At 61.2% G+C, this 205371-nt stretch carries 156 protein-coding genes, 1 tRNA gene and 2 pseudogenes (1 of these 159 cut by a window edge); 95 read left to right on the forward strand and 64 right to left on the reverse strand.

The window, feature by feature from the left end; translation table 11 throughout:
• Together sppA and LJY25_RS16660 are read right to left on the reverse strand one after the other, a co-directional pair.
• Nucleotides 1-909, reverse strand: partial view of a signal peptide peptidase SppA gene (gene sppA, locus LJY25_RS16655; protein WP_227609562.1) — the 5' portion only. Its footprint begins 852 nt before the window's first position; only the first 909 of its 1761 coding nucleotides appear in the window; its start codon is at nt 907-909; its stop codon lies off the left edge, out of view.
• A gap of 473 nt (nt 910-1382) precedes the next feature.
• Complete coding sequence (locus tag LJY25_RS16660; RefSeq protein ID WP_227609564.1) at nt 1383-2708, reverse strand: replication-associated recombination protein A; 1326 nt, start codon at nt 2706-2708, stop codon at nt 1383-1385.
• A 169-nt stretch (nt 2709-2877) separates the two neighbouring features.
• On the opposite strand from LJY25_RS16660, the gene LJY25_RS16665 reads away from it, so the two are divergent.
• Nucleotides 2878-3813: a DMT family transporter gene (locus tag LJY25_RS16665; protein ID WP_227609566.1), complete on the forward strand. Its 936-nt coding sequence runs from the start codon at nt 2878-2880 to the stop codon at nt 3811-3813.
• Nucleotides 3814-4289: 476 nt separating this feature from the next.
• On the opposite strand, the gene LJY25_RS16670 is transcribed toward LJY25_RS16665, so the two are convergent.
• Nucleotides 4290-4727: a CHRD domain-containing protein gene (locus LJY25_RS16670; RefSeq protein WP_227609568.1), complete on the reverse strand. Its 438-nt coding sequence runs from the start codon at nt 4725-4727 to the stop codon at nt 4290-4292.
• Between the two features lie 271 nt (nt 4728-4998).
• Between LJY25_RS16670 and LJY25_RS16675 the strand changes: the two genes are divergently transcribed.
• Nucleotides 4999-7839, forward strand: coding sequence for a TonB-dependent receptor (locus tag LJY25_RS16675; protein ID WP_227609569.1), 2841 nt, complete (start codon nt 4999-5001; stop codon nt 7837-7839).
• Nucleotides 7840-8152: 313 nt separating this feature from the next.
• Nucleotides 8153-8926, forward strand: a complete 774-nt coding sequence (locus tag LJY25_RS16680) for a hypothetical protein (protein WP_227609571.1) — start codon at nt 8153-8155, stop codon at nt 8924-8926.
• A gap of 66 nt (nt 8927-8992) precedes the next feature.
• Here the strand turns inward: LJY25_RS16680 and lpdA are convergent, their stop codons facing one another.
• Entirely contained in the window at nt 8993-10387 is a 1395-nt protein-coding gene (gene lpdA / locus LJY25_RS16685) for a dihydrolipoyl dehydrogenase (protein ID WP_227609573.1), read from the reverse strand.
• Nucleotides 10388-10649: 262 nt separating this feature from the next.
• On the opposite strand from lpdA, the gene LJY25_RS16690 reads away from it, so the two are divergent.
• From LJY25_RS16690 to LJY25_RS16725, 8 genes are all read left to right on the forward strand, one after another.
• Nucleotides 10650-11294, forward strand: coding sequence for a tetratricopeptide repeat protein (locus tag LJY25_RS16690; protein WP_227609574.1), 645 nt, complete (start codon nt 10650-10652; stop codon nt 11292-11294).
• A gap of 178 nt (nt 11295-11472) precedes the next feature.
• Entirely contained in the window at nt 11473-12243 is a 771-nt protein-coding gene (locus LJY25_RS16695) for a tetratricopeptide repeat protein (protein WP_227609576.1), read from the forward strand.
• Between the two features lie 142 nt (nt 12244-12385).
• Nucleotides 12386-13135: a 3-oxoacyl-[acyl-carrier-protein] reductase gene (fabG, locus tag LJY25_RS16700; protein ID WP_227609578.1), complete on the forward strand. Its 750-nt coding sequence runs from the start codon at nt 12386-12388 to the stop codon at nt 13133-13135.
• Between the two features lie 202 nt (nt 13136-13337).
• A complete protein-coding gene (locus LJY25_RS16705; protein WP_227609580.1) occupies nt 13338-13985 on the forward strand; it encodes a YiiX family permuted papain-like enzyme in 648 nt (215 codons plus the stop codon).
• A gap of 250 nt (nt 13986-14235) precedes the next feature.
• The gene (locus LJY25_RS16710; RefSeq protein WP_227609581.1) at nt 14236-16308 is read left to right on the forward strand and encodes a VWA domain-containing protein; all 2073 of its coding nucleotides are present in this window, start codon (nt 14236-14238) and stop codon (nt 16306-16308) included.
• A 146-nt stretch (nt 16309-16454) separates the two neighbouring features.
• A complete protein-coding gene (locus tag LJY25_RS16715; protein WP_227609583.1) occupies nt 16455-16898 on the forward strand; it encodes a hypothetical protein in 444 nt (147 codons plus the stop codon).
• Between the two features lie 55 nt (nt 16899-16953).
• Nucleotides 16954-17823 (forward strand): pseudouridine synthase, encoded by an 870-nt coding sequence (locus LJY25_RS16720; protein WP_227609585.1) that lies wholly within the window; start codon nt 16954-16956, stop codon nt 17821-17823.
• Entirely contained in the window at nt 17820-18758 is a 939-nt protein-coding gene (locus LJY25_RS16725) for an alpha/beta hydrolase (protein ID WP_227609587.1), read from the forward strand. The genes LJY25_RS16720 and LJY25_RS16725 overlap by 4 nt, the downstream gene beginning before the upstream one ends.
• Here the strand turns inward: LJY25_RS16725 and LJY25_RS16730 are convergent.
• Nucleotides 18755-19543: an ATP-grasp domain-containing protein gene (locus tag LJY25_RS16730; protein WP_227609589.1), complete on the reverse strand. Its 789-nt coding sequence runs from the start codon at nt 19541-19543 to the stop codon at nt 18755-18757. The two genes, LJY25_RS16725 and LJY25_RS16730, sit on opposite strands and share 4 nt — an antisense overlap.
• Nucleotides 19544-19821: 278 nt before the next feature.
• On the opposite strand from LJY25_RS16730, the gene dnaK reads away from it, so the two are divergent.
• Nucleotides 19822-21759, forward strand: coding sequence for a molecular chaperone DnaK (gene dnaK / locus LJY25_RS16735; protein ID WP_227609591.1), 1938 nt, complete (start codon nt 19822-19824; stop codon nt 21757-21759).
• A 192-nt stretch (nt 21760-21951) separates the two neighbouring features.
• On the opposite strand, the gene LJY25_RS16740 is transcribed toward dnaK, so the two are convergent.
• Both LJY25_RS16740 and purE read right to left on the reverse strand, forming a co-directional pair.
• Entirely contained in the window at nt 21952-23133 is a 1182-nt protein-coding gene (locus LJY25_RS16740; RefSeq protein WP_227609593.1) for an endonuclease/exonuclease/phosphatase family protein, read from the reverse strand.
• 117 nt (nt 23134-23250) lie between these two features.
• Nucleotides 23251-23799, reverse strand: a complete 549-nt coding sequence (purE, locus tag LJY25_RS16745; RefSeq protein WP_227609595.1) for a 5-(carboxyamino)imidazole ribonucleotide mutase — start codon at nt 23797-23799, stop codon at nt 23251-23253.
• Nucleotides 23800-23942: 143 nt separating this feature from the next.
• Here purE and LJY25_RS16750 point away from each other — a divergent pair, with 143 nt between their 5' ends.
• The 4 genes from LJY25_RS16750 to LJY25_RS16765 all read left to right on the forward strand — a co-directional run bounded on the left by LJY25_RS16750 (nt 23943) and on the right by LJY25_RS16765 (nt 26602).
• Entirely contained in the window at nt 23943-24563 is a 621-nt protein-coding gene (locus tag LJY25_RS16750) for a MarC family protein (protein WP_227609597.1), read from the forward strand.
• Nucleotides 24564-24572: 9 nt separating this feature from the next.
• The gene (locus tag LJY25_RS16755) at nt 24573-25085 is read left to right on the forward strand and encodes a hypothetical protein (protein WP_227609599.1); all 513 of its coding nucleotides are present in this window, start codon (nt 24573-24575) and stop codon (nt 25083-25085) included.
• A 69-nt stretch (nt 25086-25154) separates the two neighbouring features.
• A complete protein-coding gene (gene hemE / locus LJY25_RS16760) occupies nt 25155-26201 on the forward strand; it encodes a uroporphyrinogen decarboxylase (RefSeq protein WP_227609601.1) in 1047 nt (348 codons plus the stop codon).
• 68 nt (nt 26202-26269) lie between these two features.
• On the forward strand, nt 26270-26602 hold the full coding sequence (locus tag LJY25_RS16765) for a hypothetical protein (RefSeq protein ID WP_227609603.1): 333 nt from the start codon (nt 26270-26272) through the stop codon (nt 26600-26602).
• A 26-nt stretch (nt 26603-26628) separates the two neighbouring features.
• On the opposite strand, the gene LJY25_RS16770 is transcribed toward LJY25_RS16765, so the two are convergent.
• From LJY25_RS16770 to LJY25_RS21465, 6 genes are all read right to left on the reverse strand, one after another.
• The gene (locus LJY25_RS16770) at nt 26629-27645 is read right to left on the reverse strand and encodes a bifunctional heptose 7-phosphate kinase/heptose 1-phosphate adenyltransferase (protein WP_227609605.1); all 1017 of its coding nucleotides are present in this window, start codon (nt 27643-27645) and stop codon (nt 26629-26631) included.
• A gap of 201 nt (nt 27646-27846) precedes the next feature.
• The gene (locus LJY25_RS16775; RefSeq protein ID WP_227609607.1) at nt 27847-29067 is read right to left on the reverse strand and encodes a pyridoxal phosphate-dependent aminotransferase; all 1221 of its coding nucleotides are present in this window, start codon (nt 29065-29067) and stop codon (nt 27847-27849) included.
• Nucleotides 29068-29159: 92 nt separating this feature from the next.
• Complete coding sequence (locus tag LJY25_RS16780; protein WP_227609608.1) at nt 29160-31166, reverse strand: glycosyltransferase; 2007 nt, start codon at nt 31164-31166, stop codon at nt 29160-29162.
• Nucleotides 31167-31191: 25 nt separating this feature from the next.
• Nucleotides 31192-32412, reverse strand: coding sequence for an acetate/propionate family kinase (locus tag LJY25_RS16785; protein WP_227609610.1), 1221 nt, complete (start codon nt 32410-32412; stop codon nt 31192-31194).
• A gap of 129 nt (nt 32413-32541) precedes the next feature.
• The gene (gene pta / locus LJY25_RS16790) at nt 32542-34677 is read right to left on the reverse strand and encodes a phosphate acetyltransferase (RefSeq protein ID WP_317206610.1); all 2136 of its coding nucleotides are present in this window, start codon (nt 34675-34677) and stop codon (nt 32542-32544) included.
• 132 nt (nt 34678-34809) lie between these two features.
• Nucleotides 34810-34890, reverse strand: coding sequence for a hypothetical protein (locus LJY25_RS21465; protein WP_394799979.1), 81 nt, complete (start codon nt 34888-34890; stop codon nt 34810-34812).
• A gap of 117 nt (nt 34891-35007) precedes the next feature.
• Between LJY25_RS21465 and LJY25_RS16795 the strand changes: the two genes are divergently transcribed.
• Complete coding sequence (locus LJY25_RS16795) at nt 35008-35868, forward strand: hypothetical protein (protein ID WP_227609612.1); 861 nt, start codon at nt 35008-35010, stop codon at nt 35866-35868.
• 101 nt (nt 35869-35969) lie between these two features.
• Here LJY25_RS16795 and recR read toward each other — a convergent pair whose 3' ends face one another.
• Together recR and LJY25_RS16805 are read right to left on the reverse strand one after the other, a co-directional pair.
• The gene (recR, locus tag LJY25_RS16800; RefSeq protein WP_227609614.1) at nt 35970-36578 is read right to left on the reverse strand and encodes a recombination mediator RecR; all 609 of its coding nucleotides are present in this window, start codon (nt 36576-36578) and stop codon (nt 35970-35972) included.
• A gap of 82 nt (nt 36579-36660) precedes the next feature.
• Nucleotides 36661-36942, reverse strand: a complete 282-nt coding sequence (locus LJY25_RS16805) for an ATP-dependent Clp protease adaptor ClpS (protein ID WP_227609616.1) — start codon at nt 36940-36942, stop codon at nt 36661-36663.
• 391 nt (nt 36943-37333) lie between these two features.
• On the opposite strand from LJY25_RS16805, the gene LJY25_RS16810 reads away from it, so the two are divergent.
• Together LJY25_RS16810 and LJY25_RS16815 are read left to right on the forward strand one after the other, a co-directional pair.
• Nucleotides 37334-39499, forward strand: coding sequence for a S9 family peptidase (locus LJY25_RS16810; protein ID WP_227609618.1), 2166 nt, complete (start codon nt 37334-37336; stop codon nt 39497-39499).
• A 55-nt stretch (nt 39500-39554) separates the two neighbouring features.
• Complete coding sequence (locus tag LJY25_RS16815) at nt 39555-40289, forward strand: hypothetical protein (RefSeq protein WP_227609620.1); 735 nt, start codon at nt 39555-39557, stop codon at nt 40287-40289.
• Nucleotides 40290-40391: 102 nt separating this feature from the next.
• Here the strand turns inward: LJY25_RS16815 and LJY25_RS16820 are convergent, their stop codons facing one another.
• Nucleotides 40392-41000, reverse strand: coding sequence for a glutathione peroxidase (locus tag LJY25_RS16820; protein ID WP_227609622.1), 609 nt, complete (start codon nt 40998-41000; stop codon nt 40392-40394).
• Nucleotides 41001-41300: 300 nt separating this feature from the next.
• Between LJY25_RS16820 and LJY25_RS16825 the strand changes: the two genes are divergently transcribed.
• Together LJY25_RS16825 and LJY25_RS16830 are read left to right on the forward strand one after the other, a co-directional pair.
• A complete protein-coding gene (locus LJY25_RS16825) occupies nt 41301-41858 on the forward strand; it encodes a hypothetical protein (protein WP_227609623.1) in 558 nt (185 codons plus the stop codon).
• Between the two features lie 49 nt (nt 41859-41907).
• On the forward strand, nt 41908-42861 hold the full coding sequence (locus LJY25_RS16830; protein ID WP_227609624.1) for an energy transducer TonB: 954 nt from the start codon (nt 41908-41910) through the stop codon (nt 42859-42861).
• A gap of 75 nt (nt 42862-42936) precedes the next feature.
• Here the strand turns inward: LJY25_RS16830 and LJY25_RS16835 are convergent, their stop codons facing one another.
• Nucleotides 42937-43584: a YceI family protein gene (locus tag LJY25_RS16835; RefSeq protein WP_227609625.1), complete on the reverse strand. Its 648-nt coding sequence runs from the start codon at nt 43582-43584 to the stop codon at nt 42937-42939.
• A gap of 51 nt (nt 43585-43635) precedes the next feature.
• Nucleotides 43636-44085 (reverse strand): MarR family winged helix-turn-helix transcriptional regulator, encoded by a 450-nt coding sequence (locus LJY25_RS16840; RefSeq protein ID WP_227609626.1) that lies wholly within the window; start codon nt 44083-44085, stop codon nt 43636-43638.
• 151 nt (nt 44086-44236) lie between these two features.
• Between LJY25_RS16840 and LJY25_RS16845 the strand changes: the two genes are divergently transcribed.
• A complete protein-coding gene (locus LJY25_RS16845; RefSeq protein ID WP_227609627.1) occupies nt 44237-44815 on the forward strand; it encodes a DUF6799 domain-containing protein in 579 nt (192 codons plus the stop codon).
• Between the two features lie 9 nt (nt 44816-44824).
• Here the strand turns inward: LJY25_RS16845 and LJY25_RS16850 are convergent, their stop codons facing one another.
• Nucleotides 44825-45859, reverse strand: a complete 1035-nt coding sequence (locus LJY25_RS16850) for a dipeptide epimerase (RefSeq protein ID WP_227609628.1) — start codon at nt 45857-45859, stop codon at nt 44825-44827.
• Nucleotides 45860-46084: 225 nt separating this feature from the next.
• Between LJY25_RS16850 and LJY25_RS16855 the strand changes: the two genes are divergently transcribed.
• The 7 genes from LJY25_RS16855 (at nt 46085) to LJY25_RS16885 (ending at nt 55998) form a co-directional block, all read left to right on the forward strand.
• Complete coding sequence (locus LJY25_RS16855; RefSeq protein ID WP_227609629.1) at nt 46085-47524, forward strand: dicarboxylate/amino acid:cation symporter; 1440 nt, start codon at nt 46085-46087, stop codon at nt 47522-47524.
• A 249-nt stretch (nt 47525-47773) separates the two neighbouring features.
• Nucleotides 47774-48412: a hypothetical protein gene (locus tag LJY25_RS16860; protein ID WP_227609630.1), complete on the forward strand. Its 639-nt coding sequence runs from the start codon at nt 47774-47776 to the stop codon at nt 48410-48412.
• 126 nt (nt 48413-48538) lie between these two features.
• Nucleotides 48539-49924: a M16 family metallopeptidase gene (locus LJY25_RS16865; RefSeq protein ID WP_227609631.1), complete on the forward strand. Its 1386-nt coding sequence runs from the start codon at nt 48539-48541 to the stop codon at nt 49922-49924.
• Between the two features lie 184 nt (nt 49925-50108).
• On the forward strand, nt 50109-51668 hold the full coding sequence (locus LJY25_RS16870) for a M16 family metallopeptidase (protein WP_227609632.1): 1560 nt from the start codon (nt 50109-50111) through the stop codon (nt 51666-51668).
• A gap of 262 nt (nt 51669-51930) precedes the next feature.
• Complete coding sequence (locus LJY25_RS16875) at nt 51931-52821, forward strand: T9SS type A sorting domain-containing protein (RefSeq protein ID WP_227609633.1); 891 nt, start codon at nt 51931-51933, stop codon at nt 52819-52821.
• Nucleotides 52822-52975: 154 nt separating this feature from the next.
• The gene (locus LJY25_RS16880) at nt 52976-53542 is read left to right on the forward strand and encodes a hypothetical protein (RefSeq protein WP_227609634.1); all 567 of its coding nucleotides are present in this window, start codon (nt 52976-52978) and stop codon (nt 53540-53542) included.
• Nucleotides 53543-53664: 122 nt separating this feature from the next.
• Nucleotides 53665-55998, forward strand: a complete 2334-nt coding sequence (locus LJY25_RS16885; protein WP_227609635.1) for a GAF domain-containing protein — start codon at nt 53665-53667, stop codon at nt 55996-55998.
• Between the two features lie 181 nt (nt 55999-56179).
• On the opposite strand, the gene LJY25_RS16890 is transcribed toward LJY25_RS16885, so the two are convergent.
• The 3 genes from LJY25_RS16890 to LJY25_RS16900 form a co-directional block, all read right to left on the reverse strand.
• Nucleotides 56180-56836 carry a phosphatase PAP2 family protein gene (locus tag LJY25_RS16890; protein WP_227609636.1) on the reverse strand — a complete coding sequence of 219 codons (657 nt, stop codon included), beginning with the start codon at nt 56834-56836 and terminating at the stop codon, nt 56180-56182.
• 112 nt (nt 56837-56948) lie between these two features.
• Nucleotides 56949-57030 (reverse strand) — tRNA-Leu (locus LJY25_RS16895).
• 123 nt (nt 57031-57153) lie between these two features.
• Nucleotides 57154-57870, reverse strand: a complete 717-nt coding sequence (locus LJY25_RS16900) for a phosphatase PAP2 family protein (RefSeq protein WP_227609637.1) — start codon at nt 57868-57870, stop codon at nt 57154-57156.
• Nucleotides 57871-58101: 231 nt separating this feature from the next.
• Here LJY25_RS16900 and LJY25_RS16905 point away from each other — a divergent pair, with 231 nt between their 5' ends.
• The 3 genes and pseudogenes from LJY25_RS16905 to LJY25_RS16915 all read left to right on the forward strand — a co-directional run.
• Nucleotides 58102-58782 (forward strand): class I SAM-dependent methyltransferase, encoded by a 681-nt coding sequence (locus LJY25_RS16905; RefSeq protein WP_227609638.1) that lies wholly within the window; start codon nt 58102-58104, stop codon nt 58780-58782.
• A gap of 178 nt (nt 58783-58960) precedes the next feature.
• Nucleotides 58961-60799, forward strand: a complete 1839-nt coding sequence (locus LJY25_RS16910; protein WP_227609639.1) for a M61 family metallopeptidase — start codon at nt 58961-58963, stop codon at nt 60797-60799.
• Between the two features lie 124 nt (nt 60800-60923).
• Nucleotides 60924-61877: pseudogene (locus tag LJY25_RS16915) on the forward strand (MFS transporter); the annotation flags it as partial.
• A 183-nt stretch (nt 61878-62060) separates the two neighbouring features.
• On the opposite strand, the gene LJY25_RS16920 reads toward LJY25_RS16915, so the two are convergent.
• Entirely contained in the window at nt 62061-62711 is a 651-nt protein-coding gene (locus LJY25_RS16920) for a hypothetical protein (RefSeq protein WP_227609641.1), read from the reverse strand.
• A gap of 129 nt (nt 62712-62840) precedes the next feature.
• On the opposite strand from LJY25_RS16920, the gene LJY25_RS16925 reads away from it, so the two are divergent.
• From LJY25_RS16925 to LJY25_RS16960, 8 genes are all read left to right on the forward strand, one after another.
• Complete coding sequence (locus LJY25_RS16925; protein ID WP_227609642.1) at nt 62841-63422, forward strand: porin family protein; 582 nt, start codon at nt 62841-62843, stop codon at nt 63420-63422.
• Between the two features lie 93 nt (nt 63423-63515).
• A complete protein-coding gene (locus LJY25_RS16930) occupies nt 63516-64532 on the forward strand; it encodes an MBL fold metallo-hydrolase (RefSeq protein WP_227609643.1) in 1017 nt (338 codons plus the stop codon).
• A gap of 173 nt (nt 64533-64705) precedes the next feature.
• Nucleotides 64706-66184 (forward strand): sodium:solute symporter, encoded by a 1479-nt coding sequence (locus LJY25_RS16935; protein ID WP_227609644.1) that lies wholly within the window; start codon nt 64706-64708, stop codon nt 66182-66184.
• 89 nt (nt 66185-66273) lie between these two features.
• Nucleotides 66274-67014, forward strand: a complete 741-nt coding sequence (locus tag LJY25_RS16940; protein WP_227609645.1) for a class I SAM-dependent methyltransferase — start codon at nt 66274-66276, stop codon at nt 67012-67014.
• A 208-nt stretch (nt 67015-67222) separates the two neighbouring features.
• Nucleotides 67223-67708 (forward strand): energy transducer TonB, encoded by a 486-nt coding sequence (locus LJY25_RS16945; protein ID WP_227609646.1) that lies wholly within the window; start codon nt 67223-67225, stop codon nt 67706-67708.
• A 97-nt stretch (nt 67709-67805) separates the two neighbouring features.
• On the forward strand, nt 67806-69662 hold the full coding sequence (locus tag LJY25_RS16950) for an ABC transporter ATP-binding protein (protein WP_227609647.1): 1857 nt from the start codon (nt 67806-67808) through the stop codon (nt 69660-69662).
• Nucleotides 69663-69901: 239 nt separating this feature from the next.
• A complete protein-coding gene (locus LJY25_RS16955) occupies nt 69902-70435 on the forward strand; it encodes a YcxB family protein (protein WP_227609648.1) in 534 nt (177 codons plus the stop codon).
• Between the two features lie 132 nt (nt 70436-70567).
• On the forward strand, nt 70568-71461 hold the full coding sequence (locus LJY25_RS16960) for a DUF2911 domain-containing protein (protein ID WP_227609649.1): 894 nt from the start codon (nt 70568-70570) through the stop codon (nt 71459-71461).
• A gap of 132 nt (nt 71462-71593) precedes the next feature.
• On the opposite strand, the gene LJY25_RS16965 is transcribed toward LJY25_RS16960, so the two are convergent.
• The 3 genes from LJY25_RS16965 to LJY25_RS16970 all read right to left on the reverse strand — a co-directional run bounded on the left by LJY25_RS16965 (nt 71594) and on the right by LJY25_RS16970 (nt 76501).
• Nucleotides 71594-73309, reverse strand: coding sequence for a sodium:solute symporter (locus tag LJY25_RS16965; protein WP_227609650.1), 1716 nt, complete (start codon nt 73307-73309; stop codon nt 71594-71596).
• On the reverse strand, nt 73306-73434 hold the full coding sequence (locus LJY25_RS21290) for a hypothetical protein (RefSeq protein WP_262908834.1): 129 nt from the start codon (nt 73432-73434) through the stop codon (nt 73306-73308). The genes LJY25_RS16965 and LJY25_RS21290 overlap by 4 nt, the downstream gene beginning before the upstream one ends.
• A gap of 397 nt (nt 73435-73831) precedes the next feature.
• Nucleotides 73832-76501 carry a PIG-L deacetylase family protein gene (locus LJY25_RS16970; protein WP_227609651.1) on the reverse strand — a complete coding sequence of 890 codons (2670 nt, stop codon included), beginning with the start codon at nt 76499-76501 and terminating at the stop codon, nt 73832-73834.
• A gap of 313 nt (nt 76502-76814) precedes the next feature.
• Here LJY25_RS16970 and LJY25_RS16975 point away from each other — a divergent pair, with 313 nt between their 5' ends.
• Nucleotides 76815-78440: a S8 family peptidase gene (locus LJY25_RS16975; RefSeq protein ID WP_227609652.1), complete on the forward strand. Its 1626-nt coding sequence runs from the start codon at nt 76815-76817 to the stop codon at nt 78438-78440.
• Between the two features lie 125 nt (nt 78441-78565).
• On the opposite strand, the gene LJY25_RS16980 is transcribed toward LJY25_RS16975, so the two are convergent.
• A complete protein-coding gene (locus LJY25_RS16980) occupies nt 78566-79345 on the reverse strand; it encodes an XRE family transcriptional regulator (RefSeq protein ID WP_227609653.1) in 780 nt (259 codons plus the stop codon).
• Nucleotides 79346-79533: 188 nt separating this feature from the next.
• On the opposite strand from LJY25_RS16980, the gene LJY25_RS16985 reads away from it, so the two are divergent.
• The 9 genes from LJY25_RS16985 to LJY25_RS17025 all read left to right on the forward strand — a co-directional run bounded on the left by LJY25_RS16985 (nt 79534) and on the right by LJY25_RS17025 (nt 91704).
• The gene (locus LJY25_RS16985; RefSeq protein ID WP_227609654.1) at nt 79534-79953 is read left to right on the forward strand and encodes a CesT family type III secretion system chaperone; all 420 of its coding nucleotides are present in this window, start codon (nt 79534-79536) and stop codon (nt 79951-79953) included.
• Nucleotides 79954-80060: 107 nt separating this feature from the next.
• Nucleotides 80061-80768, forward strand: a complete 708-nt coding sequence (locus LJY25_RS16990; RefSeq protein ID WP_227609655.1) for a PspA/IM30 family protein — start codon at nt 80061-80063, stop codon at nt 80766-80768.
• Between the two features lie 82 nt (nt 80769-80850).
• Nucleotides 80851-81507, forward strand: a complete 657-nt coding sequence (locus tag LJY25_RS16995) for a hypothetical protein (protein ID WP_227609656.1) — start codon at nt 80851-80853, stop codon at nt 81505-81507.
• A 271-nt stretch (nt 81508-81778) separates the two neighbouring features.
• Nucleotides 81779-83947, forward strand: a complete 2169-nt coding sequence (locus LJY25_RS17000; RefSeq protein WP_227609657.1) for a flotillin family protein — start codon at nt 81779-81781, stop codon at nt 83945-83947.
• A gap of 186 nt (nt 83948-84133) precedes the next feature.
• Complete coding sequence (locus LJY25_RS17005; protein WP_227609658.1) at nt 84134-84508, forward strand: DUF3592 domain-containing protein; 375 nt, start codon at nt 84134-84136, stop codon at nt 84506-84508.
• A 45-nt stretch (nt 84509-84553) separates the two neighbouring features.
• A complete protein-coding gene (locus tag LJY25_RS17010) occupies nt 84554-89482 on the forward strand; it encodes a DNA repair ATPase (protein ID WP_227609659.1) in 4929 nt (1642 codons plus the stop codon).
• Between the two features lie 24 nt (nt 89483-89506).
• Nucleotides 89507-90001 (forward strand): hypothetical protein, encoded by a 495-nt coding sequence (locus LJY25_RS17015; protein WP_227609660.1) that lies wholly within the window; start codon nt 89507-89509, stop codon nt 89999-90001.
• Nucleotides 90002-90084: 83 nt separating this feature from the next.
• Nucleotides 90085-90894 carry an MOSC domain-containing protein gene (locus LJY25_RS17020; RefSeq protein ID WP_227609661.1) on the forward strand — a complete coding sequence of 270 codons (810 nt, stop codon included), beginning with the start codon at nt 90085-90087 and terminating at the stop codon, nt 90892-90894.
• Between the two features lie 135 nt (nt 90895-91029).
• Nucleotides 91030-91704, forward strand: a complete 675-nt coding sequence (locus LJY25_RS17025) for a DUF2461 domain-containing protein (RefSeq protein WP_227609662.1) — start codon at nt 91030-91032, stop codon at nt 91702-91704.
• 219 nt (nt 91705-91923) lie between these two features.
• Here LJY25_RS17025 and LJY25_RS17030 read toward each other — a convergent pair whose 3' ends face one another.
• Both LJY25_RS17030 and LJY25_RS17035 read right to left on the reverse strand, forming a co-directional pair.
• Entirely contained in the window at nt 91924-92547 is a 624-nt protein-coding gene (locus LJY25_RS17030) for a deoxynucleoside kinase (protein WP_227609663.1), read from the reverse strand.
• Between the two features lie 230 nt (nt 92548-92777).
• A complete protein-coding gene (locus tag LJY25_RS17035) occupies nt 92778-93485 on the reverse strand; it encodes a hypothetical protein (RefSeq protein WP_227609664.1) in 708 nt (235 codons plus the stop codon).
• Between the two features lie 139 nt (nt 93486-93624).
• Between LJY25_RS17035 and LJY25_RS17040 the strand changes: the two genes are divergently transcribed.
• The gene (locus LJY25_RS17040; RefSeq protein ID WP_227609665.1) at nt 93625-94143 is read left to right on the forward strand and encodes a GNAT family N-acetyltransferase; all 519 of its coding nucleotides are present in this window, start codon (nt 93625-93627) and stop codon (nt 94141-94143) included.
• A gap of 104 nt (nt 94144-94247) precedes the next feature.
• A complete protein-coding gene (locus LJY25_RS17045) occupies nt 94248-94472 on the forward strand; it encodes a CDGSH iron-sulfur domain-containing protein (RefSeq protein WP_227609666.1) in 225 nt (74 codons plus the stop codon).
• Nucleotides 94473-94628: 156 nt separating this feature from the next.
• Here the strand turns inward: LJY25_RS17045 and LJY25_RS17050 are convergent, their stop codons facing one another.
• Nucleotides 94629-94889 (reverse strand): acyl-CoA-binding protein, encoded by a 261-nt coding sequence (locus LJY25_RS17050; RefSeq protein WP_227609668.1) that lies wholly within the window; start codon nt 94887-94889, stop codon nt 94629-94631.
• A 115-nt stretch (nt 94890-95004) separates the two neighbouring features.
• Between LJY25_RS17050 and LJY25_RS17055 the strand changes: the two genes are divergently transcribed.
• From LJY25_RS17055 to LJY25_RS17075, 5 genes are all read left to right on the forward strand, one after another.
• Entirely contained in the window at nt 95005-96300 is a 1296-nt protein-coding gene (locus LJY25_RS17055) for an amidohydrolase family protein (protein WP_227609670.1), read from the forward strand.
• A 166-nt stretch (nt 96301-96466) separates the two neighbouring features.
• Nucleotides 96467-97711: an APC family permease gene (locus LJY25_RS17060; RefSeq protein ID WP_227609672.1), complete on the forward strand. Its 1245-nt coding sequence runs from the start codon at nt 96467-96469 to the stop codon at nt 97709-97711.
• 47 nt (nt 97712-97758) lie between these two features.
• Entirely contained in the window at nt 97759-98250 is a 492-nt protein-coding gene (locus LJY25_RS17065; protein ID WP_227609674.1) for a CinA family protein, read from the forward strand.
• Nucleotides 98251-98373: 123 nt separating this feature from the next.
• Nucleotides 98374-99000 carry a hypothetical protein gene (locus LJY25_RS17070; RefSeq protein ID WP_227609676.1) on the forward strand — a complete coding sequence of 209 codons (627 nt, stop codon included), beginning with the start codon at nt 98374-98376 and terminating at the stop codon, nt 98998-99000.
• A gap of 104 nt (nt 99001-99104) precedes the next feature.
• Complete coding sequence (locus tag LJY25_RS17075) at nt 99105-99806, forward strand: hypothetical protein (protein WP_227609678.1); 702 nt, start codon at nt 99105-99107, stop codon at nt 99804-99806.
• Nucleotides 99807-99861: 55 nt separating this feature from the next.
• Here LJY25_RS17075 and LJY25_RS17080 read toward each other — a convergent pair whose 3' ends face one another.
• On the reverse strand, nt 99862-100893 hold the full coding sequence (locus LJY25_RS17080) for a hypothetical protein (protein WP_227609680.1): 1032 nt from the start codon (nt 100891-100893) through the stop codon (nt 99862-99864).
• A gap of 260 nt (nt 100894-101153) precedes the next feature.
• On the opposite strand from LJY25_RS17080, the gene LJY25_RS17085 reads away from it, so the two are divergent.
• Nucleotides 101154-102371, forward strand: a complete 1218-nt coding sequence (locus LJY25_RS17085; RefSeq protein ID WP_227609682.1) for a zinc dependent phospholipase C family protein — start codon at nt 101154-101156, stop codon at nt 102369-102371.
• 151 nt (nt 102372-102522) lie between these two features.
• Nucleotides 102523-103251: a peptidylprolyl isomerase gene (locus tag LJY25_RS17090; protein WP_227609684.1), complete on the forward strand. Its 729-nt coding sequence runs from the start codon at nt 102523-102525 to the stop codon at nt 103249-103251.
• 3 nt (nt 103252-103254) lie between these two features.
• Here LJY25_RS17090 and LJY25_RS17095 read toward each other — a convergent pair whose 3' ends face one another.
• Complete coding sequence (locus LJY25_RS17095; RefSeq protein ID WP_227609686.1) at nt 103255-103659, reverse strand: hypothetical protein; 405 nt, start codon at nt 103657-103659, stop codon at nt 103255-103257.
• A gap of 147 nt (nt 103660-103806) precedes the next feature.
• Nucleotides 103807-105942 carry a M13 family metallopeptidase gene (locus tag LJY25_RS17100; RefSeq protein ID WP_227609688.1) on the reverse strand — a complete coding sequence of 712 codons (2136 nt, stop codon included), beginning with the start codon at nt 105940-105942 and terminating at the stop codon, nt 103807-103809.
• A 213-nt stretch (nt 105943-106155) separates the two neighbouring features.
• On the opposite strand from LJY25_RS17100, the gene xseA reads away from it, so the two are divergent.
• The 6 genes from xseA to LJY25_RS17130 all read left to right on the forward strand — a co-directional run bounded on the left by xseA (nt 106156) and on the right by LJY25_RS17130 (nt 110603).
• Nucleotides 106156-107691, forward strand: a complete 1536-nt coding sequence (xseA, locus tag LJY25_RS17105; protein WP_227609690.1) for an exodeoxyribonuclease VII large subunit — start codon at nt 106156-106158, stop codon at nt 107689-107691.
• A gap of 13 nt (nt 107692-107704) precedes the next feature.
• On the forward strand, nt 107705-107950 hold the full coding sequence (gene xseB / locus LJY25_RS17110; RefSeq protein ID WP_227609691.1) for an exodeoxyribonuclease VII small subunit: 246 nt from the start codon (nt 107705-107707) through the stop codon (nt 107948-107950).
• A gap of 122 nt (nt 107951-108072) precedes the next feature.
• A complete protein-coding gene (locus tag LJY25_RS17115; protein WP_227609692.1) occupies nt 108073-108432 on the forward strand; it encodes a hypothetical protein in 360 nt (119 codons plus the stop codon).
• A gap of 35 nt (nt 108433-108467) precedes the next feature.
• Nucleotides 108468-109163: a hypothetical protein gene (locus tag LJY25_RS17120; RefSeq protein WP_227609693.1), complete on the forward strand. Its 696-nt coding sequence runs from the start codon at nt 108468-108470 to the stop codon at nt 109161-109163.
• Between the two features lie 202 nt (nt 109164-109365).
• Nucleotides 109366-110184: a sensor histidine kinase gene (locus tag LJY25_RS17125; protein ID WP_227609694.1), complete on the forward strand. Its 819-nt coding sequence runs from the start codon at nt 109366-109368 to the stop codon at nt 110182-110184.
• Nucleotides 110181-110603 carry a response regulator gene (locus LJY25_RS17130; protein ID WP_227609695.1) on the forward strand — a complete coding sequence of 141 codons (423 nt, stop codon included), beginning with the start codon at nt 110181-110183 and terminating at the stop codon, nt 110601-110603. Before LJY25_RS17125 ends, LJY25_RS17130 begins: the two co-directional genes overlap by 4 nt.
• 100 nt (nt 110604-110703) lie before the next feature.
• On the opposite strand, the gene LJY25_RS17135 is transcribed toward LJY25_RS17130, so the two are convergent.
• Nucleotides 110704-113460: a TonB-dependent receptor gene (locus LJY25_RS17135; RefSeq protein WP_227609696.1), complete on the reverse strand. Its 2757-nt coding sequence runs from the start codon at nt 113458-113460 to the stop codon at nt 110704-110706.
• A gap of 175 nt (nt 113461-113635) precedes the next feature.
• Between LJY25_RS17135 and LJY25_RS17140 the strand changes: the two genes are divergently transcribed.
• Nucleotides 113636-115030 (forward strand): hypothetical protein, encoded by a 1395-nt coding sequence (locus LJY25_RS17140; RefSeq protein ID WP_227609697.1) that lies wholly within the window; start codon nt 113636-113638, stop codon nt 115028-115030.
• Nucleotides 115031-115053: 23 nt separating this feature from the next.
• On the opposite strand, the gene LJY25_RS17145 is transcribed toward LJY25_RS17140, so the two are convergent.
• On the reverse strand, nt 115054-115410 hold the full coding sequence (locus tag LJY25_RS17145) for an MGMT family protein (protein WP_227609698.1): 357 nt from the start codon (nt 115408-115410) through the stop codon (nt 115054-115056).
• 205 nt (nt 115411-115615) lie between these two features.
• On the opposite strand from LJY25_RS17145, the gene LJY25_RS17150 reads away from it, so the two are divergent.
• From LJY25_RS17150 to LJY25_RS17195, 10 genes are all read left to right on the forward strand, one after another.
• Nucleotides 115616-116110, forward strand: coding sequence for a YciE/YciF ferroxidase family protein (locus tag LJY25_RS17150; protein ID WP_227609699.1), 495 nt, complete (start codon nt 115616-115618; stop codon nt 116108-116110).
• A gap of 172 nt (nt 116111-116282) precedes the next feature.
• Nucleotides 116283-117449: an efflux RND transporter periplasmic adaptor subunit gene (locus tag LJY25_RS17155; RefSeq protein WP_227609700.1), complete on the forward strand. Its 1167-nt coding sequence runs from the start codon at nt 116283-116285 to the stop codon at nt 117447-117449.
• A 30-nt stretch (nt 117450-117479) separates the two neighbouring features.
• Nucleotides 117480-117845 carry a four helix bundle protein gene (locus LJY25_RS17160; protein WP_227609701.1) on the forward strand — a complete coding sequence of 122 codons (366 nt, stop codon included), beginning with the start codon at nt 117480-117482 and terminating at the stop codon, nt 117843-117845.
• Nucleotides 117846-117877: 32 nt separating this feature from the next.
• Nucleotides 117878-120967: an efflux RND transporter permease subunit gene (locus LJY25_RS17165; protein WP_227609702.1), complete on the forward strand. Its 3090-nt coding sequence runs from the start codon at nt 117878-117880 to the stop codon at nt 120965-120967.
• A 61-nt stretch (nt 120968-121028) separates the two neighbouring features.
• On the forward strand, nt 121029-122408 hold the full coding sequence (locus tag LJY25_RS17170) for a TolC family protein (protein ID WP_227609703.1): 1380 nt from the start codon (nt 121029-121031) through the stop codon (nt 122406-122408).
• Between the two features lie 138 nt (nt 122409-122546).
• Nucleotides 122547-122897 (forward strand): hypothetical protein, encoded by a 351-nt coding sequence (locus tag LJY25_RS17175; RefSeq protein WP_227609704.1) that lies wholly within the window; start codon nt 122547-122549, stop codon nt 122895-122897.
• Between the two features lie 110 nt (nt 122898-123007).
• On the forward strand, nt 123008-125440 hold the full coding sequence (locus tag LJY25_RS17180; protein ID WP_227609705.1) for a TonB-dependent receptor: 2433 nt from the start codon (nt 123008-123010) through the stop codon (nt 125438-125440).
• A 36-nt stretch (nt 125441-125476) separates the two neighbouring features.
• Nucleotides 125477-126064 (forward strand): hypothetical protein, encoded by a 588-nt coding sequence (locus LJY25_RS17185; RefSeq protein ID WP_227609706.1) that lies wholly within the window; start codon nt 125477-125479, stop codon nt 126062-126064.
• A gap of 2 nt (nt 126065-126066) precedes the next feature.
• A complete protein-coding gene (locus LJY25_RS17190) occupies nt 126067-127152 on the forward strand; it encodes a WD40 repeat domain-containing protein (protein ID WP_227609707.1) in 1086 nt (361 codons plus the stop codon).
• A gap of 365 nt (nt 127153-127517) precedes the next feature.
• Nucleotides 127518-128306 carry an MBL fold metallo-hydrolase gene (locus LJY25_RS17195; protein ID WP_227609708.1) on the forward strand — a complete coding sequence of 263 codons (789 nt, stop codon included), beginning with the start codon at nt 127518-127520 and terminating at the stop codon, nt 128304-128306.
• Nucleotides 128307-128390: 84 nt separating this feature from the next.
• Here LJY25_RS17195 and LJY25_RS17200 read toward each other — a convergent pair whose 3' ends face one another.
• Nucleotides 128391-129716: a glycoside hydrolase family 28 protein gene (locus tag LJY25_RS17200; protein WP_227609709.1), complete on the reverse strand. Its 1326-nt coding sequence runs from the start codon at nt 129714-129716 to the stop codon at nt 128391-128393.
• Nucleotides 129717-129841: 125 nt separating this feature from the next.
• On the opposite strand from LJY25_RS17200, the gene LJY25_RS17205 reads away from it, so the two are divergent.
• From LJY25_RS17205 to LJY25_RS17230, 6 genes are all read left to right on the forward strand, one after another.
• On the forward strand, nt 129842-130480 hold the full coding sequence (locus tag LJY25_RS17205; protein ID WP_227609710.1) for a Crp/Fnr family transcriptional regulator: 639 nt from the start codon (nt 129842-129844) through the stop codon (nt 130478-130480).
• A gap of 105 nt (nt 130481-130585) precedes the next feature.
• Entirely contained in the window at nt 130586-130978 is a 393-nt protein-coding gene (locus LJY25_RS17210) for a DUF4260 domain-containing protein (RefSeq protein WP_227609711.1), read from the forward strand.
• Nucleotides 130979-131045: 67 nt separating this feature from the next.
• A complete protein-coding gene (locus tag LJY25_RS17215) occupies nt 131046-131546 on the forward strand; it encodes a hypothetical protein (protein ID WP_227609712.1) in 501 nt (166 codons plus the stop codon).
• A 75-nt stretch (nt 131547-131621) separates the two neighbouring features.
• Complete coding sequence (locus LJY25_RS17220; RefSeq protein ID WP_227609713.1) at nt 131622-132104, forward strand: SMI1/KNR4 family protein; 483 nt, start codon at nt 131622-131624, stop codon at nt 132102-132104.
• A gap of 76 nt (nt 132105-132180) precedes the next feature.
• On the forward strand, nt 132181-132450 hold the full coding sequence (locus LJY25_RS17225; protein ID WP_227609714.1) for a hypothetical protein: 270 nt from the start codon (nt 132181-132183) through the stop codon (nt 132448-132450).
• 213 nt (nt 132451-132663) lie between these two features.
• The gene (locus tag LJY25_RS17230) at nt 132664-134094 is read left to right on the forward strand and encodes an RCC1 domain-containing protein (protein ID WP_227609715.1); all 1431 of its coding nucleotides are present in this window, start codon (nt 132664-132666) and stop codon (nt 134092-134094) included.
• A gap of 410 nt (nt 134095-134504) precedes the next feature.
• On the opposite strand, the gene LJY25_RS17235 is transcribed toward LJY25_RS17230, so the two are convergent.
• The 5 genes from LJY25_RS17235 to LJY25_RS17255 all read right to left on the reverse strand — a co-directional run bounded on the left by LJY25_RS17235 (nt 134505) and on the right by LJY25_RS17255 (nt 146980).
• Nucleotides 134505-134840: a hypothetical protein gene (locus LJY25_RS17235; protein ID WP_227609716.1), complete on the reverse strand. Its 336-nt coding sequence runs from the start codon at nt 134838-134840 to the stop codon at nt 134505-134507.
• A 251-nt stretch (nt 134841-135091) separates the two neighbouring features.
• On the reverse strand, nt 135092-136348 hold the full coding sequence (locus LJY25_RS17240) for a zinc dependent phospholipase C family protein (protein ID WP_227609717.1): 1257 nt from the start codon (nt 136346-136348) through the stop codon (nt 135092-135094).
• 178 nt (nt 136349-136526) lie between these two features.
• Nucleotides 136527-137102 (reverse strand): hypothetical protein, encoded by a 576-nt coding sequence (locus LJY25_RS17245; protein WP_227609718.1) that lies wholly within the window; start codon nt 137100-137102, stop codon nt 136527-136529.
• Nucleotides 137099-143314 (reverse strand): DUF6443 domain-containing protein, encoded by a 6216-nt coding sequence (locus LJY25_RS17250; RefSeq protein WP_227609719.1) that lies wholly within the window; start codon nt 143312-143314, stop codon nt 137099-137101. The genes LJY25_RS17245 and LJY25_RS17250 overlap by 4 nt, the downstream gene beginning before the upstream one ends.
• A gap of 33 nt (nt 143315-143347) precedes the next feature.
• On the reverse strand, nt 143348-146980 hold the full coding sequence (locus LJY25_RS17255; RefSeq protein ID WP_227609720.1) for an RHS repeat protein: 3633 nt from the start codon (nt 146978-146980) through the stop codon (nt 143348-143350).
• Between the two features lie 518 nt (nt 146981-147498).
• Between LJY25_RS17255 and LJY25_RS17260 the strand changes: the two genes are divergently transcribed.
• The 3 genes from LJY25_RS17260 to LJY25_RS17270 all read left to right on the forward strand — a co-directional run bounded on the left by LJY25_RS17260 (nt 147499) and on the right by LJY25_RS17270 (nt 149673).
• A complete protein-coding gene (locus LJY25_RS17260) occupies nt 147499-148014 on the forward strand; it encodes a hypothetical protein (RefSeq protein WP_227609721.1) in 516 nt (171 codons plus the stop codon).
• A 404-nt stretch (nt 148015-148418) separates the two neighbouring features.
• Complete coding sequence (gene gntA / locus LJY25_RS17265; protein WP_227609722.1) at nt 148419-149111, forward strand: guanitoxin biosynthesis heme-dependent pre-guanitoxin N-hydroxylase GntA; 693 nt, start codon at nt 148419-148421, stop codon at nt 149109-149111.
• Entirely contained in the window at nt 149080-149673 is a 594-nt protein-coding gene (locus LJY25_RS17270; protein WP_227609723.1) for a DUF1989 domain-containing protein, read from the forward strand. Before gntA ends, LJY25_RS17270 begins: the two co-directional genes overlap by 32 nt.
• A gap of 54 nt (nt 149674-149727) precedes the next feature.
• On the opposite strand, the gene LJY25_RS17275 is transcribed toward LJY25_RS17270, so the two are convergent.
• The 6 genes from LJY25_RS17275 to LJY25_RS17300 form a co-directional block, all read right to left on the reverse strand.
• Nucleotides 149728-150906 carry a sensor histidine kinase gene (locus tag LJY25_RS17275; RefSeq protein WP_227609724.1) on the reverse strand — a complete coding sequence of 393 codons (1179 nt, stop codon included), beginning with the start codon at nt 150904-150906 and terminating at the stop codon, nt 149728-149730.
• Complete coding sequence (locus tag LJY25_RS17280) at nt 150899-151711, reverse strand: alpha/beta fold hydrolase (RefSeq protein ID WP_227609725.1); 813 nt, start codon at nt 151709-151711, stop codon at nt 150899-150901. The genes LJY25_RS17275 and LJY25_RS17280 overlap by 8 nt, the downstream gene beginning before the upstream one ends.
• A 196-nt stretch (nt 151712-151907) precedes the next feature.
• Nucleotides 151908-152213 carry a hypothetical protein gene (locus tag LJY25_RS17285; RefSeq protein WP_227609726.1) on the reverse strand — a complete coding sequence of 102 codons (306 nt, stop codon included), beginning with the start codon at nt 152211-152213 and terminating at the stop codon, nt 151908-151910.
• Nucleotides 152214-152246: 33 nt separating this feature from the next.
• Nucleotides 152247-152516: a hypothetical protein gene (locus LJY25_RS17290; RefSeq protein ID WP_227609727.1), complete on the reverse strand. Its 270-nt coding sequence runs from the start codon at nt 152514-152516 to the stop codon at nt 152247-152249.
• 319 nt (nt 152517-152835) lie between these two features.
• Nucleotides 152836-154335: an NCS1 family nucleobase:cation symporter-1 gene (locus tag LJY25_RS17295; protein WP_227609728.1), complete on the reverse strand. Its 1500-nt coding sequence runs from the start codon at nt 154333-154335 to the stop codon at nt 152836-152838.
• Between the two features lie 158 nt (nt 154336-154493).
• On the reverse strand, nt 154494-155087 hold the full coding sequence (locus tag LJY25_RS17300) for a class I SAM-dependent methyltransferase (protein ID WP_227609729.1): 594 nt from the start codon (nt 155085-155087) through the stop codon (nt 154494-154496).
• Nucleotides 155088-155377: 290 nt separating this feature from the next.
• On the opposite strand from LJY25_RS17300, the gene LJY25_RS17305 reads away from it, so the two are divergent.
• Nucleotides 155378-155938, forward strand: coding sequence for a hypothetical protein (locus tag LJY25_RS17305; protein WP_227609731.1), 561 nt, complete (start codon nt 155378-155380; stop codon nt 155936-155938).
• Nucleotides 155935-156870: an alpha/beta hydrolase gene (locus tag LJY25_RS17310; protein ID WP_227609733.1), complete on the forward strand. Its 936-nt coding sequence runs from the start codon at nt 155935-155937 to the stop codon at nt 156868-156870. Before LJY25_RS17305 ends, LJY25_RS17310 begins: the two co-directional genes overlap by 4 nt.
• Before the next feature lie 54 nt (nt 156871-156924).
• Here the strand turns inward: LJY25_RS17310 and uvrA are convergent, their stop codons facing one another.
• Nucleotides 156925-159471, reverse strand: a complete 2547-nt coding sequence (uvrA, locus tag LJY25_RS17315; RefSeq protein WP_227609734.1) for an excinuclease ABC subunit UvrA — start codon at nt 159469-159471, stop codon at nt 156925-156927.
• A 269-nt stretch (nt 159472-159740) separates the two neighbouring features.
• Between uvrA and LJY25_RS17320 the strand changes: the two genes are divergently transcribed.
• Nucleotides 159741-161867: a hypothetical protein gene (locus LJY25_RS17320; protein ID WP_227609735.1), complete on the forward strand. Its 2127-nt coding sequence runs from the start codon at nt 159741-159743 to the stop codon at nt 161865-161867.
• Between the two features lie 217 nt (nt 161868-162084).
• Entirely contained in the window at nt 162085-164655 is a 2571-nt protein-coding gene (locus LJY25_RS17325; RefSeq protein WP_227609736.1) for an alpha-amylase family glycosyl hydrolase, read from the forward strand.
• Between the two features lie 82 nt (nt 164656-164737).
• Here LJY25_RS17325 and msrB read toward each other — a convergent pair whose 3' ends face one another.
• From msrB to LJY25_RS17340, 3 genes are all read right to left on the reverse strand, one after another.
• On the reverse strand, nt 164738-165199 hold the full coding sequence (gene msrB / locus LJY25_RS17330) for a peptide-methionine (R)-S-oxide reductase MsrB (RefSeq protein ID WP_227609737.1): 462 nt from the start codon (nt 165197-165199) through the stop codon (nt 164738-164740).
• A 5-nt stretch (nt 165200-165204) separates the two neighbouring features.
• Entirely contained in the window at nt 165205-166053 is an 849-nt protein-coding gene (locus LJY25_RS17335; protein ID WP_227609738.1) for a Rossmann-fold NAD(P)-binding domain-containing protein, read from the reverse strand.
• 83 nt (nt 166054-166136) lie between these two features.
• Complete coding sequence (locus tag LJY25_RS17340) at nt 166137-166469, reverse strand: hypothetical protein (RefSeq protein WP_227609740.1); 333 nt, start codon at nt 166467-166469, stop codon at nt 166137-166139.
• A 112-nt stretch (nt 166470-166581) separates the two neighbouring features.
• Here LJY25_RS17340 and LJY25_RS17345 point away from each other — a divergent pair, with 112 nt between their 5' ends.
• Both LJY25_RS17345 and LJY25_RS17350 read left to right on the forward strand, forming a co-directional pair.
• Nucleotides 166582-168822: a M3 family metallopeptidase gene (locus tag LJY25_RS17345; RefSeq protein ID WP_227609741.1), complete on the forward strand. Its 2241-nt coding sequence runs from the start codon at nt 166582-166584 to the stop codon at nt 168820-168822.
• 164 nt (nt 168823-168986) lie between these two features.
• The gene (locus LJY25_RS17350) at nt 168987-172373 is read left to right on the forward strand and encodes a DEAD/DEAH box helicase (RefSeq protein ID WP_227609742.1); all 3387 of its coding nucleotides are present in this window, start codon (nt 168987-168989) and stop codon (nt 172371-172373) included.
• On the opposite strand, the gene LJY25_RS17355 is transcribed toward LJY25_RS17350, so the two are convergent.
• From LJY25_RS17355 to LJY25_RS17375, 5 genes are all read right to left on the reverse strand, one after another.
• Nucleotides 172366-173703: a leucine-rich repeat-containing protein kinase family protein gene (locus tag LJY25_RS17355; protein ID WP_227609743.1), complete on the reverse strand. Its 1338-nt coding sequence runs from the start codon at nt 173701-173703 to the stop codon at nt 172366-172368. The two genes, LJY25_RS17350 and LJY25_RS17355, sit on opposite strands and share 8 nt — an antisense overlap.
• Nucleotides 173704-173754: 51 nt before the next feature.
• Nucleotides 173755-174138, reverse strand: a complete 384-nt coding sequence (locus LJY25_RS17360; RefSeq protein ID WP_227609744.1) for a DUF3037 domain-containing protein — start codon at nt 174136-174138, stop codon at nt 173755-173757.
• Entirely contained in the window at nt 174116-174913 is a 798-nt protein-coding gene (locus LJY25_RS17365) for a HipA family kinase (RefSeq protein WP_227609746.1), read from the reverse strand. Before LJY25_RS17365 ends, LJY25_RS17360 begins: the two co-directional genes overlap by 23 nt.
• Before the next feature lie 435 nt (nt 174914-175348).
• The gene (locus LJY25_RS17370; protein WP_227609747.1) at nt 175349-175612 is read right to left on the reverse strand and encodes a hypothetical protein; all 264 of its coding nucleotides are present in this window, start codon (nt 175610-175612) and stop codon (nt 175349-175351) included.
• A gap of 352 nt (nt 175613-175964) precedes the next feature.
• Nucleotides 175965-178013 carry a HelD family protein gene (locus LJY25_RS17375; RefSeq protein WP_227609749.1) on the reverse strand — a complete coding sequence of 683 codons (2049 nt, stop codon included), beginning with the start codon at nt 178011-178013 and terminating at the stop codon, nt 175965-175967.
• A gap of 314 nt (nt 178014-178327) precedes the next feature.
• On the opposite strand from LJY25_RS17375, the gene LJY25_RS17380 reads away from it, so the two are divergent.
• Nucleotides 178328-182344, forward strand: a complete 4017-nt coding sequence (locus LJY25_RS17380; protein WP_227609750.1) for a caspase family protein — start codon at nt 178328-178330, stop codon at nt 182342-182344.
• A 78-nt stretch (nt 182345-182422) separates the two neighbouring features.
• Here the strand turns inward: LJY25_RS17380 and LJY25_RS17385 are convergent, their stop codons facing one another.
• The 4 genes from LJY25_RS17385 to LJY25_RS17400 all read right to left on the reverse strand — a co-directional run bounded on the left by LJY25_RS17385 (nt 182423) and on the right by LJY25_RS17400 (nt 189578).
• Nucleotides 182423-183202, reverse strand: coding sequence for a hypothetical protein (locus LJY25_RS17385; protein ID WP_227609751.1), 780 nt, complete (start codon nt 183200-183202; stop codon nt 182423-182425).
• Between the two features lie 12 nt (nt 183203-183214).
• Nucleotides 183215-184429, reverse strand: a complete 1215-nt coding sequence (locus LJY25_RS17390) for a CHASE2 domain-containing protein (RefSeq protein WP_227609752.1) — start codon at nt 184427-184429, stop codon at nt 183215-183217.
• 1 nt (nt 184430) lies between these two features.
• Nucleotides 184431-186461 carry a caspase family protein gene (locus tag LJY25_RS17395; RefSeq protein WP_227609754.1) on the reverse strand — a complete coding sequence of 677 codons (2031 nt, stop codon included), beginning with the start codon at nt 186459-186461 and terminating at the stop codon, nt 184431-184433.
• Nucleotides 186462-186563: 102 nt separating this feature from the next.
• Nucleotides 186564-189578 carry a CHAT domain-containing tetratricopeptide repeat protein gene (locus LJY25_RS17400; RefSeq protein ID WP_227609756.1) on the reverse strand — a complete coding sequence of 1005 codons (3015 nt, stop codon included), beginning with the start codon at nt 189576-189578 and terminating at the stop codon, nt 186564-186566.
• 291 nt (nt 189579-189869) lie between these two features.
• On the opposite strand from LJY25_RS17400, the gene LJY25_RS17405 reads away from it, so the two are divergent.
• Nucleotides 189870-190307, forward strand: coding sequence for a hypothetical protein (locus LJY25_RS17405; RefSeq protein WP_227609757.1), 438 nt, complete (start codon nt 189870-189872; stop codon nt 190305-190307).
• A 103-nt stretch (nt 190308-190410) separates the two neighbouring features.
• Here the strand turns inward: LJY25_RS17405 and LJY25_RS17410 are convergent, their stop codons facing one another.
• Together LJY25_RS17410 and LJY25_RS17415 are read right to left on the reverse strand one after the other, a co-directional pair.
• Nucleotides 190411-193269 carry a M16 family metallopeptidase gene (locus LJY25_RS17410; protein WP_227609758.1) on the reverse strand — a complete coding sequence of 953 codons (2859 nt, stop codon included), beginning with the start codon at nt 193267-193269 and terminating at the stop codon, nt 190411-190413.
• 428 nt (nt 193270-193697) lie between these two features.
• Nucleotides 193698-197951 (reverse strand): T9SS type A sorting domain-containing protein, encoded by a 4254-nt coding sequence (locus LJY25_RS17415; RefSeq protein ID WP_227609759.1) that lies wholly within the window; start codon nt 197949-197951, stop codon nt 193698-193700.
• 715 nt (nt 197952-198666) lie between these two features.
• Between LJY25_RS17415 and LJY25_RS17420 the strand changes: the two genes are divergently transcribed.
• Entirely contained in the window at nt 198667-198948 is a 282-nt protein-coding gene (locus LJY25_RS17420) for a hypothetical protein (protein ID WP_227609760.1), read from the forward strand.
• A gap of 337 nt (nt 198949-199285) precedes the next feature.
• On the opposite strand, the gene LJY25_RS17425 is transcribed toward LJY25_RS17420, so the two are convergent.
• Both LJY25_RS17425 and LJY25_RS21470 read right to left on the reverse strand, forming a co-directional pair.
• Nucleotides 199286-202942 carry an FG-GAP-like repeat-containing protein gene (locus LJY25_RS17425; RefSeq protein ID WP_227609763.1) on the reverse strand — a complete coding sequence of 1219 codons (3657 nt, stop codon included), beginning with the start codon at nt 202940-202942 and terminating at the stop codon, nt 199286-199288.
• 12 nt (nt 202943-202954) lie between these two features.
• Nucleotides 202955-203377 (reverse strand): annotated as a pseudogene (locus LJY25_RS21470) (Ig-like domain-containing protein); the annotation flags it as partial.
• An 810-nt stretch (nt 203378-204187) separates the two neighbouring features.
• Between LJY25_RS21470 and LJY25_RS17435 the strand changes: the two are divergent.
• On the forward strand, nt 204188-205371 hold a 1184-nt coding region (locus tag LJY25_RS17435), incomplete at its 3' end, for a M43 family zinc metalloprotease (protein WP_262908845.1).

The raw sequence follows: 205371 nt of genomic DNA on the forward strand, positions 1-205371 counted from the left end.
GCGGTTGCCGCTGGTCCTGCCTTCCTCATCCTCGGCGCCGTTGTAGTCGCTCAGGCTTACCAAGCTAAGCTTTTTCTTTTTATCGATGCCCACTTTGCCCTTCATAAAGTCGAGGGCCTCGTCGTAGTAGCCCAGGTCCGTGACCAGGCCGAGGCGCTTGGCATCGTCGGCGTTGTGCACCAGCATCGAGTCGGAAATCACCTTGAGGCGGGCCGGGGCAATCTTGCGCGACGCGGCCACCCTGGCCAGCATATGGTCGTTGAGCGAGTTCAGAAACGACGCGGTCTGCAGCCGGGCCGAATCGGACATGGACGTGCGGAAGTACGGCTCCACGGCGCTCTTAAACGAGCCTACCCGGAAGATATAGGGCTCGATGCCGAGCTTATCGAACAGGTTCTTGTAGTAGAACGTCTCGGAGCTGAGGCCGTTGAATTCCAGCGTGCCCTGGGGGTTGAGGTAGATTTTGTCGGCAATGGACGTCAGGTAGTAGCTTTTCTCCGAGGCCATATCGGAGTAGGCCACCAGAAACTTGCCCGACTTTTTAAAGTCAAGCAGGGCGTCGCGCACTTCCTCGAGGGAAGCCATGCCGCCCTGTACCAGCTCCAGGTTCAGGAAGATGCCCTTGATGTCGTCGTCGGTCTTGGCCCGGGCAATGGTTTTCTTTAGCTGATCGAGGCCGATGTTGTCGGCCTGCCGGCTGAACAGGGAGCCTACAGATTCCCGGCTTTCGCGCTCGGCCAGGGGCCGGTCCAGCTTCAGCTCCAGCACCGAGTCTTCGGCCACCACCGTGTCTTTATCCGAGGAAGAGGCCGCTGCGAAAGCCAGAGCCAGCAAAAACAGGAACCCGACCGTGAAGAACAGCATAAGGCCCACCAGGGTGGCCCCTACATATTTAAGGAATTGACGCATTGGGAAAGAGAATGGAATAGGCAGTAAGTAGAAGACAAATGTAGACGCCTTTCGGCACTCCTACAGAAGAGAGTAACCCCTGAAGGGTTGCTTGTGCGGTAGCAGACGTATGAAAAGCCCAAATGCCCGATTTTCGCGGGTACGGCAGCCGCGGGGTGAGGCCGGCCGGTTGCTAACGCCGGGTTATCCTATAATAGTCGCGGTAGCCTGCCGGGTCGCCCGGCAGGTCAGTGCGGGCCCCGGCGCAGGGCCGCGTCAATATCCGCGCTGCTGTCGATATTGGGAATCAGGCTCCAGAGCGTGGCCAGCAGTGCCAGCAAAAGCAGGAAAGCGGCCATTCCGATTCGTCTTTTCCGAGTCATAGGTCTTGCTTGAGTAGTCGGCCAAAAGCACATAGCTGCCATATTTCTCATGGCTTTTGATTATCAAAACAAAAGCTAACAGCTATCAGCTAAAGGCTGATGGCCACCTGCTCAATACCCGTACTTCTCGCCCCACCAGCCACGCAGGCGCTCCTGCATCTTGGCTTCGGTGGGGTTCAGGCCGGGGTCGTAGAAGCGTTTGCCACTCAGGGCCGCGGGCATAAACTCCTGGTTGGCAAAGTTGCCGTCGTAGTCGTGGGAGTACTGGTACGCGTCGCCATAGCCGAGCTGCTTCATAAGCTGGGTGGGGGCGTTGCGCAGCGGGATGGGCACGGCCTGCACGCCCTGCTGCCGCACCAGGGCCCGGGCCTCGCGAATGGCTTTGTAGGAAGCATTGCTTTTAGGCGAGGTCGCCAGGTACACCACCGTCTGCCCCAGGATAATGTCCGACTCCGGCATGCCGATGACCGTGACGGCCTGGAAGCAGCTCTGGGCCAGCATCAGGGCATTGGGGTTGGCGTTGCCCACGTCTTCGGAAGCTAGGATCAGCAGGCGGCGGGCAATGAATTTGGCGTCTTCCCCGCCTTCGAGCATTACGGCCAGCCAGTACAGGGCGGCGTTGGGGTCGGAGCCCCGGATGCTCTTGATAAAGGCCGAAATCACGTCGTAGTGCATCTCCCCGCCCTTGTCGTAGCGGGCCAGCTGCTGCTGGGCCAGCTGCTGCACCAGCTCATCGGTCACTACTACTTCCCCGGTTCCCGGCTCCGGCGTGGCCGACTCCACCACGATTTCGAGCAGGTTGAGCAGCTTGCGGGCGTCGCCGCCCGAGATGGTGAGTAGGGCATTATAGTCCTGCATCCGCACTTTTTTCTGCTTCAGAATCTCATCTTCCGCCAGGGCCTTGTCTACCAGCGCGGTCAGCACTTCCTTGCTCAGGGGCTCCAGCACGTACACCTGCGCCCGGCTGAGCACGGCCGGAATCACCTCAAACGATGGATTCTCGGTGGTGGCGCCAATCAGGGTGACGATGCCCTGCTCCACCGCTCCCAGCAGCGCGTCCTGCTGACTTTTGCTGAACCGGTGAATCTCATCGATGAACAGCACCGTGCCGCGCTGCTTTTTGGCCCGCTCAATAACGTCGCGCACGTCCTTTACGCCGGCATTTACGGCGCTCAGGGCGGCAAACGGCTGCTTCAGCTCGGCAGCCAGCAGGTTCGCCAGGGTGGTTTTGCCTACCCCGGGCGGGCCCCACAAGATCAGGCTGGGCAGGCGGCCGGCATTCAGGTAGCGGCGCAGCACGCCCTCGGGGCCCACCAGGTGCTGCTGACCGGCGTATTCGGCCAGGGTGCGGGGGCGGCGGCGCTCCGCCAGGGGCGCGCCGGGCCGGCTGGCGGGCACGGAAGAAGGTTCAGGGTCGAACAGGGAGCCGGTGGACATGGGGTATCGGTGCTTGTTGGTTGATTGCTGAAAGTCGATTGTTGAGTTCCCTGCCCGGGTTAATACGCCCAACCAACAATCAGCAATCAACTTTCAGCCAAACCGGTTGATACGGCAACCAGCCGCAAAAGTCAGCAAAGCTAAAGCCGACCCCACTACCTTCGCCCCAATGAGTAAAACTCTGCAAGTCCATGCCGCGCTGCTGCTGGTTTCCTTAATCTACGCGGCCAACTACAGCTTGTCGAAGGACGTGATGCCCCACTACATGGGCCCGTTCGGCATCGTGACGCTGCGCATCGTGGGTGCGGCGCTGTTCTTTGCCGTGGTCAGCCGCCTTGTGGCGCCCCACGACCGCCTCACCGGCCGGGCCGACAACCTGCGGGCCATCCTGTGCGGGATTATCGGCATCGGGGGCAACCAGCTGCTGTTTTTTTCGGGCCTGAACTATACCACGCCCATCAATGCCTCCCTGCTGCAGACCATTGCTCCCATCGTGGTGGTGCTGGCCTCGGCCGTGCTGCTGGGCGAGAAAATCACGCTGACCCGGGTGCTGGGCATCGTCGTGGGCGCGGTAGGGGCCGCCACCATTATTCTGGGCCGGCATTCGGGGCCGACCGCGGCCTCCAACGTCACGCTGGGCAATATCTTTATTCTGCTTAATGCCACCGCCTTTGGCGTGTATCTGGTGATTGTGACCCCGCTCATGCGCAAGTACCACCCGTTCACGGTGCTGGCCCGCATCTTTCTGGTGGGGGCGTTTGTGGCGGTGCCCTTCGGCTGGCGCGACGCCCTGGCAACCGACTACGCTTCGTTTCCGCCCTACATCTGGGCCGAAGTGGTGTACATGGTCGTGTGCCTCACGATTATGGCTTACCTGCTCAACAACTGGGCGCTCAAGTATGCCTCCCCTGCCCTGCTGGGCGTCTACATCTACCTGCAACCGGTGCTGGCTGTCATTATTGCCGTGAGTCTGGGCAAAGACCACTTCACCTGGATCCGGGCCGGACAGGCCCTGCTGATCTTCACGGGGGTCTGGCTGGTAAGCCGCAAGCCGAAGCAGGCCGTCAGCGCCGACGCGGTGCCACCCGGGGAGCCGCTGCGGTAAACAGCAGACAGCTCAGCAGGAACAGAGTCCGGTCCCGTGCCCGATGCTGACCGGGAAATCGGTCCGGAGGCAAATAGGCGCATCGGCTTCCACAACCGCCAGAATTTATGTTTTTGCCAGTGCTACTACTACTCCGCACACGGTTTTCATTATTAATGCAAAGCCAATTAATTCAGCAATGAGTTTTTTAATCTCTGTTTAATTTGATCGATAAATCAACAGTCCAATTCTGCATAAATTATCATTCCATAATTTGATATTAAACCGAGAAATAAAGTCGATTAAAAATTCTAATTTGTTTTCCCATATATATAAAGTTAGTCTCGCCCAACTAAAAGAATCAACCGACCAACAGTGGAATAGGCAGGACGAAAATGCGGCTCCCCACCTGAGGTAGGGAGCCGCTTCTTTGTGGCTTGTTTGCAATAAGGCAATACCGCTCAGGCTGGCGAGTGCCGCTGGGCCGGTACCGTTGGCTAGCGCTTGGTGATGTTCCCGCGGATTTCTCCGTTCGGAGAGTTCGTCGAGTGTATGTTCACGTACATGCCATTGCTGAGCAGATTCTGGGCCTGCTCATCCGTCAGCGTGACGGTTCCGGTGATGGGCGAGGCCAGGGATGCGAAGGGAATAGCCACCGAGCCATTGTTGCCTGGGGTGCCGGTATGGATGTGGGCGTTCGAAGGTGTGATGCCCGTGTAGGTCACGGTGTAAGCCAGCTGACGGCTGGAGGCCGTGTACGTTCCGGTGAAGGAGCCGGTAGCCGTGGAAGGATTCACCGGGACCTGCTGGGCCCCGTTGATGGTCGCCGTCAGGTTGGCGTTGGTGTTGATCAGCGAAGGGGTTTCGGGCTCATCCTCACAGGCGGTAAGCGCACCGAACAGCAGAACAAACAGGGACAGGTAAATACTTTTCATTAGGCAGAAAAAAAGGTGAATGATGTGGGTCGATAACTTTCATCTGGTTGAAAGGTTTTTCGTCGGGTGAAAAAAATCTGATATTTTTTTTAATAAATAATTTATCAAACCAGCGCTAAACAAATTACTGGTTTCTGACTTTTCACCGGAGCTATTCCATTAAAGGTCTCACCCGGACAGCCAAAAGGAATACCGCTGTATTACTCCGTCCCGAGCCATAGCCTGGCCTATTCCTGAATTCATCACCGCTTGCTTCTGACCACACCGTTACATGACTAACTCTACTCTGGGGCTCCTGCTGCTCAGCACCACGCTGGGCGTTGGCCTGATTTCCACTGCCGCGCAGGCGCAAGCTCCGGCGGCTTCCCCCACGGCTTCGGCTTCGGCCAGCCTCACCGGGCAGATTTCATCGGCCCAGGGCGTGGCCCAGCCGAACAGCGCGGTCACCATCATTTTGCTGGCCACCGGAGCCCGGAAATCCACGACCAGCAACGAGCAGGGCACTTTTACGCTGACGGGCCTCAGCGCCGGCGGGCCCTACCTGGTGCAGATCCAGCAGCCCGGCTTCCGGCCCCAGACAATTACCAACGTGTTCCTGCAGGAAGGTCGCGCTACTCCTCTCACCGTCGCCCTGAACCCCGAAACAGTGGCCGTAGGTACCCGCCGCGACGACCGGACCGCTCTGGAGTCGGCCGTACCGGTTGACGTGGTCAGCATCAGCGACCTGGTGCGGACTGTTCCCCAAACCGACCTGACCCAGCTGCTGCACTATACGGTGCCGGCCTTCAACTCGACCCGGCAAACGGCGGCCGGGGGCTCCGACCACGTGGACCCTTCCAACCTGCGCGGCCTGGGCACCGACCAGATGCTGGTGCTCGTGAACGGCAAGCGCCGCCACACCACGGCCCTGGTAAACCTGCTCAGCAACCGCGGCCTGGGCAGCGTAGGCACCGACCTGAACACGCTGCCCAGCCTGGGCGTGGAGCGGGTGGAAGTACTGCGCGACGGAGCTGCCGCCCAGTACGGCTCCGATGCCATTGCCGGCGTGATGAACATCAGCCTGAAAAGCGACAACAACGCGGGCAGCGCCCTCGTCAACACCGGCATCACGACCGAGGGCGACGGCTTGGCTACCCTGGTCGGGGTCAACAAAGGCTTCCGCCTGGGTCAGAAGGGCTTTCTGAACCTGACCGCCGACGCTGACTTCCGGGACCGGACCACCCGGGGCTACAACCGCAACCCGCTGGTCTCCCCGGTCTTCGCCCTCAATAACCCGGCGAAAGAGCAGTTCCGACTTGATTCCGTAGGCCGCACCTACCAGGACTACGAGCAGCGCAACGGCGACGCCCGGGTGCGCAACGTGCGCGGGCTGGTCAACGCCCGCGTGGAGTATTCCGACCGGGTGGCTTTCTACGGCTTCGGGGGCTATAACTTCCGCCGGGGCCAGGCCTCCACGCTGTGGGTGCTGCCCGCCAAGCAGAGACCTGACATCGTGGAGGAGCTGTTCCCCCTGGGCTACGAGCCCCAGGTCAACACCCGTATTCACGACGCGGCCGGCACAGTGGGCGTGCAGCTCAACAGCGGCCCAAGCAAGTGGACCCTGGATCTGAGCAACACCACCGGCTACAACCAGATGACCTACGACCTGGCCAACACGGTGAATTCCTCGCTCGGGGCCTCGTCGCCGACGGTGTTCGATAATGCCGGAGGATTCAACTTCCTGCAGAACGTGACCAACGCCACCGCCAGCCGGTTTTTCGACAAGGTGCTGGCCGGTACCAACGTCGCCTTTGGCGGGGAGTTCCGGCTGGACCGCTACCAGATCGTCCGCGGCGACGAGCGGGCCGAGGCGGAATACGACGAAGGCAAACCCAACTCCCAGCAGGGGGCGCAGGGCTTCAGCGGCTTCGGCTCGGCTTCGGCCGTTGTGGGCACCCGCACCAACGTCGGCGCCTTCCTCGACGTGGAAGCCGACGTAACCAAAAGCTGGTCGGTGAGCGGCGCGCTGCGCTACGAGAACTACTCCACCTTCGGCTCGGCCTTTATCTACAAGGCTACGACCCGGCTGCAGGCCACCAAGTTCCTGGCGTTGCGCGGCGCCTTCAACACCGGCTTCCGCGCTCCGTCGCTGCAGCAGGTACTGTACCGTCAGATCACCCAGCGCCCCGGCGTGACGGGCGTCACCTACGCGGGTATCTTCAACAACCAGGACGAGCTGACCCGCGCCGCCCTGGTGCCGGTGCTGACGCCCGAAAAGTCGACCAGCTACAGCGCCGGTATTGTTCTGACGCCCACTTCCGAGCTTTCGCTGACGGCCGACACCTACCTGATCAACATCAACGACCGGATTACCCTCTCGGGCCTGCTGCGCCCGGGCTCGGGTATTGGTCCTGAGCTGACGCAGACGCTGGCCAACAACCGGGTAAACGAGGCCCAGTTCTTCACCAACCTGCTCGACACCCGTACCCAGGGCCTGGACCTTGTTGCCAACTACCGGCGCGCCGTCGGCAAAGGGCAGTTCACGGTGAATGCCGCGGCCAACTTTACCAAGACCACCACCCTGCGTCAGAACGTGCCGGCCAACTTCCGCACGCTGCAGGAAGACGACAACCCCACGACCAACTACATCGACCCCCGCCAGCTTTCCCTGATTGAAACGGGCAACCCGTCGAGCAAGATCCTGCTGGGTTTGAACTACACCCGGGGCAAGCTGGGCGTGGGCATGCGCAACACCTACTTCGGCCAGGTAAGCTACTACGACGTGGCCCCCGACCCCACCGTGTACGACTTCGGCGGCTACCTGCTGGTGTTCAAGCCCCGCGTCAGCACCGACCTGATGCTGAGCTACGCACCCACGAAAGGTCTGAACCTGACCCTGGGCGCCCAGAACATCCTAAATGTGAAGCCCAACACCGTGGATGAGGCGGCTACCAACGGCGTAGCGCCCGGCAGCTTCCCCAGCCGGGCCGAGTTTGAGCGCTACTTCCAGAACCGCTTCGGCTTTGCCTCCCCGTTTCCCACCAACCGCGACGTGTACGCCTATGCCCCGGTGCAGATGGGCTACAACGGAGCATTCGTATACCTCAAGGCGGTGTACAGCTTCGGGCTGTAGCGCATCGGGCTAATGGCTAATGGCTTTGCGCACCGCGCATGCTGCGTTGACTGACAACGCTCACGCCTGCTAATACAAAAAAGCCTCTCACTTGTTGTGGGAGGCTTTTTTGTATTAGCAGGCTTGCTTGAACACGATGTCGTTGAAAAAGCCCCGCTCCGGCTTCATCAGGTTCCTGGCTCCGCAGACGATTGACGGATGTAACTTCTCCTGCCTGCGCATAGCCGGGGCCGCAGCGGCAGCTCCCAGGTAAAGTTGCCCTGCACTACAACAGCCCGGCCACGAAGGTGACGGCCAATGGCTTACTTGCCGCATGAACGTACCGCTGCCCTTTTTTCTGATTGGCTGCTGCCTCGCCGCCTGCACTTCGACCGAATCGAAGCCTCAATTCCCGGAGTGCAGCAACTGCGGCTCGCTCGAAACGCTGTACTACCTGGCCGACACGGTAATTAAGCGCAACGACAGCGTGCTGGTGGTCAACAGCCGGCTCGATACCACCGTGGTGGAAACCGGCATCTTCACCTATCTCCAGTACAGCTTCCCGGTGAACACGCCCGCCGAGCTGGTTCGCCTCAACCGGCAGGGCATTCTGGCTGATAAAGCGGGCGACCAGTCCACGGCCGTGAACTGCTACCAGGCGGCCATTAACTTTTACCAGAACGACTGGCTGCAGCGCAAGTCCGGCTTCGAGAACGGGGGCTTCTCGGACGCCAACGACTACTTCGCGGCCAACGTCAACGTGACGCTGCTGGTTTCTCACGCCTATGATCGGCTGGGCCGCCTTACCGAGGCCCGGACCGTGCTGGCCCCGTTTCTGGCCAACGTGGAGGCCGATAACTCCCGGATTCAGCTGCGCTACGTCGAGCTGTGCCGCCGGCAGTACGGCCGCGAGGCCACCCGGCAGGCGTTGGAGGCCAGCAGCCAGACCCTGCACCGGCTGCCCGATCAGTCGCCGGAAAGCGACCAGTGGCGCGTCACCGTCTTCGGGGCCGCGCTGGGTCTGCCCGTCTTCACCTCCGACACGCTTTCGCCGACCCGGGTTCGCGCTATCATCCGGAAGCAGCCGTTTTACGCGCTCGTGAAGTAGCTGCCAACACAAAAGAGGCCCGGCTTATCCAGCCGGGCCTCTTTTATTCGCCACTGTGCGTCAGGCTTACAGGTGAATTACTTCCCCGTAGGCCGCGGCGGCAGCTTCCATAATGGCTTCGCTCATGGTGGGGTGCGGATGCACCGACTTGATGATTTCGTGGCCGGTAGTTTCGAGCTTGCGCGCTACCACTACCTCGGCAATCATTTCAGTCACGTTGGCCCCGATCATGTGGGCGCCCAGCCACTCGCCGTACTTGGCGTCGAAGATAACTTTCACGAAGCCGTCCTTTACGCCGGCGGCGCTGGCCTTGCCCGACGCCGAGAAGGGGAATTTGCCCACCAGAATGTCGAGGCCCTGGTCGCGGGCTTCCTTTTCGGTGAGGCCCACCGAGGCAATTTCCGGGGAGGCGTAGGTGCAGCCGGGAATGTTCTGGTAGTTGAGGGGCTCGGGGTGATGACCGGCAATGGCCTCCACGCAGATGATGCCCTCGGCCGAAGCCACGTGGGCCAGGGCCGGACCGGGTACGATGTCGCCGATGGCGTAGATGCCGGGCACGTTGGTCTGGTACACCTCATCGACCAGCACGCGGCCCCGCTCCACCTTGATGCCCAGCTCTTCCAGGCCCAGGTTTTCAATGTTGGTGACGACGCCGGCGGCGCTCAGCACCACGTCGCAGGCAATCTGCTGCTCGCCCTTGGCGGTTTTCACCGTTACGGAGCAGCCGGTGCCGCTGGTATCCACCTTGGTGACTTCGGCGCTGGTGAGCACCTCCACCCCGATTTTCTTGAACGACTTCTCCATCTGCCGCGACACCTCCTCGTCCTCCACGGGCACAATGCGGGGCAGGTATTCCACTACCGTCACCTCGGTACCCATGGTGCGGTAGAAGTAGGCAAACTCGACGCCGATGGCGCCGGAACCCACCACCACCATGCGCTTGGGCAGCTCGGGCAGCACCATGGCCTGGCGGTAGCCGATGATTTTCTTGCCATCGATGGGCAGGGCGGGCAGCTCGCGGGAGCGGGCGCCGGTGGCCAGGATGATGTGCTTGGCTTCGATGGTGTCCTTGCCGCCGTCAGCCTTGGTCAGCTCGATCTTGCCGGGAGCCAGCAGCTTGCCGGTGCCCATGATGGCGTCGATCTTATTCTTTTTGAACAGGAAGTTGATGCCCTTGCTCATGCCCTCGGCCACGCCCCGGCTGCGTTTGATAACGGCGCCGAAGTCGAAGCCCGCGTTGTCGACCGTGAGGCCGTACTCCTGGGGGTGCTTGAGGTACTCGAACACCTGCGCGCTCTTGAGCAGTGCCTTGGTGGGGATGCAGCCCCAGTTCAGGCAGATGCCGCCCAGCGACTCGCGCTCTACGACGCCGACTTTCAGGCCCAGCTGGGAAGCGCGGATTGCTGCTACGTAGCCGCCGGGGCCGCTACCGATGACGACAACGTCGTATTGTGATGCCATACAAAGTTTTATTTGTGGTTTTAAAAGGAATTTATTAACTTCCTCCTATAAACGGGGAAGCTGCTTCCTTCAGGATTAGAGAACCGGATTTGCTGACCGCCGCCGGCCCTGCCGGCGAAGGCGGGGTAAAGATAGCTACGGAATTCATCTTACCATCCTTCCCGGAGCCCGCATCGGGCCAGGCGTTCCGAAACCACCGGACACCGCAGAACCTGCCGCTAAGCGTTTCTCTCTGGTTTGCTCCACCCTAGTTTCCCGTGCTATGAACACCTCCATTCTGTTCCGTTTGGGCGCATTAGCCCTTTCCGGCTTTCTAGTTTTCGGCTCGGCCCACGCCCAGTCCGAAGCCCTGCCCACTGCCTGCGGGGAAACCGTTGACGCCCCGGCTGCCCAGGCTCTCAGCCGCAGCGAATGCAAGGCCCGGATCCGGATGGCCAACGCGGCCCTGGCCCAGAATCGGTACGACGAGTCCTCGCTTCAGATCCGGGCCCAGGCCATGCTTCAGCTGCGCAACTACGACGAGGCCATCCTGGATTTGACCACCCTGCTTCGGAAACAGCCGGCCAACGCGGAGCTGTACTACCAGCGCGGCCTGGCTCAGCTGCGGGCCGGCAACGCCACCCCCGCCATCAGTGACTTCAACAAGGTGCTGCGGTACAACCCCGAGCATAAGAACGCGGTGCTGGCCCGGGGTCTGGCCCGGATGCAAACCGAAAACTACCGCGGCGCCCTGCCCGACCTTAACCGGGTAGTAAACATGGATGCCCAATGCGCGGAGGCGTACGAGTACCGGGCCATCTGCTACTCGGAGCTGGGCAAAGAAGAAGAAGCCCGGCAGCAGATGGCCATGGCGGTGCAGCTCAACCCCGACGCGGCCAAGTCGCTGCGGCGCTATGGCCTGCGCTAGCCGGCACTTGGGTATATAGTCAGCCTCTGCCTGCCCGGGCAGAGGTTTTTTTTTGAAAAACGCAACCTATACCCTGCCTTCGAAGGTACACGGCCTGAGACGAAAGCAGACCGCTGAGCTTACCCTATGGCTGCTTGTCTTTCAATAATTTATATCTGCCTTTTTCTTCTCTGAACCCATGAAAAAAGTCATACTTCCAGTTCTGTCTTTGGCCGGCCTGCTGCTTACCACGCAGTGCGCCACCACCGACCGGGAAACGACCAGCGCCCGCGTGCCGGTAACCTCCGCTGCTCCCTCCACTGCCGCCACCCCGGCCTCGGCTACTCCGGCCTCTACCCCTGCTGATTCCGCTTCGTCGGCCCTGACGACTTCGGCCTCCGCTGCCACCACGCCCGACGTGGCCCTGGCTCCTTCGGCTCCGGCCGTAGCGGCCCGCAAGATTACCAATGCCGATCTGAAAGCCGAGATTAAGGCCGCCGATGCCGCTATCAAAGTCTCGCCCCGCAATGTGGATGCGCTGATTTCCCGCGCCAAAGCCCACACCCAGCTGAAAAACTACCGCGAAGCCGTAAACGACTACACGGTGGCCCTGCGCTACAAGCCCACGAATGCGGAAGCCTACTACAACCGGGGCCTGGCCCGCATCCGCCTGCGGGAATACACGCCCGCCGTGGCCGACTTCTCCAAGAGCCTGCGCTACAAGCCCGAGGACAAGGAAGCCTATTTCGGCCGGGCCGTGGCCAAGATGGAGCTGGCTTCTTTCGGCCCCGCCATTACGGACTTCAACAAGGCCATTGCCCTCGATAGCGTTTATGCCGATGCCTACGAGTACCGGGGCATCTGCTACGCCTCGATAAACAAGCCCAAGCAGGCCCGCGCCGACCTGGAAAAGGCTACTGCCCTGAACCCCGAAGCCGCCAAGAGCATGCGCCGCTACCTGAAAGACTAACCGCCCCCCTTGCCGGACTACTTTGAAAAGCCGCCTTCACCGGGCGGCTTTTTTGGTTGATCCGGGCACGGCGGACGGGCGCGAAAGGGGAAATCAGGACCAGGACGCGGAATCTGTACGGCCGGCACTTACCTTCGCCTTCATGACGAAAATGCTTGACGGAAAAACGGCCCTGATTACGGGTGCCTCCAAAGGAATCGGCCGCGCCATTGCGGTATATTTTGCCCAGCTCGGGGCCAACGTGGCCTTCACCTACCTCTCCAGCGTGGAGAAGGGCCAGCAGCTCGAACAGGAGCTCTCAGCGCACGGCACCAAGGTGCGGGGCTTCCGCTCCGACGCCTCCGACTACGCCCAGGCCGAAAAGCTGGTCGACGACGTGGTAGCTGAGTTCGGCCGCCTGGATATTCTGGTCAACAACGCCGGCATCACCCAGGACGGGCTGCTGATGCGCATGAGCGAACAGCAGTGGGACCAGGTGCTGGCCGTAAACCTGAAATCGGTGTTCAACCTGACCAAGGCCGCCACCAAGGTGATGATGCGCGCCAAAATCGGCAGCATCATCAACATGACCTCGGTCGTGGGCATCAAGGGCAACGCGGGCCAGAGCAACTACGCCGCCTCCAAGGCCGGCATCATCGGCTTCACCAAGTCGGTGGCCCTGGAGCTGGGCTCGCGCAACATCCGCTGCAACGCCATTGCGCCCGGCTTTATCGAAACCGAAATGACCGACGCCCTCGACCCCAAGCAGGTCGACGAGTGGCGCAAGGCTATTCCGCTCAAGCGCGGCGGCACCCCGCTCGACGTAGCCAAAGCCACCGCCTTCCTGGCCTCCGACGAGTCGGCCTATATCACCGGGCAGGTGCTGCAGGTCGATGGCGGCATGCTGACCTAGGCTTTATTTAGCGGCAAGCCGTAAGCTGCAGGCTGCAAGCTTTTTTCGTCTGTCATCCTGCGCCTTGCGGAGGACCTTATCCTGTCAGAACAAGGGCGTTGTTACGCTTGTCGTTCTGGTGTAACGAGGTCCTTCGCAGGCGCAGGATGACAGACGTTTTTGCGTAATACCCTCTACTATGCCCAGGCGCATTCTTCTGTTTTTGATACCTCTGCTCCTGCTGGCCGCTCTTGCGTACCCGCGGCTCTCGCGCCGGCTGAGCCATTTTCAGCAAAGCAGACAGGCAGCTGCGGCAATAGCTGAAATAGGGCCGCGCCTGCACGACGGGGACCTGATTTTTCAGACTTCCCGGTCGGCTCAAAGCCAGGCCATTCAGCTGGCGACGCACTCGGCCTACAGCCACTGCGGCATCCTGTTCCGGCGCGGCAACGAGTGGCGGGTATTTGAGGCGGTGCAGCCGGTGAGCGAAACCTCCCTGGCTTCCTGGGTGGCCCGGGGCAAGGATGGAACGTTTGTGGTGAAACGCCTGCGCGACGCGCCAACCGGGCTGACGCCCGCCGCCCTGCGCCGCCTGCGGGCTGCCGGGGAAAAGTACCGCGGCAAAGGCTACGACCTGTACTTTGGCTGGTCGGACGAGCGGATTTACTGCTCGGAGCTCTTGTGGAAGATGTACCGGCAGGCCACCGGCCGCGAAATCGGGCAGCTTCAGACGTTAAGGGAATTCGACCTGAGCCACCCCGCCGTGCAGGCCAAGCTGCGGGAGCGGTACGGCAAGCAGATTCCGCTGAATGAAAAGGTGATTTCCCCGGTCCGGATGCTGGAAAGCAGGGAGCTGGTAACGGTGCGCTAAGCCAAGCAGACGCTGGCTGACACAAAAAGGCCTGACACAAAAAAGATTTGTGTCAGGCCTTTTTGTGTCAAGCCCGGCCATTCGCCAGCTTTGGTTGGTAGCATTGGGCAGTGGTTAATCTTGCAGCCTCCACGCGTAACCCCGCCCGCAACTTCCTACCTTCGCCACTGCGCTGCCCTTCGGGGCCGGCCGCGCGCAACTGTTTGGCTTGCTCCGGAGTTCTTAGTGCTCCATTACGTTTCAGCATCCTTTGTTTACTACCGCTTCTCCCTGGCTTATCCTGCTTTGTCTTCTGGCCGGCGCCGGCTATGCCGCGCTGCTGTACTCGGCCCGGGCGCCCTGGAGCAAAGCCCTGAACTATGGCCTGGCGGTGCTGCGCTTCGTGGTGGTGAGCTTCCTGGCGTTTCTGCTGCTTTCCCCATTCCTGAAAACCAGCACCAACACCACCGAACAGCCCACCGTCGTGCTGGCGGTCGACAACTCCCAGTCGGTGGGACTGTTTACGCCCCCGGCGGTGCTGAGCCAGGCCACCGCGGGTTTGCAGCAGCTGGGCCAGACGCTCCGCAGCCAGGGCTTCCGGGTTGAAACCCGCACCCTGGACGCCACCGCCCGCCCCACCCGGCCCGACTCCCTGCAGTTCAAAGCCGCCGCCACCGACCTCGACGCGCTGCTCGGCGGGGTGCAGGAAGGCTACGAGGGCCGCAACCTGGCCGGGGTGGTGCTCGTGTCCGACGGCATCGTGAATCAGGGCCGCTCCCCGGCCTACGCCGACTACCGCTTTCCTATCTACACGGTGGCCGTAGGCGACACCGTTCCCAAGAAGGATTTGAGCGTAACGGCGCTCAACTACAACCGCATTGCTTTCAGCGGCAACCGGTTTCCCATTGAGGCGGAAATCAGCTATGAAGGGTTTGCCGGCTCGGCCATTACCGTGCAGCTGCGCGAAAACGGCCGGGTGCTCGACTCGAAGCGCGTGCCGCTGCCGGCGGGCCGGCGCCGCACCAAGACCACCTTCCTGCTCACGGCCCCAGCTCCCGGTAAGCGCCGCTACGAAGTGGCAATTCCAGTGCAGCCCGGCGAGTTTACGCCCCTCAACAACAGTAAAGCCGCCTACCTGGAAGTAGTGAAGGGCAAGCTGCGGGTGCTGCTGGCCGCGGCGGCTCCCCACCCCGACCTGAAAGCCCTGCGCGCCGCTATCCTGCAGAACGACAATTTCGATCTGTCGTTTTACCTGCCCGGCATCTCCCCGCTTAAGGCCCAGGACTTCGACGTTGCCATTCTCCATCAGCTGCCGGCCCGCACCGGCGAAGGCGCCGAGGTACTGGCCCAGGTGAAAAGCCGCCGGGTGCCCGCGCTCTATATTATCGGGTCCCAGTCGGACCTGAACGCCTACAACGGCCTGGGCACCGGCCTGACCATCACGCCCCGGGGCCAGCAGACCGATGAGGTGCTGCCCGTGCTCAACGCCTCCTTTTCCCGCTTCACGTTTGAAGATGACGCCGCCCGTCGCTTTGCCGCCTACCCGCCCGCCCCGGTGCCGTTCGGCGACTTTCGGGTGAGCGGCAACGCCGAGGTGGCGCTGTTCCAGCAGGTGGGCCGGGTGAAAACCACCAAGCCCCTGCTGGTCTTCGGCGGCTCGGCCGAGCAGCGCCAGGCTACCCTGACCACCGAAGGCAGCTGGCTCTGGCGCCTGCAGGAAGCGGCCGAAAACCAGGACCGCCCCGACGCCTACGACCGGCTCGTGGGCCGCACCCTGCAGCTGCTCACCCAGAATGCCAACAAGAAGCGCCTCGACGTGTATCCCACCCAGGATGCCTTCACCAGCGCCGACGACGTGACCTTCGCGGCCGAAACCTACAACGCCATCTTTGAGCGCACCTACGGACAGACCATTGCCCTCACGCTCACCGATGAGCAGAACAAGGCCCGGCAGTTCAGCTTCACCAACTCCGAAGACAACTCTGCCCTGCACCTGGGTGCTTTGCCCGGTGGGCTGTACCGCTACGAGGCCCGCGCGACGCTGAACGGTCAGCCCCAGACCGACCGGGGCGAGGTACTGGTGCAGGAGCAGCAGCTCGAAGCCCTGGAGGCCCGCGCCGACCACAACCTGCTCGCCCAGCTTTCCGGGCGCTCCGGCTCCCGCCTCTACTACCCCAGCCAGTTCGACCAGCTCACCCGCGACATCCGCAGCGCCGGCTACAAGCCCGTCATCAGCACCCAGGAAGACCTGAAGGACCTGATTAACCTGAAATGGCTGTTCTTCTTACTGCTGGCCCTGGTCACTGCCGAGTGGGCCACGCGCAAGTATTCGGGTAGTATCTGAGTTTCGGGCCGGAGTGGTCCGCCTCGTCTTATTTTTTGCACGGTAGCGCAGGACCAGTGCCCGTGAAACCCGTCGCTTTGCAGTGCACATCACGGCCTGCTGCCTTTCTTTCGCGAACTTGCGGCCCCAACTGTGCTTCTTCGTCCATGAAACGCCTTTTCTTTATTCTGTTCGCTTCACAGGCCCTACTGACGGGATGCCAGAAGTCGCCGGAGCAGCTGGCTGAGCAGCTGGTGACGGAGCATATCCAGGGCCGGATGGGCGACCCGAAATATTACCGGGCCGGCCGCTTCGTGACGCGTCCGTATACCGCCCAGGACTCGGTTTCGTATGCCAACAGCCTGATTGAGCTGTCTGCCCTGGAAAACCCCGGTACGCGGGTATCCCCCATGCTGCCGGCCGCCCCGGACCCTGCCAGGCGCATCGGCACGCACGTCTTTCACGCCTACGAGGAGCAAACCAGCTACGGCCGTGGGCGCACCACCCGCGACAGCGCTGAATTCGTCGTGTCGCCGAAAGGGGAAGTAGTACAGCTCGTGCCCGAAGCTGCCCGCAAAGCCCGTCTGGCTAAGCTGCGCGGCGCCAAATAACGTATTCACCCGGTCGGCGGCGCTCCGCCGGACCACCGATCTTAACTCTCTGCCCATGCGCTACGTCCTCGTCAACAAGCCCTTCGAAGTCCTGACCCAGTTCACCGACGAAAACGGGCGCGCCACGCTCAAGGACTTCGTGGCCGTTCCGAAAATCTACCCTGTCGGCCGGCTCGACTACGACAGTGAGGGCCTGGTGCTGCTCACCGACGACAAGCCCCTGCAGCACCGCCTTTCCGAGCCCCGCTACAAGGTGCCGAAAACGTACTGGGTGCAGGTAGAGGGTGAGCCGACCGAGGAAGCCCTGGCTCAGCTGCGGCGCGGCGTCGACATCAAAACCAGCTTCACGGCCCCGGCCGAAGCCCGGCTGCTGCCCGAGCCCCCGGCCATCTGGGAACGGGCCAAGCCCATCCGGTTCCGGGCCAACATTCCCACTTCCTGGCTGGAAATCACGATTTCTCAGGGCATGAACCGGCAGGTGCGCAAGATGACGGCCGCCGTGGGCTTCCCCACCCTGCGCCTGGTGCGGGTGCAGATTGCCTTCCTGCGCATCGACGGGCTGGCTCCCGGGCAGTGGCGCGACCTTACCAGCGAGGAAGCCGCCAAGCTCAAAGCGGCGTACTCGTCCAGCAAGATGCCCGACCAGCGCAGCGTGACGCCGAAAGCTGCCGCCGGCCCCAAGCCGGGAGCGAAGTTCACCGGCTCGCGGCCAGCCGCTGGCAAGCCGGACACCGCCCGACCCACTGCCGACAAGCCCGCCGGTGGTAAGCCTGCGGCCGCCCGGGCAGCCAGCTCGGCCCGGGCCAATGGGGCTGGTCCGTCGCGGCCGGCTGGTGGCGCGGCTGCCCCCCGCGGTGGAGCGGGCCGCAAGCCTGGAGCCGGTGGTCGCCCGGGCAGTGGCAGCCGCAGCGGGGGCCGGTCGTGAAGCTGAAATGGTGGCTGACAGGGCTCCTGCTGGTTTTTGCGGGCATGAACGCCGTGGCCTTTTTCCACGCCTGGCGGTTTACCCACTTCATCAACGCTACCGGCACGCACACCGACAACCCTGAGCAGCTGACGGCGCTGCAGAAAGCGGCGGTGCTGGTTACCGGCATCAAAAACCCGAAGCCCGTCAACAGCACGGAGCCGCAATTTCCGTTCGTTACCGTTCATCTGCCGAGCCCCAACGGCACGCTGGAAGCCTGGTATGGCCCGGTGCCTCACCCGCGGGGCACCGTGGCGCTTTTTCACGGCTACACCTCCTCTAAAAGCAAGCTGCTGACCGAGGCAGCCTACTTCCGCCGGCTCGGCTACAGCGTGCTGCTCACCGACTTCGCCGGCAACGGCGGCTCCTCCGGCAACGTGTGCACCGTGGGCCACCACGAAGCGGCCGACGTTGTGGCCGTCACGCGCTGGCTTGGCCGCCGGCCCGGCCCGGTCATTATCTACGCCAACTCGATGGGCGCCGTGGCCACGCTCCGGGCCGAAGCCGAACTCGGGGCGAAGCCCGCCGCCAACATCCTGGAATGCCCCTACGGCAGCATGCTGGAAACCGCCCAGAGCCGGTTCCGCTCGATGCAGGTCCCTACCTTTCCGATGGCCAATCTGCTGGTGTTCTGGGGCGGGGTGCAAAACAATTTCTGGCCGTTCGACCTGGACGCTACCCGCTACGCCGCCCGCGTCCAGACGCCTACCCTGCTCTTCTGGGGCGCCGCCGACCCGCGCGTAACCCGGGCCGAAACCGACGCTATCTTCACCAGCCTGGCCGGCCCGAAGCAGCGCCAGGATTTCCCCGGGTCGGGCCATGAGCCGTACTGGTGGAAGCACCGGCAGCTGTGGGAAAGCCGGATTGCGGGGTTTTTGGAGTCCCCGGTCGGTTAGAATGCCGGTGAACTACCTGGGGCTGCCTTTAAATAGGTCTCTATCAGGCGCGGTATAGCTACCTCGTACAGTTCGGCTACGCTCCACTCCTTCGTATCGGAAACCTGTCCGTCACCTACCTCGATTATAATCGGCTTTCCGGTTTTGGTATAGGCTACATCGATCGTGTAAAACCACCGCTCCTGCAACGCCGCCAATGCCGGCTTCAGCGAGTCCGGGAACGATGCTCGTCCGGCACCAAAAGCCTCGTTGCGCACAGCAAAGAAGCGCCGCTCGGGCTTATCGGACAACACGACAAACTCCCGGAAGAGCAGTAGGTCATCGGGACCAATGCCCTCTTTACCCACCAGGGCTGCATACTGCTCAGGCGAAGCAACTACCGAGCTGGCGCCGAAGGATTTGCTGACTCCTTTTACAAAGCACCGGTCGTGCAGCAGCGTGTTGCGCACGTACGTCTCTCCTTCCCGAGCCGTCAGGAGCTGGCTTTTTGGCGTAAAATCCTGAATCTGCCCGTACCAGCCGTTGGCTTGGTGAGAAGCCTGGTACATGGTTTTGGAAACAAGCAAAGGGGTCAGCAAGGCCAGGGCTTCGTATTCCGGCGGCGTCAGCATCCAGCCCCGATAGAGCGTCGGCTGCTCGGATCGGGGCCGCTGGTAAAGCTTTTGCTGATCAGCATCAAACAGGCAAACGGTGTGGCCCTTTCGCCGGGCTACGTCCATCTCCTCTTCCCACATAGGGTCGACGACCCGCTGGTACGGCAGGCTTGGCAGAATAAGGTTAAGCATCAGCGTTCAGGTCAGTAAGGTGGATGGGCAAGAAGTGCACACCTGCTTTCCGCTCAAAGTACGACACGAGGCGACTTCTGCACGCTTGTCAGGAAAAGTCCTGTTTGCTGAAACAATTCAGGCCAGCGCGTCGCATAACGCGGGTACAAACCGGCTACCGGTGACAATCTGTCACCAAAAACCCGGGATTCCGGGGCTGGTACGCGTCTTGTAATCCTCCTGCCGCGAGTTATTCGCACCTAGAATCTGACACTCCAACCTAACCATAACCATTCGACATGGGCAAAATAATCGGTATTGACCTCGGCACCACCAACTCGTGCGTGGCCGTGATGGAAGGCAACGAGCCGGTCGTAATTCCGAACAGCGAAGGCCGCCGGACGACTCCTTCGATTGTCGCCTTCCTCGACAACGGCAAGGGTGAGCGGAAAGTGGGTGACCCCGCCAAGCGGCAGGCCATTACCAACCCCCAGAACACCCTGCAGTCGATTAAGCGCTTTATGGGCCGCAGCTTCTCGGAAGTAACCGAGGAGTCGAAGCACATCAGCTACCAGCTCGAGAAAGGCTCTAACAACACCGTAGCCGTGAAAATCGGTGACCGGCAGTACACGCCCCAGGAAATTTCGGCCATGGTGCTTCAGAAGATGAAGCAGACCGCGGAGGACTATCTGGGTACGACCGTAACCGAAGCCGTTATTACGGTGCCGGCTTACTTCAACGACGCCCAGCGCCAGGCTACCAAGGAAGCCGGTGCCATTGCGGGCCTCGACGTGAAGCGCATCATCAACGAGCCCACGGCCGCCGCACTGGCCTACGGCCTCGACAAAAAGCATAAGGATCAAAAGATTGCCGTGTACGACCTCGGCGGTGGCACCTTCGATATCTCCATCCTGGAGCTGGGCGACGGCGTGTTTGAAGTACTGAGCACCAACGGTGACACCCACCTTGGCGGCGACGACTTCGATCAGGTAATCATCAACTTCCTGGCCGAGACATTCTCTTCTGAGAACGAAGGCCTCGACCTGCGCAAGGACCCCATGGCCCTGCAGCGCCTCAAGGAAGCTTCCGAGAAAGCCAAGGTGGAGCTGTCCAGCTCGACCGAGACGGAAATCAACCTGCCCTACGTGACGGCCACCGCCTCGGGCCCCAAGCACCTGGTGGTGAAGCTGAGCCGCGCCAAGTTTGAGCAGCTCGCCGACTCGCTCGTGCGCCGCTCGATGGAGCCCTGCAAAAAGGCTCTCCAGGACGCCGGCCTGAGCACATCGGACATCGACGAGGTAATCCTCGTGGGTGGCTCGACCCGCATTCCGCGCATCCAGGAAGAAGTTGAGAAGTTCTTCGGCAAGAAGCCTTCGAAGGGCGTTAACCCCGACGAGGTGGTAGCCATCGGCGCCGCCATCCAGGGCGGTGTACTGACCGGTGAGGTAAAGGACGTGCTCCTGCTCGACGTGACTCCGCTTTCGCTGGGCATCGAGACCATGGGCGGCGTGATGACCAAGCTCATCGAGAGCAACACCACCATCCCGACCAAGAAGTCCGAGACCTTCTCCACGGCTTCCGACAACCAGCCTTCGGTGGAGATCCACGTACTGCAGGGCGAGCGTCCGCTGGCCAGCCAGAACCGCACCATCGGCCGCTTCCACCTCGACTCGATTCCCCCGGCTCCCCGCGGCGTTCCGCAGATCGAAGTAACCTTCGACATCGACGCCAACGGTATCCTGCACGTGTCGGCCAAGGACAAAGGCACCGGCAAAGAGCAGAAGATTCGCATCGAAGCCTCGTCGGGCCTCACCGACGCCGACATCGAGCGGATGCGCAACGAAGCCAAAGCCAACGAAGAGGCTGACAAGCAGGAAAAGGAGCGCATCGAGAAGATCAACCAGGCCGACTCGATGATCTTCCAGACTGAGAAGCAGTTGAGCGAGTACGGCGACAAGCTGAGCGGCGGCAACAAAACCGCCATCGAAGGTGCCCTGGCTGACCTGCGCAAAGCGCACGAAAGCAAGGACCTCGCCGCCATCGACACCGCCATGACGGCCATCAACGCCGCCTGGCAGACCGCCTCGACCGAGATGTACAACGCTACCCAGGGCGGCGAAGGTCAGCCCCAGCCCAACGGCTACCCCGGCGGCGACGGCCAGCCCGGCAGCAACGGTCAGGGTGCCGGCCACGACAACGTGACCGACGTCGACTACGAAGAGGTTGGCAACAAGTAAACCTTCCCGGCGGCGCTGAGCGCCGTTTCATGACCACTAAAAAGGCCCGGAGCATCTGCTTCGGGCCTTTTTTTGTTTGCTGTCCTGGTGGGCCCTATGCTTAAACGGAAACGGCCGCCGGTGCAGGACCGGGCCTGGGAGTGCGGGGCCGTATCAGCCGGCACGAACCGGAGCGAGGCCCGTGCCGAAAGCTTACGTGGAGGGCAGAGTTCGGGGCTCTCCTTTGCGGGCGGCCTCGGCTTCGTCTTCTTCCTCCTCATCCTCTTCCTCAAAGCCCATCCGGATTTTCTCGGCGGCTTCCTCGTGGTCAGACTCATCGGGCTCCTCGGCCTGGGCCTCCTGCTCGGCTTTGTCGTGGGGCTCGTAGCTGAGCTGCAGATAAATCGGGAAGTGGTCGGAGCCGATGTGGGGCAGCCGCTCGATGGCGGCCACCTTGAAGTGGGCCGAGTGAAACACGTGGTCGAGCGGCCAGCCCAGCCAGGGGTAGTCGGCGTGGAACGTGGGCAGCAAGCCCCGCCCGATGCGGGGGTCAAGCAGCCGGGTTAGACGGCGAAACAGCTCGGAAGTATGCGACCAGGCCACGTCGTTCATGTCACCGGCCACGATGGTAGGACCGTCGTGGCTTTGAATCTCCCGGCCCACGAGCAGCAGCTCAGCGTCGCGGCGGGTGGTGGTTTTGCTTTCTGCCGGGGCCGGGGGCTTGGGGTGCAGGCAGTGCACGCGCACCTCGGGTCCGCCTTCCGGGAGCTGAACGTAGCCGTGGAAAGACGGCACATCGTCGTCGAGCAGAAACCGGATCTGCGGGTCGCGCAGGGGCAGCCGGGAAAAGAACAGCAGGCCGTAGGTGTTGGGCAGCGGGGCGTAGGCCGTGTACGGGTGCGTTTTCTCCAGCCCTTTGAGCTCGTCGAGCCACCACTGGTCGGTTTCGACGGCCAGGATCAGGTCGGGGTTGCAGTCCTCGATAACCTTGAGGCAGCGGCCCGACTCGCGGTTGTACATCAGCACGTTGGTTACCACCATGCTCAGGTGACGGCGGCGGTCCGTTTTCGGGCGGGTGCTGTCGAGCACCTGCTTGCGCATCAGCGGGGTGTAGGGCGCAATGCGGTAGAACTGATAGACGGCGCACAGAGCCACCAGCACCATCCAGGCGTGGCCCGGCCAGCCGCCCTCATCCCAGAAGTGCAGCAGCAAGCCGCCCAGCAGAGTAAGCACGGCCAGCCCGACGATCTGCAGGCGGGGAAAGTCGAAGATGCGGATCCACCACGCTTCCTTGCGCCACAACGGCAGCAGCGTGCCTATCACGGCGGCGCCGCCCAGCACGGCCACCAAGCCGCCGAGAATTTGCAGGAGAATATCTGGTAAGGAGCTGGGCACTCGCGGGAACGATGTGGGAAGGGTGGTGGGAAAGCAGAGCGGAAGATGCGGAGACCAGACGAAAAACAACAATCCTAGTGGCCCGGCTCGGCTTTCTACGGCTTTCGTACGGCGGAGTTAAATGTCGTCGTTGAAACCGCCCTTGCGCAGCTCGTCAATCGTGCGCATCACTTTATCTTTTAGGGAGCTACGGTACTTTTCCAGCACGTCGGCCAGGCGGGCGTTGCTGAGCCCCAGAATCTGGGTGGCCAGCACGGCGGCGTTGGTAGCCGCGTCGATGGCGACGGTGGCCACGGGCACGCCCACCGGCATCTGCAGCATCGAGAGTACCGAATCGATGCCCCGGATGGAGGTGGTGGAGTTGATAGGCACCCCGATGACGGGAATCGTGGTAAAGGCCGCCACCATGCCGGGCAGGTGGGCCGCCCCGCCCCCGCCGGCAATAATCACGCGCAGCCCCCGCTTGCGGGCCGACTCGGCATATTCCACCATGCGGTGCGGAGTGCGGTGGGGCGACACCAGGGTTATCTCATAGGGAATGGCGAACTGCCGGAGCAGCTCGGCAGCGGCACCCATGATTTTCAGATCAGACTGACTCCCCATGATGATGCCCACAATGGGTGTGTCGCGGATATCGTTGGGAGCGGGAGCTTCGGTAGAGGTCATTAAGCAAAGTAAAAGCAGCGAAGCCAACGAGGCTGGCGGCTATGCATACGGGCCGGCGGCCGGTGTTGGCTTTCCAAATCTAGCAATTTGCTAGGTTCGCCCCGGTGGTTTCCGCTTACATTTACGCGCCGCTGCTCCGATTTATGGATAACATTCTGCTCGCCACCTTCACTACGCTGTTTTCGGTCGTGAATCCGTTCGGGGCCATGCCCGTGTTTCTGACGCTAACCGAAGCCGATTCCCCGTCGGAGCGGATGCAGACCGGGCTGCGGGCTTGCCTGTATATGGTGGGCGTCCTCACGGTGTCGTTTTTCGCCGGCCAGTACATTCTCAACTTTTTCGGCATCAACATCCACCATCTGCGCATCGCCGGGGGCATTCTGCTGATGCGCTCGGCCTTCGACCTGCTCACGCCCGGCGGCAACCGCGACCGGGTAGGCCCCGATGCGCTGGAGGAAAGCAAGCACAAGGACGACATTTCCTTTACCCCCCTGGCCATGCCCATGCTGTCGGGCCCCGGCTCGATGGCGGTCTGCATCGGCCTGTTCACCGAAAAGCTGAGCTACACCGACATCAGCCTGATCCTGCTCGGCTTTGTGCTGGTGGCCCTGGCCAGCTACATTATCCTGATGTCGTCGTTGCGGCTGACCCGCTTTCTGGGCCGGCCCGGCATGGCGGCCCTGGCCCGCATTATGGGCTTCATCACATTGGCCATCGGCGTCAATTTTCTGGCCTCCGCCATCAAGGCGCTGTTCGTGGAATAGGCTACTGAGATGAGTCGGTTTCCGCTTTTCCTGCTGGTCCTGCTGTTCCTTTCCGGCGGACTGGCCGTCTGCCGCTACTCGCCTCAGCTAGCGTCGCGACCGGCTGCCCCGGCGTCTGCTCCTTACCAGATCGGCTTTCACCTCAAGAACAACAGCGAAGCCCAGCCGGAAACGGATCTACGCGTGCAGTGGGATGCGAAGCCTGTTGCGCTGGATACGCTGCGGTACACGAGCAGCTCGGCCGGGGTAAAGCATCATCAGCTGACTACGACGCCCGGCGAGCATCTTCTGCGGATTGTAAACCAGCGCAACCAGTTACAGCTGGATACCACCGTTGTGGTGCGGGAACCGGAGACAAACGTATTCATCACGTTTGCCTACCGAACGTTTACAGACGAGCAGCTGGCCCAAATCCGGGCGTCGGATCCGCCGGAAGGAGTCGAGGCGGTAGTAGCGGCCCTTTCGGAGCCCAAAAGCCTGGTCGTGCACATCGCGCACGGCCCGATTTCACCGATTGATTAACCAGGAAAGGCAGACGGTGGGTCCGTGCGGGTTCCGGGGCTATCTTTGCGGCCCGAAACTGCTGAACCCATGCTCAAGAACGACCTTCTGCTCCGTGCCGCCCGCGGCGAACAAACCGAGCGTACGCCCGTGTGGCTGATGCGCCAGGCCGGCCGCATCCTGCCCGAATACCGTGCCCTGCGCGGCCGCCTGAGCGGCTTCAAGGAGCTGGTCGAGACGCCGGAGCTGGCCGCCGAGGTAACCATTCAGCCGGTAGACGCCCTGGATGTGGACGCAGCCATCATCTTCTCCGACATCCTGGTAGTGCCCGAGGCCATGGGCCTGACCTACGAGATGGTCGAAGCCCGGGGCCCGCTGTTCCCGACCACCATCCGCTCGGCTCAGGACGTGGCCAACCTGCGGGTGGCTGACCCCGAGGAGCACCTGGGCTACGTGCTCGAAGCTATCCGCATCACCAAGCGCGCCCTGCACGGCCGGGTACCCCTGATCGGCTTTGCCGGCGCGCCCTGGACGATTCTGGCGTACATGGTGGAGGGCCACGGCTCCAAAACCTTCAGCAAGGCCCGCCGCCTGCTGTACACCGACCCTCAACTGGCCCACATCCTGCTGCGCAAAATCACCGATACCACCATTGCCTACCTGAAAGCGCAGGTGGAAGCCGGCGCCAATCTGATTCAGGTGTTCGACTCCTGGGCCGGCATTCTGCCCCCGGCCCACTACCGGGAGTTTTCGACCCGCTACATCACCGAAATCTGCGAGGCCCTGCCCGATGTGCCGGTGACGGTGTTTGCCAAAGGCGCCTTCTTTGCCCTGTCCGACTTTGCCCAGCTCGACTGCCAGACCATCGGCCTCGACTGGAACCAGGACCCGCGCGACGTCCGCTCCCTGATCGGCGACGCCAAAACCCTGCAGGGCAACCTCGACCCCTGCGCCCTCTACGGCACCCGGGAGCAGGTGCAGCAGGCCACGCTCGACATGCTCCGGCAGTTCGGCCCCCACCGCCACATTGCCAATCTCGGCCACGGCGTGTACCCCGACACCGACCCGGACAACGTGCGCGTGTTCATCGAAACCATCAAGGAGTTCAGCACCCTGGCCCGGGAAGAACAGCTGTAGTAAGCCTCCTTCAGTATACCTTAGGGCACCCGGCGCAGTCGTTCCGGGTGCCTTTTTTATTGCTGACAATGGCTATCCTCACGAAAGGCTCCCGCAGAATTGTAGTCGATGAACAGCCTTTTCGGTGGCGGGTCCGCCATAAGCCAACGTATGGGCAGAGCCTTTGCTGGGCTACCATCGGGTTATGCGTTGCGGCTGAAGGCGGGCAAGGAGCAGTACTTATTGTAAGCACCGCGCAGTATCACCCTGAAAATTGGTTTAATACCCCGCTTGAGCCGGTTCTTCCGCATCAGGTAGCCGATTCCATTCAGCTAGCGAAAAAACTCGGTTGGCAGCCGCTGAAAGCAGGCAAGCCATTCTGGCTGGACTATGAGTCATCAGCCCGGCTGGTGTTTCCTTAGCGGAACAGCTACTTCGCTTAGCCAGGCTAATCCGCCAGCAAACCGGTCTGACGGGCTTCCTGGAGAAGCAGCTCCTTTTCGATGGGCACCACGCCGACCTGCTCGCACACCAGGCCACCACCAAGGTTAGCCAGGGCGGCCAGCAGCTCGGGCGCGAGCCCCAGGGCCACGCACAGGGCCGCAATGCTGATAACGGTGTCGCCGGCGCCGGACACGTCGGAGATGGCGCGCAGGTGAGCGGGAATGTGGTTCCGGGCTGCGCCGTTGTCGACATACACACCCCGTTCCGATAAGGTCACCAGTACGATTTCGGGCATCAGCACCTCACGCAGGCGGGCTACGGCGGCTTCGAACTGAGGCTGGTCGTCGTCGGTGTTTTCGAAGTCCATCTTCAGCCCTTCGCGCAGCTCCTTGAGGTTGGGCTTGAACAGCGTGCAGTGCTGGTAGGCCAGGAAGTTGCGGCGCTTGGGGTCTACTACCGTCGGGATGCCCCGCTCCCGGGCCAGCTCAATAAAGCGGGCAATGCTGGCCGAGTTCAGAACGCCCTTGTCGTAGTCCTCAAACACCACCACGTCGGCCTGGCTGAGCAGCGTCTCGTACCGGGCTTCCAGGGCCCGGGCCTCGGTCACGCTCAGGTCGGTTTCCACTTCGGAGTCGATGCGGAGCAGGTGCTGCCCGGCGGCCAGGATGCGCTGCTTCACGGTGGTGGGGCGCTCGGCGCTGCGCACAATGCCCGCGGCCGACAGCTCGTGCTGCCCCAGCAGGCGCAGAAGCTGGTCGCCGCCCCCGTCCTCCCCTACCACGGCGCACAAAAGCGGCGTGGCACCCAGGGCCTGCACGTTCAGGGCCACGTTGGCGGCTCCGCCCAGGCGCTGCTCGGTCCGGCTCACGTTCACCACCGGTACCGGCGCTTCGGGCGAGAGGCGCGTGGACTTTCCCCACACGTAGGCGTCGACCATCACGTCGCCCACGATGAGCACGGTAAGGCGGTTGAAGGCAGCGAAAAGTCCGGAAAGCGTCTGGGTTTGCGCGGAAGCAGGCATTGGGCAGAATAAGGAACAAAGCTAATAGCTATTAGCTGATAGCGGTTAGCTTTTGGGCTTAGCCCTATTTCCTTTCTTTTCAGCATAAGCTGAATAGCCACTAACCCAGACCCATAAAAACAGATGAAGGGACGCGCTCAGGCACGTCCCTTCATCCACCGGAAGCTGCTTACAATAAAAGCTAACTGCCAACGGCTATCATCAGCTAACAGCCAGTTTCGCCAGACTCACCTTGATGCGGCGGAAGGCTTCGACCAGCTTCTCATCGGCCGCGGCCGTGCTGAAGCGGATGCAGTTGGGGGCCCCGAAGGCTTCGCCGGTCACGGCCGCCACGTGGGCGTCGTTGAGCAGGTACATGGCCAGATCGGTGGCAGTGCGGATTTCGGTGCCGTCGGAAGTAGTGGCGCCGAAGTAGGCCGACACGTCGGGGAAGATGTAAAAGGCGCCGCTGGGCGTGGGCGTGCGGAAACCGGGAATGTCTTTCACCTGTTCCAGCACCAGGTCGCGGCGGCGGCGGTAGGCTTCCACCATCTCATCGGCCGAAGAGCGCCCACCCTGCAGCGCGGCCAGGGCGGCGCGCTGGGCAATGGAGCAGGTGCCGGACGTAATCTGGCTTTGCATCTTCTCGCAGGCGGCGGCAATTTCGGGGCGGGCGGCAATGTAGCCCACGCGCCAGCCCGTCATGGCGTACCCTTTGGAAAAGCCGTTGACGGTGATGACGCGGTCCTTGATTTCGTCGAACTGCGCCAGGCTGGCGTGCTCCCCCACGAAATTGATGTACTCGTAGATTTCGTCGGCCAGCACGTGTACCTGCGGATGGCGGGCTACCACGGCGGCAATGGCAGCCAGCTCCTCCCGGCTGAACACGGCCCCGGTGGGGTTGCAGGGCGAGGAGTACATGATCAGCTTGGTGCGCTCCGTAATCACCTCCTCCAGCTGCTCGGCCGTGGCCTTGTAGTCGTTTTCGAGGGTCCCGATAAGCGCGACGGTCACGCCTTCGGCCAGCTTCACCATCTCCTCGTAGCTAACCCAGTAGGGAGCCAGCACGATGACTTCGTCGCCGGGGTTTACCAGGCTCATCACCACGTTGGCCAGGGCCTGCTTGGCCCCGGTGCTGACCACGATGTTTTCGCGGGCGTAGTCGAGGTTGTTTTCGCGCTTGAGCTTATCGGCAATGGCCTGGCGCAGCTCGGGGTAGCCGGGCACGGGCGTGTAGAAGGTATAGCCGTCGTCGATAGCCTTTTTGGCGGCGTCCTTGATGTACTGGGGCGTCTGAAAGTCAGGCTCGCCAAAGCTCAGGCTGATGACGTCGATGCCCTGAGCCGCCAGCTCCCGGCCTTTCTTGGCCATGGCAATGGTCTGGGATTCCTGCAGGGCGCTGATGCGGTCCGACAGGTACGAGCGGGTGAGCGTGGTGGGCATAAAGCGGGCAGGGTCAATGGTGGGAGTGGGAATACAAAAGTACGAATTCGCCCGCGGATTAGCTGTTGCGGAGCTTTCCGCCCCGGCTCCCGCTACTCCCCTTCCCGGCCCAGCTGCCGGAAGCAGCGCAGCACGATTCCCAGATCGGTGGAGGGCTCGTAGTCCTTGGCGTAGAGCAGCTCCAGGCGGCGGCGCGTGGCCGTGGTGAGCGGAGCGGCGGCCGTGGCCACGTCGGCCGCCGAGAGAATAGCCTCGGCCGTGCGGCGCGGCGCGGCGGCGTAGCGCAGGCCTACCCAGGAGCGGCGGCCCAGCAGCACGCGCAGGCAGTTGCGCACAAAGCCGGCCTTGCGCTCCACCAGCCCCACCGTGAGCGGTAAGCCCAGCAGAAAGCCTAGGCTGAGCAGCACGTTGAGCACCCGCTTATTGCGCACCTGCTGGGGCTGAAACAGGTTCAGGGCAATGTCGAGGGTGTAGTAGTCGCCGGGGCTGTCCTTGCCCGAGCTGCCGATGATGTACTCGCTGTCTTCGGGCAGGATCTTGTACGCCACCGGCTGCTGCTGCTGCAAACTGACCATCAAAGCAATAATCTGGCTGGCCGACAAGTCCTTGCCGCAGAAAATCAGCTCGTCGAGGGCGTAGATGCGGATAATCTCGTCGAGTTGCCGCACCTCGCCCAGATGGTCTTCGGCAGGCATTGGGGAAGCCGCGGAGCCAGCTTCCGGCAGTTCCGCGTCGGGCGTGACGTAGCCGATGATGCGGGCCTGCACGCCGGCGGCTTCGAGCAGGTGGCGCACCCGCCGGCTTTCGGGGGCCGAGCCCACGATGGCAATGTTCTTATGGGGCCGCTCATTCAGGCGCAGGTCGCGGTAGCGCAGAAAGTGCGACGCCATACGCCGGCCCACCAGCGCGGCCACGGCCCAGGCCCCGCCCAGAATGATAAGCGCCTTGGAGAAGCGGTAGGCGTCGAAGAAGTTGGAAACAGCCGAAATCAGCACCGTGCCCACGAAGATGCCCCGAACGATGCGCCCGGTTTTGGCTGGCTGGTCGTAGCCCCCGCTGAAGTACGCCGACACCAGCCACACCAGGATGTAGGCCGGCACCGCCACGCCCATAAATGCCGGCGGGTAGTCGGTGCGCACGTACTTGTGGTTGTCTTCCCAGTACGACTTCAGAAAGTACATGCCCCCGTAGATCAGGCCGGCGTCGAGCAGCACGGGCAGGGCGCGCACCGCTAGGCGCTGGGCCACGGCCATACCCGCCCGCAGCCAGATGGCCCCGTTGATGAGCAGGGAAAACGTGCCGGCCCGGTTCGGGGCGAAGTGCTTGCGGGCGAAGATGACCATGGCGCGGTAGAACACGAACACGTAGTTCACGCTGGTGCGCTTGGTGCTTTCGCCCTTGTAGTGGATGATGCGGGTGCCGGGGAAGTAGTAGTTTTTCCAGCCGCCCTGGGTGAGCCGGTACGAGAGGTCGATGTCCTCGCCGTACATAAAGTAGTCCTCGTCGAGCAGACCGACTTCCTTTAGGGCCGCGGCCCGCAGCAACATGAACGCCCCGCTCAGCACCTCAATCTCGTGGGTCTGGTCTTTGTCGAGAAAGCCGAGGTGATAGCGGCCAAAGGTGCGCGACTTCGGAAACAAACTGGCCAGCCCGAAGATCTTGTAGAACGCCACCGACGGCGTGGGCAGGCCGCGCTTGCTTTCGGGCAGAAACTTGCCTTGCCCGTCGAGCATCTTCACGCCCAGCCCGCCGGCGCGGGGGTGCTGGTCCATAAAGTCGCAGCAGGCCCGGAAGGTGTCTTCCTCGACTACCGTGTCGGGGTTGAGCAGCAGCACGTACTCGCCTTTGGCAATCCGGATGGCCTGGTTGTTGGCCTTACTGAACCCGGGGTTGTCCTTGTTCTCGATCAGTATGACTTCCGGAAACCGGGCCCGCACCATGGCCACCGAACCGTCGACGGAGTTGTTATCAACCACGAATACCTCCACGGCCTCGCCCCACTTCTCCACTGCCCGCCGCACCGACAGCAGCGCCTGCTCCAGAAAGTAGCAGACGTTGTAGTTGACGATGACGACGGAGAGCTTAACGGTATCGGGCACGATTAGGGGCAACGGACCGCGAAAGTTAAGCAGAGTTTGCCTCACCCCCGCCCAGCAGCTCCACGCACTGACGGGCTATTTCCAGCTCCTCGTTCGTCGGTACTACCAGCACCTTCACTTGCGCGTCAGGGAGGCTTATCTCGCGCAGCTCCCGGCCGGCGGCTTGGTTGCGGGCTTCGTCGAGGCGGATGCCCAGGAAAGCCAGCCCTTCGCAGGCCAGGGCCCGCACCCGCACGTCGTTCTCCCCCACCCCGGCCGTGAACACCACCGCGTCGAGCCCGCCGAGGGCGGCAGCGTAGGCGCCTAGGTATTTCCGGATGCGGTAGGCGTAGAGCTGCAGGGCCAGGGTGGCTTCGGGGCTGCCGGCTGCTACGGCGGCGCCCACGTCGCGCATGTCGCTGTAACCGGTCAGGCCCAGCATGCCGCTGGCCTTGTTGAGCAGGGCACTCACCTGCTCGGCCGGGTAGCCCAGCTGGCTGATCAGATGAAAGATAACCGAGGGGTCGAGGTCGCCGGAACGGGTGCCCATGACGAGCCCGCTGAGCGGACCGAAGCCCATGCTGGTGTCCACGGAACGGCCCGCCCGCACGGCCGCCACGCTGCAGCCGTTGCCCAGGTGTACCGTGATGATGCGCGCATCGGGGTTCTGCAGGTAGGCGGCAGCCTGCGCGGCCACATACTTGTGGCTGGTGCCGTGAAAGCCGTAAACGCGAATTCCGTGCTCGGTGTACAGGTCGGCCGGCAAAGCGTAGCGAAAGGCGTGCTCGGGCAGGGTCTGGTGAAAGGCCGTGTCGAACACCGCCACCTGCCGGGCTTGAGGAAACAGCTGCTCCGCCACCTCGATGCCGAGGTAGTTGGCCGGGTTGTGCAGCGGGGCCAGGGCGAACAGCCGCTTGATTTCCGCCTTTACATCTTCGTCGATAAGCGTGGTGGCGGCAAACCGCTCCCCGCCGTGCACCACGCGGTGGCCGATGACGCTGATGTCGGCCGGGTCCTGAATCACGCCGGTTTCGGGGTCGGTAAGCAGCTTCACAACTTCGCGCAGGCCGGCGGCGTGGTTGGGCAAAGCCAGCGTCAGCTTTTGTTTACGCGGCTCGGCATTGGGGCTGAAAACGGTGTGCGTGATAAGCGAATCGGGCAGACCAAGGCGCTCTACCAGCCCGCTGCATACGGGCTCGGAGGCGGGCCAGCGGAACAGCTGGTACTTGATGGAGGAGCTGCCGGAATTGACGACGAAGATGTTCATGGAGCGGGCCTCATTCCCGGCGCCTCTCCATCAGAAAAGGCCGGTCGGGTAAGCATTGATAATCAGAAAACGGCTGTGCGCCTGGTACGGCTGCAAAATAGGTCTAGCCTGGTTGCCAGGCACCAAACCTTACCCTTGCTGGCTTTGAATAGCGGTAATCACCACCGTATTAAACACGTCATCTACCGTGCAGCCCCGGCTCAGATCATTCACCGGCTTGTTCAGCCCCTGCAGCACCGGGCCGATGGCCAGGGCGCCGGTTTCACGCTGCACAGCCTTGTAGGTGTTGTTGCCGGTGTTCAGGTCGGGAAAGATGAGCACGCTGGCCTGGCCGGCCACGGCTGAGCCGGGCAGCTTCTGCCGGCCCACGATGGGGTCTACGGCGGCGTCGTACTGGATGGGGCCCTCCACCGGCAAATCGGGGCGCAGCTGGCGCACCAGCTCGGTGGCCCGGCGCACCTTGTCCACTTCAGCGCCCTCGCCCGATGTGCCGGACGAATACGAGAGCATGGCTACGCGGGGCTCCACGCCGAAGCGCTGAGCGCTTTCGGCCGAGGAAATGGCAATTTCGGCCAGCTGCTCCGCCGTGGGGCTGGGATTTACGGCGCAGTCGCCGAACACGGCTACGCGGTCGGGCAGGCACATGAAAAACACCGACGACACCAGGGAGATGCCGGGCCGCGTCTTGATGAACTGCAGGGCCGGCCGGATGGTGTGCTGGGTGGTGTGCACCGCCCCCGACACCATCCCGTCGGCGTGGCCTTTCTGCACCATCATCGAGCCGAAGTACGAGACGTCGCGCAGCAGGTCGCGGGCCATGTCGAGGTTCACGCCCTTGCTTTTGCGCAGCTCGTAGAAAGTCTGCACGTAGTCGTCGTAGAACTCGGAGTGTACCGGGTCGATGATGCGCAGGTGGCCGATGGGCAGGTTCAGGCCGAGGCGCTTGGCGGCGGCGGCAATGTCGGCGGGGTTGCCCAGGATGGTCAAATCCACGATTTCCTGCTGAAGCAGCAGAGCAGCGGCCCGCAGAATCCGGTCGTCGTTGCCTTCGGGCAGCACAATGTGGCGGCGCTGGCGCTTGGCCCACTGCAGCAGGCGGTACTGGAACATGTGGGGCGTAATGCCCTCCGACTGAAACGCGGACAGCTTGGCGTCGAGGGCCGGCACGTTCACGTAGCGGTCGAAGGTGCGGATGGCCAGCTGCACCTTCTTGGGGTTGTCGGCCGAGATGCGCGACTTAATGACGCTGAGCCGGGCGCTGGTTTCGAAGGTACCGGTGGGCACGGCAATGATGGGCAGCACCGACTGCAGACCGCGCAGCAGGCGCAGAATGGGTTCCTCGGGCTCCCAACCGGCGGTGAGCACGATGCCCGCCACCTTCGGGTAGCTGGCCGAGAGGTTGGCCTGGATGGCGCAGATAATCATGTCGCCCCGGTCGCCGGGCGTTACGATGACCACGTTTTCCTTGAGGTAGTTCAGAAAGTTGGGCACGTTCATGGCGCCGGTCACGAAGTTGTCGACCTGACTGCCGAGCAGCTCCTGGCCGAACAGCAGCTTGCCGCCCAGCGCGTCGTGAATTTCCTGCATGGTGGGGTTGAGCAGGGCCTTGTCCTCGGGAATTACCGACAAAATGATTTCCGGCCGCAGCTGCTGGCGTAGCAGGGCTTCCACGTCGGCTACCTGGTCGGGCGCCACCTTGTTGGCCACCACCGTGAGCACCTGCACCTCCCGGGCCTCGAAGCCGCGCAGGGCCGTGAGCGTGCTGTTGATGATCTGGGCGGTGGTTTTCTTTTCGCCCGACACCACCAGCAGCACCGGCTCGCCCAGGTTTTTGGCGATAGTCACGTTCAGATCAAACTCAAACGCAGTGCCCTGGCCCACGAAGTCGGTACCCTCGACCACGATGAAGTCGTGCTGTTCTTCCAGCTGCTTGTAGCGGTGGATGATGGTCTCGATCATCTCGCCCTGCCGCTCGGTTTCAATGAGCTGCAGCACCTCCGGGCCGGTGTAGGCAAAGGTGTCCTCATAGCGGATCGGGAGCTGGAAGTAGCGCAGTACGGTGTCGACGTGCGGGTCGGGCTGGCCTTCGGCGGCCGCGCTGATGACGGGCTTGAAATAGCCCACTTTCTGGGCTTTGCTCAGCAGCATGCTCACCAGCCCGAGGGTGACGAGGGACTTGCCGCTGTAAGGCTCGGCAGAGGCAATAAAGACGGTTTTGGTCATGGTGCCGCGCCCCCGGCCCCACTCCGGTGGGAGAGCGGGCACCTGCCGTCAGCAACGGAAGAGCTGTGGCGGCCCGGGTTTCCGGGGTATCATTTCGTTAGGTTCAATTGTAAAAACGGGGCCGCCGAACGGATGTTCAGCGGCCCCGCAAACTAAGGGCGAAATGATGCCGGGTTAGCGTGCCTGTTGCTCCATTATTGAGCGACCCAGGGTGGTTTCATCGGTGTACTCCATCTCCCTGCCCTCTTTCACCACTCGATAATCTGGGCCTACAGACTAGGTAATAGCGTCAATACAACTAGCAGTAGCTATATTGACGCTACTGGGCACCGTGATGAGTAGTGACAATACTAATGTTAGCGGACATAAAGAATGAAACGTTTAAACTATCATATTGTATGTATTTTAATCTTCATAGCTTCTTGCACAGGAACAAAATCGATAGACAGGGGCCGATATACAGGAAACTTAAAGGAACAGAATTACCCCTTTTTTGAATCAATCTCACATGGCGACGCAAATAGCAATTCATACACAATTCCTTTTGACCTTAAATTTATCGGAATCAAACCTCACCCTTATGATTCAACAGGCAAACAAGACTTTAGCTGGCTTAGAAGTCCAAATAATCTATTAATTACATTTAATACCATTAAGTCAATCGGACTCGAAAAGTTTGTATCATTTGAACAATACAACAGAAACACAAATGATTGGTGCTGCAATACACAGTGGGAAAACAAATCATTGAATGAAGTTATAAAAGGATTCATTCAATCGGACACGCTTTCCTCTAACGGTGGCTATTATTCCAAATTCTGGGGAAGAAGAAGAAAGGAAGGCAACATGAACGTTACATATCATATTTTGAAAGAAATTCACAAGTTCTACAACGGTGAACAAATAAAAATTACAACCTCTCCAATTGACACCACTTTGAAAGGCTTACTCAATTATGACTTGCAATTGGCGAATTCGAGTTCGAATTCATATAAAAACATTGCGATAAAATATTTCAATTACTTAAAATCAGTACATCTAGAATATTCAGCCTATAAATTAATATCTCACAATACTAATTTAAAATTACCCAAGGAATATACTGATAGCCTTTTAACAACCTTGGATTATGATACGATTTCATTTGAAGCTTGGAAGAGAATGGATGACAACTATAATGGCTGGATGACTGCAGGTGATTATCCAGACCCAAATAGATACTACGGCCCGTAAAGAAATAATCACCTGCACTAATAACAGGCTCTATTTAGCTTCAAAACAAAACTGCCCCGATCTGATGGCCGGGGCAGTTTTGTTTGTAATCCGAAGTAAGTTTACCGGGCCTGGCGCTGGCGCTCCACGATGCTCCGGCCCAGGGTGATTTCGTCGGCGTACTCCAACTCCCCGCCCACCGGAATGCCGCGGGCGATGTTGCTGACGTGCACACCCTCGAACTCCCGCAGCTTGCGCGACAGGTAGAACGCGGTAGTGTCGCCTTCCATCGTGGGACTGATGGCAAGGATGATTTCCTTGATTTCGGAGTTGGGCAAACGCTCCAGCAGGGACTCGATGTGCAGGTCGGACGGGCCAATGCCTTCGATGGGCGAGATAACGCCGCCGAGCACGTGGTACACGCCCTTGTACTGCCCGGTGTTTTCGATGGCAATAACGTCGCGGATGTCCGACACCACGCAGACCAGGGCATGGTCGCGCAGCTTATTGGCGCAGATCGTGCACTCGTCGGTATCGGAGATGTTGTGACAGGTTTTGCAGTAGGTGATTTCAAAGCGCATCTTGGCCAGGGCCTCCGCGAGCGACGAAGTCAGCTCGGTTTCGGCCTTGAGCAGGTGCAGCGCCAGGCGCAGGGCGGTTTTGCGCCCGATGCCCGGCAGCTTCGCCAGCTCGCCCACTGCGTTTTCAATCAGCTTAGAGGGAAATTCCATTCGGTAGTTGTTGCTTGTTAGTTGTTGATTGTTGGTTGAGGACAGGCCGATCGACCAACAATCAACCCCCATCAATCAACAATCAAACGATGTCCGCCGAGATGCCCCGGTCGTGGATGGCGGTGCACATGGCGGCCAGCTCCTCAAAGGCGCCGTGTTTTACCGTGCACTGCCCTTTGTAGTGAATCAGCAGGGTGCACTGCTCGGCCTGCTCGGGCTCATGGCCGCACACGTCGATGAGGGTTTTGATGACGTGGTCAAAGGTGTTCACGTCGTCGTTGTACACGATCAGGTCGCGAACGTCCGTGGTTTCTTCGAGCAGCAGAACGTCCTCGTCGTAATCAATTTGCGGTTTGGTAGACATAAGGCAAAAATACGGAAAAATCGGGCAGCCTAGCGCGGAAGAGGCCGGTTTTCCGGTTCTGTATAACCCCCCGGCAAGCGGAATCGTTTCGCCGGACGGTGGTAAATTCAGGGTAGTGGATATAGAGTCGTAACGTGCTACGGGCTGCTTTACTAACGCACCAATGCCCATTAGGTGGTCATTCCGGGCTTGCCGAGGAATCTCTACCGCTTCGTTGGATTAGTAGCCCCAACGAAGCGGGAGAGATGCTTCGACAGGCTCAGCATGACGTTCCGATTCCAACAACGTCTACATGCGACCTGCTTTCCCGCTGCATCACGGTCTGGCGGTAAGGTGTGGTCACGTCGAAATCCGACGTAATTTCCGGCCTTCAATCCCCACTCCTATTCTGATGATGCTTTCCCGCTTTCCGCGCCTGGCCCTGCTGCTGGCGTTGACCTTGCTGCTCCAGTACCCGGCCCTGGCCCAGCAGAAGCTGCTGACCATGGAAGACGCCTTCCTCAACCGCAGCCTCCAGCCCGAAAATCTGCGCCAGCTCACCTGGATTCCGGGCTCCAAAGACGAATTCAGCTTTGTGCGCAACACCGGCGGCAAGGATGAGCTGATGCGCGGCTCGGCTACCAGTGCCGCCACCGCCGCTCTTTCCCTCGCCGACCTCAACGCGGCCCTGCAAAAGGCGGGCGGCACCGAGCTGAAGGCTGCCCCGGCCTTTGCCTGGGCCGGCGCCCAGGCCCTGCTTATCAACCAGCAAAACAAAGTCTACCGGGTCGATGTCGCCGGCAAGCAGGCTACGGCCCTATTCGGCTATGATGCGGCGGCTGAGAACGTGGAAATGGACCCGACCAAAACCCGGGTGGCCTACACCAAAGACCAGAACCTGTATGTCTCCCTGGCCGGGCGCGAAAACGAGGCCGTGACCACCGAAGCCAACCCGGGCATCGTGAGCGGGCAGGCCGCTCACCGCTCGGAGTTCGGCATTACAAAAGGCACATTCTGGAGCCCCACCGGCAACAAGCTGGCTTACTACCGCATGGACCAGTCGATGGTGACCGACTACCCGCTGGTAGACATTTCCGGCGCGCCGGCCCGGCAGAACGCCATCAAGTACCCGATGGCCGGCGACAAAAGCCACGAAGTAACCGTGGGCGTGTACGACCTGACCTCGCGTAAAACCGTGTTTCTGCAGACCGGGGATCCCAGGGAGCAGTACCTGACCAACATCAGCTGGAGTCCCGACGAGAAGAGCATCTACGTGGCCGTGCTCAACCGGGGTCAGAACCACATGAAGCTGAATCAGTATGACGCCGCTTCGGGAGCTTTCATCAAGACCCTGTTCGAGGAAAAAGACGAGAAGTACGTGGAGCCCCAGCACGCGCTCCTGTTCGTGCCCGGCCAGGCTGACCAGTTTATCTGGCGCAGTCAGCGCGACGGGTACGAGCACCTCTACCTCTACTCCACCTCCGGCAAGCTGCTGCGTCAGCTCACCAGGGGCAGCTGGATTGTCACCGACGTGCTGGGCTTCAGCAATAAAAAGGAAGTGGTGTACGCCGGCACGGCCGAAAGCCCGCTGGAGCGGCAGGTGTACGCCGTCAGCCTCAAGGGCGGCAAGCCCCGCCGCCTCACCGAGGGCAAAGGCACTCACAACGCCACGCTCAGCCCCGGTGGTACGTTTCTGCTCGACAACTTCAGCAATACCACCACGCCCCGCATTATCCGCACGGTAAGCGTGGCCACCGGCAAAACCGCTCAGACCCTGCTCACTGCCGCCAACCCACTTACCGGCTACAACCTGGGCGAAACCAAGCTGGTGACGCTGAAAGCAGCCGACGGGCAGACCGACCTCTACGCCCGCATCACCACCCCGCCCGGCTTCGACGCCAGCAAGAAGTACCCCACGGTGGTCTACCTCTACGGCGGCCCCCACGTGCAGCTCGTCACCGAAAACTGGCTGGGCGGCGGCAACCTCTGGATGCAGCTGATGGCCCAGAAAGGCTACGTGGTGTTCACCATCGACTCGCGGGGCTCCGGCAACCGGGGCCGGGCCTTCGAGCAGGCCACCTTCCGGCAGTTGGGCACCGCCGAAATGGCCGACCAGCTCAAGGGCGTCGACTACCTGAAAAGCCTGCCCTACGTGGACCAGGCGCGGATGGGCGTGCACGGCTGGAGCTTCGGCGGCTTCATGACGACGACCATGATGACCCGCAGCCCCGGTACGTTCAAGGTCGGCGTGGGCGGCGGCCCGGTTATCGACTGGCGCCTCTACGAAATCATGTACACCGAGCGGTACATGGACTCGCCCCAGGAAAACCCCGAAGGCTACAAAGCCGCGAACCTGCTTAACTACGTGCCCAGCCTGAAGGGTAAGCTGTTGCTCATCCACGGCACCGTCGACGACGTGGTGGTGTGGCAGCACAGCCTTTCCTACCTGAAAAAAGCCGTGGACCAGGGCGTGCAGCTCGACTACTTCGTGTACCCTGGCCACCCCCACAACGTGGGCGGCAAGGACCGCGTCCACCTCTACCACAAGATCACTCAGTATTTCGATGACCACCTCTAGGTTCTGGTCCGCACTGCTGCCCCGTCCGCATCTGCTGCTATTGTTGGTCATGCTAATGAGCGGGTTGCCCGGCTACGGACAGCAGGCCGGGGATGGTATGCCTTCCGCGGCCGAAATAGCGGCTTCCGACTCTGTTTTTCGGCTTAAGAAGGCGGAGAATGATGCCTACTTCAAAGTCTTCAGCTTCGAAGTACATCCCAGCGTCGGCTACGCCGCCAGTCGTTACCACGGGCTGAACGGCCTGTTGCAGCCCACGGCCTACCCTGCCGTGAAAAGCCACGGCCTAAGCTACGGCGGAGGCGGCTCGCTTCGGATTTACCGGGTAGTGCTGAGCCTCGAAGCCGTTTTATATGACTTCGACCACACTGAGCAAAATCGCAAAACGGAGCTGACTTCTTCAAATACGCTTATCCGCCTGGGCTACGCGTGGTTTACGCCCAATTACGCGCACTCCTTTACACCCAGCATTGGGCTGGGCTCCAGCGGGGCCGACGTTACGCTCACGGATCTGAATGCAGCATCCGGCTCCACGGCCGGGGCCTTGCTGGGCGGGGCACCCTATTCCAACACCCTGCACTACCGGAACAAAAATCTGGCCCTGGGCCTGGCGTATGAGCACTACCCTTCGAGTGACATGAAGCGGCGCAACGTCCTTGGCATTCACCTGAACTACCTGGCCCGCCTGGGCGAGGGGCGCTATTACGCCCACGATTTCAAGCAGTCGGTTTCGGGTCCGGCCATCGACCCGCTGCTGTTCAACATCCGCATGGTTACGGGCTTTCTATTCTGATACCTGCTGCCGGAAACAGAGCAGCACGTAACGCGCTGCAAATAAATAAGCCCCGCCGGCTGAAATCCGGCGGGGCTTATTTATTTCGTTCGGGGCTGACAGCTAGGCCCCGCGGGAGCCGGGGCTTTTCAGTTGGCTGACGACTTCTTCGCTCAGGGGCGACACGGCCGGACCGAAGTAATGAGTCAGGCGGCCGTCTTCGCTGATGAGGTACTTGGCGAAGTTCCAGTCGGGGGCCTGCTCGTTCCAGCCGTTGCGGCGGGGGTCGCTCAGCCAGCGGTACACCGGGTGCTGCTCCGGCTTTTTGACTACCACGCTTTTCTGCATCAGCGGAAACGACACGCCAAAGTTGACCTGGCAGAACTGCTGAATGGTCTGGTCGTCGGCTTTTTCCTGCTCGGCGAAGTCGTTGGCCGGGAAGCCCAGCACGACCAGCCCGTCGCCAAACTCTTCGGAAAGCTGCTGCAGCTCGGCGTACTGGCCCGTATAGCCGCAGTTCGACGCGGTATTGACGAGCAGCACCTTTTTCCCTTTCAGATCGGCAAAGGAGAGCGAATTGCCGGTGTTGAGCTGGCTGCCGAGCTGGTAAAACGGCTCGGGGGCGGAAACGGGCTGGGGGCTGGTCAGTACTTTACCCCGGCTGCTTGATTTCGACAGCTTCATGATAAGCGGGTACGCAAGCTTCAGGAGCTTCTGGCGGAAGGTGGGCATGGGCAGAGGGTGATGGAGAAGACCAGCACAAAAGGCTGGCTGACCAAGTATAAGCGGTTTCCGACAAAAAGGTTGGGCGCCGTGGCGAACCAGAAGCCCATTACTTCCCTACCCTTGCGGGCCTTATTCAGCCGGCAGCGGCGGTTCTTCCCCTGGCGCCGGGGCTCAGAAACGACCGGCTTGACCAGCCGTAGCGCTGCCCTGTTCCGTTAAAGCGCACCGGTGTAAATTTGTTGGGCTGCGACGGCCGTCGGCGCGCTGGTTTGCCTGCTGTTTCTCCCACTTTCACCCTGCCCCTGAATGCCCGTTCCGTCCACTGACTTCAAGAAGGCCCTGAAGCGCCTGTCCGACAAGGAAAAGGAAACCCTGCTGCTGCGGGCCGTGCGCCGCGACGCCGAGCTGTACGAGACGCTGGTGTTTGAGCTGCTGCCCGACGTGACGGTGGAGCAGGTCTACGCCGAAACCTCGGACCGGATTCATGAGCTGTTCAACGTGGCCGTAACCGGGCGTTTGCTTAACCGCAGCCTGACCAAGGCGTTGCAGAAGGCGGTCAAGGAAATTGCCCGGGCCCGGCGCATCACCAAGGACAAGCGCCTGGAAATCGACCTGATGCTTTACACCCTGCGCCTGATCTTCGACAACTACACCGGGCAGTTTGAGGCGCCCTGGGCCAGCTTCTACACCGGCACCGCCCGCCTGGCCGCCCGTACCACCCAGCTGGTGGTGCAGAACCTGCACGAAGACCTCTGGCTGGAGTACAAGTCCGAGCTCGACAACTTCCTGACCCAGCTCCACAGCCGCAGCAAAAGCCGCAGCCTGAAGTTTGAGCTGCCCCGCCAGCTGGTGCTACCCGATTAGGCTCCGCCGTGCGATATTTGCAGAACGTACAACGCTACCCTTTTCCTCAATGCTTCGTTTTTGCTTTAGCGCGCTGCTGGCGGTGCTACTGACGGCTGTTGCCCACGCCCAGGCGCCCGCCGGATTTGCCGGCACCCTCACGTATTCCGCCAAAAACAGGTACGCCGACCCGGCCCTGCAGGAGCGCTACCGCCAGGCCCCAATGTTTCAGGGCACCGAGCAAACCTGGCTTATTTCGGGGCCGAACCTCCTGGAAACCACGAATGGCTTATCCGGCAGCCGGAACCTGTTCCGGACCCGGGACCAGCTTGCCTACACCTTCCACCCTACCCTGCCCTGGGTTTTTTACGACGACCTGCGGCAGCACGGCTCCTTTCGGAAGCGTACGGTGCTGCCCGCCGCCGATACGGTGCTGGGATTCGTGTGCGACGTGGTGCTAACCGAAACGTCGTGGGGCTCGGTGCGCTGCTCGATGCATCCCAAATACCGGCAGCTGGCTACAAAGGCCGCTACCGATACCGTCGGCTGGTACGCCGATACCTATCCGACCGCACTAAGTATTCCGCTGCGCCGGGTCACTACCTGGACGAAAGCGGGGCTAACCGAAAGCCAGGTGGCCACGGCCCTGACGCCAGCCGCCTCGCCCATCGACCAGGCCCAGTTTGCCGCTCCGGCCGCCGATAAGCTCGTGCCGGGCTATAGCATGATTGACAACAAGCCGAACGACAAGGAAATCCGCCGGTTTTCTGAGTTTCTGGTCAAAAACCTTAAATACCCCAAGGAGTCGCTGCGCCGGGGTGTGGAGGGCTCGGTGCTGCTGGAGTTCCTGGTGAACGAGGACAGCTCGATTTCCGACATCCGCATCCTGCAGCACCTCGACCCGGCCTGCGACGCGGAGGCAGTGCGTATCCTGAGCGGATACGCCAAATGGGCGCCCCGCACCTACAAGGGCCAGCCAGTCAAGTCGCTTTTTTCGCTGCCCATCACCTTCCGGCTGCAGTAGCCGCCGCGCCGAAAGTTCACAAAAAAAGACCCTTCAACCTGCGTTGAAGGGTCTTTTCGTTGCTAAAGCGCGAGACTACTGCTTGGCAATCACGTTAAAGCTCAGGGTGAAGTTGTCGTCAATGGCCTTGTCGGCAGCGGCGCCAAACAGGGTCGAGCCGTACTTCACGTCGTACTTGGTGCGGTCGACGATGGCCGTGCCCGAGGCAGCAGCTACGCCGTTCTTCACGCCAACCTTGGCAGGGAAGGTCACCGGCTTGGTGATGCCCTTGATGGTCAGGTCACCGGTTACGTTCACGTTGTTGTCGTTGGCACCGGCGCCTTTGATGGGTGCCAGGCTGGTGATTTTGAACGTGGCGGTGGGGTGCTTCTCCACGCTGAAGAAGTCGTCGTTGCGCAGGTGGCCGGCCAGCTTGCCGTTCATGCTGGCGTCGGTGATGTCCACTACCTTCAGCGAGTTCATGTCGACGATGAACGTGCCGCCTACAATCTGGTTGCCGCGCACGACTACATCACCTTCCTTGAACTGAATGGTGCCGTTGTGCTGGCCGCCCACCTTCTTGGCCAGCCAGCCGAGGGTGCTGAGCTGGGGCTGTACCTTGTAGGAAGTGCCGGCCGCTTGCTGGGTACCGGGGGTGGTTTTCTTGGCCGCGGGCTTCTGGGCGAAAGCGGGAGCAGCGAGCAGGGAGGCGGCTACGAGGGCCGACAGAGCAATCTTTTTCATGGGGTGTAAACTAGAGGAAGGGGTGTCGTAGGTAAGGGTGGCTGAAAACCGTCAGTCGCGGATTTTATCGAGCAGGTAGCTGAGCTGGGCGGCTTCCGCTTCGGTTAAGTTCTTCAGGCTGTGCTGCTCCCCACCGATTATCGGGTCGAGGCGGCCGAGCAGGTCGAGGCCGGCTTCGGTGATGCGGATGTCCACGGCCCGGCGGTTGCCGGGGCAGACGGTGCGCGTCACCAGCTGCTTGGCTTCGAGCTTGTCGACAATGCGGGAGGCATTGCTGGTTTTGTCGAGCATGCGCTCAATGAGCAGGTTTACCGTGGCCGGCTTCGGGTGCTGGCCGCGCAGAATCCGTAGAATATTGAACTGGGGCAGGGTGATGCCATATTCCCGAAAGGTGGCCGAAAGGCGCTGCTGCAACCACCCCGCCGTGTAGGCGATATTGATGCTGGCCTTCTGGTACTCATCCTTGAAGACCGGCTGTTTGATTTCGTCCTCTATTTTCATAGCCGCCAAGTTAACCATGGAATCCGTTGCAAATATATGTACATACATCGAATATCCGCGTTCCGTTCCAAAAAATAATTACGAATTCGCCTCTCACGGCCACGAAGGCGCAAAAACCGTATGCGTCCTCATCACCCATTCCCGCTCTGCCATGAATCGTTTTCTCCTTGCCCTCCTGCTCAGCCTGACGCTCGGCACCGCCGCTGCCCAATCGAAAACCGCGCCGAAACCAGCCGGCGCGGTGGAAGCCAACTCCACCGACCAGTTTCTGATGAAAGACGGCCGGGTGGTACTGCGCCGGGGCTCTCAGCTTACGGCTCTCACCCAGAACGTACGCCTGGCCGACGGCACCAAAGTCAACTACAAAAGCGGCATCGTGGAGCTGAGCGGGGGCAAGATTATCACCCTTAAAGACGGCGACTACGTCACGATGCAGGGAGACGTGGTATATGCCACCCCCAGCAGCGCGGCCGAGTCGCGGGGCGACAAGTCGGTGCCCACGGGCGCGCAGTTCGAGCAGTACGTGGACCGGCAGAACCCCAAGAATCTTACCGAGCTGGAAGCCCGCCTGGATAACATGAACAGCAAAATCACGCTTATGACCCAGAAGATTCAGCTTCTGAACCAGAAAATCTCCCTGCTGAGCACCGGCAACCAAAAGGCGCCCGACACCAGCCAGCTCGACCAGCAGATTCAGACCCTCGACGCCCAGATTCTGCAGATGAAGTAGCCGGCTGAGCTACCGCAGCACCGGAATGGCCGGCTGGGCCGTGAGCAGGCCGCCTGCTTCGCGCACCAGCCCGAACGGTTCGTCGCGCACCACCAGAAACCCGTCCAGGTCGCACACTTCGGCCAGGCCACTCACCTGCAGCGCCGACCAGATGCCGAGCGACGTCTCCACCATGCAGCCTAGCATCGTCTGCAGGCCATGCGCGCGGGTTTGCTGAAGCAGCCGCACGCCGTTGCGGTAGCCGCCCGCCTTCATCAGCTTCATGTTTACGCCGTGAAACTGCCGGGCAATGTCGGCAAAGTCCGCCTCGTCCGTTACGGACTCATCAGCAAACACCGGGTAGGGCGACAACGGCCGCAGATAGCGGTAGTCGTCGGCGCAGGTTGCGGGCAGGGGCTGCTCGAGCAGGCGCACCTTCAGGCCCGGCATAGCCGTAATACTTTCCAGAAAGCGCAGCAGCGACTCGGCATCGTGCCAGGCCTCGTTGCCGTCGATAATCAGGGGCCGGCCGGGCAGCAGCCTGGTCAGCTCCTGCAGCAGGTCGTGGCCTCCTTCCTCGTTTACCTTGATCTTGAGCAGCGGAAACCGGTCCATGCCCTGCTCCTTCACAAAGGCGGCTACCAAGCCTGGGTCCATGATAGGCAGCGTAAAGGCGGTGGGTGCCGCGTCGGCCGGCTCCGGAATGCCCAGCAGCCGTGCCACCGATTGGCTTCTGCGCCGGGCTTCGCGGTGCACAAAGGCCGACTCCACCGCAAAGCGCAGGGCGTGGGGCGTCACGGCCGCGTCGAGCAGCTCTTCCAGCTCGCCCAGGGTGGTCACCGATTGGAGCCCGGCCGTCAGCAGCCCGGCAAAAGCCGCCCGCAGGCTTTCCGGCGTTTCCCCGTAGCGGACGTTGGGCGCGGCTTCCCCCCACCCCACCGGGCCGCCCTGCTCGGCGGCCACCCGCACCAGCAGGTTGGTTTTGACGTCGGAGGCATTGCGGGAGATTTTCCAGGTGAAGCGCAGCGGCAGTTCGCGCGTTTCCAGGGACCAGAGCAGACTCAAGGGTGGGCAGGTTTGGTGAAAACAGAGCCGGGGCGGCCCCGGCTGGGCTGAAGGTAGCACCCCCAACGGGCAAACGCCACTTTGGCGGATTATGAGGTAAAAAAAGCAGTTTTTGTGATGATCCGTCCGCAAACCAGCCGTCCCGGGCCGGGGTAACGCGGGACGCAGCCCAAAAACCTATCTTTGCCTGTTTTCCCACCGTTCCCTCCCCTTGCCGTTTTCTGCATGAAGTTCTCCCGCCTCGTTCCTCTGGTTTTGCTGCTGGCCCTGGTGGCCCTGGTTTTAACCGTTCTGCAGGCCTATAACGTGGTGGCTCTGCCCGCGGCCGTGCCCACCACCGCCCGCTGGCTGGCCCTGGCCGCCCTGACTGCCTACGCCGCCCAGCGCCGCTCCCTCACCTTCTGGATCGTGGTGAGCATGTTTGTAGGCGCCGAGCTGGGCAACGACATGCCGGCCGTAGCCCAGAAGCTGAAAGTCCTGAGCGACATTTTCCTGCGGCTGGTCAAAACCATCATTGCGCCCCTGGTATTTGCTACGCTGGTGGTGGGCATTGCCGGCCACGCCAACCTCAAGCAGGTGGGCAAGATGGGCGTAAAGGCCCTGGTGTACTTCGAGGTGGTCACCACCTTTGCCCTGTTTATCGGACTGGCGGCCATCAACCTTACCAAAGCCGGCCGCCTCGACCCGGCCGTGCTGGCCGCGGCCCAGGCCAGCGACACCATCGGCGAGACTATTGCGGCAGCACCCAAGCAGAGCGCGGCCGACATTATCCTGCACATCTTCCCCGAAAACATAGCCAAGTCCATCGCCGAAGGCCAGGTGCTACAGGTGGTCGTGTTTGCCATCATCTTCGCTATCGGCCTGGCTATGGTCCACACCCGGCACCGCCGGCCCATGCTGGAGTTCACCGAAAGTCTGGGCGAGGTGATGTTTAAGTTCACCAACGTGGTGATGTTCTTTGCCCCCATCGGCGTGGGCGGGGCCATGGCGTACACGGTGGGTAAGATGGGCTTCGAGCCCCTGAAAAACGCGCTTTACCTGCTGCTCACGCTTTACGGCGCCCTCATTGTGTTTGTGCTGGTGGTGCTGCTGCCCATTGCCCTTCTGGCCCGCATTCCGATCAAGCGCTTCGTGCAGGCCATTGCCGAGCCCGTCAGCATTGCCTTCGCCACCACCTCTTCCGAAGCCGCCCTGCCCCGGGCTATGGAAGCCATGGAAAGCATCGGCGTACCGCGCCGCATCGTGGCCTTCGTGATGCCCACCGGCTACTCCTTCAACCTCGACGGCACCACGCTCTACCTGTCGCTGGCGGCGGTATTCGTGGCCCAGGCGGCGGGCGTCGACCTGAGCTTCGGGCAGCAGCTGGTGATGGTCTTTACCCTGATGCTGACCAGTAAGGGCGTGGCCGGGGTACCCCGCGCCTCCCTGGTGATTCTGCTGGCTACCGTGGCTTCCTTTAGCCTGCCTTCCTGGCCGGTGTTTATCATCCTCGGCATCGATGCGCTGATGGACATGGCCCGCACGGCTGTAAACGTGATTGGCAACTGCCTGGCCACGGCCGTCATTGCCCGCTGGGAAGGGGAGTTTGTCGATAACTACGTGGCCCCCGACCCCGTGGACGACCTGGCCGAGGCCGACAGCACGCTGGCGCAGACGGCGCATTAGCGCGGCTGACTGTTCAAGCGTCCGGCGGCCACGCGGCTGTTGCCTGGAAATATTCATATACACCACTATACTCCGGCAAACCGTTTTTTTCGGGCGTTTGCCGGAGTATAGCGTTGTTTAGGCGGTTGTCAGGCCCCGTCAGGTGGATTCTTCCGCAAACCCGCTATATTAGACGCCGCCCTATTTTTTTTTGCGAGGGGCCTCCTTTCGACCCTGGATTGCCTCGCTTTCACCTGATTATCCTACTGCATGGCCCGAACTTTACCCGTTTCTATTCTAGGCCTGTTCCTGCTCCTGACTTTTCCCGCCTGTAAATCAATCGAGCCCCACTTGTTTAAGGTGCCGGCGGCCGGACTGCGCAGCCGCCTGCCCGGCCTGCAGGTGACGGTGGAGGCGCCCCTGCTGGCTGACCGGGACGGGGCGCTGCCGGAAGACGTGCAGAAGCAGTTTCAGATGGAAATCATCCGGAACGTGACGCTGCAGACCGACACTTCCCTGTATGGCTACGCCCGCCTTACCCTGAAGGACGCCCAGACGAGCCGCACCGGCCGGGGTTTCCAGGCCCTGCAGCTGATGACCCTGATGACCCCAAGTATACTGGGCGTGCCGCTGGAGTACTACCACACCAGTCTGCGGGCCGAGGTCGAGATTATCGACTCACAGGGGCAGCTGGTAGGCGTCTACTCCGGGTTGGGCGAGTCGACGGTGCCGGTGGCCATGTACTACGGCTACTCCCAGCAGAAAGCCCCGCGCCTGGCCGATATGCTGGCCTTACAGATGGCCCTGGACAACATCCGCCCCCTGCTGGTGGCCGATGCGCCGTACCTCAACGAGCGGCTGGTGGCCGGCGGGCCCATTGCCGAGCTGGGCGCCGAGCTGGGCAACTAACCCTTTTACCAATTGAGCACGCTCATTCCCCGACGGCGGCTGCAACCTTTGCAGCCGCCGTTGTTACTTTCGCGAAGCCCCCGCGGGGCCGCCTCTTTCCTGCTCCCACACTTTTTCCCATTCCGCATGAAGTATTTTTTTCCGGCCCTGGCCCTGGCTGCCGGCCTGCTGGCCGCGCCGGCGGCCTACGCGCAGCAGGCCCCGGCTTCGAAACCGGCCGCCAAGCCTGCCGCCAAAACGGTGTTCCCCTACGCCATCGAGCAAAAGCAGCTGGCCAACGGCCTGAACGTGGTAACCGTGCCGTTTGACTCGCCGGGCTTGGCCTCGTTTTTCCTGGTGGTGCGGGCCGGCTCCCGCGACGAGGTGGAGCCCGGGCATACCGGCTTTGCCCACTTCTTTGAGCACGTGATGTTCCGGGGCACCGAGAAGTACAACAAGGACCAGTACAACGAGGTACTCAAGAGCCTGGGCGCGTCGGCCAACGCGAATACCTCCCTCGACCGCACCGTGTATCACATGACCGGCAACGCTACCATGCTGGAGAAGATGTTTGAGGTGGAAGCCGACCGGTTCCAGCACCTCAAGTACCCTGAGCACGACTTCAAGGCCGAGGCCGGGGCCGTGAAGGGCGAGTACACCAAGAACTCGGCTTCGCTCTACACCCAGCTCAACGAAAAGGTGGCCGACGCTGCCTTCGACAAGCACACCTACGAGCACACCACCATGGGCTTCTTCAAGGACGTGGTGGACATGCCCAACCAGTACCAGTACTCCCTGTCGTTTTTCGACCGGTTCTACCGGCCCGAGTACACCACGCTCCTGGTGGTGGGCGACGTGAAGGCCGAGCAGGTCAACAAGCTGGCCGAGCAGTACTTTGCCCAGTGGAAGCGCGGCTCTTACAAGCCCACTATCACGCCCGAGCCCGAGCAGACCAGCCCGCGTTACGTGCATATCCAGAATGCCAACTTCCCCCCCCTGCTCAGTTTGAGCTACCGCGGCCCGGCCTTCACCGACCAAAACAAGGAGCTGCCGGCGCTGGACATCCTGACCACGATGCTGTTTGCCGACAACTCCCCGCTCTACCAGCAGCTGGTGGTGAAAGAGCAGAAGGTGCGCTTTGTAGGCGGCTCGCCCAACTACACCCGCGACCCCTACCTGATGACCATCCGCGCCTCGGTGGTAAAGGGCGAGGACCTGCCCTACGTGAAAGAGCAGATTACCAAGGCCATCGACCAGATCAAAAACGCGCCCATCGACGCCAGGCGCCTGGCCGATACCAAGTCGGCGCTGAAGTATGACTTTCTGATGGGCCTCGACAGCCCCGACCAGATTGCCAACGCCCTGGCCGAGTTTATCTGGCTGTCGGGCGACCCGCAGAGCCTCAACCGCATGTACGCGCTCTACGACCAGGTAACGCCGGCCGACATTCAGGCCGTGGCCAAGAAATACTTCGTGCCCGAGCACCTCACCGTGGGCACCATCGGGCCCGGCGCAAACGGCGGCGTGCAGTAGTCAGTAGTCAGTAGTCAGTAGTCAGTAGTCAGTAGTCAGTAGTCAGTAGTCAGTAGTCAGTTGTCAGTTGTCAGTTGTCAGTTGTCAGTTGTCAGTTGTCAGTTGTCAGTTGTCAGAACGATACGAACAACTGCCAAGCAGCAACCAAACCCCAGTTCTTTCTCTCTTCGACTTTCTTCTTTACATGAAATATCTATTCTCCCGATTCCTGGTGGCCGCGGCGCTGCTGGGCCCCGTGGGTGCTCTTTCCGCCCAGGCCGCCGACGTGGTGGAGCTGCGCCAGCCGAACTCCGCGAAAGTGGTCGTGAAGCTGCAGTTCCGCAACGGCTCCTCGGCCGACCCCGTGGGCAAGGAAGGCCTGGCCTACCTTACTGCCCAGCTGCTCACCGAAGGCGGCACCAAGGAGCTGACCTCAGCCCAGCTCAAGGACCTGCTCTACCCCACTGCCGCCCGCTACTACGCTTTCACCGACAAGGAAGTCACCACGTTTACGTTCGAGTTTCACAAAGACCACCTCGACAAGTTCTACAACGTGCTGCGGGGCCTGGTGCTGACGCCTTCGTTCACGCAGGAGGACTTCGACCGGCTCAAGAGCAACCAGCTCAACTACGTGGAGCAGGTTATCCGGGCCTCCTCGGACGAGGACTACAGCAAGTTTGCCCTTGAAGACCAGCTGTTCCGCGGCACGCGGTTTCAGCACATGACCCGGGGCACGGCCGCCGGAGTGCGCAGCATCACTTTGGCCGACGTGCGCAAGTTCTACACCTCGGCTTTCGGCAACGACAACCTGACCATTGGACTGGCCGGCAACTACCCCGTTGCCTTTGCCAAGATGCTGCAGACCGACCTGGCCAAGCTGCCCAAAAGCACCGTGAAGGCCATCGTGCCCACGGTGGCGGCGCCCAAAGGCATCCGGGTGGAAATCATCAGCAAGCCCGAAGCCCTGGGCTCGGCGGTGTTTGCCGGCTTCCCGATCCAGACCACCCGCGCCAATGACGATTTTGCCGCGCTGATGGTCGCCAACTCGTTTCTGGGAGAGCACCGCAAAAGCTACGGCACGCTTTACGACAAGATCCGCACGACCCGCTCGATGAACTATGGCGACTACAGCTACATCGAGTGGTATGAGAACGGGGGCTCGAACATGCTGCCCGTGCCCGGCGTCCCGCGCCACGCCAACTACACCAGCATCTGGCTGCGCCCGGTGCAGATTGCCGAGGGCCTGCGCAAGCAGTACCCCACCGAGCTGGGCTCCCTGACCGTAGGTCATGCCCCGTTTGCCCTGCGCCTCGCCGTGCGGGAAATGGACAACATGGTAAAGAACGGCATGAGCCAGCAGGATTTCGACCGCACCCGCACGTTTCTGCGCTCCTACGTGAAGCTCTACGGCACCACGCCCGCCAAGCAGCTCGGCTTTCTGCTCGACTCAAAGTTCTACGGCCGCAAGGACTACCTGCGCGAGCTGGACGGTCAGCTGGCCAAGCTCACCCTGGCCGACGTGAACAAGGCCATCCGCAAGCACTGGCAGACCCAGAACATGTACGTGACCATTATCACCGACGACAGCGAGGCCCAGGCCCTGGCCGACGTGCTGCGCCAGAACACGCCTTCGCCCATGAGCTACGCCAAGGTGGTAAGTGAAGGGCTGCCCAAAGCCGTGGTAGCCGAGGACGCCGAAGTCGCCAATTACAAGCTGAACGTGACGGACGTGAAAATCGTGGACACCAAGGATACGTTCAAGTAAAAGCCAATACTGCCGGTATTGTCATTCTGAGCAGAGCGAAAACCTTATCACGATGAAACGAGTCGTTGCTACGCTAATCGTTCACGCCAGATAAGGTCTTTCGCAGGCTCAGGATGACAGGAAGTAAACGGACTGCTTTCCGCAAACCAAAACCGCCTCCCCGACCGGAGGCGGTTTTTTTGGGTGCCTTGTTAAACGTTCAGGCCGGCCGGCCCTCTATGGGAAGTCTTCCGCAAAAAGCACCCTTAACATCATCCGCTATATGAAAGCCAATCTGTTCAAAACCGCTTCCGTGTTTCTGCTCGTCCTGCTGGCGGGCGTTACGGCCGCCCAGGCCAAAGACGGCCGCCGCAACCACCCCGGCCGGCCCGAGGTGAAAGCCTACTTCCAGCAGAACATCCTGCCCGTAGTGCGGCATCAGCGCCAGAAGCTCGAAGCCCAGCTCTCCGCCGACGACAAGGCCCAGCTGGCCACCTACCGTACCCAGCTCCGGGACCTGCACCAGCGCGGCAAGGCCCTGCGCCAGAGCATCCGCCCCGAAGGCCGCAAGGAAACCGGCCGCCCCAACCTGACCGAAGCGCAGCAGCAGCAGATCCAGCAGCTCCGCTCCGATGCCCGCGGCATTATGCTCAACGTGGCCCAAATGGCCCGCAAGTACGAAGCCAACATCAGCCAGCTGACCCGGGAGGTACAGCCCCAGAAAGCGAAGTGGACCGCCGACATCCAGGCTATTGTCGCCAAAACCAGCACCCCGGAGCAGCAGGGCCAGACCCGGCACCTCAAGCAGCGGCACCACGGGAGCCGGCCTCACAGCGGCATGCGCGGCGGCTTCTTCCGCCCGGCCAGGTTTCTGCTGATGGACCCGAATGCCCCGGTTAAAGCCGATGAAGTTGACGCCAACGGCAGCAGCGTATTTCCGAACCCGGCCAGCGCCGCCAACCAGCTGGAATATTCCGTGAAGAAAGCCGGCCCGGTAACCATCGAGCTGCTCGACAGCCGCGGCAACACCCTGCGGGCCTTGCTGCAGAACGAGCAGCAGGAAAAAGGCACCCACACGATTTATACACCGCTCGGCGACCTGCCCCGCGGCACCTACTTCTACAAAATCACCTCGAAGTCGGGCTCCGAAACCAAGCGTTTCGTGAAAGAGTAGGCGGCTGAACCCACCCCGCAGAAAAGCCCGCCGGCTCCCGGCGGGCTTTTTTGTGGCCAATGCCCGCGCAGATGACGGGCCCGGCGGCCAATAAGCCCGCGCCTCTGCCGTTTAGCGTGCCGGGCTCCGCCCTACCGTTTATCTTTACCCGCGCATGCTACGTCTTCCGCTCTCCTGGTTTCTGGTTCTGGCTTCCACCCTGCTGCTGTCGGCCTGCTGCGGCAGCGTGAGCTGCGAGTGCGGGGACGGCTACGACAACGCCCTATTCTTTCGCTTCAACCTCGATTCTACCTCTACCCGGGGCTTTTCTTCCGCCGACCTGGACACCGTGTACCTGAAGCGCTACGCCATTCCGGTAGCGGGCAGTGCAGCGTCCCGCCCCGACTCGGTGCGCATCATCCGGCCCCGCTCAGCGGCGGCCCAGCCCGTTATCATTAACGTAGGCCAGCCTTTTCTGACCGGCAACCGGCTCGACGCCTACACCTACGACCTGTACCTGGGCAAGAGCTTCCAACTCAGCCAGGCCCGGGCCCGGTACCGCATCGAAGCCGTAAAGCTGCAGGGCGAGCTGGTGGGCAATGGCTGCTGCACCTGCTACCGCAACCGCCGCAAAACCCTGACGCTGACCAGCACCATCAACGGGCAAGCCACCACCCTGCCTTACGATCTGACCGATCCTGCCGGGGAAGACCAGCCGGTATACGTGACCCTGAGCCGCTAAGCCCGGCGTCGGCGCCAAAATCCTGGAAACGAAGCCCGCTTCGGGCCGGCTAAAGAGCGCCCTGTTCCGTATAGAAGCTACCCGGACCGACCTCTGCCTTTCCGGGTTGCAGCAGCGCTATTATGAGTAAAACATCATCGGCCCGGCCCGCGTCCCAGGGCTTCCCCTTCAAGACTACGCTCAGCCTGGAACCCCTTATTGCCTACTGGCAAAGCCGGGAAAACGACCCTAACCCCGGCGTAGCGTCGCTGGCCCGAACCATTGCCGAACAAGTAGCGCAGTCGGCCTGCGTACGCGGTCCCATTACGGAGATGGAGGTCATGGACGGTGATCAGTGCAGCAACGTCGTAGCCACGCTGATGATGGCGGCCTTTCCGCCAGCCTCCTTCGACCGCGACATCAGCGGGGCCGTGTCGCCCTTCCAGCGCTACAGCTTCTACCAGACGCCCCGGTTTAAGGAAGTTATCCTGGGCGCCAACAACATCATCAAGCAGCCCCTGAACGTCGACGCCCGCACCCTGGACCGCTACCTGGCCCACCGGGCTTCGCTGCTGATTCTGGAAAAGATCTACGACGTGAAGATGCCCGAGCAGGGCACCTTCATCCTCACCGTGCCCGACTACAGCATCGGGCTTTACCGCCACTACAGCCTGAGCTACGACTCCACCTTCCTGGACGTGCGGGTAGTGGGCGAAAAGCCCAAGCTGACGGCCGAAGACGTAGAGCACCTCAAGCACAACCTGCACCGCTCCGAGCTGTGGCGGGAGCTGCTGCCGGCCCGCTTTTTCGAGCTGGAGGGCTTTCAGATCATGCACCTGGTCGACGTGACCGAGCAGGAGATCTTGTCGGAGCTGAAGTACGACCTGCTGGAGCGCGACGTGCTGCAGGCCTCCGACCGGCTGGAGCAGATTCAGGAAAAGCTGCGCGTGCTCTTCGGGCGCCCGTCGCTACAGCTCGGCATTGCCGCCTACGACGAAAAGAAAAAGGCCTTTGTCGACTTCGGCCGCAAAATCAACCACTCCTTTCTGACCAAGCAGCTGCAGAACCAGGACGCCGGCAGCGGCTTCCGGCAGATCTACGCCCGCCTGCTGCAGGACCGTCAGCCGCTGGTGCTGGAAGACGTCGAAAAGGCCGACATCCCGGAGGATTTGCGCGAGCAGATTCTGGGCATTGGCATCCGCAGCGCCATCCTGGCTTTGCTGCCCTACGGCGACGACACGGTGGGCTTGCTGGAGCTGGGCTCGCCCAACGTGGGCGACCTCGACGAGTTCTGCCTCGATAAAGTCGACCAGTTTCTACCCTTGTTTGCGGTGGCCGTGAAGCGCAACGCCGAGGAAATCCAGACCCGGGTGCAGGCCATCATCAAGGAGAAGTTCACGGCCATTCATCCCACCATGGAATGGCGCTTCACCGACGCGGCCCTGAACCTGCTGGAGAAGGTTGAGTCGGGCAACAAAAACGCCGAAATGGAGGACATCGTGTTTCACGACGTGTACCCCCTGCATGGCTCCTCGGACATCCGCGGCTCCAGCGTGGCCCGCAACGACGCCATCCAAGGCGACCTGATCGAGCACCTGAGTCTGGCGAACAAGGTGCTGAAAAAGGCGTCGGAATTTCAGCAGCTGCCCATCCTGGACGAGCTGAAGTTCTACGTCAACAAAAACCTGCGCCGCCTGCGCCAGGGCATCCTGACCGGCGACGAAGTCAGCATCTTTGAGTCGCTCAAGACCGAGGTGGAGCCCATGTTCGAGTACCTGGCCCAGAACACGCCCGAGCTGCGGCCGGTCATTGCCAACTACTGGTTGAACATCGACCCCGAGCTGGGCATCCTCTACAAGCGTCGCCGGGCGTTCGAGCAGAGCGTCACCACGCTCAACGACGCCGTCAGCGACTATCTGGACGAGGAAGAGCAGAAAGCCCAGCAGATGTTTCCGCACTACTACCAGCGGTTCAAGACCGACGGCGTGGAGCACAACATCTACGTGGGCGCGTCGCTGGTCGAGAACAAGCCCTTTGACCTGGTTTTTCTGAAAAACCTGCGTTTGTGGCAGCTGCTGGCCACGGTGGAGATTACGCGGCGCACCGCTGCCCTCCGCGACCAGCTGCCGGTCCCGCTCGAAACCACCCAGCTGATCTTGGTGCACGGCCAGCCCCTGAGCATCCGCTTCCGGCAGGACGAGCGGCAGTTCGACGTGGACGGCGCCTACAACATCCGCTACGAAATCATCAAGAAGCGCATCGATAAAGCCACCGTGCAGGGTACCGGGGAGCGGCTCACCCAGCCCGGCCTGATTGCCGTGGTGTACGCCCAGCCCCGCGAAGCCGCCGAGTACATGGACTACATCGACTACCTGCAGGACCGCAACCTGCTGGAGCCCGACGTGGAAGAACTGGAGCTGGAAGAGCTGCAGGGCGTGAAAGGCCTGCTGGCGCTGCGGGTGAAAGTGAAGCTGTAATGCGGCTTGAATGTTTTGACTGTCACTCTGGCTATTACCTCAGCCTCCTGTCCTTGCCGTACGCTTTGAAAGGCAAAAGCCCCGACGTACCCACACGCCGGGGCTTCTGCTTTCCTGCAACCTGTTTGCGCGGTCTGCATTCCCCACTCATCCGCCCGGCCACATCCCCTCCCGGCGACTACTAGACTTGGTCCTTCCGGCGCCACCAGAACCGCAGCGCGACCCGCAGCAGAATCAGCCAGAGCAGACCGGCCGCAAAGCCCGCCAGCACGTCGGTGGCGTAGTGTACGTGCAGGTAGATGCGGGTGAGGCCGATGAGCAGGGCAAAAACAACCAGCAGCGCGGCCCAGACCGGGTGGCGGCCGTGGCGCCAGAGCAGCCAGGCCAGGCAGCCGTAGAGCGCCATTCCCAACATGGCGTGGCCGCTGGGAAAGCTCATGCCCAGCTGCTTGATAAGGGCCGTGCCGGGGCGCAGGCGGTGAAAGTGGGACTTGAGCAGAGCATTGAGAATGGCCGCGCCGGTGAGGGCCAGAAAAACCTCCAGGGCCTCGCGCCGCCGCTTCTGCCAAACCATCAACCCCGGCAGCAGGATGCCGACCACCACGAAATAAGGCGCTGATCCGAAAAAGGTAATGCCCAGCACGACGCGCGTAAGGCCCGGCACCCGGGCCCGGAGGTCGTCCAGCAGCTGAAAAGCGGCCAGGTCGAGCGCATCGGAGTGCTGCACGAACACGACGCGGGTAAGCCAGAAAAAAGTGGTGAAGGCCAGCACAAATAAGGCCAGGAGCACGATTACCTCCGCGGTAAGCAACTCAAGCAGGCGTAGCAGTCTTTTCATACGGCAGATACATTTCCGCAAAAACGCAGGCGCCGCCGCTTCGTTGGCCTCCCGGCGTATGAAAAGCCGTAAAAACAAAAAAGCCGGCCCCGAAGGACCAGCTTTATCGTTGTGCGCTCGGAGAGACTCGAACTCTCACACCTTGCGGAACTGCCGCCTGAAGACAGCGCGTCTACCAATTTCGCCACAAGCGCAGCTTAGCGCCAAAAGCGTGCCTCCCAACCGGAGGTGTCTTTTGACGATGTAAAGATACTGGGCGGAATCCGGTTTTGTCAACCTTTCGTCCGAAAAAACTTGAAATAAATTCCTTTCAGAGCTTACAAAGGCTGTTTTTCAAGGACTTGCGCCCCCGGCTTCACCCGGTTCCGGACGGCTATTTCAATTCGGTTGAGCAGCGGAATGGCAATGACCAGCCACACCAGCCCGCCCAGCAGCCCGGCCAGCACGTCGGAGGCGTAGTGCACCCGCAGGTATACCCGGGTGAGGCCGATGAGCAGAATCAGCGCCGTGAGCAGGAGCGTGAGCGTCCAGCGCAAGGCGGTGGTGCGGGCGTGGGTGTGGACCAGGTAAATCAGCAGGCCATAGAACGAGGCGCTGATCATGGCGTGCCCGCTCGGAAAGCTCAGCCCCGACGCCGACACCAGCGGCAGCAGGGGCCGGGGCCGGTTGTACACGCTTTTCAGAACCAGATTGAGCGTAATGCTGCCCAGGGCCACGACCGGTACCACCAGCGAGTACCAGCGGTGGCGCCGCCGCCGCAGCACATAGGCAATAAGCGCCAGCGCCGCCACCGTTATAAAGTTGCGGGAAGCCAGAAACGTAACGGCCCGCACCCAGCCCTGGGCATTTTCCCCGAGCACCCGGTGCGCCCAGTCGAACGCCCAGGCGTCGAAGGACGCCACGTCCTGGTCGAGCACCTCGCGGCCAATGACCAGAAAAGCCACGATGCCCACCAGCCCCACGGCCAAAGTCAGCGTGAACTCGGCGGCAAACAAAGCCAGGCTGGCCAGCAAACGACGCAGGTACGTATTCATGTGCCATCCCGTACGCTTTCGCTTGACCGGATGTTGGCCCCTTTTCCTTTCCCGAAACTGCTTTCTCCCATTCGCAGCATCCGGCGGGCAGCCTGCCCCGGTGTTCCTTTAGCCAGGCCGGCCGGCAAACGGGTAGTGGAATTTTCGCAGAAAACCACAACCCCGGCGGTCCATCCCCGTCAAACACTCCTGACACCTCCGCGCCTTTCTCCCATATCAGTACCCTTCCCCATGTCCCTTCCCGACGCCGGCTTCGACCGGGTTGCGCCCGTTTATGATCTGCTGGCCCGGCTGGTATTTGGGCGGGCTCTGCAGCAGGCGCAGCAGGCGGCCCTGCGGGGTCTGCCGGAGGGGGAGCCGCGGGTATTGATTATCGGGGGCGGCTCGGGCTGGATTATCGGGGAAGTGCTCCGGCTGCGCCCCCAGGCCAGCATTCTTTACCTCGAAGCGTCGCCAGCCATGCTGACCCGGTCGCGGCAGGTCGTAGCCGGCCTCACGCCCGAGGCGGGGCGGCAGGTGGAGCTGCGCCTGGGCACCGAAGACTTTCTGAAGGCCGAAGAAACGTTCGACGCCGTGCTGACTTTCTTTTTCCTGGATCTGTTCGAGCCCCTGCGGCTGGGTCATATCCTGCGCCGCCTGCATCGGGCGCTGCGGCCCGGGGCCGCGTGGCTGCTGGCCGACTTCTGCCCGCCCAAGCGGTTCTGGCAGAAAGGGCTTTTGACGATGATGTACCGCTTTTTCCGCCTGACGACCGGCATTAGCGGGCATGCCATTCCGGATTTGCGGGCCGAGCTGACCCGACTTGGGCTCAGCGCCGGGCCGGCCGAGCAGTTCTACGGCGGACTCGTAGCCGGCAGCATATTCCGCATGGCCCCGCGCACCATTCCGGCCCCGGTTGCCGAACCGGCCTGATTTCCCCGGCCGCCGCAAGCGCAGGTCACTGGATGCGTTTCGCGCTGCCCGCTCCGGTGGCCGTGAGGTGCCGCCGCCTGGAATAGAGTGCTTTTTCCCGGCGGCAGACTGCTTTAGCTGCGCCGGCCGCCTACCTTTAGCCTTTCGTCTTCTCCCGCCCTATCATCTGCTGCCCTCTATGCGGAATTCCGCCTTTGCCTTCCTGCTTTCCCTGCTGCTGCCCCTGGTCACGCTGGCCCAGGCCCCGGTTCAGTACCTGCTGCGCTTTCCGAATGCCCTGCACCACGAGGCTCAGATAACCGTCGTGTTCCCGGAGCTGCCTGCCGGCGCGCTTTCGGTGCGGATGGCCCGCTCCTCGCCCGGGCGCTACGCCCTGCACGAGTTTGCCAAGAATGTGTACGCCGTACAGGCCACCGATTCCAAAGGCAAGACCCTGAGCATCAGCCGGCCTGACCCCTACGGCTGGGACGTGGCCGGGCACGACGGCACCGTGCGCTTCAGCTACACGCTCTACGCCGACCGCATCGACGGTACCTATGCCGGCATCGACGCCCAGCACGCCCACCTGAACATTCCGGCTACCCTGGCCTACGCCCGGGGCCTGGAGCAACGCCCGGCGGCGGTGCGTTTTGAGCTACCGACCGGCTGGAAGGTGTCGACCCAGCTCCAGCCCGACGTAGCCGGCATTACCTGGACCGCGCCTCACCTGCAGTACCTGATGGATAGCCCCGTTTCTCTAGGCAACCACGCCCGGCGCACCTGGCAGCAGGAAGGCCGCACCATCGAGTTTGACCTGCTCCACGACGGCACCGAAGCTGAGTTCGACCAGTTTGCCAAGCAGGCCCAGGCCGTCACCCGCGAGGCTTCGGCCGTGTTCGGGGAGCTGCCGGCCTTCGACTTCGGGCGCTACACCTTTATTGCCAACTATCTGCCCCAGGCCAGTAGTGACGGCATGGAACACCGCAACTCCACCAGCCTCACCTCCTCGCAGCCCCTGCGCACGGGCGCGATGCGCAACATGGGCACGGTGTCGCACGAATTTTTCCACGCCTGGAACGTGGAGCGCATCCGCCCCCGCGACCTGGAGCCTTTCGATTTCGAGCGGGCCAACATGAGCAACAGCCTATGGCTGGCCGAGGGCTTTACCCAGTATTACGGGGGGCTAATCATGCGCCGGGCCGGCTTACTAACCGACGAGCAGTACAGCCAGAGTGCGCTGAGCGGTCTGGTGAATGCCCTGCTCAACTCGCCCGGCGCCAAGCAGTACTCCCCGGTGGAAATGAGTCAGCAGGCCCCCTTCGTGGATGCCGCCGCTTCCATCGACCCCGGCAACCGCGCCAACACTTACCTGTCGTACTACGAAATCGGCGGCGCCAACGCCCTGGCCCTGGACCTCGAGCTGCGCCAGAATCACAAGACCACGCTTGATGTCTTTATGCAAGCCATGTGGCTGCAGCACGGCAAGCCCCAGGCGAACTTCGCTCCCGCCGCGCCCTACACCCTGGCCGACGTCCAGCGCGTCCTGGGCCAGGTGGCGAAGGATACCGCCTTTGCGGGCACGTTCTTCCGCCGCCACCTGCTGGGTCACCAGCTTCCTGACTTTGAGAAGCTACTGGCTCCGGCCGGGCTGCTGGTACGCCGGACTAACGCCGGCAAAGCCAGCCTGGGCCCGGTTCAGCTTACGTTTGCCGACAGCACCATCACCCTGGGCAGCAACACGCTGGTGGGCACCCCGCTTTACGTAGCCGGTCTCGACCGGGAAGACAAGATCCTGAGCCTGGACGGACAGAAGCTGCGCAGCCGGGCCGAGCTGGCCGAGCTGCTGGGCCGCCACAAGCCCGGCGACGTCATCCGCGTCGAGTACCACTCCCGCACCCTGCCCCGCACGGCCCAGGTTACCCTCTACGAGGATCCGAGCCTGGAAGTGGTTTCCTATGAAAAAGCCGGCCGCCCGGTAACCAAAAAAATGCAGCAGTTCCGCACCGCCTGGCTCGGCAGCAAGTGGAAGTCGAAGTAGGGTAAAAGCGCCCTGGCAGCTAACAGCTAAAAGCCATCAGCCTGATTATATGACCCCACGGCTGCTGCTGATCTACGCTATTATTCTGATTGACGTCGTGGTGGGCTCGGCTATCGGGCCGGTGATGCCGGACTTTGTGCGCGGTCTGCCCCGGCCTCAGCTGTGGCTGTCCCTGGGCACGGCGCTGTTTCTGGGTGTGCAGCTGTTTTCAGCTCCGGTCCTGGGCCGCTTGTCCGACGGGTACGGGCGCCGGCCCATTCTGATCTTGTCGGCCGTGGGTACGCTGGTGGCCAATACCCTGCTGCTGCCGGTGCGGGCGGGGCTGTTCTTTACCAACCGCGTCAGCGACGGGCTCACCAATGGCATGTACGCCACCGTCCGCTCAGCCATTACCGACCTCTCGCGCAAAGACGAGCTGTTCAAGAACCTGGGCCTCGAGGGCGCCATCATTTCCCTGGGCTTCGTGCTGGGGCCCATGGCCGCCGGCCTGCTGCTTACGGTCCTCGACGTGCCCGCCGACCGGCAGGTGCGCTACGTGGTAGGGCTGGCGGTGGGCTTGTCGGCTCTGAACGTCGGGTTGAGCTTGCTGCTGCGCGAAACCCACCGGCAGCGCAACGGGGTGCGCGGGGCCGAGCTGCGGGCCGAGCTGGCCTTGGCCCTGAACCCGCTTACGCTCTGGCACCGCCTGCAGGCCAGGGACACGCCAGGCCGGGGAATCCGGCCGGTGGTGCTGATGCAGCTGGCCCTCACGCTCAGCACGGGCTACTACTTCTACTTCGTGCCCTTTGCCAGCCTGGGCGAGCTTAAGCTGAGTGCCCGCGAAATAGCCTACTTCTTCATGTACTTCGGGGGCCTGAGCATCGTGCTCAACTACGGCTTCTACACGTACCTGGCCGACCGCCTCAACCAGCGCCAGGCCATTTTCTGGCTCGCGCTGCTCGGCGTACCGGCCCTGGCCGGCTACGGCCTGATCGGCACATCACGCGTGGCCCTCTACGTGCTGGTGACCATCGACTGCCTCACGCTTTCACTTATTCAGGGGCTGCTGGAAGGTTTGCTGGCCCAGCGCACCACCGATGAGGACCGGGGCGAACTGTTCGGCCTGAACCAGGCGCTGCAGGGGCTGGCCAGCTTCGCCACGACGCTTGTGTTCGGGGCGTTGTCGGTGCTGGACCTGCGGCTGCCCTGGGCCTGGTTTACCGTTTGCCTGGCGGCCGTAGCCTGGCAGGCCCGCCCGGGCCGGCAAGCGGCGCTGTCCGAATCAAACCAGGAATAGCCGGACCAGGGTCCAGAACACCAGACCGATGCTGCCCAGAACCAGGATCAGGCGCCCGTGCTTCCGGTCTTCGGGGCCGGAGGCGTACACCCGCTTGCCGTTGGGCAACTGCTTTTTATGCGTGTACAGGTGCCAGCCGATGAAAATTCCGACTATCCCGCCCAGCACCGCCGACACGTAGCCAAAGAACACCCACCCCGGCCGGCTCGGCTCGGACTGAGACAGCTCGGCCAGGCGGCGGCTGCGCAGCAACGACAGCTGCCCGGAGCTTACGTCCTGCCCCCGCTCCCGCAGCAGGTGGCGGGCCAGGTTCACATCGAGGGCGCTCCACTCGTCGGGCGCCACCAGGATATTGAACAGCTCTTCGTCGCTGAAGCTGTACAGATAATGGTCGGGGGCCACATTGGGTAGCTGCTCCTGACTGGCCTCGTCCTCCAGCTGCCGGGCCGTTTCAAAGTCGACGGCCCGCAGCTTTACGTTGAAGTAGGTGCTGGTGGGATTGACTGCAAAAGCCGGGTCGAAGAAAGGCTTTTCCAGCTCGGTCTCAAACGCCAGCCCGTGGGTACGGAACAGCTCCAGCAGGTCGTGGGCGGCCTCGGGGGTGGAAAACTGGCGGTAGGTGAGCAGGTCGGACATGGACGGCGCGGCGGGGAAAAGCCGAAAGTATACATTTGGGGGCGGGCTTTGGCCCGGCGGCCCAGCCAAAGGCCGGTAATTTTGTATCTTGGGAAGACCAACCCCGGTGTAGCCCTTATCTTTTTCCCGATGCTTCGCTTCTTTATCGGTCTGCTGACATTCTCCGGACTGACTCTGCCCGCCACCGCACAGTCGGCGGCGCCCGGCCGGCCGGCCCCCCGGGTCTCCTACAGCCTGCAGGCCGGCACCTGGCTGACCAGCGGCTACGGCGGCGCTTCTTACCTGAGCCCCACGGCCTCCTACCGGCTGACCAGTCGCTTCACCGCCTTTGGCGGACTTACCTACCTGCGGCAGTTCCCGGGGGCAGCCCTCAGCGCATCAGAAGGTCGCGTACTCGCTCAGCCCGGTCTGAACCGGCTGCTGGTGCAGGCCGGCGGGCAGTACGCCGTGTCGCCCCGCCTGGCACTGACCGGTACGGCCTGGAAAGACCTCACGCCGTCTGCCCCGGGGCTGCGGGTGAACCCGTACGCCGGCTTTTCCTCGCCGGGCTCGGGATTCAGCATGCGGGCCGACTACCTGATTTCCGAGCATTTTTCCGTATCGGGCGGCATCCGCTACAGCTCGGGCTATTCGGCTCCCGGCTACGTGAATCCGAACACGACGTTTTTCGGCACGCCCGCCTTCCAGGACCACACCCTGCCGGTTCGCTAACCTCATCTGCCGCTCCCGGCTGCTTTCAGCGCAGCAGTGAGCGTTACCCGGCGCCGGAATGCCGCCCGCCGCCTTTTCCTCCCGCTACTCTGCATGCCCGCCCGCATCACCTTCGTTCGCAACGAGACCCTAAAGACCATCCGCCCGGGCTACCCCGGCAACAAGAAGTTCGGGGCGCAGTTTGCCAACGGCGAAACGCTGTTCACGCCCCGGTTTGCCGACGTTTTCCGCTGGAAGGTGTTGAGCTCGAATCCGCAGAAGGAAGAAAAGAAGGCAGACGCCTGGGTGCCCGAAGTAGTGCCCTGCGCCGAGGCCTTTTTGTCGACGGACGATATGCTTGTGTGGCTGGGGCACTCAACCTTTCTGTTGCGGGCCGCGGGCACCACGCTGCTGTTCGACCCGCTGCTGTTCGACTCGCCCTTCCTGCGGCGGCGCCACCCCCTGCCCTGCCGCCCCGAGGACGTGCGCGGCATCGACTTTCTGCTGATTTCCCACGGGCACCGCGACCATCTGGATGAGAAGTCGGTAGCGCAGGTGGCGATGCGCAACGCCCGGATGCAGATTCTGGCCCCGCTAGGCATGACCCCACTGCTCAACGACATGGCCCCGGGCATCGGCGTGCAGGAAGCCGGCTGGTGGCAGCAGTTCGACCTGGGCCCCGAAGCAGCCATCGACATTTACTACCTGCCCGCCATGCACTGGCACCGTCGCGGCGCTACTGACCTGAACAAGGTGCTCTGGGGCTCTTTTCTGATCCGGGCTAACGATAAGCTTATCTACTTCGCCGGCGACACGGCCTGGGGCCCGCACTTCGAGCAGATCGAGCAGCAGTTCGGGCCGCTCGACATCGTGCTGATGCCCATCGGAGCGTACAAGCCGCCGTTTATGATGCAGCTCAGCCACGTGAACCCCCACGAAGCGGCCAAAGCCTGCAACGTGCTGCGGGCCGGCCACCTCGTGCCCATGCACCATGGCACGTTTGATCTGTCGGACGAGCCGGCCTCGGAACCTTTGCGCACCCTGCAGGACGTGGCCCACGGGCAGATGCTGCGCGGCGACCTGCACACCCCCGCCGTAGGCGAAATCATGTGCTGGCGGGAATGGGAATAATTTAGCTGTTAGCTTTTGGCTGATGGCTGTTAGCTTTGATGTTCCGTTCCGGCTGTTTTTCCCCGAGATTCAGCCGGACATGACCTGGCAGCAGCCGTTTCGGCTACCGGCCAGTTCGTTCTGCCTCAAAAAAGCTAACAGCCAACAGCTAGCAGCTAACAGCTAAAACCACCATGTCCCCCACCCTCGTTCTGAGCCTCGTTGCGGGCTACTTCACCATTCTGATCGTCATTGCCCTGCTCACCTCGCGCAAGGCGACCAGTGAAAGCTTCTTCGTGGCCAACCGCAACGCGCCCTGGTACATGGTGGCGTTTGCCATGATTGGCACCTCTCTGTCGGGCGTCACCTTTATCTCGGTGCCGGGCATGGTGCAGTCGCAGGCCTGGAGCTACATGGCCGTGGTTTTCGGCTACCTGGTGGGCTACCTGGTAATCGGACTGGTATTAATGCCGCTCTACTACCGTCTGCGGCTGGTGTCGATTTACGGCTACCTGGAGCAGCGCTTCGGGTTCTGGAGCTACAAGACCGGGGCTTTATTCTTTCTGATTTCCCGGGCCGTGGGCTCGGCGTTCCGCCTCTACCTGGTGGCGGGCGTGCTGCAGCTGGCCGTGTTCGATAAGATGGGCGTGCCCTTTGCCGTGACGGTGGCCGTGAGCATTCTGCTGATCTACCTCTACACCTTCCGGGGCGGCCTGAAAACCATTCTGTGGACTGACACCTTCCAGACCATGGCCATGCTGCTGTGCGTGGGCGTGAGCATCTACCTGATTTCGTCGGAGCTGAACCTGGGCTTTGCCGAGCTGGTGCGCACCGTAAAGGAAAGCTCGATGTCGCAGATCTACTTCTCTGACTTTCGCGACGACAAGTTCTTCTGGAAGCAGTTTGCCTCGGGCGCCTTTATCACCATCGTGATGACCGGCCTGGACCAGGACCTGATGCAGAAGAACCTGAGCTGCCGCAGCCTGGGCGACGCCCAGAAAAACATGTTCTGGTTTACCATCGTGCTGGTGTTCGTGAACATCCTGTTCCTGACCCTGGGCGTGCTGCTGTATCAGTTTGCCGCTGCCAAAGGCATTTCCCTGACCAACGCCGAAGGCAAGGTGGTGGGCGACAACGTGTTTCCGCTGCTGGCCACCCAGCACTTCACCCTGTTTGCCGGCATCATCTTTATCCTGGGCATCATTGCCGTCACCTACGCCTCCGCCGACTCGGCCCTGACCGCGCTGACGACCTCGTTCTGCGTCGACTTTCTGGATATCCGCCAGTACCCGGAGGCCCGGCAAACCAAGCTGCGCCAGCTTACCCACTTTGGCTTCTCGGTGGTGCTCATCGTCATCATCCTGATCTTCAAGGCTCTCAACGACCAGAGCCTGATTACGGCCGTGTTCAAGGCGGCGGGCTACACCTACGGGCCGCTGCTGGGGCTGTTCTCGTTCGGCATCCTTACCCACCGTGGCCTCCACGACCGGCTGGTGCTGCCCGTCTGCGCCGCGGCCCCCATCATCACCTACATTATCAACGCCAACTCCGAAGCGTGGTTTAACGGCTACAAGTTCGGCTTCGAGATCCTGCTGCTCAACGGCGCGATTACCTTTCTGGCCCTGCTCGCCATTTCCCGCCCCGCCTCCACTCGCACCGCGGTTGCGGTTTAGTTGTCAGTTGTCCGTTGTTAGTTGTCAGGCCCTGTAACGACCTGACAACTAACAACGGACAACTGACAACGGACAATTAATCAGTACCTATGCTGTTCAGCCCGAACAACCTCTTTCTGCGCCGCCTGCCCGGCCGTCTTAAGTACGTTTTCCTGCGCTTTGGCCTGCACAACCTGCTGGGCTGGATTTTCTTCCCGATGTTCTGGCTCAGCCGCATGACCCAGCTGGGCGCGTGGGTGGCCCGGCACCGCCAGGTACCGTTCAACGACTTTCCCTCGGCCGTCTTCAACTACCAGAAGCGCTACGAGCTGTATAAATTCGTGCTGGAGCGCGAAAAGCTGGATGGGCCTATCAGCTACCTGGAGTTTGGCGTGGCGGCCGGAGACTCGTTCCGGTGGTGGGCTGCGCAGAACCAGCATCCCGACAGCCGGTTCCACGGGTTCGACACCTTCACGGGCCTGCCCGAAGACTGGGGCCTGTTCAAGAAGGGCGACATGAGCACCGGCAAGCAGATTCCGGAGATGAACGACGCCCGCTGCCAGTTCTACGCCGGTTTGTTTCAGCAGACCCTGCCCAGCTTTCTGCGCAGCACGCCTCTGACCCACCGTCGCGTCATTCACCTCGACGCGGACCTGTTCACGGCTACGCTCTACGTGCTGACCAGCCTGCACCCCTACCTGCAAAGCGGCGACATTCTGCTGTTCGACGAGTTCAACGTGCCTACCCACGAGTTTTCAGCCTTCACCGACTACTGCCGCTCGTTTTACGTGCAGACCGAGGTGCTGGCCGCCGTCAACAACTACTACCAGGTGGCCTTCCGGGTGCTGTAAAGCCTGCGGCGGGCGGGATAACGGGTAAGCGACGGGGCAAAAGGCACGGGCTGAATATCAGCTGACGGTATGGAGCCGGCCGCTTTGAAACCTGCGTATCTTTGTGGTCTGGCTGGTCGAAACTATTTACCCGCAACCAGCCTTTAGCTTGCTTGGGGCGGCTCTTTCCGGTCGCCCGCCCGGCTTTCACCTAACCTGCCTTATCCGCGTGAAACAACTGACTTTGCTGCTGTTCGTCCTGGCGGGCAGCCTAACGGCCCGGGCGCAGCAGCCCGCCGCCCCGGCCAAGCAACCCATTGAGCTCAAGCCCGGACAAGTGAAAGGCCAGCGCAAGCCGACCCCCAATCGCCCCGACGTGCCGCCCCAGTTCGTAGGCGGCGCCAAGGCCTTGGGCGAGTTTTTTCAGTTGAATGTAAAATATCCGGAGGCCGCCGGCGTCAAAAAGATTATGGGCAACGTGGTGACGGCCTTTACGGTGGAAGCCGACGGCCGCATCAGCAACCCTACGGTAGTAACGAGCCTGAGCCCGGAGTGTGACGCGGAGGCCCTGCGGGTGCTGGCCCTGATGCCCGCCTGGAAGCCCGCTACCCGCCGCGGTGAACCGATGCCCATCCAGGTGCGCCTGCCCATCCCTTTCGGCAACTCCTCGACCCTGGTGGTGGAAAAGCAGAAGGGCAAAGTAAAGTTTGAGTAGTTATTAGGGCGCAGCACGCAGGTCTTAGCCCGGGGAGGTCAGCCAGCCTACCCGTACCCTAAGGTCTACGATTCTAAGTCCCTAAGCCCTGAGAAATATGGCCCGTAGTGGAATAAATACCAGCGGTACGTCCCTTGAACCGGACGCACCGAAGAAGAAGATTACCAAGGAAAGCTTTCAGCAGGGGCTGCGGATCTTCCGGTTCGTGCTGCCCTACCGGGCCAAGTTCATTGTTGGGCTGCTGCTGCTCTTTCTGTCGAGTGCCACGTTCATGGCTTTTCCGTGGGTGGCCGGGAAACTGGTTGATGCGGCCACGGCAGCTTCCCTGGGCAAGCCGGCTCCCATGCTGCGCGGCTTCACGCTGAACGTCAATAATATTGCGCTGGCTCTGTTTGCTGTCATTGTACTACAGGGCATCTTTTCGTTCGGGCGCATCTGGTTTTTCACCCGGGTAAGCGAGTTTACCGTGCGCGACATCCGGCAGGGCCTATATGCCAAGTTCGTTAGCCTGCCGATTCCGTTCTTCGAGAAAAACCGCGTTGGTGCCATCACCTCCCGCATCACCTCCGACGTGTCCCAGATTCAGGACACTTTCTCCCTGACCCTGGCCGAGTTATTCCGTCAGGTTTTTACGCTTATCGGAGGCATCGTGCTGATTATGATTACCTCCTGGAAGCTGGCCCTGTTCATGCTGGCGACCTTCCCGGTGCTGGTGCTGGCGGCGCTGGTGTTTGGGCGCGGCATTCGCAAGCTGTCGAAAGCAACTCAGGAGGAACTGGCCAAGTCAAACGTGATTGTGGAAGAGACGCTGCAAGCCATCAACACGGTGAAGGCGTTTACGAATGAGCAGTTCGAGATTGGGCGCTACAACTATACGCTGGGCCGCACAGTGACCTTGGCGCTAAAAAGCAATCTGTACCGCGGCGCCTTTGTGTCGTTTATCATCATTGGCCTGTTCGGAGGCATTATTCTGGTCTTGTGGCGAGGTGCTACCCTGGTCAGCGCTACCGGCCCTGATCATCTGGAAGTGGGGCAGCTTATCGCCTTTATTCTCTACACCATGTTTATCGGGGCCTCGGTGGCCGGTCTGGGCGAGCTGTACGGCAAGGTGCAAAGCACGCTGGGCGCCTCGGAGCGGATTCTGGAAATCCTCGACGAGCCCACCGAGCCGACGCACCGCCCCCGCCTGACCGGCACCGCCCCCCTACAGGTGCGCGGCGACATCGACTACCAGAACGTGGCCTTCAGCTACCCCACCCGCCCCGACCTGCCGGTGCTTAAGGACATCAGCTTCGACATTCAGGCCGGCGAGAAAATTGCCCTGGTGGGCCCGAGTGGGGCCGGCAAAAGCACCATCGTGCAGCTGCTGATGCAGTTCTACGAGCTGAGCGCCGGCAAAATCCTGGTCGACGGGCACGACATCCGCCAGCTGGACCTTACCGAGCTGCGCAGCCACATCGGCATCGTGCCCCAGGAAACGCTGCTGTTCGGCGGCACCATCCGCGAGAATATCGCCTACGGCAAGACCGACGCCAGTGAGGCCGAAATCGTGGCGGCGGCCCGCAAAGCCAACGCCTGGCAGTTCATCAGCTCGTTTCCCGAAGGACTGGATGCCGTGGTAGGCGAGCGGGGCATCAAGCTGTCGGGCGGACAGCGCCAGCGCATTGCCATTGCCCGCGCCATCCTGAAAAACCCCGCCATCCTCATCCTCGACGAAGCCACCTCGGCCCTCGACTCCGAAAGCGAGAAGCTGGTGCAGGGCGCCATGGACGAGCTGATGAAAGACCGGACCAGCATCATCATTGCCCACCGTCTGAGCACCATCCGCAAAGTCGACAAGATCCTGGTGATTGAAGGCGGCCGGATCGTGGAGCAAGGCACCCACGAAGAGCTGAGCAACAGCGACAATGGCCTGTATGCCAACCTGCTCAAGCTACAGTTTGAGTTAAGCTGATTTGTCTAGAGCTGTTAGCAGCTGGCTGTTGGCTGATAGCTTTTTGCAGAACCAAGCCGATGAGAGCTTTTTGACTATGAGTCACCGGTCACGCAAAAAAATGAAAAAGGGCGGAGCGGGACTCCGCCCTTTGCATTCTACCTTATGCCTACCTTAAGGCGGCTACCTCAGACATTACCCCTCATGAGGTCGTCCATTAAAACCGATACCGCAGGGCAGCTGCGCTAATCCTTATCCTCGTGCCGATCCAGATTGCGCCCTCTACCGTTTCCTTCACCGAATTTGAAGCCATTCACCAGGAGCAGCAGCGGCGGCGCTATCCGGAACTGAAGGCCCCGAAGCCGGCTTCCTCCGACTCCTGGAAAGGTATGTTTCGGCGTTGGGCGGTGCTGCTGGTTTCCTCAGCGACCATCACGTACTGGGCCGGCGGAAACTGGTTTTCCTGGGTGGTAACAGCCACCGTCTTCTCCGTGCTGGGTTTGCTGTACCAGCGCTGGGAGTACCGCCGCGCCTTCCGGCAGCAACCCAGCGTGCAGCAGCCGACCAGCTTTACTGTCGAACCGGCGGGCATCACCGTGCATGAAAGCGGCGGGGCCCGTTTTTTTCGCTGGACGGACTTCTACCGCGTGGAGCCCGTGCAGCACTGGCTTTTGCTTTACACTTCGGTGGAACACTGCTACTACCTTAACCTGGACCTGGTACAGCCGCCCGCTACCCGGGCTGACCTGCTGGCCCTGCTTCCAGGCCTGCCGGTGCCGGCCCGGCAGCTTTAGCCAATGCCGGCGCTCCTGGCAGCCAGCCGGAGAAACCTACGGTGTAAATCCCGGAACAACGTGCCCAGAAAATGCAGCGGATGAGCTGGATTTCTCTATTTTTACTCGTCCAACTCACACATTTCCCTTACTATGATTTCCTCTTCCGTTTTGACGTCTTCGCGCGCTGCCGGCGCTACCCTGCTGGTGAGCGGCCTGCTGCTTGCTTCGGCTGCCCAGGCCCAGATCAGCACGCCCGCTGCCAGTCCCAAAAGCACCGTGACCCAGCGCGTAGGCCTTACCGACGTTACCATCACCTATTACCGCCCCAGCGCCAAGGGCCGCACCATCTACGGTACGGTGGTTCCCTTCGGCAAGCGGTGGCGCACCGGCGCCAACAGCACGACCACCATCAAGTTTTCCGACGACGTGACGCTGGAGGGCAAGAAGGTACCGGCCGGTGAGTACGGCATCTACACCATTCCCAACAAGACGGAGTGGCTGGTGGTGCTGAACAAGAGCACCAAGCAGGGCGCCGACGTCGACAACTTCAAGGACGACCAGGACGTGGCCCGTTTCTCGGTAAAGCCTTACAAGCTGGGCAACACCGTCGAAACGTTCACCATCGGCTTCTCCGACCTTACCCCCGCCACGGCCAACATCGATATCCAGTGGGCCCTGACCGGCGTTAAGTTCAAGCTGGCAACCGATGTGGACCCCAAGGTAATGGCCCAGATTGATGAGAAAGTCATCAAGGGAACGGCAGCCACGGCCAACGACTACGCCGCTGCCGCCGTGTATTACTATGAAAACAACAAGGACATGAAGCAGGCGCTGGAGTGGATTCAGAAAGCCAATGCGAATGACCCCAAGTTCTGGAACCTGCACCACGAGGCCAAAATCAAGATGAAGATGAAGGACTACAAGGGTGCCATGGCCTCGGCCGAGCAATCGCGCAAGCTGGCCCTCGACGCCAAGAATGCCGACTACGTGAAAATGAACGAAGACCTGGCGGCCGAAGCCAAAAAGAACAGCGGCGCCAAGTAGCGGGCAGCGGCAGCCGGTACGCTCCAGGCCGCCGCTCGTTCTGCCAGTCAAATGCAAAAAGCCCCTTCCTTAACGGTTGGGGCTTTTTTGCTTTCGGGTGCTCGTGCGGCGCCGGCTCTGCTGCCCGGTTTCTTACGCCGCGTCAACCATTTTTTCGGCTGTTCCGGGCAGCAGGGCCTGGAGTAGCGCACCCAGCAGCATCACCAGCGCGCAGCCGATGATGTTGTACCAGAGGTAGGCTACGTCGGTCTGCCAGAACAGCAGGAAGATGATGGCCTGGGTAATCAGCGCAGCCAGAAATACGGCCCGGCCGCCGATGCTTTTCAGAAAGAAGGCCACCACGAAAATACCCAGAATGGTGCCGTAGAACAGGGAGCCCAGGATGTTGACGGCCTGGATCAGGTTTTCCATTCGGGCGGCAAACAGGGCGAATCCGATGCCCAGGACGCCCCAGGTGATGGTGGCCCAGCGCGAGGCCCGCACGTAGTGCTGCTCATCTACCCGCCGGCGCACATTGGGCTGGTACAGGTCGATGATGGTGGTGGACGCCAGCGCGTTGAGGCCGGCAGCGGCGCTGCTCATGGCCGCGCACAACACCACCGCAATCAGCAGCCCTACCAGGCCGTGGGGCAGGTAGCGGAGCACGAAGCTCAGAAACACGTAGTCGGTGTCCTTGGCTTCGGCGGTGGGCACAGCCTCCTTGACCAGGGCGTTCAGGTCGGTGCGCACTTGCTTTAGGGAGGTAGTGGCCGCGTCGAGCTGCTGCTGGGCGGCCTGCTGGGCGGCCTGGTCGTTGGTGCGCAGGGTGCGGATAAGCTGCCCGGCCGCGGCCTGCTGGGGCGCAAAGAGCGCCGTCTGGCGCTGCTCGAGGGCCCGCAGCGCCGCCGCGTGGGTGGGGCTGGCGGAGAGCTGCTCCTGCACCGGGCGGTTGAAGGTAAGCGGGGGTTGGTTGAACTGGTAGAACACGAACAGCAGCACCCCGATCAGCAGAATGCCAAACTGCATCGGAATCTTGACCAGGCCGTTGAACAGCAGCCCCAGCCGGCTTTCGGTGATGCTCTGCCCGGCCAGATAGCGCTGCACCTGGCTTTGGTCGGTGCCGAAGTACGAAAGAGCCAGGAACAGCCCGCCGGTCATGCCGGTCCAGAAGTTGTAGCGGTCCTTGGGGTCGAAGTGAAAGTCGACGAGGTTGAGCTTGCCCTGGTGCCCGGCTAGGCGCATCGCGTCGCCGAAGCCGACGTCGGCCGGCAGGTAATGCACGAGCAGAAAGCCCGCCACTACCATGCCGGTGAAGATAATGGCCACCTGCCCCTGCTGGGTTACGGCCACGGCCCGGGTGCCGCCGGTCACGGTGTAGCTGATCATCAGCCCCCCGATCAGCCAGACCGTCAGGCTCACGTTCCACCCCAGAATAGCCGACAAAACCAGGGCCGGGGCGTAGAGGGAAAGGCCGTTGCTCAGCCCCCGCTGAACCAGAAACAGCAAGGCCGCCAGGGTGCGGGTGGGGCGGCCGAAACGGGTTTCGAGGTACTCGTAGGCCGTAAAAACCTGGAGCCGGTGGTAAAGCGGCACGGCGAAGATGGCAATCAGCACCATGGCGACCGGCAGGCCAAAGTAAAACTGAATAAAGCGCATCCCGTCGTCGTAAGCCTGGCCCGGGGTGCTCAGAAAGGTGATGGCCGACGCCTGGGTGGCCACGATGCTCAGCCCGATGCCCCACCAATTGGCCTGCCGCCCGCCGAGCAGGTAGGCATCCAGGGAGCGGCCGGCCTTGCGGGTGCGCCAGGTGCCGTAGCCCACGATAAACGCCAGGGTGCCCGCCAGCACCAGCCAGTCGAGCCCGCTCACGCGAAGGAATGAGTTAAGTACACGAAAAGCCCGATTTCCGAGCCCAGCGCAGCCAGCACCAGCCAGTACCACGCCCGCCACGACGGCAGCAACGGCGGTTTCTCAGTTTCAGCAGCAGTGGGCACGGGCGGGAGGGGTTGGTGGGCAGGATAGGCTGGCAAGTTAGGTTCTCCTTGCGTGATGTTGGGCGGTAAAACTCCCCTCCTTATTTTCAAATCCCGCGCATCAAGCGGCGTGGGTACCCGAAGGGCGGGGTGATTAAGTTGTTGGCGATATTAGCTCATGGCTTTTAGCTGCTGACCTTTTTAGTTGTCATCCTGAGCCTGCGAAGGACCTTATCAGGATCAAACGAGTCATTGCTTGGCTATTCGTTCGACTGATTGTCGTTCTGCGGTGCTAAGGTCCTTCGCTCTGCTCAGGATTACGTTCTGAATAAACAACGTCAGCAACGACGTCAACCACCCCAGCCGCGCCTTCGGCACGGCATCCCCCTCCTCAGCTGAGGAGGGGAGGTTCCGATTTTTACTTTCCCTTCTGCTGGCCCAGCTCAATCATGTTTGTGAACAGGCGGTAGGCCCCGGGCACGCCGGCAGGCAGCTCCCGGAAAAACGACAGACCGGTGTAGATGTAGTGGCCCTTGCCGTAGTCGGCCACGAGGATGGCGCTTTCCTTGGCTTTTTCCCCGGGGTCCTGGGAGCTGATGATGGTCTGATACTTGGGGTCCCAGGAGCTGGGGTAGTACAGGCCCTGCTCCTGCTGCCAACCTTCGAAGTCCTTGCTCGTAATCTTATTGGGCACGTTCAGCAGCGGGTGCTGGGGCTTGAGGAAGGTGACGGGCGCGTTTTCCACCGTTACGCGGTCAGAGGAAAGCTTCAACGGGTAGGGTCCGATTTCGGGCAGCACCGTGCCCCGGCTCACGGTGTACTGCACGATGACGGTACCGCCCTTCTCCACGTACTCCAGCAGCTCTTTTTGCTGGTACTTCAGCCGGTCGAGGGTGTTGTAGGCCCGCACGCCCAGCACCACCGCGTCGAAGCGCTTCAGCCGGTCGGCATTGAGGTCTTCGGCCTTGAGCATCGACACGCTGTAGCCGAGCTGGCGCAGGGCGTCGGGAACCTCGTCGCCGGCACCCATCAGGTAGCCGATTTCCTGGGCCTTGCGCTTCAGATCCAGCTTCACGAGCGGTGCCACAGCCTCGGGAAACAGCGTCTGGACCGGAATGTGGGGGTAGTTGATGGTCTGGATGCCCCGGCTGTAGGGCTGCCCATCGAGCGTAGCCACGGCCCGGAGCTGGCCGGCGCTTTCATTTTTGCCGGTGGGCTGCACCTGGAAGGTCACGGTGCGCTCCTCGTCCTTGTTTTTGATGTCGAACGGAATGCTGGCCGGCTCCACCTTCCAGCCCGCCGGCACCTGCAGCACCACGGTGCCTTTGGCATCAGCGCGGCCGGCTTTCAGCGTGACGGGAACGGTCTTGGGCTGGTTTTCAGCGAAGATGTATGCTTGTCCGCCAATGTTGACCGCTACGGGCGGCACGACAGTCAGGGGCTGATACAACTCACCCAGCACCGGGTCCGTGCGCTTGTATTGAACGGGTATGGTCAGATTCAGTGAAAAATCACTGTTTCCTACCCTCAAGCTTAGGTTTGCAGCAACGGCAGCAAGATTTTCAGGCTGACCAATCAACTGTTGGCGTACCAAAAACTGGTTGGGCGTCTTCTCTGCTGATATATGGGCTTGGGTTGCTTCCGCTCTGGTTTTGTAAGAAGAACTCCTGTCACTATCGTAACCTATAGGGATCTTCTCAGGAACCATATACATCCCTACTGTTCCACTCTCCCGCAACCAATAAGGTTGTGACTCCTGAACAAAAAGAGGTATCAACTGGCGCTTTGTAATGCGTAAGGGCTTATCCAGCTTGAAAGCATCTTGAACGATGGTGTCACCTCCAACTGACCGTGGGGAACTGGTTATTGAAGTGAGTCCTACCGGAACGCTGGAACGGTTTATCAAATCATACGTCACCTCCACGGGCTGTCCAACCGTCGCCGTTGCCGTGTTAGTTGTTGCTTCGACGTAAAGACCCAGTGCAGCCTGAATCAGATTCTCTATCTGCTTCACTTTCTGCCATTTCCAAAATTCACCAGTTGCTACATCGGGAGCTAAAGGCTGATAGGTAGCTGAATACCCGGTACCGGCGGCTGGCTGCAAGTTATCAACAGCCGCCCGAACCTTCAGCAGCCCTGTCACTGAAGCAGCCGGGTTGCTCGGGTCATACTTCCGAATTACCTCGTCAATGAGCTTGCCCACAGCGGCGCCACCTTTTACCCGGTTCCAGCTCTGGTCGATGCCCTCGAACGGGTCTTTACTGGCTTTGTCGCCTTTCACCTGCTGCAGATACTCCAGCGCCTCGCCCCGGGTAGCGGCTGAGCCGAAGCCCTGGCTGCGGTGCTGGGAGCGGCTGCGGGCGGCAATTTCGCCGTAGCTCTGGCCCAGCAGCGGGTTGAAGCCGCCCGCGTCGAGCTTGAGGTAGCCGTCCATATTCTCGCCGGGCTTCACGAAAAACGAGCCGGTGTTCCAGAACAGCCGCTTGGGCTGCCATACATCCACGTACTTCAGCTGCTCGGGAAACCGCTTGGGGTCCCCGGCGGCGTCGAAGGCTTCGGCAGCCAGGATGGCGGAGGCGGTGTGGTGGCCGTGCCCGGCCCGGGCGTCGGGTGGAAAGCGGGTGATGAGCACGTCGGGGCGGCGCTGGCGGATAACCCAGACCATGTCGGCCAGCACCTGCTCCTTGTCCCAGATGGTGAACGTCTCCTCCGCCGTCTTGCTGAAGCCGAAGTCGTTGGCGCGGGTGAAAAACTGCTTGCCCCCATCAATGCGGCGGGCCGCTAGCAGCTCCTGGGTGCGAATCACGCCCAGCTGCTCGCGCAGCTCCGGCCCGATCAGGTTCTGGCCCCCGTCGCCGCGGGTGCAGCTCAGGTAGCCGGTTTCGAGCAGGCGGCCATTGGCCAGGTAGGAAATCAGGCGGGTGTTCTCATCGTCGGGGTGGGCGGCAATGTACAGCACCGAGCCCAGCACGTTCAGCTTCTTGAGCCCGAGCAGGATCTCCGACGAGGTATAGGTTTTGGGTGCCTGGGCCAAGGCGGCAAGCGGCAGCAGCAAGGCCAGCAGCAGCGGGCGAAGAAAGCGGGTCATACAAACGAAACCGGTTAGGGCCGCGAAGTTACCGGAAACCCGCGCAGCCTTACTACGCCGCCGCAAGCTTGTCCGGGGGCAAAACCCGGCTAGTGGCCGCAGTTGAGACACTCAGCCGGGGAGTGGGCAGTTGTCATAACCACGAAATCAGGTCCCAAGCAAACAACTTTCCTACTCGCGCCGGCGTCTTTGCCCCGGTGGCGCGCTATCCGTACATACACCGGTCGGCCGTGAGAATTTCTTCGCCCCGGTCCTTATCCCTTTTGGGCTGAACACGTTTCAGGCTCACCCCCTCTTCTACTCTACCTGGTTCATGACGCTCGTTTTCCGCCCCTGGCCCACCTTGCTACTGACCGCCGTGCTGCTGCCCGCCGCCGGCCTTGCCCAATCCACCACCGCGCCGCCGCCCGTAGCTGCGCCCCAGTGGCACCTGCTCGACCCGCTGACTTCTCCGGTGCAGGGCATCAGCGCCGACCGCACCTACCAGGAATTGCTGGCCGGCCGGGCCTCCGCCCAGGTAGTGGTGGCCGTTATCGACGCCGGCATCGACTCGGTGCATCAGGATCTGAAGCGGGTGCTGTGGAAGAATACCCGGGAGCTGGTGGGCAACGGACAGGACGATGACCGCAACGGCTACGCCGACGACGTGCACGGCTGGAGCTTTCTGGGTGGCAAGGATGGCCGCAACGTGGATGTCGACACCTACGAGGACACCCGCCTGATGGCCCGCCTTAAGCCGTTGTACGCCGGCAAAACCCGCGCAAAGCTGAAGCCCGCCCAGCAAAAAGAGTACGACCTCTACAAGAAGGTCGAGAAAACCTACCAGCAAAAGCTGACCGAGGCCACCACGAACTACCAGCAGTACAGCGCGCTGTACGGGCAGTACGGGGCCGGCTTCGACAAGATCAAGCAGGCCCTGGGCGTACCATCCCTGGATACGGCCACGCTGCGCCGGGTCCGGGCCACCGACCCGGAGCTGCAGAACACCGCGACCGGCCTCTACGAAAACCTGAAAGCCGGCGGCTTCGCCAGTACCGATGCCCTGGTGGCCGAGCTGAAGGAGTACGTGGACGACCTGAAAAGCCAGCTCGACTACTCGCTTAACCTGAACTTCAACCCCCGCCCCATCGTGGGCGACAACTACGCCAACGTGAAGGAGCGGGCCTACGGCAACGCCGACATGCACGGCCCCGACCCCTCGCACGGCACCCACGTGGCCGGCATCATTGGCGCCGACCGCACCAACACCCTCGGCGTGCGGGGAATTGCCGACAACGTGCTGCTGATGGCCGTGCGGGCCGTTCCCAATGGGGATGAGCGCGACAAGGACATTGCCAACGCCATTCGCTACGCCGTCGACAACGGCGCCCAGATCATCAACATGAGCTTTGGCAAGTACTACTCGCCCCAGCGCGTGGCCGTGGAAGACGCCATCCGCTACGCGGCCAGCAAAAACGTGCTGCTGATTCACTCGGCGGGCAACGAAAGCAAGGACCTCGACGTGGAAACCCAGTACATCTCGCCCCGCTACCTCAACGGCACGGTCATTCCAAACATGATTACGGTAGGCGCTTCAGCCGCCGAGGCCAATGAGCGCCTGGCCGCCGACTTCTCGAACTACGGTAAGAAGAGCGTCGACGTATTCGCGCCCGGCGTGCAGATCTACTCCACCCTGCCCGGCAGCACCTACGGCAACAAGAGCGGCACCAGCATGGCAGGGCCGGTGGTGGCCGGCATGGCCGCCGTGCTCAAGTCGTACTACCCCCAGCTTACGGCTATTGACCTGAAACGCATTATTCTGCAGTCGGCGGTGCCCAACCATACCCAGGTTCTCCGGCCCGGCACCAAGAAAACGGTGGACTTCGCCCAGCTTTCCAGCACCGGCGCCATTGTAAACCTCTACCAGGCGGTGCTGCTGGCACAGAAAGAGGCGAAGTAGCTTTTCAACAGCCGCCTTTACAGCCTTAGCTGCGCTGACTGCTTTACCTGAAAAAGCCCCGCTTCCGGCAGCCGGAAGCGGGGCTTTTGGCAGATGGGCCGGTAAGTATTCGGCCGGACACCACTTTAGCCCAGGCGGGCCAGCAGCTCCTCTACCTGTCGTTCCAGGCGGGTGACCCGTTCTTCCATCGTCGACGGGGGCCGCAGGTGGGTGGTGAAGACAGCCTTTACCTCCCAGATTTCCAGGGCCTGATCGAGGGCAAACTCCTCGGTGCCATAGTCGGGGTTGTCGGCCCGCAGCTTCAACACGTTGTTGGGCAGCCGCTCCGACAGGCGGCGCACCAGCAGGCGGCTCTGGGTGACAAACGCATAGATGCGCAAAACCTTGAGGCTGGGGGCCGCCAGGTCCACGCGGCGGCAAAGCACCACGTCCTGGTGGCGCAGGCCCTGCTGCTGGTGCTGCATTTCGGCCCCCACAATCTCAAACGCACGGGTGGCGGGCCCGAGGCTGTGCGGAAATGTCAGGGGCGGCAAAGCATCCAGAAAGGACGTGTCGTGGTGCTGCACAATGTACTCGAGCAGGCGGGCGGCCGGTACGAAGGGCGTTACGCCGGCCTGCTGATCGGCTTTGGCCAGTGGCCGGGGGGCTGGCTCCGGGGCTGACTGCTTCTGGTAGATGTCGAAATGGTAAAGCTCATTTACCGTCAACTCTTTTGTTAGTAGCAAGTCAACAGACAAGCCAAAATGTTGAGCAATCTGAATCAGCGTCTCCATTTTTGGCTCCGACCGACCTTCCTCATAAGCACCTACACTGGGCCGGGCTAAGTTGAAAAGCTCCGCAAAAGCCGCCTGGCTAAGCTTTTTGACGGTTCTGATCTTGCGAATGTTCTTGCCGATGTACGACATGCAACAATATTTATTTTGCTCAAACCTTGAGCCGATCTAAAACTTTGAGTATTCTTGTGCCGTAAAGCTAGCACATAACCCGCATACGAATTCCCGCCTCGCTATTTTTTTGAGCCACCTCTTCTCCTACCGCCTTGCGGCAACACTCCGTCCGGCCCGACTCTCTGTCATTTCCCTTACCTTATTCTATGGTCAACGACTACTTTCCTAAAATTCAGGGCTACCTGCTGGAGCTGGGCTTCGAGATTCACCACGTCGACGAGGCGAGCAACCTGCTGGTGGTAAGCAAGCCGGAGCTGGGCATCGACCATCTGGTGCTGGGCTGCGGGGAGCCGCTGCTGATTATGGAGCAGTACCTGCTGGACCTGCCGGCGCCGAGCTGCGAGGTTTATCAGCGCCTGCTGCAGAAAAACCGCGACATCATCCACGGCGCCTTTGTGCTTGATGAGTCGGGCCGCAAGGTCATCTTCCGCGACACCCTGCAGCTGGAGCACCTCGACCAGCCCGAGCTGGAGGCCGTCTTCAACTCCCTGGCACTCCTGCTGAGCGAGTTCAGCGACGAGCTGATTGCGTTTTCTAAACCGGGTTTTGGGGGCTTGGGGTCTTAGGGTCTTGGTTGACGTTCATACAGATACGGACTACTCCACAGGCCCATCCTGAATACCAACCAAAATCCAAGACCCCAACCACCTAAGACCCTAAAAGCCTAAAAGCCATGAACCTCTTCAACCGCATTTTCAAGATCGGCCAGGCCGAAGCACATTCCGCCGTCAACCAGCTCGAAGATCCTATCAAGATGACCGAGCAGGGCCTGCGCGACCTGCGCCAGGACCTCGATAAGGCCCTGCATGCCCTGGCCGAGGTGAAAGCCCTGGCCATCCGGGCCCGCAACGATGCCGAAACCGAGCGCAGCCGCGCCCTGGAGTACGAAAGCAAGGCCGTGCTGCTGCTGCAGAAGGCCCACCGCCAGGAGCTGGACCCGTCCGAAGCCGACCGCCTCGCCACCGAGGCCCTGCTGAAGAAAGCCCAGCACGACTCCCAGGCCGCCCGCACCGCCCAGGACCAGGAAAAGTTTGAGGCCTCGGCCCAGCAGCTCGACCAGAACGTGCAGCAGCTCAAGCAAACCATCAGCCAGTGGGACAACGAGCTGAAAACCCTGAAAGCCCGCGTCACGGTAAGCACCGCCACCAAAACCATCAACCAGCAGCTGGCCCAGCTCGACTCGTCGGGCACGGTAGCTTTGCTCGAGCGGATGAAGGAAAAGGTGGCCGCCGAGGAGGCCCTGGCCGAGTCGTACGGGCAGATTGCCCAGGAAAGCCGCACCATCGACCAGGAAATCGACAAGGCCCTGGGCAGCGGCGCCGGCAAGGCGGGCGAAGACCTGAAGGCTCTCAAAGCCCGCCTCGGCATTCAGGAGCAATAGCCGCCGATTTATACCGCCTGACTTACCTTTCTACCATTCATAAGCACCTCTCTAGCTACCTTTCAACCTCCACCTATACTGTATGACGGAGCTCCTCCACGCAGCCGTTTCTCCACCTAACCTGGCTCCTACCGCGCTGCTGGTGTTTGTGCTGCTGTACTGGCTGACCGTCATCCTGGGCTTGCTCGACTTCAAGACGCTCGACGTCTCCACTGAGCACCACGCCGACCTGGGCCACCATGCCCACGCCGGAGCCGATGCTGCCACGGGCGTAGCCTGGCTAAACCACGCCCTGGCCTTTTTCAACCTGGGCCGTCTGCCGCTGATGGTGTTTGTAAGCTTCGTGGCGTTGCCGCTGTGGGTGGGCAGCATTCTGCTGAACTACTACCTGGGCAACACCACCCTCCTGCTCGGCCTGCTGCTGTTGCTGCCGTTGCTGATCGGTAGCCTGCTGGTCGCTAAAATCCTGACTACCCCCTTCGTTCGCCTGTTTGCGGCCCTGGAGAAAAACCAGGACAGCGGGGCCCAGCCCCTGGGCAAGGTGTGCACGGTGCTGCTGCCCCCCACCGGCGCCCAGCTTGGGCAAGCCAGCGTGCGGCTGCTCAACGGCGCCCCGCTGATGCTCACCGTGCGGGCTGCCTCCACGGCCGCGCAGTTCCGCAAAGGCGACTCCGCCCTGGTCATCGATTACGACGCCGCCCGCCGCTGCTACCTGATTGAGTTTTACGACGCGAGCTAAGCGAGCTGCCAATGCCCAAGCCATCAGAACCCGGTCCCTGGAGCAGATTCTTCGTGGCCGTGGAAGCCCTATGCTCGGTCCTCGACGTGGTGCTGAGCATCCTCAGCCATTTCGACTAAGCTTTCTGTCCGGCGGCAATTCACCTGGCCCGGCCTCAACGGCTGGTATTACCACCCTTTTGGCGTAAGTTGCGGGAATATCATGTTCCCGGACTCCATCTTTTTCCACGTCCAATCCTCTTCTTCCTGAATCTACCTCTACTCCTACAACCATGTTAGAACAACTTTCCCTGGCGGTGATTGTCATCGTCGCCGTGCTGCTGCTGGGCCTGATTGCCATAGTGGTGAAAATGTACCAGAAGGCCGTGCAGGGCGAAGCGCTGGTGCGCACCGGCCTCGGCGACACGAAAGTGTCGTTTAGCGGCATTTTCGTTTTCCCGGTGCTTCACAAGCTGGAGGTGATGGACATCACCCTGAAGAACATGGTGATTTCCCGGGCCGGCTCCGAGGGCCTGGTCTGCAAAGACAACCTGCGGGCCGACGTGAAGGTGAACTTCTTCGTGCGCGTCAACAAAACCCACGACGACGTGGTGCAAGTAGCCCAGAGCATCGGCTGCCGCCGCGCCTCCGACCCTTTGGCCCTGGAAAACCTGTTCGACGCCAAGTTCTCCGAAGCGCTGAAAACCGTGGGCAAGCAGTTCGACTTTATCGAGCTCTACAACTCCCGGGAGCAGTTTAAGCTGGAAATCCTGCGCATCATCGGCACCGACCTGAATGGCTACGTGCTCGACGACTGCGCCATCGACTACCTTGAGCAAACCCCGCTGGCCGCCCTGAACCAGGATAACATCCTCGACGCGGAAGGTATCAAGAAGATTGTGGCCCTGACCTCGGAGCAGAAAATCCAGGCCAACTCGATTGCCCGCGAGATGCAGAAGACCATCAAGAAGCAGGACGTGGAAGCGCAGGAAACCATCCTGCAGCTCGACAAGCAGCTAATCGAAAACCAGGAAAAGCAGAAGCGCGAAATCTCCAACATCCGCGCCCGGGAGCTGGCCGAAACCGAGAAGGTGCAGCAGGAGGAAAAGCTGAAGTCGGAACGGTCGCGCATTACCACCGAAGAGGAAGTCGGCATTGCCGAGCAGAACCGCGACCGGCAGGTGCTGGTGGCCGAGCGCAACAAGCAGCGCACCGACGCCGTGGAAACCGAGCGGGTAGCCCAGGCCAAAGCTCTGGAAGCCAACGAGCGGGAGCGGATTGTGGCCCTGGCCCAGATTGAAAAGGAAAAGGCGCTGGAAGAAGAGAAAAAGAACATCCAGACCATCATCCGAGAGCGAATCGTGGTGGAGAAAGCCACGGTACAGGAAGAAGAGAAAATCAAGGATACCCGCGCCCAGGCCCAGGCCGAGCGCGAAAAGCTGGTGGCCGTTACCGCCGCCCGGCAGCAGGCCGAAGCGGCTACCGTGAGCATGGTCGGCAACGCCGACATGGAAAAGCAGGCCGCCGAGTACCGCGCCAAGCAGGCCCTCATCGACGCCGAGGCCGAAAAGGCTGCCGCCGAGTTCAAGGGGCAGGCCATTCGCACCCTGGCCGAAGCCGAAGCCAGCAAAGCCACGGCCGTCGGCCTGGCCGAAGCGCAGGTGATGCAGGCCAAGGCCACCGCCCGCCAGAAGGAAGGCGAAACCGAAGCCAACGTGCTCCAGCTCACGGCCACCGCCGAGGCCCAGGCCATTCAGGCCAAAGCCGGTGCCCAGGCCGAAGCCGACGAGAAGCTGGGCTTGGTAGCCGCCAAGATCAGCCGGGAGAAAGGCTTGGCCGACGCCGACATCATCGAGGCCCGCGCCGACGCCGACCAGAAAAAGGGCCTGGCCGAAGCAGCCGTGTCGGAGCAAAAGTTTGCCGTGGAGGCCAAGGGCATCGAAGCCAAGGCTGATGCCATGAAGAAGCTCGACGGCGTGGGCAAAGACCACGAGGAGTTCAAGCTCCGCCTCGACAAGGACAAGTCGGTGGAGCTGGCTCAGATCAACATCCAGAAAGACATTGCCGCGTCACAGGCCGAGGTTATCGGCGAAGCGCTGAAAGCCGCCAAAATCGACATCGTGGGTGGCGAGACGATGTTCTTCGACCAGATCATCGGCTCCATCACCAAGGGCAAGATGGTGGACCGTACGGTGCACAACTCCGAGGTGCTGGGCACGGTGAAGGACGCCTTCTTCTCCACCGACGGGGGCGGCGACTTCAAAACCAACCTGCGCCGCTTCGTGGACCAGTTCGGGCTGAGCTCCGAGGAAATCAAGAACCTGAGTGTATCGGCCCTGCTGCTGAAGATGATGAACAAGGCCGGCGACGACGCCACCCGCTCCACCATCACCGAGCTGGCCAGCACCGCCACCGCCCTGGGCATCGGCGACAAGCCGGCCAAGATGCTGGAGCTGCGCTGACCCCTGACTATCCTATAAGCTAGGACTAGAAACTAGCTCCCCTCCTCAAATGGGGAGGGGTTGGGGGTGGTTGACCCACGCGTCTGAACGAATACTAATCTTAGACTATAGTTCTAGCTTTTCAACCACCCCTAGCCCCTCCTTATCTAAGGAGGGGAACTGGGCTCTAGCTCTAGCCAAATAGTTATGCCAGCACCTGATCTGAACAAGCCGCCAACTACTACCCGGCAAGCACTCGGCCTGGTGCTTGGGCTGGTTTTCTGCATTGCCCTCTCGGCCGGCATCATCTACTTCGTCATAACGAAAAGTGCTGAAAAGCGAGAGGCAATCCTGAAAAACCCGGGCTATACCGCGGGCATTATTACCCGGGTCAGAAGATTCAAGGGTAAGCGAATATCGGTGCAGTATACCGTGGGAGGCGTAGCCTATTCTATTAGAACAAGGGTGCCCGCCGCCTTTTTGCGCACCCACCAAAAAGGGGATACGACTGCCGTTATTTACTCAAAAGCTGATCCGGCAAACGCCGTTCTGAAGGTCAAGCTGCGGTCTTCAACCAACTAGTAAGCCGTTCTTTTCTCCTGGTAAGGGTTTGTGCCCTGCCCCCCTATGGAAGCTCAAGCCCCCACCCAACTCGAAACCGGCACCTACGAAATCCTGCGCCAGCGCCTGCAGAAAAGCAGCGCCGACCTGCGCCAGCGCCTCGACACGCTCAACGCGGAGCGCAAGCAGGTATTTGGGGCCGTCGATACCCGCTTGCTGGGCACCGGCCGCATCACCACCGAAAACAACTGCGTGCCCTGGGACATGGTGCCGGTGGGCCGGCGGTTCCTGTTCGGCTACAACGTGGTACTGGGCCTCAAAGCCGAGCCCGACCTGGCCGACGTGCTGGGCGTGTACGAGTACGCCGACCATGACTTCCGCCCCCAAGGCCCGGAGCTGCTACAGCACCCGCAGTTCCTGGAGGAGTTTCGCAACCTCTACCGCTACTACAAGAACACCCAGTTCGTCAAGTTTGCCCTGATCGGGCCTCACCTGTTCATGGTGTTCCGCATCGGCAAGAGCAGTACCGACGTGAAGACGTTTAAGTGGCTGGTGCAGGGCGACGCGCTGACGTACCTCGACAACCGCTCCGACCACGAGTACACCTTTCCGGCCCAGCACGAATTCCAGTGGAAGCGCGCCACCCGCGACATGCAGCGCGGCGGCAAGCACCCTCACGTCAGCATTGAGGACAAGGTGTTCGTGGAAACCGTGGGCGGCGACCTGACCATCAAGGTTGAGGACAACACTGCCACCGGGCAGGGCATTCTGAGCGAGCCGGTCGACAACAAGGACCAAACCCTCGACGACTCGGAAATCTACTACGCCGTTATCGGCAACCTGATCCTGCTGCGCATCCGGCCCTACCAGGAAACGCAGTACCGCCACTTTATCTTTAACCACAAGCTCCAGCAGGCCCAGCGCCTTGATGCCCTGGCCGACGCCTGCGTGCTGCTGCCCGACGGCCAGGGCCTGATCTTTCCCCACGGCTTTTACCTGCAGACCGGCGCCGCCAAGCTGTTCGACAACGGCCTGCGCGAGATGCTGTTTGAGAAGCGGCTGGTGTCGCCCAACGGGGAAGACTTCCTGTACGTGTTCTACAACCGCGACCAGGGCACTTACCTGCTGCTGAGCTACAACCGCATTGCCCAGCGCGTCGATAACCCTATCGTGTGCCACGGCTACGCCTTGTTTGAGAACGGGGAGCTGTGCTACTTCCGCGCCGACGACGAGCCCAAAAAGCACCACGCCGTGCAGATCTGGCAGACGCCCTTCACCGGACCCGACTTCCAGCTGCCGGTCACCTCCGACTCCTACCTCTACAAGCTCGGCAACAAGGAGATTGTGCGGGCCATGAGCGAGGTGCAGGAAGTGCTGACTCTTACCGGCAAGGACGACTCCTACGCCGGCCTCTACCTCGACCTGATCCGCCAGACCACTGCCCTGACCGATGCCTACCACTGGCTGGCTGAGCCGGCAGCCCAGGCCATGGCCGGTCCGCTAAGCGAAATCCGCCAGACGGCCACCGCGGCCGTGGAAGAGTTTGAGAAGGTGCAGAGCATCCGCAAAAGCACCGTGCAGCAAACCCAGTCAGTGTTTCAGAAGGCCGACGACCTGACCGGCCGGATCCGCCGCAGCGCCCCCGACTCCGTCACGGAGTTCGTGCAACTGCTGGGCGAGCTGCGGGCCGTGCGCGGGGAAGTCATTTCGCTAAAGGAGTTGCGCTACGCCGATGTACCAGCGGTGGAAGTGCGGGCCACCGGCCTCGAAGCGCTGAGCAAGGAGGTAGCCGCCCAGACCGTGGACTTCCTGCTGCGCCCCGACGCGCTGGCGCCCTACGCGGTGCGGGTGCAGGCTATTGAGGAAGCCGTAAGTCAGGTCCAGAAAACCGTGGAAGCCGACGAGCGGGAGCGGGAAACGGCCACCGTGGCCCAGGAGCTGGAGCTGCTGATTGAGGTCGTCGGCAACCTGCCCATCCCCGACCCCACCCAGACCACGGCCATCATCGACAACATCTCGGCCGTGTACGCCCGCTTCAACCAGATCCGGGCGGCGCTGAAGCGGCGGCGCCAGACCCTGGCCGGCACCGAGGCCCAGGCCGAATTCACGGCCCAGCTCAAGCTGCTCGACCAGGCCCTGACTAACTACCTCGACCTGGCTGACGCGCCCGCCAAGTGCGACGAGTACCTGACCAAGCTGATGGTGCAGCTCGAAGAACTGGAAGGCCGCTTTCCCGACTTCGACCAGTTCCTGGGCCAGCTGGCGACTAAGCGGGAACAGGTGTACGAGGCGTTTGAGTCGAAGAAGGTGGCGCTGGTAGCCGCCCGCAACCAGCGCGCCACCGCCCTGCTGCAGTCGGCCGAGCGGCTGCTGAAGGCAGTGCAGACCCGCCTGGGCCGGCTGGAGTCGGTGGCCGACATCAACGGCTACTTCGCATCCGACCTGATGGTGGAAAAGGTGCGCAACACCATGGCCGAGCTGCTCAAGCTGGGCGACGCGGTAAAGGCCGACGACGTGCAGAGCCGGCTGAAAACCCTGCGCGAGGACGCCGTGCGCCAGCTCCGCGACCGGGCCGACCTTTACGCCGACGGGGGCCAGACCCTGCGCTTCGGTACCCACGCCTTTACCGTCAACACCCAGCCGCTGGACCTGACGGTGGTTTTGCGCGACGGCACGCTGCACTACCACCTGACCGGCACCAACTTCTTCCAGCCCATCACCGACCCGGCCGTGCTGTCGGCCCGCCCGGTGTGGGAGCAGACGGCGGTATCCGAAAATGAAGACGTGTACCGGGCTGAGTTTCTGGCCTGGCGCATCCTGCAGGCCGCCCAGCGCCCGGCCCCGGCCGATGCCGAAACCGGCCGCGCCGCCGTGCTGTCGGTGACCGAACTATCTCATTTGAGCGCGCCGGAGCTACTGGCTTACGTGCAGCGGTTTATGGCTTCGCGCTACCAGGAAGGCTACCTGAAGGGCGTGCACGACCACGACGCGGCCCTGCTGCTCGCAGCCCTCGTGCGCCTCACCCGCACTGCCGACCTGCTGCGCTACCCGGCCACGACCCGGGCCGCGGCCAGCCTGTTCTGGCTGCGCTTTGCCCATCCCGACCAGCGCGCCCACTGGCAGCGCCAGCTCCAGGGTATCGGCGTGCTGCTCCAGGTGTTTCCCGACTCCCAGGAGTTCGACGAGCTGAAAGACGAGCTGCAGGCGGCCGTCAATGCCTTTGCCGCGGCAACCGGCCTGTTCACGCCCGCCGAGGTGGCTGAGGCCGGCGAGTATCTGTTCCACGAGCTGACCCACACCGGCACGTTTATTATTGCCGCCGAAGCCGCCGAGCTGTACCAGCAGTTTCAGAAGTCCCTGCACGAGCGCCAGGCAACGGAGCTGTTTCAGCAGTCGGTAGCCGGCCTGCAGGACCAGCCCGCCGCCCAGCTCCCTCTGATCCGGCAGTGGCTCCAGGCGTACCTGCGCCAGGCCCCGGCCGCGGCTACGCTGGCCGACTTCTGCAACGAGTGCGCCGTGCTGCTGGCTACCGACACCTTTGAAACGGCCCGGGTGGTGCACACCCCCCTGCGCGAGACGCTCACCGGTTTCCAGGGCGCCCACGCCCGCATCGTCACGAACAGCAGCCAGCAGCCCGCCACCAACGAGTACCATCTCGACTTTCCGGACCTGCGGCGCCGCCTGCTGGCCTATGACCAGGCCACGGTACCCCAGTTTGAGGCGTTTCAGGAGCTGAAGAAAAGCCTGCTGGCCCGGGCCACCCAGGAGCTGCGCCTCGAGGACTTCCGCCCCCGGGTGCTGACTTCCTTTGTCCGCAACCGCCTGATCGACCAGGTGTACCTGCCGCTGATCGGGGCCAACCTGGCCAAGCAGATCGGGACGGCCGGGGAAGGCAAGCGCACCGACCTGATGGGTTTGCTGCTGCTGATTTCCCCGCCCGGCTACGGCAAAACCACGCTGATGGAGTACGTGGCCAACCGCCTGGGCCTGATCTTTATGAAAATCAACGGCCCCGCCATCGGGCACGCCGTTACGAGCGTCGACCCCGAGCAGGCGCCCAACGCCGGCGCCCGGCAGGAGCTGGAAAAGCTGAACCTGGCCTTCGAGATGGGCGACAACGTGATGATCTACGTCGACGACATCCAGCACTGCAATCCCGAGTTTCTGCAGAAGTTCATCTCGCTCTGCGACGCCCAGCGCAAGATCGAGGGCGTGTACCAGGGCCGGGCCCGCACCTACGACTTCCGGGGCCGCAAGGTATGCGTGGTCATGGCCGGCAACCCCTACACCGAAAGCGGGGACGTATTCCAGCTGCCCGACATGCTGGCCAACCGCGCCGACATCTACAACCTGGGCGACATTCTCACGGCCGGCTCCGAGGAGGCCTTCCGCCTTTCCTACCTCGAGAATGCCCTGACCAGCAACACGGCCCTGGCCCGGCTGGCCACCCAAAGCCCCCAGGACGTGCCCACCCTCATTCTCCTGGCCGAAACCGGCTCCTCCGACGGCCTCAGCTTCGAGGGCAACCACTCGCCGGAAGAGCTGAACGAGTACGTGGCCGTGCTGCAGAAGCTGCTGCGCCTGCGCGACGTGGTGGCCCGGGTGAATGCCGCCTACATTGCCTCCGCCGCCCAGGCCGACGCCTACCGTACCGAGCCCCCGTTCAAGCTCCAGGGCTCCTACCGCAACATGAACAAGCTGGCCGAGAAAGTGCGTCCGGTAATGAACGAAGCGGAAATCGAGCAGCTGCTGGCTTCCCACTACGAAAGCGAAGCCCAGACCCTGACCAGTGCCACCGAAGCCAACCTGCTCAAGCTCCGCGAGCTGCTCGGCTGGCTCACGCCCGAAGAAGTTGCCCGCTGGGCGGCCATCAAGGAAACGTACGTCAGCAACCTGCGCAACTCCGGGGCCGGGCAGCTGCTGCAGATGCTCGATAAGCTGGAAAGCATTGCCGGCGGGCTGAGCGGCATCCGCGAGGTGCTGAAGCGGGAGTAGACAGATTCATAACCTTTTATCTGAATGAACCCTATTGATATTATCAAAGCAAAGCGCAGTCATTCAGCTCGCTTAGCAAATCAACAAGGTGCGGCCGGAGAAATACGTGCGTTGGAGAATATGGGCAACTGGGTACCAAGGCCCCTCGGCAAAGGCTTAAAGGTATTGCTGGCAGTTCTGCTGGAAACGGGCATCCATATAAAAGCCAGCAGCTTCGATGCCATTGAACTTCCTGATGCCCAGGAGCTGGATTTCCTGGATAGTGACCAAGTTCGGAGCCTGCTCCCGGATATGGTATTTATCGAGATAAAAACGGCGAACCATCCCCGGGTCAAAGCAGACTTTTCAGGATTCTTTTTTGCTTTAACCGAAAGCGAAATAGCTGCTGCGGAAGCTCTAGGGTCGCGTCACCGGGTTGTCTTGCGCAATAATCTCACGGATGTTATGCTGCTAACTTCGGTCCCAGAGATTCTGCACAAGGCAAAATCGTCCAGTTGGCAGTTGTCGGTGCAACTGTAGCTACCTAGCTAGTACCAGTCAACTGAAATTGCTGCCCTACACCGCTGGTTTCCCGCTGACGCGCGGCGGAGTACCTTTGCTACATGGCTACGCTTACTCTCTCCGACATCTACATCTACCCGGTCAAATCGCTTGGCGGCATCCGGCTCACCGAGGCCCAGGTGGAGGCCCGGGGCCTGCGCCACGACCGGCGCTGGCTGATTGTAAACGAGCGTAACCAGTTCATGACCCAGCGGCAGACCGCCGAAATGGCGTTGCTGAAAGTGTCGCCCGCCTACAACGGCTTCCTGCTCACCCACAGCCGCCGCCCCGACCTGCTGCCGCTCTACGTGCCCTTCGAAGCCGAGCCCGACCGTACGGTATTTGCCACCATCTGGAACGACATGGTGTGGGCCTGGCGGGGTACCGAGGCAGCCGACGAATGGCTTTCCGATGCCCTGGGCCGCCCCTGCCGGCTGGTGTACATGTCGGACATGGCCATGCGCCCCACCGACGACGGCACCGTGCCCGGGCAGGTCAGCTTTGCCGATGCGTATCCGTTTCTCGTCATCGGGCAGGCCGCGCTCGACCATCTGAATCAGCAGCTAGCCGAACCTGTGCCCATGGACCGGTTCCGGCCCAGCCTGGTCTTCACCGGCGGGGAAGCCCACGACGAAGACACCTGGCAGGACTTTACCATCGGCGACGTCGCTTTCCGGGGCGTGCGGCCCTGTGGCCGCTGCGTGGTCACGACCATTAACCAGGAAACGGCCACTAAGGGCACCGAGCCCCTGCGCACCATGGCTACGTACCGCACCCAGGAAGGCAAAGTGATGTTCGGGCAGAACGTAACCGGACCAGGCCAGGGCCGGATCCGTATCGGCGACACCGTGCAGGTGCTGAGCCGGCTGTAGAAGGGAAAACCCGGAACTGAGAGCTGGGAACGTAGACTGCAGAACCGATAGGCCCTGAATGAGGTTGTGTGCTCTTAGCTGTACCACGGACCACTTCGCAGTTCTACCACCATCTAAGCTCTACGTTTTAAAGTAATGCCCACCGACCTTCCCTTTCTACTCGACTTTCTGCGCGGCCTGGCTGCTAACAACAACAAAGGGTGGATGGACGCCAACCGGGTCGACTACCACCGCGCCCGGGCAGCCTTTACGGGGCTGGTAGCGCAGGTGCTCGGCGGCCTGCAGCAGGTGGAGCCCGGCCTGCAGGGGCTGAAACCAGCCGACACGATGTACCGCATCAACAAGAACGACCGGTTTCAGCAAAGCGACGAGCCCTACAAGCGGCGGATGGGCGCCGGCATGAGCCAGGGCGGCCGGCACTCCCACCGGGCCGGCTACTTTCTGGCCGTAGAGCCCGGGGGCGAAACCTACGTGGGAGCCGGCAAGTGGCGGCCCGAAGCCCCCAGCCTGGCCCGCATCCGCCAGGAAATCCATTACAACGGCCCGGCCTTTCACGAAATTCTCGACAGCCCCGAACTACGGCACCACTTCCCCGAAGGCATGGAAGGCGAAAAGCTGCAGCGCCCACCCAAAGGCTACGACAAGGCCGAGCCGGACATCGAGCTGCTCAAGCACCGGGACTTTTTCGTGGCCCGCACCTTCACCGATCAGCAGGTCCTCCGCTCCGACTTTGTGGCCCAGGTGCTGGCCGCCTTCCAGGCCGCCCAGCCTTTCGTGCGCTTCCTGAATCAGGCACTGAACGAGGAGTAGCACTCAGATATGAAGTAACATGAGGCCAAGCGTTGCCTAGAAACCAAAGGTCAGCAAAGCAGTTCTCGCGTGCTGTCGTTGGAGCAGCATGAAAAAAAGAACGTCCTGCTGAGCAGAGCGAGGCATCTCTATGGCTTCGTTGGCTTACCTGCTCCAACAACCCACGCGAGATGCCTCGGCTACGCTCGACTTGACGTTCTTTTTTACTGCGTTGGTGGCCTAAAACAGCCCGAACAGGGTGCTGTTGATGCGCTCAATGATAAAGCCCAGGTCTTCCTGGCTTTTCACGTAGTCGAGCTGGTTCACGTCGATGATGAGGAGCTTGCCGGCTTTGTAGCCGCTGATCCACTTCTCGTAGTGCTCGTTCAGGTTCTTGAGGTACTCGATCTTGATGTTGTTCTCGTAGTCGCGGTTGCGGCGCTCAATCTGCTGAATCAGCTTGGGCAGGTCGGCACGCAGGTACAGCAGCAGATCCGGCGGATCCACCATGCTGATCATCGACTCGAACAGGCCGAGGTAGTTGTTGAAGTCCCGCTCCGTCATCAGCCCCGACTCGTGCAGGTTCGACGCGAAGATGTGGGCATCCTCGTAGATGGTGCGGTCCTGAATCACGCCCTTGCTGGCGCTCTGCAGCTTCTTGATGTGCTGGGTCTGGCGGAAGCGGCTGTTCAGGAAGTATACCTGCAGGTGAAACGCCCAGCGCGGCATATCGTCGTAGAAGTCCTTCAGGTAGGGATTGTGGTCCACATCTTCCAGAAACACCTCCCAGTTGAAGTGATGGGCAAGCTTATTGGCCAGCGTGGTTTTGCCGGCTCCAATGTTGCCGACGATTGCAATGTGCATGAGCGAAGGACGGTAGCGAAATAAAAAGAAGGACAAAAATAAGGGAAACCGCCCAACCCCACCGGACATATTTCCGCCCGCTGCCTCCTTATTTCACCGAGCCCTCAGCCAGCCATTTCCCTGCCCCCAGGGAAGTTTAGAATCAACGTTTTTGGTATCTATACCAACCCGTTACCGCATAAAAAAGCGGGGCCGGCTACCCGGTCCCGCTTTTCATTAACTCTTACCTCCTACAAGCCGTCAAGGATACCCTTGGCATCCTGGGCTTTTTCCAGCACCCGAAACTCAGCCTGCAGGGTGCGGATACGGGCCCGGTCCTCGATCTGCAGCTGGTCGTGTACCTGCTCGTAGCGGGTATTCAGGCGGTTGAGCACCAGGCTGGCGTTGTCCCAGTCGGTCCGGGTCCAGCGGCTGCGCTTGGTGCGCACCGACTCAACCAAGCGGCTGTAAAGCTCGGGCAGGTCGCCGGCCCTGGCCCGGTTGATAGGCGAGGAAGTGCTGAGCAGCTTGCGCTGGGCGTCATCCACCGACGAACTGCTTTCGGTTCCTGCCCTGCCGTCGGCCGTAGCGGACGGCAGAGGCTCCTCCACCGGGTGGCCCTGCTCGGCGGCCCAGGCCTTGTAGCGGGCCTTCTGCCCCAGGTACTCCCGCTTCGACTGCACCGGCAGGCTGTCGGCTGCCGCGTCGAGGCGCTTGGTCATGCGGGCGTAGTCACTCTGCAGCCGGCCCCAGTCGAGGCGGACAACAGACAGGTTCATTTCTAGCTTTTCGTCGACCCAGTTGCTGAATGTGCGCAGCTCCTGCTCCAGCGTAGCGCCCTTAGGCGCGGCGGCGGTGGTAGTCGGCTTTTTCGTTGTGGTAGTCTGGGCCACGGCCGAGCCGAGGGCCAGGGGCAGCGCAAAGGCAAGCAGCGCGACGGGAAGAAGAATGCGTTTCATAAATCAGGGAAAGGGAAGTAACACAAACGACCGGTGGGCTGCCGGCGCAGAAAATAAGAAAGGCAATTTCCGGCCCAAAACGTAGCCATAAACGGCCAGGGTTCGTTTTTTAGGGAAAAAATGCCGTTTTTGCCTCCCTATGTCTACATCTGATACGGCTTCTTTAGCTATCCGGACCGCTACCCTGGCTGATATTCCCACGATTATCAGCTTGGCCGAAGCCACCTGGGAGCCTACCTACCGCTTCATCATCTCCCGGGAGCAGATCGACTACATGTACCGCGTCATCTACACGCCGGCCTCGCTGAAGCGCCAGATGGCTGAGGAGCAGCACACCTTTCTGCTTGCCTATACCGACGGCCATCCGGCCGGCTACGCCTCGTTTTCCCGCCTGTCGGCAGGCGAGGACGTGTTCAAGATGCACAAGATCTATCTGCTGCCTTCCCACCAGGGCCAGGGGCTGGGGCAGCACCTGATCGAGGCCGTGGAAGGCGCCGTCCGGGAAGCCGGTGGCCAGGCGCTGGAACTGAATGTGAACCGCTACAACCCCGCCATTGCCTTTTATGAGCGGATGGGCTTTCAGCGCCAGCGCGAGGTGGACATTCCCATCGGGCCCTACTGGATGCACGACTACGTTATGCGCAAGCCGCTGTCCTGAGCCGGGTACTTCCGCTTACCCATCGTTGCTTTCCCGGCCGTATACAGCTCCGGGCCCGCTGCCCGGCACTTTTTCGTTTTTTCTCTCCCTTTTTCTTACTTCTCATGCCAACTACCCGCCTTACCGTTCTCAGCAACGGCTCCCTCCGCGTCGAGGGGGAATTTGAAATCGTTGATGCCCAGGGTCAGGTTTACGGGCTGGCCGGCCGCGAGCGGGTCAGCATCTGCCGCTGCGGCCTGTCGAAAAACAAGCCGTTCTGCGATGGTTCGCACAAAGGCCATTTCGAGCACAACGCCGAGGCCTTCGACCTGCCCGCCCCCAAGGTGTAGCACGTGCTCAACTGAAACAAAAAGCCCCCGCATGCTCGCATGCGGGGGCTTTTTGTTGGGCTTCAGCAAACTACCCGGCCGGCCAATGGCAGGCGGAGGGGCAGCGCCGGGGCGGCTTTGCTGCAACACAGCTGCCCCTACCCGGGGAAGGTGCGGCTAAGCACCCTGAAACAGAGAGTCGACGAGCTCTACGTATTCCTGCCGGGCTTCTTCGTCGGACTTGCCTTTGAGGCTGCTCCAGGCGTCGTACTTGGCAATGGCCTTGAAGTCGAAGCCGCCGGGCCGCTCGCCCGATACGTCGCCTTCGGTGGCCTGCTTGTAGAGGGCGTAAAGCTGGAGCAGCACCATGTTAGAGGGCTTGCTGGGGAGCTGCTGGGCACGCTGGGCAGCAGCTTCGAATTCGGCGGTAGTGGCCATCGGAATTTGGCTTTAGGACGATAATCGGGTTATACTCGTGCTGCCAAGGTAGGTAATCCGCTCCGGATTGTGCTGCTTGCATCCTACTTCATTCTTTCCCTGCCCGCCCTCCTCCATGCGCCGAACTTCTACCCTGCTGGCCTTTGCGGCCACCCTGCTCCTGCCCTTATCAGCCGCCCAGGCCCAGAAAACCTTTCTCCACTGCGGGCGTCTGCTCGACGTGCGCAGCGGCAGGCTGCTGAGCGAGCAGACCATCACAGTCGAAAAAGGGCGCATCACGGCGGTGCAGGCCGGTTACCAGGGCGCGGCCACGGCAGCTGATAAGGTAGTGGACCTGAAAAACCGCACCGTGCTGCCCGGCCTTATCGACTGCCACGTGCACGTGGAGGGCGAAACCAGCAAGGACAACTTCCTCAAGGAATTCACTCAGAACCCTGCCGACGTGGCTTATGAGTCGCTGAGTCATGTGCGCATCACTCTGCTGGCCGGCTTTACCACGGTGCGCGACCTGGGTGGTTCGGGCATCAACGTGTCGCTGCGGAACGCCATTGCCCGCGGGCAGGTGGTCGGGCCGCGCATCATCACGGCCGGCAAGGCTATTTCCGGCACCGGCGGCCACATGGATCCTACCAACGGCTACCGCCAGGACCTGATGGGCGTACCGGGCCCGGCCGACGGCGTTATCAACAGTCCCGACCAGGGCCGGCAGGCGGTGCGGGAGCAGTACAAGCGGGGCGCCGACCTGATCAAGATTGCCTCCACGGGCGGGGTGCTGTCGGTGGCCAAGGACGGCTCGGCCCCGCAGATGACGGAAGAGGAAATCCGGGCAGTGGTGGAAACGGCCCGGGACCTGGGCCTTTCCGTGGCCTGCCACGCCCACGGGGCCGAGGGCATGAAGCGGGCCGTCCGGGCCGGGGTCACCAGCATCGAGCACGGCACCCTGATGGACGACGAAACCATGAAGCTGATGAGAAAAATGGGCACCTGGTACGTGCCGACCATTACGGCGGGCAAGTCGGTAGCCGACTCCGCTAAAATCAAAAACTACTACCCCCCGCTGGTAACACCCAAGGCCCTGGCTATCGGCCCCAAGCTGCAGGGTACGTTTGCCCGGGCCTACAAGGCCGGGGTAAAGATTGCCTTCGGCACGGATGCCGCCGTATTCCGCCACGGTGTAAACGCCCTGGAGTTCCGCTATATGGTGGAAGCCGGCATGCCTCCGCTCGAAGCCATCCAGGCCGCCACCACCAGCGCCGCCGAGCTGCTGGGCCGCACCGCCGACCTGGGTGCCCTGGAGGCCGGTAAGCTTGCCGACGTCATTGCTGTGGAGGGCAATCCGCTGCAGGACATCAACGTGCTCCAGCAGGTGCGCTTCGTGATGAAGGACGGGGTAGTGTACAAGCAGGAATAACTTGGGCCACGTTAGGTACCCTATCTAGGAGGTAGGTAGTAATTGAAACCCGCTGGCCGGCTTACTTTCGCCCCAACCTTAACCTTTCCTTCTTATCCGACTGTCTGCTCCTCCCTCCCGCAACCGTCTGCTCCGCCTGCTGGGGCTGGGCTTTGGCCTGGCGGTAGTGGTAGGCGGCACCACGGGCACCGGTGTGCTTCGCTCCCCGGGCGAAATTGCCGCCGCCGTTGGGGCGCCCGGGGGCGTGCTGCTGGTGTGGCTGGCCGGCGGATTCTATGCCCTGCTGGGGGCCAACGCCATTGCCGAGCTGGGCGCTATGCTGCCCCAGGCGGGCGGCTGGTACGGCTACGCGCACCGGGCATTTGGGGAGTTCACGGCTCTGGTAGTAGCCTGGGGCGACTGGGTGAGCAGCTGCGTGACGGGGGCCCTGGTAGCCCTGATGATGAGCACCTACATAGCCGAGCTCGTGCCGGCAGTGGCCGGGCACGAGCGTACGGTGAGCTTAGCGGCGGTGGGCATCCTGGGCTTGGTGCAGTGGCAGGGGCTGCGCGCCGCCAGCCGCGCCCAGGAGCTTACGTCGCTGCTGATGGGCCTGGCGCTGCTGGCGCTGCTGACGGCCAGCTGGTGGCTGCCCGCCGCGCCCGTGGCCGCCGCCAGTAAGCTGCCCGCGGCGGCCACCCTGCTTGTTGCCTTCCAGAGCGTCATATTTGCCTACGACGGCTGGTACGCGGCCATCTACTTTGCCGAAGAAGACCACAACCCTGCCCACGCCGTACCCCGGTCGATGCTGGGCGGGGTAGCGCTGATTATCCTGATATACGCCCTGCTGAATGCGGCCCTGCTGCACGCGCTGCCGTTCGGGCAGCTGGCGGGCTCGGAGTTGCCCCTGGCCGACGTAGCCGACCGCCTGTTGGGCTCCTGGGGCCGGCGGGCAATGCTGCTGGTAGCGGTACTGGGCCATCTGGGCGTACTCAACTCGGTGCTGATGATGGCCACCCGCGTCCTCTTTGCCCTGGGCCGCGACGGGCAGCTGCCCCCGGTACTGGCCCGGGTTCACGGCCGGGGTACGCCCCGCCCGGCCCTGCTGGTGGCCGTCGGGCTCACGCTGCTTCTGGTGGCCTCGGGAACGGCCGCGCAACTGCTGGCCATTACCAGCATCTTATTCGTGAGCTACTACGCCGTGGGCTTTGCCGCCGTGCTGCGCCTGCGCCGGACCGAGCCCGACCTGCTCCGCCCCTACCAGACCTGGGGCTACCCCTACACCACCTGGCTGGTGCTGCTTGGCTCGGTCGCCTTTCTGCTCAGCAACGCCGTGGCTGACCCGGGCAACACGCTTTGGGCTCTGGCCCTGGTGGCGGGCAGCTACCCGGTGTGGTGGCTTGTCAAGCGCCGTCGCAAGCTCAGCCATTAACCTAATCTCCCGGAGGGAAGTATAGGAGGAGCTCACCTTATCGCGCCATGAAAACCTCCGACCTTAATAGCATTATTCAAAAGCTGTTCAAGCACAAGCTTACCGTGGCTTTTGCGGAAAGCTGCACTGCCGGGGCACTGGCGGCGGAAATGGCCAAGGGTTTCGGCAGCAGTGAGGTGCTGCTGGGTAGTGTGGTTACCTACCATGTGCAGGCCAAGCAAAAGCTGCTGGGGGTGCGCAAGGACACCCTGGAGCTGTACACGGCTGAGTCGCAGCAGGTGACCAACGAGATGGTAATGGGCCTGCACAAACAGCTGCCCGCTGAAATATGCGTGGCCGTGACCGGTTTGTGCGGAGGGGGAGCCTCGGAAACACCGGAGAAGCCCCCGGGTACTTTGTTTTTCACCATTCTGCATGAGCAGAAAGCAGAGGAATACCGCGAGGTTTTCAAGGGCAACTGCGCCGCCATTCGCAAGCAGGCGGTGGATTTTGTTTTTACCAAGCTAGGTGAGCTGGCCGACCGGCATCCGCTGCAGTAAATTTTATTTCCGGAGGAATAAAGTACCAATAGGAACTACCGCATCGGGTATATTTGACGGCCTTTTTAGGGTCAGCACCCGATACTGCTTCGTTTTTTCTATTCATTACTTCTTTCTCCCCTTATGCTCACCACTCGTCATTTGCTGGCGGGACTGGTTTTGTCGGCGGCATTCCTGCCCGCCCTGGCCCAGACCACTACTCCTAACCCCGAGTACGCACCGACTGCCCCTGTTCAGACTGGGCCGGCTACCGTATACCCCACCATGTCGCTCGGCCTTAACTCCGGCTGGGGTGCCCCCTACGGCTGGGGCCTCGACCTGAGCTATTTCGTCCTGCCTAACCTCGACGTGACGGGAGGCGCTGGTATTGGCGTTGGAACCAAGATTGGCATCGGGGCGCGGTATTACCTGGCTCCTGCCAAAAGAGTGTCGCCTTTCCTTGGCGCTAACCTCGTGCGGTCGGGCTCGGTACCAGAAACCCGGGTTAGTCTGCCCGGCAACAACGGCACCATGGAAGAAAATATGTACCGCATCGATGCCAGCGCGCTGATGCACCTGCGCGCCGGCCTACGCTGGCAGCCGGGCTCGGTCGGAATCCTGGGTACGATGGGCTACGGAGTGGTTCTGGGCAGTGACCCGACTCACCTCAAATACCCGAATGCCTCGCAGGAAATGAAGGATGTGGTTGACATCGTGGGTCCGGGCGGTATTGAAATCTCGCTTGGGCTTACCTTCCGGCTGATGCGCTAGCCGGAAGGTTCGGCCAGCGCTTATAAAGGGCATCAAGAGAAGACTAAACTGGATTTTGGTCTTATCTTGGTGCTCTTTTCTGTTTTCCTCACTTCGTCCACCGTATGACCAAACGCTTACCTGCTCTGCTCCTGAGCTTGGGCCTGACTCTGGCCGCCACCGTTGCCCGGGCTCAGTCTGATTCTACCGCCACTGCTCCGGCAGCCAAGCCGGCCTCAGAGAAATACACCGGCTACCGCTACCGCTCCCTTGCCTTCACGCCCACCCAGGGCTGGAACACGCCTTATGGCATCGGTCTGGAAACCAGCGTGATGGTCATTCCAAGCCTCGACATCAACGTGGGTGGGGGCCTGGCCCTGAGCGGTGTAAAGCTGGGTATCGGCAGTCGCTACTATATTTTACCGAAGAGCCAGCTCTCACCATTCGTAGGCGGGAACGTAGTGCTGGCCAGCGGCACCGGCCGGGCCGGCAGCGACATTGGGTATGAGTTTGCCACGGTTATCGCCGACATTGTGGGCGACGAGTACGATCCTGAAACTGCCGGCGACTACGTTGTGCGGTCGAGTGTGGTAGGCCACCTGCGCACGGGCCTGCGCTGGCAGCCAGGCAAGAAGAAACCCAGCCGCGTTGGCTTCCTGGGCACCATTGGCTACGGCTTCCGCCTCACCAGCGACCCTATCGTCTATAACCCCGACTATCCCAAGCCCACGGCCGTGGAGCAAAGCATCACCCGCTCCCTGTTTGCTCCCGGCGGCCTGGAGCTGGCTTTGCAGATGAGTATTGGTATCGGCAAGGTGAAACAGTAACCAACGCCCCGAGACAGGAAGGCCCCGTCCGAAACCGGGCGGGGCTTTCTTGTGCTTAGCCCAGCCGGCCGGCCAGCATGATTTTCAGATTGAGCCGCACGATATCGCCCATCGAGTCGCAGCGGTCGAAGCGGGTGGTGCGGTGGTGGCGGTTCAGCTCGTCCTTCAGCCGCCTTATCTTATCGGGCGGAGCCAGCGTGTCCTGCCGCATGCAGTCGATCAGCGTCTTAAGGCGGTAGCGCTCGACCCGGGCCCGGCCGGCAATGAGAGTGCGCTCTTCCACCTGGTACTGCCGGATGCTCTCGGCCGTAAGCAGCTGACCGCACATCTGCACGACCGGGCGGTTGTCCTTGAAAAACTGGGGCAGGTACATGTTCTTCTTGCCCTCGTAGCTCTGCTGGTCGAAGTCGATAGCCCGCACCCGGTACTGCTCATCCTCGAAGTCAAGGGTCATCACAATCACGTAGTTGTAGGCCCGCATGTCGCCGAGCAGGCGGGCAAAGCACCGCTCGTTGAACTTGACGAACTCCTTGGCGATGCGCACCTGGTTGAGGTGGGGCTGCTGCAGGTGGTCCCGGATGAAGTTGTCGCCGGGAATACCGGTAATGTGCTCTTCAATCAGCGTGTCGCCGGCCACGAGGTAGTTGAGGCGGTTGGGGGAAAGAATGTGCTCGAGCTCCAGCCCGTAGATGCGCGAGGCATCGGCCCGCTTCACGTAGAAGAAGTCGTAGTTGTCGTTGAGCAGGTTCACGATGCGCACCCGGAAGGGGTTGGAGTTGCCGAACCGGCAGTAGTCGATCCGGTCGGCCAGCAGGTGCTGCACAAACGACAGGTCGCCACCGGTTTTCAGCTGGGCGTACACCTCCGTCAGCCCTGCCGACAGCTCCCGCAGGGCTGAGGGCTCGTAGAACACCGTTTGCCAGAGGGTGTCGTTGCCGTTGCGGTCGAGCAGCGGGAAAGCCCCGCTGAAACGGGTAAGATCGAGGTAGGTGACGGGCAGGGCAGCTTCCCGGTCGTAGTGGTCGAGGTAAGCGCGCAGCTCCTCCCCAATGGCGTAGCTGATTTTCTTCTTGGAGATTAACGTCATCGGATCAGGGCCTGGGGTCTGGTAGTTGCTAGGGTGGTATTCGGTATCCGGGAATACGGGTTGCTGGGTGCGCCTCGCCGGGCTGTTTACGCGGAGGGCAGCCCAGGGGCCGCAAGGTGGGGCACCCATTCGACTATTGACTACCCGGTGCCGGCAATTCACCGCTTCGGATCGGGCACAAACAACTAAGCACCCGACACTAGCAACCAAGCACCAAAAATTTCCGAACTTGGTCCCCTACGTTCCTGCCTTTCTTTGCAATGAAAAAACTTCTAATCACCTTTTGCCTGGTGCTGCTCTGCCCGCTGTTTTCGCCGGGCTGGGGCTTTTTTGGCCACAAGACCATCAACCAGATTGCCGTGTACGCCCTGCCCCGCCCCATGCAGGAGTTTTACTACCGGCACATGAACCAGATTGTGCAGCTCTCGACGGCCCCCGATATGCGGCGCAACGAGGACCCCAATGAGGCCCCGAAGCACTATATCGACATGGACCACTACGGCGACAACCCGTTCGGGATGATGCCCAAGGAGTGGGAAAAGGCCACCGCCAAGTACACCGCCGACACCCTGCGCAAGTATGGCACCGTGCCGTGGGTCGTGATGGACGTGAAAGAAAATCTGACCGAAGCCTTCCGCCAGCGCGACACGGCCGCCATCATCCGCCTGTCGGCCGACCTGGGCCACTACGTGGCCGACGCCTACGTGCCCCTGCACACCACCATCAACTACGACGGGCAGCTCACCAACCAGGAAGGCATGCACAGCCTGTGGGAGTCCAAGCTGCCGGAGCGCCACCTGGCCGAGTACAAGCTGGACTCAGAATCGGCGGACTACCTGAAAGACCCGCTGCGCTCCATCTGGGACGTGGTGCAGAACTCCTACGGCTTCCTGGGCGCAACCTTCGACCTGGAGGAGGCCGTGTCGCGCAAGTTCACGCCCGAAACCAAGTACACGTTCTCGCACAAGTACGGCAAAACCCGCCGCGCCTACTCCGATGCCTTTGCCGACGCCTACCACAAGGAAGTGGGCGGCATGGTGGCCATCCGCATCAAGCAGGCCCCGACCATGGTCGCCTCGATGTGGCTGACCGCCTGGCAGGACGCCGGCAAGCCCGACCTGGACCAGATGATGGGCAAGAAGTTCACGAAGGGCGAGCGGGAAAAGCTGGCTACTGAGCTGAAAGCCTGGAAGAAAAACGAGCTGGTCGACAAGGAGCTCGTCATTGCCATGCAGAAGGAAAAAGCCGTGGAAAAAGCGGACGTGATTAAGTCTGCGGAGGACATGCAGCCGATGCCGGCCGATGCCTCGGCTCCCGCGGCTCCCGCCCCTGCCCTGACCCCGGCCCCGCAGGCGGCTCCGGCCACTACGGTGGAGAAGTCGAAGGTGAAGGCCAAAGACGAAGACGGCAAGAAAATCAAGGAGAAGCGTAAGAAAAAAGGCGACAAAGCGGACAAGGCCGACGACGGCTGGAACTAGCCAGCCGGCTCGCCCGGGTGCGCTTACCCGGCCCGTCCGTTACATTTGAGTGCTGCCTTCGTAGAGAGGGCAGCACTTTTTTGTTTGTGTCCGGCCGGTCCGGCCCAGCTTACTGCCTATGCTTCCTGTTCGCCGCAGCCCCGCTTGTTTTTTGCCCGCCCTTCTGCTCGGGGGCCTCAGCCTGTTGGGCTGCAATCAGGCCGAGCCCGCTCAGCAGGCCCCGCCACCCGAGGCCAAGCCTGCCCCCGTTCCCGGCCCCGATCTGGTCAGCCTCACCGATTCCAACGCGGCGTCACTGCTCACCGCGTACGGCCGGCAGTACCCCGGCTCCGAAGTCATCGTGCGCACCCGGCTGGGCAACCTGCGCGTGAAGCTTTATGACGACACGCCGATTCACAAAGCCAACTTCCTGCTGCTGGCCCGCAAAGGCGTATTCGACGAAACTGTCTTCAACCGCGTGGTCAACGGTTTTGCCATTCAGGGCGGCCGCTCCGACCACCGCACCATTCGGCTGGCCCGCTACCACCTGCCGCCCGAAATCCGGCCCGGGCACTTCCACAAGCGGGGCGCCCTGGGCATGGCCCGCTACGACGACGACCAGAACCCCGGCAAGCTGTCCTCGAATACGGACTTCTACTTTGTGCAGGGCGAAAAGCTGACGCCCTACCAGGCCCAGGCCATGGCCGGCCGCACGCTTACGCCGGCCCAGGAAAAAGTGTATGCCACCACCGGCGGCGTGCCTTCCCTCGACGGGAAGTACACCGTCTTTGGCGAAGTCGTGGAAGGGCTGGACGTCATCGACAAAATTGCCGCCGAGCCCGTGGACCCCTACAAGTGGCCGAAAAAGGACGTAGACATCAAAATTGAGGTGTTGCCCTAGCCGTTAGTCGGGCCGCACCACCCGAACGAGCTTGCCGCCGGTTACGTCGCCGGGCTGCACCTCGGTGAGCTTGCCCAGCTCGGGCCGGCCGTAGCCCAACGCCCGGGTAGCAGAATACTGCATTGAGTCGGACGTAGCTTCGCTCAGCGTACCAACCTGGCTTTGGGCGGGCTGCAGGTAGGCGCTGTCGGGCGTAACGCGGGTCATGCGGTAGCTCCAGTACCGGCTGCTGGTATCAGCCGGGGCATTAGGCCGGAAGCGCATCACGTACACGTCCCCAGCTTTAGGCTCGGTGAGGTAGGACTGCGTATTGTCGGACTGCTGGCTGCAGCTACTCAGCAGGGTAGCGGCAGCCGACAGCAGGGCGGCAGCAAGGGCGAATCGGGAAGACGAAGCGGAAAAGGTCATAGCAGCGCAAGGGAAAAGCGGCGACGGTACCAGCAACATGTCCGGTCCGCGCCGCAAGAAACAAAAAAGGCAGCCCGCCGAAGCAGACTGCCTTTTTCCAAGTCAGGCTAACAGCCAATAACCATCAGCTATCAGCTCAGAGTCAGCCTACCAGATCTTGGCGCGCAGGTTTTTGGCGCGTACCATCTGGGCGTCTTCCTTGCAGCCAAAGGCCTCGTAGAACTGGGGCATGTTCTGGAGCGGACCGTTGGTGCGGAACTGAGCCGGGGAGTGCGGGTCGGTTTGCACCTGCTGACGCAGGTACTCGGGCCGGGCGTTGGTGCGCCAGATCTGGGCGTACGCCAGGAAGAAGCGCTGCTCGGGCGTGAGGCCGTCGTACATGGGGCGGGGGCCGTTGCCGTACTGCTTCTGCAGCTGCTTCTGCAGGGCGGTGTAGGCAATGCTGAGTCCGCCGAGGTCGGCCAGGTTTTCACCCATCGTGAGCTTACCGTTCACGTGTACCGAGTCCAGAGGCGTAAAGGCGTCGAACTGCTTGCCCACGATGTCGGCCCGCTGGTCAAACTTCTCGGCGTCTTCTTTGGTCCACCAGTCGCGCAGGTTGCCTTCGGCGTCGTACTGCCGGCCCTGGTCGTCGAAGCCGTGGGTGATTTCGTGGCCGATAACGGCGCCCATCCCGCCGTAGTTGACGGCGTCATCGGCGTTGGGGTCAAAGAACGGGGGCTGCATGATGCCGGCCGGGAACACGATTTCGTTCATCGGCGGGTTGTAGTAGGCATTCACGGTAGGCGGCGTCATGCCCCACTCCTTGCGGTCGATGGGCTTGCCAAACTTATTCAGGTTGTCCTGCATCTCCCAGATGCGGGAGTTGATAACGTTCTGCAGGTAGGAGTCGCGGGAAATGCTCAGGGCCGAGTAGTCCTTCCACTGGTCGGGGTAGCCGATTTTCACCGTAAAGGCATTCAGCTTCTTCATGGCTTCCGCCTTGGTAGCGGCGCTCATCCAGTCGTTCTGCTGAATGTGCTCGGCGAAGGCAGCCTTGATGTTGTTCACCATTTCCATGGCTTTCTGCTTGGCTTCGGGCTTGAAGGCCTTGTCCACGTAGAGCTGGCCGAAGGCCTCGCCCAGGGCGTTGTCCGTGGCGCGGAGCATGCGCTTCCAGCGGGGCTGCTGCTTTTTGGCGCCGGTCAGCACCTGGCTGAAGCGGAAGGCCTCGTCGCCGAATGCTTTGGGCAGGGCCGAGGTAAACGACGTGGCCGTGTGCCAGCGCATGTAGGTTTTCAGGTCGGCCATGGGCTCGGCCTTCAGCATCGTGTTCAGCTCCTTAAAGAAGTCGGGCTGCCCCACGATTACCTCCTTCACGCCCTTCAGCTTCAGGTCGGTCAGGATGTGCTGGGGAGCCAGGTTGGGGTAGCGCTTCTGCACTTCCGCCATGGTCATCTTGTTGTAATTGAGCTGGGGGTTGCGCAGGTCTACCCGGCTGCGCGAAGCCTTGGCCAGGCGCGTTTCGATGCGCATCACCGTGCTGGCGCTCTTGGCGGCAGTCGCCTCGCTTTCACCCAACATCTTGAAGGTGTTGGTCAGATAGGTCATGTACGCCGCGCGGATGTTCTTGGAGCGGGCGTCGTCCTTGAGGTAGTAGTCGCGGTCGGGCAGGGAGAGGCCACCCTGGTTCAGGTTAACGGCATACTGGGTGCTGATCTTGTCGTCCTGGCCTACGTACGTGCTAAAAAACGACCCGGTCTGCAGCTGGAGCTGGCGGGCAATGTTGGTTTGCAGGTTGTCAGCCGTCTTGATGGCGGCAATGCGGTCGAGCTCGGGCTTGAGGTACTTCAGACCAGCGGCTTCGATGGAGGCCGTGTCCATGGCCGAGGCGTAGTAGTCACCAACCTTCTGGGCGTTGGTGCCTTTGGCAGCGTTCCGGTTGGCCGCAGCCTCGTCCAGAATGCTGCGCATGATGGCGTTGTTCTTGTCGGCCAGCTCGTTGAACGAGCCCCAGCGTATTTCCGAGGCCGGAACCGGGTTGTTCTTCAGCCAGTTGCCGCTGGCGTACAGAAAGAAGTTGTCGCAGGGCTGCACCGACTTGTCGATGTTGCTCACGTTCAGGCCTACTCCTTTGGGGACAGACGTTTCGGCGGTGTTGAGCGAGGGCGCCTTGTCGGGAGTGGTGCTGGCCGAGCCCGTCGAGGTTTTCGGCACCGTGGTCGGAGTGCTGGCGGCGCATCCTGCCAGAGCCAGTCCGACGGCCGCAACGGCAGCCAGCGTCAGGCTGTTACGATTTTTCATAGAAGCGGAGAAAAGTATGGAATATGGGAGGGAAATGCGGAAATGGTAAGAAAGGTAAGGTGAAATGCGAAATTCAGAAACAAAACCGCGCATTGCCAGCGCATTTTAGCCCCGCTGAATTTGTGTTTTGCGAAGCAAAGGACCAGAGTTTCCGACGACGGTTGCACGGCCCACGGCAGCAAACAACAAGGCTTATTCCGTAACTTGCCGCTGATGCCGCCGCTGTTCAACCGCCGTCCTGAGTTTGGTCTGCCTGCTCCCCTGCCCCCGGTGCCCCTACCCCTGGCCGAGCTGCTGCGCCGCGTGGGCCAGACGCTGGCTGAGCGGTTTGCCGAGTCGTACTGGGTGGTGGCCGAAATTGCCGAACTCACCCTGCCTCGCTTCGACGGCGGGCACTGCTACCTCGTCCTTACCGACCAGCACACCACCGGCCGGGGCGCCCAGCTCAAGGCCCAGGTCCGGGCCACGCTCTGGAGCCAGCGTTATCAGACCCTGGCATCCGACTTCGCCGAGCACACCGGTCAGGAGCTGTGCGCGGGGCTGAAGGTGATGCTGCGGGTGCAGGTGCGCTTTCACGAGCAGTACGGGCTAAGCCTCGACGTGCTGGCCCTCGACCCCAGCTATACCGTGGGCGAGCTGGCCCGGCAGCGCCTGCTCACCGTGCGCAAGCTCGAAGCCAAAGGCCTGCTGGAGCGGCAGAAGCTTTTGCCCCTGCCCATCGGCACCCAGCACCTGGCCGTTATTTCCTCACCGACGGCGGCCGGCTTCCAGGACTTTGTACAGCAGCTGCGCGAATCAGTCTACGACTTCACCATCACGCTTTTTCCGGCCTCCATGCAGGGTGCCGAGGCGCCGGGCAGCATCCGCGAAGCCCTAGACCTGATTCGTCCCCGCCGCCGACAGTTCGACGCGGTGCTGGTGCTCCGGGGCGGGGGCGGCAAGACCGACCTGCTGGCCTTCGACGACTACGGCCTGGCTGCTGCTATTGGCTCGTTTCCGATTCCCGTGCTCACCGGCATCGGGCACGAGCGGGACGAAGCCGTCGTGGACCTTACCGCCCATAGCTCCCTGAAAACGCCTACTGCCGCTGCCATTTTCTTGATCGAGCGGCTGGCCCGCCTCGACGCGGTATTCGACGGCTACGCGGGCCGGATACGGGAGCTGGCGTCCGGGCACCTGCAGGCCGCCGGCGCCCACCTGAGCCGACTGGGCTGGTACACCCACCAGGCCGCCCAGGACCGGCTTGGCGATGCCCGTACCCAGCTGCACCAACGCATCCGGCAGGCTGCCGCCGCGCCCCGTGCGGGCCTGCAGCAGCAGCAGCGCCTGATCAGCCGGCTTCAGCATGCCCTGCCCCGGGCGGCCCACCGGCAGCTGGCCGGGCAGCAGCGCCGCCTGCGCACATTCGGGCAGGTGCTGGCCCGGCGGTTCCGCCACCTGCACCGCCGCCGCCGGGAGCAGCTACTGCGCCTGCGCTACGGGCTTCAGCTACGTGCCGAGCGGCGTCTGCACCGGGCCCAGCTGCATTTGACGGGCCTGACGTCCCCGGTGGCCTTGCTCCCACTGCCTGATGCCGCGGAGCTGGCCCGTTTCGGCTATGTGCGCCTCCAGACCGGTACTGACGTGTCGGACCCCAGCGCCACCCGGCCCGGCGACCAGGTGCAGGTGCTGCTGCCCGGTGCCGTGCTCGACGCTACTATCACGGCCCGCGCGCCCGGCCCGGACCTGCTGCCGGACCTCACCCTCTGATTTTTGCCTGACTATGTCCTCTTCCGATATTACCTACAGCCAGGCAATTGCCGAGCTGGAATCCATCCTCCGCACGCTTGAAACCGACACGGTGGACGTCGATGACCTTACGGCCCGGGTGCAGCGCTCCGCCGAGCTGATCCGGCTGTGCAAGCAGAAGCTGCGCTCGGCCGAGTCGGCCATCGACCGGGTATTTGAAAACCTGGATGAGGAAGACGAGCAACCGGATGACCACGCCCCGGAGCGGGATGATGATTAGTCAGCTGCTGGTTCGCTGAGGTGGTTTATACCTTTTACCAGTTTTAATTCGGTTTTTCCGGCGGCTAGCTGCGAACAAAGGTTATATTTGGCGTCTTTCGTCACGTTCATAATCTTCTTTCTATGGAACAGCAACTTGCTTCTCTCCCCACCACTGACCTGCCGTCCCTGTCGACTTTTGAGGGCAACGAAGGGGTTGTGCTTACGGCCGACAATGCCGGTCTGCTAACCCGCGCTTACCGCACCAGCTCGCCGGACAGCATCCTGGGCAGCTTTATCGGCCGCCAGCACCTCGAAGCAATTCTGGCTCAGGAAACCTGCGTGGGCATCCGCATCTACTACGGCGTGGACGCGCATGGCAGCCCCTGTCTGGTTTTGTCCGGCGCTGACTCTGAAGAATCAGATCTGGTAGATGGCCCGATTGTCAGCATGGGGCCCGTTTCGCCACCGCGGAAGGGCCAGAACAACGTCCTGAACAGCTAAATGGCTGTTTGCCCGAGTCTTTAACCTAACTCCCTATGCCTGAGCACTGGGTCATTCCGTTTTCAGCCAAGCTGGAGACGGTGGCTTACCTGAGCGCCGCGCTGCCCCTGGCGGTAGCGTGGCGCCGCCGCCATCTGCTCAGCCCTCCCCTGCAGGTGCTGTTCTGGATTCCGGTGTATATCCTGATTGCCTCGGGCATTGCCTGGTACCTATCGCACAAGTATTACTATAACCTGCCGTTTATCCACCTGACTACGGTAGTGGAGACGCTGCTTTATATTCTGGTGTACTATCGGGCCTTGGCAGCGCCCCGCACCCGCTACTACATTAAGCTGGCTACGGTGGGCTTCCTGGTCTTCGCTGCTTTCGACTCCTTCTACCTGGAAGGGATGCAGCAGATCAACTCCTACACCAACGCGCTGGAGACGTTTATTATCATCTCCCTGGCTTTGCTCTACTTCGAGCAGACCCTGCACGATCTTTCCGCGGCTCGATTAGAGCGGGACCCGCTGTTTCTGGCCAGCGTGGGCATCGTCCTGTACCTGACCGGCACGGTTACCATCTACCTGCTCATGGCCCGCACCGTGACGGATGAGGACGAGCTGACGTACAGCGCCATGAGCATCATTACTTCCCTGCTGCTCTTGCTGCTGTGCGGGATGCTGACCTGGTCGTTTCTGATGGCGGGGCGGGCCAACACCCAGCATAAGATGCCGAGCCACTTCAGGTAGTAGAAGGTAAAATATCACGCTCGTTACAATTCCAGAATTTTCCGATTCTATTCTATTATTTATCAATACCTTTATAACCCTGATTCTGTAGCTCCCCCTTTACTTTACTTATAGCTTTCTCGTTCGGGTGCGCGTGCCTATCTTCACAGACGGCTCTGGCTAACCTGTTGCTCCGCGAATGAGAACCACTCAATTCTATTCTATGGATAGTTGGCTGCTGCCTATCCTGCTCACAACGCCCCTGCTGCTGCTTTTGGTAGTCAGCATAATTGCGTTCGTGCTGCGGTACCAGCGCCGGCTGTTCGTGCAGCAGCAGCAGCTGCGCGATGCCCATGAGCAGGCCCAGCAGCAGGCCCTCGAAGCGGCCCTGCTGGCTCAGGAAGATGAGCGCCGCCGCATTGCCGCCGACCTGCACGACGGCGTCGGCACCACCCTGGCCATCGTCAAGCTTCATCTGCGCACTCTCGGCCCGGCCGACTACACCCAGGAGGCTGCTGCCCTGCTCGACCAGGCCATTGGCGAGGTTCGGCGCATCTCGCGCAACCTGCTGCCGGCGGCCTTGCAGAAGTTCGGACTTTCCTTTGCCCTCGAAGCCCTGGTTCGCACGGTTCCCGAAGGTGGTCCCACCCGGGTGGTATTGGCCCAGAAGGGCACTCCCCGCCGCCTGCATGCTCAGCACGAGCTGATCATCTACCGCGTGGTGCAGGAGCTGCTGGGCAACGGGCTTCGGCACGCCCAGGCCAGCACCATTACCCTGGATGTGCATTTTGAGGCCGACCAGCTGACTTTCCGGTATGCAGACGATGGCGTGGGCTTCGACCCGGAACAGTACGAAGGGCTGCCGCCTGTGGGGTCGCGCAGCGGGCTGGGTTTGACCAACCTTCGCAGCCGGGTAGCCGTGCTCCGGGGAGTAATGCGGCACGAGTCGGCCCCGGGGGCGGGCAGCCAGGTTTGGATTTCCTTTCCGGTTCCGTATCTTCAGGTCGAAATACCTACTCCTCAACCTGTTGCCGCCCTATGAGCTCCCTAATTAACCTGGCGGTGGTCGATGACCACATTCTGTTCCGCAAAGGGCTGCGGGCTCTGATCAGCGGCTTTGAGGGCATGACCGTGCTGTTCGAAGCCGGCGACGGGCAAGAGCTGCTGGAGCGCCTCGATCAGGGCACCATTCCGCAGGTGGTGCTGATGGATCTGCAGATGCCCGTCCTCGACGGCCTGCAGACGATGCGCCTGCTCCGGGCGCAGTACCCCCAGGTCCGCGTCGTCATTATCTCCATGCACGACGAGCCCGAGCTGATGGACAGCCTGCTGGCTGAGGGTGCGAATGGCTATCTGCTCAAAAACGCCAACCCCGAAGAAGTGCGCGGGGCTATTCTGGCCGCCGCCGGCAATATCGTCGGCCGGCCGGCGTCGGCTCCCCGGGCGCTGCCGGTCCTGTAAATCCAGAGCATTCCCGCTCCTTAAGAAAGGAAAGTGAACCAAATAAAGAAGGGTCCCTGCCAGCCGGCAGGGACCCTTCTTTATTTGGTGTGAAGCGAGATTAGAGCGTAGCCGACACGCCCAGGGTGAACGTCCGGCCGCGGTTGAAGAAGCCCCGCAGGTTGGTGGGGTCCGTTACAATAGCCCCGCTGCTGCCGGCCGGCAGGTCGGTGAGAAAGTATTCGTCCAGCACGTTCAGCACCGAGCCTTTGATGCCCAGGCGCACCTTGTCGTGGAACATCGGCGCCAGGTCGTAGCCGGCGTGCAGGTCAAGGTTGCGGGTGGTAGGCACGCGGTACGAGTCGGTGCGGTTGGCTTCCTGGCGCAGGTCTACCGGGTTGAAGCCAGCGTAGTACTTGGTGAAGAGCAGGAAGGACGGGCGGACGTACAGACCGCGGATGGGCTCGATGCGCATACCCAGCTGGAATTGGTTCTGGGCGGCGTCGCCCACGTGCACCTGATCGAGGTACACCGGCACATCGTCGAAGCCCGGAATGATCTGGTTGTTCTCGTTTACGGCCGTCAGGCTGCCGGTACCGATCCAGCGCCAGTCGCCCACCGAAATGGCGGCGTTCAGCTGCACCTTCCGGCTGATTTCCTGGGCTACGCTCAGCTCGATGCCCATGTGGCGGGCGTTGATGTTGCGCACCGAATAATAGGCCAGCCCTTCTTCACCCGACGGGTTCAGTCCCGTGGTGTTGTTGCTGCGGTTTGACCACAGGGTATAGTAGGCGTTCAGAGTAGCTTTCAGGCTGGGGTAGCTGATGCCGTAGCCCATTTCGAAGCTGGTGACGCCCTCGTTCCGGATGCCCTTGTACTTGTTGCCGTTCAGGTCGTACACCTGGTTGAAGAACGGAATCCGCGAGTTATAGCCAACGTTCAGGAAGAGGTTGTTGAACTCCGTGATGTTGTAGTTGGCGCCGGCCTTCACGCTGTAGCCGGGAATATTAGCCCAGGGCGTTTCGAGGTAGCTGGCTTCGTCGTTGGTGTAGGTGCGGCCATCCACCGTTGCCGTGCGGCCGAAAGGTACGGGTACGGCCGTGCCGTTGGCGTCGTATACCACGCGGGGCCGGAAGAAGTCGATGCGCTTGTAGGAAACCTGCGACAGCGTGCCGCTGATAACGGCCGACAGTGCCGGAGTCTTGTATTCCAGCTGTCCGTAGCTGCCCAGCCAACGGGTTTTACCGTCGTAGTTGAAGTTGATCTTGTCGCCCTCCCGCAGACGCTGCGTGGGCGAAGCATTCCGGTCGTTGGAGGTGGAGTTCTGGTTCCAGTTGTTGAGCACGTAGTCACCGCCGAGCAGGTCGACGATCTTCTGGTAGTGGTAGCCGCGGTACGTACGGCCATCGATACCGGCCGACAAGGTCAGCTTGTCGCTCAGCGTGTAGTCGGCGCCGGTCACGAAACCATACCAGCGGTGGTTGTTCACGTTCGAGCGCAGAAACGTGGTCGAGAGCTTCTCCCCGTTCACCACGTTCCGCATGTTGGTGTCGAAGGCATTCTGGATGTTGGCCTGGCCGGTGCTGGTGAGCTGGGCCAGGGAACCCGTCGGGCCTATGCCGCCGCCGGAGCCGTAGGAGGCGTAGAGCACCGTGGAGATGAACAGCTTGTTGTTGACCTGCCAGTAGTCGTTGAGGTTGATCTGGGGCTTGTGGTAGTAGTTCGAGCGCGTGTTCAGCACTTCCTCACCCTGGTACTGGCGCTGCCCGCTGGCATCCAGCGTGTAGCGGTTCAGTACGCCCCAGTCGGGGTTGTAGCGGAAACCCCGGTCACCGTTGAGCACCTGAGCGGCACCCAGCTCCCGGGCCTTTTCGTTGGAATAAGCGCCTACCTGGGTGAACGTCGAGCGCTGCCCGTGCTTCTGGGGCGAGCCCATGCCGGTCAGGGACAGGCGGTGGTTGCCGATCTTTTTGCTGATGTTGCCGAAGTAGGTCCAGGCGTCGTCATAGGCGTTTTCCACCCAGCCCTCGCCCGTGCGGCGCGAACCGTACACGGTAAATGCCCAGTCGTTCTTAAGCACACCCGAGCTCAGCATCAGCGAATACTTGCGGTAGTTGTACGAGCCGATTTCTGTGCGGGCAATGGCAGCTTTCTTATCGTCGAAGCCGCGGGTGAGCACGTTGATGGTGCCGCCCACGGAGGGAACCGAGATTTTCGAAGCCGACAGGCCGCGCTGCACCTGCAGGCTTTTGGTGACGTCGCCCAGGTCCCAGTTCGACCAGAACACGCTGCCGTTTTCCATGTCGTTTACCGGCACGCCGTTAATCATGACGGCCACGTTGCGCTGGTCGAAGCCCCGGATGTTGATGCGGGAGTCGCCGGTGCCGCCGCCGCCCTGGGTGGCGTACACGCCGGGCGTCTCGTTCAGGATCATCGGCAGGTCGCGGTTCGAGAGTGTTTCGCGCAGCTTCACCTCATTCACGGCCGAAAAGGCCACCGGGGTAGAGCGCTCCACGGCCACGCCGAGCGAGCCCACTACCTGTACTTCGTTCAGGGTAGCATTGTCGCCGGCCAGGGAAAAGGACGAGGTGACGTTCTGGCTGGTGATGGTCACGCGCTGCTCCATCGTCTTGTACCCGATAAAGGAGGCCCGGAGCACGTAGGTACCCGGCTTCAGCCCGGAAATGGCATAGGAGCCGTTGACCTCGGTGCCGGTGCCGGTATTCACGTCGTTGCCGCTGACCTGCACCGTGGCGCCGGGCAGACCTTCGCCGGTAACTTTATCGAGTACGCGTCCCTTCACGGAGAAAGTACCCTGCGCCAGCGCTGACAGCGTGGTCAGACAGACCAGTAAGAAAGATAGTAAGGTGTGTTTCATGCAGTAGAACGGAATTTCGGCACTTAGCCAGAGCAAAGATAAGCGTTTGAGCGGTAGCGGAAACAACCAGCAACCCACCATCTTTCAGGCTTGATATCAATGCCGCCGAACTCTACCTTTGATGGGTGTATCCGGGGCCGACTACCGGCTCCTCTCCTCCTGTCTAGCTTCTTCTATGCTCAAGTCGTTTCTGCTGTCCGGCCTGCTCACGCTGGCTTGCGGCCAGTCAATCCAGGCCCAGACCAACCCATATCTGTTCGATCTGCAGAAGGTCACGCTCACCGTGCCGGCCTCTTCCTACCACGTGGCTCAGGTAGTGGACGCCCGTGCCGACCGCAGCCGGCTTGGGGTTGTGCAGCGTGGGATTGACAACGTGCCGGTGTCTGCCAACTTCCGGCAAAGCCTGGAAGCCGAGCTGATGGCCCTCTTTCAGCGTCAGCTCCCACCCCAGCCCGGCTCCAGGCCGGTGGTGCTGCGGGTTCATGCCTTCAACATCAGCGAGCGGACTACCGCTGCTTCCGAGAAAGCCACAACCGAGTTGGTGGTTGACTACCTGGTTGAGCAGCCCGATCACACCTACCAGGTGCTGCTGAGTACCGGTGAGCTGGTCGAAACCGGAGGAATTGAAGTCACGAGCAAGCATGCTGCCACGATTGGCCAGGCTTTGCAGCAGAGCCTGGCCCGGCTCAGCACTGCTCCCGCCCTTGCCGGTCCGGTGCTCAGCCTGGCCGAGGTAACGGCCGGCAAGGGTGGTGCGGCTGACGTGCGGTTTCCCATTCAGACCCAGCCGATGCGCCGGGGCGTGTACCGCTCGTTTGAGGAGTTCATCAACAACAACCCAACCCTGGCCGAAGGACCGTTTGAAATCGTGCGCCGCCCTCACGCCAGCCGGCAGTGGGCGGGCCAGGACGAAGTAGAGGCCTACTACCTCCATCTCGATGCCGCTCACCCACGCCGCCTGGTGCGGGACGGCGCCTGGGGCGTGTCGGACGGTAAAGCGGCTTACATCCTGGACGGGAGCTACTACTACGAGATGACGCCCAGCGGCCAGAATTACACGTTCATGACCCGGGCGGGAGCAAACCCGGATGCCGTGCTGGCCGGGGCCCTGGTGGGCGGATTGGCCGGGGCCGTGGTGGTGGGAGCCGTGTCTTCCGGGCGTCCTCAGCAGGCCGAGCTGCACCTGATGACGGGCCGGGTAGTGCTGGGCCCGGTGCTGGGAGACAACCCCGATGCAATCTTTGCTCAGGCCGATACGGCTGCCATCTATCTATACCGCCGCCCAGACGCCCGGGCCAACCAGGAACTGACGGTGACCGTGGACGGTCAGGCTGTGGGAACTCTGCCTGTCAACGGCTTTCTGGCGTTGAGCTGGCAAAACCGCCGCAAGGAAATCACCATCTGCGTTCAGGGCAGTGCTCCTACCTGCTACGCCTTCGTGCCCGACTTTTCGGCGCCCAACTTTCTGGAATGCGCCTTGCCGACGGCTACCAGCACCACCCCTACCCTTAAACCGTCTCCGGCCAAGGAAGGCATGTTCTACGTCAAGAAATTTCGCCGGCGCCGCTAACCAAGCACATCCCCCTTGTGCGGCTACCCCAGTTCCGTACCAGGGTCCCAGAACCGGGTTTTGAAGTCCTGCACCGTGTCGTCCACAATTTGAATGCCCTCGGCTTCCAGGAATTCCTGCATGGCCGTGGGCGTGGCGAAATGCTGACGCCCGGTCAGCTGCCCGAGCCGGTTTACGACCCGGTAGGCGGGAATAGCCTGGGGCCCTACCTGCGGGTGCGCTGCCATCATGGCCCAGCCCACCATCCGGGCGCCGTTGCGCGCGCCGAGGTAGTGGGCAATGGCGCCGTAGGTAGTCACGCGCCCCACCGGCACCAGCCGGACGACGTCGTGCACATCCTGGAAGAAGTTACGGTGGGCATCGGAAAGCTCTTTCGCCATCGGGAAGCGGGTAAAAGTGAAAACGGGGTGAAAGATGATACGGGACGTCGGGCAAAGCAGCCGGCTGGAATATCCGTCAAAAACGTCGGGACCGGGCGCGGCGGCACCGAATTCTTTTCCAACCTCCGGCATTGCGCCGCCGTAAGGTAAGTGACCCCACCGGTTACGATGGGGCCTTTGTCCACTCCCAACCTACCTAACTACTATGTCAAGCAAACTTGAAACGCTCGAGGACCTGTTCCAGGAGCAACTGAAAGACCTGTACAGCGCCGAAAACCAGCTTTTGAAGGCGCTGCCCGATATGGCGAAGGAAGCCAAGGACAGCCGGCTGCGCATGGGCTTCGAGAAGCATCTGCGCGAAACTGAAAACCAGGTGAAGCGCCTGGAGCAGATCGGCAAGTCGCTGAACGTGGACCTGGGTGGCCATACCTGCAAAGCCATGCAGGGCTTGGTTGCCGAAGGCAAAGAAACCATTTCGGAAAAAGCCACCGATGAAGTAAAAGATGCTGCTCTGATTGCCTCGGCTCAGCGCGTAGAGCACTACGAAATCTCGGGCTACGGCACGGCTGCTCACTACGCCGAGCGCCTGGGCCACGCCGAAGCTGCCGGCCTGCTGCGCCAGACGCTGCAGGAAGAGCAGAATACGGATACCATCCTCAACGACCTGGCCAAGAGCTACATCAACGCCCGGGCGCTGTAGTCTGCCCCCACTAACACAAAAAAAGCCTGCAACCCGCAGGCTTTTTTTGTGTTTCTACCCCATGCCCCCGCTTTGCCTGGGTTCCACTGAACCCCTCGGCTTCGCCCATCGTTGTGTAGCCTTGACCCTCAGCGGCAGGCTGATTAGCTAAGTCGGGAAAGAACCCTGTTACATGGAATATCAAGAAGAATCGGTAGAAGAATCGCGCCCCGGGCGCAAGCTCTTGTGGATTGGCGTCACCCTGGCAATTATTGCCGCGCTGGTGTTTGTTAAGATGAAGTACTTCCCCTCCCCCGGTGCCGACGCAAAAGGCGGCCGGGGTGCAGCCGGCGGTGGCGGTGGTGGCAAAGGCGGTCCGGGTGGGGCCGGAGGCCCGGGCGGCAAAGGTGGCGGGCAGAAACTGCCCGTACAGGTATATGTCGTGAAGCCAACCAATCTGTCGGACGAGGTAGCCGCGACCGGCTCGGTGCTGGCCGATGAGTCGGTGATAATCAAGAGTGAGCTGTCGGGCAAAATCACCAGCCTCAACATCCGCGAAGGCCAGCCGGTCCGCAAGGGCCAGCTCTTGTTCAGCATCAATGCCGACGAAGCGCAGGCGGCCATCAGCAAGCAGCAGTTCAACATCAAGCTGTTCCGCGACCAGGAGCGGCGGCAGCGCACCCTGCTCGAAAAGGAATACATCAGCGCGCAGGAGTACGAGCAGGCCAACACCCAGCTCCAGACCGCCCAGTCGGACCTGCGCGCGTTGCAGGCGTCCCTGGAAAAAGCCTACGTGCGGGCCCCGTTCGACGGCGTGCTGGGCCTGACCACCGCTACGGTGGGCACCTACGTGAGCCCCGGCTACGAAATCACGACCCTCTCCCGGGTGCGGCCGGTGAAGATTGACTTTGCCGTGCCCGGCCGCTTTGCCCCGAACGTGCGCGTGGGCGACGTGGTAAGCGTGACCGACGAGACGACCAACAAGAAGTACGACGCCAAGGTCTACGCCATCGATCCGCAGATTGACCCGGTAAGCCGGACCCAGCCGGTGCGGGCCCGCTACGCCAACACCAGCAACGAGCTGCGGCCCGGCGCCTTTGTGAAGGTAAACCTACAGCTCGGCGAATCCACCGACGCCCTGCAGGTGCCCACCGAATCGGTTATTCCCGAAGCCAGCGGCTACAGCGTGTACACGGTGAAAGGCGGCAAGATGGTCCCGAAGAAAGTGAAGATCGGTATCCGCTCCGACAAGGTTATTCAGATTACCGATGGCCTGGCCGTCGGCGACTCCGTCATCCGGACCGGCATCCTGCAAGTAAAGCCCGGCGACGCGGTTCGGGCTACGCCAATTAATAATTAGTAATTAAGAATTAGAAACTGGGCAGCGGGCATGAAGGAAGAGAACATCATTCTTCAGAAAAGCTACGCTTTTGCAGTGCGCATCGTGCGGCTCAGCCAAGTTTTGGCCAGAGAGAAACAGGCATTTCAGTTGGCTGATCAGATCCGACGAAGTGGCACTTCTACTGGAGCCAATATGGAAGAAGCCGTTGGTGGTCTTTCTCGCAAGGACTTTGTTGCCAAATGCGGAATAGCCTACAAAGAAGCCCGCGAAACGCATTACTGGCTGCGCCTGCTCCGCGATACCGATTATATCGACTCTCCCCAGGCAGCATCCCTGTTACAAGACTGTGAGGAACTCCTTAAAATTATTACCGCCATTATCCGCTCCTCCCGAAACGAGAGCAACAATTCTTAATTACTAGTTCTCAATTACTAATTAAAAGAAGAATGAGTCTTTCCTCCACCAGCATCAACCGCCCGGTCCTCGCCATCGTGATGAGCCTTGTCATCGTGATTTTCGGCGTTATCGGCTTCCGCTACCTCAGCATTCGGGAATACCCCAGCGTGGACCCACCCATCATCACCGTGTCGGCCTCCTATACAGGTGCCTCGGCCGACGTGATGCAGGGGCAGGTAACCGAGCCGCTCGAAGAAGCCCTCAATGGCATTGCCGGCATCAAGAACCTGACCTCGAACTCCCGGGACGGCCGCACCCAGATTACCGTGGAGTTCGACCTCGACGCCGACCTGGAAACGGCCGCCAACGACGTGCGCGACAAGGTCTCGGGGGCCCAGGGCCGCCTGCCGCGCGACATCGACCCGCCCATCGTGAGCAAGGCGAATGCCGACTCCCAGCCGATTGTAATTACCTATCTGGGCAGCAATAAGCGCACCCTGCTGGAACTGACTGACTATGCCAATAACACGCTCAAGGAACGGATTCAAACGATTCCCGGCGTGTCGGAGGTGCGGGTGTATGGGGAGCGAAAGTACTCCATGCGCCTCTGGATGGACCCGGTGAAGCTGTCGGCCCTGGGCGTGAGCCCGGTGGACGTGCAGACGGCCCTGACCCGCGAAAACGTGGAGCTGCCCAGCGGCGCCATCTCGGGCGAGGCCACCCAGCTTACCCTGCGCACGATGGGCCGACTGAGTTCGGTGAAAGACTTTAACGACCTGATTATCCGCAAGGACGCCTCGTCGCTGGTACGCCTCTCGGACATTGGGTATGCCGAGCTGTACCCGGAAAACGACCAGACCATTTTCCGCGTCAACGGTACGCCGGGCGTGGCCCTGGCCGTCATTCCGCAGCCGGGCTCCAACCAGATCGATATTGCCGATGCCTTCAACAAGCGTCTGGAGCAGTACGGGAAAGATCTGCCGCCCGACCTGAAGCTGCGGCCTGCCATCGACAACTCCATCTTTATCCGCAAGTCCATCCAGGAGGTTGAGCACACCATCATCGAGGCGTTCGTGCTCGTGGTCATCATCATCTTCCTGTTTTTACGCGACTGGCGCTCCACTCTGATTCCGGTGGTGGCCATTCCGGTGTCGCTGGTCGGTATCTTCTTTGTGATGTACCTGCTCGACTTTTCGATTAACGTGCTCACCCTGCTGGCCATCGTGCTGGCCATTGGCCTGGTAGTCGACGACGCCATTGTGGTGCTGGAGAACATCTACTCGCGGATTGAAAATGGCGAGGACCCCAAAACGGCGTCCATCAAGGGCTCCGAGGAGATTCTGATGGCCGTGGTGAGTACGACGGTGGTCTTGGCGGCGGTATTCCTGCCGGTGGTGTTTCTCACGGGTATCACCGGGCGCCTGTTCCGGGAGTTTGGCATCGTGGTAGCCGGCTCGGTGCTGATTTCAGCCTTCGTGTCGCTGACGCTGACGCCGATGATGTGCTCGAAGCTGCTCAAGCGCCAGGAAACCCACAACTGGTTTTACCGCAAGACCGAGCCGTTCTTTGAGCGCCTGATCGGGGGCTACCAGAGCAGCCTGCAGAGCTTCCTGCGCAACCGCTGGATGGCCTGGCTGATGGTGGTCGGCACGGGCGTGGGAATCTGGTACTTCATGAAGGCCCTGCCCTCGGAGCTGGCCCCGGTAGAAGACCGCAGCCGGGTGAACGTAAACGCAACCGGCCCGGAAGGTGCTTCTTTTGAGTTTATGGACACGTATATGGCCCAGATTACCAAAATGGCCATCGACTCAGCCGGCGCCGACCTGAACAGTGTGTTCACGGTAACCTCACCGGGCTTTGGCGGGGGTTCCAATTCAGGTATTGCCCGCGTGCTCCTGCTGGAAGCCGATGAGCGGGAGCGCACGCAGGACGAAGTGGCCAAAGCCGTAACCAACGGCGTGAAGCGCCTGTCGGCAGCGCGCACCTCGGTGTCGCAGGATCAGAGCATCGGGGGCGGGGGCGGCGGTGGCCTGCCCGTGCAGTTTGTCATGCAGAACCAGAGCTTTGAAAAGCTGCGCGAAGCCGTACCGAAGTTTCTGGATGCGGCCCGCCAGGACCCGACGTTTCAGTTTGTGGACGTAAACCTGAAATTCAACAAGCCCGAGCTGCGCGTCAACATCGACCGGGAAAAGGCCCAGAGCCTGGGCGTATCGGTCCAGAGCATTTCCCAAACCCTGCAGGCCGGCCTGAGCGGGCAGCGCTTCGGCTACTTTATCCGGGAAGGCAAGCAGTACCAGGTTATCGGACAGGTAGCCCGTGAAGACCGCAACCAGCCGCTCGACGTGCGCCAGCTGTCGGTGAAAAGCGCCACCGGGGAGCTGGTGCAGCTCGACAACGTGATTCGGCTGGCAGAAAGCAGCACGCCGCCCCAGCTGTACCGCTTCAACCGCTACAACTCGGCTACGTTCTCGGCCTCGCTGGCCCCGGGCAAAACCCTGGGCGACGGTATTGCCGCCATGCGCGCCATTGCCGAGAAGAACCTCGACGAGACCTTTACCACCGAGCTGTCGGGCGCCTCGCGCGACTTTGAGGAAAGCTCCTCTTCCCTCCTCTTCGCCTTTGGTCTGGCCCTGGTCTTGATTTACCTGGTGCTGGCCGCCCAGTTTGAAAGCTTCCGCGACCCGGTCATCATCATGGTGACGGTACCGCTGGCGCTTTCCGGGGCATTGCTCAGCTTGTGGTACTTCAACCAGACCCTGAACCTGTTCTCCCAGATCGGCATCATCATGCTCGTCGGGCTGGTCACCAAGAACGGTATCCTCATCGTGGAGTTTGCCAACCAGCGCGTCGAGCAAGGCGCCGACTATATGACCGGCCTGATCGAAGGCGCCACGGCCCGCTTCCGCCCCATTTTGATGACGTCGCTGTGCGCCATCCTGGGCATCCTGCCCATTGCCGTTGCCACCGGCGCCGGGGCGCTTAGCCGCCGGGCCATGGGCATCGGCGTAGTGGGCGGATTGTTTTTCGCCACCGCCCTCACCCTGTACGTAGTGCCGGTGATGTACTCGTACTTCGCCACCGCCAAAAAACACAAGCACCGCGAGGAGAAGGATGAGCAGCAAGCCCCGGCGCTGGCGTAAGTCGAGCCCCGGTACTTGCCCTATTTCTCCCCGCAACACCCCTGTATTGGTTTCTTTTCGAATGAAGATAAAATCCCTGTTTCTGGCCGGTGCGCTGGGGCTGCTCTTGGCGGCCCCGGCCTCGGCGCAGCAAAACCAGACCCGACTGCCCCAGTCGGTGGCGGCGGCCCCGCCGCTTACGCTGGAAGAGGCCGTGCGCCTGGGCCTGGAAAACAACTATGGCATCCGCCTGGCCCGCAACGATGAGCGAGTGACGGCCAACAACGTGACCCGGGGCGCGGCCGGGCAGCTGCCGGTCGTGAACGGCAACTTCACCCGCACCTTCAACCGCAACAACCTCAACCAGCGGTTCGGGGAAAACGACCCGCGCATCGTAAACGGGGCCACCTCCAACTTTCTCAACGGCAACGTGGCCCTCACCTGGACGGTCTTCGACGGTATGGGAATGTTTATTGCCTACGACCGGCTCCAGACCCTGGAGCAGCGCCAGCAGCAGATTACCCGGGCCACACTCGAAGAAGCGGTGGAAGACATTACCAACGCCTATTACGCCGTGGTGCGCGAGCAGGGCAAGATCCGCTCGTTCGAGGCGGCCCTGGCCATTGGGCAGCAGCGCATCGACCTCACCCAGGCCCGCGTCGACGTGGGCGCCAGCGCCAAGGTAGAAGTTCTCACCGCCCGGGTCGACTTCAACGCCGACCGCTCGGCCTTTATTCAGCAGCAGGAAGCGTTGGCCACCGCCAAGATCAACCTGAACACCCTACTGGGCCGCTCGCCCCGCCTCGACTTCAGCCCCGCCGACTCCATCGTGGTAGCCCGGGACCTGAACCGCGACGCCACCGTGCAGGGCATCGAGGCCCGCAACCCCCGCCTGCAGCAGGCCCGCCTCGGCGTGGAAGTTGCCACCTACGACCGGCGCCTGCTCCAGGCCGACCGCCTGCCCCAGGTGGGCCTGACGACCGGTTATGGTCTTACCCGCAACATCAACAACGCCGCTTTTGCCGGCACCGTGCTCACCCAAAGCACCAACCTCACCCGGGGCCTCAACTACGGCGTGGTGGCCTCGGTGCCCATCTTCGACGGCTTCAACCGCAAGCGCCAGGTCCAGAACGCCCGGGTGGCCGAAGAGCAAAGCCAGCTCGTGCTCGACCAGACCAAGCTTCAGCTTACGGCGGAGGCGGAGCAGGCCTATGCTCAGTACCAGAACCGCCTGCAGCTGCTGCAGCTGGAGGAAGACAACATCCTGCTGGCCCGCCAGAACGTGAATATTGCCTTTGAGCGCTACCGCCTGGGTTTGCTGACGCCCCTGGCGCTACGGGAAGCCCAGCGCACCCAGCTCGATGCCGAAAACCGCCTGCTCGACATCCGCTTCCAGGCCAAGCAGGCCGAAATCGTGCTGCGCCGCCTGAGCGGAGCCCTGGTGCAGGAGCCGCCAAAATAACTTGCGTTTTACCGCAGAATTGCGAGATTTGGGCAGCCGATACGTCCGTCACCGGCTAGTCGGCGTACTCCTCGTATCTTTGCTAACCTGGCCTTTCCTCGCTGTGTGAGGCGCTGTTCTTCGGCTATTCCCCGACCCGTGTTCCACTCCCCTCTTTTCCGTCGCTACGTTTCGCTGCTGCTGCTGCTGCTGCTTGGGCGGGTGTGGGCTCCGGAGTCGATGGTACTGCTGCTGCACGACCACGCGCACACCCAGGACGAGCCGACGCGGGCTCCTGCTGCCCCCAAAGGCAAGGCCCTGCTCACTGTCAAGCACCAGCACTGCCACGTCGATCAGCTGTATGACGTGCCGGTACTGCCGGCCGCCCCGGTCCTCGTGCCGGTGCCGGCCGCACGGCCAGTGTTTGCCGTACGAGCCACTGCGCCCGTACCGGGTCTGCCGGTTGTCGCCGTCTTTGAGCGCGCGGGCCGGGGGCCGCCCAGCGCCTAGCCCCTCGTGGCACGGTGGGCTGGGCTTCTGACGAGCTGCGCTAACCAGCGCAGCCCTGCGTCACCAGTGGGGTGAAGTGCCACTTCACCCCGCGGCTCCTTTTCCTATTCATGCGTGTAAACCTTTCGCTCTCCCACTGGGAAAGAGGTGTTTGGCGTGTAGTTTTGTGCCTGCTGGGCGTGCTGTACAGCATCGCAGCCGACGCACAGATGAGCACGACTGCTCCTGCGCACCCCGCTGCGGCGGGGCCGGCGGCCGGGTGCAACCTGGCGCTGGCCGGCCGGGTGGCCGACCACGAAACCGGACAGCTGTTGCCCGGGGCCACCGCCCGCCTGCTCGAAACCAACGACGTCAGCGCGGCCGATGAATTCGGCAACTACCACTTTCACGTCTGCCCCGGGCTCTACCACCTTGAAATCAGCTTCGTCGGCTACCGCCCCGAAACGGTGGAAGTTCGGGTGAGCAGCGCTACCGTTCGCAACTTCCAGCTTCACCCCGATGCCGTGCTGCTGCAAGGCGCCCTGGTTCGGGGGCAGCGGGTTGCGGCTCCCGTCCCGCAGGCGACGGCCACGCTCAGCGGCAGCGCCCTGCAGGCCACGCGGGGGCAGGCCCTGGGGGAGGCTTTACTTAAGGTTAGTGGCGTGTCGGCTATCCAGACCGGGCCAAGCGTGTTCAAGCCCATGATCCACGGGCTGCACTCCAACCGGGTGGCGCTGTTCAACAACGGTGTGCGGCAGGAAGGCCAGCAGTGGGGCCAGGAGCACGGCCCGGAAATCGACCCCTTCGTGGCCGCCCGCCTTACGGTGGTGAAGGGAGCCGCCGCGGTCCGCTACGGAGCGGATGCCATGGGTGGCGTGGTGCTGGCCGAGCCGGCGGCCCTCCCCGACTCTGCCGGGGTCAGTGGCGAGGGGCACCTGGTTGGGGCCAGCAACAACGGCCTGGGCGCGGCTTCCTTCACGCTGCAGGGTACTGCGAAGCAAGTGCCGGGCTTGGCGGGCCGGGTAGTGGGAACCGTGCGCCGGGCCGGCTCGGCCGCCACACCCGACTATCGGATTGCCAACTCCGGTCTGGCAGAATACAGCTACGCCGGTACGCTGGGCTACGAGCGGGAGCGGTGGGGAACGGAGCTGTTTTTCAGCCAGTACAACGCCCGGCTGGGTTTGTACCCGCTCCCGGAGAATGCCCGCGCGGCCCAGCGAAACACGCCCCGCGTGGCGCAGGATTTCACGTATGCCATCAACCGCGGCTACCAGGATCTGCAACACACGCTGCTCAAGCTCCGCAGCTTCTACCGGCTGGGCGAGCGGAACGGGCGGCTTGAGCTGACGGTGGCCCAGCAGTGGGACGACCGGAGCGAGTACGACAAGTTCCGCCCCCGCAACGATGCTACGGCCGCCAGGAACCTGCCCGAGCTGGACTACCGCAACGCCACGAGCACCGCCGAGCTGCGCTGGGAGCCCAAGCCCTGGGGCTCGGTCAGCGGTGAGCTGGGCCTGAGCGGTACGTATCAGAACAACACCTACCGGCCGGGCTCCCGCTTTTTCATGCCCTATTACACCAATCAGGCGCTCGGCCTGTACGGGCTGGGCCGGTGGCACCCGGGGGCCCGCTGGCTGCTCGAAGCCGGCCTGCGGCTGGACCGGCGGCTGCTCAACACCAAGCGGCCGACCCGGCCGGCCGGGGTGTTTACGGTAGTGGAGGAAGACTATGGCTACTTCACGCCGGCTGCCTCGCTGGGTGCCATGTGGGACGCCTCCCCCCACGTTACGCTCCGAGCCGACGTCAGCCTGAACCAGCGGGCACCGGCGGCCAATGAGCGGGCCAGCCAGGGAGTGCACGGCGGTATCTACGAGGAAGGCTACGATATCTCCCGTTTGCCCGGTGCCCCGCCGCTCACCCCCGAAACCGCGCGGGGCCTGAGCTTGACTGCCAGCTGGCACGATAACCCGCGCTTCAACGGGGAGGTGACCTTGTATCAGACCTCGTTCGACGGGTACATCTACCAGACTCCCATTCCGGAGGTGCTCAGCGTGCGGGGGCTGTTTCCCTCGTTTCGCTACCAGCAGACCGACGCCCGGTTCCGGGGTGCCGACCTGCTGGCCACCTTCCGGCTGCTGCCCGTCCTCACCCTGGGGGTTAAGGCCGCCACGGTGTGGGAGCGGGATATCACCAAGGACGATTACCTGATTCTGGCTCCCGCCGACCGGGCGGAAACCTGGCTGCGCTACGAGCAGCGGGCATCCGCCGCGCCCCGGCGGGTAAGCGGATTCTATGCCCAGGTCGGGGTGCAGGCGGTGGCCCGGCAGGCCCGCACGCCCCGCCCGGAAAACGGACAGGACTACCAGGACCCGCCCGCGGGCTACACGCTGCTCAACGCCGAGGCGGGCCTGGTAGCCGGCGCTGCCACCCGCCACCCGCTGAGCCTCAGCGTGAGCGGAACCAACCTGCTGAACACCCGCTACCGCGACTACCTGAACCGGTACCGGTATTACCTCGACGAGCTTGGACGCAACGTCACCGTTCGCCTCAAGCTCAACTTTTAACGATTCATCACCTCACTTTTTCAACCCAACGAACCCATGAAATTCACGACCTCTCCCGCCGGCTTTACACTGCCTTCTGCCAAGCCTCTGCTCGCGCTGCTTCTGAGTCTGCCGCTGGCCTTCTCCGCGTGCAGTGATGATGAGCCGGAGCCCGAAGAAGATGCCGAGCTGATTACCACCGTTACGTATGCCCTGACGCCCGCTGCCGGCAGCACGGCCCCGGCAGCCACCATCACCTGGGAAGACCTCGACGGCGCCGGCGGCGCGGCACCCGTCATTACCGGCGGTCCACTAACCCTTCGTGCCAACACCACCTATACCGGCACGATTACCCTGCTCGACAAAACCAAGAGCCCGGTGGCCAACGTGACCGATGAAGTAGCTACCGAAAAAGAAGACCACCTGTTTTTCTACGCCCCCACCCCCGCCGGGCTTATGACCATAACCCGCACCGACCGCGACGCCAACAACCGCGAAGTAGGACTGACTACCCGCCTGGCGACGACGGCAGCCGGTTCGGGCTCGCTGAAGATCACGCTGCTCCACCAGCCCGGCACCAAGGACGGCACGGCCAGCACCGGCGAAGCAGATGTGGAAGCTACGGTGCCGGTGACAGTACAATAGGTATGCAAATCACGGAAGCGGGTACAACCGCCTCGCGTCGGTTTGGCCCGCTGGCCTCCCGGCAGCCGACCACTTTCCCGGCGCCCGTGGCCCGCTGGAGCACCGAGCTGGGCTACGCCGTTCGGGAGGTTGCCTGGCTGGCCGACCATAGTGCCGTGCTGGCCCTGACCGAAGCCGGCCAGCTGGTGTGCCTGAGTGCTGCCGATGGCCGGCCCTCGTGGAGCGAGACAGGGGGGAATATGTGCCTGAGTGCAAGCCCGGGTGCCCCCATTGTGGCAACCGGTCACCTCGATGGCATCCTCCGGCTGCGGAATGCTCACACCGGCAAAGCCGTAGCGCAGCAGCGCCTGGGCAAAACCTGGATTGAGCACGTGAGCTGGTCACCTGACGGCCACTGGCTGGCGGCGGTGGCGGGCCCTACCCTTTTCCTGCTCGATGAAGTGGGCCGCCTGATCGGAAGCTGCGACTCTCAAAGCGCGGGCATTGCCGGACTGAGCTGGCGCGCCGATTCGGGGGCCGTAGCCCTGGCCACCCGCTCCGGAGTTCAAGTCGTACCCGTGCCTGGTTCGGTAGCTACTACCCCGGAACCGAGCCTGCCGCTTAGTGGCGGGCTCGCGCTGGCAGCCGTAGCCTGGAGCCCGACCGGCCGTCACCTCGCGGCCGGGTGCTCTGGCGGCGGCCTGGTAAGCTGGCTTCTCCTCAGCGGGGCTGAGCGGAAGGCAGGCAGCCAGGTGAAAACAGGACGGACGCTGAGCTGGCACCATGCTGGCAGCCGGCTGGCAGCCCCCCTCGGCTCGGATATAGGAATCTGGGAGGTAGCAGCGGCCGGAGTGCGCGACTCCCCGAAGCGGCTGGCGTATCACCCGGTGGATGTGGAATACGCCGTGTTTCAGCACCGGGGCGACTTGCTGGCGTCAGCCGATGCTGCCGGCACGCTGGCGCTCTGGAACCCCGTCCCCTGCACGCTGCCCCTGGGCGTGTACCCGTTTGGGTCGGGCATTACGGCCTTAACCTGGATGGCCAATGACTGCTGTCTGGCCCTGGGCACGCGTGGAGGCCGGGTTGCGGTACTCAGCATAGCCGGCTGAAGCAGACAGTGAACCGTTGCCGGAACAGGCGGCCTGACCAACATCAGGGTGACGCCCTAAGCTTGCCCACATAAACCACGGCCCAAAGGCCCGTCAGCAGCCGCTGGCGGGCCTTTTGCCTGGAGGGCTGCCCGGGCACGAGTGCCGGAAATGAACAGCGCTGTTCAGTTGGGCAGCGCTGTTTGGCGTTATAGGTACCAGCCTACCCGGCATGCCCTTCCGTCTGGGTATCGACCCGGCAGATGCCCGGCCAGAACTTGTGGCGGGCAACCGGGTTATGGTTACAGTTTTCAGCGAAACCACTCCGCCGCCCTGCTTTTCGAAAAGCCGGGCAGTACCGTCTAACCCACCGATTTAAAAAACGCATGAAGTCGATCCTGCTTCTTACGGCCGCGCTGGCTGCTTTTACTGCTCCGGCGCACGCTCAAACCACTCCTTCCGCCGCTGCCCTGCGCGTGGCCGCCGACCAGATCAAGACCAAAAGCGGGCCGCTCACGGTGCAGCCCATCACGCACGGCAGCGTGGTGTTGACGTGGAACGGAAAGACTATTTACGTGGACCCCTACGGGGGAGCCGAGGCCTACGCGGGACTGGCCGCGCCCGACGTGATTCTTATCACGGACATTCACGGCGACCATATGGACCTGAAAACGCTGGGGGGCCTCGCCGTTGGCAAAGCCTTGCTGGTAGCTCCTAAGGCGGTGGCCGATAAGCTGCCCCCGGAGTACCAGGCGCAGGTGCGCATCCTGCGCAACGGCCAGCGGCTCGACACGCTGGGCATGCGGGTGGCGGCCATTCCGATGTATAACCTGCCCGAAGCCGCCGATGCCATGCATACCAAAGGCCGGGGCAACGGCTACGTGCTCAGCCTGGGCGGTAAAAACGTGTACCTGTCGGGTGACACCGAAGATATTCCCGAAATGCGCGCCCTAAAGGACATCGACGTGGCCTTCGTGTGCATGAACCTGCCGTATACCATGGACGTGAACCAGGCCGCCCAGGGCGTGCTGGCCTTCAAGCCAGGCATCGTATATCCCTACCACTACCGCGGCCAGAATGGCCTGAGCGACGTCGACAGCTTTAAGAAAACTGTGAACACGGCAAACCGGAAAATCGACGTCCGGCTGCGCAACTGGTACCCGGCGGCCAAATAAGCGGGCGTAAGGGGACGACCGGCCGGGTAGAATCTCCGGGAATTTACCAGACCGGTCGGGCTTCCTGCAATGAGCTGCGGCGCCCTAGTCTGGCTTTAGCGGGGTCACCACCGGGCCTGCGGCCGGGGCCGCCGTCAAGGGAGCTCCGTTGAGGGTCACGTTTGAGAATTTCACGCCCGGATACTTGTTGGGAAAGGCCGCCGTCTGCGCCGTCGCGTCCACGTTTTTAAAGGTGAAGCTGGTAACCTGATCGGCCGGGTTGCCATTCAAAACCGCAAACTGCTTGCACTTCACCTTGACGTTGGCGATGGTGATGTTGCGGATGGTGCCAAAAGGCTTTTCCGTGCTTCCCGCCAGGTTGAAGAACTGCGTCCAGGGCGAGAGCGTGACGATTGTGCCGCAGCGGCCGGTTATGTTTTCAACCGTGATGTTCTCGTAGAGCTGGTAGGTGTCGGGGCGCATCTTGAGCAGCAGCAGCGGCCGGTCGTTGTCGACCCGGCAGTTGCGCACGGTGATGCGGTTGGCGTGAATGCACTCACTGCCGCAGGTAACGGCCGCGTGCACTTCCCCAAAGGTGCAGTTCTCAATCAGCACGTCCTCCACCGGGCCGTTTTCCGGCAGCTTGTGGGCGGTGGGTCCCTTCCCGCCCTTCATGACGATGCCATCGTCGTTGACGGAGATATAGCAGTTGCGGACGGTTACCTTCTGGCACGCGTCGATGTCGACGGCATCGGTACTGGGCGCCTTGACCGGCCGGAACGGGGAGCGGATATCACAGCCCTCAATCAGCACCTTTTTGCATTGGTACAGGTGGGTGGTCCAGAAGCCGGCATTGTGCAGCTTGACCCGGGCAATGGTCACGTCGCGGCAGCCCCAGATAAAGAGCAGCCGGGGCCGGTGCACTTCCAGGTTGGTCGACGACTTGCCCAGCTTCTGCATGGAGTCGCGGTGGGCCCAGAAGCTTTTCCAGAATTGCAGGCCGTTGCCGTCAATGGTGCCCGGGCCCGTCACCCGAAAGCCGTTAACCTGGTAGGCATTCACGAGGGCCGCGTAATACGGCAGGCTCTGCCCTTCCATGCGCGAAGGCAGCAGCGGGTAGTGGGCAATGTTGTCGGAGCCTTTAAGCTTGGCCCCCTGCTGCAGGCGCAGCCGGGTGCGGGGCTTGAAAAACAGCGCCCCGCTCAGGAACACTCCCTTCGGAATCACGACCGTGCCCCCGCCCTCGGTGTGGGCTTTGTCGATGGTGCGCTGAATGGCGGCGGTGCTCAGCTCGGTGCTATCGGTACCAGCCCCGAAGTCGGTGATAACGTAGTCTTTGGCACCGGCGCCGGACGATGCCGGCTGGGGAGCTTTAAAGGGCAGGGCAAACGCACTGAGCGCCAGGGGCAGCAGGATAAGGAAGACTTTCATCGGCGGGCAAAAGAATAGACAGCGCAAAGAAGCAGGATCCCGCGAAGTCTACTCTTCTGTACTGACCTGCCAGGAGCCGGCCCCGGCGGATTGCCCCTTGGGTATCCCTCTTCTACCTTAGCGGCGTGATCCAAAACCAGCCCCCGGACCCGGCCGGCCCGCTGCACCCGCTGCGCACCTACCTCCACCGCTTCGTACCCTCGCTGACGGACGCTGACTGGCAGCCGCTGGCCGAGGCTTTGCGCCCGCTGTCCCTGGCCCGGGGCGAGCATTTCGTGCGGGCCGGCGACTACCGCCCGGAGCTGGCCATGCTGCTCAGCGGCTGCTGCCGCCTGTACTACCTGCGCCCCGACGGGGAGGAGCGCACAACGTACTTTTTCTTTGAAAACCACCTGCTGGGAGACTATCCCGGCTGCCTGACCGGGCAGCGCAGCAGCCTGCATATTCAGGCGCTGACGGGTTCCGAGCTGGTAGTATTTGACTACGCGGTGCTGCGCCGGCTCTACCAGGAACGGCCCATCTACGAGCAGTTTGGGCGCCTGCTGGCGGAATACCACCTGCTCGGCACCGATGCCCGCCTGGTAGAGCACCTGCTCCTCTCGCCGGAAGAGCGTTACCGGGCCCTGCTGGCCAGCGGCAAAACCAAGATTCTGGAGCGCATTCCCCAGCACCTGGTCGCCAACTATCTCGGCGTCACCCCGGTCTCGCTCAGCCGCATCCGGGCGCGCGTCGCGCGAAAACCAGCAGCCGGACCGCCGGAATGAGCGACCCGGCTCCGAAGCAGACCTATTTCTTAGCGTTTGTTATCGTGTTCGGGGGGCTGGCCGCCGGAAGTTTGGGTGTTCATTCTCACCTCCCCTTTTGCCTGCATGAAAACCCTGCTGAAAACCGAAAAACTGGCCGAAGCGCTTTTCGCCCTCGTGGTGTTTGCCCATCTGCCGTATGCGTGGTGGGTGCTGCCCGCCACCTTTCTGCTCCCGGATCTGAGCATGCTTGGCTACCTGGCCGGGCCGCGCGTAGGCGCCTGGTGCTACAACCTTGCCCATCACCAGGCCACGGCCCTGGCGGCAGGGGCAGCCGGGTGGTGGCTTGGGCAGCCCCTGCTGCTGCTCGCGGGCACGGTGCTGCTGTTCCACAGTGCCTTTGACCGGCTCCTGGGATACGGCCTGAAGCATGAAACCGGCTTTCGCGATACGCACCTCGGACGCGTCGGACCTGCCAACCAGGCATACGGTGGACGTACCGGGTCTGGTAGATTGTAGCGGTTCAGTGAAAGAAGGGTTTTAGTGCACCGTGGCGTGGCACCAGTTTGCGCCCTTATCTTGCTCCATGACTTTTTCCATTACACCCCACATCGGTGCGGGGGCCTTCCGTTTCGGCATAAGCCGACCAGCCATCCGGGCGCAGGTGGTCGAGACGCCCCAGCAATTTCTTCAAGGTGGGGAGGATACCGATTACTACCCGTCACTGGGTCTGTTCGTCTACTACAACGACGCCGAGACGTGCGAGGCCTTGGAGTTCTTCCGTCCGGCCCGCGTGCTGCTGGGAGAAATCTCCTTGCTGTCCTTATCGAAAAAAAAGGCGCTGGCGCTCTTTGCCGCTGACCCGGCGTTGGAACAGGACAAGGCTGGCTATACTTGCTACCAGCAGGGCGTCGGGGCCTACTACGAGGTGAGCCAACGCGCCGAAAGCGTGATTGCTTTTTCGCCGGGTTATTATGACAAGAGCAAGGAAAAGTTACGGGAACTAGAGACGTTAGACGTAACGGAGATGTCAGTTGACGAGATAATGGCCTTTCTTGAAAAGGCTAACCCATCTAAGAGAAGCTGAGCAGTAAATATGCGGCTTACAGTTCAGCAAAACGGTCCAAACAGCCAAAGGAGTTTTTCTTTGGCAAAAGAATAAATGATGGTGGTATTTGAAAAAACCTCATCCCCCGCCACGGAGGATGAGTTGGACGAGTTGGAACGCTACGCGCAATTGCCCTTTCCCAGCGCCTACCGGCAGCACCTGTTGCGCTACAACGGCGGTAGGTGCGCGCCCAACGGGTTTCACTTCGTTGAGCAAGGTCGGTGCACCTCTTCGCTGGTCGAGCGCTTCTTGCCCACACACAAAGAAAGTTGGGGCAGCCTTGGAGACTACATCGAGACGTTCAAAATCGATGAGAAACGGCTTCCTATCGCTCTCTTGCCCATTGCCCACGACCCGGGCGGCAACTTGATTTGCCTGGCTTGCGCAGGAGCAGACGTCGGCCATGTGTATTTCTGGGACCACGAATCCGAAGTAGATTACACCGTCGAGGCGGACAGCGCTCGGACGAACCTGTACCTCCTTGCCGAGAGTTTACCCGAGTTTTTGGCTTCCCTGGACGAGGAGCCAGTGGAGTAACCACCCAAACTTACTAGTTCAATCAAACGGTCAGAAAGCTAGGCGAAGATTGATATGCACGATGAAAACACGGATTATGTATATCGAAAACAAAGAGAGCGGCGAAGCACATATTGGCCGGGTCTCGTTTTCACGGACGTTGCAGACCGTTTACTATCGAGATAAAACCTTGACCCGAGGTGGGAGCGAGAAAATCAAGGGTAACTTCTTTGACACGGCTACAGGGGAAGAATATTGGGTGTCCGGTCCCAAGAAGCGTGGCGGCGACGCGCACCCAGCAGAGCGTGTGACTGTCCTGATCGACGAGGATGTAAAAGAAGAGTACTGGAGCACTATTCGCAAGTAGGAATCGGCTCCCATGCCATTCAGCCAAACGCTCGTTTACGCAAACGAGCGTTTGCAGCCCCTCCTCTTTGTAATTCTACGCTGGCACTGTGGCGGAACGGAAGCTAGCCTCCTACCAGGGCACCGGCATCTTTGCCCACTCAGTCGCCGTAGTGTGCGCGGGCAGGGACTCCTGCCAAACGCCATGCTGTTGAACTTCTTAACCCGCGGAAAGATGCCCCCTTCTCTACCTCGTTTTTTACGCGTGCTAAGTGCCGGACTGCTGGTAAGTGTGGGGCTGGCCAGGGTTCATCCGTTGCGGGCACAAGGCCCCGGCAACGCCTACACGCAAGTGTACGCCGGGGCTTACTACTCCTTTTCCCTGCGCAACGACGGCGCCCTGTATGCCTGGGGCCGCAACAACGCCGGACAATTGGGCCTGGGCACCATCAGCAATGCCCAGCCGCTGCCCGTGCCCCTGGCGGCCCCTGCGGGCAGGCAGTGGGCGCAGGTATCCGGCGGTCAGTCGCATACCCTGGCGGTGTGTACCGATGGGTCACTCCACAGCTGGGGTCTGAATTCCAGCGGCGAGCTGGGCAACGGTACCACGCAAAGCCAGACCGCGCCGGCTCCAGTGCCGCTCCCGGCCGGGGCCGTCGCCCAGCAAGTGTCGGCGGGCCGCTCGCACTCACTGGCGCTGCTGGCCTCGGGCCAGGTGCTGAGCTGGGGCGCCGGTCAACAGGGACAACTCGGCACCGGCACCACCACGGGCCGCCAGACGCCCGGGGAGGTGCCAGGGCTACCCGCCTGTACGCAGGTCGTGGCTGGCGTTGACTATTCCCTGGCCCTGGCCGCTGCCGACGGCGCTTTGTGGAGCTGGGGCCTGAACAACCAGGGCCAGCTGGGCGATGGCACCGTCACCGACCGCCGGGCGCCCGTCCGCATTGCGCCGCCCGCGGGGCTGCGCTGGACGCAGGCGGACGCCGGCCTGCAGCACGCGCTGGCACTGGCCTCCGATGGCTCGCTCTGGGCCTGGGGCAGCAACTCACTGAATCAGTTGGGTGACGGCACCAGCACCAGCCGCCTGGCCCCGGTGCGCATTGCACCGCCCGCCGGTCACACCTGGACGGCCGTGGCCGCCGGCAACTACTTTTCCATGGCCTTGTGCTCGGACGGCGGACTCTACAGCTGGGGCGAAGGCGGCGTGCTGGGCAATGGGGCTGCGCAGGGCCGAAACACGCCCGGCCGCGTGGCCCCGCCCAGCGGCCAGACGTGGACGCAGGTGGCCACGGGGCAGTACCACGCGCTGGCTCTTACCTCGGCCGGCCACGTGTACTCCACCGGCGACAACACGGCCGGTCAGCTCGGCAACGGCACCCAGGCCCACGCGCTGACGTTTGGGCGTCTGCTGGCGCTGCCCCTGCCCGTCCGCCCAGCGGCCGCAGTTCCAGCCCTAGTGTATCCAAATCCGGCAGTAGATCGGCTGTATTGGTCGGGCGCACCAGCTCACGCCACCTTGCTGCTGCTGGACATGAGCGGGCGGGTGCTGCGGCAAGGTGCTGCAGCGGAACCGTTGCCGCTTGCCGGAGTTGCTGCCGGCCTGTACCTGGCCCAGTTGCGCTCGCCGGGTGCGCCTGCGCAAACGGTACGGGTAATGGTACACTGATGCTACTGCGCAAGCCAGGCCGACCCCGGAGCAGTGAGCTGGCTTTTTACTTACAGCACCCGGTCACCTTCGTAGCCTGGGGGCTTAGCTAAGCGGAGCAGAGCGGGAGGTGTGTTGAAAGCTAGTTTCGAAGTAATGAAAGCGCTTAAGCGAAAGAAGAAGCGCTCCGGAAAGTTAGACGAGGGTTATCAGCGAGCTTGGTTGGGCTGCTCTTCGGTACCGGCCGCTTCGTACCACTCGCCCTGGATAAAGTAGTGGGTACGATTGCCGAGTGCCATCACTGGCAGCATTCCGGTGAGCCGGCGCGTAACCACCCTTCCCGATTTTAGATTCAGGACCGTAAACCGGGCGGGAACCCGCTGGTATCCGGTGTAAAAGAAATGGCGGCTGGCGTCGAGCTTCAGCACCGCCTACGTGTCGGAACGGCGGTTATTCGCAGGGGTGCGGCCGGACCGACTTTCGTCGTGAACCGTGAGCTGGAGTCGGTAGGTCGCCGGGGTGGAGCCCAGCAGGCGCATCTGCACCCGGTACAACTCGTATTCGCCCGGGTCGCCACCGTGTAGGTTGCGCAGGTCGTACTCGCGAAAGGTTTCCGCTTGCAGGGCCTGGCAGAGTTTGCCTTGGGCCGCGCAGACCACGAGCGTGTTGCGTATTCCCAGGTTGGAGCCGCCCCGGACGGCGTAGGTGAGCTGCAAAAACTGCTGGTTCCACACTCTAACCGTATCCAGTGCCCAGGATTCGGACACCTTTACGGTATCCGTTCCACACACCACCACGAGGGCTCGTGGGGTTATCTGCTCATACACCCGTATTGATACTGTCTTGCCTTTAAATGACCGCAACCGATACGTCTGGGCATGCAGAGAAATGGAGCCCGCGATGAGCAGGAGCAGCAGGAGCCACTTTTTAAACGGGCAGCATTTCATTTGTCCAAATTACCGACAACTAGCGAGTGGAACGGTCCGAAAGGTAGACTGATTCGGCACCCGGCGACAACTTACTTCACTTCGAATGCCCGCAGGGCTGCAACCGCGGCCTGCGTTTCTTTCAGCGTGTCGGTTTCCTTTTCTTCCTGGCCGACGGGCTCCTTGACCGCACCGCTGTAGAACGTGAGGATGTTCTGGCGGAGCGGGGCGCTGATGCCCTCAAACTTATCCTTGGCCAGGGTGCGTACCCACTCCCCGTAGGTTTCATCGGCCAGCTCGTACTCCCCGGCCCGGGTGGCGTAGCCGGTGTCGAAGTCGGTATTCGGCAGGCGGGCGGCGGTGGAACTTTGCCGGGCTTCGGCCAGTCCGCAGTACTGGCTTTGCACCGTGCGGAAGCTGGCCTTGAACAGCTCCTGGGCCTCACGGGTGGGCAGCTTAAAGGCAAACGGCCGGAGCGGACCGATCTTGGGCAGCACCCGCACCACGAGCGACAACAGCCGGGCACCCGTGCCGGGCTGTTTGTAGCTGGTGCCAAACTCCCGGCGGAACTCACGCCGGCTCTGCCGGTAGACAAACTCCCGCCGCCGCACCCGGGGACTCAGCTGGCGGATCTGTTCCCGCTGCGACTCCCAGGCGGCCCGGGTGGCGGTGGGCACCAGCTGGCTTATCACGAACCGGTAGCTGCCGATGCTCAAATCCACGTTGGCAATCACGCGCCCCAGCTTCAGGCCGTAGGTTTTCTCGAAGGCCCGCTCCAGCACGGGCTTGGCTACCTGGAAGCCGATGGCGCTGTGGTAGTCCTCGGAGCGGTAGCGCCCGGCGGCCACCTGCACCACGTCGAAGGCAAACTCCAGCTGGGAATGCTGCTTGGGAGCCTGGAGGTAGGTGATGACGGGTCCGAACTGCGCCTTTAGATCGGGATACACCGAGGCCACGGCCCGGTTGGTGCCTTCGAGGTGCCCGCTGATGTCGGCCGCGTAGTGGGCCAGGGCCCCGAGGGCAAAAGCAAAGTCGTTGCGGTCCCGGGCTTCGTCGAACAGGTTATGCACGAAGTCCCCGCTGCGGACGTAGTGGGTGAGGTTGGTGAACAGGGAGGACCCGAACGGGTAGTAGCCCATGTCCTGGATGATGGCCCCGCCGTAGGCATAGGACTTGGCTTCCCGCAGCTGCTCGTCGGTGGCGCCCGGGTAGCGGCGCTGCAGCAGCGGCACCAGGCACTTCTTCCAGGCCGAGTCGATGGTGGCCTGGTGGGTCAGCACGGAGTAGCCGGAGGCGGAAAAAGGCGCCAGCAGCAAAAGGGCAACGGACCGGATAACCCATTTCAGCATGGAACGAAGGATCGGCCGGCTCAGCAGGGGCGTTAAGCCCGACAGACCTTCGGGTTACGCGAAAGCTCGACAGGAGTTGTTGTTGAGGTAATGCTTTTAGAAATTATTTGCACTTCAATTAAGGAAAACAATGATTGAAAAATAACCTATTTAAGGCAAATTAATTTTACAAACATCATCACATCTTTACACCGACATCAACTATTTTGCCATCTTTATCTATCACATACTTTTTAGTTTTTCTTACAACTTTTGATTTTTTATTTTTGGCATTTATATTAAAATATTCATAATTAATAATTATTTCATTATATTTATTAATATTCCCAAAAAAATGCAATTCATCGTCATGATTCCCTTGTATTGAAATCCAAGAAACTAATGCCCCATTTTTTTTGTATACAACTAAAATAAGCTCATGTTTTTCTTTTACAATATCAATAGGCTCATATGAACACCTGTAGATCACACCAACAAAGCCACGCTTTACCATAAATTTTCCTATAGCTTCGTAGCTGTAATCTTTATGAATTGGCCAAGTATTTTTGTCTACACCGAAATACAACCACTCATTCGCGGACAAGCTTCTCGCTGTCTCATTGAAAGCAGCACTTTTACTTACATCAGAAGAAACGAGTGGAATATCAAGATAGCCAAGCGCACTAATAAATTTCGAGAATTGCTCACTATCTGTTTGACAAACAGCTGAACCGCTTGCAAACACAAGATAAATAATAAATAGAAAATTTTTCATTTGTTTTTTCTTACAGTAGTACCAGTATAATTAATCGAGCCATTATAATAGCTCCCTTTAAGTTTTCCACTATCGTTTATTTGCATGGAATTAGTAGAGGAAGTACCCTTATTCTCATGCGCTGTTCTAGGGTCAAAAAAATTGTATGTTGTAGAAGTTACCTGACCATCGCTTATAGTTTCGGTTTTGCCTGACACAACAACAAAGTGATCTGTCATCCCATCAAAGTTTGGAGACCCGTTCCTGTAGTCTACGCCTATAATAATTGGGCTACCATTTTCGATAGTTTGATCAATTATCTTAACACCACTTGCCGCGTCAACGCTAGCAGCACCTGGTTTACCGTTATCGCCTTTTTCTGTTAAGAGCGTTTCCGAACCTCTACCTGCAGTCTCTATTCCCTCATTCGTCAGCATTTTCTCACATGCCTCGTAACAGTTTAGCCCTTCATTAATTTGTGACACCCAACTAGATTGTGCAATAACCTCATACACAATAGAAGTAACCTCATTCTGGGTATAAATAAGTGATATACCTTCCCCTATTTTTTGTGTATAGGTTGCCCCAACATTACTATAACTTTGCCCATTAATATTTTGTGCCTTATCATGACTATCACGCCAAATCATCGCTCCCGTTTCACTATTCATAAACCAGTCTCTTCCATCTGGGTCTATATTTAAAACTGGATTATTACCTGCATAGTGATAGGAAGACATTGTAATACTATTTTCTGCTAATGGATCCACGACATGCCACCTCCCCAACTGCGCATCATACATCCTAGCGCCATAATCATTCCACCCTAAACCCAGCTCAGTCTGCTTTTCCTTCCCATTGTACTGATGCTTATTCTCACCCTGCCCTCCCGTCTTCTCAAGGCCGGCCAGGCTTAAGCCCCAGGGGTCGTAATGGTTCTCCTGAACCTGCAGGCCCGGGTTATGCTTTACCTGCACGTCGTCGAAGAAGACGTCTACATCGCTTTCGTTGCCCACATACACCTGAATGTAGCCATCGGCGGGAGCAATAAGATTCAGGAACAGCGACTCATAGTTGTTGAAAGCCGTGGCGGGTAGCTGCACGGTTTGTTGGTCGACCAGCACCGAGTCCTGGTTGAACAACAGGGCTCGTACATATCCTTTCGGGACACGGCCATTTTGAGTGAGCTGAGGAACCAACGTCAGGCCAATGCCGAGGAATGGCAGGGGTCGGATGCTGTTGCGGCCACCGTCCGTAAGCAGTGGTGAAGGTGGTGCCTGCTGAAGCATGGCTGTCACAAAAGCCAGGGTTGAGAAAGTAAAGCCGGTGTTCTGCACCTGCTGCTGGTACATGCCGGGAGCTTCCACCCTAATGGTGTCGCCCTTGTGCACCGGGAGCATTTTGAGCGGACCGATTGGCGTGCCGGTGGCAGCATTTAACCGGGCTACGTAGGAGCCGGTGCGGGCCAGCGTCGGGCCAATCAGAAACCGGGTGGAAACGATGCTGCGGGTATCGAACTGCTGCTCTTCCCGCTGAGCTACGTCGGTGGGGGCAGCTTCCATGGTGGCCATGTAGCTGGCTTTGTCCCCGGGCCGGAACGCAATTCTCAGGTTGCCCAAGTGGTCCTTCAGGGTGTACTCCCGAACATAACGGACCTGCCCTGAGTGGGACGACACGAAGCGCAGCACCCGGCCTTCGGCATGCGGGAAGAAGTGCAGAGTATCCCCTTCGTACTGAAAGCTGCCCAGATAGTCGGTCCGTTGCATGGGCTTACCAGTTTGATAGACAAGCTTCGCTACTTTTTGACCGGTAGCGGTATAACGAAATACGATGCTGTCGGCCCGGCTGCCGAACGTAATATGCTGGGGAAGATTGAGGTAATTATAAGCAATACTGGTGATTCCTTTGTTACTGTCGGCGGTCATATTGCCGTTGGCATCGTAAGAATACTCGGGCTGTCCGGTGGCCCGCGTTTTTTCCTGGAAGTCGCCGGCCAGTGAGGTGGGAGCAGCTGCGCTGCCGACGGGCTGCGGGAGTCGATTCGTGGTCACGGCATCGTCAACGGCCACCAGCCGGTTACCCTGATACGAATAGGTCAGCACGTCTACCTGCCCGTACTGCTTGGGAGCGGTGCGGGTGGCAGCGGCCAGAAGCCCGCGGCGGCGCAGGGTCAGGATATTGCCATTCTCATCGTAGCTGACAAAGCTGAGCCGGTAGTTATTTCGCTCCCCATCCCAGGAACTGGTTGGGCTGCTTGTGCTGCGCGCAACAAAGTCGCCTTGCAGTATCCGGTTCGCCCCATCGTAGACGTAGCCGTAAGCCCGCTCAATTCCGTCGCTCTGACTCCGCCACTGCTGCCCGGCAATGTTGCCGTTATACTGAGGCTGGGCAAAGCCACAGTCATAGCTCAGGCGCATGCCCCAGAGCAGGCTGGTAGCCGTGGGATTGGTCAGCACCACGTCGTTGATGCTGCGCAGCCAGCCCCGGATGGTATAGGAAAAGTTGGCCTGCTGATTAGCCAGACCATAGCTTTTCCGGGTAAGCTGCCCCAGCTCATTGTAGGTATTCTGCACCACAGTGGTTGGCTGCGGCTCGTTATCGACCTGTTGCTGAACGGTAAGCAGCCGCCCGGTGTGGTCATACGCAAACTGCTCGGTAACCTTCAGCGGGCCACCCAGGTTGGGGCCGGTATGTTCGGTATAGCTCTGCATCACTTTGCCCAGGAAGTCGGACTGAGTGGTTGTAATATCCTGGCCGCCGCGGGCATTCGTGCTGACGATCTGCACCGGCCTCCCCTGCTCACTGTAGAATGTAGTGGTTGTAAGCCAGGCGCCGGTGCTGGACGCTGGCACCTGCAATACCCGAATCCGGGTCCGGGTAGCAAAGCTGATTACGCGTTGCTCATCCGCCTGAGGTTGGGTACCGCTCACAAAGCGCCGGCCGTACCGGGAATCGAACTGGGCATCGGCAGCGCCCTGCCCGTCAGAATCGAAATCGTAGGAGTCGAAATAATGGATGCTCAGTAGCTGCCCGGCCGAAAACCCGTTCTGGCCGAGCACAGGATATGCCCGGTCGGTGGTGTAGTGCTCGGGGTAGGCCGCAGCGGCAGTACGAACTTCGAATTGGTTGGCAGCGGCCAGCGCTTCGCGCTGCAGCACCGTCGCGGAGGCAGGTCGGCTACAAAGGCCGGTAACGACCGTCCGGCCCAGCTGGTCATACTTCGTGAAGGTCCACTCATTGCGGGTGCGCTGTAGTGCATCCTGGCTGAGAATCGGGCGGTCCAGCTGGTCGTATACTATTTCCGTACGCCCATCAGTGCCAGGGACCTGCTTGCTGATGACCAGCCCGCGGCTATTGTAGTAGTAGCGAAACAGGAGCACTTCCTCAGCCGGCGTAATCACCCAGTTGCGGGCAACCAGGACCTTGGCTGCCTTTGGGGGCACCACAATCCGCAGATTGCCAAAGTCGTCGTAGATGTAAAGGGTCGTAAGCCACCCCGGGTTCACCCCTCCTGCCCTTTCTCCAGGCGGCGGACACTCAACCCGCTTCATCACCACCAGCCCCTTTTTGTCTTTGAACTCCTGGGTACGGAAATTATGCTCGTCCCGGACCTCCGTTTCCCACAACTCGCCCTCCAAGTACAATCCTGCGAAGCCCAGAGAAAGATCTGATGGATCATACCCGACGATGAAACGAGGAATATCCTCGGCACTTCGGTTGGGGCCCTGGCTATAGGCAACCGCGTGCCCGGCGCTGAGCTGCAATTTTTCCCCCGGCGCGCCCTGGGCCAGCACCCGGTTCAGGTCGGAAGGCTCAAAGCCCTGCTCGCTAAAGGCGGCTCCGGTGCGGGCCACATTTTCGGTGGCGAAGCCCGGGCCCGTGAACCGGTCGTTGTAGAAATCAAACTGTTCCCGGAAGGCATTAGGATAATAACCGTTGGCCAGTGGCAGGACGGTGGCTGCAAAAGGCAGGTACTGCCGGGGCTGCCGGCCCAGGGCATCGTAGGAGACCAGCTGCACTACGTCGCGCCGCTGCGGAGACTGCTGATGCTGTACCGTCTGAACCGGCCGCCCCAGACCATCGATATAGTCGGTTCGACGCAGGACGGAATCAGTTGGTGCGCTGGCCAGCAGACTAGCATCCGAAAAAGCGACCTGGGGCGAATAGGTGCGGATAAAGTTGATGGGGCCCTCAACAGGACTTTCAACGACCTGGTCGACGGCAGCCTGGCAGGTTCCGTCAACCGGCCGGTTTTCGGTCAGGGCGGTGTACGGTAGGATATCGGCGTAGACAGCCCGGGAATACAGCTTCATCCCCACCACCCAGTCGTTGGTGACCCGGACCCGGTAGAGCCCCTGCTGTTCTTCAGTTGGGGAGGGCCACCGCAGCTCGGAACTCGTTTCGCCGGGAATATCTACCCAGACCTGACTGACCAGACGCTGCCACTGGTAATGATTGTAGTTGCCGCCAATGGTGCGGGTCAGCACCAGTTCCCGGCTGCGCTGAAACGAAACCGTGTCGGCCGGCCCGGGGGTCCGCTGACCTTCATCGAAAAACTGATAGATGCCGGGGCTCGTAACGTTGGCCTCGTAGCTGGCATAATCCAGGTAATTCCCGCCCAGTCCTACTTCCAGGCTGCCGACCTGCAGCGGCTTGCCGAAGGCAGGCACGTGGGTAAGCTCATTGTTTTCCAACGTTAGCTTATAGAGGCGGCGCCCGGCCGTAACCCGAAAGCCGACGGGCAGGGCCCCAGAAAAGCGATTATGGTCCAGGTGCAGGAAGACGGCATCCAGTGCACCGGGAATTGTTTCTGAAAGCGCGTTGTGGCTTAAATTCAGGCGGTTTAGGCTCCTTAGCTGCTCGTACGAAGCCGGCACGGGACCGGTGAGCCGGTTGTGGTCGAGGTCGAGCAAGCTCAGCTGCCGCAGGCGGGACCACGAAGCAGGCAGGCTGCCCTGCAGCTGGTTGTACGACAATGACAGTGCCTGCAATTCCGACAGCAGCTCCCATTGAGCGGGGAGGGTACCGCTGAGCTGATTGTGGTCCAGATAAAGCCCCAGTAGCGACGACAGGCTGCTCCAGGTCGAGGGCAGGTTTCCTGTAAAGGCATTGTTGTTCAGCATCACCTTGCTCAGCGACGAAATACTACCCAGTGCAGCGGGCAGGCTGCCAGTAAGTCGGTTCGCCTGCAGATCCAGCAGCTGTAGCCCAACGAGCCCGCTCAATCTGGCCGGCAGCGGGCCCGACAACTGATTATGCGCCAATACGAGCTCCTGCAACTGACTGAGCTGCCCCAGAGAGTCTGGAACCGGGCCTGAAAGCTGATTCCGATCAGCCCGCAGAATACGCAGGCTCTGCAACTGCCCCAGACTGGCTGGCAGGCCCCCCTCAAGCTCATTGCCGGCAACATCCAGAATCTCCAGACTCGTCAGGCTACCGAAAGAGGCGGGCAGCAGCCCCGTAAGGCCGGCCTGCTCAATTCGCAGCTCTTTGAGTTGAGATAAACTTCCCCAGGAAGCCGGTAAATTAGCGCTGAAGCTATTTTGACCGAGCATTAAGTGCTCAAGCCGTATGAGCTGGCTGAAATCCTCAGGTAAATCCCCGTCGAGTTGATTGAAGCTTAGGTCAAGTATCAGCAACTGGTTTAGCTGGCCAAGTTGGGAAGGAATTGCTCCGTTAAGTAAGTTATTATTGACCCGTAGCTCCTGGAGCTTAGCCAGTTGTCCTAATCCCGGTGGTATCCCGCCTTCCAACGCGTTTCCCGCCAGATTCAGCCTCACTAGTTCCGTCAGGCTGCCCAACTCCTCCGGAATTTTACCGGATAACTGATTGCCGGACAGGCTGAGCTCCGTGAGCTGGGTTAGCTGACTCAGCTCAGCGGGGACTTCCCCCTTCAGGTTGTTGCGCTCCAGCTTGAGGTAGCGCAAACCAGTCAGCTCACCCAGTTGCCGGGGTAGTGTCCCGCTCAGGTTGTTGCTCGACAGCCGCAAGCCAATCACGTCTCCGTCCTCGACTTCTACGCCATACCAGGCATCAAGGGCATTTCCCTGTTCGTCGTCCACCCAATTCGCATGGTTATCCCACTTTTCGCCCTCGGTGGCATAGAAGAGCTGGCGTAGGATTCGCGCCTCCGTAGAATCAGGTACTAGACCTTGAGCTAAAGTCGGCACTGCTGTAGCCAGGAGCAGCAAGCTGGCCACGAATGGATACAGGAGAATAAATTTACGAAGCATAACACGGATAATTAGCACGCTGAATCCTCATCCTCAGGGACGGGCATAGTGGTATTCCTGGCCTTTCAAGATCCTGCCTTGCTCATCCCGGATCAGCAGAAGCCGGCCCAGCGCATCATATTCGTAGCGTGTGGTGCGGTTGCTAGGGTCGGTTTTGGACAGGATACCGACCAATGGCAGGTAGGTCAGCGTAGTTAGGCGGGCATCCTCCGGATGAAGGCGAAGCTCATCGATCAGCCCGTCTGCACCGCTGATGTTTAGGTCGGAAACTGTGGTGCTGGTGACGACAAACTGATAAAGCACAAAGCTCCGCTCGTCGCGCACGGGAGTAGCCACCACCAGGGGCGTCACCGGCTGATTGTTCCAGGTCACCCGTGGCACTTCAGTGGCCCACAGACTTAGCCGGTACACACCGGCCGGAATTGAGTCACGCCACACGCCGCTGCCCAGCCGGTAGGCCCAGGCCCCGGTGTGCCCGCCCGGGCTGCGACCTGCCGCGGTGGTGTCATATTTCCAACGCCCGGTGAAGCCGCCTTTCTCGAAGCTGCTGGCCGCCACTTGGTCGTAGTGCGCGTTCTGGGCCTCGGCCAGCAGAGCCTGGCCCGGCCCCCACAGCCGGGCGATGGGCTGGTTGTGAGGCTGGTGAAGCTCTACTGCATTGCCTTCTTTGTCATAAGCGTCGACAAGCATGGTTTCCTCCATGCGCGGGTCGATGCCGGCAACGGTGGGCCGTATGCCATAATCCGTAACCGGCTGCGTCAGCGGGAGTTGCATCTTCGCCCGCAGACGCAGCTTGTTGTTCGCATAGGCGAAGTCGGTATACTCGACACCTGTCACCTTTCTGGTCAGGCCCTCATAGATGCTGGTTATGGTTTCGATTGGAACCGACAGCATATGCAGGGGGCCGGCCATGGCCTGAACCGCCGGGCGCACAGGGTCGGAGAAGGGATAATAGTATTCGGTGGTCCGACGCAGTGTAGGCGACAAATCGTGCTGCTCCAACCCCAGCTGCCGGCCGGTCGGACTATAGAAAAAACGCTTTTCCTGCACGAAAGACGACGTATCCCGGGTACTGTACCGGTACTCCCGCACGTGTGACGGCTGGGCGAAGCCTAAGCGATTGAAATAGATTTCCTTAAGAAATACAATGGGGTCCGCCGGCACGCCCGTTGTAACCCCCATAGGAAAGGCCACGACCAAGCCCGGCACATCCTGGGCGAAAAATTCATAGCTGGTCCGGGTGCTTTTTACCGGCAGCCACTGCCCATTCTCCCGCCGGTTCTCTACCTGCTCCTGCAGCAACCCTGTCTTAAAGGAGTTGGAGGTTGGCGGCGGAAAAGGAAGGTCGTCTACGATTCGATCAGGGTAGTCGTAAGGCGAAGAAAACCGGTGACAGGTTTGACTATAGGGAGCATTGTCCACCATATTGGTGACCCGCACTTCCCGGTAGCCAATGTGGCTGCCCTGGGTGGAGCCGAGGGCGGTGCGACTGCGGGCCAGCCGCAGCCAGTAGATGCAGTTAACAAAGCCCGGAGTGCCTCCCAACTGAGATGCATAATAAGTGTGATAAGCATAGAAAGGCTCATCGTAGATTACGCCCGTCGACTTTTCCTGCGCTTCCGGCAGAGCATAGGAAAAGGTCCGGACAATAGGGCGAGCATCCCGAGGACCGGTATAATCCCGGATGGAGCGGATACGAATCCCACCCGTCAGCTTCTTGAGAATCGGCCGATTTGTAAAATCCGCGTACTCGACCCGGATATAGGCCCGGTCGCAGCCGGAAGCGCCGCTCGTGGGTTGATAATCGGCAGGATTGCAGGCAAAGACTTCCAGGGTATAGGTGCCCGGCATCAGCTTCGTAACGTGCGAGCTGTCACGGGGCTGTTCCCCGGCCTGGGCGGTACCTGAGTTGAACACTAGATTCCCATCCGCATCGCGGATTCGGGCGTATGGCTTTTGCCCAGATGTCACGGCGCAGCAGGTAAAGACGCTGTAGTCTACTTTGACCGTGATGCCGCAGGTGGGGTCATAGGGTTGATAAGCCGGGCAGGCCGGGTTCGGGGCAATAGTGAACTGCCGCGTACTGGCCCGGCAAGTTCCCAGGGCCAAAGTCGTGTCGCCGCAGTTTACTCCCAGATCCACCATCACGTCCTGCGTTTCATAGTAGCTAAAGGTGCTTAGCTCCCTCGCATTCACGTAGCCATAGTCGTTGGACTCGTACTCAAAGGCCGTCTTACCGCCGGTAGCATGGATGATTTCCGTCAACAGCCCGGCCTGCGCGTATTGGGGATGTACTTCCCGGTCGGCTCCGGCCCGGATCAGGAAGCGGCGGTTACCTAGCAGTGCCAGCTCACACCCCGGAATCAGGCTGGTGTTGCCGGTAGCCCCATTAAAGTAACCCCAGTGGTCCTGGGCCCGGGAGCGCACATCAGCGGGCAAGGCCACGGCCGTGTTGTAGCGAAAATCATAGTATGGCACCTGCAAGCCGCTCAGCCGGCCCTGCCGGATGCTTTTCAGCGTCAGGCGCCCCGTGGGGTTATCCGGAAAATAGGAGAAGATAAACGACTTCACCTCCGTGCCGCTGCTGTTGAGCAGGCTCACGCTGCCCAGGCTCCGGATGTTGTAGTTTCCCCGGCCCGTCAGCCCCAGCGTGTCGCTGCGCACGGAGTCGGGTCGGATTACGATACTAGCCGTGCTGCCGGAATTTCGGATGCGGTGAAGCCGGAGGCCATCAAACTCCAGCTCGCTGATCGACCAATCAAGCTGGCCGTCGGTAGGTGTCGGGCAATTGGCAATGGAGTGCTGGATTGATTCCGACGTCCGCTGGCCGTATTTGATCTGATAGCTGTCGTACTCGAAATAGATACTATGCTCCTGGTTTACGTCCGTTACCGAGGTTAGAAACCAGGCTGATTTAAATTGCAGCCCGGACCGTGAGGTACAGTTTTTAAACCCATCGTGCTTGGTGTGCTGCGTGGTGGTTTCTGCGTCCTGAAACCGGTAGACAGAGCCCTGCCCATCGGTGATCTTCCAGCTGTTGATAACGCTGGCAAACGGCGTTCCGGCAAATACCGGCTCGATCTTTACATCCTTGCTGGAGCTGACGACAATGTTTCGATTCCAGTCAAAGCAAAACTGTCCGGAATAGCCGTTGAAGTTGAAGTAATAGATGTCGGGCTCCCCGTCGGTGCATCCTTGCGAAATGCCGTATAAAGTGGACCAGTAGGCGTAGTTAGATCCCACGGAAAAATCAGTCAGCCGGTTATAGTTTACCTGCTGCGTCAGGGAAAAGAAGTTGATGCTGCCTCCAGGCTGCGGCGGCATATCGTCGGGGCGCCCCCGCACGACGCGGGTTACCACGCCGCCCCCATTAAGCGTCCAGCCCAGCCCTACCCAGCTGGCTACATCCTCGACCCGGTGACCAGTAGCATTATAGCTCAGCGACAAACCCACGGTGAGCGGACCCTGCCGCAGCTCAGTCAGCGGAACGCTGATCTGCGGAGCCCCGGTGTATAGATTGACGGGTACCGCGGCGTAGCGGGCCAGACTGGACGCTTCCGGGGAAGGCGGCACAAGCGAAATATCTTTGGGAAAGGTTGGGTTCTGGCTTTTGACCTCAGGGGCAGCTACCAATAGAAATAGGGCGAAGAGTATAAGGTGCTTCATAGACTATAGTTTTTAGGATGGTCAATAGGGTTCACAGGCCGGCCTATTCGACTTGCGGTAGGGGCCGAACTAGAGCTGCGGCACCAGAACGGGCGACCAGAAACTAGCGGGCACTGCCTGAAGCCACCAGCCAGACGCTGGGGTAACTCACGGAAGCAACAGGGAGCAGGCAGGGGCGGACAAACACCACGCGGCGCAGAGGCGGCGGGTTAGTGAGTCAAGTGTAAGAAGAGTGACCGGGCGAATGCAAGTGCCGATAGCACTTTATCGGATAGCTGATAACAATTAGCAGTTTTCCGATAACTACCCCCGTTTCGCACCAGTTGCACCACCGATAAACTAAACCAATGGGCTGGCTGGCATCGTCCAGATAAGATACCATAGACCTTTTAATAGGGCGTTTCCGGGCTCCCGCACCAGGATTATCGGAGGCTGCGAATATTCTTCCGGCTCGCCTTCGTAGGATTCCTAGCTGTTTTTTCCGTAAACTTAGGGGCTGGTACTCACCCCCCTGCCCTATGAAGAACGTCGCCGCCCTCGCCCTGCTGCTGGCTTTAGCCACTCCCGTTGCTGCTGCCAAGAAGAGCCCGGCGCTCCGGGTGCTGGACCAGCGCAACGGCTTCCGGACGGCCAAGCTGGGTTCTGATATTCGCAGCTTTCGGTATCTGACACCTGAGCGCAGCGACGCCAGCACCCAGACCACGTACTACATCAACACGCGCGAAAACCTGCGCATGGGCGCCTACAAGGTCACCGGCATCAGCTACGGATTTTATAAGGACAAGCTCTGCTCGATCGAGGTGCGCGTGATGGGCGACGTGAACTGCCGCGGCATCCACGACCTGCTCGTCAGCGACTACGGCCCGAGCCAGCGCCTGCCCCAGGTGAAAAGCGAGCAGTGGGAAGGCCAGCAGGTCACGCTGCGCTACACCGAGGTGCCCCAGGGCTTTGCCACCGTCACCGTTACCAGCAACGCCCTGACCGAGCAGCGCCTCGCCGAGCGCAAAGCCCCTGGCTCCTACCCCAGCGCCTAAGCCCGCTTCGGCCGGAATAGCCTGGCCACCTTTTCGGCTTTCCTCCAGAACATTTTCCTGTTGCTGCGCCCGGTCGGTTGACGGCGGGTAAATCAGTCGTGCCCACTTCCCGGAGGCCCGACCCGGGCTGTTCGCGCAGCAGCTTTCCTGAAGCTGAACGGTAGGAGCTTTTTTTAAATTTTTGTGTAAAGTTTTCGGCCAATAGGTTAAACAAGCCGTAAGTAATGCTGACCTAGGGAGTTGGGCAGCGCCGACCGGCGGTTTATCTCCGGGCCGGACGGGCTGCAGAGGGCCAATGCGGGGGCGGCTGGGCCGGCCGGTATAAACCAAGGCTCGACAGTTGCGTAAAGCTGAACAAGGGATGTAACTTTTTTCTGTTCCTGCCTTCCGCCCTGCCTACGCACATGCCTGACCAACAATCTTCTATATATAGCGAGGAGTTTCTTTCTTTTATAAATAAAAAGGAATTCCCCTGCGTGGCCGCCAAGACGGCCCTGACCTGGCAACAGCTCCACACCCTCGAGGTCGAGCATATGGCCTGCCCCAAGGACGACCTCGCCATTCTCGATTTTCTCTACGGGTTCGTGGACTCCTACCGGCAGTCTGACAAGCTCTACCACAGTGCCGCCGTCATCTTCCGGGGCCCCGAAAACCCGTCGGAGGCGATGTTCGAGGAGCTGTTCTGGCAGCGCCTGCAGGCCCTCTCCAACCTCGACGCCCGGCGCTACGGCTACGACCCGCGGGTAGTAGCGGATCCCGGGTCTCCCGACTTCAGCTTCAGCCTCAAGGAAGAGGCGTTTTTCGTGGTGGGCCTGCACCCGGGCAGCTCCCGCCCGGCCCGGCAGTTCGGGCACCCGACGCTGGTGTTCAACGCCCACGCCCAGTTCGAGCAGATCCGGGCCAACGGGCGCTACGACCACCTGCGCGACACGATCCGCACCCGCGACATCGCCTACTCGGGCTCCATCAACCCCATGCTCCAGGATTTCGGCCAGTCGTCGGAAGTGTACCAGTACACCGGCAAGGTGTACGACAATGCCTGGAAATGCCCCTTCTTAAGCCAACATGGATCAGCTGACCATCATTCCGCCGCGTAGCGGTGCCGCCTTTATCCTGCGCCAGGGCCAGCGCCTCAAGGTAGTCGACATCGAGGGCGAGCAGGTCTCGGACTTTGTGTGCTACAGCCTGGCCGACACCGCCGAAGTCTTGTCGTCGGGCCGCACCATCGACTATGCCGAAACTATCTTTCTCACCACGGGCCACCCCTTCTACTCCAACCGCAGCACCGTGATGTTCGAGCTGGTCGAGGACACCGTGGGCCGGCACGACTTTCTGCTCACGCCCTGCAGCGCCGACACGTTCCGCATCATCTACGGGCACCAGCACCCACACCGGGGCTGCTTCGGCAACCTGAGCGAAGTGCTGGCGGAGTACGGCATCAGCCCCGACACGATTCCAATCTGCTTCAACATCTTTATGCACGTGACGGTGGACGGCGAAACCGGCAAGGTGGGCGTGCTCCCGCCCAAGAGCCGGGCCGGCGACTACGTGGTGCTGGAAGCCAAAATGGACCTGATTGTCGGCATGACGGCCTGCTCGGCGGAGATGTCAAACAACTACGCCTTCAAGCCCATCGGGTATCAGGTGATTGGGGCTTAGTTGTTAGTTGTTAGTTGTTAGAACGATACTGACAACTAACAACCGACAACTAAACTACAGATACAGCCGGAAGGTGGTGCCCTCGCCTACCTGGCTTTCCACCTCGATGCGCCCCCCGGCCTGGTGCACCAGGCGCTGCACGAGGTAGAGGCCGACTCCCGAGCCCGGGACGTCGGAGTGAAACCGGCGGAACAGCTGAAACAGCTCCTGCCCGTGCCGCTGCAGGTCGATGCCCCGGCCGTTGTCGCGCACGCTCAGCACCGGTGCCCCATCAACCAGGGCCGTGCTGACCCAAAGGTGGGGCGGCCGGTCGGGGTGGGCATACTTTAGCCCGTTGCTAAGCAGGTTGTACAGGATGCTCTGCAGGCCCGGGCGGGGAAAGTGCAGGCGCGGCACTGCCGCGAAGTCCAGGGTAAAGCGGGCGTCCGTGCGGGCGGGCAGGCTGCGGATCAGCTCTTCGGTGAACGGCTGCAGCTCAATCAACTCTACCGTCGTATGCTCCTGCTCCCGCTGAAGCTGCACCACGACGGTCAGATCCTCGATGGTACTTAGCATCTGCCGCAGCGCATCGTTGAACATCGAAACCATGCCCGGGGCCTCGGGGTCGGTAAAGGACGCCGTGCGCATCAGCTCCTCGAAGATGCCGGCCATGTTGTTGATCGGCTGCTTGAGGTCGTGCGAGGCGGTGTACACGAAGTTGTCCAGGTCCTGGTTGATGCGGGTGAGCTGCTCGTTTTTGGCGATGAGCTGCTCGTTGGCCCGCGCCAGCTGCCGGCCCTGCTCCTCGGCCTGGCTTTTGGCCCGCAGCAGCTCCTGCTCGTACTTCTGGCGCTCGGTGATGTCGAACAGCGTAATGCGCACGAGCAGCGGGTTGCCCAGCGGGTCGCGCAGCAGCTGCGCGTTCAGCAGCACCGACAGCCGGCTGCCGTCGCGGCGCCGCAGCTGGTAGCTGATTTCCCGGACCTCGCCCTGCAGCAGCAGCAGCGGGGCACAGTAGGTTTCGTAGTGCAGCCGCCCGCCAATGCTCAGCAGCTCCTGAAAGGTGCGGTGGGCCACCAGCTCGGTGCGGGTATAGTGCAGCCAGCCCAGCAGGGTCTGATTCAGCTTAACGAGCGTCCCATCGGGCAGGCAGGAGCAGTAGCCGCAGGGCGCGTACTCGTACAGCTCCTCCACGTTCTCGGCGGTGAGGCGTAGGTCCAGCTCCGGGTACTGCTCTTCTTCGGCCTCACGCATGCTCCTGGGGTACCGGGCTTAAAAAGGTGTTCATGGCCGCAATTGTAGCCTGGGGCGCGCTCAGGTGGGGGCAGTGCCCCGACGTATCCAGCACCACCAGCTCGCTGTCGGCCAGGTGCTGCCGCAGGTAGGTGCCCACTGCCAGCGGGGCCAGCGCGTCGTGGGCGCACTGCAGGATCAGCGCCGGGGTGCGTACCCGGGCCAGGTCGGCCCGGTTGTCGGACAGGAAGGTGACGCGTGCGAAGTGCCGGGCAATGGTGGGGTCGGTGCGGCAAAAGCTGTTGTTCAGCTCGGCCGCCAGCTCGGGCTGGTCCAGGTGGCCCATGATAACGGGCGTAATACTGGCCGACCAGCCCAGGTAGTTGCTGTCCATGGCCTGCAACAGCTCTTCGATGTCGGCCTGCTCGAAGCCGCCGTTATAATCCGTATCGTTCAGGTAGCGGGGCGAAGGAGCCACCAGCACCAGCCGGGCAATGCGGTCGGGCGCCCGGGCCGCGGCCAGCACCCCGATCATCGCGCTTACCGAATGACCCACCAGCACCACGTCGGGCAGGTCCAGGGCCGCCAGCACTTCCAGGATGTCGTCGGCATGGGCCGAGAGCGAGTTGTAGCGGTCCGGGTCGTAGGCCGTCAGGTCCGACTGCCCCGCCCCTACCAGGTCGAGGAGCACTACCCGGTAGCGGTCTTCAAAGGCGGGCGCCACCAGCCGCCACATGTGCTGGTCGCAGCCGAAGCCGTGCACGAATAGCATTGCCTGGGTTCCGGCCCCGGTTACGGTGACGTTGTTGCGCTTCAGAACATCCATAGTACACGACTTAAGTCTGCTACGACTAAGCTACAAAGTAAAGGAACGGCCGGAAGCGCCCGGCGGTTTTGCCGGTTATCGAAGGTCGGGCTTACCGGCCGGGGCCGCAGCCTGACGACCAGGGCACCGGCCTTAACGGCAGCAGCACCCGGTTACGCTGCACTGCGGGCAGCCGGCGACCGGGCACACGGACTGCCTACCGGGAGTGGCAGGCCTGGCACTGGGCCTCGGTGGGAACCGTGTAGAAGTGTTTTTCCACCGCCTCGTCGATAGCGGCCTGCACCGCCGAGAGCAGCTTGTTGCGCTCGGCATGGGGCGTATTCTGCAGCATCTGCTCAAACGCCGTGCGGTACACGTGCGACATGAAGTTGGAGCCGTAGGTGGCAAAAAGGCCATCGTGGATTTTAGCGAACGACACCTTTTCTGCCGTTGAGATAGTCTGGGAAAGCGCCAGCCACTGTTGTGCATTAGCGGCCAGACTCCGTTGCAGGTCTTCGTTCATGGGTTTCAGGAAATAAGGATTGTACACGAGTAGCTAAACCGCCGGCACGACTTCGGCCGGCCAGTTGACCTGCCGCAGCAGCACCCGGAACTCGGCTTCGGATGCCACGCGCCCCTGAAAGCAGTACAGCAGCTGCCCTTCCACGGCTTCGAGCAAAGTCAGTTCGTCGTCGTCGTAGAGTACGATGGTTTCCTGCCCGCAGGCGCTGGGCCGGCTAAAGCGTGCCTGCCGGGGCGGCGACGAAAACCGGGTAAAGCCAAAGGCCTGCAGAAGCTCGGCCGAGGGCTGGTAGGAAGAAGACATAGGTGGGGTCCCGAAAAAGGGCGCCCGGCCAAAAGGCCGGTCGGTAAGCAGGTCCGGAGCCGGGCCACAACCGGCCGCAGCAGACACCGCGGCCATCAGGTCAGGTACCGGCTACTGCCGGAACCGTCAAGTTCGTCATTCCCCGGTCAGCATCCTAACCGGCCGGCCCGCCGCACCGGCTATTAACACAGCTGCGCTGCCAGCACGGCCAGGCCGGCCAGCAGGTACAGGGTCAGGCGCTGAAGCTTGCGGACGGGCGGGTGGTGGTCACCCATGCCGCCCCAACGCCCCGGGCCCGTTATAGCTCAGCTTACTTGTTTCAGGCTGCTACCGCTTCCCGGGCCGGCTGCCGCATCAGCACGACGTAGAGCGCACCCGAGAGCAGGAAGCCCACAAACCAGGCGTAGTTGTAGACGCCCGCCAGCCAGGGCCATACCGTGCCGGCCGGCACTGCGCCCACCGCCTGCAGAAAGCCGGGAATGTTGGGCAGAATCCCGACGACCAGCGCCACCATGGCCGGCCAGTTGATGCCGTTGCTGTACCGGTAGCGTCCCTCGTAGCGGTACAGGTCGGGCACGTCGAGCTCCTGGTGGCGGAGCAGGTAGTAGTCGGCAATCATGATGCCCCCGATGGGGCCGAGCAAAGCCGAGTAGCCCACCAGCCAGGTGAAGATAAAGCCCGAAGGGTCGGCAATCAGCTTCCAGGGAAAGGTCAGCAGGCCAATAATGCCGGTGATGTAGCCTCCGGTGGTAAAGCTGATCCGGGAAGGGGCGAAATTGGCGAAGTCGTTGGCGGGGCTCACGATGTTGGCGGCAATGTTCGTCGCCAGCGTCGACAGAGCTACGGCCAGCATGGCAATGCTCACCAGCAGCTTGCTGTCGAAGCGCCCGGCCAGCACGACCGGGTCCCAGATGGTTTCCCCGTAAATCAGGAACGTCGCGGACGTGACGACCACGCCCACAAACGAGAACAGCGTCATCGACGTGGGCAGCGCCAGGGCCTGCCCCACGATCTGGGCCCGCTGGCTGATGGCGTAGCGGGTGAAGTCGGGAATGTTGAGCGAGAGCGTGGCCCAGAAGCCCACCATGCCGGTGAGGGCCGGGAAGAAGTACGCCCAGAACTCGGCCGAGGACGCGAACTTGGCGGGCCGGGCCAGAATCGGGCCGAGGCCGTTGCCGGCTGAAATTGCCCAGACCAGCAGGGCCACCGCCGCAATGGGCAGAAAAAAGGCCTTGAACACGAGCAGCTTCTTGATGCTATCGACGCCCAGGTACACCACGTACATGTTGATCAGCCAGAACAGAAAGAACACCAGCGCCGGGCCGGTAGCCAGTCCCCACGACGCCGGAAACACGGCCGGCAGCGTCGCCAGCCCCGGCAACCACAGCACCGCCATCTGGTAGAGCGCAAAGCCCCCGATCCAGGTCTGAATCCCGAACCAGCCGCAGGCAATGACGGCCCGCAGCAGCGCCGGCACGTTGGCGCCGCGCACCCCGAACGAGGCCCGGGCAAACACCGGAAACGGAATGCCATACTTGGCCCCGGCGTGGCCGTTGAGCAGCATGGGCACCAGCACCACGGTGTTGCCCAGCAGAATGGTGAGCAGGGCCTGCCACCAGTTCATGCCGCCCTCAATCAGCGACGACGCCAGCATGTAGGTCGGGATGCACAAGCTCATGCTGATCCAGAGCGCCGCGTAGTTGGCGGTGGTCCAGGTGCGGGCCCCGGCCGGAATAGGCGCCAGGTCCTCACTTAGCAGGCCATTGCTCAGGGGTTCGGCCATCAGCGGTTCGGCAGCAGTGGTAGAAGTTGGGGTCATGAGCAGGCGCGGCAAGGGTTGAACTGTAAATAAAGCAGTTTACCCAGGTATTTCGCAACCGTCTGATTTTCCGGCCGCTCCCGGCCAGCGTCGGCGTCTGCCCCCGCGGCACGCTATCTGCCAATCCGCCCGACACGGAACCGGCAATGCAGGCCTGCCTACTCCGTCGGAGCGTCTTCGGCTGCTGCGGGCTCGGGGTTGGGTGCGTAGACGAGCACGTAGGCCGGCGGCAGGTTCAGCAGCACGTGGTCCTGGCTTAGCGGGCGGAAGAACTTCTCGAACAGCCGGGTATTCTGCAGGGTGTACTGAAACAAAATCAGCTGGCCATCGGGCAGCAGGATGTGGCGGGTATGCTCCAGGATGCGCCAGCCCAGCCGGGGCGACAGGGACGTAAACGGCAGCCCGCACACCACGTAGTCGGCTTTGGCAAGGCCGAGCCGCTGCAGGTGGTCCCCGGTTTTGTCGGCCGAGTCTTCGATAACGTGCACGTTGGGCTGGCCGGAATACCGCTCCCGCAGCTCCTGGCAGAACCGCGGATTTACTTCCAGCAGCACCAGCGCCGTTTCGGCCCGGCGCCGCTTGATGAGCTCATCGGTGAAAACGCCCGTGCCCGGCCCGTATTCGACGATGCAGGCGGCGCGCCCGAAATCAATCGGCTCCACAACTTTCTCGGTCAGGTCCCGGGAGCTGGGAATCAGGGAGCCGACGGTGGACGGGTCGCGGAAAAACTCTTCAACAAACGAAGGCAGCATAAAAAGGCGCGGGCAGGGTCAGGTAGTGCGTGGGTGTACGGCTGCCCCGGGCATCGGATTCACAATTGTGGTTACCGACCCCGGCTGCCGGTGCCTGAACCGGGTGAACAGCAGAACCAGAACACCCGCCGCGCTGCCCCAGGACTTCACTCTAAACCTGAAAAAATATAATTACTTTCGTTTCCCTGACACCAGCACACCCGTAGCTGAGCCCGAACCACGGCTTCTGCACGGGTCCAGGGCGGATCCGGACTGGTGTCGTTATTTCTGACCGACCGCAGCCTATGCGTTTGAAACGACCTGCATCCGCAACTCTCCTCTGGGGCCTGCTGCCGCTGGGGCTGCTGACGAGCCCTGCCCGGGGCCAGGGCGCTGCGCTGGACGCCGGTTTGCGGTTCCAGAAAACCCTGAACCTCTACTACGAAAACGGCCTGACGGTGCAGTACCGCAGCCCCCGACTGCTGAAGAGCCGGCTGCAGGTAGGGCTGACCCACGTCAGCAGCCGGCTGGGCTCGGCCATCGGCTCGAATGCCATCAAGCAGGACAACGTGTTTGTGTCCGGAGCTTATCTGTTCCGGGTGGAGCGCACGGTGCAGCCTTTCGTGCGGCTGAATGCCGGCTGGTTCCGGGCCGACTACGAGTCCGACATTTTCAAGGATCTGACTTCTTCCTCGCCCCTGCTCTCGACGGAGCTGGGTTTGCTGGTGCCCACCAGGTACCGAATCAATGCCGGCGCTTCGGTGGGCTACAACCTGATTACCGGCGACGGGTCCGACAGTCCCGGCACCCTGTTTCCGCTTTTCTACCAGCTCAGCCTCACGTACGCTCTTCTAAAGCCCGCCGCACCATGAAAAAGCCCGCTTTTCTCTTTCTGCTGTGCCTGACTCTGGTGGCCTGTGAGAAACAGCCCGAGCTAAGCCCGGATACCCTGGATGGAGGTTTGCTTTTTGACGCTTCCCTGTACCAGCCCGAAAAATACCTGGTGTCGCGGGCCACCCCCCAGCCGACGCCCGCCGAGGCCCAGCGTCCGGTGCTGATTGCGGTGCACGGCTACAGCGCCTCGACGTTTGAGTGGAGTGAGTTCCGGCAGTGGGCCGGCGGCCGCACCGATTTCGCCGTTTCGCAGGTGCTGATGGGTGGGCACGGCCGCAGCTACGAGGCGTTCAAAGACGCCTCCTGGCGCGACTGGCAGGCTTCGGTGATAGACGAATACCAGGCCCTGGAGCGCGCCGGCTACCGCAATATCAGTCTGGTCGGCTCTTCCACGGGCTGTACCGTTATTCTGGAAATGCTGGCCAGCGGGTATTTCAACAGCCACCAGAAGCCCCGGCAGGTGCTGCTCGTTGACCCCAACGTAGTGCCTTCGGATAAGCTGCTGACCTTGGTGGGCGTGGTGGGCCCGCTGCTCGGCTACGTGGAAGCTGATAACACCGCCGCCGAAGACAAGTACTGGTACCATTACCGGCCCTACGAAACCCTGAGGGAGCTGCGCACCGTGGTCAACATCGTGCGCAAAGACCTGCAGCGGGGCTTCCGCCTACCGGCCGGCACCCAGCTGAAGGTCTACAAATCCACGTCGGATCCTACCGCCGACCCGGTCAGCGCGGTGCTGATTCACAAGGGCGTACGCACAAGCGACGACAAAGCTGTGGACGTAAGCATGGTCAACTCCGACCTGCACGTTTTCACCCGCCTCGACCTGCGCCCTACCCCCGTTACTGCCCAGGACCGGGAAAACCAGCGCCTGGCCTTTGAGGATATAGCCCTGCGCCTTACCCGGTAACCGCCGCTGCGGGCTGAAGCTCCACCAACGAATCAGTAAGCTCCATTTTGCTTACTACTGCCCCAGCCCCCGAAACCGCGACAGGTACGGAGCGGTCTTGCTTTCCCGCACCTTCGCTACCGCGTCCGGCGGGCCCGCCGCCACTACCTGCCCGCCCTCGTCCCCGGCCCCGGGGCCGACGTCCATCACCCAGTCGGAGCCGGCCACCACGCGCATGTCGTGCTCCACGACAATGACGGTGTTGCCGGCTTCGACGAGGCCGTCGAGCTGCACGAGCAGCTTTTCCACGTCGGAAGGGTGCAGGCCGGTGGTGGGCTCGTCGAGGATGTAGATAGAGTTGCCGCGCTGGGCCCGCTGCAACTCGGTCGCCAGCTTAATGCGCTGGGCCTCGCCCCCGCTCAGCTCGGTGGCCGGCTGGCCCAGACGGAGGTAGCCCAGCCCCACTTCGCGCAGCACCGTGAGAGCCCGCAGCACGGCCGGCTCTTCGTCGAAGAAGTCGGCGGCGGCGTCTACCGTCAGGCCCAGCACCTCGGCAATGTTCTTGTCGCGGTAGGTGATTTCCAGGGTTTTGGCGTTGTAGCGGGCCCCGTGGCACACCGGGCAGGGCGCGTACACACTGGGCAGAAACAGCAGCTCCACCATCACAAATCCTTCGCCCTGGCAGTTCTCGCACCGGCCTTTGGCGACGTTAAAGGAAAACCGTCCGGCGTCGTAGCGGCGCTTCTTGGCCGCCGGAGTGGCCGCAAACAGCTTGCGCACGTGGTCAAACAAACCGGTATAGGTGGCCATGTTGGACCGGGGCGTACGCCCAATGGGCTTCTGGTCCACGCGCACCAGGCGCTTGATCTGCTCCATGCCGGCCACAATCCGCCCGCCGGTCTGGATGGGCGCAGCGCGCTCCAGCGGGTCGCCTTCCTCTTCCTCGGCCGCTACTTCCTGTCCCAGCGCTTCGGCTACCAGCTCCACCAGCACCTGGCTCACCAGGCTCGACTTGCCCGAGCCCGACACACCCGTGACGGTCGTGAACACGCCCAGCGGAAACTCCACATCGAGGTTATTGAGGTTGTTGCGCGTCACGCCCTGCAGGCGCAGCCAGCCCCGGGGCTCCCGCGGGGTCCGGGGTCCTGACTTTTCCCCATCAGTAAACAGATAGCGCCGGGTCTGGGAGGAGTCCACCTTGGCCAGCCCTGCCGGCGGGCCGCTGTACAGCACTTCCCCACCCTGCTCGCCGGCGGCAGGCCCCACGTCCACGAGCCAGTCGGCCTGCCGCACCACGTCGAGGTTGTGCTCCACCACGAAAAGCGAGTTGCCGGCTTTTTTCAAACTCGCCAACGCTTTGAGCAGTGCCTCGGTGTCGGACGGGTGCAGGCCGGCGGAGGGCTCGTCGAGCACGTACACCACGCCGAACAGATTGGAGTACAGCTGCGTGGCCAGCCGGAGCCGCTGCAGCTCCCCCGGCGACAAGGTCGGCGTACTGCGTTCCAGGGCCAGGTAGCCCAGCCCCAGGTCGAGCAGCACTTCGAGGCGGGCAACGAGGTCTTCGGCGATGCGCCGGGCCACGATGGTTTGCTCGGGGTGGGCGGCGTCCTGCTTTTTGCGGCCGGCCGCGGTGCCGTTGGCAAACGGGCGCAGCAGCTCGGTGACGCGCTTGAGCGGCAGGCGCGACAGGTCGGCAATGTCGAGCCCGGCGAAGGTGACGGCCAACGACTCGGGCCGCAGGCGCTTGCCGCGGCAGAGCGGGCACTCGGTGCTGAGCATGTACTGCAGGGCCCGCTTTTTCATCAGCGGGCTTTGCGTGGTGGCAAAAGTGTGCAGCACGTGGCGCTTCACGCCGGTAAACGTGCCCATGTAGTTAGGCGGCTCCTTGCGGCGCAGAGCGCGCTGGGTTTCCTGGGGCGAGTAGCCCGGGTACACCGGCACCACTGGCTGCTCGTCGGTGAACAAGATCCAGTCGCGGTCCTTTTGGGGCAGGTCTTTCCAGGGCGTGTCCACGTCGAAGCCGAGGGTGACGAGGATGTCGCGCTGGTTTTGCCCACCCCAGGCCTGGGGCCAGGCGGCAATAGCCCGCTCCCGGATGGTGAGCGTGGGGTCGGGCACCATGGTCTGCTCCGTGACTTCGTACGTGCGGCCCAGGCCGTGGCAGTTGGGGCAGGCACCTTCGGGCGTATTGGGCGAAAAGCCTTCGGCGTACACGATGCTTTGCCCGGCGGGATAGTCGCCGGCCCGGGAGTACAGCATCCGCACCAGGTTGGAAAGCGTGGTCACGGAGCCCACCGACGAGCGGGTGGTGGGTGTGCCGCGCTGCTGCTGCAACGCTACGGCCGGGGGCAGGCCGTCGATGGAGTCGACTTCCGGCACGGCCATCTGGTGAAAAAGCCGCCGCGCGTAAGGCGACACCGATTCAAGGTAGCGGCGCTGGGCCTCGGCGTAGAGCGTACCAAATGCCAGGCTCGACTTGCCCGAGCCCGACACGCCGGTAAACACGACCAGCGCATCCCGGGGAATATCGACGTCGATGTTCTTGAGGTTGTGTTCCCGGGCGCCGCGCACGCGCACGAAACCGTCGAGGTTGGGAGAGGCAGAGGAAGTGAATTCGGGCATCAGGCGCAGGGAAAGCCCGGGTTACGCAGCCCGGCTCCGGTTGGATACGGCGCGACTGTTCTTCGGCCGGCCGAGAGGGTCATGGGCACCCTACGATGACTTTGGCAGGGAAATGACCACCGTTGCGCCGTAATTGGCAGAAAAACGGGCCGCTCCTGATTTTCAGGCACCTACCTTTGTCCGCGGGCCGAAACTGACCGGCAGCGAAGCTGCCACCGAGAAATCAGAAAACTCCCCACCTTTAGCATTCACCCTTACCTCCGCTGCACATGACCACCTATACTTCTTCTTTTCGCCGCAGCCTGGCGGTACTGGTTTTGCTGCTCGGGGCAGTCCTCACGGCCCGGGCCCAGTTTGCCACTCCCGTGCTGGACGGGACCATTACGGCCGCCGAGTACAGCAACAACAACGGCGGCACCTGGTACATGACCTGGGACGATACTTACCTGTACATCGCTAAAACCGGCGGCAACGCCAGCGAGCAGGCCCTCATCTACCTCGATATTGACCCCGTGCTACCTGCCACCAGCGGCAGCAATTCCAACGGCAATACGGTGGGCATCAACGATTACGACATGACGCCCAACCTGCCCTTCCGGGCCGACGTGCGCATATACATGCAGAACAGCTACATCGAGTTCAAGACCCGCAACGGCAGCGGCGGCTGGGCTGGATTCAGCACCCCCGCCACCGGGAACATCAGCCTGCTTCGCAGCGGCAACAACCGGGAGCTGCGCATCCGCTGGTCGGCGCTGCCCGGCCTCACCGGCCGGCCGGCCAGCTTTAACTGGCTGGGCATGCAGGGCTCCACTGGTTCGCCTTCCTTCATCTACGACCAGACGCCGGGCGCCAACTACTCGGGCAATAGCAGCGGCACGCCCGACTTCCGCTACTACTTCACCGTCAGCAGCACCGCCAACGGCAGTGCTACCAACCCGTTCAGCCGCACCAGCTTTACCTACACCACCGCCGCTAACCTCGACCTGGGCGCGCTTAGTGTATACGATTTCAGTTTGAACGCCACCGGCGGCAGCGTCACCCGCACCGGCGGGGCCTGGGACGTGGCGGGCACGTTGGCGATGCTCAACGGCACCCTCGACTTTGGCAGCACCAACACGGCAGTCACGGCCCGCAACGTGGCGGTGGGCGGCAACAGCACCCTGCGCCTGTCAACCACAATCGGCGGCGACCTGAACGTTTCAGGCAGCCTGAGCATCATCGGCACCTTCACCCCGAACAACCGCGCCGTCAACCTCACTGGCATCACCCAGACCATCAGCGGTGGGGCGGCTACCACGCCCATCGTGTTCGATTATCTGAACGTGGGCGGCAGTGGCACCAAAACCAGCTCGGCGCTGATGACCGTCAACCAGGCATTGAACTTCCAGGGCGGCATTCTGAGCAACGGCACCCAGGCCCTGACCCTGGCCGGTAACGCCACACTCTCCGAAACCGCCACCAGCTACCTGCTCGGCCGCCTGCAGATGAGCCGTACCCTGAGCGTGGTCGGCACTACGTACACGTTCCCCGATGGGCTGCAGCTCACGCCCCGGGCTGCGCCTCTTCCCGGCACCGTCACCGCGCTGCGCACCACCGGCACGGCCGTTCCCGGGGGCCAGGGCAACCTCAGCATCCTGCGCCAGTACCTGCTCACGGCCCCTACCAGCTCCGGCCTGAACTACGACGTGCTGTTCCCGTACCGCGACACCGAGCTGAACGGCGTGGCCACCAACCGGCTGTTTCTCTACCGTTCACCCACCGGCACCACGCCCTGGCAGCTCCTGTCCGGAGCCACCGTCAATACCACGGCCCGCACCGTGAGCCGCGCCGGCCTTACCGACCTGGGCACGCTCACGCTGGGCGACATGCAGAACCCACTGCCCGTCACGCTGGTCGGGTTTACCGCTACGGCTGCCGGCTCCGCCACCGTGCAGCTGCGCTGGCTCACGGCTCAGGAGCTGAACAACGCCGGCTTCGAGGTGGAGCGCTCGGCCGATGGCCGCGTGTTCACCCGCATCGGCCGGGTAGACGGAGCCGGGAGCAGCAGTGCCCGCAGCTACCTTTTCCGCGACGATGCCGCTCCCCGCACGACCACGCTTTACTACCGCCTTCGTCAGCTGGATTTTGACGGCACCGCCACGTATTCGCCCATTGCTGCCGTCGTCGCCGACGCTGCCCCGCTGCTGGTGCTGCCCAATCCGGCCCGCGAGTGGCTGAGCGTGACGGCCCCCGGCATCCCGCCCGGGCAGGTGGCTACCGTGCTCGATCTGCACGGCCGCATCCGGCTGCGCGCCCCGCTGCACGAAGGGCCCACCCAACTGGCCATCGGCAGCCTGCCGGCCGGGGTGTACGTGCTGCGTATCGGAACCCGGGTGACCCGCTTTGTTAAGCAGTAGCCGCCGCAGCCCCCACTGAAGAACGGCGCCCCGGATTCAGGCGCCGTTTTTTTATGCTCCGGCAAGACCTTTTCCGATCCGCACGACGGAAAGTACCGCCGGCTCCTTCGCAAACGAAAAACAACGGTCCTGCACGGCACTAAAATCGGGTTCCGCACCTTTTAGCGTATCTTTATCCCATCCCCCGCTTTTCAGGCTCTGTTCACTAGTTACGCCCATGAGACAGTTTTTACTTGCGTCGTTTTTTATCCTTGCCGGGCTGGCTGCCCGGGCCGTTCCGCTCACTTTCCGGGTGAATATGACCGGGCAGACCGTGGCGGCCGCCGGCGTGCACGTGGCCGGCAACTTCCAGGCTGCCGCCGGCTTTCCCGGCGACTGGAACCCGGCCACTACCCTGCTCACGGACCCCGACAACGACAACATCTACGAAGTGACGGTGAACGTGCCGGCGGGCACCTACCTCTACAAATTTGTGAACGGCAACGCCTGGTCCGGGGCTGAGCTGGTCAGCACCAGCTGCGGGGTGGCCGACGGGGGCGGCAACGTGAACCGGCAGGTGATGCTGGGCTCAGCGGCCCTGCGCCTGCCCGCCGTGCGCTTCGGGGAGTGCGGCACCGTCGTGCGCTTCGCCGTGAACATGCGCGGCCGGACCGTACCGCGAACCGGCGTCCACGTCATCGGCAACTTCCAGACCCTGGCCGGCTACGCCGCCAACTGGGACCCCACCGCCATTCTGCTTACCGATATGAACGGCGACCAGATCTATGAGGCGGACGTGACGCTGACGGCCCCCGGGCAGTTTCTGTACCGGTTCGTGAACGGCAACACCTTGGCCGCCGCCGAAGCCGTGCCCGCCGCCTGCGGCACTGCCGATGGCACCGGCACCCTGGCCCGCACCCTCGACGCCACTGCGCCCGTCAACACCGTGCCCACCGTGTGCTTTGGCACCTGCCAGAGCTGCGGCTCCTCCCCCACCAGCTACACCACCAACTGGTGGCACGACGCGGTGTTCTACGAGGTGTTCGTGCGCAGCTTCTACGACTCCAACGGCGACGGCCGCGGCGACTTTGCCGGCCTCACCGCCAAGCTTGACTACCTCAACGACGGCAACCCCGCTACCACCACCGACCTGGGCGTAACGGCCCTGTGGCTGATGCCGATGATGGAGTCGCCGAGCTACCACGGCTACGACGTAACCAACTACAAGGCCACCGAACCCGACTACGGCACCATGGCTGAGTTTGAGGCGTTCCTGAGCGCGGCCCACTCCCGGGGCATCAAGGTGATTGTGGACCTGGTGCTCAACCACTCCTCCAGCCAGCATCCCTGGTTTACGCAGGCGGCTGCCAGCCCCACCAGCCCGTTCCGCGACTGGTACGTATGGTCGCCCACCAACCCCGGCTACCAGGGCCCTCAGGGCCAGACGGTGTGGCACACCCGCAACGGCAGCTTCTACTACGGCGTGTTCGGCAACGGTCTGCCCGACCTGAACTGGCGCAACCCCCAGCTGAAGGCAGCTATGTGGGACGTAAGCCGGTTCTGGCTGCAGAAGGGCGTGGACGGCTACCGCATCGACGCCGCCAAGCACCTGGTGGAGAACGGCCGGACGCAGGAGCACACCCCGGAAACCCTGGGCATTCTCGAGGAATTTCATGACTCCGTAAAGGCAGTAAACCCCGATGCCTTTATTGTGGGAGAAGTCTGGTCGAATACGTCGGCAGTAGTGCCCTACGTCGTCAATAACCGCCTCGACGCCACCTTTGAGTTTGACCTTGCTTTGGCTATCATCAACAGCCTTAACAACGGCACCCCTACTGCCCTGCGCAACACGCTTAACGCGGTGGAAAGCGCCTATCCCAAGCTGCGGTACGCCACCTTCCTGACCAACCACGACCAGAACCGGGTGATGAACTCCCTGGGCGGCAACGAGGCCCTGATGAAGCAGGCCGCGGCTCTTTACCTGACGCTGCCGGGCGTGCCTTTCCTGTACTACGGCGAAGAAGTGGGCATGCTGGGCGCGGGTCCGGACGAAGACAAGCGCCGGCCCATGCAGTGGAGCGCCGGAACCAACGCGGGCTTCACGACCGGCACTCCGTGGCGGGGCGTGAATTCCAACTTCCGGCTGTTCAACGTGGCAACCCAGGAAGCTGACCCGGCTTCGCTGCTCAACCATTACAAGAAGCTCATCCGCCTGCGCACCACGAACGAAACGCTCCGCAAAGGCTACCTGCTGCCGGTCACCGCTTCGTCTGCTTCCCTGCTCAGCTACGCCCGGGTGTATAACCAGGAAGCGGTGGTGATGGTATCGAACTTCAGCGCGTCGCCGGTGAGCGGCACAACCCTTTCGCTGCCGCTTTCGACCCTGCCCGGCGGCACCTACCGCGTAACCGATCTGTACTCCGGCCAGACGGCCGGGACCGTCACGCTCACCGCCCAGGGCGGTGTCAGCAGCTGGGCCGTGGCGTTGCCCGACCTGGATGCCAACCAGAGCTGGGTGCTGCGCCTGACGCATACCCAGCCCACCTCCACGGCTAACGGCCGCAACCTGCTGGCCGCCCAGCTGTATCCGAACCCAGCTACCCGGCAGGTACGCGTAGAGCTTGACCAGGCAGCCGCAGCAAATGCCGAAATCAGCATCCACGACCTGCAGGGCCGGCTGGTGCGCACGGTACCCATGACGGGCCGCGCCCACACCCTGGATCTGAGCTCCTGGGCCGCAGGCACCTACCTGATTAAAATCCGCTCCGGTGCAGCCGTGTCGGTACAGCGCCTCGTCGTAACGCACTAGGTGGTCGGTAGGCCCACGAAAAAGCCCGGCCGGATAATGGCCGGGCTTTTTTCATTTCTGCCGGCACCGGCATCCGCGGCAGTCAGATGGTCGGTGCTTCTGGGTCGGTGCGAATCAGGCTTTCGGAGTTGATGCAGAAACGCAGGCCAGCCGGGGCGGGTCCGTCCGGGAAGACGTGGCCGAGGTGTCCGTCACAGACGTTGCACAGGGCCTCGATTCGCTCCAGGTGGTGGCTGTCGTCGAAGGCATAGCGGACGGCGTTTCTGGCAAGGGGCCCGGTGAAGCTGGGCCAGCCGGAGATGGCGTGGTACTTGGCTTCGGCGCCGAACAGCAGGCTGCCGCATCCCGCGCAGGCGTAGGTGCCGGGCTCGTAGGAGCGGCAGTAGGCATTGCGGTACGGCGACTCGGTGGCTTTCTGCCGCAAAACCCGAAACCGGGCCGGGGCCAGCCGCCTTTCCCATTCCGCTTCGCTTAGCTCCACCCGGCGGGGCGGCTCGGGGTTGCCGTATTTGGCAAAGCGCACGACGTCAGACCAGCGTAGCATCGGGATCAGTCCTTGTGGCCCTTCAGCACCTGCGTGATAACCGCGTCGGGCGGCAGGGCCTGCAGGAACGTCAGCCCTTTCGCTTCGTCGACTTCCAGCAACCCTTCGGCGCTGTATTCGCGGATGGCAGGATCAGGGTGGGTGCAGAGCCCGGCCAGCATCCCAAAAGTATTCGGGTGCCGGAACGCGGGCAAGGCCAGCGCGAGGCCGAGCGCCAGGTTCCGGTTGTTCTGGTCGAGCAGAAACTGTAGCACCCGGGGGTCGTGGCGCTGGGGCCGGCTCCCGATCAGGGCGAGCAGCTCCCCCGCTACGCTTTCGGTTTCGCCGGCCCGGAGCCGGTCCAGCAGCTCGGCGTACCGGGGCGCGGGCACGGGCGGCTCCAGCCTGTCCCGCTTGATGCGGCTTCGGATTTCTCCCCGCGAAATGCACATGGGACAGGCACAGAGTGTTTCCCGCTGGTGGCTGTCGGGCGAATAGCGCCAGCCCACTACCTGGGGCAGGGCCACCACCTTCCGGATTTCACCAGGCTCGATGCGGCGCTCAATCAGAAACTCGTAGCCCAGCTTGTCGCCCAGCTGCATAAACTCCCCGATGGCCGCTCCCAAAGCGCCTTTGCAGTGGCGGGTGCCGTATTTTCCGAACCAGACTTCCTCGTCGTCAGGCAGCCGGAACTGAATGCCGACAAACGAGCGGGCCCCGCCGCGGCGCAGCTCCCGCAGCCACTGGTGAGAGGCGTAGAAGTCCGGGGTGAGGGGCATAAAGTAAACGCCCGGGCTGCCTTTACCGATTTTAATGCCGCCGCGCAGAATGCGGGCCGCGTCGTTGGCATCGGCTAGGTGAACAAGCAGGGGCATAAGGCAGAATTGGGGGCCAGTTGTTAGTTGTCGGTTGTCAGAACGATGCCAACAACGGACAACTAACAACTGACAACCAAACCTTACGGATTCATCAGCAGGTACAGCAGGTTGTGGTAGAGGATGCCCAGCTCCTCGTCGTAGGCTCCGTACAGGCCGGCATCCTCAAGCAATGCCTCCACTTCGGCGTAGTCCTGCACGAAGTCCAGCTCCACCTCGCCCGGGTCGTCGTCCACTAGAGTGTGCGTCACGTAGCGGCGCCGGGCTTCGAGGGTGATGAACAGCTTCTGCCGGGGCGTCTGGGCAATCAGCAGGGCGTCATAGGCCTCGGTTTCTTCTTCGTCCAGCTGAACGTAGATGGTGGTTTTTTCGGCTTCGGGCGTATGCCGCAGAAAGGTAGCCAGGTCGATACTCATGCCGAAGTATACGACAGCGGGCGGCAGATGCAGGGGCGGACGGGAACCTCACGCGTGAAACCGGGCTTTACCAGCTACTTTCGGGGTATCAGTGCCCCACCTTTTTCCTTTTATGGCTGACCAACTCAATTTCCCCGGCCAGCGGCGCCTCGCGCCCGTGCTGCTGGCTTTTGCCCTTGCCGCTACCGTGACTCCTTCTTCCAGCTCTGCCCAACCCACGACCCCGGCCGGCACCGCGGCCCGGGCTGAAGCCAACCCCTTACTTGCTCCCTGGACCGGCCCCTACGGCGGCGTACCGGCCTTCGACAAGGTGCAGGTGGCACAGTTTAAGCCCGCCCTTGAAGCGGCCATGGCCCAGAACCTGGCCGAAGTGCAGGCCATTGCCTCCAACGGGCAGCCCGCCACGTTCGAAAACACTATTGCTGCCCTGGAGCGCACCGGCCGGGCCCTCGACCGCGTCCAGACTATCTACGGCATCTGGACCGGTACACTCAACAACCCCGAAGTGCAGACCGTGGAGCGGGAAATGGCCCCGAAGATGGCCGCCCTCAGCGACCAGATCACCCAGAACGCGGCCCTGTTCCGCCGCATCGAGGCCGTGTACAACTCGCCCGACAAAAAGAAGCTGACGCCCGAGCAGCAGCGCCTCACCTGGGTGTACTACAACAACTTCGTGCGGGCCGGCGCCCGGCTCGATGCCAAAGCCAAAATCCGGCTGTCGGCCATCAACCAGCAGCTGGCCGGGCTGTTCACCCGCTTCAGCCAGAACCTGCTGGCTGACGAGCAGGACTCGGTGCTGGTGCTGAAAACAGCCGCCGACCTGGGCGGCCTGCCCCCCTCGCTGCGTGAGGATGCCGCCAATGCCGCTGCGGCCAAGAAGATGGCGGCGGCCGGCGTCATCACCAACACCCGCTCGAGCATCGACCCGTTCCTGACTTACTCCGACCAGCGCAAGCTCCGCGAGAAAGCCTGGCGCATGTTCGTGAACCGCGGCGACAACGGCGGCGCCCACGACAACAACGCCCTGATTACCGAGATTCTGCAGCTGCGGGCCGAGCGGGCCAAATTGCTGGGCTACAAAACCCACGCCCACCTGCGCCTCGACAACACCATGGCCAAGACCCCCGAGAAAGCCATGGCGCTGATGGAGGAAGTCTGGACGCCGGCCGTAGCCCGGGTAAAAGAAGAGGTAGCCGACATGCAGGCCCTGGCCACAAAGGAAGGCGCTACGTTTAAAATCGCGCCCTGGGACTACCGCTACTACGCCGAAAAGGTGCGCAAGGAGCGCTACGACCTCGACCAGAACGAGGTGAAGCAGTACCTGCAGCTCGACAAGATGCGCGAAGGCATGTTCTGGGTGGCCGGCGAGCTGCTGAACTTCTCGTTTACGCCCGTCACCAACGTGCCCGTGTACCACCCCGACGTGAAGGTGTGGGAAGTAAAGGACAAGACCTCGGGCAAGCCCATCGGCCTGTGGTACTTCGACCCCTACGCCCGGCCGGGCAAACGCTCGGGTGCGTGGATGAACGCCTACCGCAACCAGGAGCGCCTCGACGGTGACGTGACGACCATCGTGTCGAACAACTCCAACTTCGTAAAGGGCAAAGAAGGCGCGCCCACCCTGATTTCCTGGACCGACGCCACCACCCTGTTCCACGAGTTCGGCCACGCCCTGCACGGGCTGTCGTCGAACGTGACATATCCGAGCCTGTCGGGCACCAGCGTGGTGCGCGACTACGTGGAGTTTCCGTCGCAGGTGCTGGAAAACTGGCTTTCGACGCCCCAGGTGCTGCAACGCTTTGCCCTGCACTACCAGACTGGCAAGCCCATTCCCCAGGCCCTCGTGGACCGCATCGAAAAGGCCGCCACGTTCAACCAGGGCTTCGAAACCACCGAGTTCCTCGCCAGCGCCCTGATTGACATGAAGCTTCATTTGGCCGGCGACCAGAAGATTGACCCCGACAAGTTTGAGCGCGAAACCCTGGCTCAGCTCGGCATGCCCGAGGAGCTGGTGATGCGCCACCGCACGCCCCAGTTCGGCCACGTGTTCTCGTCCGACGGCTATTCGGCCGGCTACTACAGCTACCTGTGGTCGGTGGTGCTGGCCTCGGATGCCTACGGCGCGTTTACCGACGCCGGCGGCCCCTACGACAAAGCCGTGGGCCAGCGCCTCAAGCAGCAGATTCTGTCGGTAGGCAACACCGTGGACCCGGCCGATGCCTACCGCTCGTTCCGGGGCCGCGACCCGCGCATCGAGGCGCTGATGCGCGAGCGGGGCTTCCCGGTAAAGGACGCCAAGTCGGCCAAGCCTGCTAAACCCACCCCGAAAAAGGGACCGGCCAAGAAAAGCTAGCCGACCCTGCCCGTTACTTTCCAAAGCCCCGGCTGCTGATGCGGCTGGGGCTTTTTTGCGCTTGGTCAGGCAGCTTATCCGACGCACTGTTTCATCTCCTAATCAGAAATCGGCCCTCGGCCATGCCCGGCTTTTGGTACCTTGCCAATCTGCCCGCCCCGCGTATGTCGAACCACCCGGAAACCTTGTCCTTTCCCGAAAGCTTTCCTCCTGCCCACGCGTACCTGCTGCCCGGGGCTTCCGTTCCGACGCTCACCGCCCTCGACGTCGCCCGGCACTGCCCGGCCCAGTATGTCGCTGAAGCCCGGCCCCTGACGGCCATTCAACCCGCAAGCATCACCCTGGACCGGGGCACGTTTACCAGCGCGGCCTGGTCTATCAGCCAGGGAGAGTCCCCAACGGTAACGGTAGAGCAATCGGCGGCGGGACTGGAGTTATCCTGTACCTGCGGGGCGCCCCGGGCCAGCTTGTGCGAGTTCCAGGCCCAGGTGCTCCTCGACCTGCTGCGCCGGCCCGAACTGCGCGTGTTCTTCGACCTCAAAGCCCGCCGGGAGTTGCTGCTGGCCACCGCCCGCGACTACGGCCTGGAGCACGCCCCTGACCTCGACGCCCACTTTCAGCTCACCTACGCCCGGCCGGCGGTGCTGGTCACACCCCGGGACGCGGGTTTGTGCCCGGTTACGGCGGCCAGCAAGCAGGAGCTGATTAGCCAGCTGCTGTCCGTTCGGGCCGGGGCCCCACCCGCTCCGGGGCAGCGGATTATCATTTTCAGCCGCCACAAGTACTACGGCCACCTCATCATCCAGCTTGCCGAGGCGGCCCTTACGGCAACCGGCAAGGCGAAGAGCCCGGTGACGGTGCTCAACCCGCTGGATGTGCTGAGCGCCACCGACGATGCCACGGAGCTAAAGTTCTACAGCGGCCTGGCCCGGTTCCAGCACAACTACGACGACTCACGCTCCCCGGCGGCTCTGGCTGCGCTGCAGGCCATTCTGCGGAATCCGGCCGGCCTGCCCTTCTTCCGCCACAACGCCACGGTTTCCGACAAGCTCACCGGCCCTTCCCTCTCGCCCCTGGAGCTGCGCTCCGCCCCGGCCGACCTGCGCCTGTCGGTGCACCAGAGGGGGGAATTCTACGAAGTGACGGGCCGGCTGCTGTTCCACGACCAGCCCGTGGACCTTGCGGCGCTGACCGTGCGCTACGACTATTTCGTGGCCTTGCGCGGGGCCCTGTACCTGGTGCCCGACCCGGAAGTCTGGCGCATCATCGACTTCTTCCGCAAGCGCAACAACACCCTGCTGATTCACCGCAGCAAGTACAACGAGTTTCAGCGCGACGTGCTGGCCGGACTCGAAGACCGGGTGCCCGTCAGCTACTCCTTCGTCCGCCCGGCTACCCCGGCCGAGCGTGCCGGCAGCGGCTTCGACGCGCCCCCGGAAAAACGTCTTTACCTGACCGACGCGGGCCAGCACGTGGAAGTGCTGCCGGTGATGCGCTACGGCACCCGGGAAGTATCGATTTTGTCGCGTCGCCAGCTGCTGGGGCAGGACGAACTGGGCCGCACCTTTGTACTCGACCGGGACGTGGACGCTGAAGCGCGCTTTCTGGCGGCTTTGTTGCGCCGGTACCCCGCTTTCCGGGAGCAGCTGCGGCAGGAAACGCTGTACGTGCCCAAGTCGGAGTTTCTGGATGAAGACTGGTTTCTGACGGCCTTTGAGGACTGGCAGGAGCAGCAGATTGTCATTCTGGGCTTCAACAAGCTAAAAAGCAACACACTGAACCCGCACCGGGTCCGGGTAACGGTGCGCGTTACGGGGGAAACGAACTGGTTTGAAACCCAACTGCGGGTCCAGTTTGGCCGTCAGCAGGCGTCGCTGCGCCAGCTTCACCAGGCCGTCCGCAACCAAAGCCGGTACGTGCGGCTCGACGACGGCACCCGCGGGATTCTGCCCCGGGAGTGGCTCGACCGGTTTGCCCGCTACTTTGCCGCCGGAGAGGTCGTGGAAGAGACCATCCGCACGCCCAGCATCAACTTTTCCGCCATCGAGGAGCTCTACGACCCCGAGGCGCTGGCGGCTGATGCCCACCGGCAGCTGGCTACCTACCGGGCGGCCGTGGCCGGCTTTGGCGGCATCGGGCCGGTAGCCGTGCCCGAAAACCTGCAAACCACCCTGCGCGACTACCAGCGGGAAGGGCTGAACTGGCTGAACTTTCTTGACACGCTGGGTTTTGGCGGCTGCCTTGCCGACGACATGGGCCTGGGCAAAACCGTGCAGGTCTTAGCGTTTCTATTGCTTCAGCAGGCCCGGAATCCGGCCGCTACCAACCTTGTGGTCGTGCCCACGTCCCTGCTGTTCAACTGGCAGGCTGAGGTCAAGAAATTCGCGCCTTCCCTGCGGATTCAGCTGCTGCACGGCCCGGGCCGCCGCCCGGATACAGCCCAGTTCGACGCCGCCGATATCGTGCTGACTACCTACAACACGGTCGTGTCCGACATCCGGGAGCTGCGGCAGTACGCGTTCAACTACGTGGTGCTGGACGAAAGCCAGGCCATCAAAAACCCGGCCTCTCAGCGCTACAAGGCGGCCTGCCTGCTCCGGGCCCGCAACCGGCTGGTGCTGACGGGCACGCCGGTGGAAAACAACACCTTCGACCTGTACGGGCAGCTGTCTTTTGCCTGCCCGGGTTTGCTGGGCTCCCGCCAGCACTTCCAGAACCTGTATGCCAGTCCCATCGACAAGTTCAAGGATGAAAAGCACGCCCGGGCGTTGCAGCGCAAGATCAGTCCGTTCGTCTTGCGCCGCACCAAGGGCCAGGTAGCCCGGGAGCTGCCCGACAAAACCGAGATGGTGCTGTACTGCGAAATGGGCGAGGAGCAGCGCCGGCTGTACGAGGCCTGCAAGAAAGACTACCGCGACCGGCTCATGGGCATTCACGAGGACTCTCCCCGCAAGGAAAGCCTGCACATCCTGCAGGGCCTCACCAAGCTGCGGCAGATCTGCAACTCCCCCGCCCTGCTTCCCGACCAGGAGCACTACGGCCAGCAGTCGGCCAAGCTCGACGCGCTGGTCGAGGAAATCCGCAGCCGGGCACCCCAGCACAAAATTCTGATCTTCTCCCAGTTCGTGGCCATGCTCGACCTGATCCGGGCCGAGCTGCAGCGCCACGAAATTCCTTTCGCCTACGTGACCGGGCAGACGAAAAACCGGGAGGCCGCCGTGGCTTCGTTTCAGGAAGACGAGGACGTACGCGTATTCCTGATCAGCCTGAAAGCCGGCGGCACGGGTCTCAACCTCACCCGCGCCGATTACGTGTACCTGGTGGACCCGTGGTGGAACCCGGCCGTGGAAAACCAGGCCATCGACCGCGCCCACCGCATCGGGCAAACTCAGAAAGTGGTGGCCGTGCGCCTGATCTGCCCCGGCACGATTGAGGAAAAAATCATGGAGCTGCAGGAAGCAAAGCGGGAGCTGGCCCAGGACCTTATCCGCACCGACGCGACCCTGGTCAAGTCCCTGACCCGGCAGGAGCTGCTGGCTTTGTTTAGCTAGCTACTTTTTGCGTCAGCGCGGCCAGCTTCTGCTCGATATCGGCCAGCAAAGGCCGGGCGGCGACGTCCACCTGCAGGCACCGCCCCTGCAGCTGCCGCAGGATTTGCACCGTGCCGGCAGCCTCCGCCGGGGGCTGACAGTGATCCAGCAGCTCCTCTAGCAGACAGCCGAACGCCCGGGCTTCCAGCTGCTGCAACGCCTGCGCAGCGCGGGTATCAGCCGGATCGAAAAAGCAGGCGGCCCCGAAGTCGCCGAGCAGGCTGTTGCCGTCAGGCTGGTTGAGGATGTTGTGGGCGTACAGGTCGCCGTGCAGGATGCCGTGGGCGTGCAAATGGGCCGCTGCGCTGGCAATGCCCTGGGCCAGGCGCAGAGCCGCCGCCAGGGTAAAGCTCGTTTCGGGCGCATATACGTCGCGGGTGCAGGAAGCCAGGCTGGGCGGACCGGCCAAGTTGCCAAACCCCGGGTCAATCAGCTCCAAAACCAACCCTTCGGCCCCGGCCGGGTGCCCGCTGATGCGGCCATCCACGGCAATAAGGTTGGGATGCAGGCCCGCGCTGATGCAGGCGGCCATTTCGCTGCGGGGAAGTCCGTCGCTCGTTACGGCGCCCTTGAACAGCTTTACCGCCACGTTCCGGGCCGCCCCGCCCTGCTCCCACCGGGCTTGGCAGATCACGCCCGAAGCCCCTTCGCCCAGCTGCTTTCCTATCGTCAGCTCCCGCCAGTCGATAACGCGGATGGGGTTGCGGGCTACAGCAGCTGCCTCAAACTCGTCGCAGAACGGGTTGCCGGCGTAGGCCAGCCAGCTAAGCCGGGGCATCTGCAGCAGCCACTCTGGCAGCGTCGTAAGCTGGTTGGCGGCAATGCGCAGCAGCTCCAGCGCGGTACAGCCGGCCATGGTGTCGGGAAGAGCGGCCAGCCGGTTGCCGGCCAGCATCAGCTTCTGCAGGTGAGTGCAGCGGCCTATTTCCGCCGGCACCGCCGCCAGCTCGTTGTCGGTCAGGATCAGCCAGCGCAGCTTCGGGGGCAGGGCCACGGCGGGCAGGGTATGAATCCGATTGGCCTTGAAGCCCACCATGCTCAGCTCGGGGCACCGGCCCAAAACCTCGGGCACGGTAGTAAACCGGTTGTCGGAGCAGAACAGCACGCGCAGCTTCCGTAGCCGGGGCAGGTCGGCGGGGAGGGCCGACAGGGCATTGCCCGACAGATTCAGCACCTCCAGCGTATCGGCCAGGCTGAAAATCTCGGCGGGAAACTCCGTCAGGCCGCAGGAAAGGTCGAGTCGGGTTATGCCGGCCAGCTCTCCGCTGCGCAGTTGGTCAAGGGTGTGCATCGGGCAAAGGTAGGCACGCCTGGCTTGCGGGAGCGGGTTCTACCGCCCGTGCTACAGCACCAGTGCCGCGTGCAGGCACTCCAGTGTGGCCAGGGCATCCTCGCACCGGCCGGGGTGTACGGGTGAGGTCTGTACCACCGTGCTGCGCGTGGCCGTCAGCCAGCGGAACCGCGACGCCAGGGGCAGCTGCCCGATGGTACCGCCTTCCCGGCGCCCGGCGCAGATTCGCTCGAAGGCCCTGAGCCGCTCCTGCAGCTCGGCCATATCCAGCTCCCCGGCAAACACCCGGAGCCGCTCCTCGTTCAGCGCAAACCGGGTCTGCAGAAAACCCTGGGAGGCGCAGTACACGATAACGCCCACGTTGAGAAACTCCTCCCGCTCTACCCGGGGCATCACCCGGATGACGGCATACTCAAATAAGTGCTTTTCTGGCATCCTGCGCGTGCTTGACAAATAGTTCGGAGGCGGCCAGGCGAGCCGTCAGAAAGTCGACGTAGGCCTGCCGGTGCTCCGCGGCAGTTTCAAACGGGGCATCGTAGGTCAGCCACTCGTCGGGCACCAGCTCCACGATGGCGCGGAACAGCTCCGGCGAAAGCAGCGCGCGGGCCTCAGCGCCAACTTCTTCCAGCTCAGCAGCCTGGGGCAGCAGCACGTGGTCTTTTACCTGGGCAAACGGGCGCCGGGCCTGCTCGTCCACGTTGGTCCAGGAATGATGAAAGTAAAAGGCCGCGCCGTGGTCAATCAGCCAGAGCTCCTTGTGCCACATCAGCATGTTGGTGTTGCGCGCGGTGCGGTCCACGTTGGTAATCAGGCAGTCGAGCCACACGATCTGCGAGGCCAGGCGGCTGTCCACGGTCGTTACCAGCGCATCGAAGGTGATGGCGCCCGACAGGTAGTGCAGTGCGAGGTTGAGGCCCTCACTGGCCCGCAGCAGGTCCTGGATTTCCTCGTCGGGCTCGGTGCGGCCAAAGGCCTCGTCGAGGGTCATGAACACGAGTTCGGGTACCCGCAGGCCGAGGGCCCGGGCCAGCTCCCCGGCAATGAGTTCGGCAATCAGGGCCTTGACGCCCTGCCCGGCGCCCCGGAACTTGACCACGTAGAGAAAGCCGTCGTCGGCCTCCACAATGGCGGGCAACGAGCCGCCCTCGCGCAGAGGTTTCACGTACCGCGTCACGTCCACGGTGCGGAGCTGGAGAGAACTGGGCATCATGCAGACATTCTTCAAATTGTATTCAGCGGCCGACCGGAGAAATAAACGCAGCGTGCACCTCACGTAAGCCAGGCGCCTGCTTTTAAACCGAAGCCGCGTTAACACACCGGTTGGAAATGCCAAAGTACGGACGCCCGGGCGAGTGCGGCCATTGAGCGGCAGAATAAATCCGGTGCCCGGTCAAACGTTGACCGGTGGCCCCGCATACCGGATCGGCGGCATATTTTGGACACGGGCTTGCCTAACAGCACAGTAAATTCCTGAAATCAAGTCGTTTCACTGAAAGCTGCACCTTCAAACCAGGCTTTAAAAAATGAGTGAGGGAGGTCGAATTATCGTTGCCGTTCCCGGCGTAAAATCATTCGCTTCATTGCACTAAATAAAAAAGGCCGACGATTCTCGCGAACCGTCGGCCTTTTTTTGGTGCTCCCGCGTTTATTCAGCAGCGGGCTGGCGCTTGGGACGGCCCCGGCGCTTGGCTTCGCCGTTAGCATTCGACTCGGCTTTCGCACGGGCCTTACGGGGCTTACGCTCAGCTACATAGTCGTCAGCCAGCATCGACTGCATGTCGTTTACGGCTACCGACAGGGCTTCGATTGCGCTGCCTACTTTTTTCAGGGCGCGCTTAAGGTCCATTTTAACGGCTTCGCTTTGCTGCGCCGTCTCAACGACCTTTTGGAATTCTGTGAAATCAAGCATTAGGCAGATTAGTAAAGTGAGGAGTAGATTTCCTTACTACGGCAAATAAATACAATGTTTTGCTTTTGGGGTTTTTTATTTTTCAAATACCCATTGCAAATACCGCGTGCTGCCGTTTTTCCGGGCTCCAATGATTTAATTACGGCCCGCTCCCGGGAATTATTTGCTTGAATTCCGCTACCGTGCCGAGGCCGGCGCTTGGCAGGCGCTGGGGAATATTTTTTCCAATCAATTCGACGCACAGATCCGGTCTCCGGAGCTCAGCACACTGGATTAAAAGCCGATTCAGTCCTGTTACCGGCAGTCAGCATTACTACTTTACTTAAAAATCAATGGGGTTGTCCCACCCTTTTTACCTGCTCAGAAACACGGTCAGGGCGCCTGAGCAGGTGAGCGTGAGCTGGTGCATGGCCCGGGTGCAGGCAACGTACAGCATGCTCTTATCAACGTCGGTTTTGTAATTACGGGCCGAGGCGAAGGGAACAATAACCACATCAAACTCCAGCCCCTTCGCCAGGTGGGCCGTCGTGACGATAACTCCTTCTTTAAAGGTCGTGGAGTCCTGCGTGAGCAGATGCACGCCCGGTGCTTCCAGCGCCTGGTACACCTGCTCGGCCTGCCGGAGCGTTTTGCAGATGATTCCCAGGGATTGATGGGCCGAGCTGTGGAAGGCTACCACCAATTGCCGGATTGCCTCCAGCTCCTCGCCGGTGGTGTTGAAACCCGCCACGACGGGTTCCGGGCCGTGCCTTTCCAGTGGAATGATGTCAGGATTGGGAGCGATTCGTTGCGCGAAAGCCGTAATCTCAATAGTCGAGCGGTAGCTTCGATAAAGGCGGACCACGTCGGCCTGCGGAAAGACCCGCTCAATGGTTTCGGCCGAAGAAGCGCTGTAGGGATTCACCGTCTGGCTGACATCGCCCAGAATGGTTTTTCGGCACAGAAACAGGCGCGACAGCACGGCGTACTGCACCGGGGTGTAATCCTGCATCTCGTCTACCAGCAGGTGCCGGACGTGCTCATAGGCAGTAATGCCCTCCAGCCGGATCCGCAGGTAAATCAGGGGAAATACATCCGCGTATTCCAGCGTCATGCGATGGTCGAGCCTAAGCAGGCCGGGCTCCCCGATCCAGCGGTAAAAGTCCCGGTAAAGGTCCACCACGTTGTGCAGCCGGAACATACGCGGAATAGCCTCCCCGATCGTGCCTTTCTCCTCCCCGGTGAGCTTGCGGCCCGCCGCATCGCGCACATACGCCCTAACATCGTTGGCCACCAGCGGAAAGCGCTTTAACAGCGGAACCCGATGGTAGGTCTTGAACTTGGCTTGCAGAAAGGAGACGGGGACAACGGTTCTACCGACCCGCAGCTCGGTAAAGGTGAAATAATGGTTCTCGATATGGACCAGGTACTGGTTTAGCCTGCTCAAAAAGTCAAACGACGATTTAAACCGGATCCGCTCGATAAAAGCCGGTTCGTGCGCCTCCAGCAGGGCCGTTACCTGCTCGAAGAAGGTTTGAAACTTGTAGCGGTTCTCGAGCAGATCGGCCGCCAGCTCTTCCATGCCCAGCTCCGGAATGTGTTCCTCGCCCAACTCGGGCAGCACGTTGGAGATATAGTCGGCAAAGACCTTGTTGGGCGAGATGATGAGTACGTCCTTGGCGGCAATGGTTTCCCGGAACCGGTACAGCAGAAACGCAATCCGGTGCAGGGCAATGGACGTTTTCCCCGAGCCGGCCACGCCCTGAATGACCATTACCGAAGCCTCCTCATTGCGAATGACCGCGTTCTGGTCGCGCTGAATGGTCGCGACGATGTTCTTCATCTTGTCGTCGGAGGACTTGGCCAGCTCGCGCTGCAGCACGTCGTCGTGAATATTGACGTCGTTCTCGATCATGAACTCCATGCGGCCGTCCCGGATTTTGTACTGCCGCTTTAGCTCGATGGTGCCCCGAACCATTCCGGAAGGCGTGGTGTAGGAGGCTTCCCCCAGCTCGAAGTCGTAGAACAGCGAGGAAATGGGGGCCCGCCAGTCGTAAATCACGTTCTGGCGCTGCCGCTCGTCCAGAAAGGAATACACGCCGATGTAAACCGGCGTCACGGCCTTGTCCGGGGCGGCGAAATCGATACGCCCGAAGTACGGGGACTGGCCCAGCTTGAAAAGCTTGCGTTTCCGGGCCACGGCCGCCTCGCCCGTGAAGGCCATGCGGTTGATGGACTGACCGGCGGCAACCATATCGGCCTCGTCCATGCCCGACTGGTGCTCGTGAACGTACTCCTTCTTCTGCCGGAGCTCGTCGGAAAACTGCTTTACGGCGTCATCCACCCGCTTGATTGCCAAGGCCAGCTGCTCCTTGATTTCTTCCAGGTATTCTCTTTCCTCTTGTTCCGTGGCGTTGATCATGTGCTGCTCCTGAAAATTGGGACGTCAAAGGTCACCTCAATTTCCGGGCTACAGAAGCGCCTGGCGTTTTTATTCGGTGCCGTTGCCTTTCAGATAACTGCTTTTATAGTTTGAGTTCAATTTGACCAGGACCACCTGCCGCACTATCCAGGTCGATAAGTCCGGGTAGAACGGCCCGGTCGGGGCTCACCTAGTTTACCTGCTTACGCAGTAGACCTTCCAGCTTCTTCTTCCCTGCACCGGCTACTACTGACTACCCACTTGTATTATCTTTGTCTGTTTCAGCCTACTATAGATTCTCCGTCGAGCAGCCAATGACGCTTGTTTATTCTATGCTTAAAAGGTCAGAGAATACGCTCAGCCCGCTACTTCCGGTGCTGGCAGGCCTGTTGATGGTACTATTGCCAGGTGCCGCATACGCTCAGCAGGAGCCGAAACTTATGGTTCCTATCGGCCACACCGCCAAGGTGCTGCATTCGAAATTCAGCCCTGATGGCAGGCGCCTGGTAACCGTGGGCGGCAAGCTGACAATCATCTGGGATTTAGCCACCGGCCGGCGACTAGCTGAGTTACAACGCACATCGCGAACAATAAGTCGTGGAGAAGGTGTAGTCTTTAGTCCCGATGGAACACGACTGACAGAGAAAAGAAGAACGCACCTCGTACAGCCAAAAGAGGTTCCGTTGTGGGATGCGGATGGCAATCTGATTGCCACCTTGATACACCAGAACTGGGTATGGCAAGCTGAGTTCAGCCCCGACAGCAGGCACCTGCTGACGGCTGACTCACGTGGTGAGGTTAAAATCTGGAATGCGGCCACTGGGCGGGAAGAGCAAACACTAACTGCCAACAACGGCTTATCGCACGCCCGCTACAGCCCCGATGGGTTGCGCATCATCACGTCCGGCTCCTCCAGTGTAGAAGTGTGGGATGCTACGACTGGCCAACTAATTCGGGAGTTGCCCCTTCCCGGGGGACAATCGACAGAAAGCGGGATCGATGATGCGCTTTTCAGTCCCGATGGAACCCGGATTGTGACGATGAGCTCCCAAAAAGCTCAGGTGCGGGATGCCAGCTCCGGGGCCCTGCTTACGGAGATGGATCTGGGTGGAAAGTACGCGTCATTGGCGTTCAATAGGCGGGGAGACGCACTTCTCTCCGTAGCCTCACATTCTTACGATTCCGAGCCTGTTAAGCTGTGGCAATTTCCTTCAGGGCGTCTGCTTGCCACCGTGTGGAGCGGCACCGAGGCGGCCAACTTCGCCGAGTTCAGCCCTGATGGCCGCTATGTGGTAGCAGGGGGTGGGAAACCGGAAATTCTGATCTGGGATGCGACGACCGGCCAGAAGCTCCATGTTCTGAAGGGGCATGACTATGGGTCCAAGTCAGTTGCCTGCACCTCCGATGGCAGCCGCCTTGTGGTAACTGAGTCGTACAAGAAGCCCAAGCTATGGGACTTACAGACAGGAAAACTGCTAGGCGAGTTTACCAATGATGCCGATATTGACAACGTGGTGCTAAGCCCCAACGGTAAAAAGGCAGTTTTCACCACCGGATTTAACTTGCAGGTTTGGGACCTCGACAGGCGTCAGCCCGAGGTCGAGATGCGGGGCTACAGCCACGCCGTCGAAAAGATAGCGTTCAGCCCGGACCGCAAGCAGCTTATTACCAGCAATCAGACGCCTGGGTCGGAGCGGTTATGGAACCCTGGAACCGGGGAGCTGCAGGCGCAAGCGATGCTGGCTGCCCCCGACGCGGATATCATAATTTACAGTCCCTCCTACCATAAGGCACTGAAAATAGCAAAGGAAGGAGGCACCACTGAAATCTGGGACACGCAAAAGGGCACGGTGCAGGCGGTGCTTGATAAAAGCTCAGCGAGTGGAATTGGCAGTGGAGTATTTACGCCCGATGAAAAGAAGCTGGTAACGATTGACAAACGCCTTGGCCGGGTATTTATTCGTGTCTGGGACGTGGAGACCGGCACTCAGCTTTTTGCCATGATTGACAGCCAGGGAGGAAGCGGTATATCGGAGGTATTTATCAGTGCCAATAGTACTTATGCCGTTACATCCGACGCCATGGACGGTACTATTAGCTGGAATTTAGCAACCGGAAAAATAGCAGGTCGGCTCCCCAAAGTTTTTGGGATCAAAGCCCCCGGCTTTATTGGTACCAGTCTTTGCTTTATCACAATCCAACCTAAAGGCACTCCCAGGATTTGGGACGCCAAGACAGGCGGCCTGGTAATGACCCTGAAAGGCCATACAGGTCCCCTCTCCTATGCCGTCAGCCCCGACCGCAAACGACTGCTAACATGGCCTAACGGCCATGCCGCTGACCAGTTCATGTACCCGAAAGCGAAGGGGGATAGCGTGGCCCGCTTATGGGACCTGGAAAAGCGTGTTCTATTGACCACCCTTTCTGGCCATAAGGGAGGTGTGGAGGCTGCCCAGTTTTCTGCTAACGGCCGATTTATTGTGACGCTACCTGTGGAGGGAGACAGAGTGCGAGTGTCGGATGGCCATACGGGTCAGAAACTGCATCTGCTGCCAACAAAAGGGACCGATGCTGAAACAACCATTATCAGCAAGGATGGGAAGCTGCTGTTTACAACTGGCGGTTCAAACGCCGGTATTGAGAAGTGGGATCTGGCTTCCGGCAAGCGGCTCCTTATAATTCAGAATACCCAATCCCACCTCAGCAGCTTAACTTATAATGATACAACCCATGAATTGCTTGGGGGTAACTGGGGTGGAGGAATTATCCTGTGGGACACCAACACGGGTGCTATCCGGCAGTCCTTTACAGGCCACAAAGGCCGTATTCTGGCTGCTCAATTTGGCTTAACGGCTGGCACTTTAATTACTGCCTCCGAGGACCATACGGTTAAAGTCTGGAACGGGAAAACCGGAGCCCTGGTCAATACCCTCTTGCCGCTCGGAGCAGCAGATTACATTAATATAGTGGCCGGGGGTTATTACAAATCCTCGACTGGCGCGGCCCGACTACTGCACTACGTAACTCCTGACCTTAAGCCCATATCCTTCGAGCAGCTCGACGTAAAGTATAACCGGCCCGATAAGGTACTGGCCGCCATGGGCAGCACTGACTCTGTTTTGCTCGGGGCTTATCGGCGGGCCTATCAGAAGCGAATCCGCAAGCTGGGGCTGGACACCACGCAGTTTCAGGCCGGCTACAATGTACCGCTGGCCAATATCCGAAATCAGGCTGCCTTACCCTACGAGCAAACCCAGCCTACTCTGCGCCTGGAGCTGAGCGCCCGCGACTCGGTCGTATTACTGGATCGTTTTAACGTCTGGGTCAACGAAGTTCCGATGTTTGGAACTCAGGGCATCAGTCTGCGTCGCGCCCGTACCCACAAGCTCGATACGACTATTACCGTCAACCTGTCAGTGGGCGTAAACCAGCTGGTATATACTGTGGTAAATGACGCGGGCGCCGAAAGCTACCGTCAGCCGCTACAGGTGCGCTTCACCCCGTCCGGCACTCCACCCGAAGAGAAAGTTTACTTCGCCGGCATCGGCCTCAACGAATTTGCTGAGCCCGGCCACAGCCTGACGTGGTGCGTGAAAGACATTCGGGACTTAGCCAGGGCGCTACAGGAGAAATATGGCAGCCGCTTGGTGGTGGACACCCTATTCGACTCACAGGTGACGCTGGCCAACGTGCAGGCGCTAAAAAAGAAGCTTAGTGCCTCTTCCATTCACGACAAGGTAATTCTGGCTTACTCGGGCCACGGCCTTTTCAGCAAAAGCTACGACTACTATCTTTCTACTTATGCCGTGAGCTTTGCTAATCCGGAGACGGGAGGCCTTGCGTATGACGAGCTAGAGCAGGTGCTGGAACAGGCTCCGGCCCGTAAGAAGCTGATGCTGCTGGATGCCTGCCACAGCGGAGAAATTGACCGGGAGGAGCTGACTAAGCTACAGCGTGCTGCTCCTCAGCTGGCAGCTGTAGGTGTGAGTGGTGCCCGTGGTGCCATAGAAGCGAATGTGGAGGCGGGTAATAAACGCGTAGGTATGGAGAATAGCTTTGAGCTGATGCGGCAGCTATTCGTTAACGTTGGACGCAGTACCGGCATCACTACCATCTCGGCTGCCGGAGGTATGCAATTTGCTTTGGAGCAGGGCCACCTCCGCAATGGTGTATTCAGCTACTCTGTGCTTGAGTATATGCGCGCTAATCCCACTGCGTCCGTGTCGGGCCTCAAGCGGTATGTCATTCAGCGCGTAAGCAACCTCACGGCAGGCATGCAAGTGCCTACCACCCGTAACGAGCCGTTGGCTGTGGATTGGGAAGTATGGTAAACTGGCACAGATCCAACTCCGCGCCCACGCCATTTCCCCATCGTCAACACCTTAATTTACCGCGTCCTATCTGAATTCCTACCGTTTAGCGTGGATGAAAAACCAGTGCGTACGAAAGCGCCGCGCCCACCGCTGCGCTTCCGGAACCTGCGGTAAGCCTACCAGCTCCTGTGCCGCCTGACGCAAGCTCTCCGTATTGGCAATCAAGAAAGCGCGACGCGGCGTATTGGCTGCGCTTTCGGCCGTGGCAGACACCGTCCAATAGTAAATTGTATTCCGACTCAAACCTATTGCGGCAGTCTGGAGCTCAAGTCGTGGGGAAGCGGTACGCAACTGCACCAGTGGATCTCCGGCGGCATCGGTTAACGTAAACCAGACCGGGGAGCGGCCAGCAGTTTCCTGCCATTCGAAGAGTATCAAGGGTTGCTCCAACACAGCCGAGTCCACAGGCGCCAGCTGGGGAGGCGAATCCCCCCGGGCCACACCGCCTAACGGGGTATTCCCAAGCTTAGGAGGAGCACTGCTTTGCTCATGCATGCTGTTCCATACGTACGCCAGGTAGGCCCGGCCCGTACTCATGCTGCTGGTTTCAAATGCCTTCTGCAGAACAGCATATGATGCTACGCCAGGCTTGGCATAGGAGATATTACGCCCTTGTTTGTCGAGTAGGATTACCTGTGCGCCAGGCCTAAGCACCAGGGCCTGCCCTTGCTGCACAGCAGTACGGGGCTGCAGAGGCACCAGCGTTGCCTTATTCTTTAAGAACGCCTCCCCACTTACGTGGTACGTGTAAAGCTGCGCAAAACCGGCATGACCAAGGAACAAGCACAGCACGATAGACAGTAAAGCTGACTTCATAGCATCTGAATGTTAGTTTGCAGAGACTACATAGCTGGAAATACCCCACTTTTTATGGAGCCACGTGACGATAGAGCCGTATAGATCAAGTATGTCTGCAGCAAGCACTATAGTGAGCACTGCTACTGTCGTGTTTATACTGATGTTAGCACTAGCATAGAGCTGAATCATACCGTACACGACCAGGATGCCGGAAACAAACTGCACCAGTTTGATCAGCGGGTAGCCCCACAGACGGTGGTTAACTGCCAGGTACATGAACAGCAGCATATGCAGGTAGCAGAGTACGAAAGCCAGCAGCAATTCCATCCAGACCGGAGCATTGTTAATGTAGTCTTTATGTAACATCATCGACACAATGTTGGCCTGAATAACGGGCCCATACATGTCCGGCTTGCTACGACCAAGCTGTTTCGGATTTAAGGGTGTAAAATGAAGGTCTTCCAGACTTGAACTGTTGCCGATATGGACGCCCAGAAAGCCGAGAATAACTATTTTATCTCGTAGGGCAGCCGGCGAAACCTTGCCAGACAGAATCTGGGCACCTTCGAAGTGTACAAACCGATTGATGTTTCCCCTATAGTTGATAATCTCTTCGCTTTCATCCCGGCGTTGCAACGCTTCATAGGCGACCGGGTCTGCCAACTCTACCACGGCTGCACTCCAGCTGTTATAGGTAGTTGCCCCAAGGGTATAAAAAGGTCTGAAATAACGAATCGTGGCGTTCAGCGAGTCGTCCCCGACGAAATTCAGATAGCCTGTTTTGCCCGGGGCAAGACCCGTGGTGGATTCTACTAGCCGCGCTGTGCCAGCAACTGGCTCATACAGGTAGGTTCCCGTGACCAGGCGGTGCTTATTGTCCTGTAGCGCGGCGGCGAGCTGAGCTGAGCCCGCGTCCTGCCGGTCAGGAAAGTAAGCATCAAGCGCAATAACCCGGGGGTTGGCTTGCCCGGTTAACGCTATTAGTGCCGCCAGTTCGGCCCGGTTGGCAGCTCCGATGTTAATCAGTACGATACTAGTGTCTACAGAAGTACTCTGGTTGATTTTAGCGTAGTACACGTCCGTGTAGCTAAAGTCCTTGAGCACCTCTTTGATCGGATCAAAGGCTTCAAAGCTAAAAGGCAAGCGGGACAGGATGCTTAGCAGCAGGAAGAGCAAGCTCGTAGCTAGCAATGCTTCGAATGGCAGCCTTTTTGGCGAGTTAGGCAAAGGAGAGTCTGGCAGCATGTCAGGGCTTGGCTATCTGAAATACCTGCTCGGAGATACTCACCGATTCGGGAGGCAGGCCGACGGATGTTGCCCCGCGCGAACCCGTGCGTTGGTAACTTTCCCGCAGCAGGGCAGCAAAAGGATTAGTGGGTACATCGCTCCCCCGACTCTGTACCTGACCATGACCATTGACCAGCGGCCGCAGATCCATAGGCTCCGCTGAAGCAATGATCTTGAACATTTCCTGTCCATAGGGCTGACCAATGCGTAAAATGTTCGGAAGAAGAATACTTTTCCCCGGCTCTACCAGGTAGTCTGCAGCGGGCAACGCGCCCGACGGAATTAGCACCGTCATCTGATTGTCCGGCTGGATGTCGAGAATAGTGAAGTACGCCTTCTTGCGCCCCTCGTTTGTGACTTTTAGTTGCATATAGTCACCAGCGTAATAGACTGTTCCTCCACTCCCGTTGCTTTTCACTGCGGGAAGCAGCCGTTGGTCAACCCGCACGACATTTCCCTCTTTCTTGACCGTAATCGGCACCAATTCCAGTACTACTTCTAAACCAGGTGCCTGGGCCGTTAACTGACGAATATACTTGGTCTGAGACACGGATGCAGCGGCATTCAACAGAGCCTGTACCGTAGCACCCTGGTTTACAAAACTAGCCTCGGGGAGGTCGATTACCTGGTCGTGGGAAGTTATCAGGCGCGGGGGTTTTCCGGCTTGCTGCTCCACCAGCAAGTCCACTGGCCCGCTGTCTACGGGCTTTATAAACGGGCGGCGTTGCAGAGAATCCCGCAGGTGTGACTTAAGGGACGCATCAGCCACATTCAGGCGGAGGCTGACTGCTGAACGCCTGAAATGCCGTGAAGTAACGAGCACCCAGGCTTGCCTCGCGTTCCCGGTTAATGGCTGATTTAATTGGATAGTTGCTGAGCCTAAGAGGGTGCTAGTAATTCGGCCGGTCGCCAAGGGATGAGTAGCACTTCCGACTTCCGTATCGGGCGGGTAAAGGGCTACTGTCGTATTTTCGCAGAGCCCCTGCAGGGAGCCTCCATTAATCGTCAGTTCCCGGTCACTGATCCAGCTTAAGGGCTTATAGTGAGCGGGAAGGGTAACTGTCCGGCCTTGAAACACCCGGCCATTGGTTGTACCTTCTACCTGTGGTGACTGAGTGGGAGCAGTAGCTGCCATTTCAGATTTAATACGGTCAAATAAGCTCTCGTATGTAGGTGCCGTCGCGGCCGTGCTTAGAGCGTTTGAAAAGGCTAAGGAAAGAGAGCCCACACAATTACCGTGGGTATCCGTAGTCTCAAAATTTAGCTGGCTGGGGCCTGCCCCAAAAAAGCATACCAGCGGGGCCTGCGCGCTTGCCACACTTCCCTCACTCACACCAAAGGTGCAACCCTCCACACAGGTCTGGGCGGTAACCGATGGGGCTTTGTATCCAGGCGGGGCAAATACTTGCTGGGTTCCGCGGTGTCGGGCAAGGCCCCGGGTCCCGGTCCCGGAATGACAAGCGTCGAGCACGGCCAGCACCTCACCTTTGGGACCGGCTTTCTGGCGAAGTGCTCCTAATAAATTGCCGAGCTCGTCATCCCTCAGATGGTGCTGGCCCTCGTACTTGCCTGGCTCAAACCGGATAGCGGCATTATACGGAACAAGCGCTTCATCATAACCATCTGTTTCATCACCATTGTCATCCGCAATCTGCTGCCCATGGCCGGAATAATGAAACACGATTACGTCATTAGCCTTGACGCGTGCGCTCAGGCCCGACAAGGCCGCCACAATACCGGATTTGGTTGCCGCAGCGTCCGTTAACACCTGAATATTAGCCTCTTGAAAACCCTGGCGCTGTAAGGCCGTCTTGATCAGAGACACATCATTGACCGAGTTGATGGGCGACCAGCCAGAACCATCGGGATACGCCCCTACGGCTATGATAAGCGCGTGCTTGGTTGGTGCGACTGCATTCTGTGCCTGGGTTAAGGCCGCCAAATGGCTCAAGAAGGTCAGGCTAGCAAGAAGAATAAGCAAGTGTTTCATTGCTGAATAAAATAGCAAAAAGCAAAGCGGGCAGAACAGCAAATATCAACAAAATCTACAATTGCTTTTGCGTAACTATGCCGTTAGGGCGCTACTTGCTGCTCACTCGCCCACTAACACAAAGGCACCCCAGTAATAGGGTTCCGGGTGTTGGGCTTTGATTTGTAGCTGGGCCGCCTTCAGAGCGGCCCGTTTGGTTTGTCCGCTTAGCCAGTTCTTGTAAAAGGCCGCCATCAACTGTTTGGTGACAAGATCGTCAACCCGCCACAAACTCATCATAATGCTCTTGGCTCCGGCTACCGTGAAGCCACGCTGCAAGCCGTAGACCCCTTCCCCATTCAGCACTTCTCCCAGTCCGGTCTCGCATGCGGAGAGTACTACTAACTCCGTGTCCTGCATGTCCAGCAGTGAAGCTTCGTATGCTGTCAGAATTCCGTCCTCGGTGGCAGGCTTTACTTTAGCGTCCCGAAAGTTGGTCACCCCGGCCAAGAGTAACCCTGAGCGGAGCATTGGGTCAATCGCTGCCGAAGTCTGGGCTTCGGTTAACTTCTTTCCGTTTTGAGCAGATACGGTCCTGCTCTCTGGCACAAAGAAACCGTGGGTGGCAATGTGAAGAACGCGTGGGCGATGCAGGTCGCGGATGGCCTCTTCTGTAGCAGCAGCCTGGGTGTACCGGCGGCGAGGCACGTTGGCCGCTGCAAACAAACGGTCTAATTCCTCTATCTCGTCGGCGGTGCCTGGCAACGGTGGTATCTCACCGGCCTTTAGGAAACTCTCCCTGTAGTTATACGAGCCGCGTGGGCTCGCCGAGGCGCGGGCCATGGGCTCCATTGCTGTGCTAAGCCGATAGGCTGGGTTTCCGACTAGCACACCTTCATTGACGGGGTGGCTTCCAGTCGCTGGCTTACGCGCTAGTTCACGTGTGCTGCCCACTAAGCGCACGTCTAGTTCCTCGAGCAGAAACTTGCCCGTCGCAGGGTTTTGCAGCGTGTTTAGGTTGATCTGCTGATATACCCCATCGGCCGACAGATAGACCCTCTTGGTTCCAGGCGGGAGAGCCCGCGAAATAGGCTGCCAGAAGGCCTGGTACAAAACTTTAGGGTCAGCCAGGTTGGCCGTAGCGGCGTTAGCGTCAATTGCACCGCGAGTTCCTGTAGCAGAGTGCGTGAGATGCCGGTAGGCTGGCAGGTACCGTCCTTCCAGCTCATTAGCATTCCTCAGCACTACCAGCTGTGGGGTCTTACTACGCGGTGTTAGTACATAGGCCGAGTAGTAGATGGTATCCGTGAATGTATTGCGAAACCAACGATACCGGACCATCTCAATTGCCGCCTCCCCTGGCTTTAGAGTACGTTGTACCTGCTGACAAGTGGCAATGGGCAAGCTAGTGCCCTTTTCAAATGTTGCTGATTTGGCAGCAAGCTCTTTTTCCATTTGATTCGCCTTTTCAGCAAGCTGGGCAAGGTCTAGCAAATGGGTTTTCTGCTCCGTCAGGGATAAGGAGCGGGCCGTAGCCAATTGGCGTTTGGCCGCCTGCCACCGCGCAAACCGCTGGGTCAGGGCCGTGTCGCTACTGGCTAGTATTTGGTGCTGCATTCCGGCTGTAGCTGCCAGCAGCAGGCCTTTCGTGAACAGCAGAGTATTATAAGCGGTAGTCGCGGTAGCTGGAAAGGCGTTATTAAACCCGATTTTGGATAACACACTTTGACCAAATTCGGCAGTAAGCGAAATAGTAATAAGAAACTGTTGTCTTTCGCGTTCACTCAAACCTGGAAAAGTTACACGCACATGTTGTAACAGAATAGTAACAGCCTGGGCATTAAGGGCTCCGGCTTGGATATGGCGTCCCATACACTCATAAAGCTCAGCCAGGTTATTAAGCGAGTTAGCATAATCCGGGTGCTGCTCGCCCAGCTGCTGCTTGCGAATCGTAAGAGCCTTTTGAAGAAGAGATTCTGCCTGGGTGTAGCGCCGCATTAGTTTGTAAAGGCTACCCAGATTATCGAGCGAGTTAGCATAATCCGGGTGGTACTCACCGAGTTGCTGTCGCTCAATGGCAAGTGCCTTCTGGTAAAGGGGCTCGGCCTGCGCATAGCGCCCTATCGACATGTACAGGCTCGCCAAGCTATTAAGAGATGCGGCATAGTCCGGGTGCTGCGTGCCCAGCTGCTGCTTGCGAATCGTAAGGGCTGTTTGAAAAAGAGGCTCAGCCTGGGTATGCCGACCCATTGACTCATAAAGGTTAGCCAGGTTATTAAGCGAGTTGGCATAGCTGGGGTGCTGTTCGCCAAGTCGCTTTTTACTGATGGCTATTGCCTTTTGGTAAAGCGTCTCGGCCTGGGTATGACGCCCCATCGACTCATAAAAGCTGGCCAGGTTATGCAACGAGTTGGCGTAGCTTGGATGCTGCTCGCCGAGTTGCTGCTTTTCAATGGCTATTGCCTTTTGGTAGAGAGACTCGGTTTCCGCGTAGCGTCCCATCGCCGTATAAAGACTGGCCAGGTTATGCAACGAGTTGGCGTAGCTTGGATGCTGCTCGCCAAGTTGCTGCTTTTCAATGGCTATTGCTTTCTGGTAAAGAGCCTCTGCTTCCGCATAACGTCCCATTGCCGTATAAAGACTGGCCAGGTTATTAAGGGACACTGCATAGCCAGGGTGCTGCTCGCCGAGCTCTTGCTTATTCGTAGCTAACGCAGCTAGATACAGGGGTTCGGCGCGGGCATAGCGCCCCATCAATTTGTTGAGACTGGCCAAATTATTAAGTGAAGCGGTATAATGGGGATGCCGCTCCCCAAGCTGCTTTTTGTTAATGGCCAGAGCGTTTTGGTAGAGCAGCTCCGCTTTCGCGTAGCGCCCAGTCGACTCGTAAAGCAGCGCTAGGTTGCAAAGGGAGGTAGCATAATTAGGGTGCTGCTCACCAAGTTTTTGTTTTGCCAGGGCTACGGCTTTCTGACCTACCAGAACTCCCTGTTCGTACTGACCTGCTTGGTATAGGCGCTTGGCCTCTTGGTTGAGGCTAGCAATTGTAGCACCTGCCTGCCCTAGTGACAACCTGGCTTCCGTTCCCATCAAGAATATCAGTACCAAGAACCTTACTGATATGTTGGGCACTTTCACAAACCACCTGATAAGTAAGCAAAGCAAGGCAGGCATTCGAAGGAGGATTTAACTGATCGAATCTAAAATCAGACGTACAAGTTACCAAGGATTTTTCTTATATAAATTATAAGCAAAATTCAAATATTTTTACTATACATTTCCTTTTCTCCTGGTTCTTTGCTTGGCAAATTTCTGAATACCGTTTTGACTGGTCATTTGGTGAGCAGACCCGCCGTGACCAGCCTTTCGCAGCCGAAGCTCACTTTTAATTGCTATCCTTTAGTGCAAGCTTCCCGTGTTCAAATTACGATGGCCTTTGTGCTAGCCCGCTTCCTGCCGCAGATTCCGCCCAGGACCCTCTTTCTGGTTGATGGCCTGGGCGGGCTGCTCTCGGCGGTGCTACTGGCCGGGGTGCTGCCCGCGACCAGGCTTGGTCAGGCGTTTGGCATGCCGCTGCGGGTACTGCACCTGCTGGGTGCCCTGGCGTTCGGGTTTTGCGCCTATTCCCTTCTGCACTACTGGCGGCTGCCCGCCAACTGGCCGCCGCGGCTGCAGGCCATTGCCGTAGCCAACCTGCTGTACTGCGGCCTGTCTGCCGGCCTGGTGCTGTACCTGCTGCCGCAGCTGAGTGCCCTGGCCCTGCTGTACTTCGCCCTGGAGATTGTCGTGGTCGGCGGGCTGGCAATCATGGAGCTTCAGGCCGCCAAATCTTCGCCTGACCGCCCGGCCGCCCGGCCTCCGGAGTAAAGGATACCGGTCCCGGGCACCCACCCCGTCCGGCATCTGCAAAGGAGAATGAAAAGAGCGGCCCCTTTTTGGGAGGCCGCTCTTTTTCTCGTTCACCCGCAGGCTACTTCACGGGCTTGCCGTTGATATCGAGCAACGTGACGCTGCCGTTGGCAAATTTCCTGACCTCGTCGAGCTGCGTAGCTTTATCGCCCACCACGACGTACACCAGTTCTTTTTCCTGCATGTACTTGCCGATGACGGTTTTGAAGTCATCTACTTTCATCTGCATCAGCGCCTGCTGGTCGTCCTCGATAAACTTCGGTGACTTGTTGAATTTACTGACCCGGCGCAGGATGCCCAGCTTCGCCCCCTGGCTTTCGTAAATCAGCGTGTTGCCTTTCAGGATTTTGCTTTTCGCAATTTCCACATCGGCCTGACTGAAAGTGGGCCCATACTCGGTCAGCATCTCGCGGATAAGCTGCAGCGAAGCCCCGGTGGCATTGGCGCGCACGCTCGTGGAAACGACAAAGGGCGCCATGTCCTTTAGCTCCTGCACCGAAGAAGCCGCCCCATAGGTATAGCCCTTCTGAATGCGCAGCATCTGGGTCAGGCGCCCACTGGCCCCGCTGCCCAGCACGGCATTGGCAAAGGTGGCTTTGCTTAGGTCGGGGTCGGTGCCGGTTAGGGCCAGCTTGCCGATGTAAAGCACCGACTGCTTGGCATCGGGCACGTCGATAAAGTAAACTTTGCCCGCCGGGCTTTGAGCGGAAATCGTCTGCCTGGGGATATTGACCGGCTTGGCGGCCCAGCTGCTTTCCAGGGGCTTCAGCGTTGCGGCTACCGTATTCTGGTCGATGGCGCCCACTACGTGAACGGCCGCGCCGGAAGGCGAAATATTCGAGTTGTAATACGCTTTCAGATCGTCCAGCGTAATGCCGGCCGTGGTCTCCAGTGTACCGCTGCCGGGAGTGCTGAGGATGTGATTCGGGCCGTAAAGCAGTTTGAAGAAGTTCTGGCTGGCAATGGCGGCGGCGCTGGCTTCCTGGCCTTTGAGGCCGGTAGCCAGGGAGCGTTTCAGGCGGGCAAACTCGGCGGCATCCCAGCGGGGCTCCAGCAGAATTTCCTGCACCAGGGCCAGGGTGGGCGCGAAGTTGCGGGCCAGGCAGCGGGCCTGCACCCGCATTTCTTCGTTGGCGCTGGTTACCGAAATCGTGGCTCCCAGCAGGTCAATGGCTTCCTCGAGCTGGGCCGGCGTTTTCCGGGCGGTGCCCTGCATCAGCAGCTGGGCCAGCAACGAGGCGGTGCCGGCTTTGTCCAGCGGGTCCAGGTAGTGGCCGCCGGGAATGGTGACATCAAACGACACAAGCGGAATTTCGCGGTTCTCGATACCGTACACCCGCAGACCGTTGGTCAGAGAAGTGTTCCAGATCGGCGGCATCTTGAACAATGGCGTTTCCAGGAAAGGCGGCTCCGAGCGGTCGTGCTTGGTAACGGTTTTCTCGAACTTGGCTTCCTCGCCCTGTCCTACGTCCTCGTTCTGAACCCCGGCTACTACCTTCTCCTGGTACACGCTGGCCAGCTGCGCGCCCTGCACCACCAGACTCTGCTGGCCTTTGGGCACCACGCTGGTCATCACATAGGGCTTGCCTTTCAGATACTGGTTGTACACCCGCAGTACGTCCGCGCGCGTGACGGCCCGGCTCAGCTTGGCGGCTTTCACCAGGTAGGCCGGGTCGCCGGCAAACTCATTGTCTCGGCCCATCTGCAGGGCTTTGCTGAGCACGGACTCCACGCCCGAGTACAGGTCGGTTTCAATCTTGGCCCGGATGCGCTCCAGCTCGGTATCCGAGAATCCCTGGGTTTCGAAACGCTTCAGCCCTTCCTGGATGGCGCTGTGAACCTGCTGCAGACTCGTGCCCGGATTCGCCCGCACCTGAAACGTAAACTCACCGGCCAGCTCGCTGCTTTGCTGATAGCTGTTCACGCCGGGGGTCAGCTTTTGCTCCTCCACGAGTACCTTATACAGGGGCGACGTGCGGTTGCCGGCCAGCAGCTGGCTTAGCACCTCCAGGGCATACGTATCGCGGTGGTATTCCTGGATGGTCGGGAACACCATGCGCAGCTCGGGCAGGCGGGCAAAGTTGTCTTCCAGGTACAGCGACTTCACCTGCGTCAGCGTGACCGGCTTGGGGCCCAGGGGCTTTACCTCCGGGCCCTTCTTGATTTCACCAAACCAGCGCTGCACCTTGGCTTTGGTTTCGGCAATATTGATGTCACCGGAAATAACCAGTGTGGCGTTGTTGGGTCCGTAGTACTGGTTGTAGAACTCCTTGACGTCGGCCAGGGTGGCGGCCTGTAAATCCGGCAATGAGCCGATTACCGTCCAGCTGTACGGGTGGTCGGCGGGGTACAGGTTTTTGCGAAGCACTTCGTTGGTAAAGCCGTAGGCGACGTTGTCGTAGTTCTGCCGCTTTTCGTTTTTGACCACCTGTATCTCGCGGGCCAGGGCCTCCGCCGTCACCGTCTTGATCATGTAGCCAAGGCGGTCCGAGTCGATCCACATGATCTTGTCGAAGGCATCCTTGGGAATCACTTCATAGTACTGCGTGCCGTCGCTCCAGGTGCTGCCGTTGCGCTGCCCGCCCCACTCCTCAATCAGCTTGCGGTTGGCGCCCACCGGGGCATTTTCCGAGTCGTTGAAGGACATGTGCTCGAAGAAGTGGGCGAAACCGGTTTTGCCGGGCTTCTCCCGGCTCGAACCCACGTGCATAATGGTTGCCACGGCCACGATAGGGTCAGAATGGTCCTCGTGCAGCACTACCTCCAGGCCGTTTTCAAGCACAAACTTTTCGTAAGGCAGCGAGAACGCGCCGGCCTTGGCATTCGCTGCGGCAGGCTGGGTGGTTTTACAGGACCCTCCCACCGCCAGCGAGGCAGCGGTGAGCAGGAAGGCAGCAAGTTTAGTGGTGTGCTGATGCATTACTGGTAAAAGATGGTGGGTGAAACGGCTGAGAGAACAGGAGCAATAGTAGCGCTTATTTGAGGAGCGCCCTTAAGCGCACAACCCCGCGGCACCGCCTCCGGCATATGGCGGCATTGTGCTGCTTTGCGAGCCAGCAGACCAAGTACACACCCTGGTCGTTATGGTTGCAGGGTGCGCGGTCACAGATCCAGGAGTAAGGCAGACGCACCAGACACCAGCTGCAGAGCTGGAAGACGAGCAACTTCTGCCTCAGCCCGTCCCATTTCTTTCGCCCCACCGGGCGCACCGGTCTTGCGTTGACCACTTCGCCTTTCCACCAGCATGAAGGTAACGTCGGCTGCTGCGTGCAAGACCTCACCCCTGCCCCAAAACAAAAAGCCCGCTGACAGCTGCCAGCGGGCTTTTCTTACCGATTCACCTATGCGCTATTCGCGTACGAAGCGGCGCGTCGCCGTGCCATCGGCCGAGGAAGCGCGCAACAGGTACACCCCCACGGGTAGCGTCCGCAGGTCGATGGAGTGGTGAGCGGCTGAGGCAGCCGGTAGCATTGCGTGGTAAACCACCTGGCCCAACGCATTCAGGACCGTGAGCTGCACCGGCTGAAGCACACCGGTCAGTTCCATCATCAGCTTGCCGTCGCGGGTGGGATTGGGGTAAAGCTGAAACGCAGCAGTGGCGGCACGCCCAGCAGTAGCGGTAACCACCAGCGGAGCCGAGGGCAACGAAACGCAGCCGGTCGTGGCGTTGGTGGTCGTTACGGTGTAGGGACCCAGCTGCGCGGCTGTGTTCACCACATAGGTGGCATTGGTGGCGCCGGCAATGGCCACGCCGTTGAAATACCACTGGTTGCCGGTGCCCGCGCTGCTGGTGAGCGTAGTCGTCGGGCCGTTGTACGCCGCCGAAACCGTGGGGCGGGCGGGCAGGGCGTTGATGGTGACCGTCGTCGAGGCGGTGGCTCCGCCGCAGGCGCCGGTGCTGCTCACGGTGTTGGTGACGGTATAGGTGCCGGCCGCCGAGGCTCCTAGGTTGATGGCTCCGGTGCTGGCGTCGATGCTCAGGCCAGGGGTAGACGTAAAGGTACCCGTCGTGGCTCCTGTGCCCAGTGCAGGGGCGGCGGTGCCGGTGGCGCATAGCATCGCGCTGGCGTAGCTAAACGCCGCCGATGCCGGGGCCGAGATGGTAATTGTCGCCGTGCTGCTGCTGGGGCAGCTGCCGCCCACGCTATACGTCACGGTGTACGTGCCGGGTGTACTGGCGCTGGGGTCAATGGCGCCCGTGGCCGCGTTCAGACTCAGCCCCGTGCCAGCGGCAAACGTTCCCCCAGGGGTACCCGTGATGCTCGGCGTAGAAGTGGGGCTGCTGTTGCAGAAGGCCGTGGCGGGGTAGCTGAAGGCTGCCGATGTGGCCGGATTCACGGTAATGCTGGTGGCCGGTGAAGTAGAAGAACAGCCGCTACCGCTCGTCACGATAACCGCGTAGCTGCCCGCCGCGCTGGCTGAGTACGTGAACGTGGTGGCACCGGCAATAGGCTGGCCATTCAGCAGAAACTGATACGTAGCCCCAGAACCGCCCCCACCAGCCGTCAGCTGCACCGAGGTACCCTGACAGATGGCGGTGACGCCGCCAGCGGTGAGCGTTGCAACGGGCGGTGCCGCCAGCGTGATGGTAGCCGTGGCCGTGGCAGCCGCGCAGGAACCCGAAGCCGGAATGGTATTGGTCACGGTGTAGGCACCCGCCTGGCTGGCGGCCAGGTTGATAACCCCGGTGGCCGGATTCAGGCTCAGGCCGGAGGTGGAGCTGAAAGTACCGGCACTGGCGCCGCTGCCGAATACGGGTGAAACGTTTCCCTGAGCGGCTGCGCAGTAGCTGCTACCGGCGTAGCTAAAGGTGGCTACTGGAGCCATGGTAATGGTAACCGACGCCGTGGCCACAGCCGTGCAGGCCGTGCCTACGCTGTAGGTGACGGTGTAGGTGCCGGCCGTGCTGCTGCCCAGGTCAATAGCACCCGTGCTGGCATTCAAGCTCAGCCCCGCCGTTGAGCTGAACGTGCCACCCGTCGTGCCCGTGATGGTGGGCACGGCGCTGCCGCCGCTGGCGCACAGCGTAGAGGAAGCATAGGCAAAGGCCGCGCTGGGGGCCGCCGTAATCGTTACACTGGCCGTAGCCGTGCCCGGGCAAGGGCTGCCCGCCGAGTAGCGCACGGCGTAGGTGCCGGGCTGGCTGGCGGCCAGGTTGATAACGCCCGTGCTGGCGTTCAGGCTTAGGCCTGCCGGGGCGCTGAACGTGCCGCCCTGCACCGAAACCGTGGGACCGGGGTTGGTACCGGCATTCTGGCAGTAGCTGGCGGCGCCATAAGCCAGCGTAGGCGTTGTCACGGGGTTCACCGTGACAGTTGTTCCGGCTGAAGTAGCCGTGCAGTTGCCGGGATTGGTGATGACGACGCTGTAGGTACCGCTTTGCGTGGCGGCATACGTAGCCGACGTAGCTCCGCTGATGGGCTGGCCATTCAGCAGAAACTGGTAGGTAGCATTAGTACCGCCGCCGTTAGCGGTCAGATACACCGCACTGCCCTGGCAGATGGTAGTGGAACCACTCACTGCCAGTGCCGCCGCCGGTACGGCGCTTACGCTTACCTGGGTAGTAGCCGTAGCGGCCTGGCAGGCTCCATTGGCCGCAACCGTATTCGTGACGGTGTACGTACCGGGCTGACTGGCCGCCAGGTTGATGGCGCCGGTGCTGGCGTTTAAGCTCAGCCCCGCGGGGGTGGCCGTAAAGGTGCCCGGTGCCGCGCCGGGCGACAAGGTGGCTGTAGGGTTGGCGCCGCTGGCGCAATAGGCCGGGGCCGCGTAGCTGAAGCCCGCCGCGCCGGGTGTGGCCACGGTTACTTGCTGGCTGCTGCTACTGGGGCAGGGACCTCCCACGCTATAGGTGACGGTGTAGGTGCCGGCCGTGCTGCTGCTCAGGTCAATGGCGCCGGTACTGGCATTCAAGCTCAGCCCCGCCGTTGAACTGAATGTGCCGCCCGTCGTGCCCGCGATGGTAGGTACCGGGTTAGCGCTGCTCTGGCAGTACGAAGCGGCGTTATAGGCGAAATCTGCCGTGGTGAGCGGATTTACCGTAACGGCAACCGAGCTCGTGTTGGAGCAGCCGTTGTTCGACGCAGTCAGCGTGTAGGTGGTCGTGACGGGGGCCGCACCGGTGTTGGTCAGGGTCACGGTAGGCTGCGCTACGGAGGCATTGTTCAGGCCGGTGGTAGGGCTCCAGCTGTAGATATAGCCTCCTACCGGGGCCGAGCCACCCAGCTGCGCCGAGCCGCCGGAGCAGAAGGACCGCGCCGGGCCGGCGTTAACGGTTACGGCAGGGTTTACGGTGACCCGCACTGTACTACTGCCCACGCAGCCCGTGGGCGACACGGCCGTGAGGGTGTAGGTTGTATTAATAGGCGCCGCGCCGGTATTGGTGCGGGTGACGATGGGCTGGGACGAAGTCGTGCTGCTCAGGCCCGTGCTCGGCGACCAGCTATACACCAGGCCCGCCACGGGCGCAGCCCCAAGCTGGGCCGACTGCCCCGAGCAGAGCACCCGGTCGGGACCGGCGGTAGGCGTGGGTCGCGGCTCTACCGTCACCGTAACGGTACCCGTGTCCGTGCAGCCATTGCTGCTGCCGGTTACGGTGTAGGTGGTGGTAGCGGTGGGCGAGGCAATTGGCGTGGCTGAGTTGGGGTTGCTCAGGCCTGTGCTCGGCGACCAGCTGTAGGTCTGGGCGCCGCTGGCTGAAAGCGTAGTTGACGTACCGGCGCAGATGGTAACGTTGCCCGTAACAGTCAGCACCGGTGTGGCCCGTACGGTTACCGTGGTCTGGGCAGTGCTCTGGCAGCCGGCAGCATTGCTTACCGTCACGGTGTAAATGGTGGAAGCCGTGGGCGAAGCTACGGGGCTGGCTACGGTGGTGCTGCTGAGCCCGGTGGCCGGGCTCCACAGGTAGTTCGTGCCGCCGCTGGCGTTCAGCGTGACGGACTGGCCCGAGCAGATAGTGGGGTTCACCGGGTTCACGCTGGCCGTGGGCAGCGCGTTCACCGTGACAGCCACCGAGGAGGTAGTCGTGCAGCCGTTGGCGCTGGCCGTCACGGTATAGGTGCCCGAGCGGTTTACCCCCACGTTGGCGATAGAGGGGTTTTGCAATAGTGAGGTAAAGCCGCCGGGGCCGGTCCAGGAATAGCTGGCGCCCGGCACAGTGCTGGCCGTGAGCAGCAGATTGCCGGTGGCGCATACAGGGGAGTTGCTACCCGCCGTCACGGTTCCAATATTGGTGATAATCAGGTCCTGGCCGTTGTCGCTGCCGATTGTCGTAGGATTGGATGCCACTACCCGCACCCGGTAGCCCGAGCCCGTTACCACATTGGCCGGCAGCGTTGCGTTGATGGTGCTGCCCGCCGTGCCGGACAGCGAGCCAATGGCCACCGGCGCGGCGAATGAGCCGGTTTCATCGGACAGCTCCGCCGTGAAAACATTACTGGGGTCGATAAAGCCGCTCACCGTGTAGTTTACCCGCACCGTGGATGTTCGGCAAAACGTAGTCCCGTTCTGCACGGAAGTGGTGATGGTAGCTGCCTGGCCCAAACTGGCCCAGATCGTACTAAACAGCAGGAAGAGTAAACCCGGAAGTAAACGGTGTTTCATAGGAAGGACTGAAAGAGTGAGAAAGGTGGTGAGAAAGTGGCGTGTTGGACCACCGTGGAGGCCCGGAAAGAAGTCTATGCGGGGAAGGTTCGCGTTGGACGCGCCTCAGCCGTTTCGGTTTAATCAGTCTCAGTCCTTCGCTTAAAAAATGAGTACTTGCTGACAAGAGCCATCAGTGGAGCCCGGCACGGCCCCGCTTGTTTGCATAACCCGAGCAGGCTTAACGCACGGCTAGAAGACGCGGAACAGGCCGAAAGCGGAAACTACTAATACCGGCTTCAAGCGTAAAGGGCGTGAATGTCTCCTGATGCCGGAGCGAAGGACGCCTCGGAACGGCTGGCGCTACGCCGCGCCCGGGTCCGGGGCCTCTCCCCAGGTGTGTAGCAGGACAGGCTCAATAGAGTGGTGGGCGTATGTAGAGGTCCGCGAAAAAACCCGGCAGCCAGTACTGGACCATTGCGTACTCGCCTTCGTGGCGCAACCCCAGCAACACCTCGCGTTCCTGCACGCGGCGGAGCTGTTCGGGCAGAGGGCCATCCTGGAACGACATCGCAGAAAAAGGGAACATAGGCAGCAAGTGTAAGCGCCGGTTTTCCCTCGGACCCAGACATTGGCTGCAGGTTTAATGATACGCTCTTATTCCGGACAAGACTAGCTTTATGCCGTGCGACGGCTACGTCTGGCTTGCTCTTCCCGCTTGATAACTCAACTCTATATGCACGATGACATCCTCGATTTGGTCCGCCAGGCCCACGCCCTGACGGAATCGGCGGCGGTTGCAACCAGTGACCCGACTACGCGCAAGCAATACGTGCTGGCCGATTTGTCTTTGCACCTGGTGCAGGCTGCTCTGCGTCGAAAGGAGCCGGACCCCGCAGAGCTGAAGCGGTACCTGTTCAGCATCCTCACCGTGTGCGATGGCTTTGTGCCGGACATGGACCTCAAGGCAATGGCGAATGTGGTGCTGCCACTGCCCGCAGAAGATCAATCAAAGTAAATGATGCTACTCCACCCCAACAGGATCTGCGAGTAACCAGACAGGCGCTATTGCGAAGCCCCACTCTGTTGCCAGGAGGCCCGCAGGGCCCTGTAAACAGTCTGCCTTTGCTGGTTGCCTCTTCGCAGGCCTTACCGACTGGTCGGGTGCAACACTACCAGTATGGTAGATCCCTGGCCCGCTGCTAGTCAAAGGCGGTCTGCTTCTCGCTCTTCTTTCTCAGATGGGCACCGCTACCTTTCTGACTGGGCGAGCTGTATTTCCACTTCGTTGCCCGCATGAAAAAGCCCCACCGATACTATATCAGCGGGGCTTTTTCATGCGGGCAACAGAGGAGCTATTCGATGACCACGCGTTTCGTAAGAACAGCCGCCCCCACCTGCAGCTGCAGTGTGTACACGCCAGCGGACAACGAGTTTGTCTCGAAGCGAAGTTGAGTCCCGGTAGCCGGAAGCGCGGCTGTCTGGCGCTGCACGAGCTGCCCTAGCCCGTTATATAACACCGCCACGACGTTCTGTGCTCCGGGCACACCAGGCACTGAAGCTGTGAAGTGCTGCCGTGCAGGATTAGGATAGAGCGTAACACCGGCGGCGGTAAGGCCCGGGTGGTTAGCCAGGGGCCGCTGCTGGTCGAAACGCAGGGTGAAACGATTGCGCAAACTCCCTACGCCGGCAGAAAAGGCGTAGCGGGGCTGTTGCCTCAGGTCATGCATCTGGCCCGTAACAGCGTCGTAGAGATAAGTCGGAAAGCTGCTAAGGTTCAGCAGCTGGGTCGCCTCCAGAGTATACATACCCGCAGCAGGCAGGTTTAGGGCCAGGTCAACCACGGTGTTAGCCGTCACCTCCGGCAGGCCGTTGATGCTTAGCTCGGTGCCCGCGGCCAGCAGGTACACCGCCATGGCGGCCGAACCGGGCTTTAGTTTGAGGGCATCAAAGCCACTGTCGAAGCCGGACGTAGCACCATTTTCAAAGTACACGTAGGCCTCGTCTGCGAGCGGGGTAGCGGCCGAGCGCAGCGTAAGCTGCACCAGCGGCCGCGTTTCAACACTTCGTTGAAAAACAGGCTGCACGGTGGGCGATGTAACGCGGGCCAAATTGGTGAAAGGCAGCGTCACGGAAGAGGTGCCTTCGCTTACCCGAACAAAGAACCCCTGGCCCAGGGCCACTATGGGGTTGCCCACGCCGTTCACATAGCTCAGATAAGCTCCGCCGTAGGCTGTGGTGCTCTGGTGTACATAGATGGCATTATTCAGCCCGGCTGGCACCGTCACGCGGCTCCAATCCAGAGGAGAGGGATACGGGTTGCCCACCAAATTCCAGCCAGCGTCGGCGGCGCTACGGGTTAACGTCTGCTGAATGGTCCCGTTGTTGAGTGTGCCCACAAAATCGACCGTCTGAGGAGCGATTTGCACGGTATATCCGCGGCCGGGCACGAGTCCCGTCTGCGGGCCGGCGGGCGAGAACCATCCTTTATCAAAACTGGAATACGTAGTCGCCGGGCTCGTGAGCACGCGGGCTTCGCTGTAGCCAAACACCGTGGGGAAGGGAGTCACCGCGTTGGGGGTCGCCGAGGTGTTATAGCCCGGGTTGACCACGGGGGCGAACGAGGCGGTGGCCAGATCGGCAACCGTAGTGGATAGGACTGGAGAGGAAAAGTGACGGTAGCCGGTCCCCGCGTTGGTCGTGGGCGTAATGTAGCGTTGTACTGTAACCGCGCCTTGCACCACGCCGCCGTTGTTGGCGACAACGGCGGTGCCGGTTGCATCGGAAAGCAGCGTCAAAGCTCCGTTGCTGACGAGGTTACCCCGCACATCCAACAGGCCCCGAATACTTGCCTGCCCTTCCAGGGTCAGACCACCTGTCCCCACGACAAGGTCATTGTAAACCTGTGGTACGGTTGTGCTCAGCAGCTGCGGCGAGAAGCCGGCGAATCGAATGGTGCCGGCAGGGTTCGCTAGCGTACCATCCAACGTAGCATTACCGGTAATGCTCAGCTCCCCGCCATTGATGGTGAGCGTGGCGCCCGCGTCCACATACAGATCCCGCACCTGGATTACCGTTCCGGCCGAAATCTCCGGCGTTCGGACGGCAGTTGCCGGCACCTGCACCCGGGCAGAAACCGCGGGTACTACCCCGCCGGACCAGTTAACCGGATCGTTCCAGGCCTGACTGATTGCTCCGGTCCACACCAAAGCCGGCGACAGCACCTGGGCAAATGCGAAGTTGGATTCCCCGGATATGCAGCCGGCCGCGCTAATGGCTCTTGCCGTGTACGTATTGCTCGCACTGGTGACCAAATAGGAAGCTCCCGTTGCGACGGGGGTACTTTGGCCGAAGCGGTAGAAATGGTTATTCGGCGCGTTGGTCGTGAGCAGGGCGGCGCCGCTGGCCTGGGTGCGGGCGCGGAGCACGGGCGTGTTTGGCGTCGGGTTTACAACCACGTTCACCGGAGTCGATGTGGAGGTGCAGCCTGCTGCAGTCGTTACCGCCACCGTGTACGAACCGCTGGACGTAACAAAGATGGTCGGGTTGGCGGTGTTGCTGGTGCTGACCAGCACCCCATTGCGGAAATACTTGTAGGTGTGCCCGGCTGTGGTTGGAGTAGCCTGCAGCTGCAGCCAGCCGGAACCGCAAAACGTTGTGGCCGAGACAGCCGATAAGGTGACGGCAGGTAGTGGGTGTACCTTCACCTCAACGGTACTGGAGTAGAACACCCGTCCTTCTGGAGAGCGAAACACTGCCCGAAAGCCCGTAGTCACGGCTAGGTTTGCAAAGGAGTAGGTCGGATCGGTCCCGGAGCCGGGAATGTCTTGAAAGCCACTTCCGGTGTTGCTCTGATAGCCCGTAAATGTACCGTAGGCGTAGCTCAGCGTCAGGGTTCCGGCGATTTGGTCGCCCGTACAGAAAGACGTTGCCGAGCTGGTTAATTGAGTGGTCGAACCATTCAGGTTGATTCCATAGAAGTAGTACCCGTATGTATCAAGCTCCCGACCTGCTGAAACCAGATCCATCGTGCCGTCGCCATTTAGGTCGGTAAATGCAGCGCCCACCAGGAAAGTAACCGGCACCGCCGTGCTGCTGGTGAACACGCCCTGACCACTGTTGCGCCAGGTAAGAATGCTGTTCGCTCCATTCAGCTGCGGAACTGCGAGGTCTAAGTCGCCGTCGCCATCCACGTCGCCCAGAAGAACGTCCAGCGGGGCTCCTGCGGTAAGGCTCTGGCTTATCTGAAACGCACCGGTGCCGGTGCCTAGCGCCACACTCACAGTGTAACTGCCATTATTTGCCACTACCAGGTCTAGTATGCCATCCGCGTTAATATCACCCAGTAGGGAACCCGTCGGACTTGAGCCGGTAGCCAGAGAGGCAAGCTGCGTGAATTGCCCGCTACCATTGTTGCGCCACACACCTACAATGCCGGTAGTGGAGCTGGAAACGACGAAGTCCAGGTCGCCGTCGTTGTCCAGATCCCCGGGGACGACAGTGTGAGCGCCGGGGAAAGTCAACGTACGGTTTTGTACACTGTTGAAGCCCCCTGTATTGTTAAAGCACACATTGATGCTTCCCGAGCCGCAGGCCACGAGCATGTCCAGGTCCCCGTCGCTATCCAGGTCGCCGGCCGCCACTGATATCGGATTGTAGCTCACATTGGCGATGGTCATAGAGGAGAAAAAGCCTCCGCTACCGTTGTTACGCACCACGAGAACCTCATTGGTCCGGGCGCGGGGCACGAGCAGGTCAATATCCCCGTCCCGGTCAATGTCAGCGGCTTTCAGTTTGGTAATGGTACCCCCAAATCCGAGACTGGTGTTATTCACCAACTGCCCGGTAGCCGTACCGAACGATGTGTTCACTGAGCCGCCGCCACTGGCAACGGCATCAGAGTACCCGTCCCCATTAAGGTCGGTGATGACCAGGTTTTCTAGCGACATCGAGTTACGCTGCGTGTTGATTGAGCGCTCGGCAAACGTCCCCAGAGCAGGCGCAGTAGCCATCGTGAACTGAAAGGTCTTCGCTTGGGACAGAGCAACGCCAGCATCGTTCACAGTGTTGGTCGTGACGCTCGCCGAAACGGTTTCACCGGGACGAAAAGGCCTGAGCGGAGCAAAGGTCAGGGTCGAGGTTCCACCCCCACTATAGTTGCCAGTCAGGGCCCCTCCGCGCTGATCACTAAAGAAGCGTACCGCACCGGTGCCCAACGACTGGGCGCCAAGTGAGGAAGAGAACTGCACCGTTGGACTTACCGTTTGCGGAACATGAATCGCGTTAGGTGCAGGCAGGTAGCCCGTGACGGTAAATTGCTGCGCAGCGACCGGAAGTGTAAACAACGTGAAAGCCAAAGCAAGCAGGCGTAGCGCAGTGTTGCTTTGCCGATGGCTCGGAACTGTGCAACTGCTCTTGCTGGCGTAATAAGTAAGTAACCGTTTCATCAAATCGGGGGCTGATTAAGCTGTACAATACAAAGGCATCGCAGGACACTTCCGCCCCCGATGCCTTAGATATAGGTTAACAAAGATCCTAAACATAACCGGTACAATTGGCTAGAATACTTGTATTTAATTAACACCTGCCTGCGGGCTCACCTTCTGCCGCTAATAAGTGCTTCAGCTACTCCTGTTACACGCCAGAGTGTTGATTCTGGTGAATGCCCGAGCCTAACCTCTTCTGAAGCAGGTTACCAAACCAATCTCGCCTCCGACTCCCGCGAAGAATGAAAAGTGAACCAGCTTTTGGACTTCGTCCAAAAAGCAAAGCCCCTCAGCAGTCTGGAATTCGCCTTTGAGCAGCTGTTCACAAAAACGCGCTGACCACATGCAACCCGTGGCCGGGGGCGCTGGTCAAGGGGTTGAACGAGTTTTTCATCTAACCCCTTTTTTGCTCTTCCTGAAAGCCCGGCCAATTCTTGCCCTGCCGGCCCTATGCCCCTTTTGTCAGAAAACAGAGCCTAGCTTCAATTACCGCCCTACCCGACAAGCCAACCATTACTCGGCGTGCGAAGTCGAACAAGCGCGGGGGCATTGTCAAACCGGGAGCGAAGGTCCCCTGAGCGTACCAAAGGCAAAAAGGGAATAACCCGTTTACCACGGCGAACATTGGTCTTCGGCATGCGCGAAGGTCATATAGTACAAAACCTCCAAACTCCTTACGCCCCGGAAAGGGCCCAAAGGAAAACCCATTCTTCACACGCGACAGAAGCACCTCTGCCTGGCTTCTTTTTCTTCATTTTTTTCTTTCCCGCTATGCTCAAACCCTTACTCTTGCTGCGCCGTGTCGTGCTCACCGGCGGTTTGATTATTGCCCTGGCTGCACCTGGGCGGGCACAAGCCCCGGGTAGCACCGAGTCCGCCCTACCCTGCGGGTTCGACAGCATGCAGCAGGCCGAGTTCCGGCAGCAGCCCGGCGCCCAGGCCCGGTATCAGCAGTTTCTGCAGGAGGCTGCCCGGCTTAGCGCCGACCCGGCCCGGGGCCAGGCTTTGCCCGACGTCACGGTGCCGGTGGTGGTGCACGTCATCCACACCGGCGGGAGCAACAACATCAGCGACGCCCAGATTTACGACGCGCTGCGCATTTTGAACGATGACTTCAGCAAGCGCAATGCCGACACCAGCACGGTGATTCCGCCGTTTCAGTCGCGAATAGCGAACGTCGGGTTTCAGTTCCGGCTGGCCAAGCTCGACCCGAACGGCAACTGCACCACGGGCATCACCCGCACCTATTCGCCCCTGACCAACGTCGGCGATAACCAGATGAAAAGCCTGATTGTGTGGCCGGTGAACAAGTACCTCAACATCTGGGTGAGCTCCGCTGCTAACGGATATGGGGGAGGCTACGCCTTTGGGCCCTGCTCGGGCGCTCCGAACCCCGGGGTCGTGATTCGGAACATGTATTTTGGCAGCATTGGCACGTCCAGCGGCAGCAACATAGCGTCGCGTTTGCTTACCCACGAAGTCGGCCACTACTTTGGTCTGCCCCACACCTGGGGGCCCAACGACAACTCCGGTCTACCCACCAACTGCGGCATTGACGACAACATTGCCGACACGCCCAACACCATCGGCTCCCAGTACATCTGCAACCTGTCCTTCTCACCCTGCACCGACGCCAGCGGCCAGCCCATTCTGGCCAACGTGCAGAACTACATGGACTACTCTCCCTGCGCGGCCATGTTCACTAACGGCCAGCGGGCGGTAATGCGCGCCGGCCTGCAGCTCGCCTGCCGGGCCCAGCTCACCACGGCAGCCAACCTGCTGGCTACCGGCACCAACGACGGCTACGTAGCCCCGCCCTGCGCCCCGGTCGTGGCCTTTGAGCCCTCCTCTCCCAGCATCTGTGAGGGCGGCACCGTTACCTTCACCGACTACTCCTACAACGATGCACCGGGTGCCGCCCGCACCTACAGCTGGAGCTTCCCCGGCGGCTCCCC

Origin of the sequence: Hymenobacter translucens, from assembly GCF_020685205.1 — a bacterium.
GTDB lineage: Bacteria > Bacteroidota > Bacteroidia > Cytophagales > Hymenobacteraceae > Hymenobacter > Hymenobacter translucens.

Bases quoted from the DNA above. Each gene is read 5' to 3' on its own strand.
- LJY25_RS16660 (WP_227609564.1), bottom strand. From the start codon at position 2,708: ATGTCCACCGGCTCCCTGTTCGACCCTGAACCTTCTTCCGTGCCCGCC.
- LJY25_RS16665 (WP_227609566.1), top strand. From the start codon at position 2,878: ATGAGTAAAACTCTGCAAGTCCATGCCGCGCTGCTGCTGGTTTCCTTA.
- LJY25_RS16670 (WP_227609568.1), bottom strand. From the start codon at position 4,727: ATGAAAAGTATTTACCTGTCCCTGTTTGTTCTGCTGTTCGGTGCGCTT.
- LJY25_RS16675 (WP_227609569.1), top strand. From the start codon at position 4,999: ATGACTAACTCTACTCTGGGGCTCCTGCTGCTCAGCACCACGCTGGGC.
- LJY25_RS16680 (WP_227609571.1), top strand. From the start codon at position 8,153: ATGAACGTACCGCTGCCCTTTTTTCTGATTGGCTGCTGCCTCGCCGCC.
- lpdA (WP_227609573.1), bottom strand. From the start codon at position 10,387: ATGGCATCACAATACGACGTTGTCGTCATCGGTAGCGGCCCCGGCGGC.
- LJY25_RS16690 (WP_227609574.1), top strand. From the start codon at position 10,650: ATGAACACCTCCATTCTGTTCCGTTTGGGCGCATTAGCCCTTTCCGGC.
- LJY25_RS16695 (WP_227609576.1), top strand. From the start codon at position 11,473: ATGAAAAAAGTCATACTTCCAGTTCTGTCTTTGGCCGGCCTGCTGCTT.
- fabG (WP_227609578.1), top strand. From the start codon at position 12,386: ATGACGAAAATGCTTGACGGAAAAACGGCCCTGATTACGGGTGCCTCC.
- LJY25_RS16715 (WP_227609583.1), top strand. From the start codon at position 16,455: ATGAAACGCCTTTTCTTTATTCTGTTCGCTTCACAGGCCCTACTGACG.
- LJY25_RS16720 (WP_227609585.1), top strand. From the start codon at position 16,954: ATGCGCTACGTCCTCGTCAACAAGCCCTTCGAAGTCCTGACCCAGTTC.
- LJY25_RS16730 (WP_227609589.1), bottom strand. From the start codon at position 19,543: ATGCTTAACCTTATTCTGCCAAGCCTGCCGTACCAGCGGGTCGTCGAC.
- dnaK (WP_227609591.1), top strand. From the start codon at position 19,822: ATGGGCAAAATAATCGGTATTGACCTCGGCACCACCAACTCGTGCGTG.
- purE (WP_227609595.1), bottom strand. From the start codon at position 23,799: ATGACCTCTACCGAAGCTCCCGCTCCCAACGATATCCGCGACACACCC.
- LJY25_RS16750 (WP_227609597.1), top strand. From the start codon at position 23,943: ATGGATAACATTCTGCTCGCCACCTTCACTACGCTGTTTTCGGTCGTG.
- LJY25_RS16755 (WP_227609599.1), top strand. From the start codon at position 24,573: ATGAGTCGGTTTCCGCTTTTCCTGCTGGTCCTGCTGTTCCTTTCCGGC.
- hemE (WP_227609601.1), top strand. From the start codon at position 25,155: ATGCTCAAGAACGACCTTCTGCTCCGTGCCGCCCGCGGCGAACAAACC.
- LJY25_RS16765 (WP_227609603.1), top strand. From the start codon at position 26,270: ATGGCTATCCTCACGAAAGGCTCCCGCAGAATTGTAGTCGATGAACAG.
- LJY25_RS16770 (WP_227609605.1), bottom strand. From the start codon at position 27,645: ATGCCTGCTTCCGCGCAAACCCAGACGCTTTCCGGACTTTTCGCTGCC.
- LJY25_RS16775 (WP_227609607.1), bottom strand. From the start codon at position 29,067: ATGCCCACCACGCTCACCCGCTCGTACCTGTCGGACCGCATCAGCGCC.
- LJY25_RS16785 (WP_227609610.1), bottom strand. From the start codon at position 32,412: ATGAACATCTTCGTCGTCAATTCCGGCAGCTCCTCCATCAAGTACCAG.
- LJY25_RS16795 (WP_227609612.1), top strand. From the start codon at position 35,008: ATGAAACGTTTAAACTATCATATTGTATGTATTTTAATCTTCATAGCT.
- recR (WP_227609614.1), bottom strand. From the start codon at position 36,578: ATGGAATTTCCCTCTAAGCTGATTGAAAACGCAGTGGGCGAGCTGGCG.
- LJY25_RS16805 (WP_227609616.1), bottom strand. From the start codon at position 36,942: ATGTCTACCAAACCGCAAATTGATTACGACGAGGACGTTCTGCTGCTC.
- LJY25_RS16810 (WP_227609618.1), top strand. From the start codon at position 37,334: ATGATGCTTTCCCGCTTTCCGCGCCTGGCCCTGCTGCTGGCGTTGACC.
- LJY25_RS16815 (WP_227609620.1), top strand. From the start codon at position 39,555: ATGAGCGGGTTGCCCGGCTACGGACAGCAGGCCGGGGATGGTATGCCT.
- LJY25_RS16820 (WP_227609622.1), bottom strand. From the start codon at position 41,000: ATGCCCACCTTCCGCCAGAAGCTCCTGAAGCTTGCGTACCCGCTTATC.
- LJY25_RS16825 (WP_227609623.1), top strand. From the start codon at position 41,301: ATGCCCGTTCCGTCCACTGACTTCAAGAAGGCCCTGAAGCGCCTGTCC.
- LJY25_RS16830 (WP_227609624.1), top strand. From the start codon at position 41,908: ATGCTTCGTTTTTGCTTTAGCGCGCTGCTGGCGGTGCTACTGACGGCT.
- LJY25_RS16835 (WP_227609625.1), bottom strand. From the start codon at position 43,584: ATGAAAAAGATTGCTCTGTCGGCCCTCGTAGCCGCCTCCCTGCTCGCT.
- LJY25_RS16840 (WP_227609626.1), bottom strand. From the start codon at position 44,085: ATGAAAATAGAGGACGAAATCAAACAGCCGGTCTTCAAGGATGAGTAC.
- LJY25_RS16845 (WP_227609627.1), top strand. From the start codon at position 44,237: ATGAATCGTTTTCTCCTTGCCCTCCTGCTCAGCCTGACGCTCGGCACC.
- LJY25_RS16855 (WP_227609629.1), top strand. From the start codon at position 46,085: ATGAAGTTCTCCCGCCTCGTTCCTCTGGTTTTGCTGCTGGCCCTGGTG.
- LJY25_RS16860 (WP_227609630.1), top strand. From the start codon at position 47,774: ATGGCCCGAACTTTACCCGTTTCTATTCTAGGCCTGTTCCTGCTCCTG.
- LJY25_RS16865 (WP_227609631.1), top strand. From the start codon at position 48,539: ATGAAGTATTTTTTTCCGGCCCTGGCCCTGGCTGCCGGCCTGCTGGCC.
- LJY25_RS16870 (WP_227609632.1), top strand. From the start codon at position 50,109: ATGAAATATCTATTCTCCCGATTCCTGGTGGCCGCGGCGCTGCTGGGC.
- LJY25_RS16875 (WP_227609633.1), top strand. From the start codon at position 51,931: ATGAAAGCCAATCTGTTCAAAACCGCTTCCGTGTTTCTGCTCGTCCTG.
- LJY25_RS16880 (WP_227609634.1), top strand. From the start codon at position 52,976: ATGCTACGTCTTCCGCTCTCCTGGTTTCTGGTTCTGGCTTCCACCCTG.
- LJY25_RS16885 (WP_227609635.1), top strand. From the start codon at position 53,665: ATGAGTAAAACATCATCGGCCCGGCCCGCGTCCCAGGGCTTCCCCTTC.
- LJY25_RS16890 (WP_227609636.1), bottom strand. From the start codon at position 56,836: ATGAAAAGACTGCTACGCCTGCTTGAGTTGCTTACCGCGGAGGTAATC.
- LJY25_RS16900 (WP_227609637.1), bottom strand. From the start codon at position 57,870: ATGAATACGTACCTGCGTCGTTTGCTGGCCAGCCTGGCTTTGTTTGCC.
- LJY25_RS16905 (WP_227609638.1), top strand. From the start codon at position 58,102: ATGTCCCTTCCCGACGCCGGCTTCGACCGGGTTGCGCCCGTTTATGAT.
- LJY25_RS16910 (WP_227609639.1), top strand. From the start codon at position 58,961: ATGCGGAATTCCGCCTTTGCCTTCCTGCTTTCCCTGCTGCTGCCCCTG.
- LJY25_RS16920 (WP_227609641.1), bottom strand. From the start codon at position 62,711: ATGTCCGACCTGCTCACCTACCGCCAGTTTTCCACCCCCGAGGCCGCC.
- LJY25_RS16925 (WP_227609642.1), top strand. From the start codon at position 62,841: ATGCTTCGCTTCTTTATCGGTCTGCTGACATTCTCCGGACTGACTCTG.
- LJY25_RS16930 (WP_227609643.1), top strand. From the start codon at position 63,516: ATGCCCGCCCGCATCACCTTCGTTCGCAACGAGACCCTAAAGACCATC.
- LJY25_RS16935 (WP_227609644.1), top strand. From the start codon at position 64,706: ATGTCCCCCACCCTCGTTCTGAGCCTCGTTGCGGGCTACTTCACCATT.
- LJY25_RS16940 (WP_227609645.1), top strand. From the start codon at position 66,274: ATGCTGTTCAGCCCGAACAACCTCTTTCTGCGCCGCCTGCCCGGCCGT.
- LJY25_RS16950 (WP_227609647.1), top strand. From the start codon at position 67,806: ATGGCCCGTAGTGGAATAAATACCAGCGGTACGTCCCTTGAACCGGAC.
- LJY25_RS16960 (WP_227609649.1), top strand. From the start codon at position 70,568: ATGATTTCCTCTTCCGTTTTGACGTCTTCGCGCGCTGCCGGCGCTACC.
- LJY25_RS16970 (WP_227609651.1), bottom strand. From the start codon at position 76,501: ATGACCCGCTTTCTTCGCCCGCTGCTGCTGGCCTTGCTGCTGCCGCTT.
- LJY25_RS16975 (WP_227609652.1), top strand. From the start codon at position 76,815: ATGACGCTCGTTTTCCGCCCCTGGCCCACCTTGCTACTGACCGCCGTG.
- LJY25_RS16980 (WP_227609653.1), bottom strand. From the start codon at position 79,345: ATGTCGTACATCGGCAAGAACATTCGCAAGATCAGAACCGTCAAAAAG.
- LJY25_RS16985 (WP_227609654.1), top strand. From the start codon at position 79,534: ATGGTCAACGACTACTTTCCTAAAATTCAGGGCTACCTGCTGGAGCTG.
- LJY25_RS16990 (WP_227609655.1), top strand. From the start codon at position 80,061: ATGAACCTCTTCAACCGCATTTTCAAGATCGGCCAGGCCGAAGCACAT.
- LJY25_RS16995 (WP_227609656.1), top strand. From the start codon at position 80,851: ATGACGGAGCTCCTCCACGCAGCCGTTTCTCCACCTAACCTGGCTCCT.
- LJY25_RS17000 (WP_227609657.1), top strand. From the start codon at position 81,779: ATGTTAGAACAACTTTCCCTGGCGGTGATTGTCATCGTCGCCGTGCTG.
- LJY25_RS17005 (WP_227609658.1), top strand. From the start codon at position 84,134: ATGCCAGCACCTGATCTGAACAAGCCGCCAACTACTACCCGGCAAGCA.
- LJY25_RS17010 (WP_227609659.1), top strand. From the start codon at position 84,554: ATGGAAGCTCAAGCCCCCACCCAACTCGAAACCGGCACCTACGAAATC.
- LJY25_RS17015 (WP_227609660.1), top strand. From the start codon at position 89,507: ATGAACCCTATTGATATTATCAAAGCAAAGCGCAGTCATTCAGCTCGC.
- LJY25_RS17020 (WP_227609661.1), top strand. From the start codon at position 90,085: ATGGCTACGCTTACTCTCTCCGACATCTACATCTACCCGGTCAAATCG.
- LJY25_RS17025 (WP_227609662.1), top strand. From the start codon at position 91,030: ATGCCCACCGACCTTCCCTTTCTACTCGACTTTCTGCGCGGCCTGGCT.
- LJY25_RS17030 (WP_227609663.1), bottom strand. From the start codon at position 92,547: ATGCACATTGCAATCGTCGGCAACATTGGAGCCGGCAAAACCACGCTG.
- LJY25_RS17035 (WP_227609664.1), bottom strand. From the start codon at position 93,485: ATGAAACGCATTCTTCTTCCCGTCGCGCTGCTTGCCTTTGCGCTGCCC.
- LJY25_RS17040 (WP_227609665.1), top strand. From the start codon at position 93,625: ATGTCTACATCTGATACGGCTTCTTTAGCTATCCGGACCGCTACCCTG.
- LJY25_RS17045 (WP_227609666.1), top strand. From the start codon at position 94,248: ATGCCAACTACCCGCCTTACCGTTCTCAGCAACGGCTCCCTCCGCGTC.
- LJY25_RS17050 (WP_227609668.1), bottom strand. From the start codon at position 94,889: ATGGCCACTACCGCCGAATTCGAAGCTGCTGCCCAGCGTGCCCAGCAG.
- LJY25_RS17055 (WP_227609670.1), top strand. From the start codon at position 95,005: ATGCGCCGAACTTCTACCCTGCTGGCCTTTGCGGCCACCCTGCTCCTG.
- LJY25_RS17065 (WP_227609674.1), top strand. From the start codon at position 97,759: ATGAAAACCTCCGACCTTAATAGCATTATTCAAAAGCTGTTCAAGCAC.
- LJY25_RS17070 (WP_227609676.1), top strand. From the start codon at position 98,374: ATGCTCACCACTCGTCATTTGCTGGCGGGACTGGTTTTGTCGGCGGCA.
- LJY25_RS17075 (WP_227609678.1), top strand. From the start codon at position 99,105: ATGACCAAACGCTTACCTGCTCTGCTCCTGAGCTTGGGCCTGACTCTG.
- LJY25_RS17080 (WP_227609680.1), bottom strand. From the start codon at position 100,893: ATGACGTTAATCTCCAAGAAGAAAATCAGCTACGCCATTGGGGAGGAG.
- LJY25_RS17085 (WP_227609682.1), top strand. From the start codon at position 101,154: ATGAAAAAACTTCTAATCACCTTTTGCCTGGTGCTGCTCTGCCCGCTG.
- LJY25_RS17095 (WP_227609686.1), bottom strand. From the start codon at position 103,659: ATGACCTTTTCCGCTTCGTCTTCCCGATTCGCCCTTGCTGCCGCCCTG.
- LJY25_RS17100 (WP_227609688.1), bottom strand. From the start codon at position 105,942: ATGAAAAATCGTAACAGCCTGACGCTGGCTGCCGTTGCGGCCGTCGGA.
- xseA (WP_227609690.1), top strand. From the start codon at position 106,156: ATGCCGCCGCTGTTCAACCGCCGTCCTGAGTTTGGTCTGCCTGCTCCC.
- xseB (WP_227609691.1), top strand. From the start codon at position 107,705: ATGTCCTCTTCCGATATTACCTACAGCCAGGCAATTGCCGAGCTGGAA.
- LJY25_RS17115 (WP_227609692.1), top strand. From the start codon at position 108,073: ATGGAACAGCAACTTGCTTCTCTCCCCACCACTGACCTGCCGTCCCTG.
- LJY25_RS17120 (WP_227609693.1), top strand. From the start codon at position 108,468: ATGCCTGAGCACTGGGTCATTCCGTTTTCAGCCAAGCTGGAGACGGTG.
- LJY25_RS17125 (WP_227609694.1), top strand. From the start codon at position 109,366: ATGGATAGTTGGCTGCTGCCTATCCTGCTCACAACGCCCCTGCTGCTG.
- LJY25_RS17130 (WP_227609695.1), top strand. From the start codon at position 110,181: ATGAGCTCCCTAATTAACCTGGCGGTGGTCGATGACCACATTCTGTTC.
- LJY25_RS17135 (WP_227609696.1), bottom strand. From the start codon at position 113,460: ATGAAACACACCTTACTATCTTTCTTACTGGTCTGTCTGACCACGCTG.
- LJY25_RS17140 (WP_227609697.1), top strand. From the start codon at position 113,636: ATGCTCAAGTCGTTTCTGCTGTCCGGCCTGCTCACGCTGGCTTGCGGC.
- LJY25_RS17145 (WP_227609698.1), bottom strand. From the start codon at position 115,410: ATGGCGAAAGAGCTTTCCGATGCCCACCGTAACTTCTTCCAGGATGTG.
- LJY25_RS17150 (WP_227609699.1), top strand. From the start codon at position 115,616: ATGTCAAGCAAACTTGAAACGCTCGAGGACCTGTTCCAGGAGCAACTG.
- LJY25_RS17155 (WP_227609700.1), top strand. From the start codon at position 116,283: ATGGAATATCAAGAAGAATCGGTAGAAGAATCGCGCCCCGGGCGCAAG.
- LJY25_RS17160 (WP_227609701.1), top strand. From the start codon at position 117,480: ATGAAGGAAGAGAACATCATTCTTCAGAAAAGCTACGCTTTTGCAGTG.
- LJY25_RS17165 (WP_227609702.1), top strand. From the start codon at position 117,878: ATGAGTCTTTCCTCCACCAGCATCAACCGCCCGGTCCTCGCCATCGTG.
- LJY25_RS17170 (WP_227609703.1), top strand. From the start codon at position 121,029: ATGAAGATAAAATCCCTGTTTCTGGCCGGTGCGCTGGGGCTGCTCTTG.
- LJY25_RS17180 (WP_227609705.1), top strand. From the start codon at position 123,008: ATGCGTGTAAACCTTTCGCTCTCCCACTGGGAAAGAGGTGTTTGGCGT.
- LJY25_RS17185 (WP_227609706.1), top strand. From the start codon at position 125,477: ATGAAATTCACGACCTCTCCCGCCGGCTTTACACTGCCTTCTGCCAAG.
- LJY25_RS17190 (WP_227609707.1), top strand. From the start codon at position 126,067: ATGCAAATCACGGAAGCGGGTACAACCGCCTCGCGTCGGTTTGGCCCG.
- LJY25_RS17195 (WP_227609708.1), top strand. From the start codon at position 127,518: ATGAAGTCGATCCTGCTTCTTACGGCCGCGCTGGCTGCTTTTACTGCT.
- LJY25_RS17200 (WP_227609709.1), bottom strand. From the start codon at position 129,716: ATGAAAGTCTTCCTTATCCTGCTGCCCCTGGCGCTCAGTGCGTTTGCC.
- LJY25_RS17210 (WP_227609711.1), top strand. From the start codon at position 130,586: ATGAAAACCCTGCTGAAAACCGAAAAACTGGCCGAAGCGCTTTTCGCC.
- LJY25_RS17215 (WP_227609712.1), top strand. From the start codon at position 131,046: ATGACTTTTTCCATTACACCCCACATCGGTGCGGGGGCCTTCCGTTTC.
- LJY25_RS17220 (WP_227609713.1), top strand. From the start codon at position 131,622: ATGATGGTGGTATTTGAAAAAACCTCATCCCCCGCCACGGAGGATGAG.
- LJY25_RS17225 (WP_227609714.1), top strand. From the start codon at position 132,181: ATGTATATCGAAAACAAAGAGAGCGGCGAAGCACATATTGGCCGGGTC.
- LJY25_RS17230 (WP_227609715.1), top strand. From the start codon at position 132,664: ATGCCCCCTTCTCTACCTCGTTTTTTACGCGTGCTAAGTGCCGGACTG.
- LJY25_RS17240 (WP_227609717.1), bottom strand. From the start codon at position 136,348: ATGCTGAAATGGGTTATCCGGTCCGTTGCCCTTTTGCTGCTGGCGCCT.
- LJY25_RS17245 (WP_227609718.1), bottom strand. From the start codon at position 137,102: ATGAAAAATTTTCTATTTATTATTTATCTTGTGTTTGCAAGCGGTTCA.
- LJY25_RS17250 (WP_227609719.1), bottom strand. From the start codon at position 143,314: ATGCTTCGTAAATTTATTCTCCTGTATCCATTCGTGGCCAGCTTGCTG.
- LJY25_RS17255 (WP_227609720.1), bottom strand. From the start codon at position 146,980: ATGAAGCACCTTATACTCTTCGCCCTATTTCTATTGGTAGCTGCCCCT.
- LJY25_RS17260 (WP_227609721.1), top strand. From the start codon at position 147,499: ATGAAGAACGTCGCCGCCCTCGCCCTGCTGCTGGCTTTAGCCACTCCC.
- gntA (WP_227609722.1), top strand. From the start codon at position 148,419: ATGCCTGACCAACAATCTTCTATATATAGCGAGGAGTTTCTTTCTTTT.
- LJY25_RS17270 (WP_227609723.1), top strand. From the start codon at position 149,080: ATGGATCAGCTGACCATCATTCCGCCGCGTAGCGGTGCCGCCTTTATC.
- LJY25_RS17275 (WP_227609724.1), bottom strand. From the start codon at position 150,906: ATGCGTGAGGCCGAAGAAGAGCAGTACCCGGAGCTGGACCTACGCCTC.
- LJY25_RS17280 (WP_227609725.1), bottom strand. From the start codon at position 151,711: ATGGATGTTCTGAAGCGCAACAACGTCACCGTAACCGGGGCCGGAACC.
- LJY25_RS17285 (WP_227609726.1), bottom strand. From the start codon at position 152,213: ATGAACGAAGACCTGCAACGGAGTCTGGCCGCTAATGCACAACAGTGG.
- LJY25_RS17290 (WP_227609727.1), bottom strand. From the start codon at position 152,516: ATGTCTTCTTCCTACCAGCCCTCGGCCGAGCTTCTGCAGGCCTTTGGC.
- LJY25_RS17295 (WP_227609728.1), bottom strand. From the start codon at position 154,335: ATGACCCCAACTTCTACCACTGCTGCCGAACCGCTGATGGCCGAACCC.
- LJY25_RS17300 (WP_227609729.1), bottom strand. From the start codon at position 155,087: ATGCTGCCTTCGTTTGTTGAAGAGTTTTTCCGCGACCCGTCCACCGTC.
- LJY25_RS17310 (WP_227609733.1), top strand. From the start codon at position 155,935: ATGAAAAAGCCCGCTTTTCTCTTTCTGCTGTGCCTGACTCTGGTGGCC.
- uvrA (WP_227609734.1), bottom strand. From the start codon at position 159,471: ATGCCCGAATTCACTTCCTCTGCCTCTCCCAACCTCGACGGTTTCGTG.
- LJY25_RS17320 (WP_227609735.1), top strand. From the start codon at position 159,741: ATGACCACCTATACTTCTTCTTTTCGCCGCAGCCTGGCGGTACTGGTT.
- LJY25_RS17325 (WP_227609736.1), top strand. From the start codon at position 162,085: ATGAGACAGTTTTTACTTGCGTCGTTTTTTATCCTTGCCGGGCTGGCT.
- msrB (WP_227609737.1), bottom strand. From the start codon at position 165,199: ATGCTACGCTGGTCTGACGTCGTGCGCTTTGCCAAATACGGCAACCCC.
- LJY25_RS17335 (WP_227609738.1), bottom strand. From the start codon at position 166,053: ATGCCCCTGCTTGTTCACCTAGCCGATGCCAACGACGCGGCCCGCATT.
- LJY25_RS17340 (WP_227609740.1), bottom strand. From the start codon at position 166,469: ATGAGTATCGACCTGGCTACCTTTCTGCGGCATACGCCCGAAGCCGAA.
- LJY25_RS17345 (WP_227609741.1), top strand. From the start codon at position 166,582: ATGGCTGACCAACTCAATTTCCCCGGCCAGCGGCGCCTCGCGCCCGTG.
- LJY25_RS17350 (WP_227609742.1), top strand. From the start codon at position 168,987: ATGTCGAACCACCCGGAAACCTTGTCCTTTCCCGAAAGCTTTCCTCCT.
- LJY25_RS17355 (WP_227609743.1), bottom strand. From the start codon at position 173,703: ATGCACACCCTTGACCAACTGCGCAGCGGAGAGCTGGCCGGCATAACC.
- LJY25_RS17360 (WP_227609744.1), bottom strand. From the start codon at position 174,138: ATGCCAGAAAAGCACTTATTTGAGTATGCCGTCATCCGGGTGATGCCC.
- LJY25_RS17365 (WP_227609746.1), bottom strand. From the start codon at position 174,913: ATGATGCCCAGTTCTCTCCAGCTCCGCACCGTGGACGTGACGCGGTAC.
- LJY25_RS17370 (WP_227609747.1), bottom strand. From the start codon at position 175,612: ATGCTTGATTTCACAGAATTCCAAAAGGTCGTTGAGACGGCGCAGCAA.
- LJY25_RS17375 (WP_227609749.1), bottom strand. From the start codon at position 178,013: ATGATCAACGCCACGGAACAAGAGGAAAGAGAATACCTGGAAGAAATC.
- LJY25_RS17380 (WP_227609750.1), top strand. From the start codon at position 178,328: ATGACGCTTGTTTATTCTATGCTTAAAAGGTCAGAGAATACGCTCAGC.
- LJY25_RS17385 (WP_227609751.1), bottom strand. From the start codon at position 183,202: ATGAAGTCAGCTTTACTGTCTATCGTGCTGTGCTTGTTCCTTGGTCAT.
- LJY25_RS17390 (WP_227609752.1), bottom strand. From the start codon at position 184,429: ATGCTGCCAGACTCTCCTTTGCCTAACTCGCCAAAAAGGCTGCCATTC.
- LJY25_RS17395 (WP_227609754.1), bottom strand. From the start codon at position 186,461: ATGAAACACTTGCTTATTCTTCTTGCTAGCCTGACCTTCTTGAGCCAT.
- LJY25_RS17405 (WP_227609757.1), top strand. From the start codon at position 189,870: ATGGCCTTTGTGCTAGCCCGCTTCCTGCCGCAGATTCCGCCCAGGACC.
- LJY25_RS17410 (WP_227609758.1), bottom strand. From the start codon at position 193,269: ATGCATCAGCACACCACTAAACTTGCTGCCTTCCTGCTCACCGCTGCC.
- LJY25_RS17415 (WP_227609759.1), bottom strand. From the start codon at position 197,951: ATGAAACACCGTTTACTTCCGGGTTTACTCTTCCTGCTGTTTAGTACG.
- LJY25_RS17420 (WP_227609760.1), top strand. From the start codon at position 198,667: ATGCACGATGACATCCTCGATTTGGTCCGCCAGGCCCACGCCCTGACG.
- LJY25_RS17425 (WP_227609763.1), bottom strand. From the start codon at position 202,942: ATGGCTACTGCGCCTGCTCTGGGGACGTTTGCCGAGCGCTCAATCAAC.